The organism is Acinetobacter sp. 802_lipA, from assembly GCF_058242885.1.
Window position 1 is genome coordinate 3,399,979 of record NZ_JBZAYP010000001.1, and the last position, 175,303, is coordinate 3,575,281.

At 40.9% G+C, this 175,303-nt stretch carries 178 protein-coding genes, 1 tRNA gene, 2 pseudogenes and 1 riboswitch; of the genes and pseudogenes, 120 read left to right on the forward strand and 61 right to left on the reverse strand.

What is annotated here, in order from left to right:
- Positions 1-144: 144 nt before the first annotated feature.
- From ybaK to AC4CU3_RS16855, 9 genes are all read left to right on the forward strand, one after another.
- Entirely contained in the window at positions 145-612 is a 468-nt protein-coding gene (gene ybaK, locus AC4CU3_RS16815) for a Cys-tRNA(Pro) deacylase (protein WP_279043729.1), read from the forward strand.
- A gap of 416 nt (positions 613-1,028) precedes the next feature.
- On the forward strand, positions 1,029-2,813 hold the full coding sequence (locus AC4CU3_RS16820) for an IucA/IucC family protein (protein ID WP_279043728.1): 1,785 nt from the start codon (positions 1,029-1,031) through the stop codon (positions 2,811-2,813).
- Positions 2,806-4,257, forward strand: coding sequence for a SidA/IucD/PvdA family monooxygenase (locus tag AC4CU3_RS16825; RefSeq protein WP_279043727.1), 1,452 nt, complete (start codon positions 2,806-2,808; stop codon positions 4,255-4,257). The genes AC4CU3_RS16820 and AC4CU3_RS16825 overlap by 8 nt, the downstream gene beginning before the upstream one ends.
- On the forward strand, positions 4,254-6,089 hold the full coding sequence (locus tag AC4CU3_RS16830) for an IucA/IucC family protein (RefSeq protein ID WP_279043726.1): 1,836 nt from the start codon (positions 4,254-4,256) through the stop codon (positions 6,087-6,089). Before AC4CU3_RS16825 ends, AC4CU3_RS16830 begins: the two co-directional genes overlap by 4 nt.
- Positions 6,090-6,117: 28 nt before the next feature.
- Positions 6,118-6,762 (forward strand): GNAT family N-acetyltransferase, encoded by a 645-nt coding sequence (locus AC4CU3_RS16835; RefSeq protein ID WP_159151481.1) that lies wholly within the window; start codon positions 6,118-6,120, stop codon positions 6,760-6,762.
- Complete coding sequence (locus tag AC4CU3_RS16840) at positions 6,759-7,139, forward strand: hypothetical protein (RefSeq protein ID WP_078389738.1); 381 nt, start codon at positions 6,759-6,761, stop codon at positions 7,137-7,139. Before AC4CU3_RS16835 ends, AC4CU3_RS16840 begins: the two co-directional genes overlap by 4 nt.
- Positions 7,127-8,386: an MFS transporter gene (locus tag AC4CU3_RS16845; protein WP_279043725.1), complete on the forward strand. Its 1,260-nt coding sequence runs from the start codon at positions 7,127-7,129 to the stop codon at positions 8,384-8,386. Before AC4CU3_RS16840 ends, AC4CU3_RS16845 begins: the two co-directional genes overlap by 13 nt.
- Before the next feature lie 15 nt (positions 8,387-8,401).
- On the forward strand, positions 8,402-10,768 hold the full coding sequence (locus AC4CU3_RS16850; protein WP_279043724.1) for a TonB-dependent receptor: 2,367 nt from the start codon (positions 8,402-8,404) through the stop codon (positions 10,766-10,768).
- Positions 10,769-10,843: 75 nt separating this feature from the next.
- The gene (locus tag AC4CU3_RS16855; protein ID WP_279043723.1) at positions 10,844-12,070 is read left to right on the forward strand and encodes an MFS transporter; all 1,227 of its coding nucleotides are present in this window, start codon (positions 10,844-10,846) and stop codon (positions 12,068-12,070) included.
- Between the two features lie 19 nt (positions 12,071-12,089).
- Here the strand turns inward: AC4CU3_RS16855 and AC4CU3_RS16860 are convergent, their stop codons facing one another.
- Both AC4CU3_RS16860 and AC4CU3_RS16865 read right to left on the reverse strand, forming a co-directional pair.
- Complete coding sequence (locus AC4CU3_RS16860) at positions 12,090-12,791, reverse strand: LrgB family protein (RefSeq protein WP_279043722.1); 702 nt, start codon at positions 12,789-12,791, stop codon at positions 12,090-12,092.
- Positions 12,792-12,800: 9 nt separating this feature from the next.
- Positions 12,801-13,217: a CidA/LrgA family protein gene (locus AC4CU3_RS16865; RefSeq protein ID WP_126036331.1), complete on the reverse strand. Its 417-nt coding sequence runs from the start codon at positions 13,215-13,217 to the stop codon at positions 12,801-12,803.
- A 100-nt stretch (positions 13,218-13,317) separates the two neighbouring features.
- Between AC4CU3_RS16865 and AC4CU3_RS16870 the strand changes: the two genes are divergently transcribed.
- From AC4CU3_RS16870 to AC4CU3_RS16880, 3 genes are all read left to right on the forward strand, one after another.
- On the forward strand, positions 13,318-14,217 hold the full coding sequence (locus AC4CU3_RS16870; protein WP_279043721.1) for a LysR substrate-binding domain-containing protein: 900 nt from the start codon (positions 13,318-13,320) through the stop codon (positions 14,215-14,217).
- Between the two features lie 204 nt (positions 14,218-14,421).
- Positions 14,422-16,563 carry a bifunctional mannitol-1-phosphate dehydrogenase/phosphatase gene (gene mtlD / locus AC4CU3_RS16875; RefSeq protein ID WP_279043720.1) on the forward strand — a complete coding sequence of 714 codons (2,142 nt, stop codon included), beginning with the start codon at positions 14,422-14,424 and terminating at the stop codon, positions 16,561-16,563.
- 133 nt (positions 16,564-16,696) lie between these two features.
- Positions 16,697-17,185: a winged helix-turn-helix transcriptional regulator gene (locus tag AC4CU3_RS16880; protein ID WP_279043719.1), complete on the forward strand. Its 489-nt coding sequence runs from the start codon at positions 16,697-16,699 to the stop codon at positions 17,183-17,185.
- Between the two features lie 2 nt (positions 17,186-17,187).
- On the opposite strand, the gene AC4CU3_RS16885 is transcribed toward AC4CU3_RS16880, so the two are convergent.
- From AC4CU3_RS16885 to tusD, 4 genes are read right to left on the reverse strand one after another with little or no spacing between them, the layout of a single operon-like run.
- Positions 17,188-17,499 carry a TusE/DsrC/DsvC family sulfur relay protein gene (locus tag AC4CU3_RS16885; RefSeq protein ID WP_004979945.1) on the reverse strand — a complete coding sequence of 104 codons (312 nt, stop codon included), beginning with the start codon at positions 17,497-17,499 and terminating at the stop codon, positions 17,188-17,190.
- 14 nt (positions 17,500-17,513) lie between these two features.
- Complete coding sequence (locus tag AC4CU3_RS16890; RefSeq protein ID WP_178928006.1) at positions 17,514-17,795, reverse strand: DsrH/TusB family sulfur metabolism protein; 282 nt, start codon at positions 17,793-17,795, stop codon at positions 17,514-17,516.
- Between the two features lie 10 nt (positions 17,796-17,805).
- Complete coding sequence (locus AC4CU3_RS16895; protein ID WP_010326623.1) at positions 17,806-18,156, reverse strand: hypothetical protein; 351 nt, start codon at positions 18,154-18,156, stop codon at positions 17,806-17,808.
- A 44-nt stretch (positions 18,157-18,200) separates the two neighbouring features.
- Positions 18,201-18,569, reverse strand: a complete 369-nt coding sequence (tusD, locus tag AC4CU3_RS16900; protein ID WP_058869535.1) for a sulfurtransferase complex subunit TusD — start codon at positions 18,567-18,569, stop codon at positions 18,201-18,203.
- 281 nt (positions 18,570-18,850) lie between these two features.
- On the opposite strand from tusD, the gene AC4CU3_RS16905 reads away from it, so the two are divergent.
- A complete protein-coding gene (locus AC4CU3_RS16905; protein ID WP_125280173.1) occupies positions 18,851-19,870 on the forward strand; it encodes a tyrosine-type recombinase/integrase in 1,020 nt (339 codons plus the stop codon).
- Here AC4CU3_RS16905 and AC4CU3_RS16910 read toward each other — a convergent pair.
- The 12 genes from AC4CU3_RS16910 to AC4CU3_RS16965 all read right to left on the reverse strand — a co-directional run bounded on the left by AC4CU3_RS16910 (position 19,867) and on the right by AC4CU3_RS16965 (position 24,858).
- Entirely contained in the window at positions 19,867-20,145 is a 279-nt protein-coding gene (locus AC4CU3_RS16910; RefSeq protein ID WP_125280172.1) for a DNA-binding protein, read from the reverse strand. The genes AC4CU3_RS16905 and AC4CU3_RS16910 overlap by 4 nt on opposite strands.
- Positions 20,146-20,307 carry a hypothetical protein gene (locus AC4CU3_RS16915; protein WP_490738419.1) on the reverse strand — a complete coding sequence of 54 codons (162 nt, stop codon included), beginning with the start codon at positions 20,305-20,307 and terminating at the stop codon, positions 20,146-20,148.
- Positions 20,300-20,827, reverse strand: coding sequence for a hypothetical protein (locus AC4CU3_RS16920; protein WP_490738420.1), 528 nt, complete (start codon positions 20,825-20,827; stop codon positions 20,300-20,302). Before AC4CU3_RS16920 ends, AC4CU3_RS16915 begins: the two co-directional genes overlap by 8 nt.
- Positions 20,799-21,128: a hypothetical protein gene (locus AC4CU3_RS16925; RefSeq protein ID WP_490738421.1), complete on the reverse strand. Its 330-nt coding sequence runs from the start codon at positions 21,126-21,128 to the stop codon at positions 20,799-20,801. Before AC4CU3_RS16925 ends, AC4CU3_RS16920 begins: the two co-directional genes overlap by 29 nt.
- A gap of 78 nt (positions 21,129-21,206) precedes the next feature.
- Entirely contained in the window at positions 21,207-21,374 is a 168-nt protein-coding gene (locus tag AC4CU3_RS16930; RefSeq protein WP_490738473.1) for a hypothetical protein, read from the reverse strand.
- The gene (locus AC4CU3_RS16935) at positions 21,371-21,715 is read right to left on the reverse strand and encodes a hypothetical protein (RefSeq protein WP_490738470.1); all 345 of its coding nucleotides are present in this window, start codon (positions 21,713-21,715) and stop codon (positions 21,371-21,373) included. The genes AC4CU3_RS16930 and AC4CU3_RS16935 overlap by 4 nt, the downstream gene beginning before the upstream one ends.
- Entirely contained in the window at positions 21,715-21,948 is a 234-nt protein-coding gene (locus AC4CU3_RS16940) for a hypothetical protein (protein WP_490738422.1), read from the reverse strand. The genes AC4CU3_RS16935 and AC4CU3_RS16940 overlap by 1 nt, the downstream gene beginning before the upstream one ends.
- A complete protein-coding gene (locus AC4CU3_RS16945) occupies positions 21,945-22,622 on the reverse strand; it encodes a 3'-5' exonuclease (protein WP_490738423.1) in 678 nt (225 codons plus the stop codon). The genes AC4CU3_RS16940 and AC4CU3_RS16945 overlap by 4 nt, the downstream gene beginning before the upstream one ends.
- 12 nt (positions 22,623-22,634) lie before the next feature.
- Positions 22,635-23,372, reverse strand: a complete 738-nt coding sequence (locus AC4CU3_RS16950; RefSeq protein WP_130234750.1) for a hypothetical protein — start codon at positions 23,370-23,372, stop codon at positions 22,635-22,637.
- A 30-nt stretch (positions 23,373-23,402) separates the two neighbouring features.
- A complete protein-coding gene (locus AC4CU3_RS16955) occupies positions 23,403-24,077 on the reverse strand; it encodes a hypothetical protein (RefSeq protein ID WP_058869364.1) in 675 nt (224 codons plus the stop codon).
- 44 nt (positions 24,078-24,121) lie between these two features.
- Entirely contained in the window at positions 24,122-24,430 is a 309-nt protein-coding gene (locus AC4CU3_RS16960; protein ID WP_490738424.1) for a hypothetical protein, read from the reverse strand.
- Positions 24,430-24,858 carry a hypothetical protein gene (locus AC4CU3_RS16965; protein ID WP_490738425.1) on the reverse strand — a complete coding sequence of 143 codons (429 nt, stop codon included), beginning with the start codon at positions 24,856-24,858 and terminating at the stop codon, positions 24,430-24,432. The genes AC4CU3_RS16960 and AC4CU3_RS16965 overlap by 1 nt, the downstream gene beginning before the upstream one ends.
- 211 nt (positions 24,859-25,069) lie before the next feature.
- Here AC4CU3_RS16965 and AC4CU3_RS16970 point away from each other — a divergent pair, with 211 nt between their 5' ends.
- Positions 25,070-25,420 (forward strand): hypothetical protein, encoded by a 351-nt coding sequence (locus AC4CU3_RS16970; protein ID WP_279691362.1) that lies wholly within the window; start codon positions 25,070-25,072, stop codon positions 25,418-25,420.
- Positions 25,421-25,425: 5 nt separating this feature from the next.
- Here AC4CU3_RS16970 and AC4CU3_RS16975 read toward each other — a convergent pair whose 3' ends face one another.
- The 4 genes from AC4CU3_RS16975 to AC4CU3_RS16990 all read right to left on the reverse strand — a co-directional run bounded on the left by AC4CU3_RS16975 (position 25,426) and on the right by AC4CU3_RS16990 (position 27,367).
- Positions 25,426-25,707 (reverse strand): hypothetical protein, encoded by a 282-nt coding sequence (locus AC4CU3_RS16975; protein ID WP_151837174.1) that lies wholly within the window; start codon positions 25,705-25,707, stop codon positions 25,426-25,428.
- A gap of 103 nt (positions 25,708-25,810) precedes the next feature.
- The gene (locus tag AC4CU3_RS16980) at positions 25,811-26,137 is read right to left on the reverse strand and encodes a hypothetical protein (protein ID WP_490738426.1); all 327 of its coding nucleotides are present in this window, start codon (positions 26,135-26,137) and stop codon (positions 25,811-25,813) included.
- Between the two features lie 78 nt (positions 26,138-26,215).
- A complete protein-coding gene (locus AC4CU3_RS16985; RefSeq protein ID WP_125273661.1) occupies positions 26,216-26,518 on the reverse strand; it encodes a hypothetical protein in 303 nt (100 codons plus the stop codon).
- A 78-nt stretch (positions 26,519-26,596) separates the two neighbouring features.
- Positions 26,597-27,367 carry a LexA family transcriptional regulator gene (locus AC4CU3_RS16990; protein WP_131230301.1) on the reverse strand — a complete coding sequence of 257 codons (771 nt, stop codon included), beginning with the start codon at positions 27,365-27,367 and terminating at the stop codon, positions 26,597-26,599.
- 129 nt (positions 27,368-27,496) lie between these two features.
- Here AC4CU3_RS16990 and AC4CU3_RS16995 point away from each other — a divergent pair, with 129 nt between their 5' ends.
- The 48 genes from AC4CU3_RS16995 (at position 27,497) to AC4CU3_RS17230 (ending at position 63,374) form a co-directional block, all read left to right on the forward strand.
- Complete coding sequence (locus tag AC4CU3_RS16995; protein ID WP_131230303.1) at positions 27,497-27,721, forward strand: XRE family transcriptional regulator; 225 nt, start codon at positions 27,497-27,499, stop codon at positions 27,719-27,721.
- Between the two features lie 58 nt (positions 27,722-27,779).
- A complete protein-coding gene (locus AC4CU3_RS17000) occupies positions 27,780-28,280 on the forward strand; it encodes a phage regulatory CII family protein (RefSeq protein ID WP_490738427.1) in 501 nt (166 codons plus the stop codon).
- 48 nt (positions 28,281-28,328) lie between these two features.
- The gene (locus AC4CU3_RS17005; protein ID WP_490738428.1) at positions 28,329-28,619 is read left to right on the forward strand and encodes a hypothetical protein; all 291 of its coding nucleotides are present in this window, start codon (positions 28,329-28,331) and stop codon (positions 28,617-28,619) included.
- Complete coding sequence (locus tag AC4CU3_RS17010; RefSeq protein WP_490738429.1) at positions 28,616-28,924, forward strand: hypothetical protein; 309 nt, start codon at positions 28,616-28,618, stop codon at positions 28,922-28,924. Before AC4CU3_RS17005 ends, AC4CU3_RS17010 begins: the two co-directional genes overlap by 4 nt.
- Entirely contained in the window at positions 28,921-29,277 is a 357-nt protein-coding gene (locus AC4CU3_RS17015; protein WP_490738430.1) for a hypothetical protein, read from the forward strand. Before AC4CU3_RS17010 ends, AC4CU3_RS17015 begins: the two co-directional genes overlap by 4 nt.
- Positions 29,274-30,197 (forward strand): hypothetical protein, encoded by a 924-nt coding sequence (locus AC4CU3_RS17020; RefSeq protein WP_490738431.1) that lies wholly within the window; start codon positions 29,274-29,276, stop codon positions 30,195-30,197. The genes AC4CU3_RS17015 and AC4CU3_RS17020 overlap by 4 nt, the downstream gene beginning before the upstream one ends.
- Positions 30,194-30,940 (forward strand): ATP-binding protein, encoded by a 747-nt coding sequence (locus AC4CU3_RS17025; protein WP_490738432.1) that lies wholly within the window; start codon positions 30,194-30,196, stop codon positions 30,938-30,940. Before AC4CU3_RS17020 ends, AC4CU3_RS17025 begins: the two co-directional genes overlap by 4 nt.
- A complete protein-coding gene (locus AC4CU3_RS17030; protein ID WP_114836962.1) occupies positions 30,937-31,341 on the forward strand; it encodes a hypothetical protein in 405 nt (134 codons plus the stop codon). The genes AC4CU3_RS17025 and AC4CU3_RS17030 overlap by 4 nt, the downstream gene beginning before the upstream one ends.
- Complete coding sequence (locus AC4CU3_RS17035) at positions 31,338-31,601, forward strand: IclR family transcriptional regulator (RefSeq protein ID WP_004694150.1); 264 nt, start codon at positions 31,338-31,340, stop codon at positions 31,599-31,601. The genes AC4CU3_RS17030 and AC4CU3_RS17035 overlap by 4 nt, the downstream gene beginning before the upstream one ends.
- Positions 31,598-31,780, forward strand: coding sequence for a hypothetical protein (locus AC4CU3_RS17040; RefSeq protein WP_490738433.1), 183 nt, complete (start codon positions 31,598-31,600; stop codon positions 31,778-31,780). The genes AC4CU3_RS17035 and AC4CU3_RS17040 overlap by 4 nt, the downstream gene beginning before the upstream one ends.
- A complete protein-coding gene (locus tag AC4CU3_RS17045; RefSeq protein WP_224466660.1) occupies positions 31,777-32,022 on the forward strand; it encodes a hypothetical protein in 246 nt (81 codons plus the stop codon). Before AC4CU3_RS17040 ends, AC4CU3_RS17045 begins: the two co-directional genes overlap by 4 nt.
- A 28-nt stretch (positions 32,023-32,050) precedes the next feature.
- Entirely contained in the window at positions 32,051-32,419 is a 369-nt protein-coding gene (locus AC4CU3_RS17050; RefSeq protein WP_490738434.1) for a DUF559 domain-containing protein, read from the forward strand.
- Between the two features lie 4 nt (positions 32,420-32,423).
- Positions 32,424-33,119 carry a metallophosphoesterase gene (locus AC4CU3_RS17055; RefSeq protein WP_395475219.1) on the forward strand — a complete coding sequence of 232 codons (696 nt, stop codon included), beginning with the start codon at positions 32,424-32,426 and terminating at the stop codon, positions 33,117-33,119.
- 11 nt (positions 33,120-33,130) lie between these two features.
- Entirely contained in the window at positions 33,131-33,685 is a 555-nt protein-coding gene (locus tag AC4CU3_RS17060) for a hypothetical protein (RefSeq protein ID WP_062034632.1), read from the forward strand.
- 164 nt (positions 33,686-33,849) lie between these two features.
- Positions 33,850-34,089 carry a hypothetical protein gene (locus tag AC4CU3_RS17065; RefSeq protein WP_004693409.1) on the forward strand — a complete coding sequence of 80 codons (240 nt, stop codon included), beginning with the start codon at positions 33,850-33,852 and terminating at the stop codon, positions 34,087-34,089.
- A gap of 795 nt (positions 34,090-34,884) precedes the next feature.
- A complete protein-coding gene (gene ltrA / locus AC4CU3_RS17070; protein ID WP_005167203.1) occupies positions 34,885-36,546 on the forward strand; it encodes a group II intron reverse transcriptase/maturase in 1,662 nt (553 codons plus the stop codon).
- Positions 36,547-36,817: 271 nt separating this feature from the next.
- Complete coding sequence (locus tag AC4CU3_RS17075; RefSeq protein WP_490738435.1) at positions 36,818-37,105, forward strand: hypothetical protein; 288 nt, start codon at positions 36,818-36,820, stop codon at positions 37,103-37,105.
- Positions 37,106-37,203: 98 nt separating this feature from the next.
- A tRNA-Met gene (locus AC4CU3_RS17080) sits at positions 37,204-37,280 on the forward strand.
- A gap of 870 nt (positions 37,281-38,150) precedes the next feature.
- A complete protein-coding gene (locus AC4CU3_RS17085; protein WP_489773900.1) occupies positions 38,151-38,327 on the forward strand; it encodes a hypothetical protein in 177 nt (58 codons plus the stop codon).
- A gap of 271 nt (positions 38,328-38,598) precedes the next feature.
- Positions 38,599-39,036: a PDDEXK family nuclease gene (locus tag AC4CU3_RS17090; protein ID WP_489773899.1), complete on the forward strand. Its 438-nt coding sequence runs from the start codon at positions 38,599-38,601 to the stop codon at positions 39,034-39,036.
- A complete protein-coding gene (locus AC4CU3_RS17095) occupies positions 38,996-39,637 on the forward strand; it encodes a putative metallopeptidase (RefSeq protein WP_092585993.1) in 642 nt (213 codons plus the stop codon). Before AC4CU3_RS17090 ends, AC4CU3_RS17095 begins: the two co-directional genes overlap by 41 nt.
- A 59-nt stretch (positions 39,638-39,696) precedes the next feature.
- On the forward strand, positions 39,697-40,173 hold the full coding sequence (locus AC4CU3_RS17100) for a DUF2280 domain-containing protein (protein WP_125273674.1): 477 nt from the start codon (positions 39,697-39,699) through the stop codon (positions 40,171-40,173).
- Positions 40,151-41,677, forward strand: a complete 1,527-nt coding sequence (gene terL / locus AC4CU3_RS17105) for a phage terminase large subunit (RefSeq protein ID WP_490738436.1) — start codon at positions 40,151-40,153, stop codon at positions 41,675-41,677. Before AC4CU3_RS17100 ends, terL begins: the two co-directional genes overlap by 23 nt.
- An 80-nt stretch (positions 41,678-41,757) precedes the next feature.
- Positions 41,758-43,044 carry a DUF1073 domain-containing protein gene (locus AC4CU3_RS17110; protein WP_490738471.1) on the forward strand — a complete coding sequence of 429 codons (1,287 nt, stop codon included), beginning with the start codon at positions 41,758-41,760 and terminating at the stop codon, positions 43,042-43,044.
- The gene (locus AC4CU3_RS17115) at positions 43,019-43,825 is read left to right on the forward strand and encodes a phage head morphogenesis protein (RefSeq protein ID WP_490738437.1); all 807 of its coding nucleotides are present in this window, start codon (positions 43,019-43,021) and stop codon (positions 43,823-43,825) included. Before AC4CU3_RS17110 ends, AC4CU3_RS17115 begins: the two co-directional genes overlap by 26 nt.
- A gap of 32 nt (positions 43,826-43,857) precedes the next feature.
- Entirely contained in the window at positions 43,858-44,394 is a 537-nt protein-coding gene (locus AC4CU3_RS17120) for a hypothetical protein (RefSeq protein WP_490738438.1), read from the forward strand.
- Positions 44,395-44,482: 88 nt separating this feature from the next.
- Entirely contained in the window at positions 44,483-45,667 is a 1,185-nt protein-coding gene (locus AC4CU3_RS17125) for a DUF2213 domain-containing protein (protein WP_490738439.1), read from the forward strand.
- Positions 45,668-45,681: 14 nt separating this feature from the next.
- A complete protein-coding gene (locus AC4CU3_RS17130) occupies positions 45,682-46,152 on the forward strand; it encodes a structural cement protein Gp24 (protein WP_131230329.1) in 471 nt (156 codons plus the stop codon).
- Between the two features lie 6 nt (positions 46,153-46,158).
- A complete protein-coding gene (locus tag AC4CU3_RS17135; protein ID WP_100357077.1) occupies positions 46,159-47,154 on the forward strand; it encodes a DUF2184 domain-containing protein in 996 nt (331 codons plus the stop codon).
- A gap of 13 nt (positions 47,155-47,167) precedes the next feature.
- A complete protein-coding gene (locus AC4CU3_RS17140) occupies positions 47,168-47,557 on the forward strand; it encodes a hypothetical protein (protein WP_490738440.1) in 390 nt (129 codons plus the stop codon).
- 8 nt (positions 47,558-47,565) lie between these two features.
- Positions 47,566-47,949 (forward strand): DUF4054 domain-containing protein, encoded by a 384-nt coding sequence (locus AC4CU3_RS17145; protein WP_490738441.1) that lies wholly within the window; start codon positions 47,566-47,568, stop codon positions 47,947-47,949.
- Between the two features lie 9 nt (positions 47,950-47,958).
- On the forward strand, positions 47,959-48,156 hold the full coding sequence (locus AC4CU3_RS17150) for a hypothetical protein (RefSeq protein WP_151765190.1): 198 nt from the start codon (positions 47,959-47,961) through the stop codon (positions 48,154-48,156).
- A gap of 7 nt (positions 48,157-48,163) precedes the next feature.
- Positions 48,164-48,646, forward strand: a complete 483-nt coding sequence (locus AC4CU3_RS17155) for a hypothetical protein (protein ID WP_131230338.1) — start codon at positions 48,164-48,166, stop codon at positions 48,644-48,646.
- Positions 48,639-49,079, forward strand: a complete 441-nt coding sequence (locus AC4CU3_RS17160; protein ID WP_151765192.1) for a hypothetical protein — start codon at positions 48,639-48,641, stop codon at positions 49,077-49,079. Before AC4CU3_RS17155 ends, AC4CU3_RS17160 begins: the two co-directional genes overlap by 8 nt.
- 60 nt (positions 49,080-49,139) lie before the next feature.
- Positions 49,140-49,904: a hypothetical protein gene (locus AC4CU3_RS17165; RefSeq protein ID WP_151765193.1), complete on the forward strand. Its 765-nt coding sequence runs from the start codon at positions 49,140-49,142 to the stop codon at positions 49,902-49,904.
- 6 nt (positions 49,905-49,910) lie between these two features.
- Positions 49,911-50,231, forward strand: coding sequence for a hypothetical protein (locus AC4CU3_RS17170; protein ID WP_341120990.1), 321 nt, complete (start codon positions 49,911-49,913; stop codon positions 50,229-50,231).
- Between the two features lie 26 nt (positions 50,232-50,257).
- Positions 50,258-50,494 (forward strand): hypothetical protein, encoded by a 237-nt coding sequence (locus tag AC4CU3_RS17175; protein WP_490738472.1) that lies wholly within the window; start codon positions 50,258-50,260, stop codon positions 50,492-50,494.
- Positions 50,495-50,567: 73 nt separating this feature from the next.
- Entirely contained in the window at positions 50,568-51,266 is a 699-nt protein-coding gene (locus tag AC4CU3_RS17180; RefSeq protein WP_057063841.1) for a hypothetical protein, read from the forward strand.
- Positions 51,267-51,327: 61 nt separating this feature from the next.
- The gene (locus AC4CU3_RS17185) at positions 51,328-54,309 is read left to right on the forward strand and encodes a phage tail family protein (RefSeq protein WP_490738442.1); all 2,982 of its coding nucleotides are present in this window, start codon (positions 51,328-51,330) and stop codon (positions 54,307-54,309) included.
- A gap of 10 nt (positions 54,310-54,319) precedes the next feature.
- Positions 54,320-54,961, forward strand: a complete 642-nt coding sequence (locus AC4CU3_RS17190; RefSeq protein WP_279662023.1) for a DUF2460 domain-containing protein — start codon at positions 54,320-54,322, stop codon at positions 54,959-54,961.
- Positions 54,958-55,815, forward strand: a complete 858-nt coding sequence (locus AC4CU3_RS17195; protein ID WP_279692135.1) for a DUF2163 domain-containing protein — start codon at positions 54,958-54,960, stop codon at positions 55,813-55,815. Before AC4CU3_RS17190 ends, AC4CU3_RS17195 begins: the two co-directional genes overlap by 4 nt.
- A 59-nt stretch (positions 55,816-55,874) precedes the next feature.
- Entirely contained in the window at positions 55,875-57,911 is a 2,037-nt protein-coding gene (locus AC4CU3_RS17200; protein WP_279692137.1) for a CotH kinase family protein, read from the forward strand.
- Between the two features lie 11 nt (positions 57,912-57,922).
- Positions 57,923-59,185, forward strand: a complete 1,263-nt coding sequence (locus tag AC4CU3_RS17205) for a BspA family leucine-rich repeat surface protein (protein ID WP_490738443.1) — start codon at positions 57,923-57,925, stop codon at positions 59,183-59,185.
- The gene (locus tag AC4CU3_RS17210) at positions 59,185-59,382 is read left to right on the forward strand and encodes a hypothetical protein (protein ID WP_279692141.1); all 198 of its coding nucleotides are present in this window, start codon (positions 59,185-59,187) and stop codon (positions 59,380-59,382) included. Before AC4CU3_RS17205 ends, AC4CU3_RS17210 begins: the two co-directional genes overlap by 1 nt.
- A gap of 47 nt (positions 59,383-59,429) precedes the next feature.
- Positions 59,430-59,855 (forward strand): NlpC/P60 family protein, encoded by a 426-nt coding sequence (locus AC4CU3_RS17215; protein ID WP_205668049.1) that lies wholly within the window; start codon positions 59,430-59,432, stop codon positions 59,853-59,855.
- 5 nt (positions 59,856-59,860) lie between these two features.
- Positions 59,861-62,356: a phage tail protein gene (locus tag AC4CU3_RS17220; protein WP_279692143.1), complete on the forward strand. Its 2,496-nt coding sequence runs from the start codon at positions 59,861-59,863 to the stop codon at positions 62,354-62,356.
- Between the two features lie 56 nt (positions 62,357-62,412).
- Entirely contained in the window at positions 62,413-62,784 is a 372-nt protein-coding gene (locus AC4CU3_RS17225; protein WP_004693690.1) for a hypothetical protein, read from the forward strand.
- A gap of 11 nt (positions 62,785-62,795) precedes the next feature.
- Positions 62,796-63,374 (forward strand): lysozyme, encoded by a 579-nt coding sequence (locus tag AC4CU3_RS17230; protein ID WP_279692145.1) that lies wholly within the window; start codon positions 62,796-62,798, stop codon positions 63,372-63,374.
- Positions 63,375-63,450: 76 nt separating this feature from the next.
- Here the strand turns inward: AC4CU3_RS17230 and AC4CU3_RS17235 are convergent, their stop codons facing one another.
- Together AC4CU3_RS17235 and AC4CU3_RS17240 are read right to left on the reverse strand one after the other, a co-directional pair.
- Positions 63,451-64,233: a hypothetical protein gene (locus AC4CU3_RS17235; protein WP_279692148.1), complete on the reverse strand. Its 783-nt coding sequence runs from the start codon at positions 64,231-64,233 to the stop codon at positions 63,451-63,453.
- Between the two features lie 193 nt (positions 64,234-64,426).
- Positions 64,427-64,654 (reverse strand): hypothetical protein, encoded by a 228-nt coding sequence (locus AC4CU3_RS17240; protein WP_279692150.1) that lies wholly within the window; start codon positions 64,652-64,654, stop codon positions 64,427-64,429.
- A gap of 266 nt (positions 64,655-64,920) precedes the next feature.
- Here AC4CU3_RS17240 and AC4CU3_RS17245 point away from each other — a divergent pair, with 266 nt between their 5' ends.
- The 4 genes from AC4CU3_RS17245 (at position 64,921) to AC4CU3_RS17260 (ending at position 68,824) form a co-directional block, all read left to right on the forward strand.
- Complete coding sequence (locus AC4CU3_RS17245; RefSeq protein ID WP_178928600.1) at positions 64,921-65,928, forward strand: NAD-dependent epimerase/dehydratase family protein; 1,008 nt, start codon at positions 64,921-64,923, stop codon at positions 65,926-65,928.
- A 111-nt stretch (positions 65,929-66,039) separates the two neighbouring features.
- Positions 66,040-67,434 carry a class II fumarate hydratase gene (fumC, locus tag AC4CU3_RS17250; protein WP_178928599.1) on the forward strand — a complete coding sequence of 465 codons (1,395 nt, stop codon included), beginning with the start codon at positions 66,040-66,042 and terminating at the stop codon, positions 67,432-67,434.
- Positions 67,435-67,541: 107 nt separating this feature from the next.
- A complete protein-coding gene (locus AC4CU3_RS17255; protein WP_178928598.1) occupies positions 67,542-68,033 on the forward strand; it encodes a hypothetical protein in 492 nt (163 codons plus the stop codon).
- Positions 68,034-68,221: 188 nt separating this feature from the next.
- Positions 68,222-68,824 carry a nitroreductase family protein gene (locus AC4CU3_RS17260; RefSeq protein WP_178928597.1) on the forward strand — a complete coding sequence of 201 codons (603 nt, stop codon included), beginning with the start codon at positions 68,222-68,224 and terminating at the stop codon, positions 68,822-68,824.
- Between the two features lie 58 nt (positions 68,825-68,882).
- On the opposite strand, the gene AC4CU3_RS17265 is transcribed toward AC4CU3_RS17260, so the two are convergent.
- Both AC4CU3_RS17265 and AC4CU3_RS17270 read right to left on the reverse strand, forming a co-directional pair.
- Positions 68,883-69,437 (reverse strand): thermonuclease family protein, encoded by a 555-nt coding sequence (locus tag AC4CU3_RS17265; protein WP_148826108.1) that lies wholly within the window; start codon positions 69,435-69,437, stop codon positions 68,883-68,885.
- Between the two features lie 236 nt (positions 69,438-69,673).
- Positions 69,674-70,591 (reverse strand): LysR family transcriptional regulator, encoded by a 918-nt coding sequence (locus AC4CU3_RS17270; protein WP_178928596.1) that lies wholly within the window; start codon positions 70,589-70,591, stop codon positions 69,674-69,676.
- A gap of 94 nt (positions 70,592-70,685) precedes the next feature.
- Between AC4CU3_RS17270 and AC4CU3_RS17275 the strand changes: the two genes are divergently transcribed.
- The 7 genes from AC4CU3_RS17275 (at position 70,686) to AC4CU3_RS17305 (ending at position 76,541) form a co-directional block, all read left to right on the forward strand.
- Positions 70,686-71,927 carry an acyl-CoA dehydrogenase family protein gene (locus tag AC4CU3_RS17275; RefSeq protein ID WP_178928595.1) on the forward strand — a complete coding sequence of 414 codons (1,242 nt, stop codon included), beginning with the start codon at positions 70,686-70,688 and terminating at the stop codon, positions 71,925-71,927.
- A 95-nt stretch (positions 71,928-72,022) separates the two neighbouring features.
- Entirely contained in the window at positions 72,023-73,144 is a 1,122-nt protein-coding gene (locus tag AC4CU3_RS17280) for a phosphotransferase family protein (RefSeq protein WP_279043270.1), read from the forward strand.
- Complete coding sequence (locus tag AC4CU3_RS17285) at positions 73,141-73,839, forward strand: histidine phosphatase family protein (protein ID WP_114836687.1); 699 nt, start codon at positions 73,141-73,143, stop codon at positions 73,837-73,839. The genes AC4CU3_RS17280 and AC4CU3_RS17285 overlap by 4 nt, the downstream gene beginning before the upstream one ends.
- Before the next feature lie 15 nt (positions 73,840-73,854).
- Complete coding sequence (locus AC4CU3_RS17290; RefSeq protein WP_114836686.1) at positions 73,855-74,598, forward strand: SDR family oxidoreductase; 744 nt, start codon at positions 73,855-73,857, stop codon at positions 74,596-74,598.
- Positions 74,599-74,750: 152 nt separating this feature from the next.
- Complete coding sequence (locus AC4CU3_RS17295; protein WP_114836685.1) at positions 74,751-75,074, forward strand: pyrimidine/purine nucleoside phosphorylase; 324 nt, start codon at positions 74,751-74,753, stop codon at positions 75,072-75,074.
- A gap of 133 nt (positions 75,075-75,207) precedes the next feature.
- Positions 75,208-75,918: an SGNH/GDSL hydrolase family protein gene (locus tag AC4CU3_RS17300; protein WP_279043274.1), complete on the forward strand. Its 711-nt coding sequence runs from the start codon at positions 75,208-75,210 to the stop codon at positions 75,916-75,918.
- A 29-nt stretch (positions 75,919-75,947) separates the two neighbouring features.
- The gene (locus AC4CU3_RS17305; RefSeq protein WP_114836683.1) at positions 75,948-76,541 is read left to right on the forward strand and encodes a uracil-DNA glycosylase family protein; all 594 of its coding nucleotides are present in this window, start codon (positions 75,948-75,950) and stop codon (positions 76,539-76,541) included.
- Between the two features lie 62 nt (positions 76,542-76,603).
- Here the strand turns inward: AC4CU3_RS17305 and AC4CU3_RS17310 are convergent, their stop codons facing one another.
- Positions 76,604-77,041, reverse strand: a complete 438-nt coding sequence (locus tag AC4CU3_RS17310; RefSeq protein WP_114836682.1) for a hypothetical protein — start codon at positions 77,039-77,041, stop codon at positions 76,604-76,606.
- Between the two features lie 258 nt (positions 77,042-77,299).
- Positions 77,300-78,853 carry a phospholipase D family protein gene (locus AC4CU3_RS17315; protein ID WP_114836681.1) on the reverse strand — a complete coding sequence of 518 codons (1,554 nt, stop codon included), beginning with the start codon at positions 78,851-78,853 and terminating at the stop codon, positions 77,300-77,302.
- A gap of 119 nt (positions 78,854-78,972) precedes the next feature.
- On the opposite strand from AC4CU3_RS17315, the gene AC4CU3_RS17320 reads away from it, so the two are divergent.
- The 5 genes and pseudogenes from AC4CU3_RS17320 (at position 78,973) to AC4CU3_RS17340 (ending at position 85,093) form a co-directional block, all read left to right on the forward strand.
- Complete coding sequence (locus AC4CU3_RS17320; RefSeq protein WP_114836680.1) at positions 78,973-80,088, forward strand: S-(hydroxymethyl)glutathione dehydrogenase/class III alcohol dehydrogenase; 1,116 nt, start codon at positions 78,973-78,975, stop codon at positions 80,086-80,088.
- Positions 80,089-80,313: 225 nt separating this feature from the next.
- Positions 80,314-81,342 carry a flavin reductase family protein gene (locus AC4CU3_RS17325; RefSeq protein WP_114836679.1) on the forward strand — a complete coding sequence of 343 codons (1,029 nt, stop codon included), beginning with the start codon at positions 80,314-80,316 and terminating at the stop codon, positions 81,340-81,342.
- 12 nt (positions 81,343-81,354) lie between these two features.
- Complete coding sequence (locus tag AC4CU3_RS17330) at positions 81,355-82,524, forward strand: fatty acid desaturase family protein (protein ID WP_078425604.1); 1,170 nt, start codon at positions 81,355-81,357, stop codon at positions 82,522-82,524.
- Positions 82,525-83,496: 972 nt separating this feature from the next.
- A pseudogene (locus AC4CU3_RS17335) lies at positions 83,497-84,404 on the forward strand (diguanylate cyclase domain-containing protein).
- Between the two features lie 11 nt (positions 84,405-84,415).
- Positions 84,416-85,093, forward strand: coding sequence for an EAL domain-containing protein (locus AC4CU3_RS17340; RefSeq protein ID WP_265935908.1), 678 nt, complete (start codon positions 84,416-84,418; stop codon positions 85,091-85,093).
- 398 nt (positions 85,094-85,491) lie between these two features.
- On the opposite strand, the gene AC4CU3_RS17345 is transcribed toward AC4CU3_RS17340, so the two are convergent.
- Positions 85,492-85,638 carry a hypothetical protein gene (locus AC4CU3_RS17345; RefSeq protein WP_171254088.1) on the reverse strand — a complete coding sequence of 49 codons (147 nt, stop codon included), beginning with the start codon at positions 85,636-85,638 and terminating at the stop codon, positions 85,492-85,494.
- Here AC4CU3_RS17345 and AC4CU3_RS17350 point away from each other — a divergent pair.
- Positions 85,584-86,645: a 3-deoxy-7-phosphoheptulonate synthase gene (locus tag AC4CU3_RS17350; protein WP_114836678.1), complete on the forward strand. Its 1,062-nt coding sequence runs from the start codon at positions 85,584-85,586 to the stop codon at positions 86,643-86,645. The genes AC4CU3_RS17345 and AC4CU3_RS17350 overlap by 55 nt on opposite strands.
- A 237-nt stretch (positions 86,646-86,882) precedes the next feature.
- Entirely contained in the window at positions 86,883-88,076 is a 1,194-nt protein-coding gene (locus AC4CU3_RS17355; RefSeq protein WP_004979812.1) for a PilT/PilU family type 4a pilus ATPase, read from the forward strand.
- Positions 88,077-88,123: 47 nt separating this feature from the next.
- On the opposite strand, the gene AC4CU3_RS17360 is transcribed toward AC4CU3_RS17355, so the two are convergent.
- The 10 genes from AC4CU3_RS17360 to AC4CU3_RS17405 form a co-directional block, all read right to left on the reverse strand.
- Positions 88,124-89,302, reverse strand: a complete 1,179-nt coding sequence (locus tag AC4CU3_RS17360; protein WP_114836677.1) for an MFS transporter — start codon at positions 89,300-89,302, stop codon at positions 88,124-88,126.
- Between the two features lie 259 nt (positions 89,303-89,561).
- A complete protein-coding gene (gene gcvH, locus AC4CU3_RS17365; protein WP_004693240.1) occupies positions 89,562-89,936 on the reverse strand; it encodes a glycine cleavage system protein GcvH in 375 nt (124 codons plus the stop codon).
- 71 nt (positions 89,937-90,007) lie between these two features.
- Positions 90,008-91,036 (reverse strand): helix-turn-helix domain-containing protein, encoded by a 1,029-nt coding sequence (locus AC4CU3_RS17370; protein ID WP_490738444.1) that lies wholly within the window; start codon positions 91,034-91,036, stop codon positions 90,008-90,010.
- 303 nt (positions 91,037-91,339) lie between these two features.
- Entirely contained in the window at positions 91,340-93,190 is a 1,851-nt protein-coding gene (locus tag AC4CU3_RS17375) for an ABC transporter ATP-binding protein (RefSeq protein ID WP_005399512.1), read from the reverse strand.
- Between the two features lie 448 nt (positions 93,191-93,638).
- Entirely contained in the window at positions 93,639-94,877 is a 1,239-nt protein-coding gene (locus AC4CU3_RS17380) for a mechanosensitive ion channel family protein (protein WP_078389085.1), read from the reverse strand.
- Positions 94,878-95,139: 262 nt separating this feature from the next.
- Positions 95,140-95,676: a DUF2058 domain-containing protein gene (locus tag AC4CU3_RS17385; protein ID WP_004693234.1), complete on the reverse strand. Its 537-nt coding sequence runs from the start codon at positions 95,674-95,676 to the stop codon at positions 95,140-95,142.
- Positions 95,677-95,696: 20 nt separating this feature from the next.
- The gene (locus AC4CU3_RS17390) at positions 95,697-96,365 is read right to left on the reverse strand and encodes a YoaK family protein (protein WP_004693233.1); all 669 of its coding nucleotides are present in this window, start codon (positions 96,363-96,365) and stop codon (positions 95,697-95,699) included.
- Between the two features lie 39 nt (positions 96,366-96,404).
- Complete coding sequence (gene sstT / locus AC4CU3_RS17395; protein ID WP_087013031.1) at positions 96,405-97,598, reverse strand: serine/threonine transporter SstT; 1,194 nt, start codon at positions 97,596-97,598, stop codon at positions 96,405-96,407.
- Positions 97,599-97,831: 233 nt separating this feature from the next.
- Positions 97,832-99,565, reverse strand: a complete 1,734-nt coding sequence (locus tag AC4CU3_RS17400; RefSeq protein WP_114836674.1) for a SulP family inorganic anion transporter — start codon at positions 99,563-99,565, stop codon at positions 97,832-97,834.
- Between the two features lie 101 nt (positions 99,566-99,666).
- On the reverse strand, positions 99,667-99,984 hold the full coding sequence (locus AC4CU3_RS17405) for an ArsR/SmtB family transcription factor (protein WP_114836673.1): 318 nt from the start codon (positions 99,982-99,984) through the stop codon (positions 99,667-99,669).
- 391 nt (positions 99,985-100,375) lie between these two features.
- Between AC4CU3_RS17405 and rutD the strand changes: the two genes are divergently transcribed.
- From rutD to cysK, 8 genes are all read left to right on the forward strand, one after another.
- Positions 100,376-101,164 carry a pyrimidine utilization protein D gene (gene rutD / locus AC4CU3_RS17410; RefSeq protein ID WP_279043290.1) on the forward strand — a complete coding sequence of 263 codons (789 nt, stop codon included), beginning with the start codon at positions 100,376-100,378 and terminating at the stop codon, positions 101,162-101,164.
- Between the two features lie 359 nt (positions 101,165-101,523).
- The gene (gene rutA / locus AC4CU3_RS17415) at positions 101,524-102,636 is read left to right on the forward strand and encodes a pyrimidine utilization protein A (protein ID WP_279043292.1); all 1,113 of its coding nucleotides are present in this window, start codon (positions 101,524-101,526) and stop codon (positions 102,634-102,636) included.
- Positions 102,633-103,382, forward strand: a complete 750-nt coding sequence (gene rutB, locus AC4CU3_RS17420; protein WP_004979785.1) for a pyrimidine utilization protein B — start codon at positions 102,633-102,635, stop codon at positions 103,380-103,382. Before rutA ends, rutB begins: the two co-directional genes overlap by 4 nt.
- Positions 103,383-103,412: 30 nt before the next feature.
- A complete protein-coding gene (gene rutC, locus AC4CU3_RS17425; protein ID WP_004979782.1) occupies positions 103,413-103,796 on the forward strand; it encodes a pyrimidine utilization protein C in 384 nt (127 codons plus the stop codon).
- A 97-nt stretch (positions 103,797-103,893) separates the two neighbouring features.
- A complete protein-coding gene (gene rutF, locus AC4CU3_RS17430; protein WP_228254574.1) occupies positions 103,894-104,418 on the forward strand; it encodes an NADH-dependent FMN reductase RutF in 525 nt (174 codons plus the stop codon).
- Between the two features lie 36 nt (positions 104,419-104,454).
- Positions 104,455-105,810, forward strand: a complete 1,356-nt coding sequence (gene rutG / locus AC4CU3_RS17435; protein ID WP_114836670.1) for a pyrimidine utilization transport protein G — start codon at positions 104,455-104,457, stop codon at positions 105,808-105,810.
- A gap of 45 nt (positions 105,811-105,855) precedes the next feature.
- Positions 105,856-106,692, forward strand: coding sequence for an NAD(P)-dependent oxidoreductase (locus AC4CU3_RS17440; protein WP_326942949.1), 837 nt, complete (start codon positions 105,856-105,858; stop codon positions 106,690-106,692).
- A gap of 161 nt (positions 106,693-106,853) precedes the next feature.
- Positions 106,854-107,852, forward strand: a complete 999-nt coding sequence (gene cysK, locus AC4CU3_RS17445) for a cysteine synthase A (protein ID WP_114836668.1) — start codon at positions 106,854-106,856, stop codon at positions 107,850-107,852.
- 61 nt (positions 107,853-107,913) lie between these two features.
- On the opposite strand, the gene AC4CU3_RS17450 is transcribed toward cysK, so the two are convergent.
- Entirely contained in the window at positions 107,914-108,525 is a 612-nt protein-coding gene (locus AC4CU3_RS17450) for a TetR/AcrR family transcriptional regulator (RefSeq protein ID WP_004693224.1), read from the reverse strand.
- Between the two features lie 518 nt (positions 108,526-109,043).
- Here AC4CU3_RS17450 and AC4CU3_RS17455 point away from each other — a divergent pair.
- The 6 genes from AC4CU3_RS17455 (at position 109,044) to AC4CU3_RS17480 (ending at position 117,402) form a co-directional block, all read left to right on the forward strand.
- Complete coding sequence (locus AC4CU3_RS17455) at positions 109,044-110,216, forward strand: thiolase family protein (protein WP_114836667.1); 1,173 nt, start codon at positions 109,044-109,046, stop codon at positions 110,214-110,216.
- 318 nt (positions 110,217-110,534) lie between these two features.
- A complete protein-coding gene (locus AC4CU3_RS17460) occupies positions 110,535-111,428 on the forward strand; it encodes a LysR family transcriptional regulator (RefSeq protein WP_004979763.1) in 894 nt (297 codons plus the stop codon).
- A 144-nt stretch (positions 111,429-111,572) separates the two neighbouring features.
- A riboswitch (guanidine-I (ykkC/yxkD leader) is annotated at positions 111,573-111,676 on the forward strand.
- A gap of 27 nt (positions 111,677-111,703) precedes the next feature.
- Positions 111,704-112,444: an urea amidolyase associated protein UAAP1 gene (locus tag AC4CU3_RS17465; protein WP_279043297.1), complete on the forward strand. Its 741-nt coding sequence runs from the start codon at positions 111,704-111,706 to the stop codon at positions 112,442-112,444.
- A gap of 17 nt (positions 112,445-112,461) precedes the next feature.
- Positions 112,462-113,112: an urea amidolyase associated protein UAAP2 gene (locus tag AC4CU3_RS17470; protein ID WP_114836665.1), complete on the forward strand. Its 651-nt coding sequence runs from the start codon at positions 112,462-112,464 to the stop codon at positions 113,110-113,112.
- Positions 113,113-113,117: 5 nt separating this feature from the next.
- Positions 113,118-116,723 carry an urea carboxylase gene (uca, locus tag AC4CU3_RS17475; RefSeq protein WP_279043300.1) on the forward strand — a complete coding sequence of 1,202 codons (3,606 nt, stop codon included), beginning with the start codon at positions 113,118-113,120 and terminating at the stop codon, positions 116,721-116,723.
- 241 nt (positions 116,724-116,964) lie between these two features.
- A complete protein-coding gene (locus tag AC4CU3_RS17480) occupies positions 116,965-117,402 on the forward strand; it encodes a hypothetical protein (RefSeq protein ID WP_224216854.1) in 438 nt (145 codons plus the stop codon).
- A 63-nt stretch (positions 117,403-117,465) separates the two neighbouring features.
- Here AC4CU3_RS17480 and accC read toward each other — a convergent pair whose 3' ends face one another.
- From accC to AC4CU3_RS17555, 15 genes are all read right to left on the reverse strand, one after another.
- On the reverse strand, positions 117,466-118,827 hold the full coding sequence (gene accC, locus AC4CU3_RS17485) for an acetyl-CoA carboxylase biotin carboxylase subunit (protein WP_114836663.1): 1,362 nt from the start codon (positions 118,825-118,827) through the stop codon (positions 117,466-117,468).
- A gap of 16 nt (positions 118,828-118,843) precedes the next feature.
- A complete protein-coding gene (accB, locus tag AC4CU3_RS17490; protein ID WP_114836662.1) occupies positions 118,844-119,263 on the reverse strand; it encodes an acetyl-CoA carboxylase biotin carboxyl carrier protein in 420 nt (139 codons plus the stop codon).
- Positions 119,264-119,279: 16 nt separating this feature from the next.
- Positions 119,280-119,735, reverse strand: coding sequence for a type II 3-dehydroquinate dehydratase (aroQ, locus tag AC4CU3_RS17495; protein ID WP_114836661.1), 456 nt, complete (start codon positions 119,733-119,735; stop codon positions 119,280-119,282).
- 1,088 nt (positions 119,736-120,823) lie between these two features.
- Complete coding sequence (gene pcaD, locus AC4CU3_RS17500; protein ID WP_279043304.1) at positions 120,824-121,600, reverse strand: 3-oxoadipate enol-lactonase; 777 nt, start codon at positions 121,598-121,600, stop codon at positions 120,824-120,826.
- Between the two features lie 100 nt (positions 121,601-121,700).
- The gene (pcaF, locus tag AC4CU3_RS17505) at positions 121,701-122,906 is read right to left on the reverse strand and encodes a 3-oxoadipyl-CoA thiolase (protein WP_279043306.1); all 1,206 of its coding nucleotides are present in this window, start codon (positions 122,904-122,906) and stop codon (positions 121,701-121,703) included.
- A gap of 117 nt (positions 122,907-123,023) precedes the next feature.
- Entirely contained in the window at positions 123,024-123,680 is a 657-nt protein-coding gene (locus AC4CU3_RS17510; RefSeq protein WP_279043308.1) for a 3-oxoacid CoA-transferase subunit B, read from the reverse strand.
- A 13-nt stretch (positions 123,681-123,693) separates the two neighbouring features.
- A complete protein-coding gene (locus tag AC4CU3_RS17515) occupies positions 123,694-124,374 on the reverse strand; it encodes a 3-oxoacid CoA-transferase subunit A (protein ID WP_279043310.1) in 681 nt (226 codons plus the stop codon).
- 27 nt (positions 124,375-124,401) lie between these two features.
- Positions 124,402-125,634 (reverse strand): benzoate/H(+) symporter BenE, encoded by a 1,233-nt coding sequence (gene benE / locus AC4CU3_RS17520; protein ID WP_279043312.1) that lies wholly within the window; start codon positions 125,632-125,634, stop codon positions 124,402-124,404.
- 54 nt (positions 125,635-125,688) lie between these two features.
- Complete coding sequence (gene benD, locus AC4CU3_RS17525; RefSeq protein WP_279043314.1) at positions 125,689-126,474, reverse strand: benzoate diol dehydrogenase BenD; 786 nt, start codon at positions 126,472-126,474, stop codon at positions 125,689-125,691.
- A gap of 15 nt (positions 126,475-126,489) precedes the next feature.
- Positions 126,490-127,506: a benzoate 1,2-dioxygenase electron transfer component BenC gene (gene benC / locus AC4CU3_RS17530; protein ID WP_279043315.1), complete on the reverse strand. Its 1,017-nt coding sequence runs from the start codon at positions 127,504-127,506 to the stop codon at positions 126,490-126,492.
- A gap of 90 nt (positions 127,507-127,596) precedes the next feature.
- Positions 127,597-128,106, reverse strand: a complete 510-nt coding sequence (gene benB, locus AC4CU3_RS17535) for a benzoate 1,2-dioxygenase small subunit (protein WP_010326678.1) — start codon at positions 128,104-128,106, stop codon at positions 127,597-127,599.
- Entirely contained in the window at positions 128,103-129,500 is a 1,398-nt protein-coding gene (gene benA, locus AC4CU3_RS17540; RefSeq protein WP_279043317.1) for a benzoate 1,2-dioxygenase large subunit, read from the reverse strand. Before benA ends, benB begins: the two co-directional genes overlap by 4 nt.
- Before the next feature lie 78 nt (positions 129,501-129,578).
- Positions 129,579-130,499, reverse strand: a complete 921-nt coding sequence (gene catA, locus AC4CU3_RS17545) for a catechol 1,2-dioxygenase (protein ID WP_004979728.1) — start codon at positions 130,497-130,499, stop codon at positions 129,579-129,581.
- A 146-nt stretch (positions 130,500-130,645) separates the two neighbouring features.
- Positions 130,646-130,936, reverse strand: coding sequence for a muconolactone Delta-isomerase (gene catC / locus AC4CU3_RS17550; protein WP_005399484.1), 291 nt, complete (start codon positions 130,934-130,936; stop codon positions 130,646-130,648).
- Between the two features lie 29 nt (positions 130,937-130,965).
- Positions 130,966-132,075: a muconate/chloromuconate family cycloisomerase gene (locus tag AC4CU3_RS17555; RefSeq protein ID WP_279043321.1), complete on the reverse strand. Its 1,110-nt coding sequence runs from the start codon at positions 132,073-132,075 to the stop codon at positions 130,966-130,968.
- A 115-nt stretch (positions 132,076-132,190) separates the two neighbouring features.
- On the opposite strand from AC4CU3_RS17555, the gene AC4CU3_RS17560 reads away from it, so the two are divergent.
- The 11 genes from AC4CU3_RS17560 to AC4CU3_RS17610 all read left to right on the forward strand — a co-directional run bounded on the left by AC4CU3_RS17560 (position 132,191) and on the right by AC4CU3_RS17610 (position 146,573).
- Entirely contained in the window at positions 132,191-133,105 is a 915-nt protein-coding gene (locus AC4CU3_RS17560) for a LysR family transcriptional regulator (protein ID WP_130235429.1), read from the forward strand.
- 279 nt (positions 133,106-133,384) lie between these two features.
- Positions 133,385-134,752, forward strand: coding sequence for an MFS transporter (locus AC4CU3_RS17565; RefSeq protein WP_058869586.1), 1,368 nt, complete (start codon positions 133,385-133,387; stop codon positions 134,750-134,752).
- Between the two features lie 240 nt (positions 134,753-134,992).
- A complete protein-coding gene (locus AC4CU3_RS17570; RefSeq protein WP_279043323.1) occupies positions 134,993-136,270 on the forward strand; it encodes a DcaP family trimeric outer membrane transporter in 1,278 nt (425 codons plus the stop codon).
- A gap of 239 nt (positions 136,271-136,509) precedes the next feature.
- On the forward strand, positions 136,510-137,397 hold the full coding sequence (locus AC4CU3_RS17575) for a DMT family transporter (protein ID WP_183176021.1): 888 nt from the start codon (positions 136,510-136,512) through the stop codon (positions 137,395-137,397).
- 756 nt (positions 137,398-138,153) lie between these two features.
- Entirely contained in the window at positions 138,154-138,990 is an 837-nt protein-coding gene (locus AC4CU3_RS17580) for an SDR family NAD(P)-dependent oxidoreductase (RefSeq protein ID WP_279043326.1), read from the forward strand.
- Between the two features lie 130 nt (positions 138,991-139,120).
- The gene (locus tag AC4CU3_RS17585) at positions 139,121-140,029 is read left to right on the forward strand and encodes a cation diffusion facilitator family transporter (protein ID WP_279043328.1); all 909 of its coding nucleotides are present in this window, start codon (positions 139,121-139,123) and stop codon (positions 140,027-140,029) included.
- A gap of 105 nt (positions 140,030-140,134) precedes the next feature.
- A complete protein-coding gene (locus tag AC4CU3_RS17590; protein WP_279043330.1) occupies positions 140,135-140,512 on the forward strand; it encodes a cation efflux protein, CzcI-like in 378 nt (125 codons plus the stop codon).
- A gap of 47 nt (positions 140,513-140,559) precedes the next feature.
- Positions 140,560-141,882, forward strand: a complete 1,323-nt coding sequence (locus tag AC4CU3_RS17595) for a TolC family protein (RefSeq protein WP_279043332.1) — start codon at positions 140,560-140,562, stop codon at positions 141,880-141,882.
- Between the two features lies 1 nt (position 141,883).
- Positions 141,884-143,119, forward strand: a complete 1,236-nt coding sequence (locus AC4CU3_RS17600; RefSeq protein WP_279043334.1) for an efflux RND transporter periplasmic adaptor subunit — start codon at positions 141,884-141,886, stop codon at positions 143,117-143,119.
- Entirely contained in the window at positions 143,109-146,255 is a 3,147-nt protein-coding gene (locus tag AC4CU3_RS17605) for an efflux RND transporter permease subunit (protein WP_490738445.1), read from the forward strand. The genes AC4CU3_RS17600 and AC4CU3_RS17605 overlap by 11 nt, the downstream gene beginning before the upstream one ends.
- A 204-nt stretch (positions 146,256-146,459) precedes the next feature.
- A complete protein-coding gene (locus tag AC4CU3_RS17610) occupies positions 146,460-146,573 on the forward strand; it encodes a hypothetical protein (RefSeq protein WP_010326689.1) in 114 nt (37 codons plus the stop codon).
- 117 nt (positions 146,574-146,690) lie between these two features.
- Here AC4CU3_RS17610 and AC4CU3_RS17615 read toward each other — a convergent pair whose 3' ends face one another.
- Entirely contained in the window at positions 146,691-148,784 is a 2,094-nt protein-coding gene (locus AC4CU3_RS17615) for a TonB-dependent siderophore receptor (protein WP_279044912.1), read from the reverse strand.
- A 407-nt stretch (positions 148,785-149,191) separates the two neighbouring features.
- On the opposite strand from AC4CU3_RS17615, the gene AC4CU3_RS17620 reads away from it, so the two are divergent.
- From AC4CU3_RS17620 to AC4CU3_RS17630, 3 genes are all read left to right on the forward strand, one after another.
- Positions 149,192-151,321, forward strand: a complete 2,130-nt coding sequence (locus AC4CU3_RS17620) for a TonB-dependent siderophore receptor (RefSeq protein WP_279044913.1) — start codon at positions 149,192-149,194, stop codon at positions 151,319-151,321.
- 277 nt (positions 151,322-151,598) lie between these two features.
- Entirely contained in the window at positions 151,599-152,306 is a 708-nt protein-coding gene (locus tag AC4CU3_RS17625) for an SDR family oxidoreductase (protein WP_279044914.1), read from the forward strand.
- A gap of 334 nt (positions 152,307-152,640) precedes the next feature.
- Positions 152,641-153,699: an asparaginase gene (locus AC4CU3_RS17630; protein WP_279044915.1), complete on the forward strand. Its 1,059-nt coding sequence runs from the start codon at positions 152,641-152,643 to the stop codon at positions 153,697-153,699.
- A gap of 117 nt (positions 153,700-153,816) precedes the next feature.
- Here AC4CU3_RS17630 and AC4CU3_RS17635 read toward each other — a convergent pair whose 3' ends face one another.
- Positions 153,817-154,515 (reverse strand): DUF1826 domain-containing protein, encoded by a 699-nt coding sequence (locus tag AC4CU3_RS17635; RefSeq protein ID WP_058869599.1) that lies wholly within the window; start codon positions 154,513-154,515, stop codon positions 153,817-153,819.
- A gap of 247 nt (positions 154,516-154,762) precedes the next feature.
- Between AC4CU3_RS17635 and AC4CU3_RS17640 the strand changes: the two genes are divergently transcribed.
- Positions 154,763-156,094, forward strand: coding sequence for a type II toxin-antitoxin system HipA family toxin (locus tag AC4CU3_RS17640; RefSeq protein ID WP_279044917.1), 1,332 nt, complete (start codon positions 154,763-154,765; stop codon positions 156,092-156,094).
- Entirely contained in the window at positions 156,079-156,402 is a 324-nt protein-coding gene (locus AC4CU3_RS17645; RefSeq protein WP_125273838.1) for a helix-turn-helix domain-containing protein, read from the forward strand. Before AC4CU3_RS17640 ends, AC4CU3_RS17645 begins: the two co-directional genes overlap by 16 nt.
- Before the next feature lie 200 nt (positions 156,403-156,602).
- Here the strand turns inward: AC4CU3_RS17645 and AC4CU3_RS17650 are convergent, their stop codons facing one another.
- Both AC4CU3_RS17650 and lipA read right to left on the reverse strand, forming a co-directional pair.
- Entirely contained in the window at positions 156,603-157,694 is a 1,092-nt protein-coding gene (locus AC4CU3_RS17650; protein WP_234950164.1) for a sigma-54-dependent transcriptional regulator family protein, read from the reverse strand.
- A 233-nt stretch (positions 157,695-157,927) separates the two neighbouring features.
- A complete protein-coding gene (gene lipA / locus AC4CU3_RS17655; RefSeq protein ID WP_004979608.1) occupies positions 157,928-158,902 on the reverse strand; it encodes a lipoyl synthase in 975 nt (324 codons plus the stop codon).
- Positions 158,903-159,244: 342 nt separating this feature from the next.
- Here lipA and AC4CU3_RS17660 point away from each other — a divergent pair, with 342 nt between their 5' ends.
- The 6 genes from AC4CU3_RS17660 to AC4CU3_RS17685 are packed head-to-tail and all read left to right on the forward strand — an operon-like array spanning position 159,245 to position 166,068.
- Complete coding sequence (locus tag AC4CU3_RS17660; protein WP_178319289.1) at positions 159,245-160,207, forward strand: thiamine pyrophosphate-dependent dehydrogenase E1 component subunit alpha; 963 nt, start codon at positions 159,245-159,247, stop codon at positions 160,205-160,207.
- Positions 160,208-160,222: 15 nt separating this feature from the next.
- On the forward strand, positions 160,223-161,242 hold the full coding sequence (locus tag AC4CU3_RS17665; protein WP_048881927.1) for an alpha-ketoacid dehydrogenase subunit beta: 1,020 nt from the start codon (positions 160,223-160,225) through the stop codon (positions 161,240-161,242).
- Between the two features lies 1 nt (position 161,243).
- Positions 161,244-162,779: a dihydrolipoamide acetyltransferase family protein gene (locus AC4CU3_RS17670; RefSeq protein ID WP_279044923.1), complete on the forward strand. Its 1,536-nt coding sequence runs from the start codon at positions 161,244-161,246 to the stop codon at positions 162,777-162,779.
- Positions 162,780-162,790: 11 nt separating this feature from the next.
- Positions 162,791-164,191, forward strand: coding sequence for a dihydrolipoyl dehydrogenase (gene lpdA / locus AC4CU3_RS17675; RefSeq protein ID WP_279044924.1), 1,401 nt, complete (start codon positions 162,791-162,793; stop codon positions 164,189-164,191).
- A gap of 11 nt (positions 164,192-164,202) precedes the next feature.
- A complete protein-coding gene (locus AC4CU3_RS17680; protein ID WP_279044926.1) occupies positions 164,203-164,988 on the forward strand; it encodes an acetoin reductase in 786 nt (261 codons plus the stop codon).
- Positions 164,989-165,009: 21 nt separating this feature from the next.
- On the forward strand, positions 165,010-166,068 hold the full coding sequence (locus tag AC4CU3_RS17685) for a 2,3-butanediol dehydrogenase (RefSeq protein ID WP_490738446.1): 1,059 nt from the start codon (positions 165,010-165,012) through the stop codon (positions 166,066-166,068).
- 329 nt (positions 166,069-166,397) lie between these two features.
- Here AC4CU3_RS17685 and AC4CU3_RS17690 read toward each other — a convergent pair.
- A pseudogene (locus AC4CU3_RS17690) lies at positions 166,398-166,635 on the reverse strand (VF530 family protein).
- A gap of 871 nt (positions 166,636-167,506) precedes the next feature.
- Here AC4CU3_RS17690 and AC4CU3_RS17695 point away from each other — a divergent pair.
- Positions 167,507-170,014: a hypothetical protein gene (locus tag AC4CU3_RS17695; RefSeq protein WP_490738447.1), complete on the forward strand. Its 2,508-nt coding sequence runs from the start codon at positions 167,507-167,509 to the stop codon at positions 170,012-170,014.
- A gap of 239 nt (positions 170,015-170,253) precedes the next feature.
- Positions 170,254-170,667: an MBL fold metallo-hydrolase gene (locus tag AC4CU3_RS17700; protein WP_490738448.1), complete on the forward strand. Its 414-nt coding sequence runs from the start codon at positions 170,254-170,256 to the stop codon at positions 170,665-170,667.
- Here the strand turns inward: AC4CU3_RS17700 and AC4CU3_RS17705 are convergent.
- A protein-coding gene (locus AC4CU3_RS17705) for an IS4-like element ISAba33 family transposase (protein ID WP_125625403.1) occupies positions 170,562-171,652 on the reverse strand; the annotation gives its coding sequence in 2 pieces (ribosomal slippage) (positions 170,562-171,112 and positions 171,112-171,652; 1,092 coding nt in all). The genes AC4CU3_RS17700 and AC4CU3_RS17705 overlap by 106 nt on opposite strands.
- Positions 171,653-171,781: 129 nt before the next feature.
- On the opposite strand from AC4CU3_RS17705, the gene AC4CU3_RS17710 reads away from it, so the two are divergent.
- Together AC4CU3_RS17710 and AC4CU3_RS17715 are read left to right on the forward strand one after the other, a co-directional pair.
- A complete protein-coding gene (locus AC4CU3_RS17710) occupies positions 171,782-172,462 on the forward strand; it encodes a ComEC/Rec2 family competence protein (protein WP_490738449.1) in 681 nt (226 codons plus the stop codon).
- A partial coding sequence (locus AC4CU3_RS17715) for an ATP-binding cassette domain-containing protein (RefSeq protein ID WP_490738450.1) occupies positions 172,449-175,303 on the forward strand: 2,855 nt, incomplete at its 3' end. The genes AC4CU3_RS17710 and AC4CU3_RS17715, both read left to right, overlap by 14 nt.

The following is a 175,303-nucleotide window of genomic DNA, read 5'->3' on the forward strand; positions in this document are numbered from 1 at the left end:
AGCTGAATACATAGTTGACATCGAACTTACAGTCATTGATTTGTTGAGTGCCTGTAAGTTCGATGCTCATGAAATGCGTACCGCTAAACTTTCTTTTTGAATAGGCATATAATGTTGGGTATGTAGTGAAAATATTGAACAGAAATGACACCTGCAACCAAACTTTTAAAAGCCAATAAAATCGATTTTTCTATTCATGAGTATGAACATGATGCCAATGCAAAAAGCTTTGGGCTTGAAGCCGCAGAAAAATTAAATCTACGTGTCGAAGAGGTATTTAAAACACTGTTGGTGACCGACGAAAAAAACTATTTTGTTGCGATTCTTCCTGTACATCATCACTTAAATTTAAAAAAAGTTGCACAGGCAGTGGGGGCAAAAAAACTAAAAATGTCCGACCCTAAAGATGCAGAACGACTGACAGGTTATTTGGTCGGTGGGATTAGTCCTGTTGGACAGAAAAAAAGGTTAAAAACCGTGATAGACCAAAGCGCAGTACAGTTGGAAAAATTATATGTCAGTGGGGGGAAGCGCGGCTTAGATATCGGTTTAAAACCACAGGATTTAGCAAAAGTACTTTCAGCCACTTTTGCTGATGTACTGGATGAATAAAGAATAGTGACGTCTTCGCTGCTTTATCTATATTAATTTAGTCTTGAGTTCTTTTGAGTATTAATTTGAGCACAAATGAAAGCCCATTCAGGGGACTGAATGGCCTTTTCCTTATGAAATATAGGGAAATTTTATAGTTCGAATCAATTATAAATTCATAAACTATCATTTAAAGCTATGGTGTAATTTCGTATAGGCTTTATTAGAAAAACTGATTAAATTTTTAAAAGTATTAAAAAACAATAATATATGTTGGTGTAGTGCGTATATTTTCAAAAGTAAACAAAATTGCAAAGATAAATGATAATAATTACCATTAATATACTTTCTGCAGCGTTGGCCAACGTGAACATCTTTAAGAAACATAATTACATGAAATGAGCTTGGAATAAGCTTTAAAAAGAGGAAATGGTCAGATGAAAGAGCTAGCCAATCGCTTGGCGATGCAGCATCTTGTCAATGCATACTCACAAGAAACAGGCAAGGCGAGCTTGTTTGAGAAGTATCAACAAAATTCAACTCAACTCGCGTTTAGCCAAGGTTTGACGCTGTTATCTTTGCCACTGAGTTTAATCCAAGCACAGCTTTTTGTTCCGTTAAGCTATGTCAGTCGTGTTGGGCGACATCGTATTGCGGCTTTACCGCAAATTTTTCAAAAAGGCCAAAAGCTTAAGTTTAGCGCAGCAGCCATGGTCAGTCTGTTACTAGAAGAGTTAGTGCAACAATCCGAAGACCTTGTCGATGCTGCATCCTTGGTTGAGCGTTGGATTCAAAGTCGTGATGCATTACAACAGTTTTTAAATATTCGGGCAGAGGATTTTGATGCGCTCGTACAACTTGAGCAAGGTTTTATAGAGTCTGAACAGGCTTTGATTTTAGGTCATAGCATGCATCCTGCACCGAAAAGCCGAACAGGTTTTGTCCATGAAGACTGGCAAAAATATTCCCCCGAAGCTTGTGGGCAGACCCAACTGCATTATTGGCTGGTGGCATCTGAATATGTTGCGGAAGGAACAGCGCTTGAGCAGGCTTTTTCAGAGCAACTTAAACAAGAAATCAAATGGCATTTGTCTGAATCGGAACTTGAAACCTTAGCTGCATATGCACATTACAAACTGCTACCACTGCATCCATGGCAAGCCCGCTATTTACAAAGTAAAGCATGGTTTAAAAGTTTAAAGGCTAAACTGAAAATCATCGATTTGGGTGAAAAAGCATGGATATTTTCTCCAACCACTTCTGTACGTACTTTGGCGAGCTTTAACGCGCCGTGGATGTTAAAACCATCGCTTTCAGTGATGATTACCAACTCTATCCGCGTCAATTTAGCAAAAGAATGTCACCGTGGTGAAATGACCCATCGACTTTGGCACAGTGAGTTAGGGCAAAGTATCTTAAAGCAATGTCCAACTCTAAAAGCGGTCAATGATCCTGCATGGATTGCTCTTCAGTTGGATGGTGAAATCATTGATGAAACGATTTGTATTGTACGTGATCAGCTATTTACTCCTGAACAGCAGGTCACGTGTATTGCTTCATTGTGTCAGGATCATCCCGTAGAAGAACGTAATCGTTTTAATGCATTATTTGATCAGATTGCATCTCAACAAAAATTGGAGGATAAGGCGAAAATCGCACATGATTGGTTTAAGACCTTTTTAAACATCAGTCTGAGCCCACTCATGTACGTCTACCATCGTTATGGTATGGCCTTTGAGTCGCATCAGCAAAATGTCTTGGTTGAGTTGAAAGATGGCTGGCCACAGTGGCTATGGCTACGGGACAATCAAGGTTTTTACTATATCGAAGAATTCGCAGGTGAAATTTTACAACAATTTCCAGAACTACATGATAAAGCCCATGCGGTAGGTTCAAAGGCTTTTGTCGATGAACGTTTTAGTTATTATTTCTTTGGTAATACCTTGTTTGGCATCATCAATGCCATCGGTGCAACAGGGTTTGTAAGTGAGCAAGATTTACTGTCTGCTTTACAGCAACATCTCTTTGACCTGTTGAAACACTATCCACAGAGTAGTTTGATTCAAAGTCTGTTGTATCAACCGACGCTGCCTTATAAGGGAAACTTACTGACCCGTTTATATGAACTAGATGAATTGATTGCACCCGTTGAAAATCAGTCTGTCTATATTCAGTTAGCCAATCCGCTCTATATCAAACAAGAGGATGCCCTCTATGCTTGATTTTATTGCGATTGGCCTTGGGCCATTTAACTTAAGCCTAGCCAGTTTGTTGCATGAAAAGACTGAATTGAACTATCTGTTTTTTGAAAAAAAAGCGCAGTTTGACTGGCATGCAGGTATGCAACTTCCCAATACGGTCTTGCAAGTTCCATTCATGGCGGATTTGGTGTCGATGGTCGATCCGACCAGTCCGTTAAGTTTTTTGAATTACCTAAAATCACAGCAGCGCTTATATAAGTTCTACTTCCTTGAGCAGCCTCATATTCCGCGCCGTGAATATAACCATTATTGCCAATGGGTGGCAGATCAACTGGGTCATATACAGTACCAATCGACGGTGAAGGCCATTTATGCCAAAAGCGAAGGTTTTGAGGTGGTGGTTGAGCAAGGTGGCCGTTTTATTCGTTACTTGTGTCGAAACTTGGTGATTGGTTCGGGCAACCAGCCTTATTTGCCTGAATGTCTGCGTAAGTTACAACAACAAGTCCCTGAAAAATGTATTCATTCAGCAGAGTACTTAACCCATAAAAAAAGCAAGCTCAAAGGCAATGTCATAGTTTTAGGCTCAGGACAGTCTTCTGCTGAAGTCTTTTTAGATTTGTTTGATCAGCAGTATCAACATGACTGTGTGCCAACGGCTGACTTTAAGCTGCATTGGCTGACACGTTCCAACGGTTTTTTCCCGATGGAATATGCACCATTGGGCTTGGAACATTTTAGTCCGAACTACACCCAACATTTTTATAGACTCTCAGAAACACAAAAAGCAGCGCAGTTAAAAGATCAAAGCTTGCTGTACAAAGGCATTAGTGTCAAAACCATACGTGAGATTTACCAAAAACTTTACCACCGTAGTATTGCCTCTGCTACACAAGCAACACATTTGCATGCACAAATTCAGTTGCTTGATGCTGAGTTACTGGAAAGTCAGCAGATTCGCTTGAGCCTTGAACATACCGTAACCGAGCAACGTTTTTATATGGATGTTGATTTTGTAGTGGCATCTACAGGTTATTACAGCCCTGAGTTTTCATTTTTAAAATACTTAAAGCCCTTGATTACAACAGATCAAGCCGGGCGTTGGAAAGTGAGCCAAGACTATCGCTTGCAGCATACAGCAATGGGTGAAATTTATGTGCAAAACCAAGAAATGCACAGTCATGGTGTAGGTACACCAGATTTAGGCCTAGGCGCATTTCGTGCTGCGACCATTGCCAATCAACTACTGGGTTATCAGCTTTATGAGCTGGACAGTAATGAAGAGACCTTTCAGCATTTCAACGCTGAGCAGAACCCTGAAATGTATGTGCAGAATGACACATCTATTACACGAACAGCTGCTTTAGCACCATCGATTCCTAAATCAAAAAATATTGAGCAGCGCAAAATACAAACAGGGGCACATCCCTCTATGCAGCCTTATACATTCGAGAAAATCATATGAGCTTTGCACAACTTCAAGTGAATCAGAAACAGTGGCGTTTGGCAGGACAGCGCTTAATTGAAATGGCGATTGCTGAATTTTTATATGAAGAAATTATTCAAGTGACCGATTTAAAGAACAATCGTTACCAGCTGACGTTGGATGATCAAACCTATACTTTTAAAGCACAAAACTATTTATTGGGACATTGGCAGATTGAGGAGGGTTCAGCACGTGAGTTGAGCGTGGCTGAAGACCTGCCTGCATGGAACTTACATACTTTTATTCGCGCGTTTTCAAATCAAACCGAAGTGAAGCCTTTTACCAAGGCATATCTCATCAAAGAAATGAACAATACATGGTTAGCCGAGGCGCATTTATTTGATGAAAGTCGTTTAAGCAGTGAAGCAGCATTGACGGCATCGCATCATGAAATTGAAGGTATGCTCCGTGGTCATCCGTGGTTGATTATGAGCAAAGGTCGTATGGGTTTTGGTTATGACGACTACTTAAGTGCCGCTCCTGAACTTTCACCAACGGTCAAAGTGCTGTGGCTCGCGGTGCATCGTGATTTGGCAGAGTTCCGTTCCACCGAGGAGTGGCAAGCAGGGAGACTTTATCAATATGAGTTAAGTGCAGAAGAACTCGCAAATTTTGAACAAAAATTACATGAGAGAGGTTGCTCTTGTCGTGATTATTTCCTCATTCCAGTACATGCATGGCAGTGGCATCAATGGTTAGTGCCAACCTATGCCAATGAAATCGTGGATCAGCGCATTATTGAACTAGGCGTTGGGCAAGATGACTATGTACCTATGCAGTCGATTCGTACGCTTTGCAACATCAGTCAGCCTGAGCGTCATTATGTCAAATTGCCTGTCAGTATCTTCAATACTGCGGTGTATCGTGGGTTGCCGTCTAAACGAAATTTAGCAGCTCCAGCCGTCACAGCTTGGTTAAAGCAGATTCAAACTCAAGATCCAGACTTGAAACAGTCTGGCGTTGCATTCTTAGGTGAAGTGGCAACCTTGACCATTCATCAGCCTTGTTTTGATCAGATTGACGGCGCGCCGTATCAATTTAAAGAACTGTTTGGGTGTTTGTGGCGTGAAAGTGTAGATCCAGTGATTGGAACAGGTGAACAGGCACTTTCTCAAGCGGCTTTATTACATCGAGACATCAACGGACAGTCGATATTAGCCGTGTTGATTCAGGCGTCGGGTTTGAGTCCATTACAGTGGTTAAAACGCTTTGCCGAGGTATCGGTCACTCCACTCTTAATCTGCTTGTACAAATATGGCTTGGCTTTTTCTCCACATGGGGAAAATACCATGCTCATTCATGCCAATGGCGTACCGCAGAAAATGGTGCTGAAAGACTTTATTGATGATATCAATTTGGTTGATGAAGACTTTCCAGAATTGGCAAGTTTACCTATCGAAGGGCAAATTTTACTGCGTCATCCTGCGCATGAACTCAGCCATTTTATTTTCACTGGACTGCTTATGGTGCATTACCGCTATATCTGTAATGTATTTCTACAAGACCACCCTGAGCATAGCGAAGTTGAATTTTGGCAGACCATTTCATCGGTCATTGATGCTTTCCATCAGGAGCATCCGGAGTTGGCAGAACGTATTGAAAAATTTGCCATTTTTAGAGCCGAATTTGAAAAAATTTGTTTAAACCGAGTGCGTCTATTTACCACAAGTTATAACGATGAAGCAGAACGTCCTGTCCCTGTATTTTTAGATCCAATTGCCAATCCTGTCAGCCCTGAAACCTTAAAACGATGGTCAGAGCAGGTATCTAAATCAACTGACGATACAACCACAAGGCGTATCGCATCATAAAAAACCAAAAAATTTAGCAGGCTACCATATGAAAACACTTTCACAGCAACTTCCCGATTTTTACGAATACTATGAGAATGAGACGCAATTTTACTTGCGCCAAGTACAGTATCCGCAGGACTTAGCACTGTTACATAAATGGATGCATGAGCCTCATGTTATTCCACAATGGCAGCTGAATAAGTCTGAAATTGATCTCGCGGTGTATTTTGAAAAAATGCTGGTCGATGACCATCACCGTTTGTTGATCGTTGGGGTGGATGGACAGGATGTGGGTTATACCGAAATCTATGAAGGTAAGCGTGACCGTCTAGGACGTTATTACGATGGTGATGATTTAGACCTCGGTTGGCATTTATTGTTTGGTGAAAAGTCGGCTTTCGGTAAAGGCTACTTGCGTCCAGTGATGCGGCTATTAGGTTTTTATATTTTTGAAAATGCACCTTCCGACAAAATTGTCGGGGAGCCTGACCACACCGTTAAACCTTATGCCGCAGTAGTGGAAGAAATGTGCTATGAGGCGCAGCGCTTGATCCCAATGCCTGAAAAAACGGCCATGTTGTATTACTGCTTTAAACAAAAATTCTATGAAAAATTTGGAGGGTATTTAACTGATTCAAATGCATTTATGCAAAACCATAACCCACTCAATAGGACTGAGGAACTTACATGAGCTATAGCTCAGAACATATACAAATCATGGACATGCGCTTTTCAGCGCATGTCACTGTTGCCGAATTTGAACAATGGCTCAGTCAAGTTGAACGTTTTTTATTAAAGAAACAGAACTTTGTTTTGGTCATGCAAACCGATATCGGTACGGAATTTCCTGAGGAATACCGTCAACTGCAAGCGGTTTGGTACAAAAAATACAAACAACTTTTTTTTCAATACTGCTTGGGTCTGGTTCGAATTGCACAAGACCCAACCGATCAACAACGACTGAATACACCTTCACTGCATGCTGCATGGCGGGTGCCTTACTACGTCACACTTGATCATTCTGATGCACTGCAATGGGCAGTGCAGAGGTGGATATGCAAAACCTAAATACACAAAGAGCAACACGCCAAATCTCAGCTTTGAGCTTAGCTGTTGTCATTGTTTTATATCTGGCACATGCCTTGCCTTTGTATTTTTACAATGTGGCATTGCCCGCTATTTTACGACATCAGGGGGTAGATTTACGTTGGATTGGAATGCTGTCGCTGCTTTATATTCCATGGGCGTTTAAGTTCTTATGGGCGCCACTCATCGACCGGCTTTATATCAAAAAGTTAGGTAAACGAAAAACATGGTTGCTCTTTACGCAAGTAGCCTTGGTACTTGGGGTATTGGCCTTGGCCTTTACCCAGTTCTCTTACGGCCTCGCGGTGTTTGTTGTGATTGGCCTGTGGATTTCAAGCTTTGCGGCGACCCAAGACATTGCCATAGATGGTTATACCGTAGAAACTTTTTCAGCGTCTGATTACCGCCTAGGCAGTATGGCTCAGAGTATAGGAGTCGCTTTGGGGAGTATGTTGGGGGGCGCAGCTACACTGTGGCTCTACCAGTACTATGGCTGGGAAAGTGCATTGGTATGTTTAGCGCTCATGACCGCTTTAACAATGTTTGCTGTTTTTTATATTCAAGAAAATACAAACGAACAGACAAATATTGCCAAACAAGCGCCTAGCTTAATCCGTGCTTTTAAACGACCTGAGATTTTATCGGCCTTAGCACTGATTTTGTGCTATCGCGTGGTTGAAGCACCTGCAATGGCGATGCTCAATCCAATGCTGATTGACCAGAAATGGACGCTTGCCCAAATTGGGGTGCTGATGTCTGTGATTGGAGCAGGTGTTGGTTTGTTGGCGGCTGTGAGTGCCGCATTTTTATTGAAAAAAATTCAGGCTACACAGTTGCTTATTTGGGCGGGGTGGTGCCGAACAGCATTGTATGGGGTGATTGGCGCAGCCATTATTTTGGGCTGGTTAAACCATTGGCATTTGCTCTTGGGGGGATTTGTCATTGTTATGCTTGCGATTCGTTATGTCGCGATGACTTCGTTATATGCCTATTTCATGCAAAGCAGTTCCAAAGAACAGGCAGGCACCGACTTCACCATCTTGGTGTGTTTTGAACTGTTGGTTTATTTCATCGGGGGAGCCGCATCGGGCTTTTTAGCCAAATCACTTGGCTATGGCAATTTTTATGTGGTGTTGGCGGTTGCATCTGTAGTCAGTGTACTACTGAGCCAATACATCATTGCACGTCATCAAAAAACTCAACAAAAACTGTTGAATCAAGAAATTTAATAAAAGGAAAAAGAAATGAACCGTTTTATGTTACCTATGCAGTTGACTTGTTTAACACTGGCTGTATGTACACAGTTATATGCTCAAGATAACGTTCTAACAAATTCAGCAAGTCAGACAAGTAGTGTTGGGGCCCAACAAAAAGAAACCACACAACTCGCACCGATTGTGGTGACAGCAACCCGCTCTGCAAAGAGTATTGCGGACATTGCGGGCACCGTTTATAGCATAGATCAAGCTGAAATTGAAAAACAGGCCAATGCTGGCAAGAGCATTGCCGATATTTTGGGAACACTGGTTCCATCCCTTACACCGAGTAGCGGAACAACCTCAAACTATGGCATGACCATGCGTGGTCGTGTGGTGCAGTATATGATTGATGGGGTGCCACAAACGGGTTCACGTGATGGTTCGCGCCAACTAAATAGCATTCAACCGTCTATGATTGAACGTATTGAGGTGGTTTCAGGGGCGACCAGTATTTATGGCTCTGGAGCAACAGGCGGGATTATTAATATTATTACTAAACGTGGTGGTCAAGACCCAATTAGCTTTGAAACTAAAATTGGGGTAACGGCGGGTAATAACTTTAAATCAGATGCTATGGCTTATGAAGCATCACAAAGTGTCTTATTTAATCAAGGTGCATTGCAAGGAGCTTTCGGTGCAAGTTACACCACTCGCGGTGAAATTCAGGATAGCCATGGCAATCGCATAGGACCTGAGGTTGCACAGACAGACCGCCAAGATACGGACACATTAGACCTCAATGGTCGTTTGACGTGGAATATTTCAGATAGTCAAAGCTTAAGTTTTGGTGCGCAATATTTTAAAGATGAACAAGACAGCGAATATGGGGCAGACTATGGTACATACGGTCCTTATAATTTAGCCAATCTTATTTTTAGAACAGCGCCGTCTTTAAAAGCAGTCAAAGGTCTAGAATTGTCTGAGCAGCCACAGACTGAAAGATGGGGTGTTAATACTCAATATCAAAATGAGGATATCTTGGGACATGCTTTAAATGCAGAGGCTTATTACCGTAAAGAAAAAGGCCGTTGGTTCCCAACAGTTTCACCACTTGGTAATAGCTCTTTAAATGGTGCATTAGCACAACTTTATCCGAACTATGCAGACCCAAGGTCACCAGATTTTCTAAATGCAATTCGTTATGGTTATGGTGTAGTGCAATCCTCTAATGAAATTGATGTTGCTGGTACACGTTTGATGTTGAGTAAAGACTTTACGCTCAATGACCGTATTTTAAACTTGAATTATGGTGTGGACTATGAAAATGAAAAAAACAAAGCGTATGTAACCCGTTATGACTTTGATGATTTCTATAATAGTAATGGTTTAAAGCATACCGCAGTCAAAGATTATAAATTTGGACCTGATTTTGAAAATAATAAACTCGGTTTCTACTTGCAAGGTGATTATAACCTGACAGATCGCTTCAACATGCAAGCGGGTATTCGCCATGAAAGAATTGATAGTGAAGTCTCTGATTCAACACCATATCGAGAAGCTATTCCTGCCGATATTTTGGCAGAATTAGGTTATGGCTATGATGCTAAGGCTCTAAAAGGTGGAAAGATTAAGCACGATGCAACTTTATTTAATATCGGTGGTGTTTTCCATTTAACCGATGCTCAGCAAGTCTTTGCGAATTTTTCACAGGGCTTTAGCTTACCAGATGTACAACGTATGCTTCGCGATGTACCAGCCAGTTTTGTAGTAACGAGCAATAATATTGAGCCGATTAAAGTCATTAACTATGAGTTGGGTTGGCGTTTGCAAGGTGAATCAGGTTCGAATTTGGGGCTAACAGCTTTCTATAATGATTCAGACAAGGTGGTTAAGTTCAACGGTATTCCAAACTACAACATTGAAGTAATTGATACGGACGAGCGCGTTTATGGGGTTGAAGGAAATATATCCTATCGACTACAACCGAATTGGACAGTGGGTGGAACCATGGCTTATACCCGCGGACAGTTTAAAAATACCGCAGGAAAGTGGCAAGAGCTAGACGCAATTCGTGTTGCACCACTGAAAGGCACGGCATTTTCTGAGTGGCAGTTTAACAACGATATGAGCCTGCGCGTTCAATCTCTTGCTATCGGTGGTACAGATAAAGCCAAAAAAGATGCGGTAAAGTATGGTTCAACGCTTCCTGCTGAAATCAAAGGTTTCGCAACAATGGACGTTATAGCCAATGCCAAAGCAGGTTCTGGTACTGTGGGCTTTGGTGTGTATAACGTATGGAATGCAGACTATAAAACTGTATTTAGTCAGGCTGTCGCACCAACCTATGGCGCCATTTCAAGCTTAGCAGCTCAAGGTCGAACCTATGGTCTGAGCTATACATTAAAATATTAATTGCACAACCAGAGGTAGCTTTCAGCTACCTCTTTGCTTTGTAATCTCGCTTTAAGAAATGGTTTAAATAATAAAATGAATAGCAATAACAAAATCTTTATTGCAGGCAGCCTTGCCAATGGCGCTTGTTTTTCGATGATTTTACCTTTACTTGCACCGTTTATTCGGCAACTGGGGCTGACTGAACTGCAAGGTGGAGCATTGGTTTCGGCTGGTGCTTTGGTGATGGCCATTTCAGCTATTTATATTTCTAAACAAACTCAAAAATTCAGCATTTATCAATTGTTAAGTATCGGTTTTATCGGTATGGCGATCACTTGGGGCTTATTTGCGGCGGTACTCAGCTATGGGCTGATTTATTCCATGTCGTTTATTGTTTTGTTTAGCTTACTGATATTGACCCGTGCCAGTACTGGCTTTTTTATGGCGATGCCACAAATTGCGCTGCAAAGTTATGTTATGACGGCTTTTCAAAGTGAGCAGGAACGTAGCCAAAACATGGCCAAGTTTGGCGCACTAAACAGCTTAGGCGTGGTGATTGGTCCTTTAGCGACGACATTATTGCTGACATGGAGTATGTTGACACCGTTATGGGGTGCGGTGGCTATTTTAACGGCTATGGCGGCTTGGATTGTACTAGGCTTTCAAGGTAAACAAGCATCACAGACACAAGAACGGGATGAAACCATAGCTAAATTACAAGACGTGCCTACGGAAAAGCTACAATGGTCAAAGTTAGGGATTTGGTTATTGCTGGGCTTTAGCTTATATGTCGCTATTGTTACCCTGAATTTAACTGCGGGTTTTTATATCCAAGATCGATTCCATTTTGATACCTACCAAAGTGCAATGTATTTTTCTCAGTGTTCATTGATTGTGGGGATAGCACTGGTTTTGATGCAACTAGCGATTTCAAAATGGTTTAAATGGTCAATTAAACAATTACTTTGGATCGGTCTTGTGACGATGGTTTTAGGTTTATTACTTTCACTGAGTGCCAGTCAGATTTGGACTTTCCAAGCAGCTTATATTTTTTATGGTATCGCCGTGGCCTGTTTAATTCCAGCTTTTACCACGGGGGCAGCGCAAACCGCACCAGCCACGCTACAAACTAAAATTGCCAGTTTATGCACAGCTACGCAAGCACTGAGTTTCGTTTTTGCACCTTTACTAAGTACAGGCTTATATCAATGGAATCAACATTTACCCTATTATTTTTTATTGGCGTTGATGACGGGGCTGATGATGTACTTTAGCTTTAAACATATACAAGCCAACAAGGATCTCAGTAGTGTGGTATGAGATTCTTTATTGAGAATGTTTAACCAAGAAGATAAACGACAGCGTGAATTAAACTTGGGCCAAACAGCACCATGAAAATACCGGCCAAAACCATACTGAGGCAGGCCGCGACACCTTCTTCTTTATGACGTTTGAACGCAGTACTGGTACCAAAACCATGTGCGGCACTACCCAAGGATGCACCTTGAGCAAATTTAGAATCCAATTTTAGAACAAGTAATACGGTGTTGGCCAAGAGTCCACCAACGATCCCCGTAATCACAGTGAATAAAATCACCAGCTCGACTGAGCCTCCGACGGCTTGAGTGACTTCCATGGCAAAAGGGGTAGAGATAGAGCGGCTCATCAAACTATAACTGGTTGCGTCATCGAAATGGAACAACCGTGCCAAGTAAAAAGAGCTGACTACGCCAACCAGCATACCCACGATAATCCCTAAAGCAATCGAAAAAGCATGCTGCTGAATGACTTTGCGATATTCATAGATCGGGATGGCAAATGCGACCGTTGCAGGACCTAACATCCAGACTAACCATTTGCTGTAATACATATAGTTGTCATACTGAATGTTGAAAAACACCAGACATAAAATAATCAGACAGGGAATAAAAACCGCTGGTGAGAGCAATACATACGGGTGTTTCTGATAAAACTTTTTACCCCAAAGATAGGCCAGTACCGTTCCGATAAAACAGATCAAGGCAACGAAATGAATATGCATGATCGTTCCTTAAATTTGACTTTTCAGCTGATGTGATTGCTTCGGCTTTTTTTGAAACTTGGCTTCAAGCTTAAAGCCCAAGAAAACACAGTAAGCAGTGCAGGTCATAACGCAAATGGTCCCAAGTACAATAGATAAAACCAGTTGCCAACCTTGAGTGAGAAAAAGATGTTTATATTTGATTAAGCCAATAATACAAGGAATAAAAAACAATAACAGTTCAGCTAAAAGTAGATCCGAACCTGACTTAATCCAGTCCAGCTTAAATACACCCGCTAACAGAGAAATAAGTAAAAGCGTTAGACCTACGACCCCACCTGATATCGGTAAAGACAGGGCGATTTGTATCAGCGTTCCGATATACCAAATACCAATCAGCAAACCTACTTGAAGAGTAGAACGATAAGGTAATTTGAACGAATGCATTGGAAGACCACAGGGTATAAGTTGTTGGTGTTATTTTAAGTTTGACCTGATCGTGTAATTATGAATAATAAAATAATAATTATGCTTAATTGGAATAATTTTGGATTTTAAAACTCTAAGAATATTTGTGCAGCTGGTGAAAAGTCACAGTTTTAGTCTTGCTGCGGAGGAACTATCTGTGACTCAACCTACTATTAGTAAATCTTTAAAACAGTTAGAAGACGAGATAGGACTGCCTCTATTTCATAAAGGTGAAGCAGGGCGCAAGCGAGAAGTCAAACTGACCTATATGGGAGAACAAGTCTATCTGCATGCCCTGCAGATTTTGCAGCAGGAGCAACATATCTTTGAAGCAGCAGATCAAATTCGTGGGCTGAAACAAGGTGTGTTGAGGTTGGGTTTGCCACCATTAGGTTCAGTACTGCTGAGTTCCTTAATCGTTAAATTCCACAAATTGTATCCCAACATTGAATTGAACTTTTTAGAAGTCGGCGCGACAGGCATTGAAGAAGCGATTTTGGCCAAAAAAATTGACGTTGGGATTTTATTGGGCGAGTTAAAACCCAGTATTCAAGGTATTCAAATTATCGATTCACCGTTGTGTTTGCTTTCCAACTACGATTCGCAGTGGAGAAAGCGCGATGTGGTGCAGTTTGCTGAACTTCAAGAAGAATCCTTTCTACTATATGCAGACACCTTTACTTTAAATCATGTGATTCTAGATGCTGCGATGGCGGCTGGTTTTGAACCCAAAGTGTTATGCAAAAGTAGCCAGTGGGACTTTATTGCCAAAATGGTCGAGTCAGGTGTCGGCATTGCTTTATTGCCGCAAATTTATTGTGAGCAGTTAGATCGCGCAAAATTCAGTGTCAGTTTAGTGGAACAACCCAGCTTACGTTGGAACTTAAATATGGCATGGAATTCAACCGTAGTGATGAATCCTGCAACACGCGCATGGTTATCGATCATTGATGAATATAAAGATCAAATTCATTTTTAGATATTTCATCTTTAGACACGCTTTATTAAAAAATGATCACTCTGGTTACGTTTTGATTACATAGTGTTACCTTATGCTTACAAAAAATGTCTAAATACCAATTTATTGATTAATAAATAAACAAAAATGTTTCATAAAATCAGATCAAAGTCTCTGTGCCCGATTTTTGTATAGTCTAAGTGCAAACATAAAAACGGAGGCTAAATGTTTAAATTTAAGAATGATATTGTGCACGGTGCGCTTTTTGACATGGATGGAACAATGTTTGATACCGAGCGTTTACGGTTTCAAACCTTGAAACAGGCATCCAAAGAGCTAATTGGGGTCGAGTTTTCAGATGCCTACCTTATGGCATGTTTAGGCTTAAGCGCCCGAAGTGCGGAAGCCTTGGCGCAAAAGCAATATGGACAGGAAGTTCCCTATGCAGAGATTCGTAAACGGGCAGATGAATTAGAATTAGAAACAGTGCGCCAATATGGTGTGCCGATTAAAAAAGGTTTGGTACAAGTTCTAGAACGCTTACGTAAAGCAGGATTACGTATGGCCGTGGCGACTTCTAGCCGAAGAGCGATTGCTGAAGAGTATTTAATCAATGCCAATGTTTATAAGTTTTTTGATGTTTTGATCTGTGGTGATGAGGTTGAAAAGGGAAAACCACATCCTGAAATTTTTTTAAGTGCAGCGCAAAAACTAAACCTTGAACCTGCGCAGTGTTTTATGTTTGAAGACTCTGAAAATGGTATCCGCTCGGCATATGATGCTGGGGGTATCTGTGTACTGTTCAAAGATATTAAAGAACCCAATGCAAATATGTTGGCACATGCCAATTATTATTTCGAAAATATGTATGACTATCTAATGGAATTAGATATCTATAGCTCGCATCTGGAAATGCCCAATTTACAAGAAAGCTTTCCTCAAACTTTAAATCAACTGACCGTCGGGGTTCATGGATTTGGTGCCATTGGCGGAGGCTATATTGCACAAATTTTGTCGCATTGGGATGGTTACACGCGTCCTAAAAAAATCTATGCATCTACACGCAACAGTTTATACCGTTCAGCTGTCAACGCTTTTGGGGCGTATTGTATTCGTTATGGACAGGTGTCTTATGATGAACGTATTGAAAATATGCATATTATCGATGCTGAAGACTTACAGCAGATGCATACCATGTACGTCGAGTCGAGTTTAATTGCGATTTGTTTAGCTGAAAATGCTTTAGCCAGTGAAGCAGCAATCATTGCACAGGGTCTCTATGCACGCTATCTGGCGCAAGATGAGCAAGTTCAAACGCCACTGACGTTGTTAATTATCTTAAATAAAATTGGTGCTAAGCAGTTGGTTCTAGAGCAAGTACGTAAAGCATTGGTAGAGTTAACAGACCATGCTGTTGCCGACTTTATTTTAGAGCAACACTATTTCTGCGATACGGTTGTGAACCGTATGGTATCTAAGTTGAGCGATAAAAATCTTTATCGTCAACTGTGTATTAAATACAATATTTTTAAGCAATATCAACTTGATGACGAGAGTAATCAAATTGAAGTTGAAGATGTCAGTAAACTGAGTGCAGAACAAGAGCGCCGTGCCAGTGAATATGTAGAAGATTTAAGACAAAATTTTCAACCGAGTCATATTTTACAGCATATGGATTTAATTCTTTTCAATGCTGAAATGGATATGCCAATCTATGTGGAAAACAAAAGTCCCTTACTTAGTAAAATGCGTCAAATGATCTTGGTAGATCAAATTTCAGATATTCAGCTCATTAAAAACCGCTTATGGAATGGCGTACATGCCATGACTGCGTGGTATGCAAGCCTACTCGGGCATCAGACTATTGGTGTAGCGATGGGCGACCCGCGAGTACAGTACTACGTTGAAAAACTGCTTGCAGAAGTGACGCAAGGTCTGGCGCATTATCTGCCAAAACGCAAAAATGATTTAACGCGTTTGGCCCGAAGTTTTGATCAATCTTGCCAGTATGCCTATAAAGACCCATGTAGTCGGGTTGGGCGTGATCCACTGCGTAAGTTGAGTGCATTTGAACGTGTATTTTCATCGGTCGCGTACAATGTCTCGCATGGATTTTCTTTTGAAGCACTATTAAGTGGTGCTATCTTTGGCTATTTGTATTTGATGGAAGAAGAGGAACAGCCCATAGATGTGTTGTTAGGGCATTTGAAGCAACAACTTCAACAGATGAACCTGTCAAAAGCGCACAAAAAGGCGCTGTATTATGTCATTCAAAAACGTCTCAATGAATATCAAAAAGGTGAGCTGGGAATGGAAGATTTTATGATCCCTGACCAACCTCAAAATACTGAAATGAGCTGTGCTTAAGTCTTTATGACTTTCAGATGTCTTTGAGCCGTCTAAAATGTTAAAACAACATAAGAAAAGCTGGGTAAAAAGAGCTTTTCTTATGGTCTTAAATCTTTTAACGTTAGACCTAAGAGAGACTTGGTTTTTTACAATGAAATGGGATGAGATCGGGGAACAACCGTGTTCAATAGCACGAACGCTGTCGGTGATTGGCGATCGCTGGACGATGTTGATTTTACGAAATGCATTCTTAGGTGCACGCCGTTTTGAAAGTTTTCAACAAAACTTAGGTGTCACTCGTCATGTGCTTTCTGAGCGTTTAAAGCGCTTAGTTGAACATAATATTTTGGAGAAAAGACCCTATACAGACCGCCAAGAGCGCTTTGAATATTGTCTGACTGAAAAAGGTTTGGCTTTATACCCAGTGCTGATGTCCATGGCAACATGGGCCGATCAATGGATGGACGAAGGCTTAGGTCGTCCCGTGCAATTTATCCATAAAACCTGTGGGCATAGCATTCAGCCACATTTGGTTTGTAACGAATGCGGTGATGCGATACATGCCAAAGACATAAAAGCGATACCGACACAGGTTTATGTCGATGCTTTAGCAGCTCAATCAGACATTAAACAAGCTTAAGTTTATAAACAGTTTGCAGGTTTTGGCACGCCTGCCAAACGACTCAGATGGCGCGCTACAAGCCCAGTATTAAACTTTTCTTGCAGTATGGCATTGTTGATGTCTGCACTGACTGTTTTCATTAAAAACTTAATCAACGGACGTGTTGCAGGTGAGTGTCCAAACTGTTGGTAAAATTGACGCACTGCCATAAGGATTTCAAAGTGCCAATCGGTCAATTCAAGCTCTAAAGACTTTGCTAACTCTTTTGCAACCTCTTGATTCCAAATGGTGTAATCGACTAAATGGCCATCTTGGTCTAATTCTAAATTCATCTAAACACTCAAAATTATTTTAAACTGATACAACGACTATGGCTTAAGCATAGCTCAGCAAACCTAACATAGCTGATGGTTTCTAGGTTGCTTGGATGGGCAGCAGCTATATTTTCAGCATCCTGCTCAAGCACAAATATACAAGGCAACTGCTGAATAAAAGTATGCTCTATATAAAGGGTTGCATCTCCCATTAAAACCACATCATCCCCTGATTGATACAGGTTTTGTAATTTACTCAGCGCTTGTTCCGTTGCGGAAAATGGAGACTGCACGAGATAAAGTGTTTTGCTCATAATTGTTTCCTTACCAATACAATACATGGTCAAACTGTTGTATTAAATTGGCATTGAGTTCAACACATTCAATTTCTTGCTCAGTTTGTTGAACAAAAGCAGAAGCTTGATTCTTGGTTTCAATCCAAATTGGGCTTAGATCATAAAATTCAAAGCTATCAACCATGTTTGAAGCCAGTTTAAACGCATGCTTTAAGGGTTCAAATGACTGAGCATTGTTTAATAAGCTGAGTGCAGCATCTTGTAATAGGACTTTGACTTCACAGCCAAAAGTCGCAAGAACCATCGTTGCAGACAGGCTTTCATGCACTTGCAAAGAGTTCAAATTGGCTTGGGTTAAAATAACCAGTACAGATTTCACACAATATACCTTTTAAAAGCAACAAATTCTTGAAAACATAGCACTTAGAATTGAATTAAGCGCTCTGCAGATTGAACGGCATCGGCCAGTTCCCCTAGGCCTACCAAGTCAAAACCTGTAGCAAGATTATGCTGTGCTAGCTGATGACGCTGTGCATTTTCGGCATCGGTAATTCCTCGAGCCAAGGCTGCACTTACACAAACGGGTAGGCGAATAGCGAGTTTTTGCCACTCAGAACATAGATTCCGTTGGTCGTCAGGTACCCATTGCAGAGCATTGGCAACCTGAACAGCATCTTGGTAGAAAAACACTCGAAAGGGTTCATTTTTCGCATGCAGTGCTTGTGCTAAACCTAGAGCATGCCATGCATGAATTGAACTCGGTGCGGAGGTAATTAGTAATAAAGTACTCATCAAACTTCACTAGAGGAATGTCCAAAGCTTGCTTGGTACATTCGGACTTCATAATAAAAAGGTAGTATACAATGATTTTAGATGATCTTTTCTAAAAATAAGACAAAAATTAAAAGTAAAAATAAAATTAAACTAATAAAAACAATAATTTAAAACCATGTATCAATCAAATACCATCACTAAACCTCTGACATATCTGCACAAAATCCCCTCTATTTCCTTTTATTTTTTTACTTTATAGATAGAATAAAAAGCAATCTGCACCAAATCTGCACCAAGAAATGAAACTACCCAAACCGATTCAGCGCGGCAACAGCTGGCGCATCACTGTGACTTATCAAAATAAGCGTTATTCGACTACCAAAGACTCTGCAAAAGAATGTGAGCTTTGGGCGATGGATAAATTGTCCGAGCTTCGATCTAACAAAAAAGCAATCGAACAAGGTGAAAAGCCTGCTTATCCATTTAGGGATCTATGCGCCAAATACTATCAAGAGCATGGTCGACACATGCGATCCGCACGAACAATCAATTTCAAAATAAAAAACCTTGATCGAATTGCACCAAATTTAGCAGACAAGTCTATTTATGACTTTAAGCCTGCCGATATTGCAGAATGGCGAAATAACCGTAAGAAAGAAGTAAAGGTGGCAACACTCAGGAATGAGCATGCGATTTATTCAGCCGTGTTCACTTATGCCATGAAAGAACTATTTCTGATTGATTCCAATGTGTGGCATTCAGTCACGATGCCAGGCAAAGAAAAATCAAGAAGTCAGCGTATCACTGAGGAAGATCAGGCTTTAATGCTCAAGGCGTTAAGTTGGGATGGAATCACCACACCTGAAACATCACGTCATTATGTAGCCTGGGCATTCCTATTTGCTTTGGAAACCGCAATGCGTCAGGGTGAAATCCTTGCCATGAAAAGACAGGATATTAAAGAAGGCTTTGTGCATTTACCGATGACTAAAAATGGTGAATCCCGAAACGTTCCATTATCTAAGGAAGCGAAACGACTTTTATCATTACTGCCTAAAACCAATAATCAACTTTTGCCAATTGATAAAGATCAATGTTGCGCCACATGGGTTCGAGCTAAGAAAAGAGCAGGGCTGCCGCATATCAACTTCCATGACTCGCGACATGAAGCTATTACAAGAATGGTGAAAGTAAGGAAATTACCGGTAGAAGTGTTGGCCAAGATTACAGGCCACAAGACGATTTCGATGCTGGTGAACACTTATTACAATCCAGATGCTCAAGACCTGGTGGAAATGTTTAATGACAGTGAGAGCTAATTAGCTCTCGGTCTGCCTCTTTTAACTTTCACGGTCAGCAAGTCATGTGCAAGGCGTGGATTGTATAGCGCCTTGCCTTGTGTGCCTTGATTAATCGGGGCTAACTTTTCCCGAATCGTGGTCACTGACAAGTTGTATTTCTGAGCTAGGTGAGAAGCTGAAACCAATTCGACATCAACCTCTTTAAGCTCCTTCACTGTTGCACCGCCAATAGTCTGACCTAACATGATTTGAGGCGGTCTTTCGGCTTCAACAGTGATGGTGTAACGAGCCATTCAAGACACCTCCTTTAAACTTTTTACTACCGTTTCAGGTAACCCAAACACATCTTTAAAAGCCTTATCAAATTCACCGCTTTGGATGAACTGATCGATCAGGTTTACTTGCTTATTGATCTCTAATTCTTTGTCGACATTTGTTTGTTGAATTTCAGTCATTGGCCTTGTCCTCCACATCAGCTTTTCGATACTCACTGCCCAGAATCTCAATAGCTACTGGCGCAACCTTTAGCGATGTTTCGAACTTAAAATATTCGCCCTTTTTCCAAGACAAGCCATAACCAGAACCCCAAGGCAGGACTTCTTCAGCCAGAATAATCTTGTTCAACTCATCGTAAGTCATAGACTTTGGCTTCATGGCATCATATTCAGCCTTGTGTTCTTTGGCAGTAGCACGAGGCAAAATAGCTAAATAACCACTTTTATGCTTTGATGTTTTCCATTTTGTTTTGTCAATTTCAGCCTTTGGGTCTGCCGACATGTTGAAGAAACGAAGACCATTTTGAATGCTGTCATGCGTTTGATGCATTTCAAAACCATAGTGCTTACAAAGCTTTGTAACTTGCTCATAAAAAGCATCACGCTTATCCATAAAAGCATCAATTTTCGCCAAGGTTTCAGTATCTTCAATTTTGTAAAAACAGGTTTGCTTAGTCATTGGCTGGCTCCCGTGCTTCATCCAATACTTCTGCAATATCTGCAAAACTCACATAATCGTCACCAAGTGCTTTTTTACCAAAACTGTCCATATTTGCCATAAGTTGAGCAAGTTGATGCTTATCAACCAAAACAAACCCTTCCGGCACCGCTTGGGTTTTGGCTAACCAACCTTTTTTAAACAAATTAAACGCTAGGGCAGTATCACTGTTTTCATAAGGGTTTTCATAATCTCCCCATAATTGATCTAAGCAGAAACCAATTTCCTCTGCTTCAATTTCAAAAGCCTCTTTGATTAAATCATCTTGTTTTTGAACATCCATCACTTCACCTCGCTGAGCAAATATCTGCGCGAAATCCTGATTTATTGTTTAAATTGCGCAAATAATTGCTCGAAATATTCATTTAACCACTGGCACAATCGTCAATTGACCGCCTGTTGTTGATTCAATCAATTTAGTGAAATAACCAATTGCATTACCTAATGTTGTTTCATCAGCTTGAGCAGGGCGCTTTACTAAAATCTCAATAGCCTCAAGTAGAATTCGTTTCTCATGCACTTCCATCACGCAACCTCGCATTCACGTTTATTTCGAGCGAAAATAGCATAGGCATCATCTTCACTAAAATTGATATCAATTAAGAAAAAGCCGTTTGGTGCAATCGGGTCCCACTTGGTGATATCACAATCATCCATCATGATTTCCCAATCATCATAATTAACAAGGCTCTCCATCCAGAACATCACAGTGTCTACACCAAAGTGGCTTTTAAATTTTTCCCACTCTTCACGACTTACGTATTCTTCGTTTTCCAGATGCTCATTCATGTATTTTGAATAAACTGGATGTGTCCAAGTTCCCATTTCACTGCGCACAATTTCAGCTGGCTCTAGTTTGTTATCTTCCATCACGCCACCTCATTAAATGGATCATATTTCTTAAATTCTTCAAATAATTTGGCAGCTGGTCTGTTTAATCGACCGTTTTCCAAAATCATAACGCCACGTGGAAAGTTTCGATTGTTGATCTCGTGGTAAAAAGAGATAACACCAGCACGCGCCACACCTTTGTATCCAAGCTTCGCTAGCCAAATCAGAAATGCTTCACTCATGAGTGGGTGGACAAGAGTTGCTTTTTTCATAGAGTCACCAATGCTTTACGTAGGTAAGGATCTAAGTCAGGTTGTTTGAGTAGCCAAGAAACATATCCAGAATCCAAGTCTTTAATCGCTGTACCTTTATGCTTTCCAAAAGTTATGTACTTCGGTATACGGGCAGTTTCTGACATGATGAAAAGTGAATTCATGTCTTTAATGCCTAGCTGCTCTACTAATGTCTTTAGAATTACACCAGTGAAATAGATGTCTGCTTTAGCGTTGTGGGCATGTCGAAGGTGTTTACGTGCAAGCTCCAAATCATCCATAACGTGGTAGTACATAGCGCCTAATGTGTGTGGCAATTCAGGCCATACCATGCGACATAAAGCCAATGTGCAAATTCCTTTGACAGTGAAGTCTGGCTGGCATTTCTGAATAGCTGTAATGTCATAATCAATATTGTGGCCAATTAGGTATTGGACATCTTGAGGCATCTTGAATGTGTCAAAGCTTGGCTTTTCAACAATATCAGTTTCGAGAATATGATGAGTTGCTAAAGCACCTAGGGCGATAGGCTCAGGGCATGAGAAGAACTCATCAAAAACCTGCTTTTGGTTGATTACCAACACCCCTTGCTCAAAAGAGCAAGGTGCGTAAGCAATCTCAATTGGGTAACCATTCAGGTCGTGAGTTTCAGTGTCTAAAATCAATGCATTCATAGCCAATTAACCTCAGTACGGAAAATCATCTTGCTGGTTGGCACCTAACACTGGTGGCACATCATCGTAATAACCATCAAACCCGCCTTGGTTGTAACCATTGTTCTGGTTAAAACCCTGGTTACTTCCACCATAACCACCACCATTATTTTGTTGGTAGCCACCACCATTGTTGTTTTTAGGCTTACGTGTCGTGATAGGGTTAGACATAAGCGAAGCAAGAGATTTTGGTAGTGCCTCAGGTGTAGTTTTACGTTCAATAATTTCCTTGGCCATCAACTCACTTTGAGCGTGAAAACAAGAGAAGAAATTCATCTGGTGTTTCCATTCACCGTTGTCATTTTGGTAGTTTTCACGCTGCAGAAGAAAACCAATACGCTGGTTAGCCACTTCAGGGGCTACTACACAATTTTTAGTAATACGCTCTTTAGCGTCAAAGTCATATTTCTCTAAAGGTGCATTTGTTGGTGTTAGACCACGAGCACCAACACAAGCGAGCAGAGCATTAATTTTGTGAACTCCACCCAATGGAGTACCGTCTTTTTTCTCGGTCCAAATAGAAAATGAAGCAGATTCTTTATTGTCTGTTTCAAATTCAATTTCAAAACCAGTTGTACCTGATTTCGCTGTGATAAATTCCATATGCTTAATCACACCAACATATTTACCAGCTTCTTCAATACGTAGACTGCTGTCTGCTTGCTTTGCTGAGTCAGGGTTAAAGCCAAATTGTTTGTATTGCTGATTCATGAAAATTACTCCAAGTTTAAATTTAGGTTATTAAGCAGATTGGTCTTGTGTTTGAATTTGAGGGTTTGGGATGCCATAGAATTCGCAAATCGCCACATCCACATGGTTTAAATCGTTTTCAATATGGTCAGTTTCAAACAAGCCATCAGGGGACTTAACAGTCGAATTGCCATTGTTTTTAGTCTGGAATACGTATTGACCATTAATCACCGCAGTCTGAAGGCAAGTGGTTACCATGCCCTCAAGAGTGATTTTCTCGTCTAGCATCTTCCCAATAGTTTTGATCTTGGTTTTACCTTGAGCGTCTTCTTCGGTATGACTTAAAAGGTATACGCGCTTATGGTCATGGGCATTAATTGCTGCGTTGAACACATCCCATGCATTGCGGCCAATCTCGGTGAACTTATCAAAGCTCTTTTCAGAACTGCGACGCATGAACTCATTCGCCATAACATACTGAAAGTCATCAATAATAATGATCGGACGCTTAGATCCATTAATTACATTAATGATGAATTGAGGGTTATCAGAGACCAAAATCGAACCCTGTTTATTTTCGGGTGTGATGTATTTCCAATTAGGTGAACGAAACGGTAACGGCTTTTTGATTACTTGAATTAACAGCACATTTCGCGGGTCCAAGTTTCTTAAGCTTGTAGATTTACCAGTACCAGACTGGCCAAGGATTAAAGTTGCAATACTCATTATTCATTACTCACTATTCATTATTTAAAGGGGAGGATTGGTTGCTATCGAGCACCAACCCAACCTGCGCGACGCTTATACTCACGCCGTTCACGAAGTGGAATATGTGTACGTTGTAGGGCGATTGCTAAGTTCTTCTTACGTTGGAATGTGCGTTCACGTTCAAAGTTTTCACGGATCCAAGGCTTGGCTGCATGAACCTCAAGCGTGATTAACTGCTCGGTACCATCCTTATTCACCACATAGATATGGCGACCTTTTTCAAAGTAGGTTGAATGGCCTAGACGCATACGGATGTTGCCTTCGTCATCTTGGCTGATGAACTCGGAAAACTTTTGAGTAGAAGTAGTCATTAGCCTGCCTCCACTAAACGATGTTTTTCGATATAGCCTTTGATGAGGGCATTGAAGTTCTGATGGTCGATATGGTTTGTGAAGTCGTTGTATGGATTGCCTAAGGCATCTGAAACGGTGACTTCATCAAGGCTGGTTACGTCTACAGCGGTGAATTCACTACCTGGTACGCCGTCTCTGTCTTCAAATGCCTCAACTTCAAAACGCGCAGTAACGCGGAAACCATCTAAACGAATAATCGCTTCGCCGTGGTTATCACCAGTCATACGTAATGCAAGAAGTTGATATTCAGAAGCGGCTACGTTGGCAACTACAGGTTGAGCAGCTTGCGGTGAGGTCTTAAACCCACAGCTAAGCACGCCTATTGTTACAGCAGCTACACCAAGAGATATCTTGATGGTATTGAAAGGGGATAAGGTTTTGGTCATAATTGATCTCGCAAGTTTGCAAAAGCGCATTAGATTTCTCAGGTCGGTGCGCTTTTTTAATGTCTGTGAGATAAAATATACCTGTGGGGTAAAATAAAGTAAATACCTGCAAGGTAAAATTATTAAAAATATTTTTACTAAATTGGTAAATTGAGATTAAATAGACAAAAGAAAACCCACCGCTGGGGTGGGTTGGATGGAGTTTTTTTTAATGACTAAAGAAGAGTTTCGAGCAAATTTGTATACAGCCTTAGTGGCTACAACACAAAACCCAGTTGTTATTCAAGAGCAAATCAAAATAGCTGAGGAGTTTGTATTCTCTAGCGCAGTAGTGAGCACCGAACGATTAAATGCTATGCATCAGACCGTAAAAGTGGTTTGTGACAATACTCTCGTCGGTGTTGAGACAAATAAAAAACGACAAGACTTGCTTCAAACCGTTCTAAATGATCCAATGCATCAACAGCTCCGTGCTTATAAAAGCCAACTTCTAAGTTATTCTGAGAATAATAAGCGCGATCCAGTGAATGCATTACTCGAAGATTTATTCTCAATATTATAGATGAATCACTCTCTATAATTATTTTCAGGGGTGTCGTCAGCATCTGCGACAACAATAATCATGTGTTTTTGCTGATGCCCTGATGATAAATACATAAAGTGGCGCGCAATAACCTTAAAATGAGCAAAATTTCCTCTTTCTTCTAACGGGCTGCAAAGGTCGATCATAATGCAATCACCTATAGAGGGAATTGGTTCTCCTTGCTCCACTTCATATCCAGCATCGGATAGCGTTATATTGTCAGGTCTATCAGCATCTTTAGCCAAATATTGAAATTCAATTTTCACTTAATTCTCCACCCGATCTATTCTTAAGGACTGCGTCGGGTTCGCAGCTTTTATTCTTTTTCAAAGTCACTGATGACTTACTTTATAAACATCCAGAGATAACCTAAACAAACTCATACCGGCCCAGCTTCGCAGTATTTAAAAGTTCTTCGTGATTACATAACTCTATTCTTGAAATAAAGTCTAAAGGCATAGTCAGTCTCTCAGCAGTAATGGTCTCGAAGTGAACCCAGATTGCAGCATCTTTATTCTCGAAGCTAATACTTACAAGTTTGACCAGGTCGTAAGGCTCACTATCATGGAGTAAGACAATATTGTAGAAATGATCTGTGCGTACATATGAGATAAGCATTTCATGAATAGCAGTTTGTTCATCACTGCTTAGCTCGCTATATTTGCTCAGCTCAATGTTATTGTATTCTTTACTCATTAATCATTCTCATTACGTGATTAAGCCGCATATAGCGGCTTTTTATTTAATCCAGCCAGCAAAATTGATCAGGGCTATTTATATATCCGAATACTTTTCTAAAAAGTCATCCACCCAACCTTGTGCTGTATCAAGATTGGTTATATCTGCTAGTTTTAGATTGGTGCTTTCTGCTTCGTTAAAGCCCTCAATAATCGCTTCAAAGATGTTTACTTCACCAATGACCTCGCGTGCTATTTCCGCAGCGTCGTAGCTTTGTTTGGCTTTTTTGAGAGCTGCTATTTGTTTATCAATTCCTGCACCAATTTTTTCTAATGCCAATTTGAATTCTTGACGATTAATTGTTAGCGCAGTTTTGGATTTATTAAGTGTAGCGATCATTTTGTTTTCCTTTTTTAAGAATTCTTATCATAGGATATCTTGGTTGATATCGTGTTAGACCTTTACTTGTTACAGCATCTATGGCTTTACGAGCGCTAATTCCAAACGGCCAACAAAATTGATTTCATTAAGTTGCTCATTCGTAATAAATTCATCTGGGTAGCGAACTTTATCTGGGTTATCACTTGCAAGCCTTACGGTTTTGCCACCTGCGTAACTAACAAAAATTCGCTTCATTCTTAATTCGTTGCTATGTGTAAAAACATATACATTGCCATTTTTCAGCATATCTGGATCTTTATCAGATATGTCTACAAAGAGTGGGCTATCAGGAGCCACAGTTGGCCACATACTGTACTCAGATGAGTAGATAATTCTTAAATTTTCAGGTTTTGTTTGAATACCCATGATTTTTAGTATGTAAGGATCTATATCAAGATATTCACTCACATCTTCTAAAAAATTCTCAATACCTGCACCACAGGATGCTTTGATATCCTTGTAGACAGGGATTCTCACATTGGTGGCTTTTGCGTCACCACTTCTAAATTCAATTGGGGCGATTTTAATACCGCTCGATTGAGCATGACTTGATTCCGAGTCATTGGAGTCAAGTGAAAAAGCATTTGCCTGATCTAGATACCCCTTTGGTTTTCCAAAAGCCTCCTCGATCTTTATCGCAGTTTCATCCCCAATATTCTTTGTTGGATTTTTACCAATATATTGACTGATTAAGTTATAGGAAATACCGGTCTTTTCAGCAAAATCCGCACGACTCAATCCAGATTCCTTTAATAAATTTCTAGCATTCATTAAGCGAATCTCATGAATTTGCATTAAGCCTGTCATACGAACCCCACATTTAAAATTACTTGTTAAATTTACCCGATGGGTAGAAAAAATAAATACCCTGATAGGTTGAATTAAATTTACCTTACAGGTATATTTGTATTTAATTTACCTATTGGGTGTATTTAAATGCCAAACTTATATGAATTCTGGAAAGCTTTAAGCGAGCCTGAAAAAAATAAATTTTGCGAGCGCGTAGGAGTTTCTTATGGATACATGGAGTCGCATCTAATCCATGGGCGCAAAAAGCCTCGCATGGAGACCATTCAAGCAATTGTGGATGCAAGCAACGATAAGCTTTCACATAAAAAATTATTTGAATTTTTCTTAAAGAAGAATCCCTCCGCCGCATAACCAATTATCACTTTGTCAAACCTTCAAAGAAACGTGAAACAAATAAAGGATTTCACAAATGCAAGAAATAACACTAAGCCGTGAAGCTCAAACGGCAATTTTTAAAATGATTAACCAGACAAAGGGAATTTCACCAAAGGAAATTGCTCAGGTCACTGGTGATTCGCATAACACCATATGCAACTACGGCAACGTAGGGATGCCAAACCATTTACCGAGCTTAAAGAAGCTTGAAACCATAATGATGTATACGCAGAACCCTGAAATTTTAAAGGTGTGGGCGCATCAGATGGGATACGCATTAGTACCAGTGGATTGTGACTCAAGCAAACATCATGAGCTATCGATCTTTGAAGCAATGATGCAACACAACATTAAGAGCGGGAAAGCAAACCGAGTTGTGTATGAGGCTTATGAGGATGGGGTGATTACACCAGCGGAATACGAAGAGATCCACCAGATTACCCAGGGCTTGATCGAGTTGATTACCGCCGTGGATCAGGCAGCACTTAAGCAAATGCAGAAGTACACAGCAAATGTTCAAAAAGAAAAAGCCTGATCGCAGAAATCAGGCTTTTTAATTCATTAATTATCGGAACCAATGAATATGAGAACAAATTTAGCACAACAAGCAATTCAGGACAATGCAAATAACGATTTCTTACAAGGGGATACGGTGGTGCTAATCGCTCCAGTGACTCTTGTGAATCGTGTGTTTGATACGGCTGATTTACTTTCCGTTGAGTACATAACTTCGTTGGGTGGTATTGGCGTTACAACGAATGGTGTGATCGTTGTAGTTGTAGATCCAACAGAGGTCCGTCATGCAACAACATTGGAGCTGAAATTAAAACGCCGTCTCACTTTAGCTGAACAAGCCTTAGCGGAGGTTCCATGATTACCAACAAGGCCATTCAAAAGAAGCCTGAGCATAAGCAGGTGATGCAGCTTCAATCATGGTACGAGCCAGCACTTCGCACATTAGATGGATTGCTGGAGATCCGTAGGGCAAATCTACGCAAGATCAAAGGTGATGAAAAGAATGCTGCAGTCACGCGAGATGAGTTTATGGAAATGCTGATCAATGATCATCGCATTTCAGCTTGGTATGCAGGTGAAATCATTTCAAGCCTGCATCGATCAGGACAGATTTTTATGTTTGGGCGCTTTATTAAAAATATCGAAAAGGGGGGTGCTCAGTGAGATATTCAGCTAAACGTGGGCAGAAAGATGTTCAAGCTCCTGCACCTATCGAAGTAATCATCCCTTTACTTGATCCAGTGACGATTTATTCAGCCAAAGAGCTTGCAGCTATGCCTTTGTCAGTCATGAACAAAGCAATTGAGGCACAGGAGGCTTATTTCATTCTTGAGCATACAACCCAAATGGGGGGGCAAGCCATAGCGATACGTCGTCAAATGCAGGAAGGTACCCAACTTATCCAGGTGAAAGAAAAGTCACGCACCAGGTACAAGATCAACAATCAATTTGTCGAACCTCGAATTATTCGTCAGTTGGAAAAACGTGGCTTAGTCAAATTGGAGGAAGCTAAATGAGTTTATTCAGCACTGGCCATGATGTCGTGGATCAGGTTGGTAGTGTTCACCTTGAGGGTAACATCTTACCAACCAGTTGGTTTAGTACCTTCGTTTTAGAGAGTGGAAAACCCGATTTAAACGCTATCGTTGTGCTTTCAGAAATCGTTTATTGGCATCGACCTACAGTGGTGCGTGATGAATATTCTGGCCAAGTTGTGCGCGTTAAAAAGAAGTTTAAATCTGATCTTTTGCAGCGTTCTTACCAGAGTTTTTCTGATCAATATGGCTTCTCAAAACAGCAAGTCAAAGAGGCATTTGATCGTCTTGAGAAATGTGGGGTGCTAAAACGTCACTTCCGAACAATTGAAGCTAACAATCAGAAATACAACAATGTTTTGTTTATTGAGCTTATTACCCCTGTGCTTTTTGAAATGACCACCCTCCCTCTTTCAAAAGGGGGAGACTCCCCATTTGAAAAGGCAGACCCTCCCCATTTCAAAAAGGGGACAAATACAGAGACTACTACAGAGATTACTACAGATATAAACACACAACAGGAATTGCCTGAAAATTCAGCTCAGGATGATTCATGGAAACCTGATCAAAATTTCCTAAGCACAATTTTGCTTCAAACGAAATTCAGCCATCGCGTAAATGAAATTTTAACCATGCCTGATTTCCAGTTTCACTTGGGTAGTTTCAATGCGCACTGGGAAAACAAAATCTATCTCACCGAAAACCAAAAAACGAGAAAGTTCGCAGCTTGGTTGGTGCAGGAATTTGAGAAGCAAGTAACCAAGACAGAGCGTGAAGGAAGAAAACCAACACGCAAACAATCTTCTGAAAAACCAAACAACCGCAATGTGAACGATCCTTGGGGTGAAGTTCAGAACTATGAACCAGCAACAGGTGATGTGGATACAAGGGGGCTCCTATGAACGCAATCGCACCGCTTAGTTTTGATATTCAGCAATCAACAGAATTTTGCCAGTTGCACCAGGCACAAATGGTTTCTTTCCGTGGTAAGTCGTTCTGCAAGCAATGCTCAACAGAAGCGCTTAACAAAGCTCAAGCAGAACATCACAACGCCGTGAATGCGATGGTTCGTGAAAAACACTTTCAAGGCGCAAAACTTCCAACCCGTCATGCGAACAGTGGGTTCAGAGAATACTTGGTCGCGAATAGCGGTCAGCAAAATGCAAAAACTCAATGCGTCACGTTTGTGAAGGATTTCACGAAGGGAATTAAGCGCAATTTGATCATGATTGGTCGTACCGGTACTGGGAAAACACACTTAGCTTGCGCCGTGGCTCGAAACATTCTTGAGACCCAAAAGTATGCCCGCTATGTGACCTCTGAAGACATGGCCAATGAAATAGCGAATGCATGGACCAAGGCTGATGATAGTGAAGTAAACGCTGTTCATCGCTTCACTGAATACGATCTATTGATTCTTGATGAATATGGATTGCATGACCGCCATGAAAACCGTCTCCAGCTGGTGCACAAAGTTCTTTACTCACGTTATGACGCTGGCAAGCCAACCATGTTGATTTCAAACATGACAGCACATGAATTGGAACAAGACCTTGGTGATCGTCTCTGGTCTCGTTTTCAGCATGATGGTTTGGATGTGGTTGAGTGTAATTGGCCAGATGAGCGTGTTGGGGGTGAAGTGTGAGCTATAAAGAAGACCATACGATAAATATTGATACTGTGGAAAATGTCATTAAGTTTTCACGCAAGTCTGAACGTGGCACATGCGAACATAAAAACATCCAGATATCAGCAGAAGAAAATGAAGTTTTATGCACTGACTGCAATGTTCGCTTAAACCCGGTCTGGTGGATTCAAAAGCACCTTAAGCACCTCAATCGGGCTACAGAAAGAAATAACAGTGTTTTATCTGAGGCACGGGAAATTTATAAAAAACTGGAAAATAAAAATTCATTCATGTGCAAACACTGCCATGAAGTGAATCTGATTGACTTCAAAAAATTACCGAGCAAGGCAGCAATCACGCGCGGAATATCTGTGGTTGAGCAGGATCATGCAGGTATGACTGTGGAGATCGATAGATGAATCAATCACTTTCAAAACTCAATAGCGCTGCTGTGCTAGATCGCGGAATTGGTGTCCTACTGGCTGTTAAGAACACCCCAGTAGCAACGGCATCCGAAATTCAACAACAAGTTATGCCAGATGTGACGAAACGTGCTGTACAGCGCTATTTAAAAAATTTGGTTCAGATGGGGCTTCTGTATGCAAAACACAGTGAAGGCCTAGAAAATCGATATTACCTGAGTGGTAAAGCTAAACAGTTATTTGAGGTGAAGGGATGAATAAAGGCGACCGCGTAAAAGTAGATTTTATTGGTGAATCAGCAACGATTTACTCAGGCAAACGCTTCACTGGATACGGTGTGTTAGACCGAGTTGAAGATGGTCGGGTATTTGGGCGCTTAGACGATGGAACGCCGTTTATGTGTTTGTGTACTGATGTGGAGGTGGTTGAGGGATGAGTAATAAAGATCAAGTTACTGAGCGTGATATTCGTTTACCTCAATTTAAGGATTCCAAGCTAGAAGATTTGGAGTTTGATGGAACTGGTGAAGTTGTTAGGAAAGATCGATTTGAAACATCAATGCGAAAAATCTCAGGAATGCTTCACGGTGTGAATGGCCTTTCTTCACGCAGTAGTTGGACATGCGAGCAGGTGGTAGAGGCTGTGAAGATCGTTTTGGAGCGGGGTGCCAGTGACTAGCAGCTACTCCATTGCTGAATACAAAAAGATGATCGGAGCGAATAAACCCAAAAGAGGATCTAAGCGCCCAAAGGTAAAAGGTCAAAAAGTACAGAGTGAGGGTGAGGTGATATTGGCCACAGCCCTGAGAGCTTTAAAGATTGAGTTTGAACAGGAGTTTAAGTTTCACCCCTCACGTAAATGGAGAGCTGATTTCCATTTGAAGGGTAAAAAGATATTAGTCGAAGTGGAAGGTGGAATCTGGAGTAATGGCAGGCATACAAGGGGTAAAGGGTATTTAGGAGACTTAGAGAAATATAACGCAGCAACGATGATGGGTTATCAGGTTATACGGTTTAGCACTGAGCAAGTGAAAAGCGGCAAAGCGATTGAGCAAATTTTAAAATTAATAGGGTGATGGAATGGCAATGGTTAAGGTTTGGGACAAAGAGATAACAGGCAAGCTTTATGCGGTTGGAGATATTCATGGCTGCTACAACCTGCTCATGACTCGACTTAAAGAAATTGGCTTCGACTTTGAAAATGATTTGCTGGTTGCGGTTGGTGATCTGGTGGATCGTGGAACTCAGAACGAAGAATGCGTAAGTCTAATTGATGAGCCTTGGTTTACATCCGTAAAGGGTAATCATGAAGATTTGGTCATCATGGGTGATGTTAATCGCTCTTACTTCAATTGCCATATTCAAAATGGTGGTGAGTGGTTTTATGACCTGGATTATCAGGTGCAGCGCGAAATCATTAAAAAATTAAAAACTCTACCGATTGCTTTGGAGATTAATCACAAAGCTAGAAAATTTGGCTTTGTTCATGGCCATATCGAACAGAACAATTGGGATGAGTTTAAAAGCATTCTAAATAATTTTGATCAAGCTCAGCACATTATCAAAAAGGAACGCTTCCCTACTGAATTAGCAATGTGGGGTCGTGATCGACTGGATGAAGAAAACCAACAATACACCCATGTTTCAGGAGTTGATGCGGTAATCATGGGGCATACGGTTACTCAGAAGCCATGCAAGCGCGATAACTGCTACTGGATTGATACTGGTGCGGTTCACTGGGGAACCATGACAATTTTAGATTTGAGTTTGATTTGAGGGGATTTGGGATGAATGCAGTTATGGCAGATAAATTTGAACAATTTGAATGGTTGACTCATGGCATTACTGCGAAGTCACCAAACTTTGAGCCACAAGCTCATGGCACTGGGGAGAAACCTTTGAATTACGAAGATCGTTTAGGTGCCATTGCTACAATGGATACGCAGTTGGCGAAGTCGGTTACTTCATTAATTGTCTTTGATGGTAAGTGTGAAAGTGATTATGAATATGTGCGTATGCACCTGGTAAATATCATGCTTCAAAACGCCGTGGCTGATAAGAAACGGGAGCCTGAGCAAATCACCATGAATCATTTGGCTTACTTAATTGCACGCATGGTTATAGATTTCTCTTTAGATCCCCAGCTTGAGAATAACTTCACTGCTCAAGGACGTTTGTACTATGCGGGGATTAATACCATGCAAATGAATGTTGATAATTATCGGATGACATGGAAGCAATACGAAAAGCTAATGGTCATGGCGATCGAGTCAGCAATTAATGAAGCATCAAAATCAATAGAGTTGTATAAGAAAAATACTTACAAAGAATTAAAGGCATAGGTATTTCGTTTTTGCGAAGACTAAGCTATAGTTTCACTATACTGGTCGTATTACGGTTTATCCGAGACCAAGCTTTAAAAGCTCATCAAACGATGGGCTTTTTTTGACATTGTTTGTTCATGAAAATAAGCAATAATGAATTTTTGTTTTGAGCTTTAACTGAAATGGCAATTCTAACTGTCAAGAAATTAGATGATACTCTTAGTGAATTAGTAGTTAACGGCAAAAAACCTGAAAAGATTTTGTTGGGTTATAAAGCGTATGGCGAGCTAATGAATGATCGTAGCTTTTTTGAGGAAGTAGCAGGGTCGGCAATGGATCCAAACAAACGAAAATATAAAAATATTAAAATTAAGGTTACCCAAGACGAATACCAGTTTGAAGTGAAGTGTTCAAAAGAATAGGTTTAAGCATCAAGGAAAGCTCGCCAAATGGTGGGCTTTTTTTATTCCTAAATAATTTGGAATAAAATGTGAATGAGATCTCAATATAAACCAAGTATATTAGTTGGTATTAAGTTCTCCATGATAGTTAATATCAGTTTATACCTGCACCTTCCCCAAGTTGCAGGTTTTTTTTGCTTCAATTTTTTATTCGATTAATGATTTAATTATTTTGTTGTAGTGCGACACGAAGTCGCTTAATGAAGTTGTTCCCCCCTGCGGGAACCACCCGTGTCACCGGGTGAATCTAGAAGGCTGAATAAAGAGCGCCTTCGACAATGTAACGAGGCACCGCAAGGTGCGGGGTATCAATCGTGAGAGGCGTACCCTTCTGGCAGCCATAGCCGGACAAGGGCTAGATAATCGGTATGGTGAACACATGTGAATCTGCGTAACGATCGTTAAGTTGAACGAGCGGAAATGGCTGATACGCTCGAACCAAAACGGTAATGGAGGTGGGAATTGCGTCTTTCGACTACGCATTCGTGACCCATACGCCTCCCGGTCGATAGCAGGCACCTAAGCCGATGTACTTCAGTAAGCGGAACGTGGAAATCCCGTATTACTCCCATTGGGAAAGCAGTTTGCAAAAACTGCCCATGGTGATGCGGGCGAAGGAACGAGGAAAAAGCGAATGCCAGTCTGTAATGGGTTGGATAGAGGTTGAAACATTACCCCACGCGAAAGCGGGCTGACGTCCTTATGGTCTCTCATCACAAGAGAGTGTGTAGAACCCTTTTAATGGAGGGAGAGCAAATGAATGCAGCAGTATCAGCGTGTGCACCTTCCAGCACATCGTGGGACAGCATCGATTGGATTGCTGTACAGCGTCATGTCAGAGGGCTGCAAGCGCGTATTGTGAAGGCGGTACAAGACGGCAGGCATAACAAGGCGAAAGCTTTGCAATGGCTGCTGACTCACTCGTTTAGTGGCAAAGCATTGGCCGTCAAACGAGTGTCTGAAAACAAAGGCAAAAACACGGCTGGGGTCGACAAGGTGACTTGGAATACACCCAAGGCCAAGACCGGTGCGATGATGTCGTTGAAGAGGCGAGGTTACACGCCCCTTCCGCTTCGGAGAGTCCTTATTCCGAAGAAAAATGGCAAGATGAGACCTCTCGGGATACCCACGATGAAATGCCGGGCCATGCAGGCGCTCCATCTGCTGGCTTTGGAACCCATCGCGGAGACCATCGCTGATCGGAACTCTTATGGGTTCAGACCGCAACGCTCAACCGCGGATGCTGCAGCACAGTGCTTTGGTGTGCTGTCAAGAAAAGTAAGTGCGGAGTGGGTGCTAGAGGGTGACATTCAAGGCTGTTTCGACAATATCAGCCATGACTGGATGATCGCCAACCTCCCAATGGACAAGGTGATTCTACGGAAATGGCTCAAAGCCGGTTACGTCTACCAAAGCAAGCTGTTTCCCAGTCTTTCCGGAACACCGCAAGGAGGTATTATCTCCCCGGTGCTGGCCAACATGACCTTGGACGGACTGGAAACGATGCTGGCGAAGAGGTTCTCTAACGCCAAATGGACAGGCAAAAAGCTGCAACTGGTACGGTATGCGGATGATTTCATCATCACGGGGTATTCTAAAGAGTGGCTCGAAAATGAAGTTCGTCCTGCCGTGGTTGAATTTCTGGCGCAGCGCGGTCTCGTGCTCTCTCAGGAAAAGACCAAAATCACGCACATAGGGAACGGGTTCGATTTTCTTGGCTGGAACGTACGTAAGTACAACGGCAAGCTACTGATCAAGCCGTCAAAGGCAAACATCAGCGCTCATCTTGACAAGCTGCGAGCATTAATCAATGCAAACAAAGCGACACGACAGGCCACTTTGATCGGTTTGCTCAACCCGATTCTAAGGGGTTGGGCCAACTATCATAGTCATGTCGTTGCCAAGAAGGTTTTCAACCAGGTAGACAACGCAGTGTGGGAAATGCTCTGGCGATGGGCTGTACGTCGCCACCCTCGCAAGACACTCCGATGGGTCAAAGATCGGTATTTCAAAGTACAAGGAGCGCGTCGATGGGTGTTCTCATGTGATGAACAGTCCGCCGATGGTCGGAAGCGACAATACACATTAGTGTCTGCCTCGGACACGCCAATTGTGCGACATATCAAGATCAAGGCTGCTGCTAACCCTCATGACCCCGCATGGGATGAGTACTTCGAATCCCGATGGGGTAAAAGAATGCTGGTCTCCGCAAAGGGGCGAGCCAAGCTGTATCGGGTGTGGCTAAAACAAGGTGGTCGCTGCTGCGCCTGTCTTAAACCAGTCACCAAAGATACACCATGGCACAGCCGTCATATTGTGAAGCTAAGTCATGGTGGAACGGATGCAGTTGCTAATCTTGAGATTTACCATCTGTATTGTCCGAGGAGTGTTCAGTTTGCCAATGTCAACGATGTATAACCGGGTGCCGAATGGCGCCTTAGCAGAGGCTTGAGCCGTGTGCTGGGAAACTCGCATGCACGGTTCTTAGGGGGTTGGACGTAGGTAACTGCGTCTGACTACCCGACAATAAAAACAACGATTCCTTGTATCAGCGCAAAATGAGTCAAGGGGAAAAGCCTTACAGAGATGTAGGGCTTTTTTATTGCTGTATACAAATTGCAGGAGCTTTGATGGGCTTTTTAAACAACTAAGATGGTATAGTGACGCTCTCTTTTAAGTGTCCCTCTATATGCCTGAAATCTATAAATACATTTACACTCAGATTAGTGTATTCGGTTCATTACCAACACATAAAGTTCTTATAAATAGTACACATAACAAGACCAAATTAATTTTCGCTGATAATACTTTTGTTTATGGGGCTGTTTCTGATTGGGCAGTAGGTCTATCCGGGCTTGATTCGAGAAAATCAATATGGTCGGAAGAACCCAAGTTGTTTTTAGAGGGTGAAAAGAGAAGATTGAGCCTCTATCGAGCATCTCATCCAGCATTTATACCTGAAGCAATTTTAGGGTAGGCTTTAGATATTTTGAATTTCGTTAATACTATAAGTGTTTATATTTCAAATAAAGTTTGCTTTGTGGTTGCTTAGGGCGTATAAAGCTAACTCGTTGATGCGGGATGGAGCAGTCTGGTAGCTCGTCGGGCTCATAACCCGAAGGTCGTTGGTTCAAATCCAGCTCCCGCTACCAATGAAAAAGATTCAAAGTTTATAGCCTAGTCCCCGTGGATTAGGCTTTTTTTATGGCGGCTTGACTTTAATCGTAGTGGTTTAAATTTTAATGCCGCCACCCATTTGACCCTCATGGCACAACCTCAATTTGAGGACGTGCTATATGACAACCCTATCCTGTGAGTGTGCCAGCTTACAGAACATGCCTTGAGTAAACGCCTAGATGGTTTAGGCAATTCCAGCTAGGGCTTGGCAACCCGACCTTAAAGAGAATGAAAGCAAGTGAAGTTGACCGTGCATGTAAGGTTAATGTGATTGTGAGTAGCGGTAGATCAGTTGCCGAGCTGATTAATATCGAACTATAGGCAGGGGTGTGGCAGATCACCACATCCTTATTTAGTTACATAGTGAACAATAATTCATCAAAATGAGATTGGATAGATACAATTTCGGGTGATATTTTTAATTAAATATTCTACATGGATGGAATTAAAGATGAAGCTACTAACTTTATTAGGTATTGGTGTTATGGCAAGTTGCTGCTATAGATCAAAGCGCATTGCTAGCAAACACGCTTCACACTCAAACTTCGATAAAATTGTTCAAAAAGCTGCTCTGCATGGCTTCTAAACAATTTAGTTAGTGTTGGGTTTTGTAATAAATATATGATTGTAGGAGAACGAAATGCTTCAATTGTTAATTTGTTTATTTGGCCTTCATGGTGCAACTGAGATTGACGGTGAAGTCAAAGAATGCCGTGATTGTTTGAAAGAAATATAAGGCCTTTCGCTACGTTTCCTTAGTCATTTGCCGAACGGATTACGGCACATAAAACCCCGCTCAATATGCATTATTGGCGGGGTTTTTCTTTTCTTATTGGGTGGATGCTATGACAGACAAAGTACAAGCTAAAAAAGACTTAGAGTTTTGCAGTGCTGAGCTGTCTAAGTATCAGAATCTCAGCCGTTCGGGTTTGACACGGGATGAGATGCTGGCAATAGATGGCATTATGATTAAGTTGAAACAGCGGGTTAAGAATCTAAGAACAACCCTATGCGATAATTAACTAAAATTAACTAATACATCGTCTTTGTATAATTTCTTACATATCTATCACTGTAAATTGTGAGAAATGTATTCTTTTAGTGTTGATAATTTTTTTAATTGTGAGAGTATAAAAAAAGAACAATAAAGGGAGAAAAGTATGGCTTCACAAGATGTGCTTATAATCTCGGTTTCGGCCTTTGTCCTTGCATTAACGATTTATGAGTTTGGGCAGATGTCGATGTTGTTTTAAACTAAACCACCTTCGGGTGGTTTTTTAATGGGCGCAAAATATGAACGCAGACGACTATTTCTGGAAAACAAAAAAGCGCCCACCTAAAACCAAACCACGCTCTAAACCTCTTCCTAAAGCAAAAGAAAAATACCTAGAAGCTGAAGAGACTTTATTTCAGGAGTTAGAAGAACACCTGATTGGCTATGAGCGTAAATTTCAATTTGAATCCACTAAAAACTGGCGATTCGATTTTTATATTGTGAAGCTGAGACTTCTTATTGAAATAGCAGGTAGTCCTTGGGCTGTCGGGCGTGGTGGAAGAAAGATAGCAAACGCATTTAATAAGTATGATCTGGCTGAAGATATGGGTTACAAGATTCAGCGTTTTGAGCCACATGCAATTGAGTCGGGTGGTGTGATTCGGTGGATCAAGTCGCAGTTAGAGAGATTAGAAGATGGAACAGATCAGACCATTCCCACCGACGGATCTTATTGATCAGGCTGAGGAAGAAGAAGCAATTCGCCTTGCGCCCGCCGTGGAATTAAAAGAATGGGTGATTAAAAACTTTCTAACCATTGGTGGTCAGCTCCACAATCCAGATCATGACCATATCTCTGAGCTACTACACGACGATGAAACCTTCTTAGCTTTTGCTTGGGCATCATCTGCATGCCAGTCAAAGAAACGCATGGTACTCGGTCAATGTGAAAAAGTGATGTTTAACCAAGGTGGATGGAAGAAAGCCCGGCAGGAGCAGCAGATGCGAGACTGGTTTGGTTGTGTGCCTGTTTATCTAATTACCATCGATGCCTCATTCTGTGAGCAAGCTTCAGATCATGACTTCTGTGCCTTGATCGAGCATGAGCTTTACCACATTGGCGTAGAACGTGATCAAGACGACGAAATCATGTACAGCGACAATACTGGCTTACCAAAGCATTACTTAGCGGGTCATGACGTTGAAGAGTTCTATGGCGTGGTCAAACGTTGGGGTGCAAACGAGAGTGTCAAGCGCTTAGTCGAAATCTCAAAGAATGCGCCGTTTGTATCTGATTTTAATGTGTCTGCGTGTTGTGGGAACTGTGTGATCAATTGAGCCTTTGGGCTCTTTTTATTTGGCCGTCTTCTTTGACGTACTTTGACGGATAGAAGGAAATGGCTACTTTAAATAAAAAGCAAAAACTCTTTATTGTGCGGTCACTTGCACAGTTTAATACACCTCAGGAAACCGTACTGCTCGTCAAAGAAGAATTTACGATTGATGTAAGCCGTCAGCAGTGTGAAGCTTATGACCCAACCAAGCGCGTTGGCAAAGACTTAAGCGCTGAACTAAAAGCTGAATTTGAGGCTACCCGTAAAGATTTTTTAGAAGCGCCGCAAAACATTCCAATTGCTAACCTGACTGTTCGATTGCAGAGATTGGAAAACCAATACCAAAAGCATGGCAAAAACCGAGTAGCAGCGCTGAGCATTCTCAAGCAAGCAGCTGAAGATATGGGTGGTAAATATACCAATAAGCAAGAAATTACAGGCGCTGGTGGTGGCCCATTGCAGAGTGAAAACGTCACTCCTGTGACCGCTACCGATGAGCAGATAAGGCAGGCAATAAATGAACTCGAGAGTGAATATTGATCCTGTAAAACTCAAAGCAAAGCGCATGAAGTGTGAAGATGAGCACCTGTTTTTTACACGTGCATTCTTTAAGCCCCGCATGGGGTTTAAGTTCTCAGTCAATTGGCACCATGAGTATATGGCTTGGGCGATTGACGAGGTTATTGCTGGGCGGATTGAAAACCTCGTAATTAATGTTCCTCCTGGTTCTGGTAAAACTGAGCTGCTGACCAACTTGATCCCGCGCGGTATCGCACGGAACCAACGTTCAAGATTCTTATATTTATCATTCTCACAATCTCTAGTTGAGGATGTGTCATCTACAGCACGAAACATCGTTAAATCGGCTGATTTTCAGGGCTTATGGCCAGTGAAGATCTCAACCAATACCGATGCTAAGGCCAGTTGGAAAACGACCGTAGATGGTTATGAAGCAGGGCATGTGTATTCTGCTTCGATGGGTGGTCAGGTTACGGGCCGCCGTGCAGGTACATTGGCTGATAATGGATTCACAGGTGCGATTATCCTGGATGATCCGCTCAAGCCTGAAGATGCATTCAGTAAGACAGCACGTAACAAGGCAAACCGTAAGATTCTGAACACGGTCAACTCACGTAAAGCCAAATCATCTACACCGATTATTCTGATCATGCAGCGTTTACACGTTGAGGATCCAACCAACTTTGTGATGACTGGCAACGTGCCAGGGAAATGGCATCAGATCTCGATACCAGCACTGATTGATGATGATTACATCAACTCATTGCCTGAGCATATTCGTAAGAAAGTGCCACGCGATGTCGAACGAGACGAGAAAGGACGTCAAAGCTATTGGCCACTGAAAGAATCGCTTCAGTCATTACTTCAGCTTGAGAAAGGCGGTGAGGATAAAGACGGCGCTACGGTGTCTCGTTATACGTTCAGTAGTCAGTATCAGCAAGAGCCTAAAAAGCTCGGTGGTGATCTTGTTAAGGCTGAATGGTTCGGTCGCTATCTCGAACTGCCTCCACTCAAGTGGCGTGCGATCTGGGCAGATACGGCGCAAAAAACCAAAGAGCATAACGACTATTCAGTGTTCTTGTGTGCTGGCTTAGGGCATGACAATCGCCTGTATATCATCGACGTGCGCCGTGGTAAATGGGAAGCACCTGAACTGATTAAGGAAGCCAAGGCTTTCATCAATAAGCACAAGGAAAGCAATACCAAGATTGGCAAGCTTCGATACATGGCCATTGAGGACAAGGCATCTGGAACGATGCTGATCCAAAACATTTCGCGTGATACCACATTACCAATCAAGGCGATTCAGCGTGATACGGACAAACTGACGCGAACCATGGACGTGGTGTTCTACGTTGAAGATGGTCGTGTCATGTTACCTGTGAGTGCGCCGTGGCTATTGAACTATGTGGAAGAGATCGAAGGGCTGACTGCCAGCATGTCACATGAGCATGATGACCAGTGGGACCCTACCATCGATGCGATTAACGATTCACTTGCGAAAAAGCCGACTGTATTTGATTAGAGGTATTTATGGCTAAAGATAAAAAGTCTGATACAGGCGGTAAAATTAAAACGCTTGTGGCAGATGCAGTAAAACAGGCAATGAATGCCATTGGTGATGCTGGTGCATATACCAACTTGGTATCGAATATTGGTACTGAGCGCGATAAAGCCAGTGCTGGAAAGTTCGTACGTAAAGACATTGATGATGAACAGCTTGAAGCGGTGTACCAAAACTGGCTCGCACGCCGTATCGTCAATCGACCTGCGTCAGACATGCTTCGTGCTGGATGGTTCTATGAAGGGATTCAAGGTGATGATCTAAAACGGCTTGAGGAAGCGTGTAAGGCATTTCACTTAGAGCATGTGCTTTTATCAGGCTTAATCCTGTCTCGTCTCTACGGCGTTGTGTATATTCTGCTTGGAACGGCTGACGGTGCTGCCTTAGATCAGCCTTTAGATATTTCTAAGCTTGGCCAAGGTCGATTAGAGTTCTTTACGGTCGTGAAAAAGAAATACATCACACCTGATAAGAACTCGTATTTACCGCCGTCGGCATGCTGTGGGCTGCTGAAACAGCCTGAATTTTACGAGATGAAAATGGGGAATGAGGCTAAGAAGCGCATTCACCATACTCGCTTGATTCGTATTGCTCATGCCGATGTAGTGAATGAAGAGCCACAAAGCATTCTGCAGGAAGTCTATGAGGATCTACTTGACCATGCCAGTGTAAAGCGTGGATCTGCCAGCCTGATTCATGAATCGAAGATCGATGTCATTCAGACACCTCAGTTAGTCGATAAGATCAAGGAGGATATGAAAGGGGTTATGGAGCGCTTTATGTCCGTAGGCTTAATGAAAAGTCTGAACGGCATGCTGGTCCTTGATGCGGAGGAAGAGTACAGCTCGAAAACGTATAACTTCGCTGGCTTGCCTGACATGATGCGTGAGTTTTCAGTGCAGACGGCTGGCGCGGCAGATATTCCTTATACGATTCTGTTTGGCCAATCACCTGCAGGTATGAATGCAACAGGTGAACATGACACCCGTAACTATTACGACTCGATTGCAACGAAACAGGAATGGGACCTCAAGCCTATTTTAATGAAGTTTCTTGCTGTGATTTGCCAGTCTACATTTGGGCGTCAAATCCCTGAATTGAATGTTGTGTTTAATCCACTTTGGCAATTGGATGCAAAAGTCCGTTCAGAGGTGGAGAAAGCCAATGCTGAGCGTGATGAAAAGTATCTCAATATGGGCATCATCACTGAACCACAGATCGCACGTCAGCTTAATATCGACGGCGTTTATTCTGTGATTGGTGAAGATCACATCAAAGAATTGGAAACGATGGTGAAGCCAAATGACAACGATGATACAGATCCTTAAACCTCAGCTTCAGCAGATCAAGAAACGCAAGAAAGGTCGCAAGGCTAAGCCTAAAGCTGTTAAGGTCAATCGACGTGTTGAGTTGTTCTATACACGTCAGCTTTTGGAAATATCTAAATATTGCCAAGAACAAACCAAGGATTTTGTTTTACCTACCGTAGGGCAGAACATTGGTGATGGCTGGGTGACGGATCTATTCACGGCGTTACGTGAAAAGATGGTGAAGTACACCATGGAAGTGTCGGTATCTTTGGCCACTAAGGTGGTGATGGATACCAGCAAGGAAGTGGATAAGCAGATTGCCAGTCATACCAAGACCATTCTTGGTGTGGATTTGACGCCGTTTTTCCGTGGCGCTGATATTCAGGATGAGATTGATACTCAGATTGCTGTAAACGTTTCGCTGATTAAGTCTATTCCAAGTCAGTACACCGACAAGCTTGAAGCCTTGGTGATGAATGCCTTGCAAACAGGGCAGACCAATGAGGAACTGGCTCAGGAAATTAAAAAGCTCGGTCATAGTACGGACTATCGAGCACGCTTAATTGCTTCTGATCAGATGGGCAAGATCAACGGTGCGATCAATAAGAAGCGTCAAGAATCGATGGGTGTTGAAACTTATGTATGGCAGTCAGCAAAAGATGAGCGTGTAAGAACAGATCACCGGATTAAAAATGGTCAAACATTCCGTTGGGATGAACCACCTTCAGGCGGTCATCCAGGTCAACCGGTTCGATGCCGATGCACGGCGTTGCCGAATTATGAGGATATTTTGATATAGTTGATTATTACCACAATCACATAAGATAAAAATTGAAACCAGATTATATTTCTTGTTTAACACAAGCATGCGAACGTAGCAGAGAGCTTAACCTTATTCCTGAAGATTTTATTTTAAACTTGAACAGAATGGAGCTAGGAGAAGACTTTGATGACTATCTCTTCAAGTTACATATCCATTTAAAACAAAATGAAGGGGTGCTTGGTAATTGCTTTAAAGTTTCGCACTGGCTAAGGGATTTAGTTAATGATTTTTTTAAAGAGGATTGCGCCTTAATCACCATAGGACATGTAATTGATGATGGTCAGCCTGTGTTTCATCAATCAATGGATCAAAGATTACGTCAGTTGGAGTTAGGGCAAGTTAAATTGCCTATAAATCTTCATTGTTGGGTAACTTTACCAGGTGGAATTATTCTTGATCCAACATTTTTCACTACAAAATATGAAAGTTGGAGAGGGAGAATTCTATTTGGTTATTATAAGGATATGCCAGAGAGCGTTTTCTTTTATCCAGAGTTCATTGGTTCAGAGTATTTGATAAGAACTGGTATACCAATAGATATGTAAGTATTAATTCCACCAACCCACTTAGGTGGATTTTTTATTACCTATATACCCAAGAGCCGATAAGGCTCTTTTTTATTGAGCTAAATTTATGAAACACATTTACCAACTCAAAATTGGTGACTTTGCACCGAGTGAAAGCACACGCTCATTTACCAAAGAAGGGTATTTGAAATGCGTCAGTGTTCGCTTGGCCAAAGCACCTCAAGTACGTCAGTACTACGCTTATGAATTTCCGAATTTGGAAGGCTATTCAGCAGATCAGGTTATCAATGTCTATGTGGCAGCTGAGGATCTATTTAAGCCTGAAGTCATTAAAGGATTCGACGGCGTAGATGCTACGGACTATCACCCACCTAAAAATGAAATCAATGCCTCTAACTGGAAGGAATACCACATTGGCGAATGTGAAAACGTACGCCAAGAAGGTGATTTCATGGTCGGTGATCTGATCATTAAAGATCAAAACAGTATCAATGCCATTCAAAACAATGAGCGCGTCGAGATCTCATTGGGCTATGCGGCTGATCTTGTCCTTGAACAAGGCGCGGCACCTGATGGTACGCCGTATCAAGCTCGCTTTATCAATTTTAAAGGCAATCACGTGGCGCTGGTGAAATACGGTCGCTGTGGCGGTGATTGTCGCGTCGGTGACCATAAACCAAACCCAAAGGGGAAAAAGATGGAAATTAAAGTAAACGGTATTCGCTTTGAGATTGGTGACAACCAAGCGCTAGCTGATGCTGTAAAGCAACAAGAAGACCAGCTTGAAAACTTGAAAGCAGCAAAACTCAAAGTCGGTGACAAACAATTTGCCATCGGTGATGAATTGCCAGCTGTGCAAGCAGTGGTTGATACCTTGCAGACTGAAAATGCACAGCTTAAGCAGAAAGTTGGTGATCTGGAGCAAAACCAGATGACACCTGAAAAACTGGATCAGGTCGTTGCAGAACGCGCCTCTGTCATTGCGGACGCCGTTGCATTGGTGCCAGGTATTAAAACTGAAGGCTGTTCATGTGAACAAATCAAACGTGACGTGATTGCTGCCAAGGCTGGTGACACGTTGGTGACCGCTGTACTCGGTGGTGTCGCCGTCGGTGATGCTAAGCCTGATCAAGTCGACACGGTATTCCGCGCACTGTCAGCAGTGAAATCGACCACACCAGGCAATGCAGTCGGTGATGCATTACATCAACAGCAACAACAGCAAAACAATAATCAGGACCCTAAAGAAAATAAGGGTTATGACAAGTCTGCTGCATACAAAACAATTTAAGGGGAACTTGAATCATGGTTCAGCAATTAAATGCGGTGGTCGGTCAGCGTGGCCGTTTAACTGCCAAAGAAGTTGTACTGTCATTACCGCTTTCAGGTCTGACTTTAGTCAATGACGGTGACGTAGTTGTCCGCACGACTGACGGCAAATCAGTAACGGCTGTGTCAGGTGCTACACCTACACGTTTTGGTGTCGTGGTACGCCACGGCGTTGGTAAATCAGGCAAAACGGCGGCTGGCAAAGAAGCCTATAAAGCGGCTGATATGTTGCCTGTGATGTTTGAAGGTGCAATTTGGGTCAAGCCTACAGCGCCAATCACTGACATTACTGCTGCGGTTTACGTAAAAACTGCAAACGGTACCACAGCAGCGCCGTTGGGTTCTTTGTCGAGCTCAGCAACTGACGGAACAGTATTACCAGGTGCAGCATGGGAAACCGTGACAGGTGCCGATGGTTTAGCCCTTCTTAATCTTCGTGGAGCTTAATTAAACATGAGCAAATTAGCAAAAATGAAAGCGCGTTTAACGCCGATTTCACATGCCATTCAGGCACAAGTTGGCGATGCGTTCAACATGGATGCATTGGCACAGCTCTTCGTAAAGATCGAAGAACAAAATGAAATTACACCGCAGCTGGCGCAGGTCCTTGACTACGCCAAGTTCATCCCAGTGACCAATGTAAATGCGGTTTATGGTGGTGGTGAAATCCTGTCTCGTAAAAAAGGCGTGGGTATCGGCGAAGACTATGCTGGTACAGGTGATGATATTCCGCTTGCAGAAGTTGAATACGATACTGTAAGCCTACCAGTGAAAGTCGGTGTGATTGGCTACCAATATTCAGTGGTTGAATTGGCGACCGCACAGCAAATGAACCTCACGCTTGAAGCGGACAAAGTTCAGGCTGCAAACTTGGCTGCTGAAAAACACATGTCAAATGTGGCCTGGTACGGTTACACCAAAGCGAATGCCAGTGGACAGCTTGAAAAAGTGAATGGCTTCTTAAACCAAACAGGCGTGACCATCGTGACAGGTCAGCATGATTGGGCTACGGCGACCATTGAAGAGGTTTTATCCGACTTCAATAACTCATTGGCTGATTCTTCAGATTTGTTTGATGGTGACTCTTCAATTGAGCCTGACACTTACTTAATGGCATCAGCTCAGTACACTCACTTATCGACACGTGTCGTGCCAGATTCAGGTGGTAAAACATTTCTGAAGTACATTGAAGAAAACAATATCTTCTCAACTCAAGGCAAACCATTAGCCATCCGTGGATCTGGCCGTGGTAATGGTAAGGGTACCGCAAGTGCTGACCGTTCGATCATCTATCGCCGTGATCCATCATGTATCCAGTTTAAAGGTAACAGCGTTGAGTTCTTGACGGCGCAACCAAAAGGCTTAGATGTGCTTGTACCTGGTCACTACAAATACCAGGGCGTTTGGCTGAAGCGTGTTGATTCGCTTCGTTACCTTGACCATGCATAAGGATTAAAATCTCATGGCTAAATATTCATACACATACAGCGGCTCTAATGCCGCTTTTGTTTTTGCTGGGGTAGCAACTTTACCAACAGGCATCGCCATAGCACTTGAAGCCGACCAGCACAAGGCACTTCAAAAGAACAAGTTCGCTAAGCATTTGATTGATGCTGGTGAGCTAAGCATTGAAGAAATTGCAGAAGTTGGTGATTCAAAACCTGCTTCAGGTCGTGGTAAAGGTGCTCAAGCTGGCAAGCCTGATGATGGCAAAGGCAAGGGCGATAAATCCAAAGGGACTGACTTGACGATTGATGACGTGCGTAAAGCGCTGACAGATCTTGAAATCACCTTTACTGAAGATGAAACCCTTGAGCAGCTGCAAGCCAAACTTACTCAAGCCACTGAATAAGGTGATCTATGGACCCACAAGCTTTTAAATTGAAGTTCAAGTACGACACGGCGCTGATGAATCTTCCTGATGCAGAAATTACAGACGCATTAGAGGAAGCGGATCTCGTTGTGAAGTCACTTGAATTTGGTGCTCTGAAAGAACGTGCTGTGGGTCTATATGCAGCACATATTCTTAAGGTTGCACTCAAATCAAAGTCGGGTAACAGCTTTTCAGATGCTTCGAGCATGACCATTGCAGGTCAGAGCGTGAGCTTTTCACGTTCGGGTACCGATGCGTTTTATAACCAAAGCATTTATGGCCAGCGTTACCTGGCATTAAAAAATTCAATTCCAGTCGGCAATGATGGTACCAACCCCAATCGTTTGGGCGTTGGTGCTTTCGTTGTTTAGGAGCAAGGCATGTCATTTAAGTATCAAGCACCAGTGCATTTTCAAGGAACATCTATTGAATGCGCGGGTCAGACTTATCACATCACAACTAAGCACACGATTGAATCTGATGTAGATATTTTTTATGCATTACAGCCATTAGGTTTTACACGTGCAGTACCTGAAACCAAAGCAGAACCTAAAAAGGAAACTGCTGCTGCAAAGTAGGTGATGTATGAGTGATTACCGTGTTGATGCTGATGTTGATTTTAACGAGGTCAATGAACGTGTACGTGCTGAAATACGGCGCACGGTAAATGCACTCACACTTAAACTTCAGCGCACCATTCAGGAAGATATGCTGACAGGTCAGCGTTTGAATGTGCAGTCTGGACGTTTAAGAGGATCTGTTTCATCCAAGGTGGAAGAGGATAAGGACTGGATCGAGGGTACAGTCGGTGCAGGTGGTGCTTTGGTACCGTATGCCTTTGCACATGAATTTGGCTTGAAAGGCTCAATGGCGATTAAGGCGCATTTGCGTACGATTAAGAAAGTCTTTGGCCGCCCAATTACGCCACGTCAAACGATGATTGCTGCGCATTCACGTAAAGTGGATATGAAAGAGCGCCGTTTTATGCGTGATTCATTGGATCAGATAGCCAAGATCGTACCAAAGAATATTGATGCTGCAATTGAAAGAGGATTGGGTAGTGAATAGTGAAGTCATTTATCAGGCATTGTTTGATCGTCTATCTGGTATCGATGGGTTTGTGACTACGAGCCGTAGACTTCGTTTATGGAATGACGTTGCACCTACTGAGCGTCCAGCATTATTCGTGACCCAAGGCAATCAATCTGAAGCACCTACAAAAGGCTTGGATGCCATCGTTGAACTTTCAGCGGAAGCATATATTTATGTGCATGAAGAAGATCCAATAAAACCACCATCAAGTCAATTAAACATGATGATTGATCGATTTCGAGCGAAGCTTGCACCTGATCATCCTGATATCTGCGAATACCAAACCCTAGGGGGATTGGTCGAGCATTGTTGGATTGAGGGCACAATCGAGGTCTATGAGGCGGCTGAAAATATGCACTATGACCAAGGGATTGCCATTATTCCGATTCGGATCCTCACCACCACCTAAAGCAATTCATAAATTCCATGACCGCCACTACGGCGGTTTTCTCATTTTTAAGAGGTCGATATGGCTCAATATTTATTTGGTGCCGGTAAAATCTTTGCCACACCAATTCAGGATGTCTACGGAAATCCAATCACCAACGGCACACCCGTTGAAGTGGGTGTACTGCAATCCACGTCAGTGGATATCAGCTATGACTTAAAAGAACTTTATGGCCGTGGTCAGTTCGCTGTGGATGCGGCACGCGGTAAAGGTTCGATTAAGTGCAAAGCGACAATGGGTCGTATCAATGGCGCATTACTCAATTCCATTTTCTTTGGTGGTGTGGTCACTGAAGGCGGTATTACTGCAGTCGCACAAACCATCAATGGTGAAATCATTACATCAACTGCTTTGACGCCTGTAGTGCCAAACAGCGGTACATTCGCGAAAGATTTAGGTGTGACTGATTCTAAAGCGATTCCATTGAAGCGTGTTGCTAGTTCACCTGCTACGGGTCAGTACAGCGTGGATGAAGCAACTGGTGCTTATACGTTTGCTTCAGCCGATACAGGTAAAACAGTATTCATTAGCTTTAAATACTCAGCGACGGTGGCGGGTGCTAAGTCCGGCATCGTAAGCAACTTGGATATGGGTTATACGCCTGAATTCCGTACAGAGCTATTCCGTGACTACAAGGGTAAATTCTTTGGTATGGAGTTCTTCCGCTGTGTCAGCAATAAGCTTGCGTTTAGCTCAAAACAGGATGATTACGATCTACCTGAGTTTGAATTCCAGCCAATGGCCGATGATCTAGGCCGTGTCTTCAAATGGACTACTTCGGAGTAATACCAGATGCAATTTAACCAGGTCGAAAACCCACGTGGTAACCCGCTTAAAATTAATGGCCAGTTTTGGATTTTTGCGCCGTTGTCCTTAGGTGCTGCTGAAAAGCTGATGCCAAAGCTGAAAACCTTTGATCCAAGTGACTTTGCTTTAGTGGCAGATGTTGCACATAGCTCTTTAAAGCGTAACTACCCTGACATTACCCGCGACTTCATTGCTGATGAACTGCTTGATGTTGGTCACGTTAACGCCGTATTTGAGACGGTCATGGGGGCTTCTGGTCTGGTTTATACAGGGGAAGACGAGCAGGCCACTGATTCGGGGGAATAGACTGGGAGGAGCTGTACACGCATTTGGTGCTGACTTTGGGCAAGGATTATGACTACGTGCGTAATGAATTGGATTTCCCAAGAGTCAAAGCATTGAATGTGTATCATAAGCAGTGTCCTCCCAGCCATGTCGGTATTCAGCGATTATGCCGAATCCTTGAAGCGTTTATGGGGATTGAAGATAGTACCGGTTCAGATGATTTGCAAAGCGATGATGAAGATGATTTGTTTGCGGATCTGCAGAACTTTCCTCAGGGTGGCTAGGGTTGCCCTGATTGTTTTTTAATTCACATTTGGTTAAAGTTTGTGTGAATTTTATAAAAACTTGGATATAACCATGAAAAAAGTATTAGGGGTAAGTTTGTTGGCGGTGGCTTTAGTGGCATGCGCTACACCATCATATAACTATAAGCCGCAAGTCACTCATATTAGTACACCACCCTTAAATCAGGTAGCAACAGCTTATATTGGAGAGTCACTACTTGAGCAAGGGAAAGTAATTCAAGCTGATGGAATAAAACTTAACGATCGGCAGATGCTAGATAAAGCAAAGATGGCTCTTTCTGCTGGCACATATATAAAAATTGGCGAAAATGAAAAACAAGAATTTTATATGCCACATAGCGGCAGTGACTCAGGAAAGGTAGAGAAAGTTTCAATGATGTCATTTGACCCAAGTGGTTTACAGTCTATCGTTGTTGAAAAAAATACCAACAAAGTTTCTCTAATATCTGCAAATGTAAAAAGTTACGATGGCGATCTTATTGATTTTACAAAAACAAAAATAACAACTAAGGATACAAACTCATTTCAGCAAACTTTAATTTACAACGGCAAAGTTGGAAATAAAATCAATATTGGGTATCGTGAATTTTCAGGCGACCTAGCACGTCCGGCTTTTGCAAATAGTGTAGAGTATGACCTGAATGATTCAAAAATTATTGGATATAAGGGGGCTAGGTTGGAAGTAATTTCTGCCGATAATCAAAGTATAAAATATAAAGTCCTACAAAACTTCAACCAAGCTATTCAGTAAGTAGTCTAGTTAAACAATGACCGCCTCACGGCGGTTTTTTTATGCCTGTAAGAGAGGAATTATGAGCAACAATCGAGTGGAAGTGCACGTTGGTGCGAAGACTTCTGAACTTAAAAAGGGCATGAATGATGCTGAGAAAATCGTTAGTGATGGTGCTAAACGAATTGAGGATACTGGGAGTAAGGTTAAATTTAAGCTGGATTTCTCAAGCATTAAAACTGGTTTGGATGACATAACCAAGAATATCAACAATAGATTTGAGGATATCGGCAAATCAATCTCAGGAAATCTGACTAAAAGCTTTGCCGCGATAGGAGTTGGTATAGCGGCTTCTGTTGGGACGGCGGCTATTGGATTAGCGTCATTAACATCTGAAGTTGGTCGAGCATCTAAAGAATTGGAAATTCAAGCACGCTTGGCTAATACAACCACAAAAGAATTCCAAGAGTGGGCATTTGCTTCTAAATCAGTCATGGTTGAGCAAGACAAACTATCTGACATCATGAAAGATGTGAATGATAAGTTTGGTGACTTCATGCAAACCGGTGGCGGAGAAATGGCTGATTTCTTCGAAAAAATTGCACCGAAGGTAGGTGTAACCGCTAAAGAGTTCCAAGGTCTTACTGGTCCACAAATCCTCGAAAAGTATTATCAAACTTTAGAGAAAGCAAACGTATCCCAAGCTGAGATGACTTTCTACATGGAGTCAATCGCTAATGATGCAACGCTATTGGCTCCATTGCTTGAGAATAATGCAGAAAAGTTAAAGCAATATTCAAATCAAGCACATGAGCTTGGCTTGATTATGGATCAGGATGCAATTGCGAAGACTAAGGAATTCAATACTGCTTTAAGTACAATCCAGCAAACGATCGACGCTGTATTCACAAGACTGGCAGCTCAAGCAGCACCAGCGCTGACAAACCTGGCAAATGATTTCCTTGGTTTTGCATCAAGATCCAGAGAGGGTATTGATAGTGCAGTCACGGCGATAATCACAACATTCGAAAGCCTTCTCGATATTGTTCAAAGTCTATTTAGTACGATCAGTGGGATTTGGAGTGATTTAACAGCTGATATTGGTGATGGAGCGATTCAACAAGTAGGGTTTATGGATCTAGTCGCTGGTGCGATGAATGGATTCGCAGCTGTGGCAGTTGGTCTGAAAGTTAGTATTGAAATTGCTTTTGCTGCTATTCGTGCGGTCGTTGCTACAGTGTGCCAAGCAATCAACATTTCAGTGAATACTGTAATGAATGTGTTTGGAGGTTTCCGAGATACGATTCAATACGGCCTTGATGTCTTGTCTATCAAGTTTCAGACCTTTGGTAATATTGTTAGCAATGTTTTGAACTTTAACTTCTCAGCTGCCAAAGCATCATGGGAAAGTGGTCTATCACAATTAGGTTCAATTACTGATCGCTATACAGGTCAGATGCAGTCGCGTCTAACCAATTTAAAAACAAGTTGGAATACCGGTGTAAGTAATACAGCTAATGCTTGGGGTACAGCAGGTTCAGCTATTGTGAACTCCGCAACAACGGGTGGGCAAAGACTTCAAAATCTGTTCTTAAAAAATCCTACTGTGGTCGGAACTGCACCACCACCTACACCATCACCAACATTTAACCCAAATAAGGGTATTGGCACAGGGGTCAAAGACTCTAAAGGAAGTTCGGCCAAATCAAAAGCTGATGCTGATGCAAAAGCAAGAGAGAGGGCAGCAGAGCAAGCAGCTAAAGCACTTGCCGATATCCGATACAAGTTTGCGACAGAGGAAGAAAAGATTGCTCTGGATCTTAAGAAAGCTTTGTCTGATATCGAGAAATCAAAAGTCACAGATGTTGAGAAAGTAAAATTTAGAATCGTCGCTGAAAAAGAGGCAAGCGATAAAACAATTGCTTTGCGTGTTAAGGAATTTGAGGATATTAAAAAACTCAAAGAGCAACTCATTGAAAATGATCTACTCATTGCGCAGCGTTCCTATGAAATAGATAAAGCTAATATCCAAGCTGAATTTGATGCTAAAAAAATTTCAAATGTTCAAAAAGCACGGCTTGAAAAAGAGTTAGAAGACAAATTGCGTGAAATTAAACGCAGAGGGCTTGAGGATCGACTTGCACTTGAAAACCAAATGTCTGGTATCTCAGGGAAACAAGGCAATCAGAATCAGATTATGAACAATATTTCTGATTTGGATACTGATCAAAAGGTTTCCGATACCAAGCAAGTAGGAGTTCTTTCAGATGCTCAAATGAAAGACTTTGAAGATAAGTTTGGTGGTTTGACGTCACGTATGTCTGGACTATGGGACAAAGGCATTCAGTCTATGATGAATGGCACGCTGACATGGAAAAATGCCATGAATGCTATTTTCACTGAATTGGCTGGGGCATTTGTTCAAAGCATGATTACGGCGCCAATGAAAAAGTACGCTGCAAGCTTAGCCACTCGATTGGCCGTAAAGCTTGGATTCATCAAAACTGAAACTGCTGCTGAAGTGATGGGACAAACTGCACAAACTGGCGCCGTAGTGGCAGGTGAAACTACCAAGACCATGGCAACCAGTACAGGTGCCTTAGCACGTTTGGCCATCAAAGCTGGTGAGGCGATCAAGTCCATCATGATGTATGCCTGGGAAGCGATGGCGGGTGCATTTAAAGCCATGGTATCCATTCCTTACATTGGTCCAGTGCTTGCTGTGGCGGCTGGTGCTTCTGCATTGGCATTGGTTGGCGGTCTTGCGGGCAAAATCAAATCTGCTCGAGGAGGTTACGACATTCCTGCAGGTGTGAATCCAGTAACTCAATTGCACGAAGAGGAAATGGTCTTGCCTAAACAGCATGCTAATACGATCCGTGCGCTGGGTAAAAACTTAACCTCCGATGGAGGAATAGGTGGAGGCGGTGGAAGTTCAGCACAGACCTTTAACAATTTCACGATTCAAGCTTGGGATTCAAAAGACGTTCGCCGTTTTATGGAAAAGCACGGTCGTGAATTGGCGAGTGGATTAAAGGGCCATCGCCGTAATTTCGGTACCTAAGGAGGTTTTTGTGTCTGATGTATTATTTCCTGAATTACCAGGTCTTGAATGGGAGTTGTCAAAAACTCCCATTTTTAATACCAAAATTATGACTTCTGTGAACGGTCGGGAACTTCGCGCAAGTTACCAAGCCATTCCTAAGTATGAAATATCTTTGTCATTCGGCTTTCTGCGTGAATCGAAAGGACGTAATGAGCTACAGCAACTCGAAAGCTTCTTTATCGAGCGCCGTGGTGCATTCGATTCCTTTCTTTTCAAAATGCCTGAAGACTGTGAGTTTAAGTGCACTTTTACTGGTGATGGTGAAACTACAAATTTTCAGCTACATAAGCAGATGTATACATCACAAATACCGTTAGCACATACACAAGAATTTGAATCAGAAGATCCACTGATGTGGGCAGATGATTTAGATCAACCAATGTGGTCGGATCTTGATGCACAGATGTGGGAAACGCAATATGAAATTACCAAAGATGGCATGCTGATTTTACCAGTACCACTTGCTGAAGGTGACACATTACAGGTCAAAGGAACTTTTTATTATCGTTGTCGTTTTGCTGATGATGAACAGCAATATACAAATTTTATGAGCAATCTATGGAAAGCCAATAAGATCGAAATGATTGGATCATTAGGAAACAAGGTATGAGAACAGCTTCTCCACAGCTTATTACACTGCTTAATGAAGATCAGTTTTTAATGGCAGATCTGTATACCATTACCACTGTACAAGGTGATGTGTACCGATACACCAACTATGATTTTGATTTGATGGTTGGTGGTCATCAATTTAGTTCGAATGGTCCAATCATTTCTCGTGAAGGAATTAGTTTATCGCTAGGTGTTGAAGTCGATAATCTAAGTGTGACCATTGAAGTGACGAATGAACAAACCTTTGAAGGTATACGTGTAGTCCAGGCATTCCATAATGGTCAAATGGACGGCGCACGTTTCAAGCTTGAACGGATTTTCTTAAGTCCTAGTCGTCCGACTGATACCAGTGCTGGCGCCGTAATACTTTTTGAAGGGCGTTTGATTGAGCCTGAACTAGATCGCAATCGTGTTGAAGTCAGTGTGGCTTCTGATCTGGATGACTTAGCTGTTCAAATGCCACGAAATCTTTATCAGCCAAGTTGCAACAACACGCTATTTGACAGTGCATGTGCATTGCGTCGTGAAGATTATGTGGTAAATACGGTCATTGAGTCAGGAAGTACTACGGCGCGAATCCTTTGCAGTTTAAGTCAGCCTCAGGGCTGGTTTACACAAGGTGTTATTGAATTCCTAGACGGTGGAAATGCTGGCTTAAAACGTACCGTGCGACTGCATGAATCGGGTGCTTTGTTATTGACTTTGCCATTGTTGGAAGCGCCACAGGCAGGGCAACGAATCAAGGTTTATCCAGGATGCGATAAGCGTTTGGAAACTTGCCAAAACCGTTTCGATAATTTTAGCCGATTCCGTGGTGCGCCTTTTATTCCAGTACCAGAAACGTCAGTTTAATCAAATTTAAATTTCTAAGCCTCGCATTTGCGGGGTTTTTTGTTCTTGAGGGTAACCCAATGACTGTACCGAGCGATTACGATTTTATCGGGAACACTATCACCGAATCACAGTTTAAAAATGCATTAACCATTTTGCTCAATCATATTCGTCAAATGTCACTTGATTTAGTTGAGGCGCAAGGTGGCAACTATAGCTATGCAACAATGGCCTTATTTGATGTAGATAAAATAAATGTACCGGCAAATTCTACTATACGTATCGCACAGGGAGACGATGCTGGGCTTTATGTTTGGGATGGCTCGAACCTCACACCAGCGAAGGAAAGCAATTTTTTTGAAAGTTCAAACTCTGAAAATCTCTATGAGTGGAAAGACAACGCTGGAAATGTCGTACTTGCACTAAATAAAAAGTGCCAGCTCGTTTCGTATGATGAAGATACGAAGCGTTCAATACTGCTCACAAATCAAGAAGACATCAAAGAACTACAAAAGTTTGTTGATGAACTGAATCTGAACAATATCAGCGTATTGTTAAAGCTGTTTGCGACAAGTGATTCAAGTGATTTATGTACGTTTGACGATAGCGACGGAAATATCGTTCTACGTTTAACAAAAAACGGCATGCTGCGCTCTGGCCAGATCGATGGGCTTCACAATGCTGTTGATGCACTTGAGTATTTGAAAAAGCTAACAAAGCAGTCAGATGACTCAAAACTGATTCGATTTGAAGATGTGAACGGCACATTACTCGGCTACGTCGATAAGTTCAGTAATTGGGTCTTCAACGGTGTTGATGTTTTAAATGAAATCAATGAACTGAAAAAAAATGGCGGCAATAAAGCAAACACTGTGAATTTAAAACAAGCTGCATTTAAAGCTCCAAATTCATTAGTTCAAATTTATCTGACAAACGTTGCAAGTCTACCGTCCGACAAAAGCACAAAAGCCAATTGCAAAGCAGAAATTCATATCGATGGGCAGGTTTTAAATGTCTTTGCAACGCTTGAAGTGCAAGGATCATCGAGCGTTGTTTATCCCAAAAAGAACTATACGCTCGGATTTTTTAGTGATATCGCGTTGACAAAATCACTCAAAGTGCAAATTGGTGACGTACCCGCACATGATGAATGGGTATTCAAAGCCAATTATGTTGATTCATCCAATTGTCGAAATGTCGGCGGTAACAATCTTTGGGAAAAAATGGTTCAGTCACGGACCAACTCAAATGGATATAAACGCGAGGTTGATCAGTTTTATGTTGGAAAGACTGGTAATGATGCGCTACTCACTAACGCGGTGGGGCATGTGGTCGGTTATCCATGTGTGATGTACGTCAATGATGAATTTTACGGGGTTGGTTCATTCAACATTGGTAAAAAGTACTTCAACTACAATCTTGATCGCGCAAAGCCGACACAGATTCAGATTGATTGGGGTGGCGCACAAGCAGACTTAACACAATTGAGTGCTAACTTTAATAACACTGAAGTTTATGAGTTTAAGTCACCCAAAAAGCCAACAAGCGCAACACTGGCTTGTTTAAGTGCGTGGGATTCATTTGCTGCTTCAAATCAGAGTTCATTTTCACAAAATGTAAATAACTTTCTGAATAAGCAGAATGCAATCGACTATTACTTATTCTCAGATTTCACATTCAATTACGATGGCTTGGGTAAAAACTTTCAATTTGTGAGCTGGAACGGTACGCAGTTTTACTTCATGCCATATGATCTGGACAGTATCTTCGGTTCAAATTATGCAGGCACTGGAACAATTGCAGCAAATGAACCGCTCGCAAAAGGTGATGTGCCGCAGAACACAGTGAATTTTTGGAACAAGTTAAAAACAACGTTCGCAAACGATCTCAAGCTTCGCTACAAGCAATTGAGAGATTTAAAGATCTTTCATGAAGACACGGTATATCAAATCTGTTTCGAGCTTGCATCGAAATACCCACGGGATTTGATTTTGTCTGATTTCGATAAATGGCCTGATTTGCCCTCCAAAAATTACTCTAACGTCAATCAAATTGTGTCTTGGTCTAAGCAACGTCTAGCTTATTTAGATTCTCAATACGAATACACCGCATCATAGGAGCGAAAACAATGTCTTGCACAGTGTTTAAATCAACAAATGCCGTTGATCAGTCGATTAATGTTTTTCCAATTCCAAATATGCTGAGCCAATTGCGCATATTGCGTAACTATGACAGCGCAACAGGCTCAACATACAACTTTTTCTATGAGCAGCCGTCAGTATTTAAATGTATGGGTGGCAAACTTTCAACCGACGGTGGGCTTACTTTTTTTACAGAGCTAACAATTACTGGTGCAACGAATGTTCAATTTATTCTTGATGAGAATCGAGAGTACGGATACCTGGCATGGGACAGGGTAAACGCGTTGCAGGGAACAAATATTGGTGCGGGCGCTTATCCTGATTATTCATTGGGTTTGCACTGTGAATCTCCAGAGCTTTATAAAATATGTGTAGATTCACCGCTTTTTAATCAACGAGTTGATCAATGGGCTGTACAGAATACAACTGATTTTTCTTATGCATTTTTTGGTTGTGTAAATTTTAATAGATCAATTAGTCACTTAAATACTGAAAATGCGCTTCTGTTTAAAGCTATGTTTCAGGGTTGCTCGAAGTTTAATCAGCCGATTAACACTTTAAAATCAAGTAAAGTTAATGATTTCTCTTATTTTCTTTCTGATGCAATCAGTTTTAACCAGCCAATTAATATTGATACGTCGTCTGGTTTGTACTTTGGTTTTTTTGTGCAGGGTACAAAAAATTTCAATCAAGACTTATCGGGTTTAAATACATCAAATGCACTGGACATGAATCGAATGTTTGCAAATAGTGTATTTAATTCAAAACCACCTCAGAACACATCAAAAGTTAAAAGCTTTGAAGCGATGTTTGCTGGAAACCGAGTGTTCAATCAGCCACTTGTAATCGATGTGCAATCATCAGAAAGCTTTTTGTGGATGTTTCGAGATGCAAGTGCATTCAATCAAGATATTTCAGAATGGAATATCAGAAAATCTTTGAATTTTACAGAAATGTTCTGGGGCGCCACTTCATTCAATCAAGATCTGTCGAAATGGTGCAATAAATTCAATATGAATGCTGTTTTCGGCGATATGTTCAAAAATTCAAGTTTGTCTACAGAAAACTACGATAAATTTTTAAATGCATTGTGGCTGGATGTAGGTACTACGCGTCAGAGTGAATGGGCAAATCGATCATTGTCTAAATTCCTTTATCTCGAAGGCAAAAAATATTCACAAGCCGGGGCGCAAGCGCGAAGTAACTTAATTGGTGCTGGTTGGTCAATCACTGACGGAGGTCAAGCATAATGTCTACAGTTAAAAAATATACATCGGCAAACGGAAATTACTACGTCATTTCAGATAATCGCGGTAATAAAGAATACGGTGCACTTAAAGATGGATCAGTTCTTGAAACAATTCACAACGTCGAATTCATCTCAGAAGAGCAGTACGAAGCTGAGCGTCCGAAGCCGAAGCTGTTGTCTGAAACGAAGATGATGTAAAAGGCCGCATTTAAGCGGTTTTTTATTGCCAAAATTTAGGTGAGTCTATGCAGAAAAACGATCTTGCCGTTCAAGAAGCCCTCACTTGGCTCGGTACACCTTACCATCATCAAGGGCGCGTCAAAGGGGTTGGTGTGGATTGTGGAACTTTGATCTGTGAAGTCTACGAAAAAGTGGGCTTGATGGATCATTTAGATCCGCGACCATATCCACCAGATTGGCACATGCACCAGCTTGGGCAGCGATATTTAGAGCACGTTTTATCGGTGTGCTATGAAGTCGATGAACCACAGCCTGGTGACATTGTTCTTTATCATTTTGGCAAGTGCATCAGTCATGGTGCAATTGTCGTCGAATGGCCAACGATTATTCACTCCTATATACATCAAGGAGTAATACTCCAGGATGGCACAAAAGGAAGTTTAGCCCGGCGAATTGCCGGGTTTTTTCGTATGAAGCGACTAAAAGAGTAAACACTATGGGTGGAGTCTTTGGGGGTAGTAGCACGGTCAGTGTTACAGACAAACGTATTAACTCGATGCGGATTCAACAGTCAGCGTACGGTCTTTGTCAGCCTTTGGTATATGGTAAAAATCGTGTAGCTGCTAACATGTTCTGGTATGGTGACTTCCTGGCAACGGCGCATACCACAACAAAAAAATCAGGTGGTAAAGGTGGTGGGTCAGTTAAAACAAAAACCACTACTTACACCTATAGTGCATCAATGATGCTTGGACTTTGTGAAAACAAGATTCGAGATATTAGCACGATCTGGCGTGACAAGGAGCAGATCGTCACAAAAGCAATTAATGGTATTCAGATTAAGCCGATTGATCAGCTGGGCTTTGAATTGTTCGATGGCGACTATAATCCTGTATGGGGTTATTTAGTCTCTAAGCATCCAAACCAGGCATTGCATTATCCTTATTTAGGATATGTTGCATGTGCTAATTATGAGTTGGGAGGCAGCGCAGTATTATCGAATCACAATTTTGAAGTAATTAGTGACATTACATTTTCAGAATCTAATCATGATGCTAATCCAGCAGACGTCATTAAAGACTATGTGACCAATCCTCGTTATGGTGCTGCACCTGGTCTGCATATGGCTGATCTGACCGAGTTTCGTGACTATTGTACGGCTACAGGTTTATTCATTAGTCCAGTGTTTACTGAACAACGTCCCGCACATGAAACCATTGCTGAAATTGTTGAAGCAGTAAATTGCGCCGTGGTACCTAGTCCTGAAGGTTTAAAAATCCGTTCATTTGGTGATAGTGCGGTCACAGGTAATGGTTCAACCTATATACCAAACCTCACACCGGTTTATCACCTAACTGATGAAGATTTCATTGGTAAAGAAGAGCCGGTACGCGTGCGCCGTAGTCGTGATACTGATGCTTTTAACCATGTTCAGATTGAATATGCTAACCGTTTTAATCAGTACAACGTTGAAACAGTTGAAGCCAAAGACCAGGCAAATATTGAAATGTTCGGCCTACGGACACAGGATCCAGTCAAGTATGACTTTTTCTGTGAGCCTAAGATCGCACGTCATGCAGCTCAATTACTGTTACAGCGCCGTCTGTATGTTCGTAATGAATATGAGTTTCAGCTCGGTTGGAAATACTGCCTGCTTGAGCCGATGGACATTGTGACCATTACTGATGAATCGCTGGGTCTTGATCAATTCCCTGTACGAATTACACGTGTAGAAGAAGATGAAGACGGATTGCTGACGATTACAGCTGAAGAGCTTGCAGTCGGTTCACGTTCTGCAGTTGAGTATGACCTGCAATCTTCAAATGGTTATCAGGGCGGGAATGAAGAACCAGGAAACGTGAATGCACCTGTCATTTTTGAGCCACCACTAGACTTAACAGGAGGTAAAAATCAGCTCTGGATTGCGGCGTCTGGCGGACTCAATTGGGGTGGCTGTACAGTATGGGTGAGTTTGGATAACGAAACTTATGAAGCCATTGGTACGATCTATGGTTCAGCGCGTTACGGTACTTTGGTATCTGCAATCAATGCCAGCGTATCTTCTATGCAGGTTCAACTGAATACTTCTAGTCAGCTATTCAGTGGTACCTTAGAAGAAGCACAAGTGGATGCAACACTCTGCCGAGTAGGTGAAGAGTTCTTTAGCTATGTGAATGCCAACCTTGATGGTTCAGGCTTATATACCTTAAGTGGTGCATTACGTGGTCGTTATGGTCAAGCGATAGCGCATAACGCTAGTGAGCCTTTTGTCCGTATCGATCGTGCGATCTTTGAGTATGATTTCAATCCAAACATGATTGGGAAACAGATTTATCTGAAGTTCACTAGTTTTAATGGATTGGAGCAAAAAGAAGAAACACTGGATGAAGTAGCAGCTTATGATTACACCGTCACAGGTGGTACACCGCCATCAGTGAAAGGTTTATCGCTTCAGTCTGCTTTCGTGGGTACGAGCTTTAAGGTTCAATGGCAAGCGACAGCGGGTGCAACTGGATATGTAGTTCAGATCCGCTCAGGTGGTGTGTTACTGCGTACAGTTGAAACCACAAATACTGATTATTCATACAGTATGGAAGAGGCGAAGATTGACGGTGTTCAACGTGCATACACGATTCGAGTTGCAAGTAAGAATGGATCAATCACGAGCAGCTTTAGTGAGTTGAACATCAACAATGCTGCACCGCCTGCTTTGACCAGTGTTTACACCTCGGCTGCAGAAACATCGATTACAGTGACATGGATTCCAAGTGAAGTCCCCGATCTTAAAGACTATCAAGTCTGGATTAGTACAACACAAGGTTTCGATCCTGAAACGACTACACCGCGTTGGACTGGTACCGAGAATGCTTGCATGATCACTGGTCTAAGTTCGACCACGATCTACTACATTCGTGTGGCTGCACGCGACGTGTGGAAACAAACATCATGGAATTACTCAGCAGAGATCACGCAGGTCACAGCTGATGGATAAAACAACATAGAGCACCTTCGGGTGCTTTTTTATTGCCAAAAAATTAGGAGTGGTCTATGAATGACCCGTTAAGCATCAAGGGCCTACCATGGCTTTTTAAAATTATCGCTGCAGTGGTTGGGGCAATCTTTGCTCTGACGTTATCGGGGGATATCGACACTGAGGGACGAATTAAAATCACGATGGGTGTGATTATGAAGTTCACGTTTAGTGTGGCGATTAGTCTGTATGGTGGTTCAGCATTTATTGAATATTATGGTTGGCATGTCTATTCACATATGACGCAAGGCTTTGTAATGTTGATCTTTGCGATTTTCGGAATGTTGTTAATTGGCATCTGGTATCAAGCGATTCAGCTGTTACGTGGTAAAACCATTGGTGAACTAATCTATGAAATTCGATCAGCTTTTAAAGCAATGTTTAAGTGAGTAAGTGAAAAATGAAACATATTTTTGATTTTTTAAGAAAGATCAGTGGTGGAACACTTACTCAAAAGCAAGTCAATGCTGCCAACCAAGTGATTGCAACGGCTACAGATGCAACGGTGGCTGATATGTTGGGTATTGCGATCGACCAGATGGTGGTTAGTCTTTTTGGTGTGGATCTCATCTGTGGTTTTGAAGGAAAACGGCTTGCTGCATATGACGATGGTGTGGGGGTATGGACGATTGGATTCGGTACCACAGTTTATCCGAACGGCATTAAAGTTATGAAAGGTGATACCTGCACGGAAGCACAAGCTAAGACATACATGGCACATGATTTAAAGAAGTTTGAAGCTACTGTAAATAAGGCAGTCACAGTGCAACTTAATCAAAATCAGTTTGATGCACTGGTATCACTTGCCTACAACATTGGGACTAATGCATTTAGCAAATCGACGTTGGTTAAAAAGTTGAATGCCAATGATATTCGTGGTGCTGCAGATCAGTTTGATGTATGGGTGAATGCGGGCGGTAAACGTATGCAAGGACTTGTGAATCGACGTGCTAAAGAAAAGGCTTTGTTTCTATCATAATCAAAGCATTATTGCTGTGCATCCCGCTTCAGGTTGCACAGCTCATTCAATTAGGCGAATGTGAGAATAGATATAATCAAGATTGCTCAAATATATTTGGCTGTTTGATTATATCTGAGATGGAGTCTGGAATAATTATGCTTTTGACCAAAGGAGTTAATAGTTCCTGATTTTCATAGAAATCGAAAACAATTCTAAACTCTGCCTCTTTTTTAAATCTATCAGGTTTTAGATATTTGATATCTCGAAAGATATCTATAATTTTATCTTTCATAGAATCCATATTGTGATTATCTAAATACAAGCTTCTATCACTATAAATAATATCTTGCGAATGACTTTTAATTGTCAAATTGCCTACATTAATATCCTGTTTAGTAAAGATTTTTTCTCTATTAGCAATTCTATTTTTAACTTCATTAAATAATGAAACCTCTAATAACTTGATTAACTGCTGTTTTTTAAAAAAACTGACATACCAATAGTCATCATAGTCAGGGAAAATAGTGGTAGATTCTTCATGAGAATTTAATTTAGAGATGCAAAATATAAATCTATTGTTATTAATCCAGCTATATTTTCCATCATAATCAACTCTTATATAGTTTTGATAATTATCTTTAAAATGAAGGTGTTTAATGTGAGCACTCAGATGACTATTGTGGGAATAGTTAAGAAAGTTAAATAAATCAGTTTCAATATATTTGTCTTTTAGATCAAAAAAGATATCAAAAAAACCCTCTTCTTTATCCACAATTTGTAAGCTCTCAGTCTCTCTATATTCATGGAGAGTACCAATTTTAATAGTTTTCGAATTTTTAACATTATATTCCTGATTACAACTTTTCACTAAAAACATTTTAAGAAATCTACCTTAATATAAGCCACATAAATTTAACATCAATCAATTCTTCCAATCCTCAATCACCACCCAGATTCCTTCCTAAAAATCTCTCCATTTTTTATCGTGTGCTCAATATAATACTGCTCCCATGTTTTCATTTTTATTCTTTCCATCCATCAACAATATCAACCCAATCTTGCATCATGTTTTACCTACTAACAACCTTAGCACCTTTCCAAAAACCCCCACGTCTACGCAGAAGAAATGATCTCGCAATGCTTTCAGCATGGAATGCTTTGGCATTATCCTTATTATCGATCCAAAACCATTCAGGTTGATAGACCTGTTGGACATCTGAAAAATCATCGTATTCTAGGATTTCTTGTGTTGCATCTCGATAGGCAAGCCACTTGCCATCTTTGGTAATGTAAGCCATTGAACACCCCCCTCAAATTACAAACTTCACAATTTATTCAATAAGTTTTTTCTTTTCATAAACGATATACAGTACATAGCTATAACTGTAACACATGCAATATTCCGAACCTTTAAAATGATGATATAGTGCTCTTGCAGATTGGCCGGCTCAAGAGGATTTTGAGTCGGTTTTTTGCGTTTAATATCTGTGGATAAGTCATTTGAAACACCATAAATACACCAATAAAACGCAACTTGCTGATTATTATAAGGAGTATGTATACAATGATTTTAGTGACTGGTGGTTTAGGCTTTATAGGCTCTCATATTGCTTTGAGCTTTATGGCGCATGGGCAAGAGGTCATTATTGTAGACAATTTATCCAATGCGAACTTACAAACTCTTGAACGATTAGAATTTATTAGTGGCATGTACGTGCCTTTTGTCAAAATTGATATACGAAATACGCCTGCTTTAAACAAAGTTTTTGAGCAGTATTCCATCGATGCGGTGGTGCATGCTGCAAGTTTTAAATCGCTTGAAGAATCTGTACTGAAGCCTTTGGAATACTATAATGACAATGTCAGTTGTATCATGAGTTTACTGCGTGCCATGCAGCGCACAGGTGTACGCACTTTGGTTCATCTTTCCAGTCTTGCGGTCTATGGTGAATCCAGCCTACATTTAGAAGAAGATTTGGAGCTGAATTTCGGCTATCCAAACCCGTATATCAAGTCGCAGCAAATGGTCGAAGAAATTATTCGAGATACAGCAAAAACGGATAATGAATGGAAAATTGCAATTTTAAGAATGGGCAATGTTGCTGGTGCATTTGAAAATGCGATGCTCGGAGAACTGTTCCCACCTTTACCGAAAAATATTATTCCACTGTTGATGCAAGTTGCTGCAAAACAGCGTGATCACATTGAGCTCAGAAAAAGTGCACAAACCACAGATCATACCGTAGAGCGTAGTTTTTTACATATCCTCGATGCCTGTGATGCGATTGCAGCTTCGTTACAATGGTTAAGCACCCAACAGTTTGCTTGCGAAGCCTTTAATATTGCAGGTCAAAGTGTGTCGATACAGCAGTTGGTTGAAAAAGTTGAAAGCGTGACGCAAAGTGACATTGCTACAGTCGATGTTGTGGATTCGAACATCGTGGAATTAGATCAGGTCTCAGCAGTGTGTAGTAAAGCGAAAAACGTTTTACACTGGCAAGCGAAACGCAGTTTAGAACAAACCCTTGAAGATGGATGGCGTTTCTACCGACAAAGTTTAGATGGTCGTTAATTAATTTATAGATAACGATTATCATTTACATATTTCTGCTTAATCATTAAGATAAGGAAAACAAGCGCAAAATAATCATTTTGCAATTCACTTAAAAAGGAAGAGGTTAAAATGCAAACACGTATTGAACATGACACGATGGGCGAAGTTGAAGTACCGAGTGAAGCACTTTGGGGTGCTCAAACTCAGCGTAGTTTGCAAAACTTTAAAATTGGTAGTGAACGTCTACCACGTCCAATGATTCGTGCCATGGGCTTAGTGAAAAAAGCAGCAGCATTGACCAATGCTGAGCTCAACCAAATTCCACAAGAATTGGCGCAATACATCGTCGGTGCTGCGGATGAAGTGATTGCAGGGCAGTGGGATAGTCAGTTTCCATTGGTAGTATGGCAAACTGGTTCAGGCACACAAAGCAACATGAACTGTAATGAAGTGATTGCGAATATCGGTAATCAGAAACTTGGCAATCCTTTAGGCGCACAAAAACCTGTACACCCGAACGATCACGTGAACCGTGCTCAGTCGACCAATGACTCGTTTCCAACGGCGATTCATGTTGCAGCAAGCATTCAAATCAATGAATTACTGATTCCTGCGGTGACACAGCTTCGAGATACTTTAGAGGCAAAGTCTCAAGCATTTTCAGACATCGTCAAAATTGGCCGAACTCATTTACAAGATGCGACACCCTTAACCTTAGGTCAAGAATTTAGCGGTTATGTTTCTCAGCTCGATCACGGCTTAAAGCGTTTACAACAAGCACTTTCAGGCTTGTATGAGCTGCCTTTAGGTGGAACGGCTGTAGGTACAGGGCTGAATGCTCATCCTGATTATGCAGAAAAATCAGCGGAGCAACTGGCACAGTTGACAGGACTGCCTTTTGTGACTGCACCAAATAAATTTGAAGCATTGGCTGGGCGTGATGCAGCAGTGTTTGCCTCAGGTGCATTAAAAACGCTTGCGGTAAGCTTGAACAAAATTGCCAATGACATTCGCTGGTTGGCAAGTGGTCCACGTTGTGGTTTTGGCGAGTTACGTATTCCTGAAAATGAACCAGGCTCAAGTATTATGCCGGGGAAAGTGAATCCGACTCAAAGTGAAGCGATGACGATGGTGGTGGCGCAAGTTTTAGGCAATGACACCACGATTAATGTTGCGGGTGCATCGGGTAACTTTGAGTTGAATGTATTCATGCCAGTGATTGCGTTTAATTTGTTGCAGTCGATTCAGCTTTTGGGTGATGCATGTAATAGCTTTAATGATCACTGTGCAGTGGGTATTGAGCCAAACCGCGAAAAGATTGACCACTTCTTACATGACTCATTGATGTTAGTTACGGCTTTAAACCCAGTGATTGGCTATGAAAATGCAGCGAAAGTTGCCAAAACAGCCTATAAAGAAGGGAAAACGTTAAAACAGGTGGCCGTAGAGTTGAACTTAGTCACTGCTGAGCAGTTTGATGAAGTGGTACGTCCAGAGCAAATGATTTCACCAAATGTAAAATAGCCCTTGGTTCAGATGCTCAACTAAAGAGCAAATGAACATCAGCGGTTTTTATCTTTGGGCGAAGTCGGTACAATGGTCGACTAAAGATAAACTGCTGATGAGTTACCATGCTTGATATTTATTTGACAGATGTTCAGAAAAACGTGCAATTTAACGATTATCCGGGTGAACATCCTGTTAAATTTGTTTTAAATTTCAAAAAGATTTTCCCAAGTGTTATGGAGTTATTACTTCCTGTTCTACCTGAAAATGAAAATCTTGAAGAAATGACATGGGAATCAACCACGACTGACTTTGAACTTTTTAAACTGTTATTGAGTGGCTGGGGCGTGATTGAATTACGCTTAAACGCGATCAAACAGTTTAAAGATAAAGATTTTGCAGATACTCTAGTGAAACGTGCACAACAAAAGCGCAAAGATTTTGCAAAAGCACAGCAGCAGTTGAAAACAGTTGAACTCGATTATTTATTTATGCATGAGATTCATGCATTGATCGATGCAGAATTGGTTGAACTGGGTGAAAAGTTCTATTTACCTGTTCTTCGTGACTTATGGAAAAATAAAATTTCCACTCAAGTCTTAGAAGCCAAATTTTAAGTCATTTAAAAAAATCCTCCAAATGGAGGATTTTTTATATCGATAGCAAAACTATGTATTTGCGAGCATAAGAAAGTATTTAAACTGCATCTAAAGCAATAAATTTTATTATTTGGTCAAATATTGGAATTAATATTGCTTGATACATTGGGTCATCATTCACAGTATAACCGTAAGGATTTTATAATATGTCAAATCAGTTCATCGACTTAATCACAAAGCGTCGTACCATTTATGCAATTGGTAAAAAGGTCGAGCACAGCCCTGAATTTTTAACTGATTTGATTCAAACTGCCATTAAACAAAGCCCATCATCGTTCAATTCACAGTCATCTCGGGCGGTGATTTTGTTTAATGCGGAACATGAAAAGTTTTGGACTTTTGTGGCTGAAAAACTGAAGTCTTATGCTAAAGATGAAGAAAGCACGGCTAAAACAACGGCAAAAATGGCCAGTTTTTCAGCAGGTGTGGGAACTGTTTTATTTTTTGAAGATTTAGATGTAATTCAGGACTTACAAGAGCAATTTCCATCTTATGCTGAAAATTTCCCAGTATGGGCAGAGCATTCAACTGCAATAGCGCAGTTTGCAACTTGGACTGCATTACATACCTTAGGTTTAGGTGCATCTTTACAGCATTACAATCCAATTGTAGATGAAGAAGTCCATGCTGAGTGGGATGTGCCTGCAAGTTGGAAACTGCGAGCACAACTGGTCTTTGGTTCAGTTGAGGGCGAAGCTAAAGAAAAAGGCTTTGTGGATGATGCTGTACGCTTTAAAGTCTTCAAATAATCAATTAAAAAGCCGCTTCATATGGAGCGGCTTTTTAGACTTAGTCTTTACAGATCGACTACTTCTTCATTTTCCGGTAGTCACTCGGACGAATAGGGCGGGTGCCGCGCCATAAACCTTTCTTGTGCTTTTTCGCATGGCTTTGTAAAGCATTCATATGTTTCAAATGCTTTTTATCCTTAATATAGTCCTCATAGACCCATGCTGCACCACGTTTGACCATCTCCTCATTCATACTTCTCCGAAAACGATAGATTTCACCTACACAACGACCATAACGGTCAATATCTGTAATGCGAACACGAACTACTTTCCGATAAACCATTTTTTTGATTAAGCGTTTGGATTCAGGCCCATAGCTTTGAGTGGACTCAGGCGCATCAATATAGGCAAAGCGTAATTTGGTTTCAGAGCGTCGAAAGTTAAACCGATAGCATGTCAGTGTATCACCATCACTTATAGCCGTAATTCGGCACCAATAGGTTCTACCTTTTTTAAAGGGATGGAGAAATTGGCTGAGAGCATTTTGTATTTTATAAAAAGTAAATACCAGTATCAGGCAAAGGACGAAGCCAATACCGATGAGCCAGCTATTGGACAGGTGATCAAACATAGAGGAGAGCAATGGAAAATAAAAATATCAAAAAGATATTGTATGGCAGATACGCTATTTAAAATGTTTTAAGTGATTTCAAGTGTTTATTTTTCATAAGAAAATAGATGTTTAATTAAACAAGTAAACTGGAACAAATTTTTAACGAAGTAAAAAAGCCAATAACTAGTCGAGTTGAGTGAATTTATAATTTATCTAGCAATAGCCTAAGCGGATTTATGAGATAAAAAAATAGCCTAAGCAAAAATTTTATAAATTTCGCTCCTTAAAAAATGATGCCTTTTATTCTCCATTAAATTTTTATGCCAATAAATTCCAATATTCATTTGCGGCAGTTGAACAGGAACATCAAAAATATTGAGTAGAGGGGAAACATGCAAATGGCTCAAAATATTTTGAGGAATCGTTAAAATTGCATTCGGATATTGCTCTAAAATTTGTAGCGCAGTGGAATAGTGCTGACAACGCAAAAAAACCTGCCTAGACAATTGCTTACGATTTAAATGAACATCTTCAACTAAAACACCAGTACGCCGCGAAGATACACCAATATGCGGTGCAGCCAAATACAATTCAGCATTGATTTGCTGGAGCTGAGTACAAGCCACAAACTGGTCTTTGACCAAGCTCTCAAATTGAATTTTATCGCCAAAGTTTTGTTCCAAATCAATCACAAAATCAATTTGTTGAGAAACTAAATCAGCATCTACTGTTTTACGGTCCAGCTTACTACTCATGAACTGAATACTTAGTCCAAGTTCCTGAAAGTGAGCGACTAACTTTGGGAAAACAATCGGCTCGATTTCATCATGAATCGCAATTTTTAGGCTTTGAACCATGTTAGGGTTGAAGCTTTGCTGCTGCATGGAAATACTTTGGATTGCAATTAAAGCATTTTTAACAATCAGGTAATTTTGCTCTGCAAAAGGTGTTGGAAGCATTTGACTGCCAGAGCGAACAAATAAATCATCCTTTAAATGGCTACGTAGACGCTGCAAGGCATGACTGGCAGCAGACTGCGTAATAGACAAAATTTGAGCTGCTTTTGAAATACTTTTTTGCTCATAAATCGCAATAAAAAGCGGGTATAAATTGATATCGATGTGATGAAAAAGCCCCATATCAATGGGTGACTTACTATGAATATTGTTCATGCTGATCTATAAAATAAAATCATTTTGTTCATATTAGTTTTCAGGTTATGTTGATGTAAAGCGAAAATATCAAAATAGATCGAAGGAAGTAGCCATGTTTGAACTCTCAGCACGTGCTCAAGATTATGTAGAACGTACTAAACAATTTATCCAAAATGAAATTGAGCCCATCGAAACTGACTTTTGGCATGAGGTACATGAACTGAACCAAGGTGGCGACTGGACCAAATGGCAGTGGCCTGCACAACTTGAAACGCTCAAAGCCAAAGCAAAAGCTGCGGGTTTATGGAATATGTTTTTGCCTTGTCCTGAATTGGGTCAAGGTCTATCGGTTCAAGAGTACGCTCATATTGCAGAACTCACAGGTCGGAGTCTTCTTGCGCCGACCGTATTTAACTGTAATGCGCCTGACAGTGGCAACATGGAAGTATTGTGGCGTTATGGCTCTGAAGCTCAAAAGCAAAAGTGGCTTACGCAGCTTTTAGATGGAAAAATTCGCTCTGTTTTCTGCATGACAGAACCAGCTGTTGCTTCATCCGATGCGACCAATATGCAAGCAACAGCCGTGATCGAAGGCGATGAAATTGTGTTAAACGGCCGTAAATGGTGGTCTTCAGGCTTAGGTGACCCCAATGCCAAAATTATTATTTTTATGGCGCATACACCAGATGAAACCAAAGATCGCCACCATCAACACTCGATGGTTTTAGTGCCTGTTGAAACGGCTGGAGTCACAATAGAACGAATGTTACCAGTCTTTGGTGACTATGATGCACCACATGGTCACGGCGAAATTAGCTTTAGTAATGTTCGTGTTCCTGTTTCCAACTTTATTGGTGGTGCAGGTCAAGGTTTTGAAATTGCCCAAGGTCGTTTAGGCCCGGGTCGTATTCATCACTGTATGCGCTGTATTGGTGCTGCGGAAAAATCTTTAGAGTTGATGATCGATCGTGGTATGAGTCGTACTGCATTTGGCAAAGAAATTTTAAAATTAGGTGGAAACCTAGAGCGTGTGGCTGATGCACGTGTTGCAATTGATCAAGCACGTTTATTAACCTTGTATGCTGCGTATAAAATGGATACTTTAGGGAATATGGCAGCGTTAACCGAAATCTCTGCCATTAAAGTCGTTGCGCCAAGTGTGCTTGAAAAAGTGGTCGATATGGCGATTCAAATTCACGGCGGAGCAGGTGTGTCGCGTGATACGCCTTTGACAGGTTTCTTCGCTCAAGCACGTTCACTGCGATTGGCTGATGGGCCAGATGAAGTGCATAAAGGCATGATTGCAAAACTAGAACTGGCAAAACGCGGCTATAGTACGCGTCGTAAAAAATAATAGAGGAGAAGATCATCTCTTTAATTCATCGTGTTGAAATAAGAATAGATGATCTTCTAAGTTATAAAGAAAAGATTGATAGTTTGGGAAAAAGAATGTCAGCGATTGATGTAGGTGGAACAGTTCGGGCGGGTGAAGAACTGGATGCTGTAGCCGTAGAAAACTGGCTCAAAGCACAAGGTGTCGATCTACAAGGGCAGGTTGAAGTCACGCAATACTCAGGCGGTGCATCTAACTGGACGTATAGATTGAAATACGACAATGTAGATCTGATTTTACGTCGTCCACCCAAAGGTACCAAAGCTAAATCTGCACATGACATGGCACGTGAATATCATGTGCAAAAGAGTTTAACCCCTTTTTATCCTATGCTTCCCGAAATGGTTGCATTGTGTCAGGACGAATCTGTTCTTGGCTGTGACTTCTACGTGATGAAACGCGTAGAAGGCATTATTCCACGGGCCAATTTACCGAGAGAGTTAGATTTTAAAGAAACCCAAGTTCGTGAGTTATGTATCAATGTGATTGATAAACTGATCGAACTTCATCAAGTCCCATACCAAGGCACAGAACTTGAGAACCTTGGTAAAGGTGATGGTTACTGTCGTCGTCAAGTGGAAGGTTGGGACGCTCGTTTTGAAAAAGCCAAAACCATTAACGTCCCTTCATTTAAATATGTGCGAAAGTGGCTGAAGGATAATATTCCAGCAGACTCAAAAACCTGCGTAATTCATAACGATTGGCGGTTTGATAATGTCATTTTAGATCCGAATTATCCGACGCAAATTATTGGTGTTTTAGACTGGGAAATGGCAACGCTCGGTGACCCACTGATGGATTTAGGTTCGGCTTTGGCATATTGGGTTGAAGAGTCGGATAGTGCACTCTTTAAAGCGACACGTCGCCAACCGACAAATCTTAAAGGCATGTTCACACGTAAAGAAGTGGTCGATTATTATTTAGAAAAAACGGGTTTAGAAGTAGAGAATTGGACCTTTTATGAAGTCTTTGGCATTTTCCGTTTAGCCGTGATTGCCCAGCAAATTTATTATCGCTATCACCATAAACAGACCAATAACCCAGCTTTCAAAGATTTTTGGATTTTAATTCATGCTCTCCATATTCGCGCACTTAAATTGATTGGTTTACAAAAAATTGAAGCCAATGAAGTCGCTCAAAAATACATTGTTAAAATGAAGGAAATATTAGGCAAATGACCACTATTTATTTCATTCGCCACGGGCAAGCATCTTTTGGTGCAGAAAGTTATGATCAACTCTCTCCCAATGGTGAACTCCAAGCCAAAATTTTAGGTCAATATTTTGATCAGATCTTAAAAGAAGCGCCTGTGGTGGTTTCAGGCTCTATGCAGCGACATCAACAAACGGCATGTATTTCTTTGGCTGAGTGCTTTCCTGAGGTGGATGTTTTAACAAATTCTGCATGGAATGAGTTCAATCATCAGCAAGTCTTTGCTCATTACGAACCGCGTTTTAATGAGCCACATTTACTCAAAGCCGATGTAGCTAAAGAGTCGAACCCACGTGCATATTTGGCCAAGATATTTGAAGGGGCAATTGAACGCTGGACAGGTGGCGACTATCACCATGAATACGATGAATCATGGCCTGAATTTAAAAGTCGAATTGAAAGTGCTTTGCAAGATTTGTGTGATGAACTGGCTCAAAGCAAACCGCGCTATGCTGTGGTGTTTACTTCGGGTGGTGTGATTTCAGTGGTTGCAGGTAAACTCTTGGGTTTAAGTCCGAATAAAACCTTTGCACTAAATTGGGCAATTGCTAATAGCAGCATGACCACATTACGACTGGTGGGGAATGAACCGCAACTTTTAAGTCTCAATGAACATCATTTTATTAAAGCCGAAAACTCAAACTTACTGACATGGATCTAAGGACAGGATTAAGACATGGCTAAAACAATTTTAATTACAGGGGCCAGTTCTGGCATTGGTGCAGGTATGGCGCGCGAATTTGCACAAAAAGGCTATAACTTGGCGATTTGTGCACGACGTTTAGATCGCCTTGAAAGCCTAAAACAGGAACTTGAGAGCAATTACGGAATAAAAGTCATCCCTAAAGTTTTAGATGTGACCAATTACGATCAAGTGTTTGAAGTCTTTCGTGCATTTAAACAAGAATTTGGCCGTTTAGACCGTGTGATTGTAAATGCTGGAATTGGAGATGGGCGTCGAATTGGCAAAGGGAGCTTTGCGATTAATAAAGCCACGGTTGAAACCAACTTTATTTCGGCTCTAGCGCAGTGTGAAGCCGCAGTCGAAATTTTCCGTGAACAAAATGCAGGACATTTGGTTGTTATCTCTTCTATGAGTGCAGTTCGCGGGATGCCAAAACATTTGACAGCGTACGGTGCAAGTAAAGCGGGCGTTGCACATTTGGCCGAAGGCATTCGTGCAGAACTGCTCAATACTCCAATCAAAGTCACCACGATTTTCCCTGGCTATATTCGTACAGAAATCAATGAGGGCGCAAAACCACTGCCTTTTGAAGTGGATGAAAAAACAGGTTCACGACTGTTGGCCGCAGAAATTGAAAAAGCCCCTGTAAAAGCCTATGTTCCTAAATGGCCATGGCTACCACTAGGTTTAGCGATGAAAATTTTACCGCTGAAATTGGTCAATAAACTGGGTTAATGATAAAAATAAAAAGGCTGTAAATCAGCCTTTTTATTTTTAACTATGCGAGTGCCTTCTAAACATATGTTGCTATTTCCAAATGATCATTTGAGTGCATTCATGAGTTGGTCATAAAACCGAGGTAGCATTGAAGAAAAAAGGTGATCAATATGTCCACACAATTCGACTTTGTTTCAGTCAGAAAAAAGCCCAATGTTCATTTTGGTGGGCGCTCAATCAGTCATGTCATTCAGTGTGAAGATGGTTCACAAAAGACCCTTGGAGTTATTTTGCCTACAGATCAACCACTGACTTTTGAAACGCATGTCGCGGAGCATATTGAAATTGTTTCAGGTCAATGCCAAGTTAAAGTTGGGTTACAGACTGAAATGAGACTGTATCATGCAGGTGAAAGTTTTGATGTTCCTGCCAACAGTCGCTTTAGTATGATGGCAAATGAAGTCGTAGATTATATTTGTCACTTAGAAAAATAGCCGAAGACAAAGACTTAAAATGGCTACAACAACATTAATTCTTGATTTCTGAAGAATATTTAAGTCTGTGTATCGGTGCAATTCAACGTATACTATTTTCATCTCTCAGCTAGCTTAGACCCAGTCACTGAATATGCGATTAAAAATTTATACGCTGGCTTTAATTCCAGTCATTCTTTTTCAGGGCTATGCTGTCAAAAAAAATACACCAAGATTGGCTGAACCCGAAGGAGAGCGCATTGGACAAAAGGGCGTGGGTAAGTCGCTTTCCTTGCTCATTTTGGGGGATTCAGCAGCGGCAGGTGTTGGTGTAAATGCTCAAGATGATGCGTTATTGGGTTCAATTTTAAAAGAACTGTCATCTGAATTTAGTATTCAATTTTATTTACACGCAACGACGGGATTCACCACAGATCAGGTCATTCAGTCCATCCAAACGCTTGAGACACGGCATTTTGATGTAATCATTACTTCTGTGGGCGTAAATGACATTACAAAATTCACTTCGCCGCAGGCTTGGATCGCAAAACAGAAGCAGCTTTATCACATACTCAAACATAAGTTTAGTCCACAATTGACGATTGCTTCGGGTGTCCCCCCGATGGATCAGTTTCCCGCACTTCCAAACCCACTTGCATGGTTGTTCGGTCAATATGCCAAAGCGATGAACTTAGAATTAGGCCAATTTGTTGCACAGCAAAAACAGATGGAGTGGATAGAGTACGATCTAAAGAAGTTTTTGGCTTTAAACTTAGCTATGGCCGAAGATGGTTTCCACCCTAGCAAAGAAATTTATCAATTTTGGGGTAAACAAGTGGCTGAAAAAATACGCCAATCTTTTTAAAATGCAATAAAGACAATTTTTTATAGCTTATGACACATTCAGTTGAAATCGAAAAACATCCACTTAAACCGTTCCTCCCGGCTAATGCCAAATTATTGATGCTGGGCAGCTTTCCGCCGCCCAAGATCCGCTGGAAAATGGACTTTTACTATCCAAATTTTCAAAATGATATGTGGAAAATATTTGGCCTGTGTTTTTTCCAAGATAAAAATTATTTTCTCAATATCGAGCAAAAGACATTTAAAGAACAACAGATCCGTACATTTTTAAATGAACGGGGCATTGCGATTTTTGATACGGCCTATGAAGTGATTCGCCAAAAAGGCAATGCTTCAGATAAGTTTTTGCACATTATTAACCCAACCAATGTGCAACATTTACTTGAAAAAATGCCCGAATGTCATAGTGTGATGACGACTGGCGATAAAGCTACTGATACGCTCATGCTGTCTATGCCTACAGGTACGTTAAAACCACAAATTGGCATGAAGTCCGAGACACATTTTGCTGGGCGAGACCTGAGGCTTTATCGGATGCCATCTTCTTCTCGTGCCTATCCTTTGGCTTTAGAGAAAAAAGCCGAGGCTTATCAGAACTTATTTTCTGAAATAGGCTTACTTTAGGTAACTATTTGGATTATCCACATGACTGAATGATCCAGCCATTCGTAGATGGTTGGTCTGCTTTAGTCTTCGTACTCAACATAGTCCCAGAGATTCAGCCGAACTTTAATCTGTTTACGCAGTTGTGGCAGCATAGGAAATAATGTTCCATCAATCCATAGGCTGAGTGCACCTGCCGAAAGTGGTTGTTGCGATTCATCGATCAATTGTGCACCTTTCACCAAAACAAAAGTCTCTTCGCTTGCAGCTGTTTCGATCCCTTTAAACTGAACTAAAAGTTCATGGCCTGTATCTTGGATTAGCCACTCCAGTTCAATTTGGATATTTTGATTGGATTTTAAAACAACTTGTCCTTCAACCATGTCATTGTCACTCAAGCAGTCATGTTCAACACGCACTTTACTTAGAAACCATTCTTGTCGGGCAAGATCTTCTAGTGTTTTGTAGGGGGTTAAAATATTGCTGAGATTAAACTGACGACTTAAATCAAAAAATTGCATTACTAAACTTTATAAAGGAGAGATAAAAAAAGGAGGGCTGCATGTTAAATAAAAGTGTGTACTGAGTAAAACCTTTCAAGCCCTTGAATGAATTTAGGTATCAGAGCCAATTATTCTGTTCGAGTCTTATATTCAATGGCGTTTATTAAGAGTAGTAATAGCTAAAGCATTTTAAGCTGAGCCTAAAAACAAAGCAACTCAGCCTAAACAGAAAGCTATCTTACATTAGAGAACATAGGTAATGTCATTCACCTGTAATTACATCATCCATTCAATGGGTAGGTATGACACGGCTTTCATCATAAAACGCTGAAATTTTGTGGTTTCGGGTTCTTTTTGATGTTCAATGACAGTTCCATCTTTTTGATGTTCAAGCCAAATGATATTGCCTTGAGAGTTGAGCTTTAACTCATATGCAATATGCGGAAGAAATTCATCTAACTTATGTGAGATTGCATTTTGCAATTGATCTGACTCTACCACTAAGCCTACTTCTGTATTTAAATGGGCTGAGCGCGGGTCAAAGTTAAACGAACCGACAAAGACTTTTCCATCTATATCAAAAAATTTGGCATGGAGCCGTGAGGAACTTCGACCTTTAGCTGGAATCACATGACCAGTTGCCACTTCATACCATGTGTATTTTTCTCGTTCGATATAGGGTTTAAATTCATATAGTTTGACGCCATTTTCGAGTAAGCCACGGCGATATTTTTTATAAAATGCATGCACAATGGCAACATCATTAGCCAATAACGAATTGGTTAAGACACGAACTCGAGTTCCATTTTTTGCCAAATTGGAGAGATAGTCGGCACCTGCTGTGGTTGGAACAAAATATGCGGAGACCAACTCCATATGCTTTTCAGGCTTGCCCATCAAATCGAACATTTGTTTGACAATGATTTCATCAGGCTTTGCTTCGCCGCGAATTTTATTGGGAGAATCAGCGATGAAATGAGCCTTTGCCCAGTTAACAGGATGTTTGGTTAGCTCTGAATCGACTTGTATCCGAGCCAAATCAATTTTCTGTTCAATCACATTTTTATCTAAGGCATCTGCCTCATAGTGCTGTTTTAATTGAGCCAGTTCTTCTTTTGTTCCTCGACCCACTAATTGAGGAATTGCATAACTGAGATCATCATTCCAGAAACTTAGAAATACACTATTGGCATGTTCTACAGCTTGCCCATAAAACAAAATGTCCAAATCGGTAAATTGGAATTTTTCACTGGCATCAAAGTATTCACTGCTGATGTTACGACCGCCAGTTACCGCAATTGCACCATCAGCAATAATCAGTTTGTTATGCATACGATGGTTAATGTGATTGAAGCGAAAAGCATAATCAATCACACGTAAATGACGGTATTTGTAAGGATTGAATAATTTGATTTCAAAATTGGGGTGAGCGCTCAGCTTTCTGAGAGTTTCATCAAGTGCCGTGCCGTTTTGGTCATCAATCAATAAGCGCACTTTCACCCCACGATCCGCAGCATTCAGCAGTTCGTGCAACATCATATGGCCTATAAAGTCATCTCCCCAAATATAGTATTGGACATCTAGACTGTGCTTGGCCTCTCGTATCAAGTGTAGGCGCGAGGCAATACTCATAAATGCTTCGTCCAACGCCAAATAGGCTGTAAGTCCCTGTTTTTGCTGTGCAGACGCGTCTTGACCCTTGAGCCAATGCTCTGCATATACCTCTACAGGGGCTGAGGGCCTAGCCTGATTGGGGGAGAGTTGGCATCCCGCGAGTGTTAAAACGGTGCTCAACAAAATCAGCGGTCGACAATGAGTTGGTATCGCCATATTTCTTTTAAAGACCTAATTTTTATAAGTTATATATTTCATATGTTATAGGTTGAAACAGAGAATAAAAAGCGGTTACTGTAGCGCATCTGTTAAAGACTTCCTTAAGGATAGCGAAAATGAAATCACGTGCAGCTGTTGCCTTTGGACCTGGACAAGCTCTGGAAATTGTAGAAATTGATGTTGCTCCACCACAAAAAGGTGAGGTTTTAGTCAAGATTACCCATACAGGTGTATGCCATACCGACGCATTTACTTTATCTGGTGATGATCCTGAAGGTGTCTTTCCAGCAGTTTTAGGCCATGAAGGTGCGGGTATCGTAGTTCAGGTCGGTGAAGGCGTAACTAGCGTTCAGCCGGGTGATCATGTTATTCCACTGTATACGGCTGAGTGTGGCGAGTGTTTATTCTGTCAGTCAGGCAAGACCAATCTATGTGTTGCAGTCCGTGCGACGCAGGGCAAAGGTCTGATGCCAGATGGTACAACGCGTTTTTCTTATAATGGGCAACCGATTTATCACTATATGGGCTGTTCAACCTTTTCTGAATATACCGTTGTCGCAGAAGTGTCTTTGGCTAAAATCAATCCAGATGCTAACCCTGAACACGTCTGTCTATTGGGTTGCGGCGTGACCACTGGTTTAGGTGCAGTCAAAAATACAGCCAAAGTGCAAGAGGGAGATACCGTTGCAGTCTTTGGTTTAGGTGGTATTGGTCTCGCTGTTGTACAAGGTGCAAAAAAAGCCAAAGCCAGCCGTATTATTGCGGTTGATACGAACCCTGACAAATATAAATTAGCAGCAGAATTCGGAGCAACTGATTTTGTAAATCCGAAAGATCATGACCGTCCTGTACAGGAAGTCATTGTTGAAATGACCGGTTGGGGGGTTGATCACTCATTTGAATGTATTGGTAACACCAATGTCATGCGCTCAGCACTTGAATGTGCACACCGTGGTTGGGGTCAGTCGGTAATTATTGGTGTAGCGGGTGCAGGCCAAGAAATTTCAACGCGCCCATTTCAACTGGTTACTGGCCGTACCTGGAAAGGAACTGCTTTTGGCGGCGTAAAAGGTCGTTCACAACTGCCTGGTATGGTTGAAGAAGCCATGACTGGTGACATTCGTTTAGAGCCATTTGTTACGCATACCATGGGTCTCGACAAAATCAATGAAGCCTTTGACTTAATGCATGATGGAAAATCAATCCGTACGGTGATTCATTTTGAAGACTAATTCGCTGTAATGTGTTTAAAAACCAAGCTGCGGCTTGGTTTTTTGTTTTTTGCTTGAAGAAAAGTGAATTGGCAAAACTGTTCATGTTGTTAGACAAAAATGATAAAAAATGTCAATTCGTTAGATTTTGTCCTTTTATGACATAGTCGAAAATAGGTTCTCACCTTATCTTGATGTCTTAATAATGCACACTTGTATAAAAATAAACTAAAGCAGAGGGTGACTATGGGAAAGCATGTTGAATACCGTCCTGAATGGGTACGCGAAGATTTCATCGATTTTCTGGCTGAAAAAGTAAATCCGCTATGGGCATGGAAAAAAGCCAAAGCGCGGATTGTTGCAAAGCATCACTTATCAGATGACTTCGTGTACATGCAGTTACAGCCAAATCATCATTTTAAAGCAACCGACTATCAAGCTGGGCAAAGTATCTTAGTGACAGTACTCATTGCTGGTGTACGTTGGCAGCGAAGCTATTCGATTGTTGAGATTTTAGAAAATGGTAATCTTGTGATTGCTGTCAAACAACAGGGCAAAGTTTCAAATGCACTCACTCAACAGCCTGTGAAAAGTGTAGTTGAAATTTCCCAAACGCAAGGCGAATTTGTTTTAAAAAGTCAGCTTCACTCTGCATTGATGATTGCCTCGGGGAGTGGTATTACCGCAATTTACGCATTGATTAAGGCTGCATTAAAACGCCCACAAACAGTTTCCAATATCGATCTCATTTACTTTACGCGGGATGATGCCTTTCGCGCAGAACTGCAAAGTCTGGTCGAACATTATCCGCAGTTTAAATATCACCATATCAATACATTGACCCATAAACAACATCTGAGCCAAGACTTGCTTAGCCAAAAGATTGAAGGTCTTGAACAACGTGAATGCTATGCCTGCGGTGCTGCCAATATGATGCAAAGCCTGACAGAAATTTATCAGGCTCTAGACTTAGTTGACTATCTGCATACCGAATACTTTCAAATTGTTGTCGATCACACCCAAAGTGCTCAAGTGGTCACGTTTCAACGTTCTCAGCAACAGTTTCAGGCCAAAAGCAATTTATTAGACAGTGCAGAACAGGCGGGTTTACGTCCCGCACATGGTTGTCGTATGGGCATTTGTAATACTTGTTCATGTACCAAAGTTCAGGGTGTGGTGCGGAATCTGCTCACAGGTGAGCTTGATCAAAACAATAACACACAAATTAAATTATGCATTTCACAGGCGGTTAGTCCTGTTGTGATCAACCTTTAAGAAGGTATAGATATGAATCTTCCCGTTTATTTTAGTGAAAGTAGTAAATCCAAATATTTAAGTCCTGCACAAATCGAAGAGTTTGGTGCGAAAGTTGAAGCGATCCGTCGTGAAGTGATGGAAAGTCTCAATGAAAAAGATGCTGAGTATATTTACAAAATCCGAAATTTTGTGCGCTATAGCGAAATAAGCGCACGTGCAATGCTCATGTTTGCAGGATGGCTGCCTCCAGTATGGCTCTTGGGCACAGGTTTATTGGGGGTATCTAAAATCGTAGAAAATATGGAGCTTGGGCATAATGTCATGCATGGTCAGTTTGACTGGTTAAATGACCCGAGTCTCAATGGGGCAAATTATGACTGGGACACTATGGCCACAGGCCCCGACTGGAAACATACGCATAATTATATCCACCATACCTACACCAATATTGTTGGTATGGACCATGATGTCGGCTATGGCTTAGTCCGTGTGAGCGATGCACAGGTCTGGGAACCTCGCTTTTTGCTAAATCTGCCTTTAGCTGCACAATTGATGGTGTTTTTTGAGTGGTATGTTGGTATACAAAATCTGCATATAGAGGATGTGGTCGCCTATAAAACAAAAACTTGGCACGAAGTTTGGGCAGAGTCATATGATTTTAGGCAGAAAATGAAACGCCAAGTGATTAAGGACTATGTCTTTTTCCCAATCATTGCCGGGCCAAATGCACTGCCAGTTTTTGCAGGAAATGCGGTAGCCAATGTTATTCGTAGTTTATGGGCATCCGCGGTGATTTTTAATGGTCACTTTACCGAAGACTCTGAAAACTTTGAAATGGACAATATCGACAATGAAACACGGGCCGAATGGTATCTGCGTCAAATTCGAGGCTCAAGTAATTTTAGTGGGACACAGGGCTTGCATATCTTAAGCGGGAACTTGAGTCATCAAATCGAACATCATCTTTTCCCGGACATGCCAGCCAATCGCTACGCACAAGTCGCGCCCAAAATTAAAGCACTGTGTGCAGAGTATGGAATTCATTACAATGAAGCGAGCTTTATCAAACAGTTTTCATCTGTTTGGGTGAAATTGGCTAAATACTCGCTGCCAAATGAATGTTATGAAAAAAGTGACCCTACACAGTCTTTTCTGAAACACAATCTGAGTTTATTGAAAAAAAGAATCTTTAAATCATAGCTCACAAGTATGTACCAGAGCAGAAACTTTATTGGATAATATTGACCCATTAGGTTTCTGCTTTTTTTTTGCACAAAAGTAGGGCGTAAAACCCCTCTATATGATGTCTTTGTGTAAGTCGGATTAAATTTAATCATTATGTGAATAGTCGGTATTTACTTAAAATAAATTATTGTTAATATTGGTTTTTCAGTGAAAGTTGTTTAGCTTTGCTATGTCGCTCAAATGAATACTCATTTGCTATTGAAAACGGCTCTCAGTTATTTGTGTAATAGTTGCAATTTTTCATTGGTATACGCTTATATAAGTTGTATATGATGCATATTGTGATGGTAATCACGCAGCGTCATTATACTTATATTTACTTTTTTGTTTTTCATTGTTTTTCATGACTTTGCTTGATTTCTTTTTTAAACAATATGTCTGGTTATGGACTAAACCAGCAAGTTTAAGTTGCAGATAATTATTATGTCTCGAACCCATTCACAGCCTAAGAATAAATCTAAAAAGATTGCTTATGATCAACAGGCAGGAATGAGTTCTACTTCAAAAAAAGACCACCATCTGATTGATATTATTCCTCAGCTTTTTTGGATTCATAATGACGTCTGCAAATATATAAATTTACCCTTACGCCAGTATGTGGGAGGAATGGATTTATCCGCAGATAGCTTCAATTTGGTCGAATATATTCATCCAGAAGATGTGCCAGCATTAGATGAATTTTTGCATCAACCGATAATTGCCGAGCTCACATTTGAAAAAACCTGTCGGATTCGTAATCATCAGGGCCAGTATCATTGGTTCTTAGTCCAAGGTGAAATGGATCGCTCTACGGCTGGATTTCAACTGAGTTGCACTGATATTCATCAGGGCATGAAAATTTATATCGAGTCTTTGGCGCTGTTACGTGCCCATTCGGATATGTTAAATGCCAGCGTAGACTGCATTATTGTGGTTGAGCCAGATGGTATGGTCACCCATATGAATAAGTCGGCATGTGTCATGTTATTGGGAAGTGCAGATGTTAAGTACTTTGGTATGTCTTGGGTCGAACTTTTGCCTCCTGCGGTGCGTAAAAAAGCCAAAAAAGCATTGTATGATGCAGGCCAAGGCCAAATTTCGCGTTTTAATGGCATGAGTTTATCGGACGGTAAAGTTTATTATTGGGATAATGTTCTGACACCTGTACTTGATGTTGACGGAGAGACCCAGAGTATTTTATGTGTTTCACGTGATATCACGCTACAATATCTGACAGAACAAAAATTAAAACAAGGCAGTGAACGTGATGAGTTAACCGGTTTAAATAACCGACGTGCGTTTAAAGAAAAAATCAGAAAACTGTATAGTAGTGCACGTGATAAAAAACAAAAGTTAGCCGTCATGTTGATGGATTTAGATCACTTTAAAACCATCAATGACACACTCGGTTATGCCGCAGGTGACCACCTTTTAAGAATTTTATCGAAACGTTTAAAACAAATTTTAGAAGGGCGTGCTTTCTTGGCACGTCTTGGCGGGGATGAATTTGGTGTGATTATTCCGCATGTACAGCATATAGGTGAACTCAATCAAATTGCCCAGCAGATTTTGCAACAACTCGAGATTCCCATCACATTTTCGGGGAACTACATCAATGTGGCATGAGTATTGGATGTGGCCTCTATCCAGATGATGCCAATGACCTCAGTGAGCTACTCAAGTGTGCCGATACAGCACTCAATGATGTTAAAGCACAGGGCCGCGGTGGTATGCGCATGTTTGATCAGGATATGTTTTTAATGCGGTACGGGAGCAATCTGAACAACTTAATTGTGCGCATCAAATTATTCGTAATGTTGCCATCGAGGCTTTCTTTCAACCGAAAGTCTGTTTAGATTCAGAAAGAATTATCGGTTATGAAGCACTCTTACGCTGGCGTGATGATCAAAATAACATTCAAAGTCCTGCACGAATTGCAGCAGCCTTTAATGATTATGAGTTATCTAGCCGTATTGGTGAGATTATGCAACATCAGGTTTTTAAAAAAATTACTGAATGGCGTGCAAAAGGCTTACAAGTTGTGCCTATTTCAATTAATGCAGCACCTGTTGAGTTTATGCGTGATAATTTTGCAGAGATCTTTTTAAAACGTCTCAAAGCCTACCGCATCCCCTCAAAATTTGTTGAAATCGAGGTCACTGAATATCATTTGGCTGAACGCGGCTATGAATACGTTGTTCGCGCCTTAAAAAAACTCAAAGCAAATGGTGTGCGAATAGCACTGGATGATTTTGGTACTGGGCATTCTTCTCTGACACATTTACGTGACTATCCTGTTGATATTATTAAAGTTGACTGCTCTTTTGTACAGCGTTTAAGTGATGATAAATCGATTTACGCCATTGTCGAAGGGTTAGCCAAGCTTGGCCCGCTTTTATCGATGGATATCGTTGCTGAAGGGATTGAAACTGAAATGCAATTGCAGCTTTTAAGAGATATGGGCTGTCATATTGGGCAAGGTTATCTGTTTAGTCCACCTGTTTGTGCTCAGCAGGCAGAAATGCAGTTGCTAAAACTACACTAGGCATGGCTCTATATAGCGCCTGTTCTTATGAACTCAAACATGATGAGGCAATTGAGCTAAAGGCGAAGACAGCAACTTAAACAGGGTGGAACTGAATTTTTGCATAAAAAAGTGTTGTAAAAGCAAAAAAATCAGCGTATTTTAAATTTCAGATAACATATTTTTGAAGATATAAAAATGTTAAAGCAACCTGTAATTTCTAACGCAAATTATTACTTTTGGCAATTTAGATAATTGCCTGAACGCGTTCGGGCATCAAAAGGTTGCCCACCTAGTTAATACCTGATCGGCAACCCTGATCAGGTTTTTTTATATCTGCTGTTTTAATAAATTTTGGAGTACTTCATGAAAACAACTAACTATTCATACTTTAGCAACTTTCATTGGTTTTACTTTAGTCAATTTATGACTTTAGCCCAGCAATCCATTAGACCCATAACGCTCAAATAAAAGATCGGACTGAAGACCACAGTCCAAAGGATACAAACCAATGAATGCTCTAAATACTGCACTACAAAGTACTCAAACGACAGTTCAAGAAACACTTTTAAGTTTGCCGCAGCAACTCAAAGCGCAGTTGCCACTTTCAGCGCCATTAAAACTAAAAATTGCTGAACAGCGTCAAACCATTCAAAATATATTAGATGGCAAAGACCATCGTTTAATGGTCATTACTGGCCCGTGTTCCATTCATGACCCTATTGCGGTTTTAGAATACGCTGAAAAGTTAAAACAACTACAAACCAAAGTTTCAGATCAGATTTTCTTCGTGATGCGTGCTTATATTGAAAAACCACGGACAACAGTGGGTTGGAAAGGTTTTTTATACGATCCTCTACTCGATGGATCTTCCAATATGCAGTTGGGATTAGAGCAGTCTCGAGCATTGTATTTAGCGATTATTGAAATGGGTTTGCCGATTGCTACAGAAATTTTAAGCCCGATGGCGACTGCTTATTTCGACGATCTGTTGGCATGGGGAGCTATTGGTGCGCGTACCAGCGAGTCGCAGATTCACCGTGAAATTTCGAGTCATATGCCGTTCAGCATTGGTTTCAAAAATGGAACAGATGGTTCAATTCAAATTGCTCTGGATGCGATTCAGTCTGCATCAAACCCTCACCAGTTCATGGGAATTGGGCAGCAAGGCATGGCATGTATGCTTCAGTCCCAAGGAAATCCGAAGCCACACTTGATTTTACGTGGTGCAAACTCGGGACCTAACTATGCTTTAGCCGATATTCGTCATATGCAAGATAAAGTCAAAGGTGAATTACCCGCGTTGGTGATTGACTGTAGTCATGGGAACAGTAGTAAAAATCCACTCAATCAACCTGATGTATTGCGTAGCATTGTTGCGGAACGCACGCAAAGCAATGTGTGTGGTGTCATGCTTGAGAGTCACTTGGTTGATGGTAACCAGAAAATTTCAGATGACATGGTCTATGGTCAGTCTGTTACCGATGGCTGTTTAGGCTGGGAAAAAACTGAGCAAGTACTCTTAGAGGTTGCCGACACATTACGCAGCCATGCCGTTCAACGTAGTGCTTAATCAACGCAGCTAAAAAGACCTTTCATTGAAAGGTCTTTTTTTGTGATACAGTTCAATAAATGAAGATAATAAATTGAAAAATAAGCTAAAAGTTATTTATCAAACGATAAATTAGGTTGAGATAGAGCAAAAACTTATGCAAAATCAGAAGCCTGAAAGAACACGATAAAAAATTGTATTTTGAATAAAAGAAATGCTTTTTAAAGTCAGCTATTTGCACTAATTTTAGAGAACACTATGTATTCTGCAGAACTTTTAGAAGAAGCCCGTCGGATGATGTTTCACATGCTCAGCAAAGTGGTTGAGTATGGTGGTTCAGACTTATTTATATCTGCAGACTTTCCGCCAAGTATTAAGCATCAGGGCCTTATGAAGCCATTGGGTCAACAAAACTTGCCATCTGATCAGACCAAACTCTTTGCTTATAGTTTAATGAACGAAAAGCAACGATTAGAGTTCGAAACTGAGCTGGAGTGTAATTTTGCAATTAGCGTTCCCAATGTCTCACGTTTTCGCGTCAATGTTTTTCAGCAGCAACTGCATGTGGGGATGGTGATTCGTACGATTACCGCGGAAATTCCTAACTTCACTAAGTTACAACTTCCAACGTCTTTAAAAGACGTAATTATGGAAAAACGTGGTTTGGTCCTCGTTGTCGGTGGTACAGGGTCGGGTAAATCGACGTCTTTAGCAGCCATGATTGATCATCGAAATGAAAACTCGGCAGGGCACATTATTACGGTTGAAGACCCAGTGGAATATGTTCACAAGCATAAGAAATCGATGATTACTCATCGAGAAGTAGGTGTGGACTGTCACTCTTGGCACAATGCTTTGAAAAATACTTTGCGCCAAGCACCTGATGTCATTTTAATTGGTGAGATTCGTGACACGGAGACTATGGAGCATGCCATAGCTTTTGCAGAAACAGGCCACTTATGCCTAGGCACATTACATGCTAATAATGCAAATCAGGCTTTAGATCGAATTATTAACTTTTTCCCAGACGAACGTCGCAATCAACTTTTGATGGACTTATCTTCCAATATGAAGGCGATTATTTCACAGCGTCTGGTGCGAACTGAAGATGGGCGTGGTCGCCGAGCAGCAGTGGAAATCATGCTCAATACGCCGTTGATGTCAGACTTGATACTTAAAGGGAATTTCCATGAACTCAAAGAAGTGATGTCGAAGTCACGAGAGCTAGGTATGCAGACCTTTGATCAGGCTTTGTTTGATTTATACAATCAAGGTGCAATTGCTTATGAAGAGGCGCTACGAAATGCAGACTCGGTCAATGAATTACGTCTACAGATTAAGTTAAAGAGTAGTCGTGCCAACCCGCAGTTAAGCTCAAATAGTGCTTTGTCTTTTGATCAAGCGGTTGCTGAAAAAGCCAAAGACGCTGAAGAAGAGAAGGCCGACGCCTAATTTTCTGAGTCCGTATGTTCATTGCTATGCGCATACGGACTGATATTTTAAGCGGTTTTCTTTCTATTCGCGATAACGGCATAGAACAATAAACTTAAAATGGTTGTCAGTGCACAGAATAAATAGGTGAAGCTATAACCTTGCTTAGAAATGAGTAGACCCAACAATACAGAGCCAAGAGCAATACCTAAGTCATACATGGTAAAGAACGTGGAGGTCGCATGGCCAATCCGATGCTTTTCCGCACCTTGAATAGCTAAAGTTTGTAGACAAGGCTGTGCAGAACCAAAGCCCATGCCAACGCATACTGCCGCAACCAATAAACCCGTCAGAGATTGAATCTGACTGAGACTCACAAGTCCTAAGCTAAATAATATAATCGCTGGGTAAATCACATAGCTCGCTCCGCGACGGTCATAAATTTTGCCTGTAATCGGGCGTAGACTCATCATGGAAATCGCAAAGACGATAAAAAACAAGCTCGCGTAGTTCAGCAGATGTTTAGACTCTGCATAAGTTGAAATGAACGACATAATACTGGCATAGGAAAAAGAAACGATCATACCCATAATTGAAATATTCAAGGCTTTAGTTTCAACAAAGTCATGGATACTGAGCTTGCGCTTCACGGATGGTGTCAATTTTTGAGTGGTCTGCTGAATTGGGATAAAGAAGCAAAACAAGAAACCGAGACAGACACTAAACGCTAAAATTCCTGCGACCATTGGATAGGATACAGACTGGATCAGGGTTAAACCGAGGAATGGCCCAAGTACAATCCCCAGATTAATGGACATGACAAAATAGCCCATGCCTTCGCCTTTACGTTTTTCTGGAATAAACTCATTGACGATAGGTACGGCAACTGTGGTGACGATGCTGAACCAAATGCCATGTAGAAAACGAACCAGTAACAACAGTTGTAAATTATCAGCAAACAAATAGGCCAAGGAAAACAAACAAAATAGGGCTTCCGCGATAAAAAGCGTTTTCTTATTTCCCAATTTTTCAATAATGAGTCCGCTAAAAGGGCGAACTGCGATAGACGATGCCATGAACAAAGTCATGGCTAAGCCTGCTTGTGCAAGGCTTCCACCCAAATCATTCAAAATATAGATTGGGAGGATTGAGGTCTGCGCAAAGTAAAAGATGAACAAAAACAGATTGTTCACTAAGCAAAGAATAAAAGACTTATTCCATAGCGACGATGTATTAAGAGCAGACATGCAGAACCTTTGGTTCGAAGAAGAGGCCACAGGGCGTGAGCTGTTGCTATTATTTTATGCAGAAGCTAGGTCACGGCTGTGAAATTAGAATAACCAAATTATAAGATAATGCACGTGAAAAGTATAATTATAGTAATAAATGCTGGTATTTAAGCGAGTTGAACTGAAAAATATTAAGTTAATTTATCAAAATAAGAGGATGGTTGCAAAAAATCAGTCCGCAGACTGATTTTTTGAGCCGTAAATATGAATACTAGGCTTATAGACCTGCTTCATAGGCTGTGCTTGAAAGGAGTTGTTCTACATCTGCGATATTGTCTGGTTTGATTTTATAAATCCAACCTTTGCCGTAGGGGTCATCATTGACGAAGTCAGGATCATCTTCCAGATTGGCATTGATTTCTACCACGGTGCCAGAAACTGGTGCATGAATATCAGAAGCTGTTTTTACAGATTCAACCACACCCGCTTGTTCGCCTGCAGTGATTTGTTGACCAACTTCTGGTGTTTCAACGTAGACTAAATCGCCTAAGGCATCCTGTGCATGGTCTGAAATACCAGTTACAACAAGATCACCTTCAATACGCACCCATTCATGTGTACTTGCATACTTCAATTCTGAAGGATGATTCATGAATAACTCCTTAAAATACAAAAATCATTTTTCGCATGATTTATACATGCTTTTTTATCAAAACAAAAGATCTATAAATACGGATCTTTACGCCAACTACTCGGGCTGCGGCCACTCCAACGCTTAAATGCTCGGCTGAAATTTGCCACATCACTATATCCCAGTTCATCTGCGATTTGCTCTAAGCTATAGTCTGTACGTGACAAAAGTGACGTGGCATGACGGTAACGCACTTCATCCACAATGGTTGAAAAAGACGTACTTTCAGCAGCCAGTTGGCGCTTCAGTGTTCGATCAGACATGTGTAAGAGGTCAGCGACATGCTCGATGCTTAAATAGTGTTGTTCTGAGCGCGTCAAAATGTCACGTACACGCATCGATAATCTTCGGCGTTCGCCCATGGCTGAGAGCTCAGCTTCACATTGATTAATGGCTATTTGGCTTGCAAGTGGGTCAGCATTGACCATTTTAAAGCCGAGATAATGCTTCTCAAAACTCAAAAGTAAATGTGGTTGATCAAAGCGAACACTATGGTTAGGTAGCTTTGCACGATAGTGATCAAAACCTTCGGGTTCTGGAAAATCGAAATCAATTTCCCCAGCCAGATTTTCAATGCCAGTGAGCGCCTTACTCATAGAAACAATGCCAAAAATAATACTGATCGCAATATCGGTACGCAACGGTTCTATATCGACATCACAGCGTAATTGTAAAGTCGCTTTTTCGCCAAAGGTGGAAAAGAAAAGCTGCAAAAAAGGCATGCGCAGTTGAATAAAACGATTAGCAAGTACCAAGGCTTCGCCAATATCATGAGTGGTCATAATGGCATAGCCAATGAAGCCATGAATTGAAATACGCATTTGCGTGCCTAGATGGTAGCCAAGCGTGGGCTCACCAGTGAGACGGCTGGCCAACTTGACAAGTTCATTGGCAGTATGAACAGGTATGCGAAAGTCAGGCTCTGCGAGTTGTTCGCTTGTGAGTTGAAAAGGGGAAAATAGCGTCTCTGCGTTATAGCCCCAACGAGACACAACATCTAACAACAATAAGCCATAAACACCAGGAATTCCTTGATCTTGGCGAAGTGAAACTGTTTTCATGCGCGATCCATTGCATTTTTCTTTCTTTTCTGACTGAAGTTATATTGGCATGAATATTTCAAATTTATGGAGCATATTGTTGGACAATATGTTCTGAGCCTATAGCAATTCAGTATCCTTTTCATTTTTGATTTAGTGGAACGATATTATAAATATCATAAATTTTTGAGCAAAAATATAAGACTCTCGATAAAAATCAGCACTTAGTAAATGATGCTAAAAATTAAGTAAAATCTTTTCAAAATCAGCACGCTAAAATCATTGATGACAATGATCTATGCGTGCTGAAAATGGAAAGTAAAATTAGGCTTCTTTCTTTTTAATCGGATGTTGTTCCGTTAAAAATCCGCCTGTTTGACGCTGCCAAAGGTGCGCATAGATACCATTTTTCTGAATCAGTTCTTCATGTGTCCCTTGTTCTGCAATACGACCTTCATCAAGCACAATCAAACGATCCATTTGAGCAATGGTTGAAAGACGGTGCGCAATTGCAATCACCGTTTTATCTTGCATTAAGTCATCAAGGCTAGATTGAATTGCAGCTTCAACTTCTGAGTCTAGGGCACTGGTGGCTTCATCTAAAATTAAGATTGGTGCATCTTTCAAGAACACACGAGCAATCGCGATACGCTGGCGTTGGCCACCTGAAAGTTTCACTCCACGTTCACCAACATAGGCTTCATAACCTGATTTACCACGTAAGTCAGTCAGCTGAGGAATAAACTCTTCGGCTTTGGCTTTACGTACAGCAGCATACATTTCTTCATCACTGGCATTGGGACGGCCATATTTGATATTTTCTGCGACACTACGGTGTAGCAGGGAGGTATCTTGAGTCACTAAGGCAATATTACGACGTAAGCTGTCTTGGGTGACATCTTCGATATTCTGTCCATCAATTAAAATTTCACCCTGTTTCAATTGATAAAAATGCAGCAATAGTTGAATCAGTGTTGATTTCCCTGCACCAGAGCGACCCACGATCCCAATTTTTTCACCAGCTCGGATGCGTAGGTTTAAATTGTCGATGACATTTTTACTGTTATACGCAAAAGTTACGTCTTTAAATTCGATCATGCCTTGTTTAACTTCAAGGTCTTTGGCATCAGGTTTGTCTTGAATCGTGATCGAACGACCGAGGGTTTTCATGCCATCTTGAATGGTGCCGACACTTTCAAAAAGTGCTGAGGTTTGCCACATGATAAATTCAGCAATACTGCTCAGTTTTAAAATCATAGCCGTTGCAGCAGCAATAACACCGAGTTCAACTCGCCCATTCATCCATAACCAAACCGCAGTGCCCAGTACACCGGCGTAAAGCACTATGTTTAAAAACAGGATGCTGATTTCATATTTAGCACCTAAACGCATTTGTTTATAGACGGTGACCATGAACTCTTGCATCGAGGCTTTGGCATATAAGCTTTCTCGTCCTGCATGGGCAAAAAGCTTTACTGTTTGAATATTGGTATAGGCATCGGTAACACGGCCAGTCATTACAGCTCGGGCATCAGCCTGTTCATTTGAAACTTTGCTCAAACGTGGAATGAAGTAATACGCTGCGCAGATAAACAACGCTAACCAGACCAGTAACGGTAATATTAGGAGCGGAGAAATAGCGGCAAGCACCAGATTGACCGTGACAAAATAAATCAGCACATAAGCCAACATGTCACCCAAAATAACCCAAAACTCACGTATTGCCAGTGCGGTTTGCATGACTTTTGCGGAGAGGCGTCCTGCAAAGTCATTGTGAAAAAAGTCGAGACTTTGCTTCAGTAGTAAATTATGAAAGCGCCAGCGCAGACGCATAGGAAAATTACTAAATAATATTTGGTGTTTAATAATCGACTGTAAACTGGCAAATAAAATATTGGCCAATAAAATACAGAATAGAAGGGCTAAGTTTGAACCATGTTCCGATAAAAATGTTTCTGGCTGGCTTTTACTGAGCCAATTCACTAAGTCACCAATTTTGGCGTAGAACAAAGCTTCAAAGCTGGCAGCCCCAGCCGTGAATAAAACCAAGATCAACAAATAGCCACGCACACCTTTAGCGGCCTGCCATACAAACGGAAAGAACGTGGTCGGTAAAGGTTGGTTTAAACCTTCGTCTGGATAGGGATCAACACGTTTTTCAAACCATTTGAACATGAATAAAACCTTCAAAAAAATAAGTCATTTATGAGTTAATGACTCGTTTTATAAATAAGCAGAATTTGAAAATTTTAGCATGAAAATACCTCAGTCGTCTGTGTAAATTGCCAGAGACTAAACGTTGTTGTAGCAGTATTGATAGCAAGAAATGTAGATGAATAGATATAAAAGTCTGATTAGAAAGTCTTACAAAGTGAAAAGGAGTGGCTAATTTAATGAAGAGAAAAGGTTGATATTGTGATATATTTCATGTAAATAATCAAGTATTTAATTTACATAATACACAACGTAAATAACACAGTTGTTGAAAAACTAATGTTATGTATTTTCAGAATCTGTATTCTAAAACTAGTAATTTAGACCGTATGTTGAAATGATTATTCTGTATTTTTAAGACCTTGGTATGCCAAAACTAGGGTAGTTTTAGCATACCAAAGTGAAAAAATTACGGGTTTGACAGTGCGATTTGCATGTCATATCCCGATGGTGCTTGGTAAATTTTGAGACCAAATTCGGGAAGAATGGCAATTAAATGATCGAAAATATCCGACTGAATCGCTTCATAGTCTTTCCATGCAATTTGATTGCTAAATGCATAAATTTCCAGTGGCAAGCCTTTTTCAGTCGGTTGTAGCTGACGTACGATTAAAGATTGGTGTTTTGAAATGTTCGGATGCTGATTAAGGTACAGCTCAACATACGCACGGAAGGTCCCGATATTGGTTAAACGTCGCTGATTACAAGGAGATGTATTGCTCAGTTTTTGATTAAACTCAACCAGCTCTGTGCTTTTGTGATCCAAATATTGGTCTAATAATAAAAACTCTTTAAGTTTGCTTTGCTCTGCTTCAGACATAAAGTGAACGCTACTTTGGTCAATATAAAGTGAGCGTTTGATACGACGTACGCCTGCCTGTGACATACCCCGCCAGTTTTTAAAAGTATCTGTGACCAATTTGTTGGTTGGGATCGTGGTAAAGGTTTTATCAAAGTTCTGTACAGTGATGGTATGTAATGACATATCAATGACATCACCGTCTGCATTCAGAGATGGCATTTCAATCCAATCTCCAATGCGAACCATGTCGTAGGATGAAATCTGAACAGAAGCCACCAAAGACAAAATGGTATTTTGGAAGACCAACATCAGCACTGCCGCCATAGCACCGAAGCCCGCCAGCAAGGTGAAGACATCTTTTTTCAGGAAAGTCCCTAAGATCATCAAGCCACAAACGATGAAAATAATGAGTTTGATCAGCTGTAGATAGCCTTTGATAGGCTTATTTCTAGACTTTGGATTACGTTGATAAACCAAATTGAATATATTCAGTAATTCACCAATCGCCAGCGCAATGGTTAAGAAAATAAAGGCCTGTGCCGCCATTTGGACAAAGGTGACCATTTTCGCAGATAGGTGAGGAACGGTAACGATACCATTCATAATGACGATTGCTGGGACAATGTTCGCAATTCGACGAATCACGCTATGCTGCGACATGATGTCGTGATTGGCAAATTTTAGCTTAGTGATGAGATGCCGAATGCCGCGAACGACAACATGCTTGGCAATAATATACGCCAGTATAGCCACTAGAATGAGTATGCAGAACCCTGTCAGCATTTCGATCCAAGGATACTGATCCGACCAATCTTTTAAACTCTGTATAAAATGAAAATTATCCAAAATGCGATCTTCTTTTGATTAAAACACTGTAAATAGTGTAATCAGCTATGCGAATTAAGCAAATTGTGTCACTAAGTTTATACATGTTATCAACGACTTGTTTATTTACTCTCGTAGATTCGGTTTTTAAATCGATATTTGAATGTCATGAAGTATAAATTGTTGATGGTCGGGATGTGTCAGGTCAGTGGAATGGTAAATTAGTTTTATAATGAACTAGGAAAAAAGAAGCTTCCAATATGGAAGCTTCTGATGGTTCAAATTACCACATGAGATCATCAGGGATCACGTACGCAGCGTATGGATCTTCCTCATCGGTGACTGCTTCATTTTTCTCTGAAGTATTTACGATAATAAAGCCTTCAAGTTTGGCATTAATACGATCAGCTAAAGCTTTAGGTAAGAAGGCATAACTTTCATGATCACGTGCAATCACGAGGCTACCAGCAACCAAGGCATTATAAATTTGTTGATTGATATATTGTTTTTTGATTTTGCCATCGTCAATAAACTGATAGGCCACGTCACCATCGGTATCCCGAATTTTATGCTGCGTGATCATTTGAATGATCGTCGCTTTGAGCTCTTTTTCTTGCAATATCGCTTTCTTCTCAAGTTCAATGGCTTGATCTTTGGCCTGTTTTTGCTGTTTGTCTTGTGCAATTTTTGCCTTGATCTCAGCTTCACTGCTTTGACCTGTTTTTTGCTCATGCACTGCTTGTTTAGAAAGTTTTTTGGCCTTTTTGTTGTCAACTAAACCGGCTTTGAGTAACTGAGCCTGTAATGCATTTTTTACCATAGCGAATTCCACAACTGCGTTTAAAAACGACGATAACGAAAGTAAATGATCCAATATACAACACTAAGGATCAAGCTTAATGCTGTTGGAACTAAAAAAGAATTGAGTTTTAAATAGGGATACATCCAACTTGCACAGAGTCCACCGATCAAAAAGCCACTTAAAATCAAAAGATGTAAAACTACGCGCCGACGCTCAACCACGAGTCCGCGCACTCGATAACCAAGCGCTAAACCGAGGTCGGTAAGAACACCCGATAAATGTGTAGTGCGAATGATGGTGCCTTTATAATGGCTCACCATGGCATTTTGCACACCCATTGCGACGCAGGCCCAGAGTAAAGCATAGCGTGGAAAATAAGGCAGAAAGAACCAACACAGAAAAATAAAAAAAGCCACTAACGTGAGTGGCACGCCATAGCGGCGTCCCAATCGAAAGTGACTATTTCCCAGAATTACACCGCTATAAAATGAACCGATGACATAGCAGACAGTTACTAATAGCAAATATAAAATGCTTTCGGGTTGCCAATGTACAAGTGACATCGCCAAAACACTTACATTACCAGTCATATGGGAAACAGACTGGTGTAAAACAGTCACCAGTCCTAAGACATTAATCATTCCTGCATTTACTGCAAGAAAGAATGCCCCCAGTTGAATCCAAAGTGGTAAGTGTTGAAATGGCATAACTTCAAAAAAGAAATAATATACTGATTGTACAATATATTATTTTGAAGCGCGGTCAACTGCTGCAGTAAATAATACGTCAGTTGATGAGTTCAACGCGGTTTCAGTAGAGTCTTGTAGTACGCTAATCACCATACCAATTGCAACCACTTGCATTGAAATATCAGATGAAATACCAAACAGTCCACACGCAACAGGGATCAACAGCAAAGAACCACCTGCGACACCAGAAGCACCACAAGCTGAAACTGTTGCAAGCACAGATAAAATCATCATGGTGGTAAAGTCAACATTAAGACCTAGTGTATTGACTGCTGCCAGTGTAAGCACGGTAATAGTCACTGAGGCGCCGGCCATGTTAATGGTCGCACCGAGTGGAATGGCTACACTCGCTGTAGATTCAGCAACACCCAAACGTTTTGCAAGATCTAAGTTCACAGGAATGTTCGCAGCAGAACTTCGCGTGAAGAAAGCAGTGATACCACTTTCACGTAAACACTGAAATACCAAAGGATATGGATTGCTACGTGTTACCACAGCAACCATAAGCGGGTTGATGACTAAGGCAACGAAAGCCATTGTGCCGAGTAAGACCGCCAATAAGTGTGCATAGCTTGCTAATGTGCTTAAACCTGTTTCTGCAAAGGTTACCGCCACTAGACCGAAAATACCGATAGGCGCAAAGTTAATCACCAAACGAATCACGCTATTTACTGCGTGTGCAGTATCATTGAGTAAATCTTTGGTGGAGTCTTTGGCATGACGGAACGCAGCACCCAAGGCCACAGCCCACGCTAAAATACCAATGAAGTTTGCTTCACTAATGGCAGTTACAGGGTTAGCAATAAAGCTCAGCAGTAGGTTCTTAAAGATTTCAATCAAACTACTTGGCGGTTGCAAGTCAGTATTCGCAGGTAAGTTTAAGAACAAAGTACTTGGGAAAGCGATGCTGACTGCAACTGCTGCAAAAGCCGCTAGTAACATACCCACTGCATACATGATGATGATGGGACGCAGATTCGCACTATGACCCACTTTAAAATTTGCAATAGAAGCAAGAACCAAGACAAATACAAGTACAGGCGCGACAGATTTTAACGCTTTAATAAATAAGTCGCCTAGCAGGCTCAAATAAGGTGCAACACCCGGGAAAACGAGGGCCACACCAATACCTAAAATAATGGCAATGATAATTCGAGTAACTAGACTCATTCGCGCTAAAACAGAAAACATAGAGGCGCCTTGTTGAAATTACGAGGACAAAATACGGATTTTAAGTGCGCCATTTTATACCTAATTTGCTAACTGACTGAAAAATATTTAAATATAAAAATTAAGTTATTGTAATTCCAGTTTTTATTATTCATTTTAATTCATAAAAATGACATATTTAATGGATTTTTATCATAAATGCCTGCTTGATATTTCTCACTATATTGAAAAAGTACAAGCAGGCATTTGGTCTCTTATGAAGTTTTAAGCAGCTGAGGTGAAAGGGTCTGAATGGCTTGATAGTGGGTTAAAAAGACATTTCCACTTAAATGTTTCAATAGTTTTGAGCTTTGCAGTCGATCCATCACAGGACCTTTAACTTCGGACAAATGCAGTTGAATGTTTTGCTTGGCCAATTCTAGATTAATATCTTCCAGCATTTCTAAAGCACTCAAGTCGATACTACTCACACTGGAGCAATTAATCACCACATGGGCTAACTCAGGTTGTTGGCTCACGGCATTGATCAGTTCACCTTTCAATATGTTGGCATTTAAGAAGGTTAGGCTTTCATCTATACGCATTGACAGTACTTGTGCCGTCGTCTGAACTTGATGGCGTTCAACATTGCGAAAATGTTGAGTCCCCTCGACCAAGCCAATCACAGCAATATGTGGCCGGCTAATCCGCCAAAGCAACAAAATAAAGGTTGAGATCATGCCAATGATCAGGCCAGTTGAAATATCGATACAGACAACACCAAAAAAGGTAATCCACATCGCGATACCATCTGCTTTGGAATACTTCCATGCTTCGATGAAGGGTTTAAAGTCCACAAGTTTCCATATGGAGACGATAATCGTTGCAGCCAAAATGGCTAAAGGAAGGTCCTGAAAGAAACCTGTAAAGTATAAGCTCACTACAATAATCAACAGCGAAGAGAGCACACCCGCCATAGGGGTCTGAGCGCCTGCATCTGCATTTACAACAGTACGAGAAAGGCTGCCTGTTACAGGAAAGGCCGAACTGAAACCTGCACTGATATTGGCTAACCCCAAAGCGATAAGTTCTTGGTTGCTGTTGAGTTGGCTTCGGTTTTGTAAAGCCGTGGCTTGAGCAATGGAAAGTGATTCAACAAAACTGATCATCGCGATCATAGTTGCACCTGGCAAAAGTTGCAGAACTAAAGTCCAGTTCCAATACGGCATATCGAGTGGAGGCATACCAGATGGAATGATTCCGACGGTTTTAATTCCAAGCGTTTGCAGTTGGAAAAAATAGACCAAGGCAATCGAGGCAACCACTAAAAATAAAGGAATGGTACGCGAAAGTAATACGGTCGATCCGAACCAACCTTTTAAGGTATTAGTATTCAGCAGCTTTGGTACATAAATTAAAAATACGATTGCGCACAGTCCAAACAGCAGTGTACCTATATGAGTCAAACTGATGTATTGCCAAACACTTACCACAAACTCGGGGATATTATTGGCTTTTAAAGGCAGATCGACAATAAACTTCAACTGACCCAACGCAATCAGCAAAGCAGACGCAATAATGAAACTTTGGATGACGGGGTGGCTAATCAGTTGGATGAGGAAACCAAAGCGAAATAAACCCAACAGCAGGGAAATGATACCGACCATTAGGGCTAATAAATATGCCGCTTGTATATAAACAGGTGAACCAACTTCAAACATCGAGTTCAAAGTCGCAAAGGTCATCATCGAAATGATGGCAACAGGGCCAATAGAAAGCGTCGGGCTGCCGCCAACGATGGCATAAATAATCATTGGGATAATGCTGGCATATAGCCCAGTGATTGGCGGTAAGCCTGCCAACATGGCATAGGCCATGCCTTGAGGAACCAACATGGCAATGACGATAAAAGATGCAAGTAAATCTGACTTAAACGTAGGCGTGTCATAGTTCTTGAGCCATTGCCATGCGGGTAGATAATGGCTTAGACGACGATTCCAATCAGACATAAAAAAATCTAAATCACAAATTTAGATATATTATGCATAAAAAATGCTAAGAAGTCTTAGCATTCGTTTTCAGAGCACAGAAAATATAGCAGTAATTTGGTTTAGAGACGTGGTTTTGGGCAGTACAAGCTATACAAAGTATTTAAAACTTCAATCATGCGTTCATCTTTAATGGAGTAATAAATTTGCTTACCATCACGGCGTGTATTTACCACATCACTTTTACGTAACATCATTAATTGTTGAGAAAGAGTCGGCTGTTTGATGTCGGTAATTTCTTCAATTTGAGAAACATTAAGTTCTTGTTGCGACAAATGACACAAAATTAATAAACGATCAGTATTGGCTAGAGATTTTAAAATACTCACAACAACTTCAGCAGAGTCGCGCATAGACGTTATTTCAAGTCCTGTCTTCATTTAAAACCTACTCATAAAACAAAACAACTGTGCGCTTAGTATAAAACCAAGCAGTTCATAATGCTGTCTTTTCAAGTCCAATATGCATGGCTTTTAGTGAAATAAAATATTAGCTAAAGTTATATATACTTAATATTTACATCAAAAATAGTTATTCAAAATGTTACTTAAGTTCTAGATATTTATATAATTTAAGTCGATTTTTTAAATCAAAAACTCATTCTTTATGATTATTTATAATAAGCTTTGAATATTTTATCATATAGAGGGCATTAAAATCATAATTACAGAGCTTTTTAAAAAATTCATTATAAATTTAAAAAATACAAACATTTATTAAAAGGCATAATTATTGCTAGATAATATTTTTGACCAAAAAGTAAACTTTGAGATGAATGTACAAATTTTTCCATCCCATATAGAAGATGCTGAATATGTGGTTTTGTCATCAGGTTTAGGTGGACATGCGCAGTTTTGGCAGCCACAAATTCAAGACCTACAAACCAAATTTCATGTCCTAACTTACGATCAAGAAGGTTGCCATGAAAACAGTATATTATTAAAACCAGATTATTGCATACGCGATTTGGGACAGCAGCTTTTGCTGATTTTAAAGCAACAACATATTCAACGCTTTCATTTTATCGGTCATGCACTAGGTGGTTTTATTGGTGCGGAGTTGGCAACCTTATGCCAATCGACCGAGTATCAGATGTTGTCAATCACGATTTTAAATGGTTGGGACACGTTAGATGCGCATACCTATAAATGCTTTGAAACCCGAATTAACCTTTTAACATGTGCTGGCACAGAGGCTTATGTCAAAGCACAGGCTTTGTTTTTATATCCGCCAGCTTGGATTTCAGCAAATATAGAAAGTATTCAAAAGCAAGAACAGTTGCAAATTCAAAACTTTCCACCGCATGAAAATGTATTGCGACGGCTAAGTGCTTTAATGAACTTTCAACTGAGTGAGGAGATAAAAAAGGCTTTGCAAAACATACCGATCCATTTGATTGCAAACCAAGATGATTTCCTTGTGCCTTACCAACGCTCACAAAACCTAAAACGGTTGTTTCCGCATGCACAGTTGACTCTTTTAAAGCAGGGCGCTCATGCAGCGACTGTAACCGAAACAGTACTGATGAATAAGGAAATGATGAGCTTTTTAACAGGGTAGGAAAGTTTAGTTTAGATTATCGATTGTTTAATTTTGCTTTATAAAGTGAAGGTGTATAGGTTTTAAAATCTATACACTTTTTTTATTTGGGCTAAAAATATAAAAACTCTAGTTTGGATCATTTACCGCACAATCATTGATCACCCCTCACAGAGATAGTGCATAAAATAAAAATTAATTTTACTTTTTGGTAAAAAATAAAATCAAGTAAAAATATTTAATATATTGAAAAATAATAACAAATAATAGTTGGCACGCCTTGTGCAAATATATTTTTATCAAACTAAAGGTTAAAAGTCTTGCTGTGTTTAGCCTTTGATGTTCTGCAAATAATGAAATAAGTGTAGAGGATGAACGAGATGAAAATAGGTGTATTTTGCCCGATTGGAAATAATGGCTGGCTGCTTTCGGAAAACGCGCCACAGTACATGCCTTCATTTGAACTAAATAAAAAAATTGTTCAACGTGCTGAGCATTATGGTTTTGACTTTGCTTTGTCGATGATCAAACTGCGTGGCTTTGGTGGGAAAACAGAGTTTTGGGATCATAACCTAGAAACATTTACCTTGATGGCTGGGCTCGCTGCGGTGACCAGTAAAATCCAAATCTATGCAACAGCAGCGACGTTGGTGATGCCGCCTGCAATTGTGGCACGTATGGCGTCAACCATTGATTCTATTTCAAATGGTCGTTTTGGTTTAAATGTCGTGACAGGCTGGCAAGCACCCGAATATACGCAAATGGGGATGTGGCCAGGAGATGAGTATTTTGCACAGCGCTATGAATATCTTTCTGAATATGTAGAAATTTTGCGTGAACTCTGGGCGACAGGTCGTTCAGATTTTAAAGGAGAGCATTTTACTATGCATGACTGCCGTGTGAGTCCGCGTCCACAAGCGGATATGAAAATAATTTGTGCGGGTCAGTCTGATACAGGGCTTGAGTTTTCTGCCAAATATGCCGATTACAACTTTGTTTTCGGTAAAGGGCTGAATACACCGACAGCTTATGCAGAGATCAATGAGCGTTTAAAACAGCAAACCGATATAACGGGGCGTGATGTACAAACCTATGTACTGTTTATGGTGATTGCTGCAGAAACAGATGAAGAGGCGCATGCGAAATGGCAAATATATAACGCTGGTGCGGATATGGAGGCGATTAATTGGCTGATGAATCAAGGCAGTAAAGATACCAAATCTGGAACAGATACCAATATTCGCCAAATGGCATCCTCGGTTTCGCCTGTGAATATCAATATGGGAACGTTAGTCGGTTCTTTTGAACATGTTGCACAAATGTTGGATGAAATTGGTGAAATTCAGGGGACTGAAGGTATTTTGCTTACCTTTGATGATTTTGTACAAGGGGTCGAAGACTTTGGTCAGCGTATACAACCTTTGATGAAATGCCGTGAACATATCGTGGTTGAAGCGGATGCGCCACGCGTTGTTTTGGAGAAAAGCGCATGAATGACTCTATAGTCTGTACAGAATTTACTAAACAAAGTCTGCAAGCAAAAACATTAAAAGCAGAACCTGAACATATTGCTTTAGCACCTGAGCACACGGCATTGATTGTGATTGATATGCAAAATGCCTATACCTCAGTAGGTGGCTATTTGGACTTGGCCGGGTTTGATGTATCTAAAACCAAACCTGTGGTTGAAAACATTCAAAAAACCATTACTGCTGCACATGCAGCTGGCATTCAGGTGATTTACTTTAAAAATGGTTGGGATGACCAGTACCGTGAAGCAGGAGGGAGTGATTCACCAAACTTCCATAAGTCGAATGCTTTAAAAACCATGCGCAAAAATCCAGAGCTGCAGGGAAAACTACTGGCAAAAGGTGGTTGGGATTTTGAGTTGATTGATGCACTCAAGCCTGAACCACAAGATTTAGTCATAGAAAAGCCTCGCTATAGTGGATTCTTTAATACTGCGTTGGACAGTATGTTGCGGGTGCGAGGAATCCGAAATTTAGTTTTTGTCGGTATTGCGACCAATGTCTGTGTCGAGTCGACTTTAAGGGATGGTTTTTTCTTGGAGTATTTTGGAGTCGCTCTTAAAGATGCGTGCTATCAAGCTGGGCCTATCGAGGTGCAAGAAGCAAGTCTCTATAACATCAAAACCTTTTTTGGTTGGGTGTCTGATACACAAAGTTTTGTGAATACCTTTCAAACTTCAAGCAGTCAAACACTGGCAAAAACAGCATAAGTCATACATACGAAAGATAGAGGAAACCTCATGCCTAAAGAAATTATTGTGCCTGAAGGCACAGCGAAACCACTTGCACCATTTGTACCTGCAACTAAGGCTGACAATATCGTTTATGTATCAGGCACCTTGGCCTTTGATGAACACAACAACGTTGTTCACGTTGGTGATGCAGCAGCACAGACTCGACATATTTTAGAAACCATTAAACGAGTCCTTGCAACCGCAGGTGGCACAATGGATGACGTCACTTTTAATCATGTTTTTGTGAAAGATTGGGCCGATTATGGCGCGATTAATGCTGTATATGCCGAGTATTTTCCAAACGATAAACCTGCACGCTATTGCGTACAGACTGGACTGGTCAAGCCAGAGGCTTTGGTTGAAATCGCTTCGGTTGCACATGTGGCTTAAGTGGAATAATCAAATTTTAATGCCCTGATATACGATTTTTTAGGGCATGGAGAATACGATGAATGCAAAACTGATGAATCAAGATCAAGTTGAAACCATGCTGAATAATAAAGCACCAGAGGCAATGGGTGAGTCGATGCTGGATCAACACACGTTTCGTCAAGGTATGGCGAATCTAGGAGCTGCGGTCAATGTGATTACAACAGATGGGGGGGCAGGTCAGGCAGGCTTTACGGCATCGGCAGTATGTAGTGTGACCGATACACCGCCAACGTTGTTAGTGTGTTTAAACCGCTCAGCATCTGTGTTTGATACTTTTAAAACCAATCAAGTGTTATGTGTAAACACGTTGTCGAGTCAGCAACAACACTTATCTAATCTGTTTGGGGGGAAAACGCCAATGCCCGAACGTTTTGCTCAAGGCACATGGTCCACACTGTTGACCAATGCACCTGTATTGGAGGATGCCTTGGTGAGCTTTGATTGTGAAGTGGTACAGACTATGTCTGTAGGTAGCCATGATGTGCTGTTTTGCCAAGTCAAAGCCATGAAGCAAAGTTATGGACTAAATGCGCTGATGTATTTTAACCGTGGTTACTGCGAGCCATTACCAATGTGCTAATTCAAAAATTCCTACTTTTACAAGGAGGGGAAACCCATGCAAACAAAAGAATCGTGGTTTCCAAAATTTAAGCCTTATCAAGGCGATTTAGATACAATGCCTGTGCAAACAGATGAATATTTACCCGCAGGAAAAAGCATTATTTTGGGGTTGCAACATGCTTTTGCCATGTTCGGTGCAACCGTACTTGCCCCATTGCTGATGGGCTTTGATCCGAATCTAACGATCTTCATTACAGGCATTGGTACGATACTCTTCTTCCTTATGACCGGTGGACGTATGCCAAGTTATTTGGGGTCAAGCTTTGCCTTCATTGGTGCAGTGGTCGCAGTTACGGGTTATACAGGTGTTGGAGCAAACCCAAATCTTTCTTTAGCACTGGGTGGAACCATTGCGTGTGGAGTGTTGTACGCGTTAATCGGCTTAATTGTGATACGTACTGGTACGGCATGGATTGAAAAGTTGATGCCACCTATTGTGACAGGCGCCATCGTGATGATTATTGGTCTACACCTTTCACCAGTTGCGATCAAAAGTGTGTCAGCCAATCAGTTTGACTCTTGGATGGCGTTAATCACGATTATTTGTATTAGTGTCATTGCTGTATTTACCAAAGGTATGGTGCGCCGTTTACTGCTACTTTTAGGCTTAGTTGCATCCTATTTTATTTACTTCTTACTCACCAATGTCATGGGTTTTGGCACTGCAATTGACTTTGCAAAAGTCGGTCAAGCAGCATGGTTTGGTTTGCCAACTTTCCACAGCCCAACCTTTGATATAAACGCAATGATGTTGATTGCACCCGTTGCGATTATTTTGGTGGCTGAAAACTTAGGACATTTCAAAGCTGTGTCGGCGATGACGGGGAAAAATTTGTCTCCTTATATGGGACGCGGTTTCTTTGCAGATGGTGTGTGCACTACGCTTTCAGCTTCGGTTGGTGGCACAGGGATGACCACCTATGCTGAAAACATTGGGGTGATGGCAGTTACTAAAGTTTATTCAACCACAATCTTTGTTTTTGCAGGTGTATTTGCGATTTTACTAGGGCTTTCACCTAAGTTTGGCGCAGTGATTAGTACAATTCCCGTTGCACTCTTGGGTGGCGCATCCATTGTGGTTTTTGGTTTGATTACCGTTGCTGGCGCAAAAATTTGGGTCGATAACAAAATTGATTTTACCAAGAACAGTACTTTAATGATTGGTGCAGTGTGTCTGATTATGGGAACTGGTAATTACAGCTTACAAATAGGGAGTTTTGACCTAGGTGGTATTGGCACTGCAACACTAGCAGCCATTCTACTTAATCTTTTCTTGAATCGAGGCAGTGAGAAAGAGCCAGTCGTAGAAAAGTCGGACGATCAAATCAATAGCACTATTGCACACAGTTAGGAGTACGTTTTGAGTCTAAATATTGCATTTATAGGACTTGGGGCAATGGGTTGGCACATGGCCTCCCATTTGCCAAAACTGGGTTATCCTGTTTGGGTGTGGAATCGCACAGCGGAAAAAGCGTCTTCACATGCGCAAACCTTCGGTACTTTGCAGGTTGAATTTCAACAAGCGATGCAAGCCGATGTGATATTTTCATGCTTACCGACCAGTGCAGACGTTGAAGCTTTAATTGCGTTACATCCACCCAAATCTGGAAGTTTATGGGTGGATTGTACCAGTGGCGTACCTGAGTCTGCGCAGCGAATTTCCACTGATTTGGCAGCACGTGGTGTGACTTACTTAGATGCACCTGTTTCAGGTCAAACCATCGGTGCTGAACGCGGTACTTTGACGGTTATGGTGGGTGGTAATATCGCTGGATTTGAAAGGGCAAAACCTATTATTCAGGCATTTGCAGGGCTGATTGAATACGTTGGGGAAAGTGGTGCAGGCTTTGCGGTTAAGGCGGTGAACAATACGCTCATGGCAACGCATTTATGGGCACTGTCTGAAGGTTTGTCTATTTTGAAGCATCAAGGCGTTGACTTGTCTGGAGCATTGAGTTGTATTAATCACTCCAGTGGCAAAAGTACCATGTCTGAAACGGTGATGGCGCAAAAAGTTTTGAGCCGCACTTTTCAAAAAACATTTGCTTTAAACCTGTTGCAAAAAGACATTGGTATTGCGATGGATCTGGCCGAAGAGGGACAGATGAAAACACCTGTTTTTCAAGTGACACAAGAACTGTTCTTAAAAACAGATCGAGAACAGGCTGCACAAGTAGATTTTAGCGCGGCCGTTACACAGTTAGAAAAGTGGAATAGTGTAAGGCTCGTTTAAGCTGGTCGCGCGGGAGAAAAGCATGGGAAAACTCATGCTTTTTCTGTTTAAGTGATTTATTTATCAAATAAAAACATAAGCCCGACCAAATGTCAGTTTGCATTTAAAAATCAGGGTATGATAATGAGTGGATCATTAAAAACAACATAGGAAACATTGGTATGAGTACTGACTCAGCTTTTCCAACGCCTAATAATTTAGGGATAGCGGTTTATAGTAATAATGCAGAAGCGATTGGTAACACACCATTGGTTCGTATTAACCGAATTATACAAAGTCCAGCCACCGTTTTAGCCAAAGTTGAAAGCCGTAATCCTGCATTTTCAGTAAAATGTCGTATTGGGGCTGCGCTGATTGCGGATGCGGAAGCACGCGGTTTGCTGAAAGCAGGAATGCACATTGTCGAACCAACCAGTGGCAATACAGGCATTGCTTTGGCATTCGTTGCTGCTGCAAAAGGTTATGCGTTAACTCTAACTATGCCATCAAGCATGAGTATCGAACGTCGTAAAGTGATGAAAGCTTTGGGTGCGAACTTGGTTCTTACTGATCCTGCAAAAGGGATGCGCGGTGCGGTAGAAGAAGCACAGCGTTTGTTGGATGAAAATCCAGGAACCTATTTTTTGCCACAACAGTTTGAAAACCCAGCAAACCCAGCTATTCATGAAGCAACCACTGGCCCAGAAATTTGGGAAGCAACAGGCGGTAAAGTTGATATTTTAGTTGCAGGTGTTGGGACGGGTGGTACGATCTCAGGGATTTCAAGTTATTTTGAAAAAGTAAAAAAACAAGCCCTGTATTCAGTTGCAGTAGAGCCTGCTGAATCGCCGATTATTGGTCAAACCAAACGTGGCGAAGCTTTGACGCCTGGACCACATAAGATTCAGGGCATTGGCGCTAACTTTATTCCTAAAAACTTAGACCTCGACTTGGTTGATGAAGTGATGCCAATTGATGCTGCAACAGCAATTGATTGGGCGCGTAAAACAGCAAGCCAAGAAGGCATTTTAGTGGGTATTTCAAGTGGTGCAGCGATGGCAGCAGCAGCTGAACTTGCTGCACGCCCTGAAAATACAGGTAAAACCATAGTAGTAATCTTACCTGACGGTGGTGAACGTTATTTATCTTCGGTTTTGTTTGAAGATATTTCCGTAGACTAATTTTCTGGATGAAAAAAAGCTAAACATTTCATGTTTAGCTTTTTTTATGCAGTTTAGAAGTTTAAAGGGCTGCGTGTGAAATTTTATCGGGTGTCATGAGGGCTTGGTTGACATACAGTTTAATCAGACGCTCACGTGAACCGATTGATTTTTGATAATGCGTTGAATTGAGTAACAATGACGCACCGTAGGTCACTGTCCATACATAAGATAAATAGTCACGAATGGACATTGCGCTGTCTAAAGACTTTAAGTAGTCAGAGGTCATGTCTTTAATTTCGATAATACGTTGTTCACGTATTTGGTAGAGCTTCTCAAAAAGTTCTTTGAGTTTACGTTCGTTATTGGTTAAACGTTCTTCAATAACGTGCAGTAAAATCGTACGGTTCGAGTTCAACATATTATAAAGCATGTATTCGGAAACATACGTTTTAATATCGTTGTTATGCTTTTGAGAAATTTCTAGCAGGCGAGTTTCATTCAAGATAATCAGCTCTAAATAAAGTTGATTTTTACTTTTGAAATGCTTGTAGATCGTACCCTTCGCAATATCGAGTTCCGTTGCTAATTCGCTTAAGGTGATGTCTTGATTATTGTCTAATAATAAAGTCTCAGCCATGGCTAAAATTTTCTCTTTGCGTAATAGAAAATTTTGTTGGCGTACTGAAGTCATTGGCTTATTCCAGTGTATTCCATGAGAACTATAGAGAGGCTATTGAACTTGGTTGAAAATGAAAATGCAACTAAGGTCTTGGATATTACTACAATCGTTTTAAAAATATCCACTTGTTCAACAATAGAAATAAATACAGGTGCATTTTCGCATTTCGTTGTCAATAAATTTGATCTCTAGAGATCAAATTTGGGCCATTGCATTCCTTTTTCGTGATTTTTACACTATTGTCAGTAGAGCCACTGTGTTCTTAGAGACGAGAACCTTTACTCAAGCCTCAAATGCAGTGCGGGTTGATAAATAGATCATCTGTCGTATGGATCGATGTCTTATTCACGTGTGTTTATTTTAATGTCTTTATAGATGACTCGCTTTGAGACGGTAGCACTATGAAAAACATTAAAATAAGATCTGAAACGATTAACCCCTTTGTAATATGAAAAAATAGATAGGGAATGTTTTTAAGTCTCTTAATTGGGCTAAAAGCAAATAAACTGCAAAAAAGGATGAAATAGAAAATGATTGTTATTGTAGACGGTGTACGTACAGCAATGGGTGGTTTTCAAGGTTCACTGTCGAGCTGTACCGCGCCTGAACTTGGTGCGGTGACAATTAAAGAAGTGTTAAACCGTTCTGGCTTACAGCCAACCGATGTGGATGAAGTGATCTTTGGTTGTGTACTTCCAGCAGGTTTAAAACAAGGCCCTGCACGTCAAGCAATGCGTATGGCGGGTCTACCTGACTCAACGGGTGCAACAACCATCAATAAAATTTGTGGCTCTGGTATGAAAGCCGTCATGCAAGCCGCTGATGCGATTAAAGCGGGTTCAGCTGAGATTGTGGTGGCCGGTGGTATGGAGTCGATGTCAAATGCGCCGTACTTACTTGAAAAAGCACGCGCGGGTTACCGTATGGGGCATGGTAAAACCACCGATCACATGTTCCAAGAAGGTTTAGAAGATGCTGAAACAGGTCTGTCGATGGGTGTACTTGCTCAAGAAATGGCAGATAAAAAAGGCTATACTCGTGAGCAGCAGGATCAGTATGCCATTGGTTCTTTAAATAAAGCCGTTGCTGCGATTCAAGGTGGTTTCTTTAAGGATGAAATCGTGCCTGTGACGGTAAGTAGCCGCAAAGGCGATGTTGTGGTTGATCAAGATGAACAGCCGCTCAATGCCAAAGTGGATAAAATTCCAACTTTACGTCCGGCATTTAAAAAAGACGGCACGATTACTGCGGCAAATTCGAGTTCTATTTCGGATGGTGCTTCGGCATTGGTTGTAACTTCATCCGAAGTTGCTGACGCACGTGGTCTTAAGCCATTGGCAAAAGTTGTGGCTTATGCAAGTAATTCCCAGCATCCATCTGAGTTCACCATTGCCCCTGTAGGTGCCATTGAGAAAGTTTTAGCCAAAGCAGGCTGGTCTGCGAGTGATGTAGATCTGTGGGAAGTCAATGAAGCGTTTGCGATGGTTACAATGCTTGCAATTGATGGTTTTCATTTAGACCCTGCAAAAGTCAATGTGAATGGTGGCGCTTGTGCACTTGGTCATCCATTGGGTTCATCTGGTTCACGTATTATCGTGACTTTACTGCATGCTTTGAAACGTACTGGTGGGAAAAAAGGCGTAGCTGCTTTATGTATCGGTGGTGGTGAGGCGACTGCTATTGCCGTCGAGCTGCTGGACTAAAGCTGTAATATCGTTAGCTGTGCCTGTGAAGAAAATATTTTAAATATCTATAATTGGCATGGTTGATTTCATCAAAGGTTCGATTGATTCGGGCCTTTTTTGTTATGTAAAATACATGCAGATCATGCGACATAAATTTTCAGGGAAAGCATCGATTGTTCAGTACAGCTAAAGGTATAATTAATGTACTTTTATTGCTGAAACGTCTGATATTAGACCTAGATGCTTATAATAGTAAGTTTTGAGCATTGGATCATCGCTATAATGGGTAGATGATGGATCGTCTACCATCACATGCATATAAGGAACATTTTTTTCGTGTTTGAACTGGACTGTAAATTACTCAGTATCTTTTTTTACGTTTATAAGTTTAAAAGTGTGTCACTGGCGGCTGATCATCTAGAAATGAGTCAACCGACGGTGAGTAACATTCTGAATAAAATTCGCCAACATTATAATGATCCGCTATTTTTGCGGATTGGCAATGAAATGGTGCCAACTGAGCTGTCGAAACAGTTATTTCCATTGGTCAGTGAGGCTTTAAACAAGGTTGAAATCATCAATAACTTTACGATTGATTTTGACCAAGCCACTTCGCAGCAACAGTTTAGTTTGGCCATGACCGATGTTTCGCATTTGGTGCTGTTGCCGAAAATTTCGCAATATTTAAAGAAACATGCGCCGCATATTCGTCTGAATATCCGTCCAATCACCTCTGAAACCAGTTATCAAATGGCAAATGGTGAGATTGATTTGGCGCTGGGTTTTTTACCTCAACTGGAAAATGGCTTTTATCAACAGCAACTGTTCGAGCAGTATTATGTGGTGATTGCCGCCAAAGATCATCCGCGTTTGACAGGTGACAGTATCAGCACAGCGCAGTACTTGGCTGAGTCACATATCGATATTGATGCGGGCATGGGGCATTACCATATTGAAAACGAACTGCTTAATTTAGAACTAAAACGTGATATTTTGATGCGTTTACCGAGCTATTTAGGCGTCGGCTTGGTGGTACAAGAAACCGATGCGATTGCGACAGTGCCGTATTATTTGAGTGAAGTACTGCTTTCACGTGGCAATTTAAAAATCTTCAATGCGCCAATTGCCTTCCCAAGTTATGGGGTGAAACAGTATTGGCATATGTCTTGTCATCACAAAACCAGTCATCAGTGGCTGCGTCACATGTTCCATGAAATTTTAATGAAGTAATTCTTAAAATTTGATGCTTTTTAGTGCGTATAGCGAAAATATGCGTGCTTGAAATCTAAAGTGCCCATTTATTGCTCATAAATAGTATTACGAAGTTTAAAAATCGTAATACTAAATTGGCACAGCCTTTGCATCGTCTAATCTGAAAGAGTGATCTAGGGTTCCGATACATATCTATTTTATGTATGTCTGCGACCGAGAGTTCACGGTTCGAAAGAGCTACACGGAGGGATAAAAGCCCGGGAGGTAAACAGTTACGATTTAGGCAGAGGCGCATGAGCACAATAACTTATCACGACAATAACGCACTATGGACTGAACTTTTACCGGGTGGGCATCACTGGTCTGGGCGTATTCAACGCGGCACTGTTTTACAGTTTAAAGCCTTGGGAGCACAAGCCAACGTTTCACTTTTCTGTGTCAACAGCGAAGATAAGCTCGAACGTTTTAATATGCCAGATAGCCTAAAGGCACAGCATACGGCATTTCTAAGTACAGGGCATGTGCTGTATTCAGACTTAGGTCGGGTTATGGCCTCAATTGTTCAAGATGATCATGGTTGGAATGATGCCCTGTGTGGTCCAAGTCGTACAGAACAAATTCAAAAGCAATTCGGCACTCAAACTTTCCAAGATGCACGAAATGAGATGTTCCGAAATGGGCGTGACAGCCTGTTACTTGAAATGACCAAGTTTTCATTAGGTCAAGCCGACCTGTCAGCTACGGTCAATTTATTCTCTAAAGTTCGCCCTGATGATGCAGGCAACTTATCTTATATCGATGTCGATAATACCCATCAAACTATTGAACTGCGTTTTGAGATGGACTGTCTGGTGTTCCTATCTGCCGCGCCACATGGTTTAAGTCAAGCAGCAATGTATCAGCCAGCCGATATTCAAATGCGCTTATTCAAAGCCTCCGCTTTAGCAGTACACGATGTCTGTCGTGATTCATGCCCACAAAACCAACGCGGTTTTCAAAACAACGCGCGTTATTACGCATTTGATGCTGCTTAACCCCGAGGAGAATACGCATGACCAGTTTACAAGCATTTGATAAAACCGTTTTAAATGAAGTCTGTCCAGCGGGTGAGGCATGGATGTGTGAAGTCCAGAAAGGGCAATATTTTCGTATTATTGACCTCGAAGGCAACCAAGCGGTCGATACTTTATTGATTTCTGCGAGCAACCCTGAAGAGCGTTACAGTGCAACTGATACTTTAGCCATCAATCAGCAGATTTATCTCGAAAAAGGCACAGCCTTATATACCAACTATGGCAACAAAATTGCCACGATCCATGATGATAACTGTGGTCGTCATGACACCTTAGGCGGTGCTTGTTCATGTGAAAGTAACACCGTACGTTATGCACACGACACATTTCCGATGCACAGCTGTCGCAATAACTTTATGACAGCTTTAGCTTTGCACCCAATTGCGAAAAAGCATGGACTGAATGTTCGTCATATTGGGCCGAATATTAACTTCTTTATGAATGTTCCTGTGAGCAGTGATGGGCATCTCAAGTTTGACGATGGAATATCGGCGCCGGGTAAATATGTTGAAATTCAAGCAGAGATGGATCTCATCGTGCTGATTTCTAACTGCCCACAACTGAACAACCCATGTAATGCCTACAACCCGACCAAAATTCAACTGATTGTACGTGACGGCAAGGAGTAATCAGCATGTTTAAAAAAGTTCTCATTGCCAACCGTGGTGCAATTGCCTGCCGAGTAATTCGTACATTAAAGAAGTTAGGCATTCAGTCTGTTGCGGTGTATTCAGAAGCAGATCGTGATTCCTTACATGTGACTTTGGCTGATGAAGCGGTATTTATTGGTGATAGCCCAGCCAGTCAAAGTTATTTAAATATTGAAAAAATTTTACAGGCCGCGAATGAAGCAGGTGCTGAAGCCATTCATCCGGGCTATGGCTTCTTGTCTGAAAATGCTGAATTTTGTGATTTGTGTGAGTCACGGGGCATTGTGTTTCTAGGGCCGAATTCTGCGCAAATGCGTAGTTTTGGCTTAAAGCATACTGCGCGTGAACTTGCCACTCAGGCGAACGTGCCATTGTTACCGGGGAGCCAACTTTTAGCAGACGAAGCGGAAGCACTGATCGAAGCAAAGCGTATCGGTTATCCCGTGATGTTGAAAAGCACCGCTGGTGGTGGTGGTATTGGTATGCGTTTGGTGTGGAACGAAGCAGAGCTTAAAGATGCTTATGCAACGGTATCTTATTTGGCCCAAGCTAACTTTAAAGATGCAGGCTTGTATTTAGAAAAGTTTGTGGAAAATGCGCGTCATATTGAAGTCCAAATTTTTGGTGATGGCCGAGGTTTGGTTCTGGCTTTGGGAGAGCGGGACTGTTCAGTACAGCGCCGTAACCAGAAAGTAATCGAGGAGACTCCAGCACCACATTTAAATGCTGAACAACGTACTTATATTCAGGGTATTGCGGTTCAACTGATGCAGTCAGTGAATTACCGTTCGGCAGGTACGGTTGAATTTGTGATGGATACTGACACCCAGAACTTCTACTTCTTAGAGGTGAATACACGTCTACAAGTTGAACATGGCGTGACTGAACAAGTGTTTGGTGTAGACCTTGTGGAATGGATGGTCACTTTAGGTAGCGGTGACTGGACTGCGCCAACAGATACACTTGCACCTAAAGGCCATTCGATCCAAGTCCGTTTATATGCTGAAGATCCAATTAAGAACTTTCAACCCAGTGCTGGCTTACTGACTTATGTCGACTTTGACCCGCAGGCCCGCAATGAAACATGGGTGGAAACAGGTTCAAACGTGTCTTCCTTTTATGATCCAATGATTGCCAAAATCATTGTGACTCACGAAAACCGTGAAAGTGCAATTCAGGCCATGAACGATACTTTGGCAAAAACCTCAGTGGCAGGAATTGAAACCAATCTTGAGTATTTACAGAATATTATTGACTGTGAAGTGTTTAAAGCAGGGACACAGACTACACGTTTCTTAAATACTTTTGAGTGGAAAACCCAAAAAGTTGAGGTATTACAGTCCGGTATTCAAACGTCAATACAAGATGTCAATGGTCGTTTGGGTTACTGGGATGTTGGAGTGCCACCATCGGGTGCGATTGATCCACTATCGTTAAATGTTGCTAATCAACTATTGGGGAATCCATTTAATACCGCAGGGCTCGAATGTACATTACAAGGCCCAACTTTAAAGTTTCACTGTGATAGCCAAATCGTGATTACGGGTGGCGACATGCTTGCGACATTGGATGGTGTCGACGTTGCTATGTGGCAGACCCTTAATGTTAAAAAAGGGCAAATTCTTAAAACAGGTAAAATCACCACAGGTTGTCGCAGTTATATTGGTATTAAAGGTGGGTTGAGTGTACCTACCTACTTAGGCTCACAAGCAACTTTTACTTTAGGTCAGTTTGGTGGTCATACAGGACGCAATTTACTCATTGGAGATATGTTGCCGATTACGGCTTATACCTCGGCAGAAACTGTTGCTCTTAGCGCAGCGCAGATGCCGAGCTTTGGCCGTTCTTGGAACATTGCGGTGATGTATGGGCCGCATGGTGCGCCAGACTTTTTCACCAAACGCGATATTGATCGCTTCTTTGAGCAAGACTTTGAAATCCACTTTAATTCAAGTCGTACAGGTATTCGATTAGTGGGTGAAAAACCTGAATGGGCACGTACCGATGGTGGTGAAGCAGGACTACATCCTTCGAATATTCATGACAATGCTTATGCCATTGGCGCGATTGACTTCACTGGAGATATGCCAATTATTTTAGGACCCGATGGTCCAAGTTTAGGCGGCTTTGTTTGTCCTGCGGTGGTGGTTAGCTCAGAACTATGGAAAATTGGTCAGCTTAAAGCGGGCGATAAAGTTAAATTTATCCCAATTTCTTATGATCAAGCACAATTATTAAATCAAAAATATAGCGCAGCGTTAACAGCGGATACGACTGAAAATGTAGAATTTTCTCCAAGCTTTCATGCTGAAATGGAGACTTTATCAGATGCCGTTTTAGCGACATTAAAAGGTGAGAGCGCTAGACCTGTTGTGACTTATCGTCCTGCAGGTAATAGTTATCTGTTGGTTGAATATGGAGAGTTGGTTTTAGATCTCAATTTACGCTTCCGTATTCATGCTTTAATGCAATGGGTTAAAAACCAAAGTATAGAAGGGATTATAGACTTAACACCGGGTATTCGTTCGCTGCAAATTCATTTTGATTCATTGGTGCTAGATCAAAAACATTTATTATGCCTTTTACAGCAAGCAGAAAGTGAATTGCCTGATGTGACAGCAATGGAAGTGCCTTCGCGCACAGTTTATTTGCCTTTGGCTTGGGAGGACTCACAAACTCAGTTGGCGACTGAACGTTATATGCAAACAGTACGTCCAGATGCGCCGTGGTGTCCTGACAATGTAGAGTTTATTCGTCGTATCAATGGTCTAGACTCAAAGCAAGCAGTGAAGGATATCGTATTCAGCACCAATTATTTGGTGATGGGTTTGGGAGATGTGTACTTGGGTGCACCTGTGGCAACGCCGCTGGACCCACGTCATCGTTTAGTGACCACCAAATATAATCCTGCACGCACTTGGACGCCTGAAAATGCAGTCGGTATTGGTGGCGCATATATGTGTGTCTATGGTATGGAAGGCCCAGGTGGTTATCAGTTTGTTGGACGTACAACCCAAATGTGGAGTCGTTACCGCAAAAACCCCGACTTTGAACAGGATAAGCCATGGCTACTGCGCTTCTTTGATCAAATTAAATTTTACGAAGTGTCTGAAACAGAACTGATGCAAATGCGGGAAGACTTTAAAGCGGGGCGCTTAAAGCTTCGTGTAGAAGATGGGGTTTTAAATTTAAAAGAATATAATAACTTCCTCATTGAAAATGCAGCATCCATTTCAAATTTTAAAGCAGTACAGCAAACGAACTTTGAATATGAACGCCGTCGTTGGCATGAGGCAGGTTTGACTGAACATGTTTCTGAAAGTCTAGATGCGGTTTTAGACGACAGTGAAATTCAAATTCCTGAAGGTGGTTGTGCAGTAGAGTCGCATATGCCGGGTTCTATTTGGAAAATTGAATGTACCTCTGGAGACATTGTGGAAGAAGGGGCAACTTTGGCCGTGATTGAAGCCATGAAAATTGAAATTCCCATTATTGCACCTGAGCGGATGAAGGTTGAAGCCATTACCATTGAAAAAGGGCAAACGGTAAAAACAGGTCAGGTGCTGTTTACACTGGCACCTGTAGCCTAAATTCAAATATCAAGAAATACAAAAAAGACTGCTTAAGCGGTCTTTTTTCGATTCTGAAAGGAGAATTTATCTAGTGCTGACAATAAATCGTTTTGTTAAATCGAGATTGCAACCCATAACAAAAAATAGATTGTTATGAAATGGTTATAAAATGATGTTTTGAATCAAAATATGCTAATTTAGTGAGACGCTTAAAAACATTATGGCTTGTATGAAAAAAACATTACTCGGCATGTTATTCATGTTAACTTCATCAGTGCTTATGGCAAATACGCCAAGTCAGCCTGAGGATACTCAAGCATCAAATCAAAATAATATTCGTGTAACGACACGCCCTGAAATTGTGGGCTTATGGGGAATGGAAATTCCAAATAATCGTAAATGCGTTGAATACTATAATTTTAAAAGTAATAGTGATGTTGTGATTAAAAGTGGGGAAGAATGGTCTACGGGAATTTATGATTACCAGCCATCAACCGATAAAAATGTGCAACTGCCTGCTTTAATTTTACAGGTCAAATTTGACAATAACCAAGTAGATTGTTCTGGGTCACAAGAAGATCAGACTGGTGAAATGTCTCAGTATTTTGTGAAATGGCAAAGTCCATCGACCATTAATTTTTGTGCCAATGATAAAGCACAGCAATGCTTTGCAACGCTACGTCGCGTACTACCTTAATTAATTGTTTTATAAATAAAAAACCGCGATTTATCGCGGTTTTTTATTTAAGGATCAAGACAATTACTTATCTTGATTGTCTTCAATTTGCTTTAACAGGTGCTTTTCAAGGTAGTGAATATCCATTGCTTGTTCACAGAATTTTTCATCTTGAAGAATCAAATCTTTATGCAATGGAATATTGGTTTTAATACCGGTCAAAATCATTTCATCAAGCGCTTGGCGCATGCGTGCAAGTGATGTTTTACGATCCTTACCGTGTGCGATCAGCTTCGCAATCATCGAGTCATAGTATGGCGGAATGCTATAGCCTTGATAGATATGTGAATCAAGACGAATACCTGCACCACCTGGCACATAAAAATTCTCAATTTTACCCGGTGAAGGTAAGAAAGTCGTTGGATCTTCAGCATTGATACGGCATTCAATCGCATGGCCTTTGACTTCAACTTGATCTTGTTCAATTTCAAGACCTAAGCCACCAGCAATGCGGAGCTGTTGTTCAATAATGTCGATACCTGTCACCATTTCAGTTACAGGGTGTTCAACTTGAACACGTGTATTCATCTCAATAAAGAAGAATTCACCATCTTCAAACAAGAACTCGAATGTACCTGCACCGCGGTACTGCATTAATTTACAAGCATTTACGCAAGCTTCTAAAATGTCAGCACGTGCTTGTTCAGGTAAGTTTGGCGCTGGCGCTTCTTCTAGCACTTTCTGATGGCGGCGCTGTAAAGAGCAGTCGCGGTCATAGAGGTGAATCGCGTGGCCATTACCGTCGGCAAGAACTTGGACTTCAACGTGACGAGGTGTTTGTAGGAAACGTTCCATATACACCGTGTCATCGCCAAACCACATTTCAGCATCACGCTGTGCGGCTTGAACGGATTCAAGCAGAGTATCGACACGTTCTACAATACGCATACCACGACCACCACCACCAGAAGCAGCTTTCACGATCAATGGGAAACCAATTTCTTTAGCTTCAGCCAGCGCATTTTGCGGTGTAACCGCATTTGCAGAACCCGGTACGGTTGGAACACCTGCTTTACGCATTGCTGTAATCGCAGAAACTTTGTTACCCATCAAACGGATGTGTTCAGGGCGCGGTCCAATAAAAATGAAACCAGAATTTTCTACAATTTCAGCAAATTCAGCATTTTCTGATAAGAAGCCATAACCTGGGTGAATAGCATCTGCACCTGAAATTTCAGCTGCTGTAATAATGGCAGGAATGTTCAAGTAGCTTTCACTGCTCGCACCTGGTCCAATACATACTGCTTCGTCTACAAAACGTAGGTGCATTAAGTCTTTGTCGGCATCTGAATAGATCCCTACAGTCTTAATTCCTAAAGTTTTGCAGGCACGGGTGATGCGCAAGGCAATTTCACCACGGTTTGCAATTAAAACTTTTTGCAACATTATAAGTCCCCGTCTATTACGCGCGGTAGCGGAATAATGGTTGACCGAATTGGATCACTTCGCCGTTTTTCACTAAAATTTCTTCAACCACGCCGCTTTGCGTTGCTTCAATCGGGTTCATGATTTTCATTGCTTCGATAATACCAAGTGTTTCACCAGCAGTGATGGTTTGACCGACTTTAACAAATGGCGCTTCACCTGGGCTTGGTGCCGCGTAGAACACACCAACCATTGGAGAAGATTCTACAGCACCACGTGGTGTTTTAGCCGCTGGAGCTTGAGCAACAGGAGCCGCCATAGCAACAGGAGCACCAGCTGCAACAACTGGACTACGACGAGTCAGCGCAATCGATTGATCGCCTTCTTTAACTTCAATCGCTTGTAAGTCAGATTCAATCATCAGGTCGATGAGTTTCTTGATTTTACGAATATCCATGTGACAGTATTCCTAATTATGATTGCGTAGAGGGTTGAATTTTAGTGAGAGCGTAATTGAGCGCAGCGCTATAACCTTGAGTACCTAAGCCACAAATAACGCCAACGGCTTTATCTGATAAATATGAATGATGTCTAAACGCTTCGCGCGCATGAACATTCGATAAATGAACTTCAATAAATGGGATGGCTACACCAAGCAGGGCATCACGTAGAGCAACAGAGGTATGCGTGAGTGCAGCGGGGTTAATAATAATAAATTGGACGCCATCCGCTTGGGCTTGATGAATACGGTCGACAATGGCACCTTCCCAATTACTTTGGAAAGTGTCGAGAGAAATTGAAGCATTTTCAGCTTGTGCAATGAGTTGCTGATTGATGTCGTTCAGCGTTAGAGAACCATATACTTCTGGTTCGCGCTTTCCTAGCAAATTTAGATTCGGTCCATGAATAACCAAAATGGTCGAACTCATTTAGCTTGCTCCATTTATAAATTGCAATAAATCTTTGCAAGATGGCTGCAAAGTTTGCGTATTATGGCATAAAGTTCTACATTTTTTTTATAGTTTGTTTGAATTGACGTAGATGCTTAGTGCCAAACTTCGGCAATATAATGTAAATTTTGCAAGGAATTGGCAATGTTAAAAGATTACAAATTTTCGGATTATTACTCTTTTTTACATTGTAAGCCAAATTGACCAAAAGCAGCAGATTTGTTTTCGTTTTGTGCCACAGGTACAACTCAAGTCTTGAAAAGAGGGCAGCTCAGACTTCTTAGTCGGTAGCTCACTCTGCATCAGATCTAGATCAATTCTTATATGGCTAAACTGTATATCAAAATAAAACTGAAGTCTGATATGGTTTGTATCTGTAGATGATCTGATCAATTTATTCTAGCTATTTTGGCTGGCTTGACGACCATGATCAATTCAGTTGCTAAGCTTTATTGGATCAACATTGAACTGGAAAATATCACTTTCATCAATTAAAACATTAACTTGTTACATTAAAGTGTAGATGGACGCTTTTGTCTGTTGTTAACATCTATTTAGCTGACGTCATTAACTTTTAGCAAAAAACTGAAAAACTTGAAACAGTAAGAGGAAAACTCAGGTTTCTAAGGGGCTTTTCAGCATCCTCCTTGCTGATAAATTTTCCGTTAAATAAGCAAAAGACTGTAGAAAAATTGCTGAGTAGCAGATTGTATTGGAAAAATATCCTCCTATTGCGTATGGGCATTTGCTGAGCGAGAAGATTTTATAAAACAAAACGATTGGCTATTTTGCTCATTTTAACTGGGTAGATTCGGCTTTACATGATGGGATCTAGTGAGTTTAGGATTGGCAATAAGTGAAATTTCGAAGATATGATTTTGAAATCATAATAATTTCAGTTTGTTTTGTATACAATTTTTGAGTTTTGATGATTTTAAGATGAACAATAGAATGAGCCTAAGCCAACATATTTCTAATGCTGAGTTTTACGCATTCCTATCTCTTTCTTTAAATAGGTAAGAAAAAAACAGCCCATGTTGGGCTGTTATTGGATCAGATCTAGAGCATTAAGCAATAAAGTCTAAGATGGCCTGATTGAAGGCTTTGGGCTGTTCGATATTTGAAATATGAGAGGCATCGATTTCAAATAGGGCACTACTTCGGATGTGATTCACCATGTACTGCGCATCTGAGACTGTTGTTACGGGGTCTTTACGCCCTGCAATAACAAGTAAAGGTACGTGAATGCTTTCGAGTTTTTCACGTAAATCCGCTTTAGCCAAAGCTTCACAACAACTCGCATAACCTTCTGTGCTGCCAGCACCTAAGTCGTTTGAAAGCGCTGCTACAGTTGCTGCGTTGCTTTGGATAAAGGGTTCGGTAAACCAACGGCTCGCAGCCGTCGATGCAATGGGTTCTAAACCATAGGTACGTACAAGTGATGCGCGATCATTCCATGCCTGTTCATTGCCAATTTTGGCAGAGGTATTACATACAATGGCACGGTGAAAACGTTCAGGTTTATGAATGACTAACCACTGACCTGTAAGTCCGCCCATTGAAATGCCACAAAAAATGGCTTTCTCAATATTTAAATGGTCCAATAAATGGATCAGGTCTAGACCAAGTTGTTCAATATCATAAGGCCCTTGAGGCGAAGAAGACTGACCATGCCCGCGAGTGTCATAGCAAATCACAAAATAATTTTTCTGGAAAAAAGTAATTTGTGGTTTCCACATGTTGAAGTTTGTGCCTAGCGAGTTTGAAAAAACGATCGCAGGATTTTTGGGGTCACCAAAGGTCTGATAGTGAATTTCGGCATTATTTGAAGTAAAACTTGGCATATACTTTTCCTTAATTCATTAAAAATTTTTGAGTGTCTCTACTGTTGTTATCAGCAAAACGTGTTATGAGCAGAAACACCTCGTCAGATCAGAAGAAGGGTTAAACCCGCTGAATAATCATTGCAATACCTTGACCGACACCAATGCACATTGAACATAGCGCATAGGTGCCACCGGTTTGTTCCAATTGATTTAATGCTGTGGTGACTAAACGTGCGCCCGATGCACCCAGTGGATGACCAATCGCAATCGCCCCACCATTCGGATTCACTTGTGTCGTATCGTCTGCCAGACCGAGGTCACGGGTAACGGCCAGTGCTTGTGCTGCAAAAGCTTCATTCAACTCAATCACATCCATCTGCTCTAATGTCAGATTAGCTTGTTTGAGGAGCTTCTTGATGGCAGGTGCTGGAGCAAAGCCCATGATGCGTGGTTCAACCCCCACTGCTGTTGAAGCAATGATTTTGGCACGCGGTTTAAGCTGGTATTGCTGAATCGCTGCTTCTGAAGCAATCAGTACAGCAGCCGCACCGTCATTGATGCCTGATGCATTCCCCGCAGTGACGGTGCCTTCAGCTGTGACGACTGGCTTGAGTTTGGCTAAACCTTCTAAGGTGGTCGATGCACGTGGATGTTCATCCGTGTCGACCACAATCGGATCACCCTTACGCTGAGCAATACTCACCGGGATGATCTCATGTGTAAAAAAGCCTTGAGCTTGCGCGGTTGCGGTGCGCTGTTGACTCGCCAAGGCAAACTGGTCTTGATCTGCGCGATCAATATTAAATTGTTGTGCTACGTTCTCCGCGGTTTGCGGCATGGTGTCTACACCATACATTGCTTTGAGCTGAGGATTAATAAAACGCCAGCCCATAGTGGTGTCTTCAATCTTTTGACTACGGCCATATGCGGTTTCTGATTTACCCATCACAAAAGGTGCACGAGACATACTTTCCACACCACCTGCGATGATTAAATCTGCTTCGCCGGCTTTAATTGCACGCGCTGCCATGGCAATCGCATCGAGTGATGAGCCACATAAGCGATTCACCGTTGTGGCTGGAACTTCGACAGGTAAGCCTGCAAGCAGTGCAGACATGCGTCCGACATTCCGGTTGTCTTCTCCCGCTTGGTTGGCGCAGCCATAGATCACATCATCAACTTGTGTCCAATCTACACTTGGATTACGTTGTATTAAAGCTTGAATCGGCACTGCACCCAAGTCATCGGCACGCACTGGAGCGAGTCCACCTGCATAACGTCCGAATGGGGTACGGATGGCATCGATGATATAAGCGTTTTTCATATCTATTCTTCTCTTAATCCTCCCTTAATCCCTCCTTTAAAAAGGAGGGAGACCTACCGCACTTGATGCTAGAGAAGTCCCCCTTTAGCAAAGGGGGATTTAGGGGGATTCAAATCATTAATTCTGTTGTGTCGCATCCACCAACGGAGCACCCGTCATCGCCTGCAATTCTGCAAAGCTTAGACCGTCGACTTTTTCAATCACTTTTAAACCTTCAGCAGTGACATCAATCACACACAGGTCGGTGTAAATCCGATCCACACACTTCAAACCTGTTGCTGGGTAGCTCAGTTCAGCCACGATCTTTGGTTCACCTTGTTTGGTCACATGGTCGGTGGTAATAAAGACTTTCTTGGCACCGACAGCTAAGTCCATCGCACCACCGACGGCAGGAATCGCATTGGGCGCACCAGTATGCCAGTTGGCTAAGTCACCATTGGCTGCCACTTGGAAGGCACCAAGCACGGCAATATCTAAGTGACCGCCACGCATCATGGCAAAAGAGTCACCATGATGGAAAAAGGCACCGCCTTGCAGCATGGTCACATATTCTTTACCCGCATTGATCAACTCAGGGTCCTCTTGACCTTTTTCAGGCGGTGGACCAAAAGCCAATAAACCATTTTCAGAATGCAGGAATACGTCTTTGTCGCTTGGAAGGTAGCTGGCAATCTTGGTTGGTAAGCCAATCCCGAGATTGACATACGCACCATCGTGGATATCTTGTGCCACACGTTCTGCAATTTGGTTACGGCTGAGTTTTTGATAGCTCATGATGTTCTCCCGATTACACAGCAACAGGTTCAGGTTGAACCTGTACCACGTGTTGAACAAAAATACCTGCGGTGATGATGTGTTCAGGGTCTAAAGCTCCTAAATCCACCACTTCAGAGACTTGTGCAATGGTCACGTTGGCTGCCATTGCCATAATCGGACCAAAGTTACGTGCAGATTTACGATAGACCAGATTGCCCCAACGGTCGCCTTGTTGGGCTTTAATCAAAGCAAAGTCGGCTTTGATTGGATATTCCAACACATAATCTTTACCGTCAATGTGACGGGTTTCTTTGCCTTCAGCCAATAAGGTACCGTAACCAGTTGGGGTGAAAACTGCACCAAGTCCCATACCTGCGGCTTGAATACGACAGGCCAAGTTGCCTTGAGGCACCAGTTCTAACTCAATTTTGCCTGCACGATAGAGTTCATCGAAGACCCAAGAGTCAGACTGACGCGGGAAGGAACAGATGACTTTTTTCACGGCACCTGCTTTGAGGAGCTTGGCTAAACCATAGTCGCCATTACCAGCATTGTTGCTGACGATGGTAAGGTCTTTAATGCCGAGTTGAATTAAGCCATCAATCAGTTCAGCAGGTTGCCCTGCGGTACCAAAACCACCGATCATGATGGTTGAGCCATCCTTTATTTGCGAAAGTGCTTCTGTTATAGAAGCTGAACTTTTATCAATCATAATATTGTCCTAGGTACAGCGTACCTATTAACTTTTGGAACTTGGATTGGAGCTTGGAGTTGAAGCTAAAGCTGAAACGTCAGGGCTGCATTTGGTTAAAATTAGATACGCAGTTAAACCAATGACGATGCCCCAAAAAACGGAACTTAGACCCAAAAAGTGCATACCTGAAGCTGTAGCTAAAAAAGTAATGAGGGCAGAATCTCGTTGAGATTCATCTTTCATGGCTACAGCTATATTGGTTGAAATCGCACCCAATAAGGCCAAGCCAGCCAATGCGGCAACAAGCTCTTTCGGCAGTAAGCTGAAGAGCAGAACGATACTACCTGCAAACAAACCACCTAAAATATAGAAAATGCCGTTAGCAACGCCTGCGATATAACGCTTTTCTTTTAACTCATGCGCATCTTTGCCCATACACAGTGCAGCCGTAATCGACGCCAAAACAATGGTGATACCGCCGACACATGCAACAGCTAAAGACGCAATACTGGTGGCGGTGATAATCGGCTTGGCAGGCATGTCATAACCACTCAGTTTCATGATGGCCATGCCCGGTAAAAACTGTCCTGTCAGACTGACTAAAATCAAAGGTAGGGCAAGGTTTAAGGTTGAGTGCCAAGTCCACTCGGGACTGATGAACTGAGGAATGGCAAGTTGGAAATCTAAACTCACCGCATTCATTTCACCAAGCCCAAAGCTCAAGGCCACACCAGAAAGCAGTACCCAAAGCATGCTATAGCGCGGTGAAATTCGTTTTGCGACTAAAAAGACAAATAGCATGCTAAACACAATAATCGGCATGCTATTAGTTGCGCTAAACAGACCTAAACCAAACTGAAATAGAATACCTGCCATCATTCCCGCGGCTACTGACTGCGGAATCCATTTCAATAATTTATCGAAGTAACCACTGATCCCGATCAGGAAAATCACCACGGCTGAGGTGATATAAGCGGCTACAGCTTCATTCAGGCTAATATTCGGGAACAGGGTGACCAATAAAGCCGTACCTGGCGCAGACCATGCTGTAATCACAGGGACTTTGAACTTAATGGAAAGAAAGATCCCTGCCACGGCTGCTCCAATAGAAATACCCCAAATCCATGAAATCATCATGGTCGGGGAAACTTGAGCGTGTTGCGCAGCCTGAAAGAAGATAATGAGTGGTCCTGAATAGGAAATCAGCACGGCCAAAAATCCTGCGACAGTGGCGGAAATAGACCAATCTTCTTTCAAAGTTTTAAACAGGGTAGCCATTCATTTGCCTCCATGCAGACATGATCCTGTATATAAAAGTAATGTAACGATCAATTAGCCTTGATCGCCACCGCCGACAGGAACAACTGTACCTGTCATATATGACGAATCATCTGAAGCAAGGAATACAATTGCATTCACTTGTTCCTGAATCGTGCCATAACGGTTCATAAAACTACGGTCAATGGTTTGATCGACCACTTGTTGCATCCACGACTTTTCATTTTCAGACAGTGGATTTGTATTACGCGGCACTTTACGCGGCGGTGCTTCGGTTCCACCCGTAGCAACTGCATTCACTCGGATCCCATCTTTGGCATGTTCAAAAGCAAGTGCTGCAGTAAGAGCATTAACCCCACCTTTGGATGCCGAATAGGGCACACGGTTAATGCCACGAGTCGCAATAGAAGACACATTTACAATCGTACCTTTCTGATTTTTAATCATTTCAGGTAAAACAGCATGACAACACCACAGCGTTGGAAATAATGAGCGATTCACTTCTTTGATGATTTCTTCTTCAGAAAACTCTTCAAAAGGTTTCATCCAAATTGCACCGCCGACGTTGTTGATGAGCACATCGACACGGCCATAGACTTCAAGTGCTTTGTCTACAACACTTTGAGCACCTGCGAAGGTTTCAAGGTTGGTTTTGACTGTTATTGCATCGCCTTGATGCGCTTCAATTTCTGCTAATGTTTCATCGACATAGTCAGATAAGTCGGCTAAGACAACTTGCGCACCTTCATCAGCCACTTGGAGTGCAATACCGCGACCAATGCCTTGAGCGGCACCAGTCACAATCACGACTTTGTTTAAAAATCTTTGACGATCAGACATGATAAGTGGCCCCAATCAGTTTGCAGAGAATTTTTCAAACAGGAAGTTTGCAGGTTTTACACCTTCGCTATCTAACCAACCACGAACGGCATCAACCATAGGGACAGGACCACAAAGGTAGACATCAACATCACCGCCATTGAGCCATTCATTGTCAATGTGCCCAGTCACATAACCTTTACGCTCATGTGCAGAGTCTGGACTTGCAACCACAGTACGGTATTCAAACCATGGGAGTTTAGCTTGGAGGGCATTGAGCTGTTCTAAAGCAACTAAGTCGAAGTCATTGGTGACACCAAACACCAAACGAACAGGGTGTTCAGCGCCTTTTTCTTCTAAAATCTGCAACATAGACATAAAAGGGGCAATACCTGTACCGCCTGCAAGCATGACAACAGGACGAACCACATTACGCAGGTAAAAGCTACCAAATGGACCAGTAAAAGTCATTTTGTCGCCCGCTTTGGCAGCACTGCTTAAAAAACTACTCATTTTGCCATTCGGCACATTACGTACCACAAAGCCCGTTAAACGGTTGCCTGGTTTCGAGCTAAATGAATAGGAACGAGTTTCTGCTGTCTCTGGAATGCCGACGTTGACATATTGACCAGCAAGGAAGTGAATGTCAGGTTGACCTTCATCCAACTGAATATCAAAAGTAATGGTCGATTCTGATAAGTTTTCAACAGCGACTAAAGTACCTTGATACTGGTGAATTTCGGTTTTGCAGACTTCAGATGAAGCTTGAATTTGGAATACGGCATCCGAGCTTGGACGGCATTGGCACGCCAAAATATAGCCTTGTTCCGCTTCTTCGGGCGTTAACGCATCTTCAATATACGTATCTTCAGGCATGTCATAACTACCAGATTCGCAAAAAGCGCGGCAAGTCCCACATGCACCATCACGGCAGTCTAGCGGAATGTTAATTTTTTGGCGGTAAGCGGCATCTGATAAAGACTCACCTTGAGTCACGGTAATAAAACGCGTTACGCCATCTTCAAATTGAAGTGCAACATTGTGGTTTGACATGGCTGAATATCCTTTAAAAACGTTGAAACTTGGCACTTTCAGCCAAAACTCCATTTGGCTGAAAGCATACTAAGGATGTGTGGCTAAAACTTAGAGGTGATAAACATCAATCACTTGGTTGATGTAATCGTTTTTCAGTACCACGTATTTACTTAAAATTTGTGGTTTTTCACCTGAAAAATCGATTTCATAACGTGACATACCAAAGTAGCTATAACTGGTTTTGTAGCGAAAGCTCAGCGTATTCCAGTTAAAACGGACGGTAACTTTGTCGCCATCACGCTCAATCACTTCGATATTGTTCACATTGTGGCAAGTACGTGTGTCTGGCATGGTCGCAGAAGAGCGTTCAGTTTTAATGCGAAATACACGGTCTTCTAAACCTTGGCGGTCTGGGTAGTAAATCAGTGAAATTTCAGACTGCGGATCTGTCGTCAGGGTATCGTCGTCATCCCATGCAGGCATCCAAAACGATGCTGAAGGGGCATAACATGCAAGCCAATCGTCCCATTGCTCATCATCTAAAAAGCGCGCTTCTTGATACAGAAACTGACTGACTTGTTCGATGCTAACGGTGTTGAGTGTTGTAGGAGCATTCATGCAACTTCTCCTTGTTCATTTGCAGTTTCAACAGCCAGTGCTTTTTCATTGGCAATTGCAATTTTCATCATGTCTAACCAGTGTTGGTGCTGGGCAAGGTAGAGCCCTTCATCCTCAGTTTTGATACCTGAAAGTTTTGGTTTTAGACCAATTTCATTGGCAGCATCATCTGGGCCATGAATCCAATGCTTTGAACCGCGGCACATATCATTCCATTCCAGTTCAATGCCTGCGTAGCCCGCTTGGCATGCACGGAATTCTTCTAAATCATCCGGTGTTGCCATGCCTGAGGCATTGAAGAAGTCTTCGTACTGGCGAATACGACGCGTACGTGCTTCCGCGTTTTCGCCTACAGGGGCAATACAGTAAATCGTGACTTCAGTTTTATTGACTGAAATTGGGCGAAGTACGCGAATTTGTGAACCGAATTGATCCATCAAATAGACATTTGGATAAAGACAAAGGTTGCGTGAGCGCTCAATCATCCACTTCGACATTGCTTCGCCAAATTTTTCAGAGTATTCGTCGGCTTTCGGGAAGTTTGGGCGGTCTTCTGGATTTGCCCACTGTGTCCAAAGCAGCATGTGACCATTGTCAAAACCGTATGAACCACCGCCTTGTTTGCCCCAAGCGCCTGCGCTCATGGCACGGATGTTGTCACCCGCTTGTTTTTCTTTACGTTGTTGAGTGGTCGCTGCATAGTTCCAGTGCACCGCAGAAACGTGATAGCCATCTGCGCCATTTTCTGCAGTGAGTTTCCAGTTGCCTTCATAAGTGTAGGTAGACGCGCCACGTAAAACTTCAAGACCTTGTTCAGACTGATCCACAATCATGTCAATGATTTTGCTGGTTTCGCCTAAGTATTCCTCTAAAGAGGGAACATCCGGATTTAAGCTACCAAACAAGAAACCTTTATAGTTGCCAAAACGTGCAACTTTTTTCAGATCATGTGAACCCTCATGGTTAAAACAGTCTGAATAACCTGCATCTGCTGGATCTTTAACTTTTAAAAGTTTGCCAGAGTTGTTAAATGTCCAACCGTGGAAAGGACATGTATAGGTTGCTTTGTTGCCACGTTTATTACGACAAAGCTGTGCACCACGGTGTGAACAGGCATTGATCATGGCATTGAGTTCACCATTACGGTTACGTGCAATCAGAATAGGCTGACGGCCAATATACGTCGTGTAATAGTCATTGTTATTTGGAATTTGGCTTTCGTGTGCCAAGTAAACCCAGTTACCCTCGAAGATATACTTCATTTCTAGGTCAAAAAGGGCTTGATCAGTAAACACTGAACGATGAAGTTTGAATTCGCCTGTTTCAAAGTTGTCGACAAGTAATTCGTCGATACGATCGAGATGGCTAGTATTAATAACTGGGATACGTGGCATGTCCGTTCTCCGACTTTCCAAAAGTGAGGAAGTCCCCGAAATGCGACTTTGCAGTGGCTATTTCGGTTCCAAGGGTAATTAAGCGCTAGCGCGACGACGTTCAACTTCAGTTGATGGTGCAGCCGCTTGATCTTTCACCAGTTCAACATTGAATTGAATGTGTTTGAATGGACCTGTTAAACCGCGGCGTGCAATTTCAGCTTCATCGGTAATATCGACAGCGGTAGCCACCAAGCCTTCACGTGTTGCAAATGCAAAGTCATCCCACAGGTATTGGTCACCCTCAATGTTGAATTGGGTGGTTAACTTACGGTAGCCTGGCGCAGATACGAAGTAATGTACGTGCGAAGGGCGGTTACCGTGACGGCCTAACTTGTTCAATACAAATTGAGTTGTCCCTTCTGGTGGGCAACCATAACCAACAGGCATCGTGGTGAGAGCAACGTATTTACCATCTTGGTCACTCATGATTGAACGACGTAGATTGAAGTCTGATTGTGACTTATCGAAGAAAGAGTAGTTGCCTAAGCTATTGGCATGCCACACTTCAACTTTTGCACCTTCAATAATCTGACCATCAGTGTCAGTCACTGTCCCTTCAATAATTAAAGTCGGAATTTTGCCTTCTTCAGAACCATCGTCCATACGTGCAAAACCAACCGATTCAGGTGCACCAGCTACGTATAAAGGACCCTCGATGGTACGTGGCGTTCCGCCTGTAATGCCTGCTTTGGCATCGGCTTCGTCTGCACGTAAGTCGAGGTAATGCTCAAGACCAAGACCAGCCGCAAGTAAACCAAGTTCATTGGCTTGACCTGCATCCGTAAAGTATTCAAGACCTTTCCAAACTTCAGTTTGGCTCAAATCTAAGTCTTCAATCGCTTGGAATAAGTCACCCAATAGGCGAACCACAATTTGTTGAGTACGTGCGTCTACAGAACCGGTTGCTGTATCCACATTCATTGTTTTGACTAATGCATCAATCTGTTGACGATTCATACTATTGCTCCTTAAGTATGTTTGCTGTGTGGTGGCTAGCTTTATGAATAGGTTGAAAAGCTTAGCTGCCACGTTCCTTGTTAATATCCTTCACTGGATCGTAGATTAGATGTCAGTGATTCAGCTGTTTCTATTCGACCATTTAATTAACGATCATCTTCGCGAATAGACGATGGATGTCGGTTTAAAGGCATCACTTCAATATTCATATACGGGTACAGGGGTAAACCTTGCAAAATGTTGTGTAGCTCTTCATTGCTGTCTACATCAAAAATGCTGATGTTTGAGTACTGACCTGTAATACGCCAAATATGTCGCCATTTGCCTTGAGCTTGTAGCTCTTGCGAATATGCTTTTTCGACTGCTTTAATTTCACTGGCAGTTTCAGCAGGCATATCCAGTGGAATGTTTACATCCATACGTACGTGAAAAAGCATGTATAACTCCTAAACGGTTAAGACGTCGCTTAAGCGCGGCGTAGCTGATCAATCTTGCTTTCATCCAATTCAATACCGAGTCCTTTGCCTTGGGGTAAATGCAAAGCGAAGTCAGTGTATTGAAGTGGGGTTTTTAAAATATCTTGGGTTAACAGCAGTGGGCCGAATAGCTCGGTGCCATAAGCTAAATTTTCAAAGGTCGAGAACAAATGTGCCGAAGCAATCGTGCCGACTGCACCTTCAAGCATGGTTCCGCCATACAAATCTATACCGGCTAAGTTGGCAATCTTCGCCACTTCATGACCTTCAATTAATCCACCAGACTGAGCCACTTTCACTGCAAAAACAGAGGCCGCATTGGTTTTGGCTAAACGGTAGGCTGAGCTTGGTCCCATGAGCGATTCATCCGCCATGATGGCAAGATCAAAACGTCGTGTTAAACGCTGCATCGCATCAATATTGTCGATTGCACAGGGTTGTTCAATCAGGTCAACACCACCATTTTGTAGGAGTTGAATACCCTTAATCGCATCTAGCTCAGACCATGCACGGTTCACATCGACACGGATAGAAATGTCTAAACCCAGTGCTTGTTTAATCGCAAGAACATGTTCAACATCTTCTTCTACACGGCGTGAACCGATTTTAAGTTTGAAAATATTGTGGCGTCTTGCCTCAATCATTTTTCGGCCTTCAGCAATATCTTTTTCAGTGTCGCCAGATGCCAACACCCAAAGTACAGGTAAGCTGTCACGTAAACGGCCGCCCAATACTTCAGAAAGGGGTAAATCTAAACGTTGCGCTTGGATGTCGAGTAGAGCCGTTTGAATTGCACATTTGGCAAAACGGTTACCATTAATATTCTTTTTCAAAGCACGCATAGTTTGTGCGATGTTTTGAGCTTTAAGGGACTTCAATAAAGGTGCAAAATAAGTTTCAATATTGGTCTTAATACTTTCTGGGCTTTCTTCACCGTAGCCCAGTCCGCCAATTGTTGTCGCTTCACCCCAACCGACAAAGCCATCTTCAGTACTGATTTTCACCAAGACAAGCGTTTGCGTTTGCATAGTCGCTACCGCCATTTTGTGTGGGCGAATAGTGGGGATTTCGACGAGTAAGGTTTCTATAGATTTATACATCTTAACTCTGCGCAGCCTTGCGTTGTGTACCTGATTTGATATACCTTAAAAGAATAAATATGAACTGTCGAAGATCAAATTAGCATTTTAATATATCTTAAAGGTATAAATAGTCATGGAATTGAGACACCTCCGCTACTACGTAGCTGTTGTAGAAGAGCAGAGTTTTACCAAAGCTGCTGAAAAATTATTCATTGCACAGCCTCCTTTAAGCCGCCAGATACAAAATCTAGAGGCTGAATTGGGGGTGCAATTATTTGAACGTGGCAGCCGCCCACTCAAGACCACGGAAGCAGGACAATTCTTCTATCAACATGCTGTTAAACTTTTGTCTAATGCCGAAGAAGTCAAAGCCATGACACAGCGTGTAGGCTTGGTTGAAAAAACGGTGACCATGGGCTTTGTGGGATCGTTGTTATATGGTTTATTGCCTAAAATTGTGTATTTATTTCGCCAACAGCAGCCACATTTAAAAATCGAATTGATCGAAATGAGTACCAAAGACCAAATTCAAGCCTTAAAAGAAGGACGGATTGATGTTGGTTTTGGACGCTTACGTATTTCAGATCCTGCTGTGCGTCGGGTTTTACTGCGTGAAGAACCGTTGATGTTAGCGGCACATTCTAGTCATCCTTTGACGGCGCAAAAACAAGGCATTTACCTGTCGGATTTGGTCGATCAAAACTTATTTCTTTATCCAAGTCATCCCAAGCCAAACTTTTCTACCCAAGTCCAAGGGTTGTTTTCAGAATACGGGCTGGAACCTAAACATTTAAAAGAAGTTCGTGAAATACAGTTGGCACTGGGGTTAGTTGCCGCTGGAGAAGGAATTTGTGTGGTTCCAGAAAGTGCACGAACTATTCAACTGCCGCATTTGAACTATATTCCAATCTTAGATGATGCAGCGACTAGCCCCATTTTTCTGGCGATTCGTTCCATGGATGAAAGCGAAGATATTCGTTCGTTATTTGATTGTATTTATCAGGTCTATGACCTTGAAGCGATCAAATATGACCGTGCATTTATCTAAACTTGGAGGTTTAAATTCCACTTTACTTTTAAAGTCTGCATTTTAAAACGAACCATTTCAGCCATCCTTGGGGATGGCTTTTTTATAGTCATAATCGCTTGGTTTTGCTTATTTTCTGTCTCTCACTGAAATCATGGGTTATATAAGCTATTTATTTAAAACAAAAAAAACCTTAACCGACCTTAAAGGTATAAATATAGAGTTATTCGGTTTTGGACAAGAAAGCTACTTTTGCTGCAATGTGCACAGCAACAAACATTCGCAAGCAGGAGGCTTAAAGTGAATACAAATCCAGTTAACATCAACACGGTGGTCGATGAAGCCAAATTTACGCCCTTTCATTGGAGTGTACTCATTTGGTGTCTACTGATTATTATTTTTGACGGTTATGATTTAGTCATCTATGGCGTGGCACTGCCACTTCTGATGCAAGAGTGGGGACTCAGTGCAGTACAAGCAGGCTTACTTGCGAGTACCGCATTGTTTGGCATGATGTTCGGTGCAATGAGCTTTGGTACGTTGTCTGACAAATTGGGCCGTAAAAAGACCATTATGATTTGTGTGGCTATTTTTAGTGGCTTCACCTTTCTAGGCGCATTTGCAAGTAATCCTATTGAGTTTGGTATTTTACGTTTTCTTGCGGGACTTGGCATTGGTGGGGTGATGCCAAACGTGGTCGCACTCATGACTGAATATGCTCCGAAGCGTATTCGTAGCACACTCGTTGCGGTTATGTTCAGTGGCTATGCTATTGGCGGCATGACCTCAGCTTTACTGGGTGCATGGTTGGTAACAGACTATGGTTGGAAAATCATGTTCTATATCGCCATCATTCCATTTTTGGCTTTGCCGATTCTTTGGAAGTTTCTACCTGAGTCTTTAATGTTCCTGACTAAAAAGGGTGAAACTGAAAAAGTCCGTGAAATTGTGCAAAAAATTGCACCGGAGCAAGCGATTCAGCCAGAAACGACATTTAAGCTCAACGAACCTGTTGCTGGTGATGACGCTCCATTAAAGGCATTGTTCCAACAAGGCCGTACCTTTAGCACCATGATGTTTTGGGTGGCATTCTTTATGTGCTTACTCATGGTCTATGCGCTTGGAAGCTGGTTACCAAAACTAATGATTCAAGCAGGCTATTCGCTTGGTGCAAGTATGATTTTCTTATTTGCTTTAAATATTGGCGGTATGGTTGGAGCGATTGGCGGTGGTGCGCTCGCAGACCGTTTCCACTTAAAACCAGTTTTGACAACCATGTTCACCGTGGGTGCTATTGCACTGATTCTACTCGGTTTCAACAGTCCACAAATGGTGCTGTACGGTTTAATTGCGATTGCAGGCGCAGCAACTATTGGCTCACAAATTCTACTGTATACCTTTGTCGCACAGTTCTATCCAACTGCAGTACGCTCTACAGGTATGGGCTGGGCTTCAGGCATAGGACGCATTGGCGCAATTGTTGGGCCTGTACTGACAGGTGCATTGTTAACTTTTGAGTTGCCACATCAAATGAATTTTCTCGTGATTGCGATACCTGGTGTGATTGCGGCTTTGGCCGTGTTTATGGTCAACTTAAAAGTGTCTGTAGACGGTGAAAAAACCAAATCAAAACAAGTGTTTGATGCAGTTAAATCCACAGCCAATTAAATAATACTGAACCCATGAGTCTAGTGCATTAGTAGTAGGCTCATTTCAAAAACTGTATGAACTGTTAAAATCAATTTGCTTTTTATAAGTTGTTTTTTAACGCGATTTTTAATGCGATAAAAAGTTTCATTTTAAAGTATTAAAAGAAATGCATTGCGTTAGAAAACAGCGATGAAAAAGAGAGCTAAATATTAAAGAGTAAAAGTCAGGACAGACTTAAATACACAGGACCCGTGTTAAATGAAACAATTTAAGAAGAACGTTTTAGTTGTTACTTTATCCATGTTAAGTAGTGCAGCATTACATGCACAAACCAATACGACGGCAGAGATTGAGCAACTTAGAAATGAAATTAATGCGTTAAAACAAATGCTTCAACAGAATACGCAGCAACAACAGCAGCAAGCTGTTCAATTGAGCGCTGTTGAACGTCAAGTGTTGACGACGCCAAAAACGGTTGAAAAAACGGGTTTAGGTTTGACCAAAGGTGGGGCAGAGTTCAACTTATACGGTAATGTTCGAATGGACGTATCGTATCAAGCTGAAGGTGGCGCTCGTGATATGCCCTATAACCAAATCAATAGCGTGCCTTTAGAAGGAAATGCTGAAAATAGCGATCGTTTAAGATCAACCCTTTCAGCAACGCGATTAGGTTTGGACTTTAAAGCGCCAATAGCCGATCAGAACTTAAATGCAAAAATTGAGGTCGACTTTTTAGGCGGTGCAAACCTTGATAATTTACGTATTCGTCATGCGTATTTAAACTATGGTAACTGGTTAATTGGTCAAACGTGGTCAAACTTTGCCACACCAGACTACATCCCTGAAACGATTGATGCTTTGGCTTATGTGGGTGCTTCAATTAAACGTACTCCTCAAGTGCGTTATACCCATAAATTCACGCCAAATACTAACTTAGTCGCGGCAGTGGAAGACCCGAAAGATGCCAGCATGAGCCAACGTATGCCTGCATTTACAGGACGACTGAATCATAAGTTCAATGATGCACTTTCAGTCAGTGGGCGTGCAATGGCACATGAAAAACGCATTCAAAATCAAGAAGAGTGGGCGTATGGCGTAGGCGTTGGTGCCAAATTTGATATCACCCCAGTAACTTCTGTAAAAGCCGACTACTACCATGTCAAAGGTGATAGCAGCTTTGTATCCTTTACTAACCCTGGCGTAGTTGCAACAGGCACAAGTATTGAACAAAGTGAGTTTGACTCAATTACTGTCGGTTTAACACAGAAGTTTAATGACAAATTACGTGGTACTTTGGCTTATGGTTATATGACTTTTGATAAAAATCAGGACTACCTTGATGCTGTAGCTGATGATACCAAAATCAATAAAAACTTATGGCAAGCATGGGGTAATTTATTCTATAGCCCAGTTCAGCCTGTTAGCCTTGGCGTAGAGTATGTCTACGGTGAGCGTGAAGCGTTTGCACCTGCGGCAAATGGTAGTAAAAAAGGTCAAGACAACCGTGTGAACTTGGTTGCGATTTATAACTTCTAATACTTGAAGTGAAATTTCACATAGAAGCCGAAGGATAACTCCTTCGGCTTTTTATGTATTGCCGTTTAATTTACTCGATACTCAGTTTTGAAAAGATGTTGCACATGTAATGCAATAGTCGAAGTTTCATCAGAACTTAAGTTATTTGTCACATAAGAATAAGTCATGAAAATAAAGCACATGTGTTGTCATCAACGGGTTACATTAGGTGAGGTAAGTAACTGTATATAGAGTACTTGATGACAATAACATGGATTCTTTTTACGCTTATGGCCGCTTTTATGCAGGCTTGGCGCAACGCTTTTCAAAAGCAACTCAGTACAACTGTTGATGTTTATGGAGTGACTCTAGCACGGTTCATCTTTGCTCTACCTTTAGCACTGATCTACATCAATTGTCTTTACCATTTCCAACCTGTAATAGAGTCCGTCCATTTCAATCTCCATTTTGCTATTTATGTGCTTATTGCGGCGTTGAGCCAAATTGCCGCAACAGCCTTGATGGTTCAGCTTTTTAAGCAAAAAAATTATGCGATTGGAGTGGGGCTTGCTAAAAGTGAGGCAGTACTTGCCGCGATTATCGCCGTGGTCTTTTTATCCGATCATTTAAGCCTTTTAGGCTGGTTCGGGGTTGCTGTCGGAGGCTTCGCAGTATTTTTAATGTCTAAAGGGCGGGACTTTTCTGATTTTTCCGTACCAACCTTATGTATAGGTATCGGTAGTGGTTTATGTTTTGCCATTACCTCGCTCTTGGTACGTGAGGCCAGTTTAGAACTAACAAATTTACCGTTTATTCACCGCGCAGCTTGGGTGCTTTTAATGGTGATTGCGACACAGTGCTGTTTACTTTTAATGTATTTGGGAATATTTCGCCGTGCAACATTATGGGCCATGTGGCAGCGTATTGGACTTACATTTCGTGTCAGCCTCTGTAGTTTTTTGGCGTCACTGGGTTGGTTTAGTGCCATGAGTATGCAGTCCGTGCCCATTGTAAAAACTTTGGGGCAGGTTGAGATTATTTTTAGTATGTTAATTTCAGCCTACTTCTTTAAAGAAAAGCTGGCACGTGCTGAACATCTCGGTATTGTATTGGTGGTGATTGCAGCGTTTTTAGTGATTTGGGCTTGAAGTCTGATCTTCACATAGCTAATGTCATTCTTTTGTAATGACATTAGCCATTCAAAATATAATTTAACTGCCGTTTTACTAGTCTTCAACTCAAAAAATAGAGACTAAACCCATGTCTAGGTTTAATCTCTAAAGTGTGTTTTTCTCGTGAGATTTAATTCTGTAGCCAAAATTTAGATGTTGATATTAGTGCAACAAGCTTCAGATTTTTACTGAAGAAGGTAGTTTTGATCTGCACCGACAAAGAAAATAACACCTATACAAAAAAGCCCACAGTAAATCGCGAACCAGATAATCATGTTTTTAAATGCTTTATCTGAAATTGAACTATCTGCATATTTTGCTGGTTTTTTTGAGTCTAGATCTTTCATGGTTACTGCACTCAACTGAGGTGATGAGTACATTATGCAAATCAAAAGACTGATGAAACAGGTACAAAAACAAGATTAAAAAAATATAACAGATGAAGCAGAATTGCTCAGGGCTGTTATAGTCTAAAGCCTATGTGACACACTATGTAGATATCAGTAACTTGTTTTCAGAGTCCTATCACTTGAAAATACAAGAAAATTAAAAATGATCTTATATTTAAAATACCACTCATGAATTTTATACATACTGAATCATTAGAAATGATCATTTCGTTCATGCCTATAATTTTTGTACATTAACTAAAATAGACCTTGTCTGCGTAGAACCAAAGTACTTGAACCTTCAGCATGACATTTAAGTTTAAAACGATATTTAGAGAGCATTATGAAAAATTTTGAGAATAAGGTGGCTGCGATCACAGGCGCAGGTTCAGGCATTGGGCAGCAGTTAGCGATTCAACTGGCAAAGCAAGGTGCACATTTAGCACTCAGTGATGTCAATGAACAAGGTTTGGCGGAAACCTTAAACCACGTCAAAGATTATCCTGTTTCAGTCACGCTCACAAAACTAGATGTTTCAGACCGTAAGGCAGTAGAGGATTGGGCAAAGCAGTGTGAGCAGGATTTTGGGCAGGTCAATTTAGTTTTTAATAATGCAGGGATCGCGTTAGCGAGTACTGTTGAAGGCTTGAGCTATGAAGATGCCGAGTGGATTTTCAACATCAACTTTTGGGGTGTGGTGTATGGAACCAAAGCTTTTTTACCCTACTTAAAACAAAGTGGCTCTGGGCATATTGTGAATATTTCAAGTTTATTTGGGCTCACTGCTCAGCCTACTCAAAGTGCCTATAATGCGACAAAGTTTGCTGTCCGTGGTTTTACCGAGGCACTACGTCAAGAGTTAGATTTGCAAGACTGTGGCGTCAGTGCAACTTGTGTTCATCCGGGTGGGATACGTACCAATATCGCCAATAGTGCACGAATGAGTGACAGTATTCGTGCATTAGGTATGAACCCTGAGCGTGCCAGCCGTTCTTTCAATAAAATGCTTAAAACTCCGCCAGATGTGGCAGCACAGGCCATTTTAAAGGCTGTAAAAAAAGACCAGCGCCGAGTCTTAATTGGAACAGATGCCAAAATTATCGATCTGGTACAGCGTATTACACCAACAGGCTATACGCAGGCCATGAACTTCTTGACAGGTAAAAAACGCCGTAAATAAAGACGTATTCACATGAAAGATGATTTTATTGTTTTAACCGAGTATGCTAAATCGAGTAATTTTTAAATTAAAAAAAGCTTCGATTTCAATGGTGAAGCATTCCGTTAAATAAAATGATAAGGAGTCCTACATGAGTGGTTCTCATAACCATGATCACAGTCATGTTGAAGTGACTGCAAAAAATGCCAAGAAATTAACCATTGCACTTGCTCTGACGTTTACCTTCTTAATTGTGGAAGTGGTTGCAGGATTTATCACGCAAAGTTTGGCTTTATTGTCCGATGCAGCACATATGTTTACCGATGCCGCTGCTTTAGCGATTGCTTTAGCAGCCATCAAAATTGGGCAAAAACCTGCCGACGATAAACGTACTTTTGGCTATCAACGGTTTGAAATTTTGGCAGCTTTGTTTAATGCCATGATGTTGTTTGTGGTAGCCATTTACATTTTATATGAAGCCTACCAGCGTTTTAGTCAGCCACCCGAGATTCAAAGCTTGGGGATGTTGGTTGTCGCGGCTTTGGGTTTAATCATCAACCTAATTTCAATGAAAATTTTGGTGTCGAGCAGTCAAGACAGCTTAAATGTGAAAGGGGCTTATCTTGAGGTGCTCAGTGATGCCTTGGGCTCTGTGGGTGTGATCATTGGCGCACTGGTGATTTATTTCACAGGTTGGATGTGGGTAGATACCGTTATTGCTGTGTTGATCGGCTTTTGGGTCTTACCTCGAACTTGGGTCCTACTGAAACAAAGTATCAATATTTTGCTTGAAGGTGTGCCAAGTGAAATTGATATCGAATCTTTACGCAATGACTTGCTGGCTTTAGATGGTGTACAAGGCATTCATCAGCTTAAAGTTTGGGCCATTACCTCTAAAAATGTGCATTTAACAGCGCATTTGATTGCACCTGATGTAGATCAGAGAGCTTTATACCACCAAGCTGTAGAGTTATTGGGGCATGAGCATGGGATTACGCAAGTGACTTTGCAGATTGAAGAAGATGAATGCCATCCACACCAACATGAACATAGTCATTAAAAAGACTTGACCTTAGACTTAGTCTAGGCTTTACAATAGCGTCACTTTATTTTAGTACGACATTATGCGTTCTACCACGTGGCTTAGCGTCTTAGTTGCTTTTTCATGTTCCAAAGTCTTTGGAACGTGGCGGCAGCTTTTTGCGTCCATGAAGAACAAAAAGCTCAAGTCGTGACACAACAAAGTTTTCATTTTGGCCACCATCAAACCACCTTGTGTGTGTCTGATGATAAGGCACACCTGCAAAGCAGTGTTGATAACCATACTCAAACGGTAAATGATCCGTTTGAATTGGGTGAAGACCATCAAGATCATTTGCCCTCAATGGCACATTTGATTATTCCGAAAGAAAAAAACTATCAATTGCCGCTCGCACTTGAGATAAAAGAACCGCCACAATTTTTTTGGCACAATGCCTATCAAGCCCCTGATTTATTGGGGCAACATCCTCCTCCTGAACATTCCCCGCTAATGGTGGGGTAGCCTAAAACATTTCCCACCACTTCTTCTAAAAATTAGTGGGAAAAAACATGTCGAATCAATTTAAGGCGTTTATACGCCAAGCCCTTGCTGTAGGCATAACAACAGCTGCGATGCAATGGAGTTTTGCCGAACCGATCAAGACTTTGGATGAAGCTTTAGCAAAAGTAGAGCGCTATCAAAACCAAAATGACATTGGGCAGCAGCGTCAAAGTATTTCAGAGCTGAACATCAAAAACAGTGGTTTATGGCAAAACCCTAGCTTAAATATCAATCAAGATGGTTTTGGTTCAGATACTGATCGTGAGCACAGTATTGCCATCAGTCAGCCCTTAGATGTGTTTGGACAGCGTAAGCTCAATCAAAAACTCGCAGAAACAGCGCAGCAACAAGGGCAGTTACAGCAACAACTGTGGACAGCACAAAGCCAATTGGTGGTGAAATTTGCATGGTCTCAGTTGGCTTTGGCACAAGTTGAAAAATCGCTGTACGCAGCACAACTCAAAGTGAGTCAAAACAATTTAGACAGTGCCAAAAAACGTTATCAGGCGGGCAGTATTGCTTTGGTTGACTATGAACGTGCGCAAATCGAAAGTTTGGATATGCAGCGCTTATACCAACAAGCGGTATTGGCAGAAGAAGTAGCACAGCGTCAACTCTCAAACCTTTGGGGCGAAACCAAAGCCGACATTCAACTTAATTCCACCTCAATGCCATGGCCAGATCAAAGCGATGCCACGGTACAGCGTTATATTGCTGAAGGTTGGTTGGAAAAGCTGTATGCCCTGAATATTCAACAGTCCAATTTAAACATTGAAAGTTTAAAAGTGCAGGCGCGTCCCAATCCGACCTTAAATGTCGGCATGAAACGGAGCCAAGCACCGAATGAAAGCAGTGATACCACATTAGGTGTCGGCGTGGATATTCCGCTGAATATTTTTAACCGTCAGCAATACAGCATTCCGATGGCCCAGCGTCAGCAAAGCTTGTTGAATCAGCAGCAACAGCGCGAGTTAAAACAGCAGATTTTAGATATCGCCAATGCCATGCATGAGCTCAAAGGACTAAAACAGCAGTTCAGTGCGATCAGTCAACAAACCACTTTGGCAGAACAAGTGCAAGTCCGCACGCTGCAAGGTTTTAAAGCGGGAAAGCTGTCCATTACCGACATCCAACAAGCTAACTCACAACTGCAAAGCATACGCCTTGGGCAGTTGCAGTTATTACGTCAAGCTTGGCAGACTGCATTGAGCGCAGAAGCACTCAGCCTCGGTACCAGCTATGAACAGATCAGTAGTTCAGATGCTTATAGTCAAATCAGCAAAAATTCAATCGCACAAATACAAGACCTCATCCTTGGCGGAGCACAATAATATGCAACTAAAAAACCAATTTGGAAAAATATCACAGCCATTGATGATTGGGCTTTTGCTCCTCATTACATTTCTCATCGCTTTAGGGATCTGGTTTAGCTCAAAAGATAAAACAACTGATGAGCATGCGCATGCCGAACATGAAGAATCTGAACATGCGGATGAACCCGAGGCAGAAAAAGGACATGCCGAGGAAGGTGAAATTCAACTGACGGCACAGCAACTGACAGAGCAAGGCATTCAAATCGCTTCAGCTCAACTAGGTGTGGTGTCTCAAGTCACCGTTCTACCCGGAAAGCTTGTGGTTAATACCGATCAGCAAGCACATATTTCGCCAAACTTTGGTGGGCATGTGGAACAGGTGAATGTTGAGCTTGGTCAAAACGTACAAAAAGGACAAACTTTGGCTGTACTATCTGTCCCTGAACTGATTGATCACCAGGCCAATTTACGGATGGCTCAAGCCAGTTTGGATTTGGCACGTCAAGATTATCAACGTGAACAGCAGTTATGGTCACAGGGCATTTCTGCCAAGCAAGATTACCAACGAGCAGAAAATACTTATCGACAAGCGCAGATTACTGTGCAATCGGTGCAAAGCCGTTTAAACGCCCTAGGGGCAACAGGTGGGGTAAATGGTCGTTTTGCCATTAAAGCACCCATTTCAGGTGTGATTAGCCAAAAAGATATCGTGGTAGGTGAAAACGTACAATTGGCCGATCAGCTTTTTGTGATTGAACAATTTAAAGAGTTATGGCTTGAATTTAATCTGCCTGCTCAGTACTCAGGTCAGTTACAAGCCAATCAGAGTCTGACATTTAAGCCGAATGCTTCTGAGCAAAAATATGAAGCCGTCATCCAAAGCTTAACCTCTCAAGCCGATGCACAAACAGGACGCTTGGTGGTACGTGCTAAATTAAAAAGCCAAGCGGCTGAACTACGTCCAAATGTTTTGGTGAATATCTTTTTAGACAATACCAGTTCAAAAACAGCACTTCGCGTCCATAAAAGTGCTATTCAAAACATTGAAGGTCAAACTTCGGTATTTGTGGTCGACGCTGAACAAAAAGGACAAGTGCATTTGAAAGCGCAGCCCGTTGAGCTTGGGCAAGCTTCAAATGACGCTCAATGGGTGGAAGTTATTTCAGGCCTAACAGCAGGACAGCGCTATGTCAGTCAAGGCAGCTTTGTGCTTAAGTCTGAACTAGAAAAAGGCGAGGCTGATCATGCACACTAATCATGATTTACCCAAGCCTGAGGGTTTGTTTGAACGAATTATTCAGTTCTCTATTCAAAATGCAATTTGGGTCATGCTCTTTGTCTGTACATGGATTGCGGTCGGAGTTTATAGCTATCAAAAACTGCCGATTGATGCAGTGCCCGATATTACCAATACGCAAGTACAAATTAATACCCAAGCCAATGGTTTTACCGCACTGGAGGTTGAGCAGCGGATTACCTATCCGATTGAAACTGCAATGGCTGGTATTCCAGATTTACAGCTGACTCGTTCTATTTCACGTTATGGTTTGTCCCAAGTCACTATTGTATTTGAGGATGGTACAGACATCTATTGGGCACGTCAGCAGATTAATCAGCGTGTACAAGAAGCCAAAACGGATTTACCCAGTGATGTTTCTCCAACCATGTCGCCACTTTCGACGGGTTTAGGTGAAATTTATCAATGGGTCATTAAAGCCGAACCGAATGCCAAAAAAGCCGATGGTACCGCTTATAGCGCGATGGACTTGCGGGAGATCCAAGATTGGATCGTTCGTCCACAATTGCAACGTGTTGCGGGGGTGGCCGAGGTCAACAGTATTGGCGGGTTTAATAAAACCTATGTGGTTGCTCCCGACTTAAACCGTATGCAACAGTTGAATATTTCCTTAAGCCAACTACAAACAGCGTTACAGGAAAATAATGAAAACCGTGGAGCGGGTTATATTGAGGAAAATGGTCAGCAGCTTACAGTGCGTGTTCCAGGGACACTCAACAGTCTTGCGGACATTGAAAATACAACAGTTGCCAGCCCAAATGGCAGCCCGATCCGTGTTGCGGATATTGCGCAGGTTTCCATTGACCATGACCTCCGAACAGGAGGTGCAACCTATAACGGCGAAGAAACTGTACTCGGCATCGCTATGATGATGATGGGGGAAAACAGCCGAACGGTGTCTAAAGCTGTAGATGCCAAAATTCAAGAGGTGCAAAGCAGTTTACCGCAAGGTGTCACAATAGAAACGGTTTATGACCGCACGACTTTGGTGGAAAAAGCCATTAAAACAGTGCAAAAGAACTTGGTTGAAGGCGCAATCTTGGTGATTGTGATCCTCTTTTTATTCTTAGGTAATATTCGTGCTGCGTTAATTACAGCCTGTGTGATTCCACTGTCTATGCTATTTACTTTAACGGGTATGGCACAGCAGAACATCAGTGCCAACCTAATGAGTTTAGGGGCATTGGATTTCGGTATTATTGTCGACGGTGCAGTGGTGATTGTTGAAAACTGTATTCGCCGTTTAGCACATGCACAGCAGTTAATCAAACGTCCGTTAACTCAGTCGGAACGCTTTAAAGAAGTGTTTTTGGCAGCGCGCCAAGCTCGTCGCCCACTCATTTTTGGTCAGCTGATTATTTTGGTGGTGTATTTACCAATCTTTGCACTGACGGGTGTAGAAGCAAAAATGTTCCACCCAATGGCTTTGACGGTTGTACTTGCACTCGTTGCGGCCATTATTTTGTCGATCAGCTTCGTGCCCGCGGCTGTCGCACTTTTTGTTAAAGGTGACATCAAAGAAACCGAAAGCCGTTGGATGTTGTGGTTAAAAGAGCATTATCAACGGGTATTGGACTGTGCCTATCAGTATAAAGCGGTGGTTTTAACCTTTGCACTGTGCTTGTTGATGTTGACAGGATTACTTGCAACGCGTATCGGCAGTGAGTTTGCACCGCAACTGAGTGAAGGTGACTTTGCTGTACAGCAACTGCGCTCTCCAAGCACAGGCTTAGAAGAATCACTTCGTATTCAGGAAAATACAGAAAAGCTACTTCTGAATAAATTCCCTGAAATACAGGCTATTTTTGCGCGAACAGGCACGGCTGAAGTGGCGACCGATGTGATGCCACCGAATATTTCAGATGGTTACGTCATGCTAAAACCCCGTGATGCATGGCCAAATCCAAAAGAAACACTCGATGAACTGCGTAGCCGTATGCAGGCCTATTTAGCAACGCTACCCGGTAACAACAGTGAGTTTTCTCAGCCAATTGAACTGCGTTTCAATGAGTTAATATCGGGTGTACGTAGCGATGTCGGTGTCAAAATCTTTGGCGATGACATGCAAGTATTAAATGCGGAAGCTGAAAAAATCAGTAAATTGATTCAACAGGTTTCAGGCAGTACCGCCGTTAAAGTTGAACAAACGTCGGGTTTACCTTTGCTTAATGTGGAAATTGATAAAAGCTTGGCAGCGCAATATGGCCTAAGTGTCAAAACCGTACAAGACCATGTGTCAGCAAGCATTGGCGGACAAAATGTTGGTGAAATTTTACAGGGCGACCGCCGTTTTGACTTTGTCATTCGGCTCAGTGAGCAAGATCGTAGTGTCAATGGGATTGCGCAACTGCCAATACAGCTTCCAAATGGTGGCAGTATTTTACTCACCGATATTGCCACTGTAAAAATGATGGATGGCATCAATCAAGTCAGCCGTGAAAATGGCAAACGTCGTGTGATTGTCACGGCGAATGTGGAAGGGCGTGATTTGGGCTCTTTTGTCACAGAAGTACAAAGTCAGCTTAAGCAGTATCCTCTACCAAGTGGTTACTGGATTGAATATGGTGGTCAGTTTGAAAATCTGGCCTCGGCACAGGCTCGAATGCAGATTGTGATTCCACTGGCATTATTGACGATCTTTATTTTGCTGATGGCCGTTTTCCATAACATCAAAGAAAGCTTGCTTGTGTTCACGGGTGTTCCATTTGCTCTAACTGGTGGTGTGCTTTTCTTGTGGTTAAGAGACATTCCTTTGTCAATGTCGGCGGGTATTGGTTTCATTGCCTTGTCTGGGGTTGCCGTCTTAAATGGTTTGGTCATGCTGACCTTCATTAAAGAGCTAAGAGAGCAATACCGCTTACATGAAGCCGTTTGGCAGGGAGCGATTTTACGATTAAGGCCTGTTTTAATGACCGCTTGTGTAGCGTCTTTAGGTTTTGTCCCAATGGCGCTTGCCACGGGCACAGGAGCAGAGGTTCAACGTCCACTAGCGACCGTGGTGATTGGTGGAATTATTTCTTCGACGTTATTGACCTTGGTGCTATTACCAGTGTTGTATCGTTGGATGAATGCAAAAAAAGAAACGAACGTTTAATCCTTTAATCTGCTGAAGCATGAGGAGGCAAAATAGTCTCCTCATACTTTTTTATACTACTTGATATCAGTCTGATCGCTTTGGGGAGTTAAAATGGCAAATCTGTTATAGTCTGTTATATTTTTTTCACAAAGAACTGTATCTGTCCTTTCGTATAGGAAACCTTAGAATAATGAATATAGATAGAGCGTTGAGGTATTGGAAATGAACTTTTTACTGAAGAAAAATAGAGCTTGGTTTGTATTCTTTATCATTACTTTATATTCGTTTCTTGGATTTTTTCTTGGATTTATTATTTGGGAATACTTTTTGAAGTAAGTACATAGTAAAGCTAGAGAAAACTAAGGCAGCTTATACTTCAAAAAGTGATCTGAATCTTACTTTTCTGACTACCAGACTCAACTCCTAACGAGACAAGTCTGGTTTTTTAAACTTTTAAAACTTCCATTGTACCGAGACAGATGCATTTAAAGGATCGCCCGGTTGAATCCACATATCGCTATAGCTTGCAACATAGTACGTTTTATCTAAGAGATTGTGCACATTGAACTGATAGCGTAGCTGATCTGTTGGCACATAATAAGCATTTAGATTCAACAAAGTATACTCAGGTAAGTTGAAGCCATTATCTGTACTGTGTCCACTACGTTTGCCCACATAGATTGCAGTTGCACCGAGCCCAACTTTGTCTGCATTGGCAAGGGTCCATTCATAGTTGCTACTGATAGAGCCGCTGTGCTTCGGCACATTGCTGAGTCGTGAACCCTTAGTAAGACTTTGGTCTTTTTCCACTTGAGCATCTGTATAGCTATAATTGGCACGTATAGAGAATTGATCATTGAGCTGTGTTTCTAGATCGAGCTCTAGCCCCTTACTTGAGACTTCTCCAGCGGTAATTTGATAGTTACTATCTGCTGGATCTGTGGTTAAGACATTCTCTTTATCCATTTTAAAGAGGGCTAAACTCACCAAACTCTGCGGGGTAATCCGATATTTCCCACCAATCTCATAGCTTTTGCCTTTTTCAGGGTTAAACACATCGCCATTTCGGTCCATGCCACTGTTGAGTGCAAAGGATTCTCCATAGTTGGCGTACCATGACCAACGATCATTCAGTCGGTAGTTTAAACCCAAGCGTGGACTAGTTTGTTGTAAATCCTTTTTATTGGATGTACCTGCAAGTTTATTTTGAAAGTCTTGGGTGACGTGATCAAAGCGTGCTCCATACAGCACACTCCATTGATCATTGAGGAAAATTTGATCTTGTAGATTCAGTGCAAAATAGCGTTGCTGTTCTTCTGTGTTAATGAAAAGTGGCAGCTCGGGTAAGTATTGTCCATAAATAGGATCATAGATATCAATGCTATTTGGCACGCTACTGCTGTGGTTTCGACGCAGTTGTAATTGACGGTACTTCATCTGCCCAAGTTCAGTGCTCAAAAGTACTTCATGACGGGCCCAGTCTTGTTGGATCGTCCCAAGTAGTTCAGTTTGAAAGAGAATGTCATCACTTTTATTGTCACGGTAGCGACGCTGGCGCTCTAATGTCCGTCCATCACTTTGAATACGACGAGATTCACTGGAAAAGCCTTTGAGCTGAGTATCTTTCACACTAAGAGCATTATTCATTTTCCAGTCATCATTAAACTGATGTGCAAGTCGAAGCTGATAGAAATGATCTTTTTGAATATGATCACCATCATCAGGTTCGCCTGTAAATGTTTTAGGGTCCATCACGAATTGTTTTTGATAACTACTTACACCACGGTCGAAGGTTCCATCTTGTCGGGTAAATTCGCTGTCAAAATCTAATTGGGTTGAATCTGAAATTTCCCATGTGAATTGAGGGGAGAAAAACCAACGCTCACTCTGCACATGATCACGAAAACTTTGGTTATCTTCATGTGCGACCGCAATACGATAAGCCACAGCATCACTGATTGGGGCAGTATGTTCAAAACTAGCACGGTATTTTTCTAAACTATTGGCACGTAAATTCACTTCTGAAGAACTTTCCCATTCAGGCTTTTTAGTGTTGATATTCAGTAGACCGCCAGCTTCCCCGCGGCCATAGAGCGCAGCCATTGGGCCTTTTAAAAAGTCGAGAGATTCAATATTCACCATATCTCGCGGAGCACTGAGTCCGCGGTTGACACTCAGACCATTTCTTATGATTTGCGCCCCAATATTGGGGTCTGTACTAAAACCTCTAAATGAAAAGTTATCCCAAAAGCCGCCACCATAATTAGTTTGACTATAAACCCCGCTCACTTGCGTGAGTGCATCGTCAATACGTTGTACATCTTGTTGCTGAATTAACGCTTTGGATAACACACTTCGACTAAATGGCACGTCTAAAATGTCATGCGAAAACTTAGTCATTGCAGTACTTCGCTGAAGGTTTTCCCCCTCAGTTTCGGCTTGTAATTGGATGGTCTGGAGTACTTCTGTTGAAGTTTCGGCCCAAGTGAAAGAACTCAGTAGGCTTAAATATAAACTAGAAGATAGAATGGAGAATTTATTCATCATGAAGGAGAGTAGTTTAGATTTCGTATTGTTATGTTATAACATTTTAATAAATTTGTATTTAAAAAATCATTTTAAAAACGAAAAATGGTTTAAAAAATTGAAATAAATCAACCTAAGCTTTTATGTTCCAATCCACAATACACTGTTTCAAGTCAGCTAAAGTCCCAATACCATATGCTGTATCAAATACGACTGAAGATATGGAACGCAGATCAACGTTATAATTTAAAAGCATGTGGTTAAACTATAAACTCAATTTCTAAATCTTCACACTCAAAGCTATTACCAGATAATTTAAAAAAAGCTGAGATATGTTGAATAATGTGCTTGTTCATTCTACAAAAATTGTGAATACTCATGCCGCAAAATTCAGGCTGTAAATTTATCTTTTGGGGTTAGCAACGACAGTGAAAACGTATCCATTTTCTCGTTTACAAAAAGCATTATTGGCGGTTGGTTCATTTTCATGTCTAGGGCTGAACTCGGTATGGGTACATGCGGCAGAAGAGAGTGATGTGGAACAACTCGCAACCATTACAACCACTGCTCAGACTGAGCAATTGGCTTATTATCAGCCCAAAGTTAATTTGTCTGGGTTTGGTCAGCAAAACCTTGCAGCCATTCCGGCATCTATTCACACCGTTACTGCTGAACTGATCGCAGATCAACATGCGAAAACACTGGGTGATGTGGTAAAGAACGATGCGTCTGTTGGGGATGGCTATGCACCTATTGGTTACTATGCAAACTTTGTGATGCGTGGATTTAACTTAAATGCGGGATCAAGTTATTTACTGAACGGTAATTTGCTACGCGGTGAGCAAAATGTAGCGCTTGAAAATAAAGAGCAAGTTGAAATCCTAAAAGGCATGAGTGCGATTCAAAGTGGGATGTCAACGCCAGGCGGAGTAGTGAACTATGTGAGCAAACGCCCCAAAGATGTCCAATCTTTAACCCTTGAAGCAGACAGTCATGGCGGCAGCCGTGTGGCGACTGACCTTGGTGGATGGTTTGGAGGCAATCAACAGTTTGGTTATCGCGTGAATGCAGCTTATGAAGACATTCACCCCTATGTTGAACATGCCGATGGAAAACGTTGGTTTGGTTCCTTGGCTTTAGACTGGAAAATTTCAGATCGTTCAAAACTTGAATTTGATCTTGAATCACAGCGTCAAAAACAGCGTTCGGTACCCGGTTATCAGCTACTTGGTGGTGAAACTGTACCGACAGGAGTGGAATGGGATCGTTTGCTGGGTTATCAAAGCTGGAGCAAACCAATCACCAATGAAAGTCTAAATACGAGTCTGAAATATAGCTATCAAATCAATGATAACTGGAGCAGCAATCTGTCTGCTTCACAAAGTCGTGTGGTCGTAGATGATTACTCAGCCTTTGCCTACACCTTTGACACTGATGGTAACTATGACATTTATGATTTCCGCAGCCCAGATGACAGTCATCTAACCAATCAATTTAAAACGGGCTTAAACGGAGCATTCAACACTGGAGCATGGCAACATAACCTGAGTTTAGAGTTGTCACATGCCTACAAACGCCATACCCAGTATGATGCAATCAATATAAAAGTGGGTTCCGGAAATATTTATAATGATCCTATTACCTATACGCCTACGGATAAACCCTTAGGTAATCATTACAAATCTCTGGATAGTCAACAAACAGCCCTCAACCTGTTGGATCAAATCGAATTTAATGATGCATGGTCAGTTTTGCTGGGCGGTAGGCTATTACATTTAAATGAAAGTGCCTATGCTGCGGATGGCAACAGTATTCGTGACACCGACTTCAATCGCTTCTTGCCACAGCTCGCGTTGATGTATCAGCCTTGGCAGAACACTCATCTGTATGCTTCTTATGCCAAAGGAATCAGCGCCGGCAGTCAAGCGCCTGCATATACAGATAATGCTTATGTTACCTTAGCACCAAGACGCTCAACTCAATATGAGTTAGGTCTTAAACAGCAATGGCAAGAGCTACTGTTTACTGCCGCTTTGTTTGACTTAACACAAGACCATCAATATACCAACTTAGACAATTATTATGTCACCGATGGTGAACAGCATAATCTAGGTTTGGAATTGGGCTTGCAAGGTCGCGTTGCTGAAAATCTAGATATGACATCGACTTTGGCTCTGACTCGTTCACGTTTGGAAGATATACAGGTAGATGCTTATAAAGGGCATCAAACTCAAAACGTACCGACGGTTCGTTTTGCCAGTCATGTGTCTTATCAAATGCCTCAAGTAGAAGGTTTACGTTTACTCGCAGGTATGCAATACAGCAGCAGTAAATATGCCAACAAAACGGGGACGGTTAAAGTTTCAGGCTATACCGTATTCGATGCGGGTGCAGCTTATAACTTCCGTGCTTATGGTTATGACAATATGCTTCGCCTGAATGTGGACAACCTGTTCAATAAAAAATACTGGCGAGATGCAGGAAGCTTTTTCGGGGATGACTATTTATTTCTGGGTACACCACGTACAGCACAATTTTCATGGACTGTGAACTTCTAGACAGAAATCGCTAGGTTTTAGGTTTTCTAAATTCTCCAATTTTGGGTCGTAGGAAAACCTATTGCTGGTAAGACTCATGTGTTAGTTGTGGGCTTATTCATTGAATGAATGATGAAGGTTGAATAAGTCTACAGAAATAGGTTTGTATAAAAAATTCTTACTGCACTATGATCAAAGCGAATTCTTAAGCTTGTGAATCAATATTCAAAAGCGAACTTTGAAGGTTTGATCTGAATCTATTTTTACATCTTGAATTATCGTGATATAGGAACATTTTATGTTTGATAAGAATAAACGCGCAATCGTGGTTGGTGCTTCAAGAGGGATTGGTCTAGGTCTAGTTAGAGAGTTGCTCAATCAGCACTGGCAGGTTATCGCGACCATCCGAGACATAGACCAAGTCTCTACAGGCTTAAATCAACTGCTTTCTGAGTATCCAGACAGACTTGAATTAACCGAATTAGATTTAAATCATGTACAAACAGTTGACCATTTACTCAGTAAATATCATGAAAAATCCATCGACCTACTGTTGGTTTCTGCGGGCATTCTTGGGCCAGAACATCAACGCGTTGAGCAGTGCACGTCCAATGAGATTGCCAATCTGTTTTTGGTAAATAGTATTGCACCCGTGACGATTGCGAGAAAACTTCTTCCTTTGATGAAAGAAAAGAGTGTCATTGCATTTATGAGTTCTCGCATGGGAAGCGTTGCTTTAAACGATGATGGAAGTATGGAGCTGTATCGCGCAAGCAAGGCTGCTCTCAATAGTATCACACGTGGCTTTGCGATAAATGAGGCAATTCCTGCCCAAATAGGCGTGCTGAACTTACATCCAGGCTGGGTGCAAACTGAAATGGGCGGAAGCCATGCACCCATCAACGTAAAAGAAAGCACAACGGGCATTGTACGTGTGGTTGAAGATTTTATTGGTAAAAATGAACAACAGTTTGTCGACTTTCAAGGTCATGAAATAACGTGGTAATAAATAGCCACCGCCTAAATAATACGGTGCAGTTTTTCATTGTTGGAGGGACTGCATATTGCTTTCATCCTAAATAAAATAACAACTTGCTAAAAAGTGCGATAACCATTTAAAAATAGTCGTACCGTATTTTGAATATTTTCTTGCAACTGTTCTGTATTGGGTAAATAGGACTCATCTCAAAACTACAAGAGATGCACCATGATTGATCGTATTTAAGAACTGTGATCGACATAAAACACAATTTCTACATCTATACAATCCTATCTTTTTCCAGTAATTTTACTATGGTATGAATAATGCTAAGAATAAAATGACTCAAAAAGGATGACCTATGAAAAAAACGATTTCAGCTTTGACACTCAGTTTAAGCCTATTACTCCCATGTGTAGCATTTGCCAAAAATAATGTCGTTGTTGTCGCTACTGGTGGAACGATTGCAGGTGCTGGTGCAAGCTCTACCAATAGTGCAACCTATACTGCGGCAAAAGTTCCTGTAGATGCATTATTAAATGCAGTTCCCCAGATTCAAAACCTTGCCAATGTAACTGGTGTGCAGGCAATGCAAGTTGCATCAGAAAGTATTACGGATAAAGAATTATTATCCCTTGCACGTCAAGTCAATGACTTACTTAAAAAGCCTGATGTGAATGGTGTTGTGATTACACATGGAACAGACACCCTAGAAGAAACAGCTTTCTTTTTAAATTTAGTGATTCATTCAGACAAGCCAATTGTATTGGTTGGGTCAATGCGTCCAAGTACCGCACTTTCTGCAGATGGCCCGTTGAATCTTTATAGTGCGGTTGCGCTTGCTGCTGATGATAGTGCAAAAGGTAAAGGAACTTTTGTGCTCATGAATGATGACATTTTTGCAGCACGAGATGTTTCAAAAACAATTAATATCCATACTAATGCATTTATGAGCCAATGGGGTGCGCTTGGAACCTTAGTTGAAGGAAAACCATATTGGTTTAGAAATACAGCGAAACGTCATAATAAGAGCTCAGAATTTAATATTGAAAACATTAAAGGTGATAGCTTACCGCTGGTACAAATTGTTTATGGTTCAGGCAATATGTTGCCAGATGCATACACGGCTTATGCTAAAGCAGGGGCAAAGGCTATTATTCATGCAGGTACAGGGAATGGCTCGGTAGCCAATTATATTGTCCCAACTTTAACTGACTTACAAAAACAAGGTGTGCAAATTATTCGTTCATCTCGCGTACCTCAAGGTTTTGTTCTTAGAAATGCAGAACAACCAGATGACAAATATGGTTGGGTCGTCGCACATGATCTTAACCCGCAAAAAGCTAAATTACTGGCTGCACTTGCTTTAACAAAAACAAAAGATGCCAAGGAAATCCAACGCATTTTTTGGGATTACTAAACCCAATAACGGTGAAATCGCATAGTAACGCTTTTCAGCTAAGCACCTTAAAATTTAAGGTGCTTTTTTAGCGTCTATAAATAGATTAAATTCATCGACTCTGTATCGAATAAATGTTTAACAAATCAACAGTAATCTATATTCGCCATCCTTTTCAACGGGTGCTCTATGTACACAAGGCAAGACTTTTTGCATAGGATGATCTACCGCCAAACGACAAAGATGGCCTAAGCCTAAATTCACAGGTTTTGCATTCAGTTTAGGCTGATAATGCAGATCAAAAAAATATTCTTCTAGAAAGGTTTCAAATTCAGCTTCAGGGCCATCATGTAATTTTTTAAGTTTTTCTCTGATCTCGGGAATTAGAATCTTTTGCTCCACCTGATCATTGGGTACGATATCACTTGCAGCGCCGTGATAAGTGCAGAGGAAAGTATCTGTTTCAATCGGTGAGCGATCAACATGAAACGAATATACATCTGTGGAAATAAAGTCTAGCTCGTCATCTCGCTCATAACATTTTAGTAAATTAAGAGCAGGAGATGCACCGAAATCAGTTAAGAGCTGTATATCTTTTAAAATGATTTCCCTTGCTAAATTTCCTTTTTCTGAAAGTTGTAATGCTAAAAGATCTTCAATCGAAACTTCTGTAATCTTTTCTTTTAATTCAAGTTTAACTACAATTTCTTTAAAATCCCCAACCAAATTTCTATGCCAGCAAAGTGCATTCATTTCTCCTTGAAATTTGGAATTTACAAGTTCAGAAAAAGAAGAAACTACTTCAATTTGATTGTTGTCAGAAAATGTATTCGTCATGAGAAAATTAGATAATAAACAGTGATTAATCATAACATCTAGCTTTAGGTGTATTGCATTTAAAAGTAGCTCGGTAATTGCTTACAGATATGGAGGAGCTCTATATTTGTAGTATGGAAAGAAGTTTTAGCTATTGATTGAGCAAATATTTGCGCATTTAATTTAAATTATTATGTGAATGCGCAAATATATTCTCATTTTTTTAGTTTTATGGTATTTTTGAGAAAATATTTGTTCATTAATATTTATGGAAAAATTAACGATTCAAGCTCTTCTCGATACAGAATGGCTAGATATAGCAGAACTTAAAATATTAGAACCACATAAAGGTTCTGCAAGTGCGTGTGAGTTAGCCTACGAATTAGAATATGCCATTTCTTATCTAGATAAGAGAGATGAACATGCATGTAGCTTAGCACTTCCTATTCAAATTCTTATTCAACATGAATCGAAAGTCTGGTTTAGTTTTTTAGATGATATTGTTCCATCTGGTGCTGCTCGACGTTATTTGGTTCAATATCTAGGTTTGCAAAAACTCTCATCAGCAGAACAAGATTTTACTTTATTGGCAAAAGGTACAATTGCTCCTGTAGGGAATCTAAGAGTTAAGGAATCAGTTCCACCAATCAATTCAGAATCAACATTGCACTTACGCAAGTTCACTACTGGTGATGTTACAGAACGAAATGTTGATTTTCTCGAATACGCACAACAAATGGGTGCAATTAGTGGTGGTGCAACTGGAGCAGGAGGTGAGGCTCCAAAACTACTGATTCGCGTCTCAAAGGATCAGCAAGTTTGGATTGATACCTATCAAAATTCTTTTGATGAACCGGATCAGCACTATCTAGTTAAATTCCCTCGAAATAAGCGTAGTGCAATAGATTGCGACATATTGAGAGCAGAATATCATTTTTATCATGTCCTGAATGAACTTGGATTTACAACAATTGAAACTTCTCAGATGAAACTGATTGAAGGTCAGAAATACCCTTCGTTATGGTTGCCGAGATTTGACACAGAGTGGGGTAATCAACAATGGCATCGACTTGGGCTTGAGTCAGTTTATTCCATATTGAATAAAACATCAGGGAGCCATTTGAATCATTTTAAAGTCATAGACGCGCTTTGTTCCTTATTAAAATCAGTGGACAAAAACTTTGATTCTTCGCAGTTCGTTTGTGAGTGGTTACAAAGGGATCTACTGAATATCATTTTTGGTAACTCAGATAATCATGGTCGTAATACGTCATTCCTAAAAAAATCAGGACGAATATTTCTTGCTCCAATTTATGATTTTGCCCCGATGAAAGCAGATCCAGAAGTTGTGACAAGATCAACAACATGGGGAAGCCCGTATGAAGAAGGAGGGGAATACCGCTGGGAAGGTATTACACAAAATCTTGCACACTGGTGTGAACCACATATCTCTTTAAATACATTGAAAACATTGGCGAGCAAACTTATTGGTCTCAAGCAGCAATTAATCAATAAAGGTGTTCCCCAAACGATTATAGAGATGCCTGGTCTAGGATATGACTTTATTGAAGCCAAATTGAGTCGATGGGAGCTATTATGAAAAAGGAAAATCAGCCACTTGACCGTCAACAATTGCTTATTGGTTTATATACCCAATATTTATTCGGTAAAATTACCTTGGGGCAACTTCTGAGCCACTTGCGCAAAAATGTATTGGGGCTATCTCAAGAAAAATATGCAGCAATGGTTGGAATCAGTCGGCGTACTTTAACCGACATTGAACAGGACAAAGGTCAACTGACTCAGGTCGTATTAGATAAGGTGTTTAAACCACTTGGCTTAAAAGCCGGCCTCGTACCGACACATGAACATATCGTTCACAAGGTTATTCAGCCATTTAGTGATTGAAAACTTAATATTGAAGCTATTTTGACCATCTAGGCAGGACACTATGGAAAAAATGGTCAGGCTATAGGCTTTGTTGCATAAATATTTTGCAAGGTACTGATTTTTAAGGGGTTTACCAAATTTTAATAGAAAATAAATATAATAAAATCATAGTTTTAGGTATTTGTGCAACAAAGCCGAGTTGAAGCAACAGATCAAATCTAAATCAGATTTGAAAAATAATTACGGTGGGCGCTATCTTGTGGTAAGAGTTCTAATAAGCGTTGTATTGCATCAATTCGATCATGTGTTTGCCCAATAATTCGTAATAATTGATCGATATCCTTTATTTGATAGATCAACTGGCTTAAACGGGCATCAAAACAATGTCTCCATGTGCTGAGTAATGGGCTTTCTGATTTAGATAAAAAGCTACCTTTATATAGCGAGAATGTACTGGATATAAGATTTGCATTTAATGATTGTTCAGCACGTAAAAAATCACATTGAACTTCACAGCTAAGCCTATAAATGCGAGCCTCAATTGAATGGGGTAATAAGCTACGAAGTTGTGAAAGCTCAGCCTTTAGGGTTTTTAGGCTGACACTACGCTCACCATAAAGGGCATAGTGTAACTCTTCTAAACAAATGCCATGGGGATACAAAGCTAAAATGCATAGTATTTCAATTTGACGGTGACTCAAGTTTAATGTATGCCCATTAAATTGAACCCAAGGCGAGCCTAGTGCCTTAATGTATAAAAAATTTTGCTGTTCAAGTTTTATGGCGCGTTGTATTAAATCTGCACAGCGTTCAACTGCAAGCAGCCCTAAAGGCGTATGTTTTTTATATTTTGTGGAAAGGTTAATAATGCCATGAAATTGACCTGATGCTGGATCCCAGATCGGCGCGGCATAACAAACCCAATCTCGAACACTGTCCATTTGGTTTTCATGAGAATAGACACAACTTGATATTTGGCTGTTTAAAGTCATACCTATCGCATTGGTCCCAACAGCCTGTGTAGACCAATGCCCACCCTCAATAAAATGAACCTGTTCGGCAGAAGAAAGCATTGCAGAACTACTCCATGTCCATAAGAGAGTACCTTGATGATCTGTGAGACCAATCGCCATATCTGAATCATCAGCTATTTTGAGTAAGTCGGCATAATTATGTTGGATAGAGCGGCGAAATAAAGACGTTTTATCTTCTGGAGGTAAGGCTAAAACAGGAGCCGCATGTACAGTATGTTGATTAATTAAATGGGTTGTTTGCAGATTTTTTGCAGATGCGGTATTGAACAGGTTCATATCATATTCCTTTATGATCAGACTGTAATATTTTTAAATTTTAGAAATGAGTTTCCAAATTTATAGTCATTTACGTCATTTCTTCTTGCTTCAATTTTAAATGCTTTTATCTTTGCTTGGTTAAATCATATCTTATGGCTTTACCAGTCCTTGAGTTACTTTAAAAGTGTTCTTATGAGCTGAAAATGGCTATTTCCATCTGAAATGTTAATAAACGTAAATAGGATGAAAATTCATTCGCTCATGTAAGGGCTAGGCACAGCTTCACCATGATACTGACGGTCTGCAAAATAACTTGATCGTACTAATGGCGCACTCCAAATATTTTTAAACGCTAAGCGCTCTCCATGTGTTTGATAATGCTTAAACTCTTGCAACGTAACAAAACGATGAATTGGCGCATGAGATTTAGATGGCTGTAAGTATTGACCGATTGTGACATAGTCCACTTGATAATCTTTCAAATCATTTAATAACACAATAACCTCAGCCTCGACTTCTCCTAAACCTACCATCAAACCACATTTCGTTGGAATTTCAGAACAGTAGTGTTTAAATTTTTTGAGTAAATCCAATGAGTGCTTATAGTCAGCGCCTGGTCGCATGGCTTTATACAGACGTGGAACGGTTTCAATATTATGATTAAAAACATCGGGTGGGTTTTGACTCAGAATCTTCAGGGCAATATCTGCACGACCACGAAAATCAGGAACTAAAATTTCTATCAGAGTTTCTGGACTGGTTTGACGAATTTCTCGAATGCAATCTGCAAAATGCTGTGCGCCACCATCTTTTAAGTCGTCTCGATCAACAGAAGTAATCACGACATACTTTAAGTTTAGATTCTTGACTGTTTCAGCCAGATGCTTTGGCTCATTAGGATCTAGGATATTAGGACGACCATGTGCGACATCACAGAATGGACAGCGGCGAGTACAAATATCTCCCATGATCATAAACGTTGCAGTCCCTCCGCTAAAGCATTGTGGCAAATTGGGGCAGGCCGCTTCTTCACAAACCGTATGTAGTTTCTGTTGTCGTAATAAATCCTTAATGATTTGAACTTCCTCAGGTTGACTAATTTTAGTCCGAATCCATTCTGGCTTTTTCGGTGTTGTTTCCGTTGGAACAACTTTAATTGGAATACGCGCCATTTTTTCAGCGCCACGTAACTTCTTTCCTGTTAATACTGTGTTATTTAAATCCATTTCAAACACTCCGTCGTTTAAAATAATTAATATAGACCCTGATATTAAATAAGCTGCTTTAGATGCAGTAATAATATTAAAACAGGGCAAAAAACTTATCATATAAAACAAAGGTTGGTTAAAGGTTTGTTTTTGTATGTGATTGAACTATTGTAAAATTTTACAAAAATTTTTAATTTCATAACCTTCTGTTTTTAATATTTATCTCATCTTTTTTTGCATTATATTTTTTTAGTCTAATATGAAATTAAGTAAAAATATTCTTATATAAATATAGGATTTAAAAATCCAATTATTCAATTTTGGATTTTCTTTTAAGCGTAATGAATAAGGAACAAATATATGCAATTAACGGAAGAGCAATTGCTAGCAGCATACAAAAGAATGCGCGACATTCGTGAATTTGAGGATCGACTTCACGATGAAAACAATACAGGTGATATCCCTGGTTTCATCCATCTCTATAGCGGTGAGGAAGCTGTTGCAGTAGGGATTTGCGAAAATTTAACAGATAAGGACTTCATTACATCAACACACCGTGGGCATGGACATTGTATTGCTAAGGGCTGTGACATTCACGCCATGATGCTAGAAATTTTTGGTAAAGATGATGGTTTGTGTCGTGGTAAAGGCGGCTCAATGCACATTGCGGATTTAGATAAAGGCATGCTCGGTGCAAACGGTATTGTAGGTGGTGGTCCACCTTTAGCAATTGGGGCTGCTTTAAGTGCCAAAACACTCAAGAATGGTGGTATTGGTCTATCATTTACCGGTGATGGCGGGTCAAATCAGGGCTTAACTTTTGAAGCAATGAATATGGCTGTGGTGTTAAAGCTTCCTGTCATTTTTGTTTTTGAAAATAACGGTTTTGGTGAAGGTACTGCACATGATTATGCCGTAGGCAGTAAAGATATTGCAGGCCGAGCAGCAGGTTTTGGCTTACCCGCTGAAAAAGTAGATGGAACAGACTTTTTTGCTGTGTATGAAGTTGCACAAAAAGCCATTGAACGTGCCCGCCGTGGTGAAGGTCCGAGTGTGATTGAAACGGTAACCAACCGATTTTATGGACATTTTGAAGGTGATCCAGGGCTTATCCGTTCTAAAGAAGAACTGGATTATGTCAAAGAACATAAAGATCCATTGAAAATATTCCGCGAAAAAGTCAAAGACAAAATTGACGAAGCCAAGCTCGATGCGATTGATGCCCAGTCTAAAGCCAATGTAGACGATGCCGTTGCAAAGGCACGTGCAGCTAAGTACCCAGAAGTTTCTCAGTTACTTACCGATGTATACGTCTCTTACTAAAGGAATAGTAGAAAAATGCCAAATAAAAGTTATCGAAACGCGATTAAAGAAGCAATTGAATTAGAAATGCGCCGAGACCCAAGTGTTATTGTGGTCGGTGAAGATGTTCGTGGTGGACATGGTGGTAAAAATACCGATGATAATAAGCTGGAAGGTTTTGGCGGTGTACTTGGTGTAACCAAAGGCTTATGGACTGAATTTGGTTCTGAACGAGTCATTGATACTCCAATTACAGAATCAGCGATTATTGGTATGGCGGCAGGTGCTGCTGCAACGGGTTTAAGACCTGTGGCAGATTTAATGTTTATGGATTTTTACGGCGTGTGTTATGACATGCTGTATAACCAAGCAGCTAAATTTCGCTACATGTTTGGCGGCAAAGCCAAAGCGCCACTCGTTGTACGTGGCATGATTGGTGCAGGTTTTTCTGCAGCAGCGCAGCATTCTCAGTCGCCATATAACGTGTTTGCCTCAGTGCCTGGTTTAAAAGTGGTGGTGCCTTCAAGTGCCTATGATGTAAAAGGGTTGTTGATTCAAGCCATTCGAGATGATGACCCAGTAGTCTTTTGTGAACACAAGTTGTTGTACGACATTAAGGGCGAAGTGCCAGATGAGTCCTACACTATTCCTTTTGGTGTCGCAAATTACACCCGTGAAGGCACAGATATCACCATTATTGCCTTAAGTTTGATGGTGCATCGTGCCAATGAAGTCGCTGATAAGCTCGCAAAAGAAGGCATTTCGGTTGAAGTGGTTGACCCTAGAACCATTTCACCATTAGACGAAGATGGCATTTTAGAGTCAGTAGCTTCAACAGGTCGTGTGGTGATTGTAGATGAATCAGCAGCACGTTGTGGTTTCGGACATGATGTGGCTGCGCTTATTGCCCAGAAAGGCTTTCATTATCTTAAAGCACCAATCGAATTAGTCACTCCACCACACTCACCCGTACCATTTTCACCAGTACTAGAAAAAGAATGGCTACCTAGTGTAGAACGCATCGAACAGGCTGTACGCAAGACGTTGGAGGCTTAGGATGAGCGAAATTAAAACTTTAGAAATCCCAAAATGGGGTTTGTCCATGGAAGAGGGTACGATTGCCCAATGGCTGATTCAGGAAGGTACCCAATTTAGTAAAGGACAGGAAATTTGTGAAATTGAAACCACAAAAATCGTCAATGTATTGGAGGCACCTTTTGATGGCCTGCTACGAAAAATTATTGCTAACGATGGTGACACACTGGTCGTAGGTGGAATCATTGCAATTTGTGCAGACGCTCAAGTTTCCGATGCAGAAGTTGAAGCATTTGCACAGTCTTTAGGTGGAACACCTGCTGTAACTGAAAATAAAGCGGTAGCAGCGGTTCCTGAAAAAGTCGATGTGGCTCAAGTTGAAACCAAAGTACAAGCTGCTCCTAAACAGAACAGTGTTGGTAATGGATCAAAAGCGGTGACTCAGGGCGGATATTCTATTCCTGATGAGTTACAAGGCTACCAACAAAGCGATGATATTTTTGCAACGCCACATGCCTTGAAATTGGCTGAAAAGCATAATGTAAACTTGGCTCAGATTACGGGTTCTGGACGTGAAGGCCGTATCAGTGTTCAAGATATTCAGGCCGCAGTTCAAGCTGCTGGTGGTTCTTGGCCAGATGTACGTCATCAAGCTAGTACGAAAGCCGCGAAATCTAAAGCAGATGATAGTGATGTTCTAGCAACACCTGTTGCTCGCCGTTTGGCAAAACAATGGGGCATTAATTTGCATGATTGTCGTGCATCGGGTTCACGTGGACGAGTCTGTAAGGAAGATGTTGAAGCTGTATATCAACGTGAAAACCCTGTACAAGCTCAACATGCTGATCATGCGCATCCAGCAGAGTCCGCAAAATTCACTACTGTAGCTATGAATGGTATGCGTAAAGCAATTGCTTCGCGCTTACAGGCTGCGAAACGCAATGCACCACATTTTCGCTTAACGATAGACTTAAATGTTGAGTCGGTTCAGGCTTTGCGTCAGCAAATTAACAGTACCGTACCGCAAGTCAAGCTGTCCATTAACGATATGCTGATTAAAGCTGCTGCTGCCGCACTGATCAAAGTTCCACAGGTTAACGTTCAGTTTGATGAAGAAAATCAGCAGATTTTACAGTTTGAACAGGCTGATATTTCGGTTGCTGTGGCCATCGAAAATGGACTGATCACGCCAATTATTAAAGCAGCGAACCGTAAATCTTTGGCGCAAATTTCCAATGATATGCGTGATCTGGCGACACGTGCCAAAACTGGAAAATTAGCACCTGATGAGTTTCAAGGCGGTAGTTTCAGTATTTCCAATTTGGGAATGCTGGGTATTCAACAGTTTGATGCCATTATTAACCCACCTCAAGGTGCAATTCTGGCCTTAGGTGCAGCAGAGAAACGTGCTGTCATCGAAAATGATGAGATTGTTGTTCGTGAAATGGTGACGGCAACATTGTCTTGTGATCATCGTGTCATTGATGGTGCGTTGGGTGCTCAATTCTTATCGGCATTTAAGCAGTTTGTCGAAAATCCTGCATTAATTTTGGTGTAGGAGGAATAGCCATGTCAGATACACAATTTGATCTTGTGGTTATTGGTGCTGGTCCTGGAGGATATGTCGCTGCGATTCGCGCAGCGCAACTGGGATTAAAAACGGCAATCGTTGAAAAACAGCACTTAGGCGGAGTGTGTCTTAATTGGGGATGCATTCCAACCAAGGCATTATTGAGCGGGGCTGCGCTTGCGCAGCAGTTCAAACACGCAGAGCAGTTTGGCTTTACGCTTAACGCGGTTGATTTTGACATTCAAAAACTGGTCCATCATAGCAGACAGGTTTCTGAACAACTGGTGCAAGGTATCGGTCAACTATTGAAAAAAAATCAAATCACTGTTTTTAATGCAACAGCTCAATTTGTTGCCAAAGAGCGATTAGAGCTTACAGACGCGAACGGTCAAAAACAGCAGATTTCTGCACCACATATTATTGTCGCAACAGGTGCACGTGCAGCCAATTTGCCTCATATTCCAGTAGATGGTGATCAGGTCTGGAGTTATAAAGAGGCTTTAGTTCCAGAACAATTACCAAAATCTTTACTGGTTATTGGTTCGGGTGCTATAGGCAGTGAGTTTGCAAGCCTATACCAAGACTTAGGCTGCCAAGTCACCTTGGTTGATATTGCCAAGCAGATTCTCCCTAACGAAGACATTGAAGTTGCGAAGTATGTACAAAAGCAATTTGAACAGCAGGGTATGCGGGTTTTAACCGAAGCGACCGTAAAAAAAATAGAAACTGATCAGGCTCAAGTACATTGTCATATTGAAACTGCCACAGGTGTGCAAATCATTAGCGTTGAAAAGGTGCTTTCAGCTATTGGCGTGAAACCAAATGCTGAAAATCTTGGCTTAGAAGCTTTGGGTATTGAATTTGAGAATGGTTTTATTAAAGTCGACTCATGGTGTAAAACCAATGTTGTGGGCGTTTATGCAATTGGCGATGTCGCAGGCGCACCGTGTTTGGCACACAAAGCCAGTCATGAAGCCATTCTTTGTGTGGAGAAAATTGCAGGTCTAAGTCATGTACATGCTTTAGATCGGACACAAATTCCGGGCTGTATTTTTACCCATCCGCAAGTTGCCAGTATTGGTTTGACAGAACAGAAAGCGAAAGCTGCGGGCTTGAATATCAATGTGGGTAAGTTCCCTTTACAAGCCAATGGTAAAGCATTGGCTTTGGGCGATAGCGCAGGATTTGTTAAAACCATTTTTAGTCAGGAAACGGGTGAATTGTTGGGTGCTCACATGGTCGGACATGAAGTCACCGAACACATACAAGGTTTTGCTATCGCAAAATACCTAGAAGCGACGGATGAAAGCTTATCACAGGTCATTTTCCCTCATCCTACTTTGTCTGAGGCGATGCATGAGTCGGTACTGTCGGCGATGCAACGTGCAATTCATATTTAAGGAGTCGCAACATGCCTAGAGGTTTAAACAATAAAGTTGCATTAATTACGGGTGCGGCACAAGGCATTGGACGCGGTATTGCCTTACGTTTAGCGCAAGAAGGGGTTCATATTGCCTTGGTCGATCTTCATCAAGAAAAGTTAAATGCTGTTCAAAAAGAAGTTAAAGCCTTTGGCGTAAAAGCCACCACATTTATTGCAGATATTTCAGATCCAATACAAGTCAGTCATGCAATCAATCATGCCGAATCGACACTTAATGGTTTTGATATCATGATCAATAATGCAGGTATTGCACAAGTTAAAGCTTTGGCAGAAGTAACGCCAAGTGAATTCAACAAAATTATGAACATCAATGTTGGTGGTGTACTTTGGGGGATTCAAGCCGCAGCAAATAAATTTAAACAACGTCAACAGGCTGGAAAAATTATTAATGCGTGCTCAATCGCAGGTCATGAAGGCTTTGCTTTACTCGGTGTTTATTCGGCAACTAAATTTGCAGTTCGTGCATTGACGCAAGCTGCGGCTAAAGAATATGCCAGTGTTGAAATTACTGTAAATAGTTATTGTCCGGGTGTTGTTGGTACAGACATGTGGGTCGAAATAGATCAGCGGTTCTCTGAAATTACAGGTGCACCAATTGGTCAAACGTATAAAAAATATGTAGATAGTATTGCTTTAGGACGTGCTGAAACACCAGATGACGTGGCTGCATTAGTTGCATTTTTAGCCAGTGAGGATGCAAACTACATTACAGGTCAGTCTATTTTGACAGATGGTGGAATGGTTTACCGTTAACATCAATATAAGGAATATAAAATGAAAGCAGCTCGTTTTTATGACCGAGGGGATATTCGAATTGAAGATATCCCTGAACCGAAAGTACTTCCAGGCACAGTTGGAATTCAAGTTGCGTGGTGTGGTATTTGCGGTACAGATTTACATGAATTCATGGAAGGTCCTATTTTTATTCCACCTTGTGGTCACCCACACCCAATTTCGGGAGAATCTGCACCTGTAATAATGGGACATGAATTTTCAGGCGTGGTTTATGCAGTTGGAGAGGGTGTAGATGATATCCAAATTGGGCAACATGTCGTAGTTGAACCCTACATTATTGCTGACGATGTGCCGACTGGCCCCAATGATAAGTATCATTTATCAAAAAATATGAACTTTATTGGTTTAGGCGGACGCGGTGGTGGTCTTTCTGAAAAAATTGCAGTTCAGCGGCGTTGGGTACATCCTATTTCAAATGATATTCCTTTAGACCAAGCAGCATTGATAGAACCTTTATCTGTCGGTCATCATGCCTATGTCAGAAGTGGCGCAAAAGCTGGCGATATCGCACTGGTTGGTGGAGCAGGCCCAATAGGCTTACTTTTATCTGCTATTTTAAAGGCTAAAGGTCTCACGGTCATCATTACTGAACTGAGTGCAAAACGTAAAGAAAAAGCGATAGAAGCGGGTGTTGCCGATTATGTACTAGACCCATCTAAGGTTGATGTAGTTGCTGAGGTAATGAAAATTACAGAAGACCGCGGTGTAGATGTCGCTTTTGAATGTAGTAGTGTCAATAAAGTCATGGATACACTCGTTGCAGCAATGAAACCAACTGGTGTAGTCGTTATCGTTTCTATTTGGAGCCATCCTGCCACAATTAATGTGCATAGTGTGGTGATGAAAGAGCTAGATATTCGTGGCACGATTGCTTATGTAAATGATCATCAGGAAACTATCCGTTTAGTAGAGCAAGGTAAGATTAATCTAGAACCTTTTATTACCCAACGTATTGCATTAGATGATCTGGTTTCTAAAGGCTTTGAAACGCTGATTCATAATAATGAGTCTGCAGTAAAAATTATTGTTCATCCGTAGTAAAGTCTAATTTGAACGACAAATTTGAATAAGCTAGAAATAAATTCTATGTAGCTATTTCTAATATCTTTAGCGATAGGGAGTGAGTCTGTACGTACAGATTCATTCTTAAATTTACAGTGTTGAGTGCCTTTATGATTTTGATCATACAGCCTAGTAAAGATAGAAAATAAGTTTTTAAATAAACCATAGCGGTATAGACTAGATTTTTCTAGGAGAGTCTTGGTAGTCCACCACTAATTAAAAGATGTCTACAAAATCAGTGTCTATTCAATAATTTTAGTTTACTATTTGGTATAAAATATAGGCTGAGGTTGGAGTTTTGAAAGCTACGATTTCTGTTTGGCTTTTTGGCGTAAGACATACAAATATAAGCTTTCTACTTTTTCACGTGCCCATGGTGTGGTACGTAAAAACCGTAATGATGACTTAACACTTGGATCTATACAAAAACATCTAATTTCAATTTTACGACTTAAGCCTTCAAAGCCACCATAGTAATCCAATAACTCATCCAAAATGTCAGCAAGTTTTTTTGCCGTGTAGAGGGTCATTGGAGGCGTTCATAATACATCAACCATATTTTGGGAGGCTATCATTATAACCTGAGCTAGTTGAAAAATGGGAGGGTTGAAATTTAAACATAATTAACATTGATGTGTGCTGAAATAGCAGGAGACATTCATAAAAGTGCATTTCTACGCTTCGTTTGCTGAGACTTTAGAAACATTAGCTATTGAAAATCCAAAGGTTTATTTTAGTTTTAAATCACCTGAACAACTTATTTCTTCTTAGATAAGTACCGAAGTTGGTATTCTAAAGATCAGGCATAAATAAGATGCTAGTAAAGATTTATGCGTGTAAACCCACATTTGTACAAAACTGGAAGCTATGACAGATCAAAGGGTGTTTTAACCAAGGCGGACTATGTGTACATGCGCGATCTACTGGAGACTGTGCTAGAACAACTGCAAAATTCAGAATTAGACAACGATAGAGAAATAGATCAGCTTAAACAGTTTTTTATAAAGTTAGATCATCACATCGATAGGCTGCGCGCGTAGATTTCGGCATAACGTATATTATGTTCATTAGGATACTCAGCAACGTGAATATAATTTTTACAGATTCACGTTGCTGAGCTGTGGCATCAACTGAGTTGCGTAGGCCACAGTCTTGGATATGCTATTTAACTTATGTTTACCTTGAATCAACTTCATGAATATAATCTCCTTAAAAATATTATTTTTTAACAACTTAATGATTCTATTTCATTAATATAATTTCAGAAGTTCATGAACTTAATATTTACAGTTCAAGTTAAGTTGCGAATCAATTAAAGCGACAGTAATTGTCGCAATAGGCTACACTTATTATTTATTTATCGAACCAATTTGTGTAAATATTTCATTAAGTTAAATCTTGGGTAGAGATGTCGATGAAATTGCATGAGGCCGAGCGCAAAATTAGCGATTGGAAAATAGAGCAGAAACCTTTTGGGGATATTTTTCTGCATGCTACTGCCCCAGAGCAATTTGATTCAAAAGCCAAGTTGCCTTTTTTCTGCCAACAGTGTGGCGCAGGTGAACATGGAGGATGGACTGTCTCATTAAATAATATGAGATATAGTGATGGATGTGACTGCTGCAAGCGTACATCTGAATTCCAGGAAAGCATGGGAGATTTTATAAAACAACAAGGTCTTTCATTGTTACCAACCTATGTTCATAAGGAAGTATCCAACGACTCTTCTAATGATTCTTCCAAAAAGTCTCAAAATGGCTCTCCTAGATACAGTGTTATCAATTGGTTCTTAATGGATAAGCATGGTTTTAAATCAAAAGTTTTTAAATCCCATGCTCTTGTTCAAGCAGTGAGAGAAAACAACACATATCCCTATAAAAAACAGTTTGAAAGAAATAGGGAAATTGATGATGTCGTAAATGAGTTTGAGAAAACCTTTCCCCATGGAAGTGCTAAATATTATTCAAATGAGAAGCCGGGTATTACAACTCTAGGGCCATTTCTAAAGGTATGGACTGGAAAAAGGTTGATGCGTCCTGAGAAAAACGGCGAAATTATTACACTAAAAGGCGCTTCGGCAGAAATTCACAGGGAAAAACAAGATAAACGCCTAGATCAAGCATGGAGGGAGGAAGCCGCTAAGCATGGTGCAGAAATATTGGCCTATTCATACTATGAAAGGGTGGAGATCAAGTATATTTCTCGTACTGGCTTTACTAGACAGGACACGATTGAAAGAGCAAGGGAAGTAAATTGGGGCCAGACACACTTAAAAAAAGGTGAAAATCTGTGTTTAATTATTTTGAGAGAAATCTTCCCTAACAGTGAATGGAAACATAACAAGAGGTTCGATTTTCTTACATTCCAGGAAAGTCGATTGGAACTTGATGGATACTGTGAGAAATTAAAATTAGCTTTTGAGCATCAGGGTAAGCAGCATAATGAATATACCTCTCATATTCATAAAGCAGAGGATGGCTTTAAACTGCAGCAAGAACGAGATCTATTTAAAAAACAGAGATGTGCTGAAGTGGGTATTAATTTGCTCGTCATAGATCAAACGGATCTAATCGTAGAGCGATATATTGAGCTTATTACGAATGAGCTGAAAAAATATAACTATGCTGTCCTAGACAATTTGGACATTAAATCAATTGAAAAAAAATGGATTGCTTTTGGACAAAATCCGAATGCTGAATTGCATGAAAAAATCAAGAAAAACCTGGGAAACCATGAGCTTTTAACTGATTATCACTTTATCCATATAGGGTCTTTAGTGGAGTATATTTGTTCAAATTGTAAGGCGATTAATACCGTACAAGCGAGAAGTTTTACGGTGGGTGGACCAAGAAAGTACTGCACTAAATGTAACCCAAAAAATAGAAAAAACTTATTCCAAGCAATACTCGATGCTGAGAAAGATAATATTCCTAGTTTCATATTTGAAAGACTAAATGTTGGGAATGATGGCTTTTCAATTGTATGTGATAGAGATCATACACAGAAGGTAAAACTGGATAAATTAGAATGTCATTTTCAAAATGGTCAATATTTTTGTACCGAATGTTACTTGTTAGATCGTAATATGGTACTGAGTAAAGAAAATAAAACCAAAATAAATTCTTTAAAAACTTATTCAGTGGATTTCCTTCGCGAGTTGAAAGAATGTGATTTAAGTGCCGTTGGTTTTACCTATTACACACAGACTGCGGGGAAGCCATTATTGGCTGTAGATGTACAGTGTACAAATAAGCATATAACGAGCTTATCAAAGCGTGATATTAAAAAATATAAAAACAATAAAAATTTTAGAAAGGTTGAAGGGCATTATGTTTATTGTACAAAATGTGCTTATGGAGATACGGATCCTCAATGGAAAAAAGGTCACATTTTCCATAGGCTCGAGTTTTTAAAAAGTTTTCATCCAAATGTCGTTTATGTTGATGGGTTTGATCCATCTGGTAGGAATATGGAAGAATACAATTGTGGTGAAAAATTTGACATAACGGGCAAGAAGCATCCTAATTTCTATATAAGAAGAGCAACCATTGGTTCTCGTGCAAAAGCTGAAGTATTTAATATATCTTGTTATGTATGTGCCTTTAAGAATGGGAAGCCGTTACCGCAAGGGGTGAAAACACTTGATATGATAGAGGGGCGTATGCTGTTCATTAATGAATTAATTGCAAAGAAAATTCATTCATTAACTGTTGCGTATCCATCTATAGTTATAGTTGAGGGCAAATTAGGTGATCGAAACACAATTAGTACTACAAAAACAAAAATTGAATTTAGCTGTGGTATAGATTGGCATAAAAAAAGTATTTGCAGTATAGATAATTATTTTAATATGAACAAAGGTGGCTACTGTAAAGAGTGTTTGAAAGAAGCTAACATTAGGTCTATTAATGAGTTATTATAGCTCAATAAGGCAAAAAAATAGTCTATGAAGTTATGGTTAGGTGTATCGGATTTAACTTATGTTTATATAGAGTTTAGTTTATAATTATTTTTTTTGGAATTAACCAATATAAAACAAATAGTTAACTTACATATTTTGAATATATTGAAAACAACTTCATGAACTTTCTTTAAAAATAATTCCATTTTCAATATAAATAGATAAAATATTTATAAATCATCATTTTACATAAGTATTAAATGTTAAAGATTCATGTAATAGATGCGACTCATGGAGATTGTCTTCTTCTTGATTTCGATCATTCAAAAATTCTGATCGATTGTGGTCCAAAATCATTCAAAGCTTGTAGAGATGTACTAGCTAATATAGAAAAGATTTTAGGTGAAAATAGTGTTATTGATATAGCGATAGTCACTCATAATGATGATGACCACATCGGTGGATTTGAATTTTTGCTCGATACTTCTATCAAAATTAACACTATTGTTTTTAATAGTCTTCAAGATATTCCTGACATTATAAAAAATTCCTCTGTACACGACAAATTTCATAGGACCCTTGTCCTATCAGGCTTTTTCTTTCTTAAAATTGCTAGCACTTTCTTAAATTCTTCTTTTTTTCCAAAACCAATCAAACGTAGAATAGCCATTTGAACATAGTCCAAACCGTAGCGAAATAAACTTACTGAAAGTCGTCCATGCTTCTTTATTTTTATCGCTTTTTTCCGATCATGTTGCCATTCACCTGTTAAATAGCACCAACAGAAACCGATAGCTAGCACTGCTATCAATTTCTTGACTCGTCTAGGGTCTGTTAAACGAGTATTTTCAAGATTGAATCCACGTCCTTTGAGACAACTAAATAACGTTTCGATTTCCCAGCGTAATGCATAATCACGAATAGCAGAAGCATTAAACATAGGAGAAACAACAAGTAAAAGTTCTCCATCTTCTAATCGTAGCGCACTAATATACAGTTTCACTCGACCAACCCAAATACGTCGTTTACGACATTCAGTTTGACCAACTTGAAGATGACGAAATAAATCACTAATTTTATGATTCTTGGCTAAGTGATTGGTCACAATAAAGTTTTTTTAACACGTATACAAAAGTTAATGTCATTTTCAATTAACCATGTAAACCATTTCTCACCGATAAATTCTCTGTCTGCGAACACATTCACAATACGGTCTTTACCAAAAATAGAGATAAAGCGTTGAATCAAAGCAATACGCTCTTTTGTATCTGAATTTCCACGTTTATTGAGCAATGTCCAAACAATAGGTATGGCTATTCCACGATAGACGATGGCTAACATCAAGATATTGATATCTCGTTTTCCCCATTTCCAATTAGTTCTATCCAAAGTTAATTGGACTTTATCGAATGAAAATATATTGAAAATTAACTGAGAAATTTGACGATAATCGAAATACTGATCTGCAAAGAAGCGTTGTATACGTCGATAAAATGATTGTGGTAAGCACTTGATGGGTAAGGCTTTAGATGCAGAAGAAAGATTACATGTCTGTTTTACAATTAATGCAAGCATAATCAGTGTAAAACATTTTGCATGTGACTTGTTCCACTTTAGATATTTGTTTAAGATGAGATGTAACTCATTGAAATGTGTCATCATATTCGTCGTCAGAAAACAAGTATTATGCCATTATTTCAATGAGTTATCTTTTTTTGTCGTGTACAAAGAAAAAATTCACAAAAACAAATTTCATATAACCAAGATAATGCTCTTAAGCAAAGATTGTTGGCAGAACGAGGAATTAAAACTCTATGTTTAACAAGAGATTCTAGTCCATTAATAATTAATGATATTACGTTAACTGCGATAACGCCAACGGCTGAAGCTCTAGAATGCATGCTAAATGATGCCAATGTTCAAAAAGAAAGAGAAGAAAAAAAGAGAAGGCAAAAACAGATCTCAAGTTCGAAGACTGAAGAAATAAAGCCTAAGGAGGCTTTACAAAAAATTCAATCTGGTCAAGATGTATTAGTAAAAGATCCATCTATTACTAATAAATCAAGTATAGGATTAGTCATTCAATACGGATCTTTCTCTGGGCTTTTTTTAGGGGATGCTCATGCTGAAGATGTGATTGAAGGGTTGAATATTTTAGGTTTTAATAATCATCAATTTGATGTGGTAAAAATATCTCATCATGGAAGTGAACGAAATACAAATATTGAATCATTAAGTCTTTTGGGAAAGACTGACTATATATTGTGTGCAAACAATGAAAAGCATTATCACCCTAATAATATGACATTAGCTAGAATACTAAGTTTAGATAATACCCCAACTATTCATTTAAGCTCAAATAATCCTAGTCTATTGGAAAAAATTAATGATTTTAAAAAACTAGGTTTTAGTATTAATGAATCATATCCGACTAATGGCGTGAATACAATTTGCTATGAATACAAATAATCTAATACAAGTTCACACACTGACAGATAACTCCAGTGGATATTTTTTCAAGTCATTTGATGATGAGAAGTCTTTTGTTATTACATCTAAACATAGCATTTGTGACCAAAAAAAAAGCTGTGACTTATACCAGAGAAAAGTGGATGGATGTTGCAGAGCCTGTACTAAAGAATTTGATATAAAAGATATTAAATTATTAAAAAACAATGATAAGGCTACTCTTCAAATAGAAAAAATCTATTATGAGAAAACAAAAGATTTAGTAATCGTAAGTGTAATTGATCATGCTACTGATAAACTAATCATAAATGGAAAAAGTAGTAGTGACAGCTACGTAACTTTTGGTTTTAATAGTTTAGAATCAGGAGTGACTAGCTTAGTCTTTGATACGCCGAGAGTTATTGATACACTTATATATTACAATTTACATTCAAACCCAATCCCAAACTTAATAGAAAAAGAAGATAATTTTGATGGGATTTCAGGCTCTGTAGTTTTTACACATCATGAAAAGTACCCGACAGCAAAAGCACTTATTATTCATAATGAAAATCATAATGATATTGGAGCAGAAAGCCTTGATACTTTAAATTTCAGTGAAATCAATGATTTTTTTGAATGCAAGGTCTTTGATCAAAGATTATATATTCCAGAAGTACAAAAAATTAAAGATATTAGTCAACAAAGTTTGGAATTAGTTTCGAAGATGATTGATGGAGTAGAGTTATCTAGACCTATATTACACAACGAGTTTGAAGATAAACTAAATTCAGGCAGATTTATACAAATTACTGGTTTGTCAGGTACAGGTAAATCAGTTCTATTAAGACAAATCGCTGAGTCAAAAGCTAATAATTCACCATTTTTATTTATTAAATCAGATCAACTTACGGGAAGTAATAATTGGTTAGAATATCTATCTAGAGTTGGACTGCCGAGTTTTTCAATTTCAGAGTGGCTAATCAGTTTAGAAGCTACTGGGGGAATTCCAATAGTCTTTATTGATGGTATAGACAGAGTTCGTGAAAACAGTAAACCAATTATTGAAGATTTAATTCGTTCAATTTTTAATAATGATGATTTAGCCAATTGGAAAATCGTTACCACTTTAAGAGATACAGGGCTTGAACCATTAAAAGTGTGGATCGGTGCTCTTTTAAAGAATATTAATATCCAAACTATTAACGTAGAACTTTTAAATGATGATGAATGTTATGCATTAGCTCAAAAAATTCCAAGTATTCAGCAGTTATTATTCAGTGATAGTAAAGTCAAAGAAATCATTAGACGCCCATTTTTTACGAAAGTTGTAACAAATTTAAAAGCTAATAATTTTGAACCTGAGTCAGAACTAGAATTAATAGATGCTTGGTGGAAACGAGGCGGATTTAATGAAACTGGTCAATCTACTTACAATAGACAGGATTTTTTAAAAAGGCTTTCTGAACTTAAATCTATAAACCTTAGCAATAGTGTCAAACGTAGAGAGATTCAGCCTATCGATACTTTAGATAGCTTGGTGGTAGATGGTATCATCCATGTAAACTCTAAAAGTTCTGCTGTTGATTTTACACATGACATATTTTATGAGTGGTCATTACTTTATCTTCTTTTAGAAGAAGAACAAAACTGGTTAAATAAAATAGAAAGCTTTGGACAACCTCCTTATATAAGTAGGGTTGTAGAATTACTTGCTCAACGAGAGTTTATTGATGATCAGTGGGTAAGTCATTTAGCGAATCCAAAATTTCAACAACTCAGATCACAATGGTTAAGAGCATGGATAATTGGACCAATAGGACATCCGAAATTTATTGAGTTGAGTAGTGGATATACACAAACTTTGCGGGAAAAGGATTTCGATCTTTTTAATAAGCTATTAACATGGTTTCAAGCAGAGAAAACTAAGGCAAATCCGATATTCTTGCAACAGCCTGATCAATTACAATTAGCGATTCAACATCCCTGGCCATCTGATGCATTCTTATGGCGAACACTTTTAGAATATGTTTTTAAATTAATACCGAATACTCCACATCGATTATATCCTCAAATTTTAAAAATTTTTGAGGTTTGGCAATATGTAGGTATTCATGTACCTTCAAATCAAATGTCTAAAATGATTTTAGATGTATCGATCGACTGGCTTTTAGAAATTTCTCAAAAAGAGAGAGCTAATGATTGGGGGCAAATAGTTAACTTAAAAGATTTTAAGTTTAGTCTAATTAATTTAATTTTGGTTTCACTACAATCAAACCCAACTTATACGGAAAGATATTTTAATTTTTTACTGTTGGAAAATGAAGTATCTAGAGAAATTTATACACATATAGTAGGTGCTTCCTCTGTTATTTCACAACATCATCCACAATTACTTGCTGATCTAACGTTAAAATTTTTATTAGATGAACTACCTAAAGAATATATAGAACGTGAGGAAAGGGAACAACAAAGAACCCATCAATATTTTCAGGAGTTATTAGCTAAACCTGAAGAAGAAAGAACCAAAGAAGAACAATTAAAGATTGATCGTCGTGTTTTATCTTTTCATCAGGCACCATATCAACAGATTCGGAGTCGTGATTGGGAAAATTTATCAATTAAATATGAGTCTAGACACTTCTATCCTAGCTCACCTTTAAAGGAACCATTTTTTTCATTATTAACTCATTCCGAAGAAACTGGATTGCAGCTTATACGTGATTTGTCTAATCATGCGATTCAAGCATGGAAACAACTATGTGAAATTTCTGAACAAGTACCTCTACCAACTATTATTGAATTTCCTTGGGGATTACAAGAATTTTGGGGAAATGAAAAGCAATATATCTGGAAAAAACC

Bases quoted from the DNA above. Each gene is read 5' to 3' on its own strand.
- ybaK (WP_279043729.1), top strand. From the start codon at position 145: ATGACACCTGCAACCAAACTTTTAAAAGCCAATAAAATCGATTTTTCT.
- AC4CU3_RS16820 (WP_279043728.1), top strand. From the start codon at position 1,029: ATGAAAGAGCTAGCCAATCGCTTGGCGATGCAGCATCTTGTCAATGCA.
- AC4CU3_RS16825 (WP_279043727.1), top strand. From the start codon at position 2,806: ATGCTTGATTTTATTGCGATTGGCCTTGGGCCATTTAACTTAAGCCTA.
- AC4CU3_RS16830 (WP_279043726.1), top strand. From the start codon at position 4,254: ATGAGCTTTGCACAACTTCAAGTGAATCAGAAACAGTGGCGTTTGGCA.
- AC4CU3_RS16835 (WP_159151481.1), top strand. From the start codon at position 6,118: ATGAAAACACTTTCACAGCAACTTCCCGATTTTTACGAATACTATGAG.
- AC4CU3_RS16840 (WP_078389738.1), top strand. From the start codon at position 6,759: ATGAGCTATAGCTCAGAACATATACAAATCATGGACATGCGCTTTTCA.
- AC4CU3_RS16845 (WP_279043725.1), top strand. From the start codon at position 7,127: ATGCAAAACCTAAATACACAAAGAGCAACACGCCAAATCTCAGCTTTG.
- AC4CU3_RS16850 (WP_279043724.1), top strand. From the start codon at position 8,402: ATGAACCGTTTTATGTTACCTATGCAGTTGACTTGTTTAACACTGGCT.
- AC4CU3_RS16855 (WP_279043723.1), top strand. From the start codon at position 10,844: ATGAATAGCAATAACAAAATCTTTATTGCAGGCAGCCTTGCCAATGGC.
- AC4CU3_RS16860 (WP_279043722.1), bottom strand. From the start codon at position 12,791: ATGCATATTCATTTCGTTGCCTTGATCTGTTTTATCGGAACGGTACTG.
- AC4CU3_RS16865 (WP_126036331.1), bottom strand. From the start codon at position 13,217: ATGCATTCGTTCAAATTACCTTATCGTTCTACTCTTCAAGTAGGTTTG.
- mtlD (WP_279043720.1), top strand. From the start codon at position 14,422: ATGTTTAAATTTAAGAATGATATTGTGCACGGTGCGCTTTTTGACATG.
- AC4CU3_RS16880 (WP_279043719.1), top strand. From the start codon at position 16,697: ATGAAATGGGATGAGATCGGGGAACAACCGTGTTCAATAGCACGAACG.
- AC4CU3_RS16885 (WP_004979945.1), bottom strand. From the start codon at position 17,499: ATGAATTTAGAATTAGACCAAGATGGCCATTTAGTCGATTACACCATT.
- AC4CU3_RS16890 (WP_178928006.1), bottom strand. From the start codon at position 17,795: ATGAGCAAAACACTTTATCTCGTGCAGTCTCCATTTTCCGCAACGGAA.
- tusD (WP_058869535.1), bottom strand. From the start codon at position 18,569: ATGAGTACTTTATTACTAATTACCTCCGCACCGAGTTCAATTCATGCA.
- AC4CU3_RS16905 (WP_125280173.1), top strand. From the start codon at position 18,851: ATGAAACTACCCAAACCGATTCAGCGCGGCAACAGCTGGCGCATCACT.
- AC4CU3_RS16910 (WP_125280172.1), bottom strand. From the start codon at position 20,145: ATGGCTCGTTACACCATCACTGTTGAAGCCGAAAGACCGCCTCAAATC.
- AC4CU3_RS16915 (WP_490738419.1), bottom strand. From the start codon at position 20,307: ATGACTGAAATTCAACAAACAAATGTCGACAAAGAATTAGAGATCAAT.
- AC4CU3_RS16920 (WP_490738420.1), bottom strand. From the start codon at position 20,827: ATGAAGCACGGGAGCCAGCCAATGACTAAGCAAACCTGTTTTTACAAA.
- AC4CU3_RS16925 (WP_490738421.1), bottom strand. From the start codon at position 21,128: ATGGATGTTCAAAAACAAGATGATTTAATCAAAGAGGCTTTTGAAATT.
- AC4CU3_RS16935 (WP_490738470.1), bottom strand. From the start codon at position 21,715: ATGGAAGATAACAAACTAGAGCCAGCTGAAATTGTGCGCAGTGAAATG.
- AC4CU3_RS16940 (WP_490738422.1), bottom strand. From the start codon at position 21,948: ATGAAAAAAGCAACTCTTGTCCACCCACTCATGAGTGAAGCATTTCTG.
- AC4CU3_RS16945 (WP_490738423.1), bottom strand. From the start codon at position 22,622: ATGAATGCATTGATTTTAGACACTGAAACTCACGACCTGAATGGTTAC.
- AC4CU3_RS16950 (WP_130234750.1), bottom strand. From the start codon at position 23,372: ATGAATCAGCAATACAAACAATTTGGCTTTAACCCTGACTCAGCAAAG.
- AC4CU3_RS16955 (WP_058869364.1), bottom strand. From the start codon at position 24,077: ATGAGTATTGCAACTTTAATCCTTGGCCAGTCTGGTACTGGTAAATCT.
- AC4CU3_RS16960 (WP_490738424.1), bottom strand. From the start codon at position 24,430: ATGACTACTTCTACTCAAAAGTTTTCCGAGTTCATCAGCCAAGATGAC.
- AC4CU3_RS16965 (WP_490738425.1), bottom strand. From the start codon at position 24,858: ATGACCAAAACCTTATCCCCTTTCAATACCATCAAGATATCTCTTGGT.
- AC4CU3_RS16970 (WP_279691362.1), top strand. From the start codon at position 25,070: ATGACTAAAGAAGAGTTTCGAGCAAATTTGTATACAGCCTTAGTGGCT.
- AC4CU3_RS16980 (WP_490738426.1), bottom strand. From the start codon at position 26,137: ATGAGTAAAGAATACAATAACATTGAGCTGAGCAAATATAGCGAGCTA.
- AC4CU3_RS16985 (WP_125273661.1), bottom strand. From the start codon at position 26,518: ATGATCGCTACACTTAATAAATCCAAAACTGCGCTAACAATTAATCGT.
- AC4CU3_RS16990 (WP_131230301.1), bottom strand. From the start codon at position 27,367: ATGACAGGCTTAATGCAAATTCATGAGATTCGCTTAATGAATGCTAGA.
- AC4CU3_RS16995 (WP_131230303.1), top strand. From the start codon at position 27,497: ATGCCAAACTTATATGAATTCTGGAAAGCTTTAAGCGAGCCTGAAAAA.
- AC4CU3_RS17000 (WP_490738427.1), top strand. From the start codon at position 27,780: ATGCAAGAAATAACACTAAGCCGTGAAGCTCAAACGGCAATTTTTAAA.
- AC4CU3_RS17005 (WP_490738428.1), top strand. From the start codon at position 28,329: ATGAGAACAAATTTAGCACAACAAGCAATTCAGGACAATGCAAATAAC.
- AC4CU3_RS17010 (WP_490738429.1), top strand. From the start codon at position 28,616: ATGATTACCAACAAGGCCATTCAAAAGAAGCCTGAGCATAAGCAGGTG.
- AC4CU3_RS17020 (WP_490738431.1), top strand. From the start codon at position 29,274: ATGAGTTTATTCAGCACTGGCCATGATGTCGTGGATCAGGTTGGTAGT.
- AC4CU3_RS17025 (WP_490738432.1), top strand. From the start codon at position 30,194: ATGAACGCAATCGCACCGCTTAGTTTTGATATTCAGCAATCAACAGAA.
- AC4CU3_RS17035 (WP_004694150.1), top strand. From the start codon at position 31,338: ATGAATCAATCACTTTCAAAACTCAATAGCGCTGCTGTGCTAGATCGC.
- AC4CU3_RS17040 (WP_490738433.1), top strand. From the start codon at position 31,598: ATGAATAAAGGCGACCGCGTAAAAGTAGATTTTATTGGTGAATCAGCA.
- AC4CU3_RS17045 (WP_224466660.1), top strand. From the start codon at position 31,777: ATGAGTAATAAAGATCAAGTTACTGAGCGTGATATTCGTTTACCTCAA.
- AC4CU3_RS17050 (WP_490738434.1), top strand. From the start codon at position 32,051: ATGATCGGAGCGAATAAACCCAAAAGAGGATCTAAGCGCCCAAAGGTA.
- AC4CU3_RS17055 (WP_395475219.1), top strand. From the start codon at position 32,424: ATGGCAATGGTTAAGGTTTGGGACAAAGAGATAACAGGCAAGCTTTAT.
- AC4CU3_RS17060 (WP_062034632.1), top strand. From the start codon at position 33,131: ATGAATGCAGTTATGGCAGATAAATTTGAACAATTTGAATGGTTGACT.
- AC4CU3_RS17065 (WP_004693409.1), top strand. From the start codon at position 33,850: ATGGCAATTCTAACTGTCAAGAAATTAGATGATACTCTTAGTGAATTA.
- ltrA (WP_005167203.1), top strand. From the start codon at position 34,885: ATGAATGCAGCAGTATCAGCGTGTGCACCTTCCAGCACATCGTGGGAC.
- AC4CU3_RS17075 (WP_490738435.1), top strand. From the start codon at position 36,818: ATGCCTGAAATCTATAAATACATTTACACTCAGATTAGTGTATTCGGT.
- AC4CU3_RS17085 (WP_489773900.1), top strand. From the start codon at position 38,151: ATGACAGACAAAGTACAAGCTAAAAAAGACTTAGAGTTTTGCAGTGCT.
- AC4CU3_RS17090 (WP_489773899.1), top strand. From the start codon at position 38,599: ATGAACGCAGACGACTATTTCTGGAAAACAAAAAAGCGCCCACCTAAA.
- AC4CU3_RS17095 (WP_092585993.1), top strand. From the start codon at position 38,996: ATGGAACAGATCAGACCATTCCCACCGACGGATCTTATTGATCAGGCT.
- AC4CU3_RS17100 (WP_125273674.1), top strand. From the start codon at position 39,697: ATGGCTACTTTAAATAAAAAGCAAAAACTCTTTATTGTGCGGTCACTT.
- terL (WP_490738436.1), top strand. From the start codon at position 40,151: ATGAACTCGAGAGTGAATATTGATCCTGTAAAACTCAAAGCAAAGCGC.
- AC4CU3_RS17110 (WP_490738471.1), top strand. From the start codon at position 41,758: ATGAATGCCATTGGTGATGCTGGTGCATATACCAACTTGGTATCGAAT.
- AC4CU3_RS17115 (WP_490738437.1), top strand. From the start codon at position 43,019: ATGACAACGATGATACAGATCCTTAAACCTCAGCTTCAGCAGATCAAG.
- AC4CU3_RS17125 (WP_490738439.1), top strand. From the start codon at position 44,483: ATGAAACACATTTACCAACTCAAAATTGGTGACTTTGCACCGAGTGAA.
- AC4CU3_RS17130 (WP_131230329.1), top strand. From the start codon at position 45,682: ATGGTTCAGCAATTAAATGCGGTGGTCGGTCAGCGTGGCCGTTTAACT.
- AC4CU3_RS17135 (WP_100357077.1), top strand. From the start codon at position 46,159: ATGAGCAAATTAGCAAAAATGAAAGCGCGTTTAACGCCGATTTCACAT.
- AC4CU3_RS17140 (WP_490738440.1), top strand. From the start codon at position 47,168: ATGGCTAAATATTCATACACATACAGCGGCTCTAATGCCGCTTTTGTT.
- AC4CU3_RS17145 (WP_490738441.1), top strand. From the start codon at position 47,566: ATGGACCCACAAGCTTTTAAATTGAAGTTCAAGTACGACACGGCGCTG.
- AC4CU3_RS17150 (WP_151765190.1), top strand. From the start codon at position 47,959: ATGTCATTTAAGTATCAAGCACCAGTGCATTTTCAAGGAACATCTATT.
- AC4CU3_RS17155 (WP_131230338.1), top strand. From the start codon at position 48,164: ATGAGTGATTACCGTGTTGATGCTGATGTTGATTTTAACGAGGTCAAT.
- AC4CU3_RS17165 (WP_151765193.1), top strand. From the start codon at position 49,140: ATGGCTCAATATTTATTTGGTGCCGGTAAAATCTTTGCCACACCAATT.
- AC4CU3_RS17170 (WP_341120990.1), top strand. From the start codon at position 49,911: ATGCAATTTAACCAGGTCGAAAACCCACGTGGTAACCCGCTTAAAATT.
- AC4CU3_RS17180 (WP_057063841.1), top strand. From the start codon at position 50,568: ATGAAAAAAGTATTAGGGGTAAGTTTGTTGGCGGTGGCTTTAGTGGCA.
- AC4CU3_RS17185 (WP_490738442.1), top strand. From the start codon at position 51,328: ATGAGCAACAATCGAGTGGAAGTGCACGTTGGTGCGAAGACTTCTGAA.
- AC4CU3_RS17195 (WP_279692135.1), top strand. From the start codon at position 54,958: ATGAGAACAGCTTCTCCACAGCTTATTACACTGCTTAATGAAGATCAG.
- AC4CU3_RS17200 (WP_279692137.1), top strand. From the start codon at position 55,875: ATGACTGTACCGAGCGATTACGATTTTATCGGGAACACTATCACCGAA.
- AC4CU3_RS17205 (WP_490738443.1), top strand. From the start codon at position 57,923: ATGTCTTGCACAGTGTTTAAATCAACAAATGCCGTTGATCAGTCGATT.
- AC4CU3_RS17210 (WP_279692141.1), top strand. From the start codon at position 59,185: ATGTCTACAGTTAAAAAATATACATCGGCAAACGGAAATTACTACGTC.
- AC4CU3_RS17215 (WP_205668049.1), top strand. From the start codon at position 59,430: ATGCAGAAAAACGATCTTGCCGTTCAAGAAGCCCTCACTTGGCTCGGT.
- AC4CU3_RS17220 (WP_279692143.1), top strand. From the start codon at position 59,861: ATGGGTGGAGTCTTTGGGGGTAGTAGCACGGTCAGTGTTACAGACAAA.
- AC4CU3_RS17225 (WP_004693690.1), top strand. From the start codon at position 62,413: ATGAATGACCCGTTAAGCATCAAGGGCCTACCATGGCTTTTTAAAATT.
- AC4CU3_RS17230 (WP_279692145.1), top strand. From the start codon at position 62,796: ATGAAACATATTTTTGATTTTTTAAGAAAGATCAGTGGTGGAACACTT.
- AC4CU3_RS17235 (WP_279692148.1), bottom strand. From the start codon at position 64,233: ATGTTTTTAGTGAAAAGTTGTAATCAGGAATATAATGTTAAAAATTCG.
- AC4CU3_RS17240 (WP_279692150.1), bottom strand. From the start codon at position 64,654: ATGGCTTACATTACCAAAGATGGCAAGTGGCTTGCCTATCGAGATGCA.
- AC4CU3_RS17245 (WP_178928600.1), top strand. From the start codon at position 64,921: ATGATTTTAGTGACTGGTGGTTTAGGCTTTATAGGCTCTCATATTGCT.
- fumC (WP_178928599.1), top strand. From the start codon at position 66,040: ATGCAAACACGTATTGAACATGACACGATGGGCGAAGTTGAAGTACCG.
- AC4CU3_RS17255 (WP_178928598.1), top strand. From the start codon at position 67,542: ATGCTTGATATTTATTTGACAGATGTTCAGAAAAACGTGCAATTTAAC.
- AC4CU3_RS17260 (WP_178928597.1), top strand. From the start codon at position 68,222: ATGTCAAATCAGTTCATCGACTTAATCACAAAGCGTCGTACCATTTAT.
- AC4CU3_RS17265 (WP_148826108.1), bottom strand. From the start codon at position 69,437: ATGTTTGATCACCTGTCCAATAGCTGGCTCATCGGTATTGGCTTCGTC.
- AC4CU3_RS17270 (WP_178928596.1), bottom strand. From the start codon at position 70,591: ATGAACAATATTCATAGTAAGTCACCCATTGATATGGGGCTTTTTCAT.
- AC4CU3_RS17275 (WP_178928595.1), top strand. From the start codon at position 70,686: ATGTTTGAACTCTCAGCACGTGCTCAAGATTATGTAGAACGTACTAAA.
- AC4CU3_RS17280 (WP_279043270.1), top strand. From the start codon at position 72,023: ATGTCAGCGATTGATGTAGGTGGAACAGTTCGGGCGGGTGAAGAACTG.
- AC4CU3_RS17285 (WP_114836687.1), top strand. From the start codon at position 73,141: ATGACCACTATTTATTTCATTCGCCACGGGCAAGCATCTTTTGGTGCA.
- AC4CU3_RS17290 (WP_114836686.1), top strand. From the start codon at position 73,855: ATGGCTAAAACAATTTTAATTACAGGGGCCAGTTCTGGCATTGGTGCA.
- AC4CU3_RS17295 (WP_114836685.1), top strand. From the start codon at position 74,751: ATGTCCACACAATTCGACTTTGTTTCAGTCAGAAAAAAGCCCAATGTT.
- AC4CU3_RS17300 (WP_279043274.1), top strand. From the start codon at position 75,208: ATGCGATTAAAAATTTATACGCTGGCTTTAATTCCAGTCATTCTTTTT.
- AC4CU3_RS17305 (WP_114836683.1), top strand. From the start codon at position 75,948: ATGACACATTCAGTTGAAATCGAAAAACATCCACTTAAACCGTTCCTC.
- AC4CU3_RS17310 (WP_114836682.1), bottom strand. From the start codon at position 77,041: ATGCAATTTTTTGATTTAAGTCGTCAGTTTAATCTCAGCAATATTTTA.
- AC4CU3_RS17315 (WP_114836681.1), bottom strand. From the start codon at position 78,853: ATGGCGATACCAACTCATTGTCGACCGCTGATTTTGTTGAGCACCGTT.
- AC4CU3_RS17320 (WP_114836680.1), top strand. From the start codon at position 78,973: ATGAAATCACGTGCAGCTGTTGCCTTTGGACCTGGACAAGCTCTGGAA.
- AC4CU3_RS17325 (WP_114836679.1), top strand. From the start codon at position 80,314: ATGGGAAAGCATGTTGAATACCGTCCTGAATGGGTACGCGAAGATTTC.
- AC4CU3_RS17330 (WP_078425604.1), top strand. From the start codon at position 81,355: ATGAATCTTCCCGTTTATTTTAGTGAAAGTAGTAAATCCAAATATTTA.
- AC4CU3_RS17350 (WP_114836678.1), top strand. From the start codon at position 85,584: ATGAATGCTCTAAATACTGCACTACAAAGTACTCAAACGACAGTTCAA.
- AC4CU3_RS17355 (WP_004979812.1), top strand. From the start codon at position 86,883: ATGTATTCTGCAGAACTTTTAGAAGAAGCCCGTCGGATGATGTTTCAC.
- AC4CU3_RS17360 (WP_114836677.1), bottom strand. From the start codon at position 89,302: ATGTCTGCTCTTAATACATCGTCGCTATGGAATAAGTCTTTTATTCTT.
- gcvH (WP_004693240.1), bottom strand. From the start codon at position 89,936: ATGAATCATCCTTCAGAATTGAAGTATGCAAGTACACATGAATGGGTG.
- AC4CU3_RS17370 (WP_490738444.1), bottom strand. From the start codon at position 91,036: ATGAAAACAGTTTCACTTCGCCAAGATCAAGGAATTCCTGGTGTTTAT.
- AC4CU3_RS17375 (WP_005399512.1), bottom strand. From the start codon at position 93,190: ATGTTCAAATGGTTTGAAAAACGTGTTGATCCCTATCCAGACGAAGGT.
- AC4CU3_RS17385 (WP_004693234.1), bottom strand. From the start codon at position 95,676: ATGGTAAAAAATGCATTACAGGCTCAGTTACTCAAAGCCGGTTTAGTT.
- AC4CU3_RS17390 (WP_004693233.1), bottom strand. From the start codon at position 96,365: ATGCCATTTCAACACTTACCACTTTGGATTCAACTGGGGGCATTCTTT.
- sstT (WP_087013031.1), bottom strand. From the start codon at position 97,598: ATGTTTTCTGTTTTAGCGCGAATGAGTCTAGTTACTCGAATTATCATT.
- AC4CU3_RS17400 (WP_114836674.1), bottom strand. From the start codon at position 99,565: ATGTCTGATTGGAATCGTCGTCTAAGCCATTATCTACCCGCATGGCAA.
- AC4CU3_RS17405 (WP_114836673.1), bottom strand. From the start codon at position 99,984: ATGAAGACAGGACTTGAAATAACGTCTATGCGCGACTCTGCTGAAGTT.
- rutD (WP_279043290.1), top strand. From the start codon at position 100,376: ATGAATGTACAAATTTTTCCATCCCATATAGAAGATGCTGAATATGTG.
- rutA (WP_279043292.1), top strand. From the start codon at position 101,524: ATGAAAATAGGTGTATTTTGCCCGATTGGAAATAATGGCTGGCTGCTT.
- rutB (WP_004979785.1), top strand. From the start codon at position 102,633: ATGAATGACTCTATAGTCTGTACAGAATTTACTAAACAAAGTCTGCAA.
- rutC (WP_004979782.1), top strand. From the start codon at position 103,413: ATGCCTAAAGAAATTATTGTGCCTGAAGGCACAGCGAAACCACTTGCA.
- rutF (WP_228254574.1), top strand. From the start codon at position 103,894: ATGCTGAATAATAAAGCACCAGAGGCAATGGGTGAGTCGATGCTGGAT.
- rutG (WP_114836670.1), top strand. From the start codon at position 104,455: ATGCAAACAAAAGAATCGTGGTTTCCAAAATTTAAGCCTTATCAAGGC.
- AC4CU3_RS17440 (WP_326942949.1), top strand. From the start codon at position 105,856: ATGGGTTGGCACATGGCCTCCCATTTGCCAAAACTGGGTTATCCTGTT.
- cysK (WP_114836668.1), top strand. From the start codon at position 106,854: ATGAGTACTGACTCAGCTTTTCCAACGCCTAATAATTTAGGGATAGCG.
- AC4CU3_RS17450 (WP_004693224.1), bottom strand. From the start codon at position 108,525: ATGACTTCAGTACGCCAACAAAATTTTCTATTACGCAAAGAGAAAATT.
- AC4CU3_RS17455 (WP_114836667.1), top strand. From the start codon at position 109,044: ATGATTGTTATTGTAGACGGTGTACGTACAGCAATGGGTGGTTTTCAA.
- AC4CU3_RS17465 (WP_279043297.1), top strand. From the start codon at position 111,704: ATGAGCACAATAACTTATCACGACAATAACGCACTATGGACTGAACTT.
- AC4CU3_RS17470 (WP_114836665.1), top strand. From the start codon at position 112,462: ATGACCAGTTTACAAGCATTTGATAAAACCGTTTTAAATGAAGTCTGT.
- uca (WP_279043300.1), top strand. From the start codon at position 113,118: ATGTTTAAAAAAGTTCTCATTGCCAACCGTGGTGCAATTGCCTGCCGA.
- AC4CU3_RS17480 (WP_224216854.1), top strand. From the start codon at position 116,965: ATGTTAACTTCATCAGTGCTTATGGCAAATACGCCAAGTCAGCCTGAG.
- accC (WP_114836663.1), bottom strand. From the start codon at position 118,827: ATGTTGCAAAAAGTTTTAATTGCAAACCGTGGTGAAATTGCCTTGCGC.
- accB (WP_114836662.1), bottom strand. From the start codon at position 119,263: ATGGATATTCGTAAAATCAAGAAACTCATCGACCTGATGATTGAATCT.
- aroQ (WP_114836661.1), bottom strand. From the start codon at position 119,735: ATGAGTTCGACCATTTTGGTTATTCATGGACCGAATCTAAATTTGCTA.
- pcaD (WP_279043304.1), bottom strand. From the start codon at position 121,600: ATGCCAAGTTTTACTTCAAATAATGCCGAAATTCACTATCAGACCTTT.
- pcaF (WP_279043306.1), bottom strand. From the start codon at position 122,906: ATGAAAAACGCTTATATCATCGATGCCATCCGTACCCCATTCGGACGT.
- AC4CU3_RS17510 (WP_279043308.1), bottom strand. From the start codon at position 123,680: ATGAGCTATCAAAAACTCAGCCGTAACCAAATTGCAGAACGTGTGGCA.
- AC4CU3_RS17515 (WP_279043310.1), bottom strand. From the start codon at position 124,374: ATGATTGATAAAAGTTCAGCTTCTATAACAGAAGCACTTTCGCAAATA.
- benE (WP_279043312.1), bottom strand. From the start codon at position 125,634: ATGGCTACCCTGTTTAAAACTTTGAAAGAAGATTGGTCTATTTCCGCC.
- benD (WP_279043314.1), bottom strand. From the start codon at position 126,474: ATGTCTGATCGTCAAAGATTTTTAAACAAAGTCGTGATTGTGACTGGT.
- benC (WP_279043315.1), bottom strand. From the start codon at position 127,506: ATGTCAAACCACAATGTTGCACTTCAATTTGAAGATGGCGTAACGCGT.
- benB (WP_010326678.1), bottom strand. From the start codon at position 128,106: ATGAATGCTCCTACAACACTCAACACCGTTAGCATCGAACAAGTCAGT.
- benA (WP_279043317.1), bottom strand. From the start codon at position 129,500: ATGCCACGTATCCCAGTTATTAATACTAGCCATCTCGATCGTATCGAC.
- catA (WP_004979728.1), bottom strand. From the start codon at position 130,499: ATGAATCGTCAACAGATTGATGCATTAGTCAAAACAATGAATGTGGAT.
- catC (WP_005399484.1), bottom strand. From the start codon at position 130,936: ATGCTTTTTCACGTACGTATGGATGTAAACATTCCACTGGATATGCCT.
- AC4CU3_RS17555 (WP_279043321.1), bottom strand. From the start codon at position 132,075: ATGTATAAATCTATAGAAACCTTACTCGTCGAAATCCCCACTATTCGC.
- AC4CU3_RS17560 (WP_130235429.1), top strand. From the start codon at position 132,191: ATGGAATTGAGACACCTCCGCTACTACGTAGCTGTTGTAGAAGAGCAG.
- AC4CU3_RS17570 (WP_279043323.1), top strand. From the start codon at position 134,993: ATGAAACAATTTAAGAAGAACGTTTTAGTTGTTACTTTATCCATGTTA.
- AC4CU3_RS17575 (WP_183176021.1), top strand. From the start codon at position 136,510: ATGACAATAACATGGATTCTTTTTACGCTTATGGCCGCTTTTATGCAG.
- AC4CU3_RS17580 (WP_279043326.1), top strand. From the start codon at position 138,154: ATGAAAAATTTTGAGAATAAGGTGGCTGCGATCACAGGCGCAGGTTCA.
- AC4CU3_RS17585 (WP_279043328.1), top strand. From the start codon at position 139,121: ATGAGTGGTTCTCATAACCATGATCACAGTCATGTTGAAGTGACTGCA.
- AC4CU3_RS17590 (WP_279043330.1), top strand. From the start codon at position 140,135: ATGTTCCAAAGTCTTTGGAACGTGGCGGCAGCTTTTTGCGTCCATGAA.
- AC4CU3_RS17595 (WP_279043332.1), top strand. From the start codon at position 140,560: ATGTCGAATCAATTTAAGGCGTTTATACGCCAAGCCCTTGCTGTAGGC.
- AC4CU3_RS17600 (WP_279043334.1), top strand. From the start codon at position 141,884: ATGCAACTAAAAAACCAATTTGGAAAAATATCACAGCCATTGATGATT.
- AC4CU3_RS17605 (WP_490738445.1), top strand. From the start codon at position 143,109: ATGCACACTAATCATGATTTACCCAAGCCTGAGGGTTTGTTTGAACGA.
- AC4CU3_RS17610 (WP_010326689.1), top strand. From the start codon at position 146,460: ATGAACTTTTTACTGAAGAAAAATAGAGCTTGGTTTGTATTCTTTATC.
- AC4CU3_RS17615 (WP_279044912.1), bottom strand. From the start codon at position 148,784: ATGATGAATAAATTCTCCATTCTATCTTCTAGTTTATATTTAAGCCTA.
- AC4CU3_RS17625 (WP_279044914.1), top strand. From the start codon at position 151,599: ATGTTTGATAAGAATAAACGCGCAATCGTGGTTGGTGCTTCAAGAGGG.
- AC4CU3_RS17630 (WP_279044915.1), top strand. From the start codon at position 152,641: ATGAAAAAAACGATTTCAGCTTTGACACTCAGTTTAAGCCTATTACTC.
- AC4CU3_RS17635 (WP_058869599.1), bottom strand. From the start codon at position 154,515: ATGACGAATACATTTTCTGACAACAATCAAATTGAAGTAGTTTCTTCT.
- AC4CU3_RS17640 (WP_279044917.1), top strand. From the start codon at position 154,763: ATGGAAAAATTAACGATTCAAGCTCTTCTCGATACAGAATGGCTAGAT.
- AC4CU3_RS17645 (WP_125273838.1), top strand. From the start codon at position 156,079: ATGGGAGCTATTATGAAAAAGGAAAATCAGCCACTTGACCGTCAACAA.
- AC4CU3_RS17650 (WP_234950164.1), bottom strand. From the start codon at position 157,694: ATGAACCTGTTCAATACCGCATCTGCAAAAAATCTGCAAACAACCCAT.
- lipA (WP_004979608.1), bottom strand. From the start codon at position 158,902: ATGGATTTAAATAACACAGTATTAACAGGAAAGAAGTTACGTGGCGCT.
- AC4CU3_RS17660 (WP_178319289.1), top strand. From the start codon at position 159,245: ATGCAATTAACGGAAGAGCAATTGCTAGCAGCATACAAAAGAATGCGC.
- AC4CU3_RS17665 (WP_048881927.1), top strand. From the start codon at position 160,223: ATGCCAAATAAAAGTTATCGAAACGCGATTAAAGAAGCAATTGAATTA.
- AC4CU3_RS17670 (WP_279044923.1), top strand. From the start codon at position 161,244: ATGAGCGAAATTAAAACTTTAGAAATCCCAAAATGGGGTTTGTCCATG.
- lpdA (WP_279044924.1), top strand. From the start codon at position 162,791: ATGTCAGATACACAATTTGATCTTGTGGTTATTGGTGCTGGTCCTGGA.
- AC4CU3_RS17680 (WP_279044926.1), top strand. From the start codon at position 164,203: ATGCCTAGAGGTTTAAACAATAAAGTTGCATTAATTACGGGTGCGGCA.
- AC4CU3_RS17685 (WP_490738446.1), top strand. From the start codon at position 165,010: ATGAAAGCAGCTCGTTTTTATGACCGAGGGGATATTCGAATTGAAGAT.
- AC4CU3_RS17695 (WP_490738447.1), top strand. From the start codon at position 167,507: ATGAAATTGCATGAGGCCGAGCGCAAAATTAGCGATTGGAAAATAGAG.
- AC4CU3_RS17700 (WP_490738448.1), top strand. From the start codon at position 170,254: ATGTTAAAGATTCATGTAATAGATGCGACTCATGGAGATTGTCTTCTT.